Here is a 228,689-nt window from a genome sequence, read left to right as displayed (position 1 = left end):
GAAGTCCGACACCTTGATCACCCGGGCCCAGGGCTCCCGCTCCAGGCTGACCGCCAGGTGCTCCCGGTACTGCGCGTTGCGGTCCCGCTCGGGGTCGTACACCGGATTGGTCACCGCGGCGACCAGGGTGGCCACCCGTGGCCCGAACCGGGCGGCGAGCGCGGCCAGCGCGGCCCCGGTCGGGTCGGCCCCCGGGTCACCGTCGGCCAGCTCCGCCGGATGGTCCTCGACAGCGTCGTGCAGCAGGCCGGCGACGATCACGTCCACGTCCCGCACCTGGTAGTGGTGCATCAACCGGATCGCCACCCGCAGCAGGTGGTTGAGGTACGGCTCGCGGACGCGTCGATCGTCGCGGTGCAGGTCGGCCGCGAGGTCGAGCGCGGCGGTCAACCGCGCCCGGGCGTCGTCGTCGAACTGCTGGACCTCCAACCGGAAACGTTCCAGCAGGCCCGGTTCGCCATGGATCTCGGTGATCGCGTGCATCGGCATGCTGCCCAGGTGCGGCGGGAATTCCATGGGTCACTTATAGCCGATCTTCACCGCATCGATGAGCCCCTCAGTCGCCGACCCGACCGCGAGTTACCCGCGCGCCGAGCCGCTCAGATCGGCAACCGGTCGGCACCGGCGAGCGGGCCCACCAGGATGGGGACCAACGGTGCCGGCAGGACGGGGTCGCGGCGCAGGGTGGGCGTCCAGCCCGCGTCCGCGGCCAGGTCGGGGTCATGGGTCGCGTTGTACGCCGCCAGCAGGTCGACCGGTCGCGCCACGCCACTGCCCCGGCGCACCCAGGAACCCCGCTCGGTCAACGCGGTGCCGCCCCAGTCGTAGAGCAGGTCGGCCGGGTCGACCGGCGCGTCCAGTGCGAAGAAGTTGTTCTGCGCGTAGATCGCCGACTGGACACCCACGCCGAGCGCGTACTGGAAGTCGTCGCCACCGAGCCGGTAGTGGTTGTTGTAGACGTCGACCTGACCGAAACGCACCCGGGGCAGCCGTTGCAGGACACCGTCGAAGAGGTTGTGGTGCAGTGTGACCCGCAGCCGGCCCACGTCCGGGCCGACGGTGTTGGACGATCCGATCAGCAGCAGCTTGTCCCGGCCGGAGAAGCGGTTCCACGAGGCGGTGACCAGGCTGGCGGTGTGGGTGACGTCCAGCGACCCGTCATGCACCTGGTACGGCCGACCGAAGTACACCGGCTGAACGCTGTCCGGGTTGTCGCCGTCGGTGAAGGTGTTGTGGTCGACCCAGACGTTCTCGCTGCGGCGTACCGAGATCTGGTCGTACTGGCTGTTCCAGTTGCCGGCCTCGCCGTCGGTCGGTGACCAGGCCGGGAAGCAGTCCCGGGCGTCGACGAGGGTGAGGTTACGGACGATCACGTTCGACGCCCGGTCGATCATGAGGGTGAGCCCGGTCAGCCGTGCGCCGCGCAGCCCGACGATCGTGGTGTTCGGGCCGACGTTGATCTGGGTCTGCCGGGTCTGGTTGGCCACCGAACGCACCCGCGCCTCCTCCAGCGGCCCACTCGGCGTCACCCGACCCCACACCGCCGGGTCGTACGCGGCCAGGTAGGCGTCCAACCGGTACCCCGGGTCGGCCAGGTCGGCGCAGTCCAGCGCGGTGCCGTCCGGCCCTTCGAAGCCGTCGATGGTGCCGTCGACGTAGATCAGCTTCGGGGTGGCGTCGGTGGCGTTGCTGGCGTTGTCGCCACCCAACGCGGCGACCAGTTCGGCCCGGTTGTGGACCACCCGGCTCCGCTCGGGGGTGGCCGCCGAGCCGCCGGTGGTGCCCGGTCCGTCGGCCGCCCAGCCGTCCCGCGCGGGCAGCGTCTGCCGGCCGAGGTGCCGGGCCGTCCAGGAGAGCCGGTCGGCGGACGGGACGTCCGGGCTCGCCGCGGCGGCGGCCGGGGCGGCGCCGAGGAGGACGGCGATCACGGTGGCGCAGCCGAGGATTCCGCGCATCGGCTCTCTCCGTTCGTTTGGTGGAGGTCTATCCCGCCAGCTCGGCGCGGTACGCGGCGGACGCCCACGGCACCGCCAACTCGCTCGGCAACGCCCCCCGCTCAGCCGACTGGCGCAACACGTCGACGACGCCCCGCAGGTGGCGGACCCGCTGCCCGCCCTCGCCGAGGGTGGTCACGAGATCGCCGTCGAGCAGCCGGGGCTCCGGCGCCGGCCGCAGCGCGTCCAGCAGCGCGGTGAACGGCGCGGTACGGGCCAGCGGCGCGATCAGCGGCACGCCCACCGGATCGACCCGGTGGGCGAGCAGGTTCTCCAGCAGCCCCAGCCGCCCCGGCACGCGGCGGGTCACCACGTCCCCGGGTAGGCGCAACCGGTCGGTCGGGTACTCCAGCACCGCCTGCCCGGTCGTTCCGGTCACCACCACCTCGCCCGCCACGAACTCCTCAGCGGCCAGGGTCACCGCCACCAGCACCGGCGGTCCGGCACGGAACCGGATCCGCAGCACGGCGGTGTCCTCCACCTCGATCGGCCGGACCCGGTAGCGTTCCACCTCGATCGCGACCGGCCAGGGCGTCGCCCCGGCGAGAGCCTCCGCGATCGCCAGGCACTGCATCACCGCGTGCGCGAGCGGGTTGGCGAGCGCGCCGTCCAGCACCGGCCGGCCGTCCAGAGTCCGACGACCGGCCCAGGGGGAGCGGGCGTAGTAGGCGTCCGGCCGTTGCCAGGCGGCGATGGTGGAGATGCCGGTGACGGTGCCCAGCCGGCCGGCGGCCAGCGCGTCGGTCAACGCGGTGAGCGCCGCCGAGCCGAGCGCCTGGAAGCCGACCTGGGCCACCCGGCCGGCGGCGGTGAGCGCCCAGGTCAACTCCTCGTGCTCGGCCAGCGACAGCACCGGAGGCTTCTCCAGCAGCAGGTCCGCACCGGTGGCCAGGGCGTCGCGGGCGATCGTCAGGTGGGTGTGCGGCGGCGTGCAGATCACCACCACGTCCGGCCGGGTGGCGGCGAGCATCGCCCGGTGGTCGGTGAACACCGCCACCCCGGGCGGCACCGGGGCGGCCGGGTCGTCCTCCACCGGTCGTACGTCGACCAGGGCGACCAACCGCAGCCGACCGGCGGCGTGCAGGGGCGCGATCACCCGCCGGTGCCACCGACCGTGCCCGTTCGCCCCGATCACCGCCACCCGGGGCGGCGTCGCCCCGCTCACCGCCGACCGGCCGGTGTCGACCCGGTCACCGGGCACCGGCCAGGGTGGCCTCGACGCCGTGCCGTTGCAACGCGGTCAGCCAGGCGATCACGTCCGCGCGCACGTCGTCGTCCTCGGCCACCTCCGCCGGGATGACCTCGCGTAACGCGAAGACCGCATCGACCGCGCCGGCCGGGCTCTGCACCCCGTCGTCGAGTGCGGCCCGGATCGGCCCGGCGAGGGGGTCCTGCAACGGCAACGGCCGACCGTCGTCGGCGTACCCCTGCGCGAAGCGCAACCAGGACGCCACGACCAGCGCGCCCCAGCGCGCGGACCGTCCGGTCGCGCGCAGGTCCGCGATGGTGTGCAGGACGCGCTGCGGCAGCTTCTGTGAGCCGTCGATCGCCACCTGCAGGGTGCGGTGGTGGATCGCCGGGTTGCCGAACCGGGCCAGGGCCTGCTCGCCGTAGTCGACCACCCGGACCCCGTCCGGCGGGATGAAGCTGGCCGCCACGTCCTCGGCGATCAGCCGGCGCAGCACGTCGCGCAGGTGGGGGATCTCCAGCGCGTCGGCGATTGTCTCCCGACCGGCCAACGCCCCGAGGTACGCGATGGCCGAGTGCACGCCGTTGAGGGTGCGCAGCTTCAGCCGTTCCCACGGGCCGGCGTCGTCGGTGAGCACCGCCCCGGCGGACTCCCAACCGGGTCGCCCACCGGGGAAGTCGTCCTCGATCACCCACTGCGCGTAGGGTTCGGCGGCCACCGCGGCCAGGTCGGTCACGCCGAGCGCCCGGCGGGCCGCCTCGATCGTCCCCGGGGTGCTGGCCGGCACGATCCGGTCCACCATGGTGCCCGGGCAGGTGACGTTGCCGGCCACCCACTCGACCAGCCCGGCGGGCACGCCGGCCGCCCGGCCGACCGCCTGGTCGAGCATGCCGCGCAGCCGTCGGCCGTTGGCCGGCAGGTTGTCGCAGCTCACCACTGCCACCGGTCCGGCGTCCGCGGCGGCCCGGGCGGCCAGCCCGCGCAGCAGCAGACCCGGAACCGTGCTCGGCGGGCCGCCGCCGACCAGGTCCGCGGCGAGCGCCGGGTCCGGGGACAGTTGGCCGGTCACCGGGTCGAGCTGGTACGCCTTCTCGGTGACGGTCAGGGTCACCACGCGCACCGCCGGGTCGGCGAGCAGCGCCACCACCGCGTCCGGGTCGCTGGGTGCGTGCCGCACGCCGCTCAGCGCGCCCACCACCTGGGTGGTGCTGCCGGCGGCGGAGAGGGTGCTGACGCTGAACAGGTTGTCCTGCGCGGCGAGCGCCTCGACCAGCGCGGTGCTGCGCGGGGCGACGGCCACGATGCCCCAGTCGCCGCCGGCTGCGCCGACCGCCGCCTCGGTGAAGACGGCCTGGTGCGCCCGGTGGAACGCGCCGAGCCCCAGGTGCACGATGCCGGTCGGTACGGTGCCCGGCCGGATCAGGGGTCGGGCTTCGGCGGGCAGTCGGCGCAGCACACCCAGGCCGAGCCGGGAGGCGCCGACGGTCACCGCCATGCCGGACCGTCCGGGAAGCGGAACTCGGCGATCGACGCCGGCTTCATCGTCGCGCTGTAGCCGGGGCGCTCGGGCAGCAGGTAGCGGCCGCCGCGGGTCCGTACCGGGTCGACGAAGTGTTCGTGCAGGTGGTCGACGTACTCGATCATCCGACCGTCCAGCCCGGTGCCCACCCGCAGGTAGTCGAAGATCGCCAGGTGCTGGACGTACTCGCAGAGACCCACCCCGCCGGCGTGTGGGCAGACCGGAACGCCGAACTTCGCCGCCAGCAGCAGTTCGGCCAGGACCTCGTTGACGCCACCGACCCGGCAGGCATCGACCTGCATCACGCCGATCGCCTCGGCCTGGAGCAACTGTTTGAAGATCACCCGGTTGGCGGCCACCTCGCCGGTGGCGACCCGGCACTGCCCGCCGGTCAGCTCGCGCACCGCGCGGGCGATCCGGGCGTGCCCGAGGATGTCGTCGGCGTGGGTGGGCTCCTCGATCCAGTACGGGTCGACCTCCGCGAGGGCCGCCATCGCGGTGATCGCCTCGTCGACGTCCCAGACCTGGTTGGCGTCCATCATCAACAGTGCGTCCGGGCCGATCTCCTCGCGGATGATCCGGGCCCGCCGCAGGTCGTCGGCGAGCGGGCCGCCGACCTTCATCTTCATCGCCCGCCAGCCGTCGGCGTACGCCTGCCGGGTCAGCGCCCGGACCTTGTCGTCGGGGTAGCCGAGCCACCCGACCGAGGTGGTGTACGAGGGGAAGCCGTCCCGTTCGAGGGTCGCCAACCGGTCGGCCAGCCCGTCGCGCCCCTTGTCGAGGATGGCGGCTGCCTCGTCGGGGGTGAGCGCATCGCTGATGTGCTTGAAGTCGATGCTGGCCACGAGCTCGTCGGTGGGCAGCTCGGCGAGGAAGCGCCACATCGGCTTGCCGGCCACTGTGGCCCGCAGGTCCCACACCGCGTTGACCAGCGCGCCGGTCGCCATGTGGATGACGCCCTTCTCCGGGCCCAGCCAGCGCAGCTGCACGTCGGCGCTGAGCGAGCGCCAGAACGCCACCGGCTCGGCGGTGATCTCCTCGATGGTGCGTCCCCGCACGTGGTGGGTCAGCGCCCGTACCGCCGCGCAGGTGATCTCGTTGCCCCGGCCGTTGGTGAAGGTGAACCCGGCACCGATCGGGCCGGCGTCGGTGCCCAGCTCGACGTACGTCGCCGAGTAGTCACCCCGGTTGATCGCGTCGGATCCGTCGCCCCGGGCGGCGGTCGGGAAGCGCACGTCGTGCACCTCGACGGAGGTGATGGTGATGCTCACTGAGCCTGCCTTTCGTTCGCGACTGCGGGGCTCCGCTGCGCTGCACTCCTCGCGCTCACCGGTGGTCGCCTCCAAAGTTGAAGACCCGCCTGGGCAGCCGGTACGCCAGGTCGACGATGGTCTCGGCGGCCTCGTCCATCGGCAGCCGGTGCTCGGCGACGAGGCGGGCCAGGAAGCCGGCGTCGATCCGACGGGCCACGTCGTGGCGGACCGGGATGGAGCAGAACGCGCGGGTGTCGTCGACGAATCCGGCGGTGTTGTAGAACCCGGCGGTCTCGGTGACCGTCTCCCGGAACCGGCGCAGCACCTCGGGGGAGTCCAGGAACCACCAGGGCGCGCCGAGCAGCAGCGCGGCGTACCCGCCCGCGAGGGGCGCCAGCTCGCGGGTGAAGGTGTCCTCGTCGAGGGTGTAGAGAACCACCCGCAGCCGGGGGTCGTTGCCGTAGCGCTCCAGTAGCGGGGCGAGCGCGTGCACGTACTCGGTGGCCTGCGGGATGTCGCCGCCGACGTCACGCCCGTGCCGGGCGTGCAACCACCGGTTGTGGTTGCGCACCGCGCCGGGGTGCAGCTGCATGACCAGGCCGTCGTCGAGCGACATCCGGGCGAACTCCACGAGCATGTGCGCCCGGAACGCCTCCGCGTCGGCGGCGTCGGCCTCGCCGCGCCGACCCCGGTCGTAGAGCCGCTCAGCCTCGGCCGTGGTGAGGTCCAGGGTGCGCGCGGTGGGGTGGCCGTGGTCGGAGGAGGTCGCCCCGGCGGCGATGAACGCGGCGCGCCGGGCCCGCAGCGCGGCCAGGTAGCCGGTGTACGTGCCGGTGTCCTCGCCGGCCCGGTCGCCGAGCCGGTCCAGGTTCGTCGACCAGCCCTCGTACTCCATGTCCACCACGTCGTCCGGGCGGAACGTGGTGACCACCCGGCCGCCCGGCCCGCCCCACCCGTCGGCGGCGAGCTTGGCGTGCGCGGCGAGGTCGTCCAGCGGCGACTCGGTGGTCGCCAGGACCTCGATGCCGAACCGCTCGAACAGCGCCCGGGGCCGGAAGTCTGGCTCGGTGAGCCGGGCCGCTATCTCGTCGTAGACGGCGTCGGCGGTGGCCGGGCCGAACGGGGTGTGCACCCCGAACACGGTGCGGAAGGTCTGCTCCAGCCAGAGCCGCGACGGGGTGCCCCGGAACAGGTGCCAGTGCGCGGCGAAGCGCCGCCAGATGACCCGGCCGTCGGCCTCCACCGGACTGCCGTCGCGGGTGGGCACCCCCAGGTCCGCCGGGGGTACGCCCTGACTGAGCAGCATCCGGGTCAGGTAGTGGTCGGGCACGATGAGCAGCCGCGCCGGGTCCGGGAAGGGGTGGTCCTCGGCCAGCAGGGCCGGGTCGACGTGCCCGTGCGGCGAGATGATGGGTTGTTCCGCCGCCAGGGCGTACAACTCCCGGGCCAGCGCCCGTTGGCCCGGTTCGGGCGGCAGGAGCAGGTCGGTGTGGTCGAACGTGGGCACGGGGTGCGGCTCCTCGTCTGCGGTGTCAACGGGGGGTGAGCAGGTCGGCGACGCGAACGGGTTGACCGGTCTCGAAGGACCGGTTCGCAGCCAGCCCGGTGAGCAGGGCCAACGCGCCGTCGTCGGCGGTCGCGGCGCGGCCCAGCGGGTCGGGTCGACCGCCGAGGAGCACCCCGGTCATCCGGGCGTCCGCGCCACCGTGCCCGTGCCGACTGCGGCCCTGCACCGGGATCTGCCGGGGCGGGGCCCAGAACGGGCGCAGCGTCAGCGTCGCACCCCCGCCCTCGGGCGGCGCCTCGGCACCGTGCAGGGCCGCGCCCTTGACCGCCCCGGCGGTGCCCCGGTCGACGAAGTCGTTCTCGGCCACGTCCAGCTCCAGCCGGCCCCGGCTGCCGTTGACCATCACCCGGTAGCCCTCCCAGGGCGCGTACGCGGTGAGGTGGTAGGTCATGGTGGCGCCGGTCGAGTAGCGGGCCAGCACCGCCATGTCGTCCTCGATGCTCACCCCGGGCGCGAAGACGTTGCGGTCGCGCTGGTAGCCGTCCTCGGCCTCGGCGTCGAGGTACAGCTCGCGCAGCCGGGGGTGCGCGTCCAGGCGCAGCGCGAACGGGTCGTCGGCGGCGGCGGGGGAGCCGTGCGCCCGGTCGTAGTCGCGGGCGTAGCCGTGCCGGCGGCCCTTCTCGCCGTAGAAGAAGAGCCGACCGGCCGCGTACACCTCGACGGGGGTGGCGGCCAGCCACCAGTTGACCAGGTCGAAGTGGTGGCTGGCCTTGTGCACCATCAGCCCACCGGAGGTGGCCTTGTCGCGGTGCCAGCGGCGGAAGTAGTCGGCGCCGTGGCGGACGTCCAGCAGCCACTCGAAGTGCACCGAGCCGATCTCGCCGACCGCGCCCTCGGCGAGCAGCCGGCGAACCTGTTCGTGCAGCGGGTTGTAGCGGTAGTTGAAGGCGACGGTCACCCGACCACCGGTCTCGGTCACCGTGTCCAGGATGCGCCGGCAGCGTGCCGCGTCCACTGTCATCGGCTTCTCGGTGACGACGTCCCGGCCGGCGCGCAGCGCGGCCACCACGTACTCGTCGTGGGTGACGTCCACGCTGGTGACCAGGACGACGTCGACGCGTTCTTTGTCCAACATGGCCGCGAAGTCGCCGGCCGGGTACGTGGGCACCGGGCGGTGGCCCAGCTCGGTCAGCCAGCGGTTGTGCGCATCCATCCGGGCCTGGTTGGTGTCGGCGAAGGCGACCAGCTCGGTGCTGTCGGCGTGGTCGAGCACCAGCGCCCGGACGAACATCTCCGCCCGCGCGCCGGTGCCCACGACGGCGTACCGGACCCGTCCGGCGGCTCTCGGTGACATGCGGCGCCCTCCCGTGGTGCTGCAAAGGTTTGCAATGAAGTAATCACGATCGATCTAATCCCGTCAACGACGGGAATGGGATCGGCGTCTTATGTCAGGTTTTGCACGGTGGTGGCTCACCAAGGGGAACGTGGACGCCACAAAGCCGTAATCATTGACCGTTGACACTGGCGCAACCGTTTGCATTAATGGGCCACACCCGTGACCGCCACCACATCGGACGAAGGGGCCGCCGTGCCAGTCACCATCCGGGACGTCGCCCGGGCGTCGGGTGTGCACATCTCCACCGTGTCCCGCACCTTCTCCGCGCCACACCTGGTCAACCCGGAGACCCGGGTCCGGGTGCTGGCGTGCGCGGAGGATCTGGGCTACCGACCGAACCGGGCCGCCCGGGCACTGATCACCGGGCGGACGCACAACATCGGGCTGATCATCGCGGACATCGCGAACCCGTTCTTCCCACCGCTGATCAAGGCGGCGGAGAGTCAGGCCCGGCACCGCGACTACCACGTCTTCGTGGCCGACACGAACGAGGACCCGACCGCCGAGGAAGAACTGGTCCACGCGCTGGCCAAGCAGGTCGACGGGGTGCTGCTGTGCAGCCCTCGGATGAGCAACAGCCTGATCGAACAGCTCAGCCGCGAGGTGCCACTGGTCGTGGTGAACCGCCAGGTGACCGGCCTGCCCTGCGTGCTGATGGACGTCGGTCAGGGTGCCCGCTCGGCGATCGAACACCTGGTCGGCCTGGGGCACCGCAGCATCGCGCTGCTCGGTGGCCCGCGCAGCTCGTGGACCAACCGGGAGATGCGCCGTGCCGCCAGCGCGGCCGCCCGGGCCGGTGGCGCCGAGCTGACCGTCCTCGGCCCCAACGCGCCCACCGAGGTCGGCGGCTCGGCCATCGCCGAGCAGGTGCGACGCAGCGGCGTGTCGGCGGTGCTCGCCTACAACGACCTGATGGCGATCGGCCTGATCGAAGGGCTGGACGCGCTCGGGGTCCGGGTGCCGCAGCAGGTGAGCGTCGTCGGGGTCGACGACATCACCCTGAGCCGGCTCACCCGACCCAAGCTGACGACGGTGGCCACACCCACCGGGGCCGCCGGCCGGACGGCCGTCGACATGCTGCTGCAACAGGACATCGAATCACCGCGCGGTGCGCGGGGGTCCGGTGCCGGCACGGCGCTCGGCGTCCGTCGTACCACCGCACAGGTAATGCTCCAGACCGACCTGGTCATCCGCGACTCGACCGGCCCGGGCCCGTACGCCCGGCCGGCACGTCCCCTGGCCGCACCGCGTGGCCCGGACCCGCATTGCCCTGCGGGCCCGGGCACCCCGACCGCGGCCACCGGTGACGCCGTCGCCTCCTAATGCCGAGGAGTGAGCGCACATGCACCCCGCAACGCCCCCCACCACTGGCGCGCCCGTCGGGCGCGCCCACCGTACCCCGCTGCCCCGGCGGCGACTCCTGCGTGGCCTGCTCGCCGTGACGGTCGCCGCACCGCTGATGTTCGGCGCCGCCGCCTGCGGAGACGACGGCGGCGCTGCCGACCCGAACGCGCCGGTCAAGCTGTCCATCTTCTGGTGGGGCGGCGACGCCCGGGCCAAGCTGACCGAGGACGCGCTGGCCCTCTACACCCAGAAGCACCCCAACGTGACCTTCGAGAAGACCTGGCAGGCCAACCAGGGCTACTTCGACAAGCTGGCCACGCTCACCGCCGGTGGAAACCCGCCGGACCTGTTCCAGATCGACGACAACTACCTCGCCGAGTACGCGGCCCGCAACACCACGCTCGACCTGACCCCGTACCAGGAGTCCGGAAAGCTGGACACCTCCAAGTTCCCCCAGAGTCTCTGGCAGTACGGCGTGGTCGACGGCAAGCTCGCCGGCCTGGCCGCCGGGGAGAACACCCAGGGACTGGTCTACAACAAGACGCTGCTGACCAAGCACAACCTGCCCGAGCCGACCACCGGGATGAGCTGGGAGCAGCACATCGCCTGGGCCGAGCAGGTCACCGCCAAGACGAAGGTGCCGGGCACCCAGGACCCGAGCGCCGACTACAAGGCGTTCTGGGTCTGGTTGCGCCAGCAGGGTAAGGACCTCTACAAGGGCAAGGAGCTGGGCTTCACCGTCGAGGACGTGACCGCGTGGTTCGACCTGTGGAAGGGCGCCCGGGACCGCAAGGCCACCCCGACCGCCGACGTCATCCACGAGGGCAACTCCAGTGACGTCACCAAGCAGTTGGTGGTCACCGGCAAGTCGGCGACCTCCTGGGTCTGGGCCAACCAGATGCCGGACCTGAAGAAGAACACCAAGGACGAGCTGGGCGTGATCGCCTACCCCGGTGACCCCAGCGCCCAGTGGGCCCGGGCGTCGATGTACTGGTCGGTGTTCAAGGGCAGCAAGAACAAGGACGTCGCGGTCGACGTGATCAACTTCCTGAACAACGACGTGGCGGCGGTCAAGCTGCTCGGCACCGACCGTGGCCTCCCGTCCAACCTGGACCTGCGCCGGGTCGTCAGCGACGACACCACCGACCCGGCCATGAAGCAGTCCATCGCCGTCGAGGCGGAGCTGACCCAGAAGTTCGGCGAATCCCCGCAGGTGCCGATCAAGGGCCACAGCAAGGTGAAGTCCGAACTGATCAAGGCTGCCGAGAACGCGCAGTACGGCCGGGCCACCCCCGCCGAAGCCGCCGCCCAGTTCATCGAGGCGTGCAAGTCCGCCATCGCCTGACCGCCCCCAGGGTCTGTGTCGAAGTCCATGGCCGGCCTGCGGCGGGCCCAGACAACGACCGGCCGTGTTGGAGATCGGTCCGGATACAACACCGGTATCCGGACCGATCTCCGCCTTGCCGGACCGCCGCCTGGACTCCGCCTCGGCTCGACCGGGGACTTCGACACAGACCCAACGCGAGGAGAGGAGCTGTTCGTGGCGTTGACCACGGCGCCCGACCCGACCCGACGCGGCCCCGGATCCGCCCGGGCCCACCCGCAGAGGCGTGGGCCCGGGCGCCTCCGGCACAGCGAAGGTCTGGCGGGGTACGTCTTCCTGTCGCCGTGGCTCATCGGTCTGATGGGTGTCACGGCGATCCCCATGCTGTTGTCGCTCTACCTGAGCTTCACCAACTACGACATCCTCACCCCCTTCTCCGAGGTACGGTGGGTGGGGCTGGCCAACTACGAGCGGATGTTCACCGCCGACCCGTCGTACTGGCACGCGGTGCGGGTGACCCTGACCTTCGCGCTGATCGCCGTACCGCTGAAGCTGGCCGCGGCGCTCGGCGTGGCGCTGCTGCTCAACCGCGCCTGGCGCGGCGTCGGGCTGTTCCGGGGGTTGTTCTACCTGCCGTCCCTGCTCGGCGGCAGCGTGGCGCTGGCCATCGTCTGGGTCAACATGTTCAACCGCGACGGCGCGTTCAACTCGTTGTTGAGCGTCTTCGGCATCACCGGCAAGCCGTGGGTCAACGACCCCGACTGGGCCCTCGAGACGCTGATGGTGCTGGCCATCTGGCAGTTCGGCGCACCGATGGTGATCTTCCTGGCCGGGCTCAAGCAGGTGCCCACCGAGCTGTACGAGGCCGCCTCGGTCGACGGGGCCGGCCGGCTCCGCCAGTTCCGCGACGTCACCCTGCCGATGCTCTCCCCGGTCATCTTCTTCAACCTGGTGCTGGAGACCATCAACGGCTTCCAGGGCTTCACCGCCGCGTTCGTGCTCAGCAACGGCACCGGCGGCCCGGTCGACTCCACCCTGATGTACACGCTGAACCTGTACATCACCGGCTTCACCGACCTCAACATGGGCTACGCCTCGGCGATGGCCTGGGTCTTCCTGATCGCCATCGCGGTCATCACCGCGGTCTTCTTCAGCACCGGACGGTTCTGGGTGCACTACTCCGACGGGGAGGACCGGTGATGGTGGCGGTGACCCCGACGACCGCGGCACCGCCGAACGCACGCCGACGAACCGGCGGACGGCCCGTGCTGCGACTGCTGATCCTGCTGGCGATCGTCGCCGTGGTGCTCTACCCGCTGATCTGGATGGTGGGCACCTCGCTGAAGTCCCAGGAGGAGATCGTCAACAACGTCGGGCTGCTGCCCGAGCGGTTCAGCCCGGGCAACTACACCGCCGGGTGGTCAAACTTCGACGTCAGCTTCGGCCGGTTCTTCCTCAACAGCACCATGGTCAGCCTGCTCACCGTCGTCGGCAACGGGCTCTCCTGCCTGCTGGCGGCGTACGCCTTCGCCCGGCTGCGGTTCCGGCTGCGCGGCATGTGGTTCGCTGTCATGATCGGCACGCTGCTGCTGCCCCAGCACGTGCTGATCGTGCCGCAGTACATCCTGTTCCGCACCCTCGGGCTGGTCGGCGCCGACTGGCCGTACCTGCCGCTGCTCATCCCGCAGTTCCTGGCCACCGAGGCGTTCTTCGTCTTCCTCATGGTGCAGTTCATGCGCGGCGTGCCTCGGGAACTGGACGAGGCGGCCCGCATCGACGGGGCCGGGCCGTTCGGCATCTTCCGGCACATCATCCTGCCGCTGAGCCGCCCCGCGCTGGTCACCACGGCGATCTTCTCGTTCATCTGGACCTGGAACGACTTCTTCCGCCAGCTGGTCTTCCTGTCGCAACTGGAGGACTACACGGTCCCGGTCGCGTTGACCCTGTTCATCGACTCGACAAGCCAGAGCGCCGTCGGTCCGATGTTCGCCATGTCGGTGCTGTCGCTGCTGCCGGTCTTCCTGTTCTTCGTCGCGTTCCAACGGATGCTCGTCGAGGGGATCAACACCAGTGGCATCAAGGGCTGAACCGACATCGCGGGCCGAACCCGCCGAACCCGACGACACCGGCGGGCGGCGGGACTGGCGCGACGTCGCCCGCGACGCCGCCGACCTGGCGCTGCTCGGCATCCTGCTCACCCTCGCGGCGGCGCCAGTGCTCACCGCCGCCTCGGCGGCCGGCACTGCCAGCGCGGCGGTGCACGACTGGACGCGGACCGGCAGTTGGCCGTCGGCGCGTACGACGGTGCGCCGGTTCGGCCGCGCGATACTGCCCGGTGTGCCGGTCAGCCTGCTCGGGCTCGGCGGCGCCGTGCTGCTCGCCGCCGACCTGGCGGCACTGGCCACCGGCCGGGTGCCGGGCGGCGCGGCGGCGCTGCTGGTGACCGCGCTGATCGCGGCCGGCCTGGCCGGGTACGCCGGGCTGGTCGTCGTCGAGGTGGGCGGCAACGGGGGCGGGCGGTGGCGGGCCTCGGCCCGCTGCGCCGCCCGCGCCTGCCTCGCCGCGCCCACCCGCTGGGCGGCGCTCACCGGTGTCGTCGCGCTGGCCGGGCTGCTCGCCGTCCTGGTCACCCCGGTCGCGGTGCCGATCCTCGCCGGCTACACGGTGGCCGCCCTGCACGCCGTCGCCGTCCGCCGACCGGTCCCGACCGTGGTGGTCGGCCCACGGGACCTGCCGTGACCGGCGCGGCGGAGCCGGTGCGGCTGATCGTCGGGGCCACCGAGGTGGCCGAGTACGTGCTCGACCCGGCGTTGGACGCCCGGCACGGGCCGCGACCGTATCTGCACCCGGTACGCACCCTCGGCGGAACGGTGGTCACCGACGCGCTCCCCGACGACCACGTGTGGCACCTCGGCGCGTCCCTCGCGGTGCAGGACGTGAACGGCAGCAACCTCTGGGGCGGGCGCACCTACGTCCGCGACGTCGGCTACACCTGGCGTGACGACCACGGCGTCATCGCCCACACCGGCGAGGTCGAGCGGTCCCCGAGCCGGTACGCGCACGACCTCCAGTGGCGCGACCACGCCGGCGCGGTGCTGCTGACCGAGCGGAGGTGGCTCGCCGCCTCGGTGGTCGCGCCGCACGCCTGGCGGCTCGATGTGGAGTCCGTCCTCGTCGCCCCGGACGACCGGGCGGTGCGCCTGGGCAGCCCGGCCACCAACGGTCGCCCCGGCGGGGCCGGCTACGGTGGGTTCTTCTGGCGGGCCGTCGCCGACGGTGAGCCGGCGGTGTTCACCGCCGATGCGGCCGGGGAGCAGGCGGTCAACGGCGGTGCGGCGCCGTGGCTCGCGCTGACCGGGTCCGGGCCGGGTGGCGGGGCGTACACACTGGTCTTCGCGGGCCTCGGCGGGGGCGACAGGTGGTTCGTGCGGACCGCGATGTACCCGGGGGTCTGTGTGGCGTTCGCGTTCGACCGCCCGGCGGTCGTGCCGGCCGGTGGGAGCCGGCACGGCCGGTACCAGGTGTGGGTGGCCGACGGGACCCTCGACCGCGACGGTGTGGCGGCCCTGCTCCGCTCAACGGGGTGAGGGGTGTCAGCGGGTGGGGAGGGCGGCGGTTACCCGGAGGGCCTTGACGATCGCCGGGATGGAGCCGATGAGCAGCACCAGCCCCCAGACGATCGCGATGATCGCGAAGACCAACGCCGCCACGTCGTCGACGATGCTGACCAGGATCACCGGCACCAGGTTGTGCAGGAACTCCAACACGACAGTGCACAGCAGGGTGGTGAGGATCAGCAGGACCAGGCCCTTGTTCTGCAGAAAGCGCGGCTGGGCCAGCACCAGCATCCCGGCCCACACCAGCTTCAGCAGCAGCACCAGCCCGAGCAGCACCGCCGCCTCGCCGACCGGGAAGAACCCCCACAGCGCCAGGTACGCCAGGGTGCCGAAGGGGACGGCCAGGAAGAGCGACACCATGATGGACAGCTCCACGAACGCGATCACCAGCGCGACCAGCCCGACGATGATCAGGATGATCGAGAAGATCAGGCTGGCGACGCCCTGCACCCGACCCTGGACCCGTTCGGGCAGCAGCAGGCCCAGGCAGAACAGCCCGGTGCTCCAGACCGCCACCGCGTCGATCAGCGCGAGGTAGCCGGTGCCCCGACCGGACGGCTCGCTCACCCCGGACACGTCGTCGATCTCCACGTCCAGCGCCCCGGCGCTGTCCGCGAGGGCCGCTCCGGCGTCGGCGCCGCCGAGCAGCAGCCCTGCCCCCACCTCCACCCCGATCGCCAGGACGATGGCGAGCATGGCCATCAGCAGGAACGGCTTGCGCAGGTCACCCACGGCGGCACCTTCCTCCCAGTCAGGTGGTGGCCACGACGACAGTGCAGCCGCCCAGGCCGGGGCAGACCAGGCCCACCTCGGTGGCCTGGTCGACGGCGATCTTCGCCACCGCGCCGGTGCCGTCCGCCGCCGGTTCCACCTCGTCGCGGATGGTGAGGTCGGCGTCCCCGGGCGCCGGGGCGACGACAGTGAATGGCGCCGCGCTGCGCAACACCAGCGTGCGCAGCCCGCCCGGGTCGGCGACCCGTAGCACGCAGGTGCCGGAGAAGACCAGCCGACCGGGCTCTTCGACGCAGTCGGCGCCGACCGTCGCCGGGTCCACCGCGGCACGCTCGCCGCCCAGCGCGGCCAACCGGTCGACCAACCCGTGTCGGGCCGCCGGATCACCCCGGTCGCCGCGGCCCGCCCCGACCGCGACCACGAACAGCGCCACCAGCAGGACGGCGAGCAACCCCAGCAGCGCCTTCTGCCGACCGCTCATCGCGCCACGGCCCGCGCCACGACCTCGGTGAACCGGATCTCGTCGACGCCCGCGAAGTAGCGGTTCGTGCCCTGCGTCTTGCCGACCACCAGCAACGCCACCTGGTGGGGGCCCTTGGTGAGCTGGACCGTGCCGACGTCCAGGAACTCGGTCTTGCGCACCGTCGGCGTGAAGCCGAGGAACGTGCCGCCCACCTGTTGGCCGTCGATCGTGAAAACGGTGTTGGCGTAGTCGAGGGAGGTGGTGCGGACCACCGCGAACCGCCAGGTGCCGTCGGCCGGGATCTGCACCGTCACGGTGACCCGGTCGCCGATGGCCAACCCCTGGAAGAACAACTGCGTGTCCCCGGACCAGGTCACCCCGCAGCAGTTGGGTTGCGCCTCCACCTTCGCCCCGCTCTTCGCCGGGGAGTCCACCACCGCGCCCGGCACCAGGCTCTCCGCTTCGACGGTGACCACCCGCGGCTCGCCGGGGGGCGGGTCGCCGCCGCGGGTCAGCAACACCACCCCCACGGCGACCACCACCAGCACCAACGCCGCCGCGGCGGCGATCCACAACCATGGGGTACGCCGTGGCGGCGCGACCGCCCGCACCTCGTACGTGACCCGGCCGCTGGAGCGGGAACTCTCCTCCGGCGCGGTGTTCGCCGAGTACGCGAACCCGGTCATGTCGTAGCGCCGGGGCGGGGTGCCGGCCGGCACGGCGAGCGTGACCAGGAACGACACCGAGCCCTGACCGGGTACCACCCGCTGCGGCTCGGCGACGGTGAACCACGCCCGCTGGGAGCCGTCACCGGGGGCCACGTCGAACACCACCGTGTCCGGCGCGGTGCCGGGGTTGAAGACGGTGAAGGTCAGCTCACCGCAGTTGCGCGGGTCGAGGGTGAACTGTTCGGCGGCGGCGACGACCGCCCACTCGGTGGTCATGACGACTCCTCTTCCAGGACGATCTCGACGGTGGCCGAGGCGGGTTTCTCCGCCTCGACGATGCGGGTGATCACGGCGAGCTGGCCGGCGGCGGCCACCGGCACCCGCACCACGACGTGGAAGGGCCGCTCGGCGGGTTCCTCGATGACGAAGCCCGACGCCCCGGTGGCCAGTTCCAGGGCCCGGCGCAGCCCGTACGGGGTGCCGCGCCACCGGGCCAGCAGGGCGGCGTTGGCCACCAGGTCACGCAGCCGCCCCACCGGCAGCGGCAGCGGGGCGTCCGGGCGGGGCGAGGCGACCACGTGGTCCATCGCCACCCAGCGGGTCAACCGCACGACCAGCCCGTCCGGCGCCCGGTACGGGTCGAACAGCGCGTCCACCTCGGCGAGGATCGCCTCGTCCGGGGCGTGCAACCCCTCCATCACGTCCAGCAGTGCCCACAGCACGCTGCCCGGCACGCAGGCCCGCTGGTAGGCGGCGGGCAGCAACCGTTCAATCGCCGAGCGTCGCATCCTGGCGCACCACCTCGATGTCGTGCTCGCCGGAGCAGAGCAGCCAGGTATCCGGGACGGTCACCACGTCGGCGGTGGCCTGGTTGGCGCTGGACGTCCAGGTGACGGCGTCGGCGCTGCGGTGCACGCCGCGTTCGCCGCCGGCCAGGATCAGCCGCTCCACCGCGCCGGTGCCGCCGGCCGCCGCACCCGGCGCGCCCACGCCGCCGGACGTCGGGCCGCTGATCGCGATGGCGTCGACCGGCACGAACCGGGTCCGGTCCCGCAACGGCAACCCGCAGTTGACGGACACCGCCTGCCACTGCGGTTGGGCGGCCAGGGTGTCCAACCGCAGCACCCCGCCGCTCTGGGTGGCCGCCACCGCCTGCTGGCCGGCGAACGCGAGGTCCCGGCAGGTGCCGCCGATCCACCCGGCCTGCATCGACTGCCACTTCACGTCGGACTCGAACAGCCGGGTGCGGTGGCAACCCTGGCCGGGTTTCTTCGGGTCCGGTTCGCCGGCGCCACTCCACAGCAGGGTGGCCGGGCCGTCGTACTGCACGGCGAGCACCCGGTTGTCCACGTTGGCCAGACCGACGTGGGTGAAGCTGCCGGGTCGGCCGCCGCTTGTCGACAGGTACACCCCGAAACCGGCCTGGGCGGCCACCGCCACGCCCGGCGCGCCCCGCTCGGAGACGAACGTGCGGACCGCGTAGAAACCCCGGTCGGCGTCGGACGGGTCGACCAGGATCTGCAACGGCACCGCGCCGGGCAGCAGCGACACCTCGTACAGGCCGGTGTCGGTGGCCACCAGCAGCGCGCCCGCGCCGTCGCGGTCCAGCCACGCGACGTCGGAGATCCGCGCGTCCAGGTCGGTGAGCAGCGACCACGTCTCGCCCAGGTCGGCGCTCAGGTGCACCCGGGAGCCGCCCGAGGCCCGCAGCGTCACCACCGCCACCGAACCGGGCCGGGCGATGATGCCCGGGCGCACCGGCGCGGGTGCGGGCGCCACCCGCAGCACCGTCTCGTCGTCGAAACGACCGGCCGGTTCCCACCCTGCGCCGCCGTTGCTGGAGCGGAACAGCACCGCCCCGCGTCCGGCGTACCAGGTGCGCGGCTGGTACTGGTCGACGGCGAGGGCGCGCACGTCGGCGTCGGGCGCCTCGTCGACCACGAACCGCACCGACTCGACGTAGCGCACCCCCGGCTCGGCGTGCTCCAGCAGCCGGTACACGTTGGACGCCCGCAGCGGCTCACCGAACGGCCAGCCGGTCGGGTTGAGCGCGGTCGGCAGCGGGCTCAACGTCTGGTGCAACCGGTCGTGGATGCGGCGACGGACCGCGTCCACGTCCTCCTCGCGGCGGACCACCACCCGGGCGCGTACCGACACCGCCTTGAACCGCGCCCAGGTGGCCCGGGAGCGGATGCCGACCATCCGGCGTTCCTCCAGGTCCGCCTCGACCCGGTGGCGCGCCTCGGGCACCTCGTGCTCCCGCAGCACCGCCACCGGCAGCCGACCGCCCGGACGGGCCGCCTCCGGCACGTACGGCACCAGCACCACCTCGACCTCGCCCGGCCGGGCGAAGCTGTACACCGCCGCGCGGGTGAACGCCCGTGCCCGCGCCACCGCCCCGGAGCTGGTCGCGAGGACCTCGAAGTCACGGGCGGTGACCGCCCGCTGCTGGGCGAAGAACTCGTACGGGCCGCGCAGCAGCACCGATTCCAGCGCCTCCGTCTCCCGGCCGCCGGCCGCCGGGGTGGGGTTGTCGACGCGTACCCCGGGCAGTGGGTCGCGCAGGGTGCTCAGCGTGCCCGCCGCCACGTTGCCGCTGGGCCCGCCACCGGCGCGGTACCAGAGCCGGACCTGCCGCCCGGCCGGTGGCACGGCCGCGACGGTGACCGACGCCGGTGCGGTTTCGGCCACCGGGGTCGCCCCAGCGGCGGGTCGCAAATCGAGGGCCGGAGCGAAGGTGACAGTGCCCGAACAGCGGTCGACCAGGTACGCCTTGGCGTGCGGGCCGAGCCCGGCGAAGCTCTCCACCGGCTGCCAGATCTCGAACGTGCGACCGTCGTGCTCGCGGGCCGCCGCGCCCAGCTCGACGGTGCCGGCCGGCACCTCCACCCCGAGCAGCAGGTCCAGCGCCTCGGCGGTGTGCGTCAGCGGCGCGTGCGCCGCGCGCAGCACCTGCCCCGGCTGGCCGGTGCCCACGCCGAGCAGTTCCGCCTCGACCGGTTCGCAGTGGTGCATCCGGACCGTCACCGACGTCTCGTCGGCCGGCAGCAGCGTCGGTTCGGTGGTGACGAACACGACCGGCCGGGGGTCCGCGCCGCGGGCCGCCGCGACCCGCAGACCGGCCGGGATCCGCACCGCCGCGCGGTCGGTGCCGGTGCGGGTGAACCGGACGTCCGCCCAGGCGGCGGTCGGCGCGTGCCGGGTGACCCCGAGCAGGTTCAGAAACGAGACGTACGCCTTCTCCGGCAACTGGTTCAACCGGTAGATCATCACCTCGGTGAGGTGCGCGAACGTCTCCACCAGCGCCATCCCGGGGTCGTGCGCCGACAGGTCGGTCCACGCCGGGCAGGACTGCCGGATCCGTTCCCGGGCCTCGGTGACCAGGTCGAGGAAGCCGCGATCGTCCAGGTGCGGCACGGGCAGTGTCATGACGCTCCTCCCTGGGTGGGCTCGTCGGCCGGAAGCAGGTCGACGGAGAAGACCAGTTGCCCCGGTGTCAGGCTGGCCCGCACCCGGTAGTCCAACCGGATCACCAACCGCCACGCGTCGTCCGGGTCCGGCCCGGCGTCAGTGTCGATCACCTCGACCCGGGGCTCCCACCGGGCGATGGCCTGCCGGACGTAGTGGATGGCCAGACCGGCGGTGGTGTCGTCGTTGGGCGCAAAGACCAGCCGGTGCAACCGGGAGCCGTACCCGGGTCGCATCAGCCGCTCACCCGGTGTGGTCGACAGGAGCAGGAACAACGCCTGCCGTACGCTCTCGTCGCCGTCGGTCATCGCCAGGCCGCCGGCCGCGGTCAGCGCCAACCCACCGGTACGGCCGGCGTCGAAGCCGGCGCCGACGAACCGGAACGCCCTCACCGGTCCGCCCCCAGGAACCCCTGAGCCGGGTCGCGCACGGTGTGCTTGACCAGCCCCGGCGGTGTGCCGTTGGTGAAACCCTCCAGGTGCGACAGCACCACCCGGTGCCCGTCCACGCGCACCCAGTCGCTGTAGCCGACCCGGACCGTCAACGTCTGCGTGCACGGCTTGATGGTCGGGCCGTAGTTCGGGCAGGCGACGATCTTTCGTCCCTCCGGGTCGTCGTCGACGAGCACGGGCACGCCGGTGACCGTCACCCACTGCCGCGAGGGACGGTTCTCGACCCGGCCGTCGTGATCGCAGGTGATCACGGAGTCCCGGTGGATCCAACGCATCATCCGCCTCCTTGCTGATGGGCGCGGGCAAGCGTTCGGGCCTGCTCCGCCGCGGTGGTCGGGTCCTCGGTCGGCTCGGCGTGCAGGAAGTCCACGCTGCGGGCGCGCACCACCATGGCCCTACCGGGTGCGGAGATCACCAGGTCAGACGCCGCGTGCAGGGTGGCCAGGTCGGGGGTCAGCTCCAGGAAGCTGCCGCCCTCGGTGGCCAGCCGCAGGCTGCGCCGCACATCGTCGACGACTATCGACTGCCCGCCGGCGGTGCGCATCGTCCAGCGGCGGGCCTTTCCGTCGTCGATGCCCGCGTCGTACGGGGTGACGGCGCCGAACAGCGAGCCGAGCACGATGCCCGAGGCCGGCTCCCCGCCGGGCAGCACCACCAGCACGGTGTCGTCCGGGTCGGGGAGCGCCACCAGACCCTTGCCCGGCCCGGCACCGGGGCAGAGCACGGCGAGCCAGCCGGCGTCCAGGTCCCCGTACGCCGGCAGGGTCAACCGGACCCGGCCCAACCCGTCCGGGTCGGCGACGTCGGTGACCGTGCCAAGGGTGACCACCGCGCCGCCGGTCGGGCCCGCCGGGGTGGCCGGCGGCACCGTGGAGAACCGGGTCAGGTGCCCGTTGCCGTCCACCGTGTGCACCACCTCGGTCAGCACGTACGCCCCGGCGACCGGGTCGGGCACCCCGCCGAGGTCGACGCGGCGGCCCGGGCGCAGCGCCGGATCGCCCTCGGCCACCCCCTCGGCGGTGACCAGCGTCGCCGCCCGGGTGTCCAGTCGGGCCTGGGCCAGCGCCGCCAACTCGTCGTCGCTGCGGCCGGGCTGGTCCACGGCGGTGCGGACCCCGTCGGCACCCACGTCGGCCGGGTCCGGGCGGTCGTCGGCGGGCCTGCCGCAGCGCGCCTCGTCGACCTGCTGGCTGATCACCTCGGCCCGCTGCGGATGCCAGCCCAGCGCGGCGCTGGCACCGCTGGCCTGGTCGGTGTTGGTGGACAGCCGCAGGGTGTGCACCCCCGCGCCGAGCGTCAACGCGACCGGTTCCCCGTAACCGGCGAGGGTGACCAGCCGGACCCCGTCACCGTCGGCGGCCAGGTGCAGGCCAGCCCGGCCGGCCACCTCGCGCAGCAACTGCAGGTCGCTGTGCCGGTGCTGGAGCAGCCGCTCCAACCGGGGGCCGTCATCCTCGGCGGTCACCGTCAGCCCCACCGCGCCGCACAGCTCCCGGGCCAGCTCGGCGGCGGTCACCGAGGTGAACACCCGCAACCCCTGCCGTTTGCGCAACCGGTGCAGCGGGTCGTACGCCCGCAACCGCAGCACCGCCGCCCCGTCGGCCGCGTACTCCACCTCCACGCCGGTGACCTCGCCGGTGAACAGGGCGTCGGTGTGGTCGGCGAGCCGTACGTCGAGCGCCGTGCCGGGGCGTACCGCCGGGTCGAACGCGCCGGCCCCGGCGGTGCTGGCGAGCACCAGCTCGGCCTGGGTGGGCTGGTCGAGGCGGGCCGCCACCCGCAGTGACCGGATCCGCTGACGAGCCGCGCCGACCAGCTCGGCACCGTCCAGCCGGACGATCAACGCCCGGGGCGCGACGCTGGTCACGGCACACCCCCGGGTCCGCTCGTGGGCGCGGTCGCCGCGTTCCACGGTGCGTCGGCCGCGTTGAGGTACGACGCTGCCGCGCCCACCGCACCGGCCACCGTCCGGGCCACCCCGCTCATCGAAGCGCCGACTGTCGCGCCGGTGCCGGCGACGGGTGGGACGGCGAGGGTGGTGCCAGCCGGCACGGCGAGGGGGTCGGTGATCCGGTTGTGTTCGGCCAGCAGCCGCCAGCGCAGCGGCGAGCCGAGCGCGTCGTTGGCCAGCAGGTCGAACCGTACGCCGGAGCGACCCGGCTCGGCCGCGCCGTCACCGGCGGCGATCACCGCGCTGCCCGGCGCGGCGGTCGGGGTGCTCGCGGCGGCCAGCTCCTCGGCGAAGCCGGCCTCGGCCTGGTCGGCCGTCTCGGCGGCGCGGACCAGCTTCAGCCGCAGCCAGGACCGTCGCGGTGACCCGGTGCCGGTGAACGCGTCGAAGCGTTCCGCCACCGCGACGATCACACCGGGCACGTTCCAGGTCTTGCCCCAGACCAACCGGACCAGCGGCGGCCGCAGCCAACCGTGCTCGGTGGTGGAGTTCTCCGCCAGCATCCACAGCGGACGGGTGAGCACCCGCACGTCGACCGGACGCAGTTGCGCCTCCACGAAGTCGACGTCGAAGAGCAGGTCGAGCACCAGCTCGGTGCGGCCGCCGCCGGTGAAGACCAGCGGGTCGTCGGCCAGGCCGGACCCGGTGAGCTGCCCGCCGCCGGCACCCCGCTGACGGACCCCGGCGAGCCGGGTCACCTGCACGGTCTCCGGGTTGAGCAGGCAGTCCACCCGGACACCTGAGGAGTCGATGAGGAAGGCGACGCGTTCCATCAGTCACCCGCCTGTTCCCGGTCCAGTCGGGTCAGCTGGGCGGTGTCCAGCGCCGGCCCGGCGACCGACCACAGTGCACCGTCGTCGGGCAGCGCCGGCCACGGATCGTCGCCCCTCGCCGAGCCGACCGGCGGCGGCGCCGCAGTGCCCGTCGCCCGTCCGCCGCCGACCGTGTCCCACCCGGGGTCGGGCAGGGCGGCCGGTCGCCCGGACCGGGCCCGTTCGCCGGGCAGGTCCAGCCAGCGGTCACCGTCGCCGACGCGGGTCACGTCCCCGCGCCCGGTGGTGGGCGCGTGCCGGCCATCCGGCGCGGTGCGGCCGGTCCCGGATGCGTCGGCCCCGCCCAGGTCCGGCCAGGCCGGACGCCCGGACCACGTCGCCGGGCCCACGCGCGCCGACCCGGCCGCGCCCGGTGCGTCGGCACGCCGGCCGCGCCGGTCCGTTCCCGGCCGGGGCGGACCGGCCGGGTCGCCGGGGTACCCGTCGCGGCCACCAGTGCGCCGATCGGCGGTGGGCGGTGCGGCGGGCGAGCCGGCGGAACGCCCGGGACCGTGGTCGACCGCGGCCGGCCAGGGAGTGAGCCGGCGTGCGGTGGTGCGGGTGGGTTCCGGCTCCGGTCGGTGAGGGCGGCTGCCCGGTGGACGCTGCGCTCGGAAAACCATGGAGCGGATCGGCTGCGGGATCGACCGGGGCAGTCCGCTCGCGTCGAGGGCCGTGGCGTCGACGGCGGTGCTGGAGCCCTGGTTCGCCGGTCGTACTGGGGGCACCGCCGCGCCCGGTCCCACCGGCCCGGTGGGTTCGGCCGACCGGTCCGGCCCGGTCGGTTCGGCCCACACGTGCGGCCCGGTCGGCTCGGCCCACACGTCGGGCCAGGTCGCGCCGGTCGGCGGCGATGTCGTGTCCGAACGGGACGGCGAGGCCCCGCCACCGGACCGGCCGGCGGCACCGGCCCTCGTACCGGCGGCACCGGCCCTCGTACCGGCGGCACCGGCCCACGTACCGGCGGCACCGGCCCTCGTACCGTCGGGCTGGTCACCGCGCGCTGACCAGCGGACCGGCCGGCCGCTCCGGTGCTCGGCAGGCGACCTGGTCGGCCCGGTGTCCCCGCGCGGGCCGCGACCCCGCCGGCCCGTCCCGGCCGCGCTGACGGGTCCGCCCGTGTCGACCTCGCCGTCGCGCCTACCGGACCCGCCGGCCCGGCCGGACCCGGGGGACCGGCCGAACGTGCCGGGGCCCGCAGCGTCGGTGTCGACCCGGCCCGTCGATCCGCCCGGCTGCCCATCCCCGGCCTCGGCGTCGGCCGGGGACGGGTCGAGGTCCAGGTCGTGCAGCAGGCCGGGCGCGTGGGCGGCGACCAGGTCCAGCCAGTGCCGCGGCGGCTCCCCGAAACGGCGCGGCGTCGCCACGGGCGGCTGCGACAGTGGCGGCAGGTGCCCGTCCGGCTCGATCCGCCCGGCGAGGCGCTGCACCGCCCCGGCCGCCGAACGCAGTCGGCCGGCCAGCCAGCTACGCGGGCGTCGGCGCGGTGGCACCGCCGGTCTCCAGCTCCAGGCCCTCGTACCGCAGGGTCAGCGAGGCGATGGCGATCTCGTGGCTGAGGGTGTTGAGGTGCGCGCCGCGCCATCGGGTCGGCCAGGCGTCGATCAGGTTCCAGCGCAGCACCTCCGCGGTGCCGACCGAGTCGAGCAGCACCACCGACACGTTGCGGCGGTTGAGGGTGCCCTGCGCGGTGGCGTTCACCCAGTCCCACAACTCACGGGAGGCGGTGAGGCCGAAGTGCAACGTCACCGGCTCGTATTCGGCCTGGCCGGGCACCATCCGCATCCGACCCAGGCCGTGCTCCCGGTACGGCTGCCCGGGAATGTTCACCTCCAACCCGGTCATCTCGGTGAAGTGGCCGTTGGTGACACCGTTGATGAGCAGCCGGAAGTTGTACGCCCGGTACGGGTCGACCGGGGCGCCGGGTTGCGGGGTCGCGGTGGTGGGCATGTCAGCCTCCGATCGTCTCGGTCTCGGTGCCGCCGGCCCACTGGCTCAGCTTGAACACCACGAACTCGGCGGGCTTGACGACCGCGATGCCGATGTGGGCGATCACCATGCCCGCGTCGCGGACCTCCGGCGGGTTGGTCTCCTCGTCGCACTTGACGAAGAACGCCTCCTCGGGGCTGCGCCCCAGCAGCGCGCCGTCGCGCCACACCCGGGTCAGGAACGCCCCGATGTCGCGGCGGATCGAGCGCCAGAGGGTGAAGTCGTTGGGCTCGAACACCATCCACCGGGTGCCGTTGGCGATGGCCTGCTCGATCGCGATGCTGAGCCGCCGGACGTTCAGGTAGCGCCACTCGCTGGCCTCGGCGGCGAGCGTACGGGCGCCCCAGACGCGGATGCCCTCACCGGCGAAGTAGCGGATCACGTTGACGCCCTTGGGGTTGAGCACGTCGTGCTCGGGTCGGGTGACCAGGTAGCCCAGGTCGACGGCGCCGCGCACCGGTTCGTTGGCCGGGGCCTTGTGCACCCCGCGCAGGGCGTCGGTGCGGGCCCAGATGCCCGCCAGGTGCCCGCTCGGCGGGGTGAGTTCCAACTCGCCGCTGATCGGGTCGCGGACCCGCAACCAGGGGTAGTAGAACGCGCCGAACTCGGACTGTCGCGGCCGGTACGCGGCCCCCTCGTGGCCGCCGGAGCCGCCCGGCTGGGCCGAGCCGCCGCCGGAGCCGCCCGAGCCGCCGGCCGCACCGTCGGCAGGCTTGGCGGGTTTGCCGGAGGACGGCGTGGCGACCCGGGTCAACGCGGAGATGTCGTCGATGTCCGGCGCGGGGTCGCAGATCGCGACCATGGTGCGGGTGCGTTCGGCCATGCTGAGCAGCGCCTCGTGGGACACCGGGTCGTGGAAGCCGGGCGCGGCGATGATGGAGATCTCGTCGACGGCTTCCAACAGTTGCAGACCGCCGCGCCGCTGCCCGGTGCCGGTGATCGCGCCGCCCTCACCGACGTTGACGACCCAGCAGCGGGCGCCCCCGTTGTCCAGGAACCCGAAGACCGCCCGGGCCAGTGGGGTGCTCTCCACCCGCTCGCCGCCGGCGAAGAGCCGCAGGAACTCCGTCCAGTTGTTGACCGGCACCGCCTTGCCCAGGTGGGCGGAGCGGTCCGGGGCGACGCCGACGAAGGCGGCGATGCTGGTGCTCGCCGGCCCGATCGGTCGGGCGCCGCTGGGGACCTCCTCGACGTAGATGCCGGGGGAGAAGTAACTGGGCATCGGCCCTCCTTAGCGGGTGGGTGTCAGTGGGTCGGTGGCGCGCAGACGATGACGATGTCGTCCTCGCCCGCGTCGACGTCGGCGGTGAGGACGAGCCCACGTCCGGTCAGCCGCAGCCGGACCGGGCCCGGGTGCTCGGGGTCGTGCGGCACACCGACGATCAGGAACCGGCCCTGCGGGTCGGTGCGGGTGACGGACCCGGTGCCGGGCAGCTCGACCCGCATCGCGGCCAGTGGCTGATGCTCCGGGCCGACGACCCGCCCACGGAGGCTGCGCACGTCGAGTTGCCGCAGCCGCAGCGGTTGCCGCACCGGCGGCGCGGCCGGGGCCGGGTGGTCCACCTGCGCCGCCACGTCGATCAGCAACGCCGGTCGGGGCGCCGCACCGAACGCCGTCCACAGTGGCGCGTCACCGGCCTCCAGTACCACCGGGTACCTGCCGTCGCCGGTCGCGGCGGTGAGCACCCGATCCAGCCGGGGCAACCCGGCGGGCCCGGTCACGCAGAGCAGGTGGCGGACCGTGAACCGGTACGGTTCGCGGACCGCGCCGCTGGAGCGGGTCTGCCGGGCCGGGCGCAGTTCGAGGGGCCAGAGGGTGAGCCCGTCGGCGTCGTCGCACGCGCGGGGCGGGCCGACCGGGACGGGTTCCCCCGCCGCGCTGGTCACCCAGGCGACCAGCTCGGCGGTGGCGGTCTCGATCGGTCCGCGCCCGTGGGTGCTCATCGCGGTGGCGTCCCCTGGATCCGGTAGGCGATGGCCTCGTTCCAGACGTGCGGGTAGACGCCGATCTCGAAGTACCGGGTGAAGCGGTTGATCGGCGCGTTGGTGTGGTCGTGGTAGAGCAGCCACACCGGCACGATGGTGAACAGGACGTAGTTGGCCAGCACCAGGGGGATGTAGAGCGGCCCGAGTAGCCGCCCCTGGAAGATGTGCACGTCCTCGTGCCGCTGAATGCCGGAGCTGGAGCCGGCGCAGACCGTGCCGATGGTGGTGGCGTACCGGGGCGAGACCCCCTCCACCACGCTGACCCGTCCACTGCCCAGCGAGGTGGGCCGGTCCAGGGAGTGCCCGAAGACCAGGTGCACGGTCAGGTAGATGGCGCCGACGACGGTGTTGAGCAGACTCCAGGTGTGGTCGACGACGAAGAGGAAGATGCCACGGGCGTCCGGGGCGTACACCCCGGCGGAGGCCACCGACCAGCCGAAGACCGCGCCGACCACCAGGCCCACGACGGCGCCGATCAGCAGCCCGATCGGGCCACCGGCGAGGAAGCCGAGCAGGGCCCCGAAGCCGACCTGGATGACGGCGCTGAGAATTCCGAAGACCATGACGACACCCCTCTCAGACCCAGGAACGGAAGACTCGGGGCTCGCGACCGCTGGCGACCTGCGTCGGCGTCGCCTGCCGGTTGCCGGGCGGGAACTGGTTGACGCCGAGCGCGGCGGAGAAGATGACCAGCGCGTTGAAGAACGCGATGACCCACTTCTCGCCGCCGGCGTCGTCGGCGAACGCCGCCGTCACGTAGGACAGCAGCAGCGCGATGGCGATGGCGATCCACTTGCGGAGCTTGTCGCCGCTCGGGCCGATCAGCCCGCCGATGACGTTGGTGGCCAGCAGGGTGGCGGCGCTCGCGCCGGCGATGGTCCCCAGAGCTGCCCAAGTGAAGAGATCGTTCATGACGATCCCCCTTTTCTGCGATGGTGCGACCGGAATGTGGTGGTGGTGAGGTTCGGTGCGCCCGCTGGGGGAGCACCGGGGCCGGTCGCCATCGGTTCGGGGGCGGCCGGGACCGGGCGTGGCCGGCCGGGGCCGGCCACCAGATGGATCAGCCGGGCCCCGGGGCGCCGGCGGGCGGGCCCGGCGGCGGGGTCGGACCGGGCGCGGCCGGCGTCGCGGGGAGGCGGCGGCGCACCAGGAGTACGCCCACCGCGGTGATCACCAGCAGGAGGAGGACACCGCCGACGACCAGCAACCAGGGGAATCCGCCGCCGTCGTCAGCGCCGGCGGCGGCCGGTGAGGTGGACGGGCGGGGCGGGGCCTCGGCCACGGCCCGCAGTTCGGTCGGCTTCTCCTGGTTGGGGTCGACCTTCCAACTGACCGAACGGCCGTTGACGGTGCCATTGCTGTCGATCACCCGGCCGGGAAATGTCACCGAGATCTCGAACGACATGAGCTTGAGGAACGCCTGTTGGTTCTGCGGATTCTGCTCCGCGACCTTTCCGCCATATTTCTTGGGGTCGAGCGGGAGCGTGAAGCGGTACAGATCGCCGTCCCGGACCAGTTTCACGCTCTCGGTGTCGAAACCGGCAAGCGGCGCCTTGCGGTAACTGATCTGGGATCCGTAAAAAGTGTCGTCCTGGTAAAGGGTTTCCTCACCGGCCGGCAGGGCGGGGATGTTCTGCCGCAACTCCGCGAAGGCGACCGGGAGGTTCTTGTTGCGCCCGCTCAGCACGGACTTCTGGGCCGTCAGCAGGAGCTGGCCGTCGACAGTGTCGTCGGCGTTGACCGTCAACCCCATGTTGAGTTGCATGCAGCCGCTCAGCGCGGCGAGAAGGAGGAGGCACACCGCGACGCGGAGTGCTCTGCCGCGGTTGACTCTCCTGTTCATGGGCTCAGTGTGTGTGATCGCTTTCATCATCAGCAGTCAGCGATCGGTCACAACGAAGTCGCCGATTGTACCGACGCGCTGTCGTCTTTGATTAGCCCGGAGGGCGACCCGAATGACTATTCTGGAGCTTTGGGGCGACGACGGTTCATCGTCGGCTGTGGGGCTGATCGATCGGAAATGTCGCGGGCGTCCCGCCGGTGGATCCTGCGGCCGGCTCAGCCCGCCGGTGGTCGCCAGTCCGCGTACCGGGCCATGCTGCGCAGCGCGACCCGACCCGGGGTGAGCCGCAACGCGGTGTCGCGCATCGCGACGGCGATCGGGTGGCGCAGCTGCTGTCCGAACCGGCCGGCGGTGACGGAGGCCCGGGCGACGGCCTGGCTGCGCGGTCGGCGCTGCTCGTCGTACGCGCCGAGGGCGGCGGCCGGCAGCCCTTCGGCGCCGTTGGCGCAGACCGCGCCGAGCACCACCGCGTCCTCGATGGCCTGTCCGGCCCCCTGGCCGAGGTTGGGTGTCATCGCGTGGGCGGCGTCGCCGAGCAGCGCCACCCGACCCCGCACGTACGACGGCAGCGGCACGGCCAGGTGGTGGATGTCGTTGCGCAGCACGACGCCGGGAGGGGTGCCCGCGAGCAGCGCCGGAATGGGGTCGTGCCAGTCGCCGAAGCGCTCCCGCAGGGCCGCGAGTTCGTCGGGGGCGTGGCCGCCCGGCGGGGCGTTCAGTGCGGCGTACCAGTAGAGCTGACCGTCGCCGATCGGCACCATGCCGAACTCGGCCCCCGGTCCCCAGCTGATGGCGGCCGGGACCGGGTCCGCGAACGCGATGGCCGCCCGCCACGCCGTCGATCCGGCGTACACCGGGCCGGGGTGTTGCGGCCAGAGCTGGGCGCGGACCCGGCTGCGCAGGCCGTCGGCGCCGACCACCAGATCGGCGGTGAGGGTGCGCGGGCCGTCGGGGGTGCGGTAACGCACCGACGCCCGGTCCGGGTCGGACTCGACGTGCTCCACGGTCGCCGAGGTGTGCAGGGACGAGGCGGGCAGGGCCTCGCGCAGGGTGCGGTGCAGCGTGGCCCGGTGCACGCCGAGCGCGGTGGTGCCGAGCTGCCGGACCATCTCCGTGGCGTCCACCCGGGACAGCCACCGGCCGTGCCGGTTGCGGATGCCGCCGGGTGCCTCGCCGTGGCCACCCCGGCGCACTGTCGGGCCGAGGCCGAGGGTGTCCAGCGCGCGCACCGCGTTGGCCATCAGGCTCAGGCCGGCGCCGACCTCGCGCAGCTCGGGGGCGCGCTCCAGCACGGTGACCCGCCATCCGTGCCGGTGCAGGGCGAGCGCCGCGCTCAACCCGCCGATGCCGCCGCCCACCACCACCGCGTGCGAGTCGCTCACGTCGATCCTCCTTCTACACCTGTAGAAGGAGATACTAGCCGCGGAACACGGGAAAGGGGACCGCCATGACGGCGCGGGCGAACCGGATCGCGACGCTGACCGACGCCGCCATCGAACTGATCGCCGACGGCGGCATGCGAGCCCTGACCCACCGGGCGGTCGACGGCCGCGCCGGAGTGCCGCCGGGCACCACCTCCGCGTACCTGCGGACCCGCCAGGCGCTGATCGAGGCCGTGGTGGGACGGCTCGCCGAACGGGACCGGGCCGACCTGGCCGCGTACGACCTGCCGACCGACCCGCCACCCCCGACGCCGGCTCCCCGGCTCGACAGCGGCGACCTCGACGCGCTCGCCGCCGGCGTCGCCGAGGTGCTCGACCGCTGGTTGAGCACCGGGCGCAGCCGAAGCCTCGCCCGCTACGCCTGCCTGCTGGAGGCGGTGCACCGGCCTGAGCTGCGCGGCATCCTGCAGCACGGCACCGGCCTGCGGGCGCAGGCCCGGGACCTGCTGACCCGGGCCGGGGCGACCGACCCGGACCGGCAGGGCGACCAGTTCGTGGCGTTCGTGGACGGGCTGCTCTTCGACCGGCTGGCCGGCTCGGGCGCGCTCACCGCCCCGCCGCCGGGCAGCGCGGCCAGCCGCGCCGACCTGAGCGCCGCCGTCCGGACACTGCTGCGCGCCCTCACCGGAAACTGACCCGTCCGGCCCGTCGGCCGGCATCGGGGCAGCCCGGTGAGCAGGCCCGACGGTGACGGAAGACGATCATCTCGGGATACCGTGGGCCGCTGGAGTGGTGCCGTGGGTTGGCCCTTTGGAGCTGAATCGTCTACGACATCGAGCCGGGCCCGTTTGCGGTATCCGTCTGCGGCCGTGAGTCGGGGCTCGATCCGGTCGGGGCCGCCAGCGTGAACCGGGCGCGGGAGGGCGCCTGATTCGTTGACGGCATCAGCTCCAAAGGGGCTGCGAACGACGTATGCGGGCGGGCCGGCGGTGTCGTGGCGCACTCGGACGGGCCGGCGGTGCGGTGACCTGGTCGGCGGTGTGGTGACCTGATTGGCGGCGAGGCCGACCCGGGATCCGCCTCGGCCTCGCGGTGCGGTGAGCTGGTGACGTGCGGCCGGGCGGGCAGGGGCCTGGCAGGGCGACCGGCGCGGGTGGGAGAGGCAGGGCGATGGTGCGGATCAGCGGGCTGCGGACGGCTGCTGGGCGGCTGCGGCGTGGCTGGCGGCCGGTGCTGGAGGCGACGGTCGCGGCGACAGTGGCCTGGCTGCTGGCCACCCGGCTGCTCGGGCACCCACAGCCCTTCTTCGCGCCGGCCGCCGCGCTGATCGTTCTCGGTCAGGCCCGGGGGCAGCGCATCCGCCGCGCCGTCGAGGTCGTCCTCGGGGTCGCCGCCGGGGTGCTCGTCGCCGACCTGGTGGTGCAGGCGCTCGGCCCGGGCAGCACCTGGACGGTGTTCACCGTCATCCTGCTCACCGTCCTGCTCGCAGTGGCCTTCGGCGCCACCGGCGTGACCCTGGTGCAGGCGGCGGTCTCCGCGCTCTACCTGGTGGTGGTCGCGCCGCCGGACGGGTCGTTGGTGCCGTTCCGCTTCGTCGACGCGCTCGTCGGCGGCGCCGTCGCGCTCGCGGCCAGCCTGCTGGTCGACGCCCGGCACCCGCTCGCGCCGCTGGTCGCCGAGGTGCGGCGGACCTTCGACGAGCTGGCCGGGTTGCTGGGCGGGATCGCCGACGCGCTGGACGACCGCGACGAGCCGGCGGCTGTCGCCGCGCTGCGGCAGGCGCGGGGGATGGACGCCCGGGTGGACGGATTGCGCGACGGAGTGCTGGCCGCCGGTGAGGCGCTGCGGCTCAACGTCCGCCGACGTCAGCACCTCGGTCGGCTGCACTCGGTGGACGAGTCGATCCGGCAGATCGACTACGCGGTCCGCAACGTCCGGGTGCTTGCCCGTGCGGGGGTGACCCTCAGCCGGATGCAGACGCCGGCCCCGGCCGAGCTGGGCGCCGCCCTGCGGTCCCTGGCCGAGGCGGTCCGGCAGGCCGGTGCCGCCCTCGCCGCCGACCTGGACGGGCAGGAGGAGACCGCCGACCGGCACGCCACCCGGGCCGACGAGTCGGCGTTGGCCGCGGTGCACGCCGCCGGGCAGCTCTTCGGCTCCACCCAGACCCTTCCCCTGGCAATGATCATCGGTCAGGTCCGGGCCACGGCCATCGACCTGCTGCGCGGCGTCAACCCGGGCGACGACGCCGCCGTCCTCGCCCGCGTCGACGACGCCCTCGGGCTTCCCCCGGTCTGACACCCGCCCGGTCAGGGCCGGGCCCCGGCCCGTGGGGGATGGCCGGTGAGCCAGGTGACGGCCCTGTCGCGGACCGGCACCGGGATACCGTGGCCGCCGGGGAACTCCTCGTAGGTCACGTCGTAACCGCGGTCGCGCAGGTGGGGGACGAGGCGGCGGCTGCACACGTCGATCGGCAGCACCCGGTCGTCGACGCCGTGCGAGATGAAGACCCGTGGCCGGCCGTGCGTGACCGGCGGCGCGGCGAAACCGGGGGAGAACGCCACCACCGCGTCGAACAGATCCCCGTTCGCCAGGCCCAACGACAGCGCGTACGAGGCGCCGTCGGAGAAGCCGCCGACTGTCACGTCGGCGACCGGGTAGCCGTCGAAGACGCTCGCCAACAGCGCGTCGATGCGCCGCACGTCCGCCCCGAAACCGCCGGCGATCAGGTCCCAACTGGCCGCCGACGAGTCCGGGGCGACCAGCAGCAGGTGCTGCGCGTCCGCGACCGGCAACAGCAGGTCCAGGCCCTGTCGCGCCGAGCCGCCGGCACCGTGCAGGAGCAGCACCAGCCGGTACGCCGAACCGTCGCCCGCCGGCTCCGGGACGTACCCCACCGCCAGTCGGTCCCCGTCGCGGCCGGTCATCGGCACCAGCCCGGTGCGCCCCGGCGCCACCGGAGGGTGGTGGCGGGCGGTCAACCGGCCGTCGCGCGGGCTCGGCGCCGGGTCCCAGTGCGACGGCGCGGAGTCGGACACGGGTCGGCGCTCCTCGCGGTGGACGAAAGGTCCGCCCCGGTTACCCGACCCGTGCGGGATTAACCGTCGACGTTCCCCGCCGGGCGTCGACTCAGGCGCTGGCCCGCGCCACCAGCGCCGACGGGAAGAGGGTCACCGGGGCCGCCGGGCGTCCGTCCAGCACAGCGGTGGCCGCGGCGACGGCGATCCGCCCCACCGGGTGACTCGCCGTGGTCAGCGCCGGGGCGGTCATCCCGGCCAACGGAATGTCGTCGAAGCCGGCCACCGCGACGTCGCCCGGCACCCGCACACCGACGTCCCGCAGGCCCGCGATCACGCCGAGCGCGGTGTCGTCGCTGATCGCGTAGACCGCGTCGATGTCCGGCCAGCGGTGCAGCGCCTCGCCGGCCGCCGTCCGGCCACGCGCCGCCCGGAAGTCCCCGGGCACGATCCGCTCCGGCAGGCCCGCCTCGGCCATCAGCCGGCGGTACGTCTGCACCGGGCGTTGCGCGCAGGGCAGCCATCGGGGGCCGGTCACCATGGCGATACGGCGGCGGCCCGCGGCGTACAGGTGGCGCAGCACCGCTTCGGAGCCGGCGGCGTTGTCGACGTCGAACGACGGCACGGTGGCCGAGCCGACGCCGATCGAGACGACCCGACCGCGTAGCGACGGGGGAACCGCCGCCAGCAGCTCCTCGGTGGTGTTGACCAGGATCACCCCGCACACACTGCGATCCCGGCCGATCCGGTCGAGGCTGCGGGGGTCGCCGAACGGCAGCCAGTGCAGCGCCACCCCGACACCGGCGGGCGTGCACACCCGGGCGGCCGAGCCGACCACCTGGTGCACGTACGGGTCGTCCAGCACCGCGGCGCTGGTTCCCAGAACGGCCACCACCAGGCGGACGCCGCCGCCGCGGACCAGCGCCCGGGCGGCCGGGTTGGGCACGTAGCCGAGCTGGTCGACGGCCGCGGTGACCTGTTCCCGGGCGGCCGGTGACGCGAACCCCGTACCGGCGATCACCCGCGACGCGGTGGACCGGGACACCCCGGCGACCCGGGCCACGTCCTCAAGAGTGGCCGGTCGCTGTGCCGCTGTCGTCATCGTCGCCTCCCGCGGCGGCCCGTCCGGTCGGACCAGCGCCTGCGCCCATCATGCCCCGCCCCTTACCACTGCGGTAAGGGGCGGTCCCGGGTTGTGGTGGTAGCGCTCTCAGGTGTGCGATCGTGCCAGGAGATCACCCCGAGAAAGAGGACCCACCCTCGTGAGCGCCCCCACCAGTCGACCCCTGGCCCCGGACACCGCCTCGCCGAACCTGCGGACGGTGCGGCTCGCCCGCAACGGTGTCGCTGTCACCTTCACCCTCAACGGGCTGGCCGTCGGCAGCTGGTTCTCCCGGGTTCCGGCGGTCCGTGAGGCGTTGGACCTCTCCGCCGGCCGACTCGGGCTGCTGCTGCTGGCGATGAGCGTCGGCGCGTTGCTCGCCATGCCCACCTCCGGCCTGCTCGCCCAGCGCTTCGGCGCGGCCCGCACCGTGACGATGGCCACCGTGCTCGTCGCGGTCGGCCTGAGCGTGGCCGGGCTGGGTGCCACGATGACCGGCTCGTTCGCCCTCGTCGCCCTGGGGTTGGTTGCCCTCGGTTACGGCTCCGGCGCCTGCGACGTGGCGATGAACGTCGAGGGCGCGGCGGTGGAGCGGCGGCTCGGCCGGACGATCATGCCCCGGTTCCACGCGGGGTGGAGCCTCGGTTCGGTTGCCGGTGCGGCGCTCGGTGCCGGGGCGGCCCGCTTCGACGTGTCAGTCGGCGCGCACCTCGTCGCGGTGGCCGTGGTCGTGTTGACCGGCACCGCGCTCGCCGCCCGGACGTACCTGCCGGTGGGCAGCGATCACACCGGCGACCCGGCGGACGCCACCCCGGCGGCCCGCCGCCGGGCGCAACTCGCCGCCTGGCGAGAGCCGCGCACCCTGCTGATCGGGCTGTTCGTACTGGTGGCCGCGTTCACCGAGGGTGCCGCCAACGACTGGTTGGCGGTGGCGTTCATCGACGGACGGGACCTGAGCGAGGCCGCCGGGGCGGCCGTCTTCGCGGTCTTCGTGGTGGGCATGACCATCGGGCGTACCGCCGGCACCATCGCGCTGGACCGCTGGGGTCGGGTACCGGTGATCAGCGGCACCATCGGCCTCGCCGTGCTCGGCGCGGGCCTGGCCGTGCTGGCGGGTTCCGGGCCGGTGGCCGTTGTCGGCGTGGCGCTGTGGGGTCTCGGTGCGTCGCTGGGCTTCCCGGTCGGGATGAGCGCGGCGGCCGACGACGAGGCGCACGCGGCGGTGCGGGTGAGCGTGGTCGCGGTGATCGGCTACACCGCGTTCCTCGGCGGCCCGCCGTTGCTGGGGCTGGTCGGCGACCAGGTCGGCACCCTGCGCGCGCTGCTGGTGGTGCCACTGCTGCTGCTGCCGACCCTGCTGCTGGTGCCGGTGCTGCGCCCGCAGCACCCGGGCGGAACGGCTCCGTCGGTAGATAAAAACTAACCCACCGCGCCGCCTGGCGGTATCGGGTGCGTGGCCGACTGCGCCGCGCACCCGTGCTGGTTATCGTCGCCCGATGCCAACCGACAAGATCACCGCCGCTGCGGCGGGCAGCTGGACCCTGGGCGACCGCACCGTGCACCGGCTGGGCTTCGGCTCCATGCGGATCACCGCGGACCCCGACCCGGACCGGGCCGTCGCCCTGCTGCGCCGGGCCGTGGAGTTGGGCGTCAACCACATCGACACGGCCGCGTTCTACGTCTCACCCGGCGGCACCCTGCGGGTCGGCACCGGCCCGGCCCGCTACGCCACCGAGCTGATCCGCGCGGCGCTCGCCCCGTACCCGGATGACCTGGTGATCGCCACCAAGGTCGGTTTCGGGTACGACCCGGAGGCGGGCTTCACCGAGGCGTTCACCCCGGCGCAGTTGCGGGATCAGGTCGAGGAGAACCTTCGTCGCCTCGGCCGCGACCAGTTGGACGTGGTGAACCTGCGCCTCGGCCGGGGGCCGGGCCCGGTGCCGCTGGCCGACCGGTTCGGCGCGCTCGCCGAACTGCGGGCCGCCGGGCTGATCCGGCACCTCGGGCTCTCCAACGTTCGGCCGGAGCAACTGGACGAGGTGGCGGGCATCGCGCCGGTGGTCTGTGTGCAGAACAACTACGGCGTGGACGCCTACCGGGAGCAGGACCCGTTCGTCCGGCTCTGCGGTGAGCGGGGTATCGCCTACGTGCCGTTCTTCGCGCTCGCCGGCACCGGGCGGGAGACGGGCGCGAGCGTCGCGCAGGGCGAGGCCGTCGAGGCGGTGGCCCGCGCCCATGGCGTCACCCCGCAGCAGGTACGCCTCGCCTGGACCCTGCACCAGGGCCCCCACGTGCTGGCCATCCCCGGCACCGCGAACCCGGAGCACCTCGCGCAGAACGTGGCGGCCGGTGCCCTGCGGCTGACCCCGGAGGACCTGACCCGGCTCGGTTGACCTCCCGCCCCGCTGCCGCTCAGGCCCGCACGACGTGTACGACGATCTCGTGGCCGTCGCCCACGGTGCCGGAGAACCCCTCCGACAAGGCGTCCACCACTGTCAGCTGGAGCGCGAGGGTCTCGTGCGCGATGAGCAACCGATGCGTGGAGATCGCCGCCGCCACCTCCGCGGGCGCGGCGATCGACACCGTGATCCGGTCGGACACCGCGAAGTCGGCGTCGCGGCGGGCCTGCTGGACGATGCGGACGACGTCGCGGGCCACACCCTCGGCTGCCAGTTTGGGGGTGATCTCGGTGTCCAGCGCGATGGTCGCGCCGCGTTGGGCCTCCACCACCCAACCGGTGCGCGGCACCTCCGTGACCAGGATGTCGTCCGGGCCCACCTCGACCGGCGCGCCGTCGACCGACAGCGGGTACGTCCCGTTCGCCCGGACGCCGTCGACCAACTCCCGGGGCGCCACTCCGGCGATGGCCTTCGCGACGTGCTGGGTGCGGTTGCCGAACCGGCGGCCCAGGGTCCGGAAGTTCGCCTTGACCTGCACGTCGATGACCCCGCTCTGCGGATCGAGCGGTTCCAGGACCTTGACGTTCAACTCGTCGCCGATGTCGTCGAGCAACGCCTGCGGGAGGACGGTGCCGGCCGGCAGCCCCACCAGCGCCCGGCTCAACGGCTGCCGGATCCGCAGACCGCTCGCCTTACGCGCGGAGCGGCCCGCCTCCGCCAACGCCCGCGCCGCTGCCACCTGGGCCGACAACTCGGTGCTGATCGCCGTGGGGTCGGGGGTGGGCCAGGTCGCCAGGTGCACCGACTCCGGGGCTGATGCCGACCCCCGCCGGACGACCTGCTGCCACACCTCCTCCGTGACGAACGGAATGAACGGCGCGAGGAGCCGGGTGAGGATGTCGAGACACTCGTACAGGGTGGTGAGCGCGTCGGGGTCGCCCTCCCAGAAACGCTGCCGCGACCGCCGCACGTACCAGTTGGACAGGTCGTCGATGAAGTCGGCGAGCAGCCGCCCGGCGCGCGCCGTGTCGTAGTTCTGCAGTCGTTCGTCCACGGCGGCAGCGAGGGCGTGGACCTCGCCGACGATCCACCGGTCCAACACCGGCCGCTGGGCGACCGGCTGCGCCAGGTGCGGCGCCCACGTCGAGTTCGCCGCGTAGAGGGAGAAGAACGCCGCGGTGTTCCAGTAGGTCATCAACACCTTGCGGACGATCTCGTCGAGCGGGCCGGGCCCGACCCGGCGCGGCGACCACGGTGAGCCGGAGCAGGCCATGAACCAGCGCACCGCGTCCGCACCGTGGGTGTCCATCAACGGGATCGGCAACAGGATGTTGCCCAGGTGTTTGCTCATCTTGCGGCCGTCCTCGGCCAGGATGTGCCCGAGGCAGACGACGTTCTCGTACGGGGACCGGTCGAAGACCAGCGTGCCCACCGCCATCAGCGTGTAGAACCAGCCCCGCGTCTGGTCGATCGCCTCGCAGATGTACTGGGCCGGGTAGCTGCGCTCGAAGAGTTCCTTGCTGCCGGGCACGTGCGGGTAGCCCACCGACGCGAACGGCATCGCTCCGGAGTCGTACCAGGCGTCGATCACCTCGGGGACCCGGGTGGCGGTCCGGCCGCAGTCCGGGCAGGCGACGGTGATCTCGTCGACGTACGGGCGGTGCGGGTCCAGCTCGGACAGGTCGGCACCGGCCAGCTCACCGAGCTCCGCACGGGAACCGACAGCGGTCACGTGGTTGTCGGGGCAGCGCCACAGCGGCAGCGGGGTGCCCCAGTACCGGGAGCGGGACACCGCCCAGTCGATGTTGTTCTTCAGCCAGTCGCCGTACCGGCCGTGTTTGATGTGCTCCGGGAACCAGTTGGTCTTCTCGTTTTCCCGGGTCAGCTCGTCGCGTACCTCGGTGGTCCGGATGTACCAGGAGGGCTGCGCGTAGTACATCAGCGGGGTGTGGCACCGCCAGCAGTGCGGATAGGGGTGCTCGAACGGCTCGTGTCGAAACAGTCGACCCGAGGTCCGGAGCCGGTCGATGAGCAACGCGTCGGCGTCCTTGAAGAACACGCCACCGACCAGGTCGATGTCGTCGTTGAACCGCCCGTTCGGCGCGACCGGGTTGACCAGCGGCAACCCGTACGCGCGGCAGACGGCGAGGTCGTCGGCGCCGAAGGCCGGCGCCTGGTGCACCAGGCCGGTGCCGTCCTCGGTCGTGACGTACTCCGCGAGGACCACCCGGTGCGCGTCCGGGATGTCCACCAGGTCGAACGGCCGCTCGTACCGCAACCCCTCCAGGGCCGACCCCGCTACGGTCGCCAGGATTTCCGCCTCGTCGCCGAGGACCCGTCGGGCCAGCGGTTCGGCGACGACGAAGGTGCCCTGCCCGGTGCGGGCGACCGTGTACGTCACGCCGGGATGGACGGCGACGGCGGTGTTGGACACCAGGGTCCACGGGGTGGTGGTCCAGATCAGCAGGTCGACGCCGCTGTGCCCGGCCACCTCCCCGCGTACCGGGAACCGCACGTACACGGAGGGGTCGACGACTGTCTCGTACCCCTGCGCCACCTCGTGGTCGGAGAGCGTCGTGCCGTCGCGGGTGCAGTATGGGGCGACCCGGAAATCCTCCACCAGGCGCCCACCGTCGTGGATCTGCTTCAGTGACCACCAGACGCTGTCCACGTACTCCGGTGACATCGTCTGGTACGGGTGCTCCAGGTCGATCCAGTAACCCATCCGCTCACTGAGCTGGACGAACTCGTCGACGTGCCGAAGCACCGAGGTGCGGCAGTGGGCGTTGAACTCCGCGATGCCCATCTTCTCGATGTCGGGCTTGCCGCCGAGCCCCAGTTCCTTCTCGACCGCCAGCTCGACCGGCAGGCCGTGACAGTCCCAGCCGGCGCGGCGCGGCACCGAGAAGCCGCGCATCGTCCGGTACCGGGGAAAGAGGTCCTTGAAGACCCGCGCCTCGATGTGGTGGGTGCCCGGCGTGCCGTTGGCGGTCGGCGGTCCCTCGTAGAACACCCACGGGGTGCCGTCGGCCGTCTGCTCCAGGCTCCGACTGAACACCGAGTTGGTCTGCCACCACTCGATGACCGCTCGGTCCAGCACCGCGAAGTCAATCTTGGTGGGTAGTGGCACGAATGGCGACTTCGACGGACCGTCCGGCACCGACGCTCTCCCTACACTCCACATCCGCTCACGCGGGCATCAGCTCACTGCCCACGCGGGGACGAAGCGCCGGGCGTATGGCCAGGACTCCGCGGTACCACCCCGCTTGCGCCCCGATGGTGCGGGCGCCGCTCAATTCTGCGACGTGACGTGCCGCTGCGTCCGGTTCTACTGAGGCGGCCAGGCTGCCCGTTCTTCCGGAGGCTCCCCGGTGATGGCCGGATCGGTGCCGATGCCGCCCAGCATAGCTGTCCGTGCGCGGGGCGCGTGGCCGGAGTGCTAGCCGTGCGACCAGACGCGCAGCGGGCCGGTGGTGGTGAAGCCCGCGCGAAGTGCCGGCGACAGGTCCTCGGTGGTTTCGTAGCCGACCAGCGGCGCGTCGGGCACCGTGGCGCACACCGCGCGCCAGACGTCATGGGCGGTGCCGGTGCGGGTGAACAGGTTGGAGACGCCGTACGGGCCGTCGCCGCTGAGCACCGCCCCGCCGGTGAGCACCCCCCGATCGTCGTGACGGGCGAGCACCAGGACCCGTGGGTCGGCCAGCAGAGCGGGGCGGAACAGGGTGCCACCGCCGTGTGCCGCCGCCCAGGACGCCAGGTCGTCGGGGGTGCTGACCCGGTCGAGGGGCGCGTCGGCCGGTGGCGGGGCAGGTTGCCGCTGGATCCACTGCGCGTCGAAGAGCACCCGGAACCCGTACCCGGACAGGTCGAGATCGGCGAAGCTGTCCTTCACCGACGCGCCGGGCCCCGCGTCCAACCGGGCCAGCAGGGCCTCGGCGTCGACACCCGGTCGTAGGGTGACCGCGTCCGGGTACCACTGTGGCGACCGGCGTGGGACCGACCAGGCGTCGGCGTCGGTACGGCCGGGCAGCCCGTGGCTGCCGCAGACGATGTCGCACCACTCGGCGTTGTTGCGGGCAGCCGCCACCCGTACGTCCTCCCGCACGCCAGGCAGCCTAGGCGGTCGGGCGCTGGCTCACGGGGCGTAGACCAGGTCCATCGTGTCGGTGTGCCCGGACCAGCTCAGATCGAGGCGCCAGCAACCGGCCCGGGGCAGGTCGATGATCGACGGACCGGGGCCGCCGGGGACCTCCCGGATCACCTGCGTGTCGGTGCCGTCCAACCTCGCGGTGATCACCAGGGTTGCCGGTGCGACCGGATCGGGCGAGGTCGTGGCGGCGCGGGCCACCCAGAGGATCTTGTTGTTCGACCCGTCGTCGCGGACCTGCCGCAGCGGATGGGCGAACAGCACCGCCACGATGTCGCCCTTCGCGCCGAAGACGTGCGGAACCCGCGCGTCCCCGCTGAATCCGGCGTCCGCCCAGTCCGGCAGCGACCCGGTCTCGACCCGCGAGCCGCAGCCCGTCACGGCGCTCGCCGTGGCGGTGGTGGCAGCCGGTGCGGCCGATCCGCCGCTGGTCGTGGTCGTGCACCCCGCCACCAGGAACACCGAGGATGCCAGCATCAACCTGCCCCAGGAACCCATCTTGCCCCTTCCGGTACGCGTCGACGACTCGTCGCACCTTTGCGACACCGCCCGCGCCCGCCAGGTTCCTAGCGCAGCGAGCGGGCGATCTCGATCGCCTCGGCCCTGGTGAGGTGGCCCTCCAGCCGGTAACTCACCTCGTTGTCCTGCCAGATCAGGGTGGCGGCGGCCAGCCGGGCGGTCTCCCGGCGGATCCCGCCCGCCCGGTCCACGTAGGACAGCACATGCGGGCCGTCGACCCAGACGGCGAAGTCGCCGTTGACCTGGACCCAGTCCGCGCCCGGCGGGGTGACCTCCTTGTGGAAGGCCAGGTCGAGGTGGCCGTCGAACGCGTCGACGCGCAGCGCGCCCCCGTCGTAGAGCAGCGCCGCCACCCGGTACCTGCCGGTGGCGTCCGGGTCGGCGACCAGCACCCGCTCGGGTGGGCCCAGCTTCGCCGGCAGGCGGATCGGAAATCGCACCGCCCGCTGCGCCTCGTCCAGGGCGACGACCCGCTGCCCGGGTATCGGCGACGCGGTCGCACCGGGCGGCGTGGGGGCGGGTGAGGTGGCGATGCTGACACCGGCGAAGCGCAGCAGCCCGGTGACGACGTCGGCGATGGCGGCCCGGGTCGGCGGCAACACCGCCACCAGCACGGTGACGAGCGCCACCGCGGCTAGTGAACGCCACCGGCGCCGCCGGGGCGCGGGCGTGCCGAGTCGGACGCGGACGCGGACGCTCACGTCGGGCGGATCGGGTGTGTCCAGCCAGGCGGAGAGGTCCCGCAGTTCCCGTTCGAGGTCACCCATGCCGGACCTCCTCCCGGTCGAGCAGGGTGCGAAGCTTCGCCAGCGCCCTGGAGGTGCGCGACTTCACAGTGCCCCGGGGCCAGCCCAGCGCCGCCACCGTCTCCTCTTCGCTGAGGTCGAGGAAGAACCGGCAGACGATCACCTCGCGGTCGCGTACCGGCAGTTGCCGTAGGGCCCGCACCAGCGACGCCCGGCGCTCCCCGGCGAGGACCGCGCCGACCGCGTCGTCCTCGGCGACCTCGGACGTCGGGTCCGCTGCCGCCGCCCGCAGCACGAGCCCGTCGCGCCGGCCACGGGAGCGGTGCAGGTTGCGGGTCTCGTTGGCGACGATCGCCAGCAGCCACGACCGGAAGGACGCCTCGCCCCGGTAACGGGACAGCTTCCGGTACGCCTTCACGAACGCCTCCTGAATGACGTCCTCGGAGTCCGAGCCGGCACCGAGCAGCACCGCCGTCCGGTACGCGGACGCGGTGTGCCGGGCGACCAGGAGGTCGTACGCCTCCAGGTCACCGGCGCGAGCGCGGGTGACGAGCGCCTCGTCGTCCAGGGCAGCCTCCGTTCGCATCACCCACATGACACCGCCCACCCGCCGCGGGTTCCACCCGGATTTCCGGCCCGGGTCAGCTCTCTCCCATCGGGCGTGCAGGGTATTGCCAGGAATCGGTGCTGCACTGGAGGGGCGTCGAGGAGAGGGGCGGGGCATGAGCTGGTTCAGTCGCCGGTCACGGGGTGCCGAGACGACCCCGACGAAGCTGGACCGCGAGGCGACCCGCGACGACCTCGCGGCGCTGGAGGAGTTCGTCGCCAGCCGGCGCGGGGTGGAGTTCTACCTGGAGCCGGAGACGACCGCGACGGACACCACGGTCGTGGCGATCGCCCACGACGGCGAGTGGATCCGTCGCCGTACCGGAACGCCCCGCGCAGCCGGGGCCATCGCCCGCAAGCACGCGGTGCCGTTGTACGAGGCGGCGCGCACCGGCTACCCGGAGCGGATGCGGGCCTGGAGTCGAGCCCACCCGGAACGTCACGCCCGCTGAGGTCAGGCGGCCTCGACGGCTGACCGGGCCTGCTCAGCCGTCATCGGCTCGGCGTGGCTGGAGACGTACCACAGGTAGTCGTCCTGGAGCAGTCGGCGGACCAGGCCCAGGTCGGGGCCATCGTCGGGTCGGCGCAGGTGTGCCGGCGGCGGGTAGAAGCAGTCGCCCAGCAGCATGACGCCCGAGTCCGGCACCAGCACGACCGTCGAATCTGGGGCGTGGCCGCCGCCGACGTGTCGCAGCCCGACGCCCACCGGCAACTCGTCGACATCGGTGAAGGTCCGGGTTGGCGGCAGGATGGTGAAGTCCGCCCAGGAATCCATCGCGCGGGCCCGCGCCCGGAAGCTCGGGCCGAGGCGCGGGTCGGCGCGTACCCGCGCGTCCAGATAGTGGTGACTCCACGGCTGGGCAGCCTCAGCGCGTAGCAGCGGCACTGCCGTCTCGTGTCCGACGATCTCCACGCCGGGCCAGGCGCAAGCGCCCCAGACGTGGTCCCAGTGGTGGTGGGTGTAGACGAGCCAGCGGGGCCGTGGCAGCCCGGCCGCGGCGAGCGCGGCCTGGATCGCGCGGGCGTGCGTGGGGCTCTGCCCGGCGTCGATCATCACACTGCCGCGCTCGTCGGCGACGACGGCGACACCGGCCTGGACCGCCTCGGGGTCGGGGTCGCCCGGACAGACCCAGACACGGCCGGCCAGGTGGTGGAACTGCGGGACGGCCATGGTGATCGATCTCCGTCATTGATCGCGGTTCGCCGCTGTGGCGGTGCCGATCCTAGGTCAGCACACCGTCGGGCACCGTCCTGCCGGACGATCGGCGCAGGCCAGGATGTGTTCGGCGGTCCTTTGCTCTGCTGCCCTGTACGCACCGGCGACCCCCCCCGTGTCTGGTGCACATAGGGCAGCAGAGCAAAGGGCGTCGCGCATTGATCTGGGGCATCGCGAGGCGCGGAGCCGCACTCACACCGATCGGCGAGGCTCGATCGGTGATGTCCGCCTGGTGGGGCTGGGCCGGCGTTGACCGGCGGCGCAGGGGTGTGGCAGCATTCGCGGCCTGACGGCAGTGAAGGAAGTCGGTGCGAATCCGACGCGGTCCCGCCACTGTCACCGGGGAGCGATCCCCCCTCGTGAGTCACGGCCGTGTGTCTGCGGTTGGAAGGCCGGGGGAGAGCGTCGATCCGGAAGCCAGGATACTTCGGCCGTCGGAACGTACCCCAGGGCGTGGACACCCGAGGAGGACCCGATGACGCATGGCGTCTCTGTGACCGACGATCACCGTCGCGAGCTGAGCGGCGGACGCCCCGCCGCGCCCCGAACCGGCCGCACCGACGCGCCGGCCTCCGCACGCTCCCGCGCCGTTCACCGCTGAGTTCCCCACCGCGCCACCCGTCGCCGTCGGCCCCGCGCCGGTGAGCCGCCCGGGTCGCGGTGCCTGCTGAACCCCGCGCCCATCCCACGTCGCCCAGCCCGCTTCGGCGAGCGCGTCGACGTCACTTTCCGGAGCGTGCCGTGCGCATTCTGCTGCTCTCCACCGCCGACACCGACCTGCTGGCCGCCCGCGCCAGCGGCGCCGACTACCGGTTGGCGAACCCCGCGCGGGTCACCGTCGAGGAGGTGCCCGCCCTGCTCGACGGGGTCGCCCTCGTCGTCGTACGCCTGCTCGGCGGTCGGCAGGCGTGGCCGGACGGCCTCGCCGCGGTGCTCGCCACCGGCGTGCCGACGGTCGTGCTCGGCGGCGAGGCGCTGCCCGACGCGGAGCTGATGGCCATCTCCACGGTGCCGGCCGGGGTCGTCACCCAGGCGCTGGCGTACCTGGTCGAGGGCGGCCCGGACAACCTCGGGCAGCTGGCCCGGTTCCTCTCCGACACGGTGCTGCTCACCGGTGAGGGGTTCGCCCCGCCCGCACCCACCCCGGCGTACGGCGTGCACCGCGAGTACCCCACCAGTCCGGATCAGCCCACAGTGGGGATCGTCTTCTACCGGGCGCACGCCCTCGCGGGCAACACCGAGTTCGTCGACGTGCTCGCGGACGCGGTCCACAAGGCCGGCGGCAACCCGCTGCCGATCTTCTGCGGCTCCCTGCGCGGGCTGACCGCGGACGCTGGTCCGCTCGGGCTCTTCGCCCGCTGTGACGCGCTGCTGGTAACGGTGCTCGCGGCCGGCGGTGCGGTCGCCGCGGACGCCTCCGGCGGCGGCGACGAGGACGCCTGGGACGTCGGCGCCCTGGCCGCCCTGGACGTGCCGGTCATCCAGGCACTCTGCCTCACCAGCACCCGGGCGCAGTGGGCCGACAGCGACGCCGGGCTGTCCCCGTTGGACGCCGCCATGCAGGTGGCCATCCCCGAGTTCGACGGCCGGATCGTCACCGTCCCGTTCTCGTTCAAGCAGATCGACGCCGACGGGCTCTCGGTCTACGCCGCCGACCCCGAGCGGGCCGCCCGGGTCGCCGGGATCGCGGTGCGCCACGCCCGGCTGCGGTACGTGCCGGCCGCCGACAAGCGCGTCGCCGTGGTGCTCAGCTCGTACCCGACGAAGCACTCCCGGGTCGGCAACGCGGTCGGCCTGGACACCCCGGCGTCGGCGGTACGGCTGTTCGCCGCGCTCGCGGACGCCGGCTACCACCTGGGCGACGGCCCGGTGCCCGCCGACGGCGACGCGCTGATCCACGCGCTGATCGCCGCCGGTGGCCACGACGTGGAGTGGCTCACCCCCGAGCAGTTGGCCGGCGCGGAGGCCCGGATACCGGGGCAGACGTACCGGCGCTGGTTCGACAAGGTCCCGGCCGAGCTGCGCGAGCGGATCACTGAACACTGGGGTGAGCCGCCTGGCGAGCTGTACACCGACGGCGGCGACATCGTGCTCGCCGGCCTGCGCTTCGGCAACGTCGTCCTGTTGATCCAGCCGCCCCGCGGCTTCGGGGAGAACCCGATCGCCATCTACCACGACCCGGACCTGCCACCGAGTCACCACTACCTGGCCGCGTACCGCTGGTTGACCGCGCCGGTCGCGGACGGCGGCTTCGGCGCGGACGCCGTGGTGCACCTCGGCAAGCACGGCACGTGCGAGTGGCTGCCCGGCAAGGGCCTCGGCCTGGCCGCCGACTGCGCGCCCGACGCGGTCCTCGGTGACCTGCCACTCGTCTACCCGTTCATCGTCAACGATCCCGGCGAGGGCACCCAGGCCAAGCGGCGGTCGCACGCCGTGGTCGTCGACCACCTGGTGCCGCCGATGGCCCGCGCGGAAACCTACGGCGACCTGGCCAAACTGGAGCAACTGCTCGACGAGTACGCGACGGTGCAGGCCCTCGACCCGGCGAAGGTGCCCACCGTGCGGGCCCAGATCTGGGACCTGGTGCGCGCCGCCGAGCTGCACCACGACCTGCACGCCGAGGCGATGCCCGACGCGGACGACTTCGACGACTTCGTGCTGCACCTCGACGGGTACCTGTGCGAGGTCAAGGACGTGCAGATCCGCGACGGGCTGCACATCCTCGCCGACGCGCCCACCGGTGAGCCCCGGGTCAACCTGGTGCTCGCGGTGCTGCGCGCCCCGCAGATCTGGGGCGGCGCGCGGGCCCTGCCCGGCCTGCGACAGGCCCTCGCCGTCGCGTACTCCCTCGACGAGCAGGAGCTGCTCGCGACACCGGGGCAGCGCCTGGCGCTGCCGGCGGCGTTGACCGACGTCGTGGACGGCCCGGCCGGCACCGCCGCCGACGCGATCGACCTCATCGAAGCCCTCGCCCGGCGGCTCGTCGTCGGCATGGAGGCCATGGACTGGGCCGTGGACACCGTCGACGCCGTGGTGGCGGAGGTGACCGGCCGCACGATCCCGGACGTCGCCGCGGTGCTGCACTTCGCCGCCACCGAGCTGGTGCCCCGACTGGACCGCACCACCGACGAGCTGACCAACACCCTCGGGGCGCTGGACGGCAGGTTCGTGCCGCCCGGCCCGTCCGGCTCACCCACCCGGGGTCTGGTCAACGTGCTGCCGACCGGCCGCAACTTCTACTCCGTCGACCCGAAGGCCATCCCCAGCCGCAACGCCTGGGACGTCGGGGTGGCCCTCGCCGACTCGCTGCTGGCCCGACACCTCGCCGACACCGGCGCGTACCCCCGCTCGGTGGGGTTGACCGTGTGGGGCACCAGCGCCATGCGGACCCAGGGCGACGACATCGCCGAGGTGCTCGCGCTGCTCGGCTGCCGACCGGTCTGGGACGACAGGTCCCGGCGGGTCACCGGCGTCGAGGTGGTGCCGACCGCCGAGCTGGGCCGACCGCGGGTCGACGTCACCGTGCGCATCTCCGGCTTCTTCCGCGACGCGTTCCCGCACGTGGTGGCGCTGCTCGACGACGCCGTCCGGCGGGTCGCCGCCCTGGACGAGCCGGCCGAGGAGAACTACCTGCGGGCGCACGTCACCGCCGACCTCGCCGAGCACGGCGACGAGCGGCGGGCCACCGCCCGGATCTTCGGCTCCAAGCCCGGCGCCTACGGCGCGGGGCTGTTGCCCTTGATCGACGCCCGGACCTGGCGCAGCGACGCCGACCTGGCCGAGGTGTACGCGGTGTGGGGCGGCTACGCCTACGGCCGGGGCCTGGACGGGCGGGAGGCGCGCGCCGACATGGAGCGCTCGTTCGCCCGGATCGCGGTGGCGGTGAAGAACCAGGACACCCGCGAGCACGACATCGTCGACTCCGACGACTACTTCCAGTACCACGGCGGGATGGTGGCGGTGGTCCGCCACCTCACCGGCACGTCACCGGCGGCGTACGTGGGTGACTCGGCGATGCCGCACGACGTGCGCACCCGCACGCTGGGCGAGGAGACCCGGCGGGTGTTCCGGGCCCGGGTGGTCAACCCGAAGTGGATCGCCGCGATGCGCCGGCACGGCTACAAGGGCGCTTTCGAGCTGGCGGCCACAGTGGACTACCTGTTCGGCTACGACGCCACCGCCGGTGTCGTCGACGACTGGATGTACGAGCACCTCGCCGCCGCGTACCTCTTCGACGACACCACCCGGGAGTTCCTGGAGCGGTCCAATCCGTGGGCGCTGCGCGGCATCACCGAGCGGCTGTTGGAGGCCGCCGACCGGGGGCTGTGGGCCGCACCGGAGCCGAGCACCCTCGACCGGCTGCGCGACACGTACCTGGCCAGCGAGGGCGACCTGGAGGACCGGGTGTGAGCGCGAGGAGTGAGCCGGTTTTGCGAGCCCCGCAGTCGCGAACGAAAGGAGGCGCAGTGGCGACTTATCCGTTCAGTGCGGTGCTCGGCATGGCCGACATGCGACTGGCGTTGCTGCTCAACGCGGTTTCCCCGGCGATCGGCGGGGTCCTCGTGCGCGGCGAGAAGGGCACCGCCAAGTCCACCGCCGTGCGGGCCCTCGCCGCGCTGCTGCCCCCGGTTCGCCAGGTGGCCGGTTGCCGGTTCGGTTGTGACCCGGCCGGGCCCGACCCGGCCTGCCCGGACGGCCCGCATCCGGGCGACGCACCCGCCGAGACCCGCCCGGCCCGCCTGGTCGAGCTGCCGGTGGGCGCCGCCGAGGACCGGGTGGTTGGCGCGTTGGACCTGGAGAAGGCGATCGGCGAGGGGGTCCGCGCCTTCGAGCCGGGTCTGCTGGCCGCCGCGCACCGGGGGGTGCTCTACGTCGACGAGGTGAACCTGCTGCACGACCACCTGGTCGACCTGCTGCTCGACGCGGCGGCGATGGGTCGCAGCCACGTGGAGCGGGAGGGCGTCTCGGTCAGCCACGCGGCCCGGTTCCTGCTGGTGGGCACGATGAACCCGGAGGAGGGGGAGCTGCGCCCGCAGCTGCTCGACCGGTTTGGGCTGACCGTGGAGGTGAACGCCAGCCGGGACCCGGAGATCCGGGTCGAGGTGGTCCGCCGCCGGCTCGCCGCCGACGCCGACCCGGTCGGCTTCGCCGCCCGCTGGGCCGACGCGGACGCCCAGGTCGCCGCCCAGGTCGCCGCCGCCCGCCGCCGGCTGCCCGGGGTACGACTCCCGGACGCCGCGTTGCGGCAGATCGCCGAGGTGTGCGCGGCGTTCGACGTGGACGGGATGCGCGCCGACATCGTGACCGCCCGCACTGCCCTGGCGCACGCCGCCTGGCACGGCCGGGACCGGGTGACCATGGACGACGTCCGGGTGGCCGCCCGGCTGGCTCTGCCGCACCGCCGTCGCCGCGATCCGTTCGACACGCCGGGCCTGGACGAGAAGCGCCTCGACGAGGCGTTGCAGCGCGCCCAGGACGCCCACCCCGACGACCCGGACGACGACGGCCCCGACGGCGGCGGTCCGGCTGGTGGCGGTGGCCCGCAGGACGGTGGCCCGGCCGGTGGCGGCGGCCCGAACGGACCAGAGCGTGGCGCCCCGGGTGGCGGCGGTCCGCAACACGGCGACACCGGCGACGCCGGTGAATCCGAGTCGGCCGGGCACCCTGCGGCGCGTGACGGAGCCGGCCCGGACGCCCGCGACGACGCACCGGACGGTGCCGACGACTGGCCGCAGCGTCGGACGGGCGACCGGGGCGACGGCTGGCCGCAGAGCCCGGCCGACGACCGGAGCGGCGACGGTCGGCAGACACGCTCGCCTGACGGCCGACAGTCGGCGACCGGTGACGACGATCTGACCCGGGGCGGGGAGTCGCAGCCGGTGGCCGTACCCCGGGGCGGGCTGCGGGCGCGGATGCTGACCGCGCCCGGCGTGGGTGACGGGGTGCCGGGCCGGCGGTCGCGGGCCCGCACCGGGCGGGGCCGCACCACCGGCGCCCGGGTGCCGGCGGGGCGGGTCGGCGCGCTGCACCTGCCGGCCACGATCCGCGCCGCCGCGCCGTACCAGCCGGCCCGGGGTCGGCTCACCGGTCCGCTGCGACTGCGCCGCGACGACCTGCGTGAGGCGGTTCGCGAGGGGCGCGAGGGCAATCTGGTGCTCTTCGTGGTGGACGCGAGCGGATCCATGGGCGCCCGGCAGCGGATGACCACGGTGAAGGACGCGGTACTCGCCCTGCTCACCGACGCGTACCAGCGCAGGGACAAGGTCGCGGTGATCGCGTTCCGGGGTGCCGGTGCCCGGACCCTGCTGCCGGCGACCTCGTCGGTGCTGGCCGCCTCGACCCGGCTGGCCGAGTTGCCCACCGGTGGGCGGACGCCGCTGGCCGAGGGGTTGTTCGCCGCCGCGGACCTGTTGCGGGTGGAGCGCCTGCGCGATCCGAAGCGCCGCCCGTTGGTCCTCATCGTCACCGACGGGCGAGCAACGGCGGGCACCCGTCCGCTCGACCGGGCGGCAGCGGCGGCAGCGGTCCTGACGGCGATCGGTGCCGCGTGCGTGGTCGTCGACTGCGAAACCGGCCCGGTCCGCCTCCACCTGGCCTCCCGCCTGGCCACCCAGCTGAACGCCACGAGAACCCCGCTGGAATCCCTCACCCACCCCCGCGATCTGGCGCTTCCGGTCGCGGCATGAGGGACGTGAGAGCACAAATGGTCGACAGAAACCGCAAGATCGCGGGAGTGCTGACGCGAGGGAGTGATTGCTGATGCCGCAGGGACAGCCGACGTCCGTGCCTGCTGACGGGTTGACGACCCGGCAGCGGCGGCACCGGCCACTGCTGATGGTCCACACCGGACAGATGAAGGGCAAGTCGACGGCAGCGTTCGGGCTGGCGTTGCGGGCCTGGACGGCCGGCCTGCCGGTCGGGGTGTTCCAGTTCGTCAAGAGCGCCAAGTGGCGGGTGGGGGAGGAGAGCGCCTTCCGGGCCCTCGGCGAGGTGCACGAGCGCACCGGCCAGGGCGCGCCGGTGGCCTGGCACAAGATGGGCGAGGGCTGGTCCTGGATCCAGCGCGGCGGCGACGCCGACCACGCCGCCGACGCCCTGGAGGGCTGGCGGCAGATCCAGCGTGACCTGGCCGCCGAGCGCTACGGGCTGTACGTGCTGGACGAGTTCACCTACCCGATGACATGGGGCTGGGTGGACGTCGACGAGGTGGTCGCCACCCTGGCCGACCGGCCCGGCTTCCAACACGTCGTGATCACCGGTCGGGACGCCGACCCGCGCCTGGTGGCCGCCGCCGACCTGGTCGCCGAGCTGACCAAGGTCAAGCACCCGATGGACGCCGGCCAGAAGGGCCAGAAGGGCATCGAATGGTGAGCGGGCACTGGGCGCTGCCCCGGGTGGTGGTCGCCGCCCCGGCCAGTGGCCACGGCAAGACGACGGTGGCCACCGGGCTGCTCGCCGCGCTACGGCGGCGGGGACTCACCGTCAGCCCGCACAAGGTCGGCCCCGACTACATCGACCCCGGCTACCACGCCCTCGCCGCCGGACGCCCAGGGCGCAACCTCGACCCGTTCCTGGTCGGGCCCGATCTGATCGCCGCCCTGCTGCGACACGGCGCGAGCGTCCCCACGCCCGCCGACGTCGCCGTGGTCGAGGGCGTCATGGGCCTGCACGACGGCGCGGTGGGCCGGCGTGACTTCGCCTCCACCGCGCACGTCGCCCGGCTGATCGAGGCACCGGTGCTGCTGGTGCTGGACACCACCGCGCAGGGCCGCTCGGCCGCCGCGCTCACCCTCGGCATGGCCGCGTTCGACCCGGCGGTACGGATCGGCGGGGTGATCCTCAACCGGGTCGGCTCACCCCGGCACGAGACGCTGCTGCGCGACGCCCTGGCCGAGGTGGGCGTACCGGTGCTCGGGGCGGTCACCCGCGCCGCCGAGGTGGCCGCGCCGGCCCGGCACCTCGGGTTGGTGCCGGTCGCCGAGCGGGCACCCGAATCCGTCGCCATCGTCACCGCGCTCGCCGAGCTGGTCGAGGCCACGGTGGACGTCGACGCCGTGCTCGACCTGGCCCGCACCGCGCCGCCGCTGACCAGCCCGGCGTGGGACCCGGTCGCCGCCGTCGGTGGTCCGGCCGGCGTCGAGCGACCACGCGTCGCGCTCGCCGGTGGTCCGGCCTTCACCTTCTCGTACGCGGAGACCGCCGAACTGCTCGCCGCGGCGGGCGCGGACGTCGTCACCGTCGACCCGTTGCGCGACCCGGCGCTGCCCACCGGCACCCGCGCGGTGGTGATCGGCGGCGGCTTCCCCGAGGCGTACGCGGAGGCGCTGGCCGGGAACACCGCGCTGCGCGCCGAGCTGGCCGACTTCGACGGGCCGATCGTGGCCGAGTGCGCCGGGCTGCTCTACCTCGGGCGGTCCCTGGACGGCGTACCGATGTGCGGCCGGCTGGACCTGACCGCCCGGATGACCGACCGGCTCACCCTCGGCTACCGGGAGGCAGTGGCGACCACCGACTCCCCGGTGGCCCGCGCCGGCGAGCAGGTACGCGGCCACGAGTTCCACCGCACCACCACCGACCCGGGGCACGGCGACGCACCGGCGTGGCGGTGGAACGACGCCGAGCACGGTTTCGTCGCCGGCCGGGTGCACGCGTCCTACCTGCACACCCACTGGGCCGGTCACCCGCACGCGGCCCGCCGGCTGGTCGAGGCGGCCCGATGACCGCCACGCTCACCGGGGTCGGTGTCGGCCCCGGCGACCCGGAGCTGCTCACCGTCAAGGCGGTGCGGCTGCTGGGCGAGGCCGACGTGGTCTTCGTACCCGTGATGGCGGACCGGGCCGAACCCGGCGTGACCGCCGCTCCGACGCCGCCGAACGCGCAGGCCGGGCGGGCCGAGGCGACGGTACGCGAGCACGTCGCGGCGGACCGGCTGCGTCGGCTGCCGTTCGCGCTCGACGACCGGGGTGGGGTGACCGCGCGCCGGGCGCAGGCGTGGGACGAGGCGGCCCGGGTGGTGGTCGAGGCGATCGACGCGGGCGCGCGGGCGCTGGCGTTCGCCACCATCGGCGACCCCAACGTCTACTCCACCTTCGGGTACCTGGCCCAGAGCGTCCGCGCGCTGCGCCCGGCGGTGCGGGTGGCGACAGTGCCCGGTGTCACCGCCATGCAGGAGCTTGCGGCGCGCAGTGGCATCCCGCTCTGCGAGGGACGCGAACCGCTCACCCTGCTGCCGGCCACCGCGGGCCTGGCGCTCTTCGCCGACGCCCTCGCCGGGCCGGGCACCGTGGTCGCCTACAAGGGCTGGCGGCGGCACCCGGAGCTGCTCGCCGAACTGCGCCGGCAGGGCCGTCTCGCCGACGCGGTGCTCGGCCGCAGCCTGGGGCTGCCCGGTGACCGCATCGGGCCGGTCGACGCCACCGGGGACGACCTGCCGTACCTGTCGACGCTGCTGGTTCCGGCCCGCCGTGAGCACCGAGGAGGAAAGCTGTGACCAGCGAGGCAAAGGTGTGGTTCGTCGGCGCCGGCCCCGGGGCGGCGGATCTGCTGACCCTGCGGGCCGCCCGGGTGATCGCCGAGGCGGACATCGTGATCTGGGCGGCCAGCCTGGTGCACGCCGACGTGCTGGCGCACGCCCGCCCCGGCGCGGAGATCGTCGACTCGTCGCAGTTGCCCATCGAGGGTGTGCTGCCGCTCTACCAGCGCGCCGCCGAACAGGGGCTGACGGTGGCCCGGATCCACTCCGGAGACCCGGCGCTGTGGGGCGCCGTGCAGGAGCAGCTGGACCTGTGCCGGGCGCTCGGCGTGACCGTCGAGATCGTGCCCGGGGTGTCCTCGTTCACCGCCGTCGCGGCGATCGTCGGGCGGGAACTGACAGTGCCCGAGATCGCCCAGTCGGTGATCCTCACCCGCCTCGAGGGCGGCAAGACCCCGATGCCGCCCGGCGAGCGGGTCCGCGACTTCGCCCGGCACGGCACCACCATGGCGCTGTTCCTCTCCGCCGCCCGCTCCGGGCAGGTGCAGGCCGAGCTGCTGACCGGCGGCTACCCGTCGGACACCCCGGCCGTCGTGGCGTATCAGGCGACCTGGCCCGACGAGCTGGTGCTCCGCTGCACTGTCGGCACCCTGGAGGCGACCGTCAAGCAGCACAAGCTGTGGAAGCACACCCTGTTCCTGGTCGGGCCGGCGCTCGCCGCCGAGGGCACCCGCTCGCACCTCTACCACCCCGGGCACTTCCACACCTTCCGCCGGGCCGAGCCGGCCGCCCGCGCCGAGCTGCGCCGTCAGGCCAGCGCCCGCACCGGGGAGACAGCCACACCATGACGTACGCCGAGCCGCCGCTGCGCGAGCCGGATTTGCCGCGTACCGCCAAGGTCCGGCCCACCGCGCTGCGCACCGGCTGGACCACCGGGGCGTGCGCGACGGCGGCGGCCAAGGCAGCGGTCACCGCGCTGGTCACCGGCGCGATCCAACAGGAGGTGGAGATCGCGCTGCCCGCCGGGCGTCGGGTGCGTTTCCCCGTCGAACGCTGCGAGGTGACCGGCACCCCACCGGCGCGCGCCGAGGCGGTCGTCGTCAAGGACGCCGGGGACGACCCGGACGTCACCCACGGCGCCGAGCTGACCGCCACCGTGAACTGGACCGACGTCCCCGGGCTGCGGCTGGCCGGCGGTGCCGGCGTCGGCACCGTCACCAAACCCGGCCTCGGGCTGACGGTCGGCGGACCGGCGATCAACGACACCCCCCGCCGGATGATCGGCGAGGCGGTCGCCGAGGTGGTCGACCTCGGCGAGGTCGGCGTGCGGGTGGTGATCAGCGTGCCCCGGGGCGAGATCATGGCCCGCAAGACCACCAACCGCCGCCTCGGAATCCTCGGCGGGATCTCGATCCTCGGCACCACCGGGATCGTCCGTCCCTTCTCCACCGCGTCGTGGCGGGCCAGCGTCGTGCAGGCCGTGCACGTGATGGCCGCCCAGGGCGAACGCACAGTGGTGCTCTGCACCGGTGGGCGTACCGAGCGGGCCGCCCGTGCGCTCCTGCCGGACCTGCCCGAGGTGTGCTTCGTCGAGGTCGGCGACTTCACCGGCGCGGCGGTCACCGCCGCCGTCGAGGACGCGATGACCGGTGTGGTCTTCGTCGGTATGGCCGGCAAGCTGGCCAAACTCGCCGCCGGCATCCTGATGACCCACTACACCCGCTCCAGGGTCGACCTGTCCCTGCTCGGCGCGGTGACCGCCGAGGCCGGTGGCGACCCGTCGCTCGTCGCCGCCGTGACCGAGGCGAACACCGGGCGGCACGCGTACGAGCTGTGGGAGGCCGCCGGGCTGCTCGCCCCGGCCGGCGACCTGCTGTGCCAGCGGGTCCGTCAGGTGCTGCGGCGCTTCGCCGGGCCGACGGTCACCGTGGACGTGGCGATGGTCGACTTCGCCGGAGCGAACGTCGTCGCCTCGTCCGGCCGGTGGCCGCGATGACGCCGGCGGAGTCGGTGACGCCGGCGGCGTCGGTGGCCTCGGTGACGCCGGCGGCGTCGGTGGCCTCGGTGACGCCGGCGGCGTCGGTGGACCCGGTGAGCGTCGTGACAGTGGTCGGCCTGGACGCGGCCGGCACCCCGCCGCACCCCGCTCTCGCGCCGGTGCTGGCCGCCGCCGGCCTGGTGGTCGGGGCCGCTCGGCACCTGGCTGGGGTGTCCGTACCGGCCGGCGCGGACACGATCACCCTCGGCCCGCTCGCCCCCGCCCTGCGTCGCCTCGCCGAGGCCGTCGACGCCGGGGTGCCGGCCGTGGTGCTGGCCAGCGGCGATCCCGGCCTGTTCGGCATCGTCCGACGGCTGCGCGCGACCGGCCTGCCGCTGCGGGTGGTGCCGGCGGTGTCCAGTGTGGCCGCCGCGTTCGCCCGTGCCGGGCTGCCCTGGGACGGCGCGGCGGTGGTCAGCGCGCACGGGCGCGAGCCCCGCCCGGCCCTGAACGCGTGCCGGGCGCTGCCCCTGGTAGCGGTACTCACCGCGCCCGGCGCCGGGGCGGCCGAGCTGGGTGCCGGCCTGATCGGCTGGTCCCGCCGCCTGCTGGTCGCCGAGCACCTGGGCACCGCCGCCGAACGGGTCCGCGCGGTGACCCCGGAGCAGGCCGCCGCCGAGACCTGGGCCGACCCGCACGTCCTGCTCAGCCTCGCCAACAGCGGACCTGCCGGGTCCGGGCCGACTGACGCCGGATTCGCCGGGTTCAGGCCCACTGACGCCGGGTCCGCCGACGCCGATCCGGGCACTGTCGGCGGGATGCGGGTCGACAACCAGCCTGCCGCCGCGCCGGCCGGCGGGTGGGCCCTGCCGGAGAGCCGGTACGCCCACCGCGATTCCATGATCACGAAGTCGGAGGTGCGGGCCCTCGCCGTCGCCCGGCTGCGCCCCCGACTGGGCCGGCTGATCTGGGACATCGGCGCGGGCAGTGGCTCGGTCGGCGTCGAGTGCGCCCTGCTCGGCGCGGCAGTGCTCGCCGTCGAGCAGGACCCGACGTCCGCCGCGACGATCCGGGACAACGCCGCCACGCACGCCGTCGACGTCCGGATCGTCGTCGGGCGCGCCCCGGCGGCGCTGGACGGGCTACCCGAACCGGATGCGGTCTTCGTCGGTGGTGGCGGCGTCGACGTCCTCGCCGCCGTGGTGGCCCGCCGACCCGAACGGGTGGTGCTCACCCTGGCCGCCCTGGACCGGGTCGCACCGGCAGTGGGTCTGCTGCGCGCCGCCGGCTACAGCGTCGAGGGCAGCCAACTCTCCGCCGCCCGCCTCACCGACCTGCCCGGCGGGTCGATCCGTCTCGCGGCCACCAACCCGGTGGTCGTCCTCACCGGGGAGCGCCAGTGACCGACCAGAACCCGCCCGCCCGGATCGGCCTGGTGGCGGCCACCGCCGCCGGCCGCCGGCACGCCGACACGCTGGCCGCCGCGTGGCCGCACGCCTGGCTCATCGAGGGCGGAAACGTCGCCGACGCGCTGCGGACCGCCTGGGTCGGGTGCGACGCGGTGGTCGCGTTCCTGGCCACCGGGGCGGTGGTGCGGATCGTCGCGCCGCTGCTCGACGACAAACGCACCGACCCGGCGGTGGTGGTCGTCGACGAGGCGGCCCGGCACGCGGTGGCGCTGCTCGGCGGGCACGCCCGTGGCGGCAACGCCCTCGCCGAGCGGGTCGCCGCCGTGCTGGACGCCCGAGCGGTGATCACCACCGCCACCGACGCTGTCGACCTGCCGGGGTTGGACACCCTCGGCTGGCCGGTCCACGGCGCGGTGGCAGCGGTGTCCCGGGCCATCCTGGACGGTGAGCCGGTTCGGCTGGTCGCCGACGCCGACTGGCCGCTGCCCGCCCTGCCCCCGAACGTGCGCGCCACCGACGGGGACACCCCGGACGACGGGTACCGGCTGCTGGTCACCGACCGGGTGGTGGCGACCGACGGGCGGACCGCCGTGCTGCGGCCGCCGTCGCTGGTCGCCGGGGTGGGCGCGAGTCGGGGCGTACCCGCCGCCGAGGTGGCGGAGCTGCTGCACCGGGCGCTGGCCGAGGCCGGCCTCGACCCGGCGAGCCTGCGCTGCCTGGCCAGCGCCGACATCAAGGCCGACGAGGCGGGCATCCGCAGCACCGCCGACACGCTCGGCGTACCCCTGGTGACCTGGCCGGCGACCCGGCTGGCGGCGGTCGACGTGCCGCACCCCAGCGAGGTGGTCCGTGCCGCTGTCGGCACGCCGAGCGTGGCGGAGGCCGCGGCCCTGCTCGGACCGGACGGCCGGGCCGGCGACGCGACGCTGCTGGTGGGCAAGACCGCGACGGCGATGGCCACCGTGGCGGTGGCCCGGCACGCGCCACGCGGCCGGCTGGCCGTCGTCGGCCTCGGGCCCGGCGCCGCCGACCTGCGCACCCCCCGCGCGGTCACCGAACTGCGTCGCGCGGCCGTGGTGGTCGGCCTCGACCAGTACCTCGACCAGGTTCGCGACCTGCTGCGCCCCGGCACCCGGGTGCTCTCCAGCGGGCTGGGCGCGGAGGAGGCGCGGGCCCGCGCCGCCGTCTCCGAGGCCGCCGCCGGCCGGGCGGTCGCGCTGATCGGCTCCGGCGACGCCGGGGTGTACGCGATGGCCAGCCCCGCCCTGGAGTACGCCGACGAGCGGATCGACGTGGTGGGCGTGCCCGGCGTCACCGCCGCCCTCGCGGCCGGGGCGCTGCTCGGCGCGCCGCTCGGGCACGACCACGCCTACCTGAGCCTGTCCGACCTGCACACCCCGTGGGACGTCATCGAAGCACGGGTGACCGCCGCCGCCGAGGGTGACTTCGTGACGATCTTCTACAACCCGCGCAGCCGGGCCCGCGACTGGCAGCTCGGCAAGGCGCTCGGCATCCTCGCCGGGCACCGGCCACCGGGGACCCCGGTGGGGGTGGTGCGCAACGCCAGCCGCCCCGGCGAACAGGTCCACCTCGCCACGGTGGCCACGTTCGACCCGGCGATCGTCGACATGTACAGCGTGGTGGTCGTCGGCAACAGCGACACGCGGCTGGTCGCCGGCCGGATGGTCACCCCCCGGGGGTACCGGTGGCGCTCGTGACGATCGACGCCTGTCAGGGCTGCGGCGCCTGCCTGCGCACCTGCCCCACGCACGCCATCACACCGGTCGCCGGTGGCCTCACGGTCCGCGCCGACCGGTGCACCGGCTGCCTGGAGTGCCTGGAGATCTGCCCCGTCGACGCGATCCGCGTCGTCGCCGACCCTGACGCGATCCGCGTCTTCGAGCCGCCGGAAGGAGCCCGATGAGCCGGGTGGTGCACCCCATCGAGGTCGAGTCGTACCGCATCCTGCGCGAGCGCGTCGACCTGTCGCACCTGCCGCCGCTGACCCGCGCGGTGACCGAGCGGGTGGTGCACGCCAGCGCCGACCTCTCCTACGTCGACGACCTCGTCTGCGACGAGACCGCCCTGCGCTCCGGGCTGGCGGCGCTGCGCGCGGGCGTACCCGTGGTGACGGACGTGGCGATGGTCGCCGCCGGCATCACCCGCACCGGCCTGGAACTGGTCTGCCCGGTGGCCGAGCCGGCCGCCGCCGACCTGGGCCGTTCGGCCGGCGTCACCCGTTCGGCGGCGGCCGTCCGGATCGCCCTGGACCGGGTCGGGCCCGGCGCGGTATGGGTGGTCGGCTGCGCGCCCACCGCGCTCGTCGAACTGCTCACAGTGGACGCCGCACCGGCGCTGGTCGTCGGCCTGCCGGTCGGCTTCGTGGGTGCCGCCGAATCGAAGGCGGCGCTGCGGGCCAGCGGCCTGCCCGCCGTGTCCAACGTGGGCGAGAAGGGCGGCTCGGCGGTCGCCGCCGCCGCCCTCAACGCCCTGCTCTACGTGGAGGAGAAGTCATGACCGGATTGGTCATCGTCGGGCACGGCACGCGCAGCGCGGCCGGGGTCGAACAGTTCGCCGCTCTCGTCGAGCGGGTCCGTCGTCGCGGTGACCTCGGTGACGTCGAGGGCGGCTTCATCGAGCTGTCCCGCCCACCGCTGACCGACGCGGTCGGCGCGCTGGTCGCGCGCGGGCACCGGGCCCTCGTCGCGCTGCCGCTGGTGCTCACCGGCGCCGGCCACGGCAAGGGCGACATCCCCGCCGCGATGGCCCGCGAACAGCAGCGCCACCCGGGGCTCAGCTACCGCTACGGCCGCCCGCTCGGCCCCCACCCGCTGCTGCACGACGCCCTCGAACAGCGCGTCGACGCGGCACTGACCGGTGCCTCCTCGGCCGGTACCGACCGGGCCGGCACGTGGCGGTCCGGTGCCGATGCCGGCACGGGGCGGTCCGGTGCCGATCGGGCCGGCACGTGGGTGGCGTTGATCGGGCGGGGGTCCACCGACCCGGACGCCAACGCCGAGGTCGCCAAGGTCGCCCGGCTGCTCTGGGAGGGGCGTGGCTACGCGGGCGTGGAACCCGGGTTCATCTCCCTCGCCCAGCCGTCGGTGCCGGCCGTGCTGGAGCGGCTGCGCCGCCTCGGCGCGCGGCGGATCGTCGTCGCGCCGTACTTCCTGTTCGCCGGGGTGCTACCGGAGCGCATCGTCGCCCAGTCGGCGGAGTTCGCCGCCGCCCACCCCGACCTGGACGTGCGGGTCGCCGAGGTGATCGGCGACTGCGACGCCCTCGCCGACCTCGTTGTGGAGCGCTACGCCGAGGCGCTGGGCGGGGACATCCGGATGAACTGCGACACCTGCGCGTACCGGGTGCTGATGCCCGGCTTCGCCGACAAGGTGGGCCGCCCGCAACGCCCGCACGACCACCCCGACGACCCGGTCGGCCACCACCATCACCACGGGCACCACCATCACGGGCACCACGACCACGGGTCGGTGGCGGTGGTCGGCGGCGGGCCCGGACCCGACGACCTGATCACGGTACGCGGACAGGCCCTGCTCGACGCCGCGGACGTGGTGGTGGTCGACCGGTTGGCTCCGCAGGGACTGCTCGCCGGGCTGCGCCCGGACGTGCTGGTGGTCGACGCCGCGAAGGTGCCCCGTGGCCCGTCGATGGCCCAGGAGGCGATCAACGCGGCCCTGGTGTCGCACGCCAGGGCCGGTCGCCGGGTGGTCCGGCTCAAGGGTGGTGACCCGTACGTCTTCGGGCGCGGCCACGAGGAGGTGCAGGCCTGCGTGGCCGCCGGGGTGCCGGTGACGGTGGTTCCCGGGGTGAGCAGCGCGCTCGCCGCACCGGCCCTCGCCGGTGTGCCGGTCACCCACCGGGGCGTGGCGCACGACGTCACCGTCGTGTCCGGACACCTGCCGCCCGGGCACCCCGACTCGCTCGTCGACTGGGCGGCGCTGGCCCGCGCCCGGGGCACCGTCGTGCTGCTGATGGCCGTCGACACCATCGGCAAGATCGCGTCGGTGCTGATCGAGCACGGTCGCGCGCCGCAGACACCGGTGCTGGCCGTGCAGGACGCCGGGCTGCCCGAGCAGCGGTCGGTGCCCGCCCGGCTGGACGAGATCGGCGCGTCGGCCGCCCGGGAGGGCATCCGTCCGCCCGCCGTCTTCGTCGTCGGCCCGGTGGTCGCGCTGCCGACCACCGGGCCCACGGTCTGACAGTCACTCGCTGCGGGCGGTCTCCGGACCGGTGATGCGTTCCAGCAGCGGCAGGGTGGACGCGATGACGCCCAGGCAGGCCGCCAACCCGACCACGACGATCACGTAGTAGCCCGGCTGCGGCGCGACAAGGGTGTAGTCCATCTGCGCCCGCAGGAACAGGTGGGCGGCGAGCAGACCCATGCCGATGGCGACCGCGGCGACGGCGAGCATCGGTACGGCGCTCTCCAACGCCACCACCCGGCGCAGGACCCGCACCGGTGCGCCGCTGAGCCGCAGCAGGCTGAACGGGCGTCGACGCTCGGTGAGGCCGCCGATGACGCTGACCGCGAGGCTGCACCCGCCGAGCGCGAGGCTGGCCACGATGATGACGTTGGCCAGTTGTTCCCAGCCGCGCAGCGTGTCGGCGAAGTCCGACTCGAAGTCGCCGGGCACGTTCGGTCCCACCCAGAAGCTCGGGAAGGCGACCTCCAGCACGGTGCGGACGCGCTCGATGGCGGCGGCGGAGCCGTCGGTGCCGACGACCATCGCCCCGACCGGTAGCCGCTGGAGTTCGTCGAGGGTGAACGACGCGGCCGGCCAGACCGTCGCTGGCGACGCCGACTCCCGCCACCGGCTGAGGCCGAACGGCACCTCGATGACGCTCGCGCCGGCGGCGCACCGGCCGTACGCGCTCGGGAGGTCGGTGCACGCGATGACCCCGACCTCGCCGGAGTTGGTCACCACCGGGTTCTCGCGGATGGCGGTCACGGACCGCACCCCGGTGATCGTCCGCAGCTCGGCGAAGAGCGGGTCGGGCACCGCCGGCACCGTCTCGTCGAAGACGGTGGTCACCGTGCCCGCGTCGGTCGAGCCGACCGGTGCCGGGCCGCGGTTGTCGACGATCGTGGTGATCACGCCGACCGCCACGCTCGTCACGAAGAGTGCCAGCATGATGCCGCTGATCGCCCGGAAACCGGCCTTCGGGTTGTCGGCGAGACGTCGCGCGGCGATGAGCGTGGCGGGGCGGTTGGCGTACCGGGCCATGATTCGGGCGCCGACCATCGTCAGCCACGGGCCGGCGACGACCAGGCCGGCCATGACGAGCAGCAGGGCGGGCAGGAACACCGCGGTCTGTCCGTCCGACGTGGCGGGGCGGAAGCCGATGGCGAAGAACAGCACCGCCACCCCGAGCACCATCGGGATCAGCCGGTACGCGCGCGGCGCCCGGGGGGTGACCCGCCGGGTGACGCCCAGCGGCGAGATTCGTACCCGGCGCAGCGAGACCTGGGCCGCCAGCGCCGCGCCGGCCGGGACGCCGAGCGCCACCAGCAGGACGTCCAACACGCCCAGGGACATGTCGCTGGGGAAGAACGGCATGCCGGTGAAGGGGATGCCCGCGAGCGGCTCGCGGAAGGCGTAGAACAGGCCGAAGCCGACGGCGGTGCCGGCGACGGCGGCGGCGGCCGCCTCCACCGCGGCGACCGTCGAGATCTGCCGGGGTGTCGCGCCGACCAGGCGCATCGCGGCGAAGCGTTGCTCCCGGCGGGCGGCGCTGAGCCGGGTGGCGGTGCCGATGAAGATCAGCACGGGGAACAGCAGCCCGCCGGCGACCACGCCCAGGATGAGGTTCACAGTGGTCTCGGGGAGGGCGGGGGTGTCGCCGACGCTGGTGACCTGCTGCGCGTTGGGCAGTTTCGCGACCTGCTCGGGGGTGCCGCCGGCGATGACGAGCAGGGTGTCCGGCGAGGTCAGCGCGGCCGGACCAACGGTGCCGAGGTCACGGCCCGGGTAACGGTCGCCCAGTTGGTCGGCCGGGTGGGCGGCCAGCAGTTCCCGAAACGCGGGTGAGGCGTAGTACTCCCCGGGACCCGGGGTGGCCGGGATGCCGACCGGGGTGGGCGCGGTCGAGCCGGTCGCGGCGACGTCGATCCGAACGATCTGCCTGCTGTGGAAGTAGTCCTGCCGGGTCGACCACCACAGCGGGTCGGCGTCGCCGGCCGAGGCGCTGGGATACATCGACGCGTACCGGGTGAGCTGGGCGTTGACCGCGTTGACCCCGGCGAGGGTGGTCAGCAGCAGCCCGCTGCCGACCGCGACGGCGGCGGCGATGACGACCAGGCGGGTGAGTGCCTCACGCCCGCCGGCCACGGCGAGGCGGAGCCCGAAGCGGATCATGAGGCGATCCGGTCCGGCGCGTTCACGCGCCCGTCGCGGACCATGACCTCACGGTCGGCGTACGCCGCGATCCTGGGCTCGTGGGTCACCAGGATGACAGTGGTGCCCTGCTCGCGGGCGGCACCGACCAGCAGGTCCATCACCTGCTCACCGGTGAGCGAGTCGAGCGCGCCGGTCGGCTCGTCGGCGAAGAGCACCTGCGGCTCGGCGACCAGGCCGCGGGCCAGGGCGACCCGCTGCGCCTGCCCGCCGGAGAGCTCACCCGAGCGGCGCTGCTCCAGGCCGTCCAGGCCGAGGCGCGCGAACCAGGCTCGTGCCCTGGGGAGTGCCTGCTTGCGGTGTACGCCGCTGAGCAGCAGCGGCAGGGCGACGTTCTCCACAGCGGTCAGTTCGGGAACGAGCTGGCCGAACTGGAACACGAAACCGAAGCGGTCCCGGCGCAGGCTGCTGCGCTCGGTCTCGGCCATGGCGTGCACGCTGGCCCCGTCGAAGAGGATCTCGCCGGAGTCGGGCACCAGGATGCCGGCCAGGCAGTGCAACAGGGTGGACTTGCCCGAGCCGCTGGGGCCCATCACGGCGAGGATCTCGCCCGCCTCCACGGCGACGCTGGCACCGCGCAGGGCGGGGGTCTGACCGAAGGAGAACTCGACGTGACGCGCTTCGATCACGACGCTCACGGCCGCACCTCTTTCCGCAGGGCGTCCAGTCGGGCGCCGGTCATCTCGATCCAACGGAGGTCCGCCTCCAGGTGGTAGAGGCCGTGGTCGGCGAGGAGCGCGTCGACCAGGCCGCCGGCGCGCTTGATCTCGGTCAGCTCCCGCATCCGACGCAGGTGCGCGCTGCGCTGGGTGTCGAGGTACTCGGCGGCCGGACGGTCCAGCATCAGCGCGAGCACGACCTTGGCGAAGAGCACGGTCTGCAGGTGCGGTTCCGGGTCGACCGGCTGGGTCAGCCACTGTTCGACCTCGGTCGCGCCGACGTCGGTGATGATGTAGCGCTTGCGGTCGGGGCCAGAGCCGGGCGCGACGTCGCTGATCACCACCTTGCCGTCGCGGGCCAGTCGGCTGAGGGTGGAGTAGACCTGGCCGAACGGCAGCGGCCTGCCTCGGCCGAAGAAGGCGTCGTAGTCGCGCTTCAGGTCGTAACCGTGGCTGGGCTCCCGTTCGAGGAGGCCGAGAAGAGTCAGTGGCACGCTCATGCCAGCAGACTACACCGAGCGTATACCTCGCGTATATACTCTCGGTGTGTTGTGAGTCGACGCCTGGTCGAGGCGTTGATGGCGAGGCGATCGGATGGGCGGGGTCAGCCGGCCAGGGCGCGGGCCAGGGCGTAGCCGGCGGTGGCCGCGGTCAGCCCGGCGGCGACGCTGCCCAGCACGTTGGCCAGCGCGAGGAGACGGTGACCGCCCTGGGTCAGTCGCAGCGTCTCGTAGCTGAAGGTGGAGTAGGTGGTCAGCGCGCCGCAGAAGCCGGTGGCGACCAGGGCGCTGACCGCCGGGCCGACCGGCCACCCGACGAGGACGCCGAGCAGCAGCGACCCGGCCACGTTGACGGTCAGCGTGCCCCAGGGAAACACCGAGCCGTGCCGGGACTGCACCGCCCGGTCGGTGAGGTAGCGCAGCGGCGCGCCGACGGCCGCGCCGAGGACGATGAGCAGGACGGTCATCGGTTCGCCCGGCGCAGCAGCCCGGCGGTGACGGCGTCGCCCACCCCGACCGCGGCGAGCGCCCCGAGCACCGTGGCGGCGAGATACGCCAGCGCGGTGCCCGGTGCGCCCGCGACGAACGCCTGCTGGACGTCGACCGCGTAGGTGGAGAAGGTGGTGAATCCGCCGAGCACCCCGACCCCGAGGAACGGGCGCGCCAGCGCGTGCCCACCGCCGAGGTGCGCGAGCACCGCCATCAGCACGCCGATCAGCAGGCAACCGGACGTGTTGATGGTGAAGGTGGCCCAACCGAAGCCGGTCGGCGCGTGGGGAACGGCGTGTTGCAGGCCGGCCCGGGCCAGCGCGCCGAGCGCACCGCCGGCCGCGATCGCGGCGAGGATCGTCGCGGGGCGGGCGGTCAGCTCGCGGCGGTCGGCGGGAACGCTTAGGTCGACATCGGGGTCGGTACGCGGCTCGAACGGTTCTGACACGGGTCCTCCCTACCAGCACGGGCATCACTGGCAGGGACCGTTGGCGAGCGGTGTCGCGGTTCTCCCGTCATGCGAGGCGGGACGGCGGGCCCCACCGCCGGGAGTCGTACGCTCCGATTCCACCCTAACGCCACGGCGATCCGGGGAGGGCGGAGGGTCAGCGCACCGCCGCGACGGCGGCGTCCGGGCCGCCTCGCCAGACCGTGCCGACCTCGCTGAAGCCCGCCGCGGTGAGGGCGGCCAGGTGCCAGGAGACCGGCGGGTTCCACTCGGGGCTGTGCCCGGTCGGGTAGATCGTGTGTCGCCGGGCGACCAGCGGGCCGAGCGCGGGGTCGGCGCCGGCCCGGTTCCACCAGTCCGACCAGGACAGCATCGAGCCGGCGGCGTACCGGGCGTTGCGCCGGTCCCGGGCCCGGTCCATCAGTCGCTTGGTCAGCTCCGGCAGGGTGTCGTCCGGCATGTGGTCGGCGTTGACGAAGACGCCGCCGGGCCGCAGCACCTCGCGCAGCTCGGCGTAGAGCTGGCCGAGCCGGTCGGCCGGCAGCCAGTGCAGGGCGGTGGCGGTGAGCACGGCGTCGTACTCGCGGTGGGGGAGCGCGGAGCGCCACTCGGGGGTGCCGAGGTCGGCCGTGACGATGGTGGCCCGGTCGGCCAGCGAGGCGCTGGCGATGGCGAGCAGCGCCGGGTCGAGGTCGACGAGGGTCATCTGTGCGGTGGGGAAGCGGGCGAGGGTCCGCAGCGAGATGGTGCCGGTGCCGCCGGCCAGGTCGAGCACGCGCGGTGCCCGGCCGTCGATGACCGCGTCGATGGTGTCGAGCATGGCCGTGAACCGGTGTTCCCGATCCGGGAGGTAGGCCTCCTGCTGGCGGTCCCAGCTTTCCTGCCAGGCCCAGGGATCCTCGATGTAAGGAGTCATGAAGATCAGGCTAGTTACGTCGCGAGTGCGTTGTCCAGACCTTGTTGCACATCTTTTGCAATTGCTAGAAGATGGCGGGGCGATGATCAGAGCGACGCCGGGCCGGTGCTTCCGCCCGGCCCGGCGTCCTCGTCCCGCGCCGTCAGACCGCGACGTCCACCAGGCCCTTGTCGGCCCGGGTCGGCTGGTTGTGCCGGGCCATCCGCAGTGCCCCGAGCAGCACGCCCAGGCCGGCCAGAGTGAGCGCGGCACCGGCCCAGATCGGCGAGGTGTAGCCGAGTCCGGCGGCGATGGTCACACCGCCGATCCAGGCACCCAGCGCGTTGCCGAGGTTGAACGCGGCGATGTTCGCCCCGGAGGCCAGGGTCGGCGCCTCGTGGGCGTACCGCATGATCCGCATTTGCAGCGGCGGCACGGTGGCGAAGCCGAACCCACCCATCAGCACCAGCGCGACGATGGTCAGCGCCGGGTTCGTGGCGGTCAGCGCGAAGCCGACGAGCACCACGGTGAGCAGCGCCAGGACGGTGACCAGGGTGCGCGACAGGGACCGGTCCGCAGCCCGCCCGCCGAGCAGGTTGCCCGCGAAGAGCCCGGCTCCGAAGAGCACCAGCAGCCACGGCACGGTGCTGGTGGCGAAGCCGCTGACCTCGGTGAGCGTGTAGGCGATGTAGGTGAACGCGCCGAACATCCCACCGAAGCCCAGGACGGTGATCACCAGGGAGAGCCAGACCTGGACGTGGGTGAAGGCGCGCAACTCGCCGCGCAGCCCGCCGGCGGGCCGGTCGGCGTCGGCGGTGTCGCCCGCCGGAATGAGCGCTGCCAGCCCGATCAGGGCGACCACGCCGATGGCGGTGATCGCCCAGAACGTCGACCGCCAGCCGAAGTGCTGCCCGAGGAAGGTGCCGAAGGGCACGCCGAGCACGTTGGCGATGGTCAGTCCGGCGAACATCATGGCGATGGCGCCCGCCCGGCGCGCCGGTGCGACCAGGCCGGCGGCGACCACCGCGCCGATGCCGAAGAACGCGCCGTGGCAGAGCGCGGCGACGATCCGGCCGGCCATCATCACGGCGTAGTCGCCGGCGACCGCGGAGAGCAGGTTGCCGACGATGAAGAGCACCATCAGGCCGAGCAGTACCGGTTTGCGCGGCAGTCGGGTGACCGCCGCGGTGAGGGCTACCCCGCCGACGGCCACGCTGAGCGCGTAGCCGGAGATCAGCCAGCCGGCCACCGGTTCGGTGACCGCGAAGTCGGCGGCCACCTCGGGCAACAGCCCCATGATGACGAACTCGGTGAGCCCGATGCCGAAGGCGCCGATGGCCAGCGCGATCAGACCGGGCGGCAGGGACTTGTGGCGTACGGACATGGACTTCCCGTCGAGAGGGGGCAGATATAAGGCGTATGCAACTACACGCGCCAGCAACGAGATACTTGCACGCGCTTTATATCGGCGCAAGCGTGGTAGCCTGGGGTCCGTTCAGATCACACCGAGGAGGCAGCCATGGGCATCGCGGACGACGCGGTCGAGATCCGCGCCCAGGGTTGGCGCACCCTCGCCGCCCTGCACGGGCTGATCGAGACGTCCCTGGAACGCGCCCTACAGGCCGGCCACGACCTCTCCGTCGTCGAATACACGGTGCTCGACGCGCTGTCCCGCCAGGACGGCTGGCACATGCGGATGAGCCAGCTCGCCCGCGCCGCCGCGCTCTCCGGCAGCGCCACCACCCGGCTGGTCACCCGCCTCGAACAGCGGGGCCTGCTCACCCGGATCCTCTGCGCCGACGACCGGCGCGGCATCTACACCGAACTGACCCCGGCCGGCTCCGAGCTGCTCGCCCAGACCCGACCGACCCACGACCGGGTGCTCACCGACGCGCTCGCCCAGGCGGAGGCCGCCCCCGAGCTGGCGCCGCTGGTCGACGCCCTGCACCGGCTGCCCGCCGCCCGCTGACCGCACCGCCGGCCCGCACCACGGCGGGCGTACGGTACCCGCAGCCCCACCGGGACCGCCGCGCCAAGGAGGCAGCCGATGCAGGACCGCACCCCTCGTCCGGAGGAGCTGGAGCCGATCGAGCGCGCCGGCATCGACGAGCTGCGCGCCCTGCAACGTGACCGACTGCGCTGGTCGTTGCGGCACGCGTACGACAACGTGCCGCACTACCGGCGGGCGTTCGACGCGGCCGGGGTGCACCCCGACGACGGCCGGGATCTCGACGACCTGGCCCGCTTCCCGTTCACCGGCAAGGCCGAGCTGCGGGAGAACTACCCGTTCGGCATGTTCGCCGTACCCCGGGAGCGGGTGGCCCGCCTGCACGCCTCCTCCGGCACCACCGGCCGCCCGACGGTTGTCGGCTACACCCGCGACGACCTGCGCACCTGGGCGCGCCTGATGGCCCGCTCGATCCGCGCCTCCGGCGGCCGTCCGGGCGACCGGGTGCACGTCGCGTACGGCTACGGGCTCTTCACCGGCGGTCTGGGCGCGCACTACGGGGCCGAGGAGCTGGGCTGCACCGTCATCCCGGTCTCCGGTGGCATGACCGAGCGTCAGGTCATGCTGATCCGCGACTTCGAACCCGAGGTCATCATGGTCACGCCCAGCTACCTGCTGGCCATCGTGGACGAGATGCGCCGCCAGGGCATCGACCCGCGGGCCACCTCGCTGCGGGTGGGCATCTTCGGGGCCGAGCCGTGGACCGAGGACATGCGCCGGGAGATCGAGCAGCAGTTGGACATCCACGCCGTCGACATCTACGGGCTCTCCGAGGTGATGGGCCCCGGCGTGGCGACCGAGTGCGTCGAGACCAAGGACGGGCTGCACCTCTGGGAGGACCACTTCTACCCGGAGATCATCGACCCGGTCACCGGGGCCGTGCTGCCCGACGGCGAGCGCGGTGAGCTGGTGTTGACCTCCCTGAGCAAGGAGGCGATGCCGGTCGTGCGCTACCGCACCCGCGACCTGACCCGGCTGCTGCCCGGCACCGCCCGGCCGATGCGCCGGATCGAGAAGATCACCGGCCGGACCGACGACATGATGATCCTGCGTGGGGTGAACATCTTCCCCACCCAGATCGAGGAGCTGATCCTGCGGATCCCGCAGTTGTCGCCGCACTTCCAGTGCGTCCTCGACCGGCACGGCCCGCTGGACACCCTCACGGTGCGGGTGGAACGGCGCACCGGCGTCGCCGTGGACGCCGCCGAGCGGGCCGGCGGCACGCTGGTGCAGCTGGTGAAGAACACCATCGGCGTGAGCGTGGCGGTCGACGTCCTCGCCCCGGACACCGTGGAACGGTCGATGGGCAAGATGCGCCGCATCGTCGACCAGCGGCCGACCTCGACGTCGAACCCGACATAGAATCACGCCCATGCGTGTGCTGGTGGTCTCCGCCCCGCTCGTCGGGCACGTCTTCCCACTGGTGCCGCTCGCGGTCGCGCTGCGCGACGCCGGCCACGACGTGCTGGTGGCCACCGGCGGCGGGGGCGTGGCCGCCGCCGAGGCCGGCCTGTCGGTGCACGACATCGCGCCGGGGTTCGACTTCGGGCCGATCGCGCTGCGGGTCTTCCCCCGCCACCCGCTGATCGCTCGCGCAGAGCTGGCCGGCACCGCCGGCACCCGGGGCGCCGGCCTGCTGTTCGGCGCGCTCAACGACCAGCTCACCGACCCGGTGGTCGCGCTGGCCACCGACTGGCGGCCCGATCTGGTGTTGTACGAGCCGTTCGCGGTCGCCGGCGCGGTCGCCGCCGCGCGCCTCGACGTGCCGGCCGTACGCCAGGAGAACGCCCTCTTCGACGGTCGGGACCTGGTCCGCGCCACCGTCGCGCGACTCGGCGGCGCGCTGCGCCGCCACGGCCTCACCGAGCTGCCCGCGCCGGCCGCCGCCCTGGCCGTGGCCCCGCCCAGCGTTGCCACGCAGGACGGCTGGCCGATGCGCTACTCGTCCTACGTGGGCGGTGGCGAGCTGCCGGACTGGCTGCGCGAGCCGGGCGACCGCCAGCGGATCCTGGTCACCCGCAGCACCCTGACCGGCCCCGGCGACCGGGGGCCGATGCCCGCCGTGGTGGCCGCCGCCGCCGAGGTGGACGCGGAGATCGTGCTGGTCCGTCCCGACGAGCGCTCGGCCCGCTCGGTGCCCGGCAACGTCCGGGTGGTCGACTGGATCCCTCTCGACGAGGCGTTGCCGGCGAGCACGGCGTTGGTGCACCACGGCGGGGCGGGCAGCGCCCTCGGCGCCCTCGCCGCCGGCCTACCTCAACTGGCCACCATGGGTCCGGGGGACCGGCGGCACAACGCCGAGCTGGTGGCCCGCCGGGGCGCCGGTCTGGCGCTGCGCCCGCGCGACATCACCGCGCGGGCGCTGACCCAGCTGCTCACCGACGAGCGCCTGCGGACCGCCGCCGCGCAGGTCAGCCGCGAGATCGCCGGGATGCCGCCACCGACCGACCTGGTCGCTCGGCTGACGGCACTGGTCTGACGCCCGCTCCGCGTGGCCCACCCCGGATCGTCGGTCGGCTGCGGCAGGATGACCGGATGCGACACGTCGTGCTGTTCCACTCCGTGTACGGGCTTCGGCCCGCCGTGCGCGCCGCCGCCGACCGGATGCGTGCCGTCGGGCACCAGGTCAGCGCCCCCGACCTGTACGGCGTCCCGGCCGCCGACACCGTCGAGGAGGGCTTCGCGCTGCTCGACAAGATCGGCCAGGAGGTGGTGCTGGACCGGGCCCGGGCCGCGCTGCGTGACCTGCCACCGGAGACCGTGCTCGCCGGCTTCTCGATGGGCGCCGGGGTGGCCGGGGCGCTGCTGGCCGAACGCCCCGACGCCGCCGGTCTGCTCCTGCTGCACGGCACCGGTGGCGCCCCGGACGCGGTCCGACCCGGGTTGCCGGTCCAGCTGCACCTCGCCGACCCCGACCCGTACGACGCGCCGGACGAGGTCGACGAGTGGCAGCAGGCCATGACCGCCGCCGGCGCCGACCTGACGGTGTTCCGCTATCCCGGGGTGGGCCACCTGTTCACCGATCCGGAGGTGGCCGAGTACTCCCCGGACGCCAGCGCGGCGGCCTGGCCGCGGGTGCTGGGATTCCTGGCCGCTCCCTGAGCACCAGGCCCCGGGGCGCGACCTCGTCGCCCTGACCGGTTCGGCTGAGCCGCCGACCCCGCTCAGCTGGCGGTGGCGCCGATGCGTGGGGGCGTGGCGGTGCCGTGCACCCGCCGGGCGTGGCTGGCGAACAGCCGGGGCGCGATGATCGGCATGAGCAACCGGGCCGGCAGCGGGGCGTGCGCCAGCACCGCCTTGACCACCGCCGGGTCGCCCTCGTACATGGCCAGGCCGAAGGCCAACGGCAGCTGCTTCTTCGAGGACTTGCTCATCCCGTGCTCGCCGAGCTGCATCCACTCCCGGGCGGTGACGTGCCGTTCCGCCAGGGGCAGGATCTCCTTCTCCTCCAGGGCCATGTGCTCGATCAGGGCCTCGCGGAGCTGCTCCAGGGCGTCGGCGAGCTGCTCGCCGTCGCGTCCGGTGCGACGCCACTGGGGGAGGAGGGTGACCACCGCCGCGTGGGCGTCCTCGATGGCGTGGTGCTGCGCCTCCATGGTGGGGACGATCGCCGTCGCCTGCGCGCCGCCGCGCTCCAGCAGCAACGGCCACAGCAGCAGGTCCTCGCCCTCGTGGTGCAGGTGCAGGATGTGGCAGAGCATCTCGGCGTGGGCGCCGACGACCTCCGCGCGCCTGGTGTCGCCCGGTGTGACGTCCCGGACGAGCTGCGGCAGCAGGCTGAATTCGCGACGGAGCGCGGAGTGCGCCATGTACATGTCGCGCACGTCGGCCATGGCTTCGCGGTGGTTCTGGTTCACGGTGACCTTTCCGAGGGATCAACTGGCACAGATCTGTTGATCATGCTCGGTGTCACTTGGAACCGACTTGGAATCCACCAACCGTGCCGGTCAACCGGCCAACGCCGCCGTCGCCTCGGCCAGCCAGTGCGGCGACTCCCACCGGCGGGCCACCCGCGCGGCGAGCGCGAAGTGCCGGGTCGCCTCCTCGGTGCGGCCCAGCAGCCGGCACAGCTCCCCGAGCGTCAACGCGACCGGCCGCACCACGGCCGCGGTGGTGGAGAAACCGGCCAGTTGGTTGCTGACCGGGAGCAGCGCGTCGATCACCGGCTGGGCCAGGTCCCGCCGACCCAGCGCCACGATGACCATCCCGCGTACGGTGAGCAACGCCGACTCGAAGTAGTCCGGGCGGTACGTGTGCCGCCCGATCGGCATGGCCCGCGCCTCGGCCAGGCGTCCGCTGCCGATCAACGCCAGCGCCAGCAGGTCGTCCACGATCGGGCCCAACGACTCCCGGATCCGCCGGGTCGCCGCCAGGTGTTCACCGAACCGTCCCTGGCTGATCAGCAGGGTACCGGTGGAGAAGTAGTGGAAGGACTCGGCGTGCAGCGAACCCTGCCGCCGCATCTGCGCGGCGACCTCGTCGTAGTGCCGCTGCGCGGCGACGAAGTCGCCGGCGACGTGCGCGAGGGTGCCCAACGAGCACAGGTTGATGGTCTGCGCCTCGTTCAGCTGGTACGTCTCGGCCAGCCACCCCTGCCGGGCGACGCTGAGGCGCAGCTCGTCCGGCTCGTTGAGCGCGGCGGCGCAGTGGCCCAGCACCTGCTCGGCGACCGAGCGGTAGGTCACCAGCCCATGCTCGTCGGCGAGGTCGCGCAGCTCGACGGCCAACTCCCGGCGGTCCGGCGCTTCCCGCTCGTAGCTCATGGTGCGCATCCGCGCGGCCAGCCCGAGGGCCCGCAGCTCGGGGTCGTCGAGGCGCCGTCCGAGGGCCAACGCCTCCCGCCCGGCCGCCACGCCGCGCGGGTCGGATTCGCCGTCCAACTCCGTGGCGAGCGCCTCCAGCAGTCGGCAACGGGCAACCGGGTCCAGGTCGTCGGCGCGCAGCAGCCGGGTGAGCACCTCGACGACGCGGTGGTCCACCACGCCGTACTCGTGGGTCAGCCACGGGGTGGGGACGGTCCACGCGGTGAACGCCGCGACCAGCAGGTCGTCGCGGCCGGACTGCGCGGCGACGTCGAACGCCCGGGCGCGGGTCTGCCGGGCGGCGGCCACCGCACCGGCGCGCGCGTAGGCGCGCAACAGCCGGCCGAGCAGGTCGACCCGCAGCGCGTCGCGGTCCCCGGCGACCGTGGCGGCGGCCTCGACAGCATTGCTGAGCAGCTCGATCGCGGCGTCGTACGCGTACCGTCGCTCGGCCAGTTCGGCGGCCCGGATGGCGTAGTCGACGGCGAGCGGCGCGGTGTCGGCCGACGCGGCGCGGGCGTACTGGTGGGCGAGGGCCGGATAGTCGTCGGGCCGCAGCCGGCGGGTGGCGGCGGCGATCCGGGCGTGCAGGCGGGTGCGGCGCAGCTGCGGCAGGTCGGTGTAGATGGTGTCGCAGACGAGGCCGTGCACGAACCGCACCCGCCCGGGCGCCGGTTCGGTGAGCAGCCCGGCGGCCAGCCCGACCTCCAGCGCCCGCAGCACCGTGGCCTCGTCGGTGCCGGCGGCGTCGACGAGCGTCGGCACGTCGGCCTCCCGCCCGACGGCGGCGGTGAGGCGCAGCACCGAGACCGCCGTCGCCGGCAGCCGGGAGAGCCGTCGGCGCAGCACGTCGCGTACGCCCTCGGGCACGTCGGAGGTGGCGACGAGCGTGCCCTCGGCGGCGAGCAGCCGCGCCGACTCCCGGACGTAGAACGGGTTGCCGCCGGTCCGCTCCGCCAACGCGGCGACCGTCTCCGGGTCGACGGTGGTCCGGGCCAGCGCGCCGAGCAGCCGTTCGACCTCGGACGTCGTCAAGCCGCCCAACGGGATCCGGTGGGGTGACCGGCGGGCCAGCACGGCCATCGTCTCGGCGAGGCGGTCGGCGTTGTCCGCGGGCCGCAGCGCCGCGACGAACAGGACGGCGCCGGTGGTCATCTCGGTGACGCTCTGCAACAGCAGCAGGGTCTCCGCGTCGGCGGCGTGCAGGTCGTCGAGGATCACGGCGACCGGTCTGCGGGTCGCGGCGGCGTCCAACCAGGTGCCCACCGCGCGGTGCAGCCGGAACCGGCCGGCGGTGACGTCGCCACCGGGCTCACCGTCGCCGCCGCCGACCAGCGGGGCGAGCGCGGGTGCGAGGTCACCCGGGGGTGCCTGCTCGGCGAGTTGCCGCAGCGCCTCGACCCAGGCCCAGGCCGGCGGGGCGCCGTCGACCTCGGGGCAACGGCCGACGGTGACCAGCCAGCCGTGGTCGGTGAGCTCCCGCCGGAACCGGGCGAGCAGGCTGGTCTTGCCGGCCCCGGCCTCACCGCTGAGCAGGGCGACCCGCGGGCCGCGCGCCACCGTGTCGGCGGCGGCCTGCCGCAGCGCTTCCCACTCGACCTCCCGGCCGACGAAGACCTCCTGCGACACCTGGCGCCCGGCGCGTACCGCTGCCGGCGTCACCGGCGGCAGCAGGTCGAGGCGCTGGCCGAGGATCGCGGACTCCACCTCGACCAACGCCGGGCCCGGGTCCAGACCGAGCTGGTCGGCCAGGGTCGCCCGCGCCCGCCGCAGCGCGGCGAGCGCGTCGCCCTGCCGGCCGGTACGCCACAACGCCAGCGCCAGCAGCCGCCAGCTCTCCTCCCGCAGCGGCGCCTGCCGGGTCAACAACTCCGCCTCCGGCACCGCCTCGGCCGCGTCGCCGCAGCGCACCGTCACGTCGAGCAGCAACTCCCGGGCGCCGAGGCGCAGCTCCTCCAGCCGCAACACCTCCGGCTGCGCCCACGGCTCCCCGGCGAATTCGGCGTACGCCCGACCGCGCCACAGGTCGAGGCCGTCGCTGAGCAGGTGACGTGCCCGGCTCGGGTCGGTGTCGCCGACCGCGCGCGCCTCGGCGAGCAGCGTCTCGAACCGGCCGGCGTCGACGGCGTCGGCGGGCAGCCGCAGCGCGTAACCCGGTGCCGCGGTGACCAGGACCCGGGCCGGCGCCCGGCGTTCGCGGGCCGGTTCCACCAGGCGGCGCAGGTGCGAGATGTACGCCTGCAGGGAGGCGATCGCCCGTGGTGGCGCGTCACCCCGCCACAGGTCCTCGATCAGCCGCCCCACGGAGACGACCTCGCCACGGGCCGCGAGCAGCAGCGCGAGCACGGCGCGTTGCCGGGGGCCGCCGAGGTCGACCGGCCCGCCTGTGTCGACCTCGACCTCAAGCGGCCCGAGCACCCGTAGCAGCATGACGGGACCAATCCTAGTCACGCCGGGTGACCGGCTCACCCGCTCCCGTCGGATGGTGGGCGGCCTCAGGCGCAGGCGGCCAGAGCGTCCGACCACCGCGGCGACGGCGTACCGGGCGTGACGCGTAACGGGGGTGTCTCCCCGACACCGACGAGCGCACCCCGTCGGGCGGGGCCCGGCACGGCGGGCCTCGCGCTGATCGCCGCCCGGGATCGGGCGACCTCCGGAGGCCAGTGCCCGGCCGCGTTCCGTCGGGACGCGGCCGTCGAGGCGGCCGGGGTCGGCGGCACGTCACCGGCCGACCCGACGACCCGCAGCCGGCCGGAACCCGGCGAACGGTGGGTCCGCCGATTCGGCGCGGTCGGCATGGTGGCCATCGTCGGGGTGCGGACGGGTCGGTGCCGCACCGGGCCGGTGGCACCCGGTCGCGACACCGGGGCCGGCGTGGCCACGGCGGTGTCGAGGCCGGCCCGGGAGCGGACCGCGTCGAGACGCACGACCTCCGCGGTCACGGCGTCGACGACTCCGGTGCCGACCGCCTCGGCTCGGTCGGCGGGTACGCCGGTGTGCGCGTGGCCGGTGTCGAGGCGCGGCGTGTCGGCGGTTCGGCTGGCGAAGACGGCCCGCAGGGCGCGGGGCAACCGCTCGGCGGCGACCTGGCGCAGCGCGGGCGCGGCGAACGCGTACCCGTCGACGCGGTGGGGACGCAGCAGCCCGGCGGCGACCAGACCGCGCAGCGCGGGTGCGGACCGGCCGGGCGTCCAGCCGAGTGCCCGGTCCACTGCCGCGCCGCGGATGAGACCACCGAGGGTGCCGGCGGCCATCAGCACCGCCCGCCGCTCGCCGTCGAGGTGGTCCACTTCCGCGCCGACCGCCCGGCGTACCGCCTCGGGCAGCGCAAGGGCCGCCGGATCGGCACCGTCCACCAGCGACCTGACGTACGCCGTCGCGTGCCCGGGGCGGCCTCCCACCAGCGGCAGCAGCCGGTCGACCAGGGCCACCGGCTGCCCGGCCCGGGTGAGTAGGTGGCGCAGCAGCCGCCCGGACTGCACAGTGGCCAGCGGGCCGATCGTCACCCGTCGGGCCGGACCGGGCCGGGTGTCGGCCCACTGCGGCTGGTGCACGGTGAGCACTGCCAGCGGCAGCGCGCGCTCGGTCGCCGCGCGGAACAACGCGTGCAGGAACCGGCTGACCGCCGGCGCGGCCCGGTCCAGGTCGTCGACGGCCACGATCAGCGGCCGGTGGGCGGCCAGGCGCAGCAGGACCTCCCGGCAGATCGCCGCGCCGGCGAGGGCGGCGGCCGAGTCGTCCGGGGTGGCCAGCATGCGCTGCAGCGCCGGGACGGCGGTGGCCACCCTGGTCGGCGGGAACAGCGGCGTCAGGGCGGTGACCAGCCGGTCGTGGACCGCCGCCGGGCCGTCGCTGTGCCGGATCCCGGCGAGGTCGCGGAGCAGGTGCGCGACCGGTGCCAACACCTGATCGGGGTACGGCTGGCAGGCCGCCACGCACCAGCGGACCGGCGTTCCGTCCACCGTGGTCAGCCCGCGGGTCAGCTCGTGCAGCAGCCGGCTGCGGCCACTGCCGGTGGGGCCGACCAGGGAGATCCAGCGTGGCGCCCGGTCCCGGATGGCCCCGACCAACTGGTCGCGGATGGTGGCCAGTTCGCGACGTCGACCGATCAGCGGGCCGTCGTGCCGGTCGGCGCCGGGGCGGACCGGGCCGACGGCGTGCCACAGCGGCACCGGCGGCACCCGACCGGCCGCCGGCACCGGCGTCAGCTGACGCTGGGTGATCAGGCCGGCGGTGGCGCGGGCGGTGGCCGCGCAGAGCGCGACGCCGCCGGGTGCGGCGTACTCCTGCAGGCGGGCGGCGGCGGTGATCACCGCGCCGCTGGCCACGCCGTGCCCGCCGGTGACGACGTCGCCGAGGTCCACCACGACCTCGCCGGTGGCCACCCCGACGCGGACGCGCAGCCTGATGTCGCCGACCATGGGCCGGCGGTCCAGCGCGGCCTGGATCTCCAGGCCGGCGCGCACCGCCCGGTAGGCGTCGAAGCCGTCGGAGTGCCGCGCGCCGAAGAGGGCCATCACGGCGTCGCCGATGTACTTCTCCACCACCCCCTGCCAGCGGTGCAGTACACCGGCGACGGTGTCGAAGTAGGCCTTCTGCAACGCCCGGACGTCCTCCGGGTCGAGGCGGTCCACCAGGGCCGTGGAACCGACGATGTCCGCGAAGAGGACGGTGACGACCCGCCTCTCCTGCGGTACCGGCCAGAGCGGGGTGACGGTCCGTTGCGTGTCGACGATGATGCTGGTGGTCATGGGTGTCGCACCGGCCTTTCTCCCCGCGGTTGCCTGATCACCTCCGGAGATTGGCACTCCTGGGCCGACGGGGGATCTGCAGAACGACGTATGTCGGCCACCTGCAACCTTTAGTCGCAAAGTCGACGCGAGGAGTACCACAAGCGGCAGGCAGCCGTAGAACGGTGTGGGGCCCTGTGATTAGGCTGCGTGGCATGGCCAGCGATGTGGACACCGCACCGCTCGTGGGCCGGGCCGAGCTGGTGCAGACGGTTCGGTCCGCGTTGCTCGGTGACGGCGCGCACGGGCAGACCGCGGCGGTCTTCCTGACCGGCGAGAGCGGTGTGGGAAAGACCCGGCTGTTGGGTGAGATCGGCGACCGCCTGCGGGAGCGGGGTGCCGTGGTGCTCACCGGCAGCTGCCTGGACATCGGCGACGCCTCACCGCTGCACCCGCTGTTGCAGGCGCTGCGCCGGTTCGACACCGAAGTGTCCGCCTCGCCCGCCCGCACCTCCTCGGCGGTGCGAGGGCTGCTGCAGATGTTCGCCGACGAGACCGCCGGCCCGGACGGCGCGGGCGCGTTGCTGGAGCGGGTCTCCCGCGGTCTGCACCTGATCGCCGAGGGTCGGCCGCTGGTGCTGATCCTGGACGACCTGCAGTGGGTCGACCGCAGCACCCGCCAGCTCCTGCTCTACCTGCTCGCCGGCCTGGGTGATCTCCAGCTGTCGGTGCTGGCCGCGGTGCGGGCCGAGTCGTTGCAGGGCGCGCACCCGCTGCGTCGGGTGCTCACCGAGTTGCGTCGGCTGCGCACGGTGCGGGTGCTCGACCTGGCGCCGCTGGGTCGGGCCGACACCGAGACGCTCGCCGCCGCGGTGGTCGGCCGGACGCTGAGTGCCGACGCGGCCGAGCAGGTGTGGCAGCGCAGCGGCGGCAACCCGTTCGTCATCGAGGAACTGGCCCGCGACCTGCGCGACGGCCGCGATGGCCTGTCCGAGACACTGCGGGAGATCTTCCTCGACCGCGTCGACGCGCTGCCCCAGCACGCGCACGCCGTGGTGCACGCGGTGGCCGCCGGTGTCGAGCCGGTGCAGCACTGGCTGTTGGCCGAGGTGCTGCGGATGCCGGAGGACGAGCTGATCGCCGCGGCTCGCGCGGCTGTCGCGCACCGGCTGCTGGTCGGCGCCGACGACGGCTACCGGCTGCGGCACCGCCTCGTCGCCGAGGTGTTGGCCCACGAGCTGCTGCCAGCCGAACGTTCCGGGCTGCACCGCCGCTACGCCGAGGCGCTGACCACGGCGCCGGGCGAGCTGCACCAGGCCCGGCTGGCGCACCACTGGCGGCTGGCCGGCGAACCGGCACGCGCCCTGCCGGCGGCGGTGGCCGCCGCGCAGGAGGCCGAACGGCTCCATGGTTACGCCGAGGCGCACCGGCACTGGTCCGCGGCGTTGCAGTTGGCCGCCGAGCCGGGCCCGTCGACGGTGGACCGGGTCGAGTTGCTGGAGAACGCCGCAGAGGCGGCCCACCACTGTGGGGAGCACGCCCGCGCGTTGGCGCTGCTGGAGGAGCTGGTCGCGCTGCGCGGTGGCGAGCCGAGCTGCGCGCTGCACATCCGCCGTGCCCGTTACCTGGCCGCCGCCGGTCGCTCCGCGTTGGCCGAGGAGGAGTACCAGCGGGCGCTGAAGGCCGCAGACTGCTCCCCCCGGGACCGGGCCACCGCCGCCGCCCGGCTGGCCGAGCTGCTGCTGCACCTGGGTCGGTACGCCGACGCCGGCGAGCGGGCCCGCGAGGCGCTGGCGTTGGCCGAGAACGTGCCGGGCTCGACCACCGAGGTGGTGCTGGCCAGTTCGGCGCTGGGCTTCAGCGACGCCTTCCTGGAAGACCCGGACGCCGGCCTGGCGGTCATGCGTGACGCCCTCGACACCGCCGAGCGTGCCGGTCAGCCGGAGGATGTGGCCTGCGCGTACCTGCACCTGGCGGAGCTGTTGACCGGGCCGCTGAACATCCTCGAAGAGGGTGTGGTGGTGGCCCGGCGGGGTGCCGAACGGGTGGCCGAGCTGGGGCTGGGCCGCACCTGGGGCACCCGGCTGCTGGCCATCGCCATCAACGGGCTGTTCCGGGTGGGCCAGTGGGCCGAGGCGGAGAAGGTGGTGGCCGTAGCGCTGCGACACCGACCGTCCGGTGCGGACGCTGTGGAGCTGCTGCTGGCCCGGTGCCGGCTCTCGGTGGGCTACGGCGACATCGAGGCCGCCGGTCGGGACCTCGACGCGGTGGCGACCCTGCTCGCCGGCGGCGGGGCGCGGCACGTCATTCCGCTGCTCACCCTGCGCTCCGGGCTGGCCATGTGGGAGGGCCGGCACGACGTGGCGCGGCAGGCCGTGCAGCGCGGCCTCACCGAGAGCCGCTCCGACGACGTGATGATCCTCTCCGCGTTGGTCTGGCACGGCCTGCGCGCCGAGGCGGAGGCACATGCCAGCCGCACCGTGGAGGTGGACCCGACGGCGGTGCGCCGGCTGCGTGACGTGGCCGACCGGATGGCCCGCAAGAGCGCCGGCGCCGCCCGGCCGGTGCGCTCGGTGGTGGAGGGCTTCCTGGCGTTGTGCGCCGCCGAGGTGAGCCGCCTCGACGGCAGCGACCCGGAGCTGTGGGCGGTGTCGGCCGCCGAGTGGGATCGACGCAATCACCCCTATCCGGCGGCGTACTCACGGCTGCGGCAGGCCGAGGCGCTGCTGGCCCGCCGCAGTCGACTGGCCACCGCCGGCAAGCTCCTGCGGGAGGCGTACCGGGTGGCGCAGGGGTTGGGTGCGGTGCCGTTGACCTCGGAGATCCGCGAGTTGGCCGGGCGGGCCCGGGTGTCGCTGGACGAGCGCGACACCGGCACCGGTACGCGCAGCGCACCGGCGGAGGCGTCCGACGACGAGTTGACGGCGCTCACCGCACGGGAGCGGGAGGTGCTCGCCCTGGTCGCGGAGGGGTTGACCAACAAGGAGATCGGGCAGCGGCTGTTCATCAGCGAGCGGACCATCGGCGTGCACGTGTCGCACATCTTCGACAAGCTCCAGGTCCGGACCCGGGTGCAGGCCAGCGCGATCCAGCTGCGCAACCAACGGGGCTGACTGACCACTACGACGTATCCCGGCGCGCGTGTGCGCGCCGGGATACGTCGTTCTACTGATCCGGCGGGCCGGTGTCGGCTGAGAGGCTGAGCCGCGTCGACGACGGCACGGGGGATGCCGCCGACCACCATGGAGGAGAAATGATCGAACCGGTCTGGGGGCCCGTGCACCGGGACATCGTCGACCTGCTCGCCGACCACCCCGCGGACGTGCCGGCCGTGGTCGATCATCTGACCAAGCTGCAGGACATGCTGGTCCGGTTGCCGCCGTTGGAGGCCAGTTGCCCCCTCGCCGACTTCAACAAGCTCTACCTGACGATCACCAGCAGCGTGTTGGACGGGCTGTACGACGACCGCTTCATCGACCCGGTCTTCCTGTCCCGGCTCGACGTCGAGTTCGCCGCCCGCTACTTCGACGCGATGCGGCTGTGGACCGACTCCAGCCCCGGCACCCCGAAGGCGTGGTCGTGCCTGTTCGAGCGGATGCGAGGGCCGGACGCCCGCCCGCTGCCCTCGGCGGCGGCCGGAGTGAACGCGCACATCAACTTCGACCTGCCGTTCGCCCTGGTGACCACGTTCGACCACCTGGAGTCGGAGCCGGTCGACGGCAGCGACCAGCACCACGACTACCTCGAGATCAACAACATCTTCGCGGACAAGATCCCCGGCCTGCGCCGTGGCTACCTGGAGCGGTGGCAGCTGCTCATCGACATGCTCAACGGTGACATCGACGACTGGTACCAGGGGGAACTGGTCGAGTACACGCGCGATGTCGCCTGGCGCAACGCGCAGAAGATCTGGCGGTGCCGGCACGACCCGCAGGCCCGCGAGTGTGAGCGCACGCGGTTGGACGACAACGCCGCGGCGCTCGGCCGGTTGCTGCTCTCGCCCCTCGGGGCGTTCCTGCAGTAGCCGGGACGGGGGGCTCCCGCGCTCCGCCCCGTGGGGGGCGGCGGAGCGCGGGAGCGCGTCCCACCAGTTCCACCCCGCGTGGCCATCCGAGGTCGGGTCGGTCACGGGAGGGGACAGCCGGTCGGCTCGGGGGGTGTCGACCGTCTGCCACCGTCGGCCGGCCCGGGGGGTGTCGGCCGGCGGTGGGGGAACGCCGGGTGGGGGCGCGTCGACGCCGTGCGGATCCGGGGGTGTCGACGGGCCCGGATCGGGTACGCCCGCGCCATGACCGTCCTGGCCCGGCGTCGGCCCGCCGCCCGCCCTCGGCCCGCGCGGCCCGGCCCGCTGCGGCCGGGTGGCCCGGTGTCGCGACCCACCGCGCGGCCCGGCGCCCGATGACCGGCGTCGCGACGCGATTTCCGTTCCGCTTCGATGCGGCGTTCCGGCCGATGTTGGCCCTGCTGGGGGTCCGTCCGGCGACGGCCTGGGTCGCCGTCAGCGAACGGGACCTGATGATCCGGTACGGGCCGTGGCGGCTGCGAACCGCCCGGGACAACGTCGTCGCCGTCGAGCTGAGCGGGCCGTACCGCTGGTGGCGGGCGATCGGTCCGCACCTGTCGCTGGCCGATGGCGGTGCGACCTTCGGCAGCAGTACGGCCGGCGGGGTCTGTGTGCGCTTCGGCGTACCGGTGCCGGCGTTGCTGCCCGGCGGGCGGCTGCGGCACCCGGCGGTCACGGTGACCGTCACCGACCCACCCGCGCTGGCCCGGCTGCTCGCCGTCGCGGACCTGCCCTGAGCAGGCCGAACAGGTGGCCGGTTCCGCCGACCGGGCGCCGGGGCAGCGCCTACCGTCGGATCAGGACCTGTGAGGGTGGGACTGGCGATGGGTGACGAGCACCGGGCTAAACCACGACGCTGGAACGGACGCCGCCATGCGCCGACCGGGCCGGACCCGGCACTGCGGGCGGCCCGTGATCCGGCCCGCCCGCACCGGGGCGGCCGGCAGGGTGTGGTGGTGCCCGAACGCGTGGCCACCCCGGCCCGCTCGCTGTCGCCGACCAGCCCGTTGCGCCGGTGGCTCTTCCAGCACCAGGTGCAGCCGCCCGGCCCCGAGGCGACCGAGGGGCAGAGCCGTCGGCACGCCTGGTGGCAGGTGATGTGCCTGACCGGCGTGGACTACTTCTCCACGTTGTCGTACCTGCCGGGCATCGCGGCGGTGGCGGCCGGTGCGCTCTCCCCGTTGGCGACCCTGTTGATCGTCGTGCTCACCCTGTTCGGCATGCTGCCGATGTACCGGCGGGTGGCCCAGGAGAGCCCGCACGGTCAGGGTTCGGTGGCGATGCTGGAGCGGTTGTTGCCGTTCTGGCGGGGCAAGATCTTCGTCCTGGTGCTGCTCGGCTTCGTGGCCACCTCCTGGATCATCACGATCACCCTCTCCTCGGCCGACGCCACCGTGCACCTGTTGGAGAACCCGTACCTGCCGGACACCATGCACGGGGCCCTCGTGCCGGTCGTGGTCACCGTGGTGCTGCTGCTGATCCTCGGCGGGGTGTTCCTGCTCGGATTCCGCGAGGCGGTGGTGGTGGCCATCCCGCTGGTCGCGGTCTTCCTGGTGCTCAACGCGGTCATCGTCGTGGTCGCGGTGGCCCGGATCGCCGCCGACCCGGGCATCGTGTCGGACTGGACGGCCGCGATCACCGCGACCGGCGGGGGACCGGGGGGCGTGCTGCTCACCGCGGTGCTGGCGTTCCCGCTGCTGGTGCTGGGGCTCTCCGGTTTCGAGACCGGGGTCAGCATGATGCCCCTGGTCGCGGCGGATGGTCCGGACCAGCAGGCCCGGCTCGCCGCGCGGATCCGCAACACGCGCCGACTGCTCACCACCGCCGCGTTGATCATGTCGGTGTACCTGATCTCGACGACCTTCGTGACCACGGCGCTCATCCCCGAGGAGGAGTTCGCACCGGGCGGCGCCGCGAACGGGCGGGCGCTGGCCTTCCTGGCGCACACCTACCTGGGTGAGGTGTTCGGCAGTGTCTACGACGTGAGCAGTGTGCTCATCCTCTGGTTCGCCGGCGCCTCGGCGATGGCCGGCTTGATCAACATTGTGCCGCGCTACCTGCCGTCGTACGGGATGGCTCCGGAGTGGGCGCGGGCGGTGCGTCCCGTGGTGATCGTCTACACCGTCGTCAGCGTCGCCCTCACGATCGCCTTCCGCGCCGACGTCAACGCCCAGGCCGGCGCGTACGCCACCGGGATCCTGGCGATGATGGTCTCCGGGTCGGTGGCGGTGACGATCTCCGCGGCCCGTCGGCACCGGCGCGCCTCGGCCATCGGCTTCACCGTGCTGACCCTGGTCCTGCTGTACGCGCTGCTGGAGAACGTCATCGAACAGCCGGACGGGATCACGATCTCCGCGCTGTTCATCCTCGGCATCATCGCGGTCTCGTTGGTCTCCCGGGTCACCCGCACCACCGAGCTGCGGGCCGAGCGGATCGAGTTCGACGAGCCGGCCCGTCGGTTCATCACCGAGTCGCTGGCGCACGACGGGCAGCTGCACCTGATCGCGAACAAGCGGCAGAAGGGTTCGGTGAAGGAGTACACGATCAAGGAGCGGGCGCAGCGCGGGATGAATCCGGTGCCCGGCGCCGCCGACGTGCTGTTCCTGGAGATCGATGTGGTGGATCCGTCGGACTTCAGTCAGGTGCTGCGCGTCCACGGGATCGAGGTGGGCGGCTTCCGGGTGTTGCGGGCCAACAGTCCGGCCGCGCCCAACGCGATCGCCGCGATCCTGCTGGCCCTGCGGGACGCCACCGGGGTCCGGCCGCACGCGCACTTCGAGTGGTCGGAGGGGAGCCCCATCGCGCACCTGGCGCGCTACCTCATCCTGGGTCGGGGGGACACCCCGCCGGTGGTGCGGGAGATCATCCGCCGGACCGAACGGGACCCGCTGCGCCGGCCCGGCATCCACGTCGGCGGGTGACGTCGATGCCGGTCTGCCGGTATTGAAGATGAAAGAGGGCACTATTCACGTTCACACCTTCCTGTCCGTATTGCGGACCTATCGTGACGTTTGGTGGTCGGCGAGCATGTCGAGCCCTCCGCGCCCGGATCGGCGCGGTCACGTCAGGTAGGCAGGAAGGTAGGCACCGTTGATGTCCACGTACCGAGAGGATGACCGCGCGAGACGACCCAGACGGCGGTCCCGATGGTTCTTAGCCGGCGGTTTACTGGCGGGGAGCCTGGTCGTGGGCGTGGCCGGAGCGGCTACCGCCGCCGACCGCGCCCTCACCCTCCCAGGTCTGGCCCGACTGACCCCGGCGGCTGACGACGACCGCCGCGACGGCGACCGGCGAGCGGCGCAGCAGGACCAGGACGGCCCGGAACGGGACCGTCCTAGCACCCCGGGCACCGGCAAGCGGGGCGTCGTGTCGGTGCCCTGCGACGCCGCGAAGCTGGTCGCGGCGCTGGTGACGGCCAACGCCGAGGGCGGCGGCGAACTCCGGCTCGCGCCCAAGTGCCGCTACACCCTCACCGAGGCGTTCCACGAGACCGACCAGTACGACGGCGGGATCCGGGACGCCCGGGAGGCGGCCGACGCGGCGGAGACCCCCGGTGACGCCGAGGCGCCGCCGCACAACCCGGCCGACGACACCGCCGGACTGCCGGTGATCTACCAGGCCATCACGATCGACGGCGCCGGCGCCACCATCGCCCGCGACGCCCAGGCCGCCCCGTTCCGCTTCTTCACCGTCCGCGACGGCGGCGAGCTGACCCTGCGGGACATGGAACTGCACAACGGCCGTTCGGCCATCGAGGGCGGCAGTGTGCACGTGGTGCACGGCGCCACCGCCGTGGTGGAACGGGTCACCGTCTCGCAGAGCACCTCGCTGTCGCCCGAGGGCGGTGGTGGCGGCATCTTCAACGACGGCAACATGGTGGTCACCGACTCCACGTTCGTCGGCAACAGCGCCTCGGGCGCCGCGGGCAAGGGCGGGGGCCTGCTCAACGGTGGTGTCCTGACGCTGAAGCGCTCCGAGTTCCACCGCAACAGCGCCAACGGCTACGGCGGTGGGCTCGGCAACTACCGGGGTGCCGCCGACGTGGAGAGCGTCTCCTTCACCCAGAACAGCGCCACCCAGGGGGGCGGGCTGGCGAGCTTCTCGGCCCGCACGAAGGTCTCCGACACCGAGCTGCTGAACAACACCGCGCAGGTCGGCGGCGGCGCCGCCAACTCCGACGCGGTGCTGGTGATGCGCACGATGACCATCCGTGGCAACACGTCCACCGTCAACGGCGGTGGCATCTCGACGGTGAAGGGCCTGACGCCCCTCGACGACAGCGTGGTCGAGGGCAACACCACCCACGGCCTGGGGGCCGGCATCTACGCCGAGAAGGCGAACCTGCTGGTGCGCGGCAGCGACGTGATCCGCAACGAGGCGGTCGGCGCGGCGTCCCAGGGTGGCGGCATCTACGCCAGCGCGGGCTCGGTGGCGATCTACACCAGCAAGGTCACCCACAACGCGTCGACGCTGAAGCCCGGTGGCGTCTTCGGCATGCACGCCCAGGTCAAGATCGACGATGAGAGCGTGGTCGTCGAGAACGAGCCGACCAACTGCGAGGGCAGCCAGGTGCCGATCGCGCACTGCTTCCGCTGAGCGTCGCCTCGCGTACCTCATCCCGAGAACGCGGACGAGCCGCCCCGACTTTCGGTCGGGGCGGCTCGTCCGTGCCCGCCCTGGTCGATCGCCGCCCGTCGGCGTCACCCCCCGCCGCCCGTCGGCGTCACCCCCCGCCGCCCGTCGGCGGTCACCCCATCGCGCGTAGCCGGCCGGCGAGATCGCCGGCGAAGAAGTCGAGGAAGCCGTCCGGGTCGGGGCCGGCGTTCTGCAGCACGATGTGGTCGAAGCCGGCGTCGACGTACGACCGGACCTTGGCGACGTGCGGTTCCGGGTCCGGACCGACGGCGAAGAGCTGCCGGATGTGCTTCTCCTCGACGTACGCGCTCGCCGCGTCGAAGTTGACCGGGTTCGGCAGCTCGCTCATCACCTTCCAGCCGGTCACCATCCACCGGCTCGTCTGCAACACCGCCTGCACCGCCTGCCGCTCGTCGGCGGCCCAGGCCAGGGGCACTTCGGCGTAGCGAGGGCCGGCACCCTGCGCGCGTCGGTAGTGCTCGACGATCGACGCGTCCGCTTCGGTGGCGAACAGGCCGTCGCCCAACTCGGCGGCGAGCCGCGCCGACGCCTCACCGCTGGCCGCCACCGCGATCACGGGCAGGGTGTCCGGCAGGTCGAAGACCCGCGCGTCCTCCAGGTGCAGGTGCCGTCCCTCGTACGACTGGTAGCCGCCCTGCCAGAGCAGCCGGATGATCTCCAGCGCCTCGCGGAGGCGCTCGTGTCGGCCCCGCACGCTGGGGAAGCCCTGCCCGACCACGTGCTCGTTGAGCCGCTCGCCGGCGCCCACGCCGAGGGTGAACCGGCCGTCGGAGATCAGTGCCATGGTCGCCGCGGCCTGGGCGATGATCGCCGGGTGGTAGCGGACGGTCGGGCAGGTGACACCGGTGGCCAGACGCAGGGTGCTGGTCTTGGCCGCGATGGCGCCGAGCACGCTCCAGGTGAAGGACGAGTGCCCCTGCGCGTCCAGCCAGGGGTGGAAGTGGTCGCTCATCTCGACGAAGTCGAAGCCGGCCCGCTCGGCCAGGACGGCCTGTCGGATGATCTCCTGCGGGCCGTACCCCTCCGACGCCAACTTGTAGCCGATCTGCATGCGCGCTCCCGATGTCCGTCCGGCTGGCAGGGCTCCGTTCCCGGACGGGGCACCGGCAAACGCCGACGACACCTGCGAACCAGCCTCCTAGGATGCCCTACGGGGTGTGACGGGCCCGCGCCACGACACACCGCACCCGGCCGCCCGCGTGGACGGCCCCGCCCCGAAACCCGTCAGCCCGTGCCCCCAGGACCGGGGGCACGGGCTGACGGGCGTCTGTCCTACTTGGAAGGCTCGGGCAGCTTGCAGTCGACCTTCGGGTTGGCGCCGATGTAGTTCAGCGGCCCGGCCACGATCGTGACCAGGATGGTGCCGGCCTCGGCGCAGTTGGTGTCGTCGCCGCTGTAGTAGCCGCGCTGGCCAGCGGCGATGGCGCCGATCACCAACCAGATCACGACGATGACTCCGAGAATCGAGGTGCCGCGCATCGCTGCCTCCTGAGGTATGTGGTGGATCTGAGGTGCAGCGGTTGTACCCAATCGGGTCGCGCCGCTAACTGTTGCGTGCTAAGGCCCCTGCGGCGGATCCTCCGTCCGGCCGATGCCGTCCGCCGATGCGTACCGCCCGGGCATCCGCCGCCCGCACCGGAAGCGCCTGTCGGCTATCGGATCGACGACCGACCTCGCCGTGATCGGGCCGAGTGGACGTAGAACTGCCTCACGGCCCCGCCGAGGAGGACTCATGGACGCCCCGACACCGCCCCTGTACATCGACCGCCCCGAGGACGTCGCGGTCGCGGCACGCGCGCTCGCTGGCGGCGCGATCGTCGCGGCGGCGTTCGCCAACTTCTACGTCATCGTCACCCGTCCGGACGCGGCCACGGTGCGCCGGGTCAACCTGGCCAAGGGACGACCGGCCCACCAGGTCGGCAGCATCACCACAGCCATCGGCCGGATCCCGGGGATGTTCGACTGGACGCGGATTTCGCCCCGGCTGCCGGTCGGTCGGGTGCGCGCGCTGATGGACGCCCTCTACGGGGCCGGACCGTTCGGCTTCCGCGGGCCGGCCGCCGACCGGCTCCCCGACCACCTCACCCAGGTCGACCAGGGGATGCGGACCACCCAGGTGATCGCACCGGGGCTGACCTGCCCGTCCAACGCCCTCTTCGAGCGGGCGCTCGCCGAGACCGGAACCGATCACCTCTACATCACCTCGGCGAACCGGTCGCGGCATCTGACCGGCGCGACGGAGGAACCGGCGCACTGGAAGGCGGGCGCCCTGGCTGCCGACTTCGCCCACCTCGACGATCTGGTGGTGCTCGTGCACCGGGACGAGGCCGCCGCCCGTGCCGCGTACCCGGGTTACCTCACCACCTCGGTCACCCTGCTCTCGTTCCACGCACCGGAGGGTGACCTCGAAGAACCGCCGGTGCTCACGGTGGACCGGCACGGGTCGCTGCACCTGGACGACGTCCGCCGCGCCGCCGCGCCGCTGGGCCTGCAGGTGCGCCTGGCGGACACCGCCCGGCAACGGCTGCGGGTCCGGGGGTACGCCGGGGCGCTGGTGTGAGCCGTTGCCGGTGATGCCCGCGGCCCGGCCGGCTTCAGTGCGGCGGTGACGGGGCCTCCGGTGGCTTGCCGTGGCTGCGCCGGAAGTCGGCGTACGCCACGCCGACCAGCACCAGCAGCCCGCCGAGCGAGGCGAACACCGGCGGCAGGTACAGCAGGGCGGGCGCGATGGTCAGCAGCGCCAGCACCCCACCGGGTCGGGACCAGGACACCCGACTGAACACCTCGTACTCGAAGGAGGCCCGGCCGACCAGGAAGAGCGCCGGGCCGCCGAGGATCACCGCCAGCCAGGCCGGCGGGGTCCGCCCGGTCGGCTCGTGCAGCACCAGGTGGAAGCCGGATGCCGTGGTGACCACGCCGGAAATCATCAACAGATGGGTGTACGGCGCGCTGAACAGGAACCTGCTGGGGGAGCGGGCCGTCTGGATGGCGGTCGGCAGCAGTTCGCCGGACTTGTGCACGTAGATCCGCCAGAGCAGCAGCGTGGTCAGGAACGCCACGGCGAACGCGCCGATGTTCTCGGCCTCGTTGTGCTCCATGCTGAACATGGTGCCGATGGTCAGGATGGCGTCGCCGAGCGCGATGATGAAGAACTGCTGGTAGCGCTCGGAGAGATGTTCCGCGGTGACGTTGCGTTGCTGCTCCGGGACCACTCCCAGCCCCGGCACCGGGTACGCGAGCCGGAAGCCGAGGTAGTCGATGGCGAGCGCGGTGGCCCAGCACGCGATCCGGGCGTCCCCGCTGACGAACGCGCCGATGAGCCACGGGATCGCCGACACCGCGAACCACAGGAAGATGCGGGTCGCCCGCCGTTGGGTCTGTGGTTCGCGGCGTACCGCTGGCATCAGGAACAGGCCACGCCCCAGGTGGATCGCCACGTACGTGCCGGCGAAGACGATCCCTCGATCGTTGAACGCCTCCGGGATCGCCGTGGTCATCAGCAGCGCGCCGAACATCACGGCGCTGATCAGCAGCTTGATCTCGGTGCGTTCGGGGTTGTACATGTCGGTGACGAGCGTGGTGATCGCCCAGGTCCACCAGACGGCGGCCAGCATGATCAGTGCCTCGGCGGCGCGGTGCCAGTCGAGTTGGTCGACCATTCCCCGCGAGATGAGCGCGAGCGCGACCACGTACACCAGGTCGAAGAAGAGTTCGAGGAGCGTGACCCGGCGAGGGCCCTCCGGGTCGCGCACCGGTGGACCGCTGGCCCGTGGTGACCCGGGTTCCGGCGCGGGGAGGTGCACGGGATTCTCCTGCGGAACCGCTCGACTCGATGGACCTGTGGGCCCGCCTCAACGGACGGTAACGGGCGGGCGAGGGCACTGTCGCGCGTTCGCCCGCCCGTCCCCCGAGCGGGTCGGTCGACTCGGGCTCCCGGATGTCGGGGTGGTCAGCCCGGTTCGGGGGATGTCGCGGCAGTGGCCTGCCCGCGGGGGGCGGCGAGGGCGTCGACCAGGCGGCGGGCCGAGCCGGCCAGGTTCCATCGTTGGGCGAGTTCGAGCAGTCGGTCCGGGTCGGCCGGCGCGCTCGGCAGTGCGGTGGGCAGTTGCGGCAGTGGCACGTCCAGGGCGACCCGGACCACTGTCGGCGCGACGCCCAGGTAGTCGCGTGCCGCGACCAGCTTGGCGCGCAGGCCGGGCGCGAAGGACGAGTCGGAGTCGTCGAGCGCGGCCAGGATGCCGGCGATGCTGCCGTAGCGCTCGATCAGTCGGGCGGCGGTCTTCTCGCCGACGCCGGCCACTCCGGGCAGCCCGTCGCTCGGGTCGCCGCGCAGCGCGGCGAAGTCGGCGTACCGGTCGGCCGGTACGCCGTAGCGGGCCCGCACCGCGGCGTCGTCGCAGTCGTCGAGTTTGGCCACGCCGCGCCCGACGTAGAGCAGCCGGACCTCCCGGGCGTCGTCGACGAGTTGGAACAGGTCCCGGTCTCCGGAGACCACCTCGACCGGGCCGGGTTGGGTCACCGAGAGGGTGCCGAGCACGTCGTCGGCCTCGTAGCCGGTGGCGCCGACCGCGGTGATGCCCACCGCGGCGAGGACCTCCAGGATCGTCGGGACCTGCGGGGAGAGGGTGTCCGGAACGATCTCGCCGCCCTGCGGGGCGACCCGGTGCGCCTTGTACGACGGCAGCAGGTCGACGCGCCACGCCGGGCGCCAGTCGTGGTCCAGGGCGCAGACCATCCGGTCGGCGCCGCGCACCCGGATCAGGGTGGCGAGCATGTCGAGGAAGCCGCGTACCGCGTTGACCGGGGTGCCGTCCTCGGCCCTGGCGGCGGACTCCGGAATGCCGAAGTAGGCCCGGAAGTAGAGGCTGGCTGCGTCGATCAGCAGGATCGGGGGTCGGTGTGCCACGCCGGACAGCCTGGCACAACCCCCTGACGATCGGGGGTACGCCCGGCCGTCGGTGGGGTCAGCGTCGCTCGTCGGGCTGGTAGACGGTCTCGCGGCGGGCCAGGTGCTGCACGATGTAGCTGGTCACCAGCAGCAGGATCGCGACCACCACCTCGACCCAGGCGGCGACGCCGTCGGCGACGGTGAGGCCGATGACCAGCAGGACCAGGCCGACGAGGGCGAGGACGCCGGCCCAGAGTTGGCGGCGGCGGCGTGTCGCGGCCTGGCTCGCCTGGTTCGCTGCCATGTCGGTCCTCCCGATCGGGGAGTCCCTGCGGCTCCCCGCTTCCAGGCTAGGGCTCCCGGTGGCGTTCGATGAGGGAAACCGACGCGTGGGGGCGTGCCGGGCTCCCGGCCGTCGCCGCCCAGTCCGTTCCAATCCGGAACGAACTATAGTCGGGGCGGGACCAACGGAGGTGGGCGGTGCGGCGAGAGGATCTCGCCGATGCGGACTGCGGCATCGCGCAGGCGCTCGGCGTGCTGGGGGACTGGTGGACCTTCCTCATCGTTCGCGACGTCGCTGGCGGGACGACCCGCTTCGACGCGCTCCAACGGGAGTTGGGCGTCAGCCGGCGGGCGCTGACCGAACGCCTCGCCGCACTGGTCGAGCACGGTGTGCTGGAACGCAGACCGTATTCGCACCACCCGCCCCGCCACGACTACCTGCTCACCGCCCGGGGCGAGGGCCTGCTGCCGGTGCTGATCGCCATGCAGGACTGGGGGACGAGGTATCTCATGGGTGACGGTGACCTGACCGCGACCGCCGACGCCGGCTCGGCCGAGGCACGCCGGGCACATGATCTGGTCGGGCGGCGGCTGCCCGAGATCGTCCTGCCCGCCGCCGACGGGCAGTCGGTCGCGGTGGCCGCGACGGACGCGTGGAGCGTGCTCTACCTGTTCCCGGGGGCCTACGCGCCGGGGACGCACGGCTACCCGCTCGGCTGGGCGGAGATTCCCGGCGCCCGGGGGTGCACGCTGGAGTCGACCACCTACGCCAGGCGTCACCCGGACTTCCAGGCCGCCGGTGTCCGGGTGTACGGCGTCAGCACCCAGCGGCCCGACCAGCTCGCCGCCTTCGCCGCGTACGCCGAGCTGCCGTTTCCACTGCTGTCCGATGAGGATGGCCGGCTGGGGGCGGGGTTGCTGCTGCCCGTGTTCCGCGCGGGCGGGGTGAACCGGTTCAAGCGGCTGACGTTGCTGGTAGACCCGACGGCGGTGGTGCGAGCGGTGCAGTTCCCGGTCACCGACCCGGCCGGCTCGGTGCAGGAGATGCTGACAGTGGTCCGTGAGCTCGCCGGGGCCCCCGACTGACGCCGTGGCGTCGATCGGGAGCCCCGGGGGAGCAGCCTGGCGGGCGTGGCGTCAGGCCGGGAGCGTCCAGCGTTGGTTGGCGCCGGCGAAGCAGTCCCAGATCTGTAGCCGGGTGCCGTCGGCGGAGCTGTTGTCGGTGGCGTCGAGGCACTTGTTCGACTGCGGGTTGCGCAGCGTCCCGTTGGACTGCGCCTGCCAGACCTGCGCGCCGCTGCCGTTGCAGTCCCAGAGTTGGACCTTCGCGCCGTTGGCGGTGGAGCCGCTGGTGATGTCGGCGCACTTGCCGAGGGCGCGCAGCGTGCTGTCGCCGGCCACGGTCCAGGTCTGCGCGTTGGTGCCGTTGCAGCCCCAGAGCTGGATGGCGGTGCCGTTGGCGGTGCTCGCGGAGGCCACGTCGACGCACTTGCCGCCGATGCCGGTGATCCGGCCGGTGCGACCGGTCGGTGGCGGGGTGGTGCCGCCCATGATGGTGTCGTACATGGCGCTGAGCAGTGAGGTCGAGCCGCTGGTGTCCTGCGACAGTTCCCAGTTCATGACGCCGCCGGCGTTGGCGAGGGCCCACTGGGTCTTGCGCTTGACCGTGGGGATGCCGTTCCAGCACTGCTGGCTGCCGCCGATGGTGGCGCAGTCCCGGTTGGCGTTCGCCGGGTCCAGTCCGACCAGGTACGAGTAGTTGTAGTAGACGGGGCGGCTGTAGAACGGGATGCCGAGGACGGCCTTGCTGGCTGGCAGGCCGCGGGCCTTCCACAGGTTGATGCTGTTGATCGACCAGTCGTAGTTGGCGTGCGGGCTGCCGCCGTCGTACGCCATGATGTTGAGCCAGTCGACCAGGGGGAAGACGGCGGTCTGGACGCCGTCGACGGAGTAGCCCTCGGAGACCACGGCGGCGGTGAGCAGCTTGCCGCGGCTGCGCATCGCGCTGCTGAGCTGCGTCATGAGCGCGGTGTAGTTGTTCGCCGAGGCGCCCGGGTCCGGGTACTCCCAGTCCATGTCGACGCCGTCGAGGTTGTACTGGTTGACGAAGTTCACCAGGTTGTTGACGAAGGTGGTCCGGCTGGTGGCGTTGGCGGCGAGCGCCTCGAAGGCCGAGTCGTTGCCGTCGTTCCAGCCGCCGACGGCGATGGAGACCTTCACGTTGTTGGCGTGGGCCCGCGAGACGAGTGAGGAGAGCCGGCCGCCGTCCACCCCCTGCAGGCTGCCGTTGCTGTTGGGCAGGATGAAGGCGTAGTTGATGTGGGTCAGTTTGGTGTACTGGATGGTGTTGATGTCGCCGGCCCAGGAGGGCAGGTAGCCGACGCTCTTGAAGTTGTTCGGCAGCACCACGGCCTGCGCGGCGGTGGGGATGACGGTGAGGGTGGCGCCGGCCGTGGCCAGCGCGAGGAGGCCGGCGGCGAGGGCGCGGCGTAGTGGTGAGGACATCGGGGGCCTTCCCGTGGGCGGGGGACGACACCCGCCCGCGCGGGGTGTCGCGGGCGGGAGGTGCGGGACGCAGGTACGGGTGGGCCTCGAGGCAGCCAAATCTTAAAGAGTGTTAACTGTCCGAGTCAATCAACATCGATGGATTTCCGGTCGAGCGGTGCCGATAGGGAGTTTGCCCAAACGACCGTTAAGCTGACGGGGTGGGAATCGACGAGCTGTACCCGCCCGATCGGCTGATCGCCGCGCAGCGCGCCACGGCCGCCGCCGGTCTGGACGCCCTGCTGCTCACCCCCGGTTCCGACCTGAGGTACCTGACCGGGTACGACGCCCACGCGGGGGAGCGGCTGACCTGCCTGGTGCTGCCCGCCGAGGGCGAGCCGACCCTGATCGTGCCGAGGCTGGAACGCCCCGCGGCGGAGGCGGCCCCGAACACCGGGGTGCGCATCGTCGACCACGTCGACGGCAGCGACCCGTACCCCCTGGTCGTGGCCGCCCTCGACGGCCCGGTCGCGGCGGTCGGGCTCGCCGACCGGATGTGGGCCGAGCAGGTCCTCGCCCTGCGCGAGGCGCTGCCCGGCGCCGCGCAACGCCTCGCCGGGGAGGTGCTGCGCGAGCTGCGGATCCGCAAGTCCCCGGCGGAGGTCGCGGCGCTCGCCGAGGCCGGCGCGGCGATCGACGAGGTGCACCTGCGGATGGGCGAGTGGCTGCGCCCCGGCCGCACCGAGGCCGAGGTCGGCACCGACATCGCCGCGGCGATCCGCGCCGCCGGGCACGTCAGCGTCGACTTCGTCATCGTGGCGGCCGGCCCGAACGGCGCCAGCCCGCACCACGGCACCTCCGACCGGCCGATCGGCGTCGGCGAGCCGGTGGTGGTCGACATCGGCGGCACGATGCCGTCGGGCTACCGCTCGGACTGCACCCGCACCTACCTGGCGGGTGGGCCGGCGCCGGCCGACTTCCTGGACTACTACGCGGTGCTGCGCGACGCCCAGCGCGCCGCCGTCGAGGCGGTGCGGCCCGGAATCACCGGCGCGGCGGCCGACGCGGCGGCCCGGGAGCCGATCGCCGCCGCCGGCTACGGCCCCGCCTTCCTGCACCGCACCGGCCACGGCATCGGGCTCGACGGGCACGAGGAGCCGTACCTGGTGGCCGGCAACGACCGGGCGTTGGAGGCCGGCATGGCGTTCTCCATCGAACCGGGCATCTATCTGGCGGGCCGGCACGGCGCCCGCATCGAGGACATCGTCGTCTGCACAACGGACGGCGTGCAACGGCTCAACACCACCCCCACGGAGCTCATCGCGCTATGACTGTCGACCGGATCCTGCCCACCGACGAGGCCCACGACCTGCTGGGTCTCGCCACCGAGCTCGCCGACGGCGAGCTCGCGCCGAAGGCCGCGGCCTTCGAGGAACGCGCCGAGTTCCCCCGCGAGGTGCTGCGGACACTGGGCCGCGCCGGCCTGCTCGGCCTGCCGTACCCCGAGGAGTACGGCGGCGCGGCGCAGCCGTACGAGGTGTACCTGCAGGTGTTGGAGATCCTGGCCAGCCGCTGGCTCGCCGTCGCCGAGGCGGTCAGCGTGCACACCCTGTCCTGCTACCCGGTGGCCGCGTTCGGCAGCGACGAGCAGCGCAAGTTGCTGCCGGACATGATCGGCGGCGAGTTGCTGGGCGCGTACTGCCTTTCCGAGCCGCAGGGTGGCTCGGACGCGGCGTCGCTGAGCACCCGGGCCGAGCGTGACGGGGACGCGTACCTGGTCTCCGGCACCAAGGCGTGGATCACCCACGCCCGCGCGGCCGACTTCTACAACGTCTTCTGCCGCACGGGCGGGCCCGGCCCGAAGGGGATCTCCTGCCTGGTCGTCGACGCGGGCACGGCCGGCATCACCCCGCAGGCGGCGGAGCGGACGATGGGGTTGCGCGCCTCTCCGGTGGCGCAGATCGCCTTCGACGAGGCGCGGGTGCCGGCGGACCGGCTGATCGGCGGCGAGGGAATGGGCTTCACCATCGCGATGTCCGCGCTGGACTCCGGTCGGCTGGGCATCGCGGCGTGCGCGGTCGGGCTGGCCCAGGCCGCCCTGGACTACGCGGTCTCCTACGCCCGGGAGCGGCAGCAGTTCGGGCGCTCCATCATCGACTTCCAGGGGCTGGGGTTCCTCCTCGCCGACGCGGCCACCCAGATCTCCGCCGCCCGCGCGCTGACCCTGGCGGCGGCCCGGCTGCGCGACGCCGGTCGCCCGTACGCGATCGAGGCGGCCAAGGCGAAGCTCTTCGCCACCGACATGGCGATGCGGGTGACCACCGACGCGGTGCAGGTGCTCGGCGGCGCGGGGTACGTGGCCGACCACCCGGTGGAGCGGTACATGCGCGAGGCGAAGGTGTTGCAGATCGTGGAGGGCACCAACCAGATCCAGCGGATGGTGATCTCCCGGGCCCTCGCGAAGGGCTGACGGCGGCGCCCGGTGGCGCGGGTCGCGGTGGGCCCGTCACGGCCTGTCGCGGCCCGCCACCGGAGGTACCGCGTCGCCGTGCGGCGATTTTCCCGGTAGGTTGCACGCCGTGGAGGAGATCGACCGCGCTATCGTCGCCGCGCTGACCGCCGACGGCCGTCTGTCGTACACCGACCTGGCCGAGAAGGTGGGGCTGTCGGTGTCCGCGGTGCACCAGCGGGTCCGCCGGCTGGAGCAGCGCGGCGTGATCAAGGGGTACGCCGCCCGGGTGTCGTTCGAGGCGCTGGATCTGCCGCTGACCGCGTTCGTGGCGATCCGGCCGTTCGACCCGTCGCAGCCGGACGACGCGCCGGAGCGGCTGGCCCACCTGCCGGAGATCGACTCGTGCTACTCGGTGGCGGGGGAGGACTTCTACCTGCTGTTGGTGCGGGTGGCCAGCCCCACCGACCTGGAGCGGGTGCTGCAGGAGATTCGCACCTCGGCGAACGTCACCACCCGCACGACCGTGGTGTTGTCCACGCCGTACGAGAACCGGCCGCCGAAGATCAACGCTGCGGCACCGGGGCGGTCGCGGTCCCGGGTGCCGGAGGAGCCGGCTGGTTCCACCGCAGGATGACCTGCCGGCCGTGTTCGTGGCCGAGCGCGCTGACCGTGGCGGTGTCCAGGCGTAGCCGCCCACCGGTGGACGGGGGCATGCCGATCCAGCGGGCGCCGAGCACCCGCAGGCTGTGCGCGTGCCCGACCAGCGCGACGGTGCCCCGGTCGAGCAGCGGGGTGACGCGGGCCAGCACCCGGTCGAGGCGTTCGCCCACCTGCGCGGGGGACTCCCCGCCGGGGCAGCCGTCGGTCCAGATGTTCCAGTGCGGATCGTCGTCGTGGATGTCGACGGTGGTGCGGCCCTCGTACTCGCCGTAGTTCCATTCGCTGAGGTCCTCGTCGACGGTGTCGACGGTGAGCCCGGCCAGTTGTGCGGTGCGCAGCGCCCGGGAGCGGGGGCTGGCCAGCACGGTGACGAAGCGCCGACCGGCCAGGAACGCCGCGAGGGTGCGGGCCTGTCGCTCGCCGTCGGGGGTCAGCTCCAGGTCGGTGTACGAGGTGTGCCGGTGGCTGGCGCTCCAGGTGGTCTCGCCGTGCCGGATCAGCAGGAGCTCTCCCATGCGGCCAGTTAACCATCGCGGGCTTGCCCCGACAGCCGACCCCACCACAACCTATCTTCCTAGGACGCCTTAGCGGATGTGCCGACCGGCACCACCGGTTTCAGCACCGGGAGACCGGGCACACGAGCCAGGACAACCGCCAGACCGAGGAGGCGCGATGAGCTTCACCGAGAAGGCAAAGAACAAGGTTGAGCAGATGGCCGGCGCCGCGAGGGAGCGCGTCGGCGACATGACCGACAACGAGCGGATGCGTGGCGAGGGCGCCAGCCAGCAGAGCGACGCGCGCGCCAAGCAGGCCGGTCAGAACGTCAAGGACGCGGGTCGCAACGTGAAGGACTCGTTCACGAAGTGACCTGAGTGGTTCGCGGGTCCCCGGGCGCATCGCCGCCCGGGGACCCGTCGTGCTGCGGTCGCAGGCCGCGCGCCCACGAGCGCACCCGACCGCCCACAGGGGGCAGTGAGGTGCTTTCGCGTTTGCGATGATCTGCGACGTGATCCGAGCTGGGCTTCGCCCGTCAATTGGCGTACTGGTGGCGGCGGCCGTCCTCGGCGGTGCCGGGTGTGAGGCATCCCGGGTGCCGCCCGCGGACCAGCCGGTCTTCGTCGGCTCGTCCGCCTCGTCGAGCCCGTCCACACCGTCCGCCGCGCCGTCGGTCGGCGCCTCGTCGGAGGCAACATCCGCGGGTGCCGACCCGGCGGTCACGCCGTCCGGTGTCCCGTCGCCGCCGGCAGGCCCCTCGGTGCCGGGCGCGACGCCGATCGGGACCAGGGCGCCGGTGGTGGACCACGGGCCGCGGACCGGCAACAAGATCGCGCTCACCTTCGACGCGGACATGACCGACGCGATGTTGGCCAACCTGCGCGCCGGTCGGGTGAAGTCGTACGCCAACCTGCGCATCCTCGACCTGCTGGAGCGGGAGCAGGTGCCGGCGACGTTCTTCCTCACCGGTAAGTGGGTGCGGCGCTATCCGGACGTGACCCGGCGGATCGCCGGGAACCCGCGCTTCGAGGTGGCCAACCACACCTACGGGCACGCGGCGTTCACCGGGAACTGCTACGACCTTCCCTCGCTGCCGGTCGACGAGTTGGCCGGGGACGTGGCGAAGACCTTCGAGGTGATCGAGCCGTACGGGGGCCGGCAGACCCGGTACTTCCGCTTTCCGGGACTGTGCCACGACGCGGCGGCGTTGGACGCGCTGGCGCCGTTGGGTGTGACGGTGGTCGACGGGGACGTGGTCAGCGGTGATCCGTTCGCGACCGCGTGGAAGCCGTTGGTGCGCGCGGTGCTGGACCACGTCCGACCCGGGTCCGTGGTGATCATGCATGTGACCGAGGCGAACGCGGCGATGACCGACGAGGCGTTGCCGCACATCCTGGTCGGGTTGCGGAAGCGGGGGCTGGTGGCGGCGCCGCTGTCCGAGGTGCTGGCCGGCGGCTGAGCGCCGGTCGTGCCGCTCTGACCGGCGTGGCCTGTCACGGTAGGGGTCGCGCCGGACATGGAGTGGGTGTGAGCTCCGGGACAGAGCAGGACGAGGACCGATTCCGGCGGGTGTACGCCGAGGATTTCGAGTCGCTGTTGGCGTACGCGTTGCGGCGGGTCGCGCATCCGGAGGACGCGGCCGATGTGGTCGCGGAGACCTTCCTGGTGGCGTGGCGTCGCCGGCAGGACATTCCGGTTGCCGGTGCGGCCCGGCTGTGGCTGTACGGGGTGGCGCGGCGGGTGCTGGCCAATCATCACCGCGGAGGCGTGCGCCGGCAGCGCCTCGGTGAGCGGTTACGCCAGCAGATTGCCGCGTCGGTCGCTGATCCGGGCAGTGAGGTGCCGGAGCGTCTCGCCGTGCGGGCGGCCCTGTCCGGGCTGGCCGAGATGGACCGGGAGGTGCTGATGCTCACCGTGTGGGAGGGGTTGCAGCCGCATGAGGTGGCCGCGGTGCTGGGGGTGTCCGCCACGGTGGTCCGGACCCGGTTGTCGCGGGCGCGGTCGAGGTTGCGGGCGTTGGTCGGTGACGACCCGGGGCCGCCCGGACATGTACTCGACGTACTGACCGCATCCACCCGCAAGGAGGACTGATGAGCACGGAGGAGCGTGTCGACCGGCTGGTTCGGGATGCCGACCCGGGTGGCCTCGGTGTCGTCGGGGATCTCGCGGGGGTGAAGCAGACCCTGCTGGAGGAGATCATGTCCGAGTCGTCGGTCCGGCGTCGTGTCGGGATGCCGCGGCGGCGGTTGTGGGTGCGGCGTTTCGCGGGGGTGGTGACGGCGGCGGCCGTGCTCGTGAGCATCGTGCCGGCGTCGGTGGTGTTGCGCGGGCAGGCCGAGGGTGGTGGGGTCTCTCCGCTCGTCAGCGCGGATGCGGGGGTGGTCTTCTCGCCGTTGGTGATGGAGGCGGCGCAGCGGAGTCCGCGGTTGCTGATCGACCGGGCCGGGTGGACGGTGGCGGCCCTGTACGGGTTCGGTGAGGAGCAGGGCATGGTGCGCTTTCGCCGGGGTGGGCGGGAACTGGAGATGAACTGGTATCCGGCGTACGGGTACGCGGACCGGTTTGCCGATCAGCGTGAGACGGGGCCGGGAAGGTCGGTGCGGGTGGACGGTTGGCCGGCTGATGTGTTCCAGAGCTTCAGCGGTGATTTCACTGTGCTGTTGCGTCCCCGCGACGGCGTGGTCGTGGAGATGAAGACCTCGGGGAACTGGTCGCGTAAGGATCTGGACCGGGTTCTGGCGGACGTCGTTCGGGTGGACGCGCGGACGTGGTTGGCGGTGCTTCCGGCGGAGATGGTCGTGCCGGTGCGGGAGCGGGCGGCGCGGGTGCTCGCCGATGTGCCGTTGCCGCCGGGGTTCGATGTGGACGCGCTGGAGGAGATCGGGGTGGGTGACTCGTACCAGTTCGGGGTGGGGGTGACGTCCCGGGTGGGTTGTGGGTGGATTGCGGAGTGGCAGCGGGCGCGGGCGGGTGGGGACGAGGCCGGGGTGCGCCGGGCCGGCGAGGCGCTGCGGGGTAGTCACGGGTGGCGGGTTTTGCGGGAGATGGACGGGGCCGGTGACTGGCCGGAGGTGTTCTGGGAGTACGCCGACGAGGTGGCGGCGGGGACGTTGCGGTCCGGGTACGTCGAGGGTCTGGGTTGCCGGTGACGGGAACGGCGGCACCCCCGGGGAGATTTCCCGGGGGTGCCGCCGTTGGTGGGTCAGTCGTTGCGGTGGTCGTTCCACCACTGCTGGCCGCCCTCGGGGAGGGTGTCGATCGGGTCGTAGTAGGCGTAGCGCTTGTTGAGCGCCTCCAGGTCGGCCGATTCGATGGAGGTGCGGTAGTTCTTCGTCCAGTAGGAGATGCCGCGCTCGCGGTCGTAGTCGGTGAGCATGTGCACCCAGCGTTTGCCGACGAACGGGACGTCGCAGACGATCCGGGGGGTGGCGTAGCCGGGGAGGTAGCCCATGATGTCGTGCTGGAGTTGCTGGGCGTGCCAGACCGGGACCCGCCAGTGTTCGGCGTTGGGGATCATGTCGCACATGTAGAAGTAGTACGGCAGGATGCCGGCTTCGCCTTGCAGGGCGAAGCAGAGGTCGAGCAGTTCCGGGGTGGTGGCGTTGACGCCGCGCATGAGGACGCCCTGGTTGCGGACGTCGCGGACGCCGACGTCGAGGGCGGTCTGGGCGGCCTTGGCGACCAGTGGGGTGAGTGACTGGGCGTGGTTGACGTGGGTGTGGATGGCCAGGTTGACGCCGCGGCGGGCGGCGGTGCGGGCGACGCGCTCCAGGCCTTCGACGACGTCGGGTTGCAGCCAGTGTTGGGGGAGGCCCATGAGGGCTTTGGTGGCGAGCCGGATGTCGCGGACCGTCTCCAGTTCCAGCAGGCGCATGAGGTACGACTCGAGGTTGCGCCAGGGGACGTTGGCCACGTCGCCGCCGGAGACGACCACGTCGCGGACGCCGGGGTGGGCTTTGAGGTAGGCGATGTGGGCGTCGTAGCGGTCGACGGGCTTGAGGGTGAGTTTGAGTTTGTCGACGGCGGGGGTGGAGTTGCCGACGAGGTCCATCCGGGTGCAGTGCCCGCAGTACTGGGGGCAGGTGGAGAGCAGTTCGGCGAGGACCTTGGTGGGGTAGCGGTGGGTGAGGCCTTCGGCGACCCACATGTCGTGTTCGTGGAGGCTGTCGCGGCTGGCGTAGGGGTGTGAGGGCCAGTCGGTGCGTCGGTCGGAGGCGACCGGGATCATGTAGCGGCGGATGGGGTCGGCGAGCAGCGCCTCGGTGGTGGGGGTCGCGAACGGCACCATCGTGTTGATCATTTGTGGTGGCACCAGCATGGACATGGTGGCCAGGGCCTTCTGGTCGGCCTCGAGGTCGGCGTAGAAGGTCTCGTCGATCAGGTCGCCGAGGACGGTGCGGAGCTGCTTGATGTTCTTGACGCAGTTGACGCGCTGCCACTGGGCGGATTCCCACTGGTCGCGGGTGACGTGTCGCCAGCCGGGGAAGCGGGTCCAGTCCGGTTCGACCAGGGGGCGGCGGTGGTATTCGTAGGGCTGCCCGGCGGTCGGTTCGGCGACCGGGGCGTGACGGGGGTGCGGGATGGTGTGGGTCACGGCCCCTCCTCGGTGGTGCGGCTGATCAGCGAAGCCCGAAGGCTACTGGAAAATATTCGGTACAGAAACTAGTCTGCCGTAAGTTTTCCCGTTACGCGAGCCTTGACCGGGGCTTCGGGCGGCTGGACAGGGGGAGGTCGGCGTGACGTCACCGGTGGGACTGCACCGCGTCGTGCAACCGGCGGGGGTGCTGCCGCAGGCGGCCTGGCGGCTGGACACGTCGGCGGTGATCGCGCCGAACGAGGTGCGGATCCGGGTGCAGCGGCTCAACCTGGACGCGGCGAGTTTCCGGCAGTTGTCGGAGAAGCACGGCGGTGACGGTGACGCGGTCCGCGCCGAGGTGCTGGAGATCATTTCGACCCGGGGGAAGATGCAGAACCCGGTGACCGGGTCGGGTGGGATGTTGATCGGCACGGTCGAGGAGGCCGGTCGGCGCTCCCCGCTGGGGCTCAAGCCGGGCCAGCGGGTCGCGACCCTGGTGTCGCTGACGTTGACGCCGCTGGTGATCACTGACGGGTTGGCCCGGTGGGACGGGCGCAGCGAGCAGGTGCCGTGCGACGGGTGGGCGATCCTGTTCGCGCGGTCCATCGCCGCGGTGCTGCCCGACGACGAGGATCCGCAGTTGTCCCTGGCCGTGCTGGACGTGTGCGGGGCGCCCGCGCTGACCGCCCGGGTGGTGTCGCGCTACGTCGAGGACCGGCGGCGGGCCGGTGACCCGTCGCCGGTGCGGGTCGCGGTGATCGGTGGGGCAGGTAAGAGCGGGTCGCTGTCGCTGGCTGCGGCGCGGCGCGCGGGCGCCGCCCGTACCGTCGGGGTGGTGCCGGTGGCGGCGGAGCGCGACGCGCTGACGGCCGCCGGTCTGGCGTCGGTGGTGGCGTTGGCCGACGCCCGGGACCCGGTGGGGTTGTCCACGGCGGTGACCACCGCGTTGGGCGCCCCGGCGGACGTGACGGTGGTCTGCGTGGACGTGCCGGGGTGTGAGCACGGGGCGGTGTTGGCCACCGCGGACGGCGGCACGGTGATTTTCTTCTCGATGGCGACGAGCTTCTCCGCTGCGGCGTTGGGTGCGGAGGGGTTGGCGGCGGACGTGACGATGCTGGTCGGCAACGGGTATGTGCCGGGGCACGCGGAGTTGGCGTTGGGGTTGTTGCGGGCCGAGCCGGGGGTGCGTCAGCTGTTCGCGGCGCGGGTCGCGGCAGACTGAGGCCATGACGAACCCCTCGACGTTGTATCGCGGCGGCGTGCTGCACTGCCCCGCCGACCCGAGCGCGACCGCGCTGCTGGTGTCCGGTGGGCGGATCGCCTGGTTGGGTACCGATGGTGACGCGCCGTCGGCCGACCGGGTGGTGGACCTGGGTGGGGCGCTGGTGACGCCGGCGTTCGTGGACGCGCACGTGCACGCCACCGACACCGGGTTGGCGTTGTCCGGGCTGGAGTTGTCCGGGGTGCGCTCGGCGGGGCAGCTGCTCGACGCGGTGGCCGGGTTCGCGGCGGGTCTGCCGGCGGACGCGGTGGTGCTGGGGCACGGCTGGGACGAGTCGGGTTGGTCGGATCCGACGTTGCCGGACGCGGCGGCGTTGGACCGGGCGGCCGGTGGGCGGCGGGTGTACCTGTCGCAGGCGTCGATCCATTCGGCGTTGGTGTCCTCGGCGATGCTGGCGGCGTGTCCGCAGGCGGCGACCGAGGCCGGGTACGACGCGTCGGGGTGGTTGCGGCGTGACGCGCACCATGTGGTGCGGGCGGCCGCGCAGGGGTCGGTGAGTCGGGCGCAGCGGGTCGCGGCGCAGCGGGTGGCGTTGGCGCACGCGGCGTCGTTGGGCATCGCTGCGGTGCACGAGTGCGGTGGTCCGGAGATCTCCGACGAGGAGGACTTCACCGGTCTGCTGGGCATCTCCGGGGCGGGGTTGCCGGAGGTGTACGGGTACTGGGGTGAGCTGGGGGGCGCGGCGCGGGCCCGGGAGTTGGGTGCGGTGGGTGCCGGTGGGGACCTGTTCGCCGACGGGGCGTTGGGGTCGCGGACGGCGCACGTGTCGCAGCCGTACGGCGACGGTGACGGCTGCGGGCACGGGTACCTGACGGCCGAGCAGGTCCGCGATCACCTGCTGGACTGTGCGGCGCACGGCATGCAGGGCGGGTTCCACGCCATCGGTGACGCGGCGATCGGCACGGTCCTGGACGGGTTCGCGGCGGCGGCGCGGACGGTGGGGGTGGAGCGGTTGCGGGCGGCCCGGCACCGTATCGAGCACGCGGAGATCATGAACAAGCGGTTGATCGCGCGGTTCGTGGAGTACGGGGTGGTGGCGAGCATGCAGCCGGCGTTCGACCGGTTGTGGGGTGGCGCGGGTCGGATGTACGAGGCGCGGTTGGGGTTGGACCGGTCGTTGGAGTCGAACCCGATGGGTGCGATGCACTCGGTGGGGGTGGCGTTGGCGTTCGGGTCGGATTCGCCGGTGACGCCGCTGGACCCGTGGGGGTCGGTGCGGGCGGCGGCGGCGCACCACAACCCGGCGCAGCGGATGGGTGTGCGCTCGGCGTTCGCGGCGCACACCCGGGGTGGGTGGCGGGCGGTGCACCTGGACGTCGAGGGGGTTCTCGCGTTGGGTGCGCCGGCGACGTTCGCGGTGTGGTCGACACCGGCGGGGGTGCAGCGGGGTCTGCCGGTGTTGCTGGCCGAGGACCCGGAGCAGTGGGGTCCGGACGACCCGACGCCGCTGCCGGTGTGTCGGCGTCTGGTGCTGCGCGGTGAGGTCATCTACGAGGAAGGGTCGTCGTGAACGAGCGGATGAGCGGTGTGGCGGGGGCGGCGGCGTGACCGGCAAGCTTGATCTTGATCCGGTGTTGGTGGCGCGGGCGCGGGAGTTGGCGCGTCGGGCCGGGCAGCCGGTGGTGGACCTGGCCCGCAGCCACACCACGGTGTCGGTGGAGCGGGCGGTGCTGCGGTTGGCCGGGGTGAGTGGCGCCGACCCGGACGGCATCCCCTGGGTGAACCGGCTCGTCGACGCGGTCGCCGCGGACGTGGGGTTGGGTCACGGGGTGGCGTTGCCGGTGTTCGACGCGCTGGCCCGTGAGGGCGGCACCGATGTGACGTTGCTGGCGCAGAAGGCCGCCGCCGGGTCGGTGCGGTTCACCCAGCCGACCGGGCGGGCGGCGACGGCGGCCCGGTCGGCGGCGCGCAGGGCGGTCGGCGCGGGTATCCGGCGCATCGACCGGCGGCGCGCCGAACGGGACCGGCTCATCAAGCGGCACGGGGACCCGAAGCAGCGGCCGTGGATCTACCTGATCGTGGCGACCGGGGACATCTACGAGGACATTCCGCAGGCGCAGGCGGCGGCGCGGGCCGGCGCGGACGTGATCGCGGTGATCCGTTCGACAGGGCAGTCGTTGCTGGACTACGTGCCCGAGGGCGCGACCCGGGAGGGTTTCGCCGGCACGTACGCCACGCAGGAGAACTTCCGGCTGATGCGCGCGGCGTTGGACTCCTCGTCGAAGGAGTTGGGCCGCTACGTGCGGTTGACCAACTACGCGTCGGGGTTGTGCATGCCGGAGATGGCGACCCTGGCCGGGTTGGAACGCCTCGACATGATGTTGAACGATTCGATGTACGGGATTCTGTTCCGCGACATCAACCCGGTGCGGACGTTCGTCGACCAGCGGTTCTCCCGGCAGGTGCACGCCCGCGCCGGGATCATCATCAACACCGGTGAGGACAACTACCTGACCACCGCCGACGCTGTCGACGAGGCGCACACGGTGACGGTGTCGCAGTTGCTCAACGAGTTCTTCGCGCACGAGGCGGGGTTGGCGGACTGGCAGTTGGGCCTGGGCCACGCGTTCGAGATCAACCCGGAGGTGCCGGAGTCGTTCCGGCTGGAGTTGGCGCATGCCCTGCTGGCTCGGGAGTTGTTCCCGCACGCGCCGCTGAAGTGGATGCCGCCGACGAAACACATGACCGGTGACGTGTTCCGGGGCAACCTGCTCGACGGGTTCTTCAACCTGGCCGGTACGCTGACCGGTCAGGGGATCCTGCTGGTGGGGATGATGACCGAGGCGGTGGTGACGCCGTGGTTGTCGGATCGGGACATCGCCCTGCAGAACGTGCGGTACGTCCTCGGCGCGGCCGGCGGGTTGCACGAGGACTTCGTGCCGGCGCCGGGCGGGTTCATCCGCCGCCGCGCCAACCAGGTCCTCGGTGAGGCGCTGGACCTGTTGGAACGCATCGGGGAGCAGACGTTGCTGACGGCGATCGCCGAGGGCACGTTCGGGATCATGAAGCGGCCCGCGGACCGGGGTAAGGGCCTCGACGGGGTCGCCGCGCACGAGGCCGACTACTGCAACCCGGCCACCGACATCCTGGAGGCGGCGGCGTGAGTAAGCAGATCGTGCGCCCGTACGGGGACACCACCGGTGACGGGATGGTGCAGGTGTCGTTCACCCTGCCGGTGGCCCACGACAAGCGGGCCGAGGGCGCGGCGGTGCAGTTGGCCAACAAGATGGGCATCGACCCGGCGATGGTGGTGCACGCCAAACCGATGGGCGACGGGTTCACGTTCTTCGTCGTCTACGGGCGGGTGAACCACCTCGTCGACCTGGACGCCGTGCAGGTGGTGGAGCGGGATTTCGCGTTGCTGTCGGCGAAGGACGTCAACACGGTGATCAAGCAGCGGTTGCGGCGCAAGCTGTCGGTGGTCGGGGCGTGCATCGGCACCGACGCGCACACGGTGGGCATCGACGCGATCCTCAACGTCAAGGGCATCGCGGGGGAGAAGGGCCTGGAGTACTACCGGGAGTTGAAGGTCACCAACATGGGCGCGCAGGTCAGCGTGCCGGAGTTGGTGGAGACCGCCCGGGCGGAGAAGGCCGACGCGGTGCTGGTGTCGCAGGTGGTCACCCAACGCGACGCGCATCTGCACAACACCCGGGAGATGTCGGCGGCGTTCCGGGAGGCGATGCCGGCGGGGCGGCGGCCGCTGCTGATCGTCGGTGGTCCCCGCTTCGACGAGACGATGACCGACGAGTTGGGCGTGGACCGGATCTTCGGTCGGGGCACCACCCCCGGCGAGGTGGCCAGCTACCTGGTGCACGCCCTGATCACGCAACGGAAGGCGATGGCATGACCGACGCACGGCTCGGGTTGACGGTGACGCACCGGCGGTATGTGCCGTACTCGCACGCCCACTACGGCGGGAACCTGGTCGACGGGGCGTACGCGCTCGGGTTGTTCGGTGACGTCGCCACCGAGGTGTGCATCCGCACCGACGGTGACGAGGGGCTGTTCGCCGGGTACGCCGACGTGCGCTTCCACGCGCCCATCCACGCCGGGGACGTGGTGCAGGTGACCGCGCAGGTGTCGCGGGTGGGCACCCGCAGCCGCACCCTGGAGTTGAGCTGCGCGGTGGTGTGCCGGGGTCGCCCGGACCGTTCCGCGTCCGCCGCGGAGGTCCTCGACCCGCCGATCGTGGCGGTCACCGCGACCGGCACCGTGGTCGTCCCCGTGAGTCGCGAGGAGTGAGCCGGGGTTACGAGCCCCGCAGTCGCGGACCGGGAGAGCCGACGACCCTGGCGGTCTGCGCCGACGTCGGTTCCACGTACACGAAGGCGGCGGTGGTGGACCTGGCCGCCGGTGTCCTCGCCGGTGCGGCGTCGGCGCCGACCACTGTCGACACCGACGTGCTGCACGGCCTGGACGCCGCGGTCGCGGCGGCCACCGCCGGGCTGCGGGTGGGTGACGTGCCGTGGTACGTGTGCTCGTCGGCCGGGGGTGGGTTGCGGCTGGCCGTGATCGGCTATGAGCCGTTGGTCACCGCGCAGGCCGGGCGGCGGGTGGGGTTGTCCGCGGGCGCGCACGTGGTGCACGTCGCGGCGGGTCGGCTCGGTGCGGCCGACCTGACGGCGTTGCGGGCGGCCCGACCCGATGTGGTACTGCTCGTCGGTGGCACCGACGGCGGTGACGCCGACACGATCACCCACAACGCGACCCGGCTGGCCCGGGCCCGGTGGCGCCGGCCAGTGGTGTACGCGGGCAACTCCGACGTGCGCGAACAGCTGACCGGGTTGCTGGGCGACGCCGGGGTGCCGGTCACCGCCGCCGACAACGTGCTGCCGCGCATCGGGGTGCTCGCCCCGGCGTCGGCGCGGGCGGCGATCCGCGCGGTGTTCCTGCGTCACGTCATCGGTGGTAAACGACTGTCCAGGGGCACCCGGTTCGCGCGGCTGGTGCGGGCGGCCACCCCCGACGCGGTGCTCACCGGTGTGGAGGTGCTCGCCGACACCCTCGGCGGTGATCTCGTCGTGGTCGACGTGGGTGGTGCCACCACCGACGTGTACTCGGTCCTCACGCCCGACGAGCGGGCCACCGGGCCGGGCCGGGAGGTCGCCGGCAGTCTGTGGCGGGCCCGCACCGTGGAGGGCGATCTGGGGATGAGGTGGAGCGCACCCGGGGTGGTGCGCGCCGCCGTCGAGGAGCGGCTGCTCGCCGGGGACGAGTCCGACGACCTGGCGGCCGCCGCGGCGCGTCGGGCGGGCGACCCGGCGTTGCTGGCCGTCGACGACATCGAGCGGGCCGTGGACCGGCGCATCGCCACCCTCGCCGCGACGGTGGCGATGCGCCGGCACGCCCGGGGCGCGGCCACCGGTGAGCGGGCCGGGCGGGATCTGCGCGACGTGCGGCTGCTGGTGGGCTCCGGTGGGGTGTTGCGGCACGCCCCGGCGGACATGTCCGGGCAGGTGCTGTCGGCGGTCCTGGCCGATCACGCCGGCGGGTGGGCGCTGCCGCGCGCCGCCGCGGCGGTCGTCGACGCGGACTACGTGCTGGCCGCCGGAGGGCTGCTCGCCGAGGAACACCCGGCGGCCGCAGCGGCGCTGCTGCGTCACCATCTGCGTACGTAGTGAGACTCGCCGACCGACACGCCGTGTCGCAACACACGACAGGCCGGGTGCGGGTTGACAACCGACGGGGGTCGGCACGTACCGTCTTTGAGTCCTACCACGGGAAGCGGCTGTTGTTCGCTTCGTCCCTTCGTCCGCTGGCCGAGCGACATGTTTCAGCGTCATCGTCGCGGCGGCCAGGTCCAGCGGGCGGGGGTCGGCGGGGCGGCGCGAACCGGCCGCGGTTACCGGTGTACGGGCAGGGTGAGGTGCACGGCCAGTAGACAACGGCCCGGCGGGGGCAGCCAGTCCACGTCCGGTCGGTCCGAAGGTCGTCGTGCCCCATCCTCGCCACACCGGCCGGGAAGGGCCTGGGAGCATCGGGGCGCGGCGTCAGCCGCGCCCCGATTTCATATCCCCGCCCCACCTCCGGCGATCTTGCGGTTTCGATCGTCGACGTGGGTGGAATGCCCCTTGTGTCGGCACCGAACGCGCACGATCGGCGAGCGGGGGGCCCGGCCAGCGGGACCATCAGGCGGGTAGCCTTCGCCGGGTGATCGAGGTGAAGCTGCGGTGACGATGCTGGACCAGGATGAAACCCGCACCCCCCGGGTGACCGGCGCGCCGGTCGTCGCGGGCCGGCCGCTGCCGCTGCGGGTCGCTGTGCCCCTGGCGATCGCCGCCGGGCTGGCCCTGCTGGTGGCGTTCCCCCCGTACGGGGTGTGGCCGCTCGCGCCCGTCGGGGTGGCGTTGCTGGCCGCCGCCGCGCACCGGCGGCGGTTGCGCGCCGGCGCCGGCCTGGGCTTCCTGACCGGTGTGGCGTTGTTCGCCCCGCTGCTGGCCTGGACGAACCTGCACACCGGCTACCTGCCGTGGGTGCTGCTGTCGCTGCTGCAGGCCGGCTACCTGGCGCTGCTGGGCGCCGCTACGGCCTGGGTGTCGCCGCTGGCCGACCGGGGCCGCTGGGCGTGGCCGGCGCTGACCGGGCTGCTCTGGGTGGGCCAGGAGGCGCTGCGCGACCGCACCCCGTTCGGCGGGTTCCCCTGGGGGCGACTCGCGTTCAGCCAGGACGAGTCGCCGCTGCTGCGCCTGGCCGCGCTCGGCGGCGCGCCAGTGGTCACCTTCGCCGTCGCCCTCGTCGGCGGCCTGCTGGTCACCGCCGGCTGGCGCACCGCCAGCACCCTGCGCCGCAGCGCCCCCAACGGCACCGTCCCGAGCAGCGACCCGGCCGACACCGACGGCCCCGCCGACACCAACCCCACCACCACCGCGGCGTCCGGCCACGTTTCGGCGCGACGGTGGACGCCGGTTGTCGTACCGGCGGTCGTGGCCGTCGCGCTGACCGCCGGTGCCCTGCTCGTGCCGGTCGCCTCCACCGGGTCCGGCGCCACCGTCACCGTGGCGATCGTGCAGGGCAACGTGCCGCGGCTGGGCCTGGACTTCAACGCCCAACGGCAGGCGGTGCTCAACAACCACGTCGACGCCACCATCGAGTTGGCCGGGCGGGTCGCCGCCGGGCAGCAGCCGCGCCCCGACGTGGTGGTGTGGCCAGAGAACTCCAGCGACATCGACCCGCTGCGCAACCCCACCGCCGGTGCCCGGATCTCCCAGGCCGCCGACACCATCGGCGCGCCGATCCTGGTCGGCGCGGTGCTGCTGGGTCCCGACGCCGGGCAGGTCCGCAACGCCGGCATCCTGTGGCGCCCCGGCACCGGCGCCGACCTGGAGCAGCTGTACACCAAACGCCACCCGGTGCCGTTCGCCGAGTACGTGCCGCTGCGCGACGTGGCCCGGATGGTCAGCAAGCAGGTCGACCTGATCCGCAACGACTTCGTACCCGGAAGCACCCCGGGCGTGGTACGCGCCGGCCCCGCCGTCCTCGGTGACGTGATCTGCTTCGAGGTCGCCTACGACGAGGTGGTCCGTGACACCGTCACCGGCGGCGCGCAACTGCTGGTGGTGCAGACCAACAACGCCACGTTCAACGTGGCGGAGGCCCGTCAGCAACTGGCCATGGTGCGGTTGCGGGCGGTGGAGCACGGCCGACCGGCGTTGATGGCCTCCACGGTCGGCGTGTCCGGGTTCGTCGCACCCGACGGGCGGGTAAGCGATGCCACCGGGTTCAACACCCGGGAGGTCGTGGTGCGACAGGTGCGCCTCGACGACGGACGCACCCTCGCCACCCGCCTCGGTTGGTGGCCGGAGGTGACGCTCGCCGCGCTGGCCGCGGCGACCCTGGTCGGCGCGGCGGTGCTGCGCCGACGGCGGGTCATGCCCGGATAGCAACAGCCGGTACGCCGGCGGGAGCGGAGGAACCGTGATCCAGGCGACCGATACGATCCGACGCCCGGACGAGGTGCCCGGGGTGGGCCGGGTACTGGTGGTGATCCCCACCTACAACGAGGCCGACAACATCGCCGCGATCGTGGGCCGGGTCCGGCGCGCCGCCCCGGCGGTGCAGGTCCTCATCGCCGACGACAACAGCCCCGACGGCACCGGCGCGATCGCCGACGCCCTCGCCGACGGCGACGCGCACGTGCAGGTGCTGCACCGCCAGGGCAAGCAGGGCCTGGGCGCGGCGTACCTGGCCGGGTTCGGGTGGGCGCGTGAGCGCGGCTACCAGGCGGTCGTGGAGATGGACGCCGACGGCTCGCACGCCCCGGAGGACCTGCCGGCGTTGCTGGACGCCGCCCGCGACGCGGACGTGGTGATCGGGTCCCGGTGGACCAGCGGCGCCCGGGTGCTCAACTGGCCGCTGCGGCGGCTGCTGCTGTCGCGCGGCGGCAACCTGTACGCGCGCCTGGCGCTGGGCATGCCCGTCTCGGACGCCACCGGCGGTTACCGGGTGTACCGGACCAGCGCGTTGGACGCGATCGACCTGGAGTCGGTGACCTCGCAGGGCTACTCGTTCCAGGTGGAGCTGTCCCGGCTGGCGCACCGGGCCGGGGTGCGGATCGTGGAGGTGCCGATCACGTTCGCCGAGCGGGAACACGGCGACAGCAAGATGAGCCCGAAGATCGTGGCGGAGGCGCTGTGGCGGATCACCGCCTGGGGTGTGCGGGACCGCCGCCAGTCGGTACGCCGCGGCCTGTACGGCACCGCCGCCGGTCAGGCCCGGTGGCCGTGAGCGCGGTCGTGTCATGCTGGATGAGCGGACCACGTCCGTGGTGTCCGCAGGAATGGCGATGAGGTGAGATGCGCCGAGGACTGAGGTTCGTACCGTTGGCCCTGTTGCTGACGGTGGTGCTGGAGCTGGCCGTGTTCATCGGCGTGGGACGGGCGCTGGGGTTCGGCGCGGCGGTGTTGCTGGTGTTCGCCGCGTCCCTGCTGGGTCTGGTGCTGCTGCGCCGCGAGGGGATGCGCGCCTGGCGGGGGTTCCGTTCCGCCGCGGCGGCCGGGCAGCCCCCCGGCGGGCAGGTGACCGACGGCCTGGTGGGGTTGGCGGGCGCGTTGTTGCTGGCGGTGCCCGGCCTGGTCAGCGGGCTGGTCGGGGTGTTGCTGCTGGTGCCGCCGGTGCGTCGTCTGGCCCGCGCCGGGGTGCGCCGTGCCACCGAGCGGCGGGTGTCGTCGATGGTCGCCGGTGACCTGTTCGGGCCGCGCACGGTGCGGGTGCGCCAGGGTGCGCCGCAACCGACAGCGCAACCGGAACAGCCGGTGGTGGTCGACGGCGGTCGGGCCATCGAGGGTGAGATCGTCGAGCCCGGTCGGCACTGACACCGGGCCTCAGACACGGCGACGCCCCCGGGGAAACCCCGGGGGCGTCGCCGTTGTGTGTCGTGCGGCTCAGGCGCGGCCGCGGCGGGTCCGGACCTCCTGCAGACGCTCCTCCAGGATGTCCTCCAGCTCGGCGATCGAGCGCCGCTCCAGAAGCATGTCCCAGTGGGTACGCGGCGGCTTGGCCTTCTTCTGCTCCGGCTCGCTGCCGTCGACGAGTCGGGCGACGCTGCCGTCGAACTTGCATTCCCAGGTCGTCGGGACCTCGGCGTCGACGGCGAACGGCACCTCGAACTGGTGGCCCTTGGCGCAGAGGTACTCGCGGGTCTGACGCGGCGCGAGCTCCGTGTTGCGGTCGGATTCATAGCTCACCGCGCCAAGGCGGCTTCCGCGCAGCATACGCTCGCCCATGATCGACTTCCCCTCGTTCGTGGTGCTGGTCTTCTGGGTGTAACGGTGCGTCCCCGCCGCGCCATTCCCGCCCGAGGGCGTGAGGCGTCCACGGGTGGGCCGGGACCAAGGGTAGCCGGCCGAGACGGTCACCCGGTGAGGTGATCCCCAGGCGAGTCGCGACGACGGTGCGTGTCCGCGGCCACCGGGGAGGTTAACCGCGCAAGCGTACCGAAGGTTGCGCCACGATGCTCACGTCGTGGCGCCGGGAGTGCCGGCACCGAGACGGGCCAACGCCAACGCCAGGTCGCTGACCTGGTCGCCGAGCTGCGCCACCCGCCGCTGGGCCAGGTCCCGGTCGGCCTCGGCGGCGTCGAGCCGTACCGTCAGGGCGGTGCGGTGCCCCTCGGCGGTCGCCGCGGCCTGCCGGGCCACGCTCAGCTCGGCGGTGAGCGTGTCGCGGTGGGCGGCCACGGCGGTCAGCTCCGCGCGCAGCCGCGCGGCCAGCTCCGCGGCCTCCTGCCGGGCCTCGTCGGCCTGCCGGGCGGCGACCTCGGCGCGGTCGCGGGCCCGGTCGGCCTGCTCACGCGCCCGGGCCGCGTCGGCGGCCTCCGCACGGGTACGCGCCGCGTCGGCGCGGGACTGCTCGATCTGACGCCGGACGTCCTGCACCTCGGCCTGCCACCGCCCGGCCCGCTCGGTCGCGTCGGCGGCGGCCCGGGTGGCCCGCTCAGCCTCGGCGCGCGCCGCGTCGCGTTCCACGACGAGATCGGCCACCCGCTGCCGCTCGGCGTCGCGTTGCGTGCGCAGGTCCCGCACCTCCGTGCGGGCCTGGTCGCGGTCGCGTTCGGCCTGCACGCGCAGCGCCTCGGCGGCGCTGGCCGCGTGGCGCGCCTGGTCCCGGGCGTCCTCGGCGTGTTGTGCCCGCTCGTCGGCGGCGGTGGCCTGCCGGTGCGCCAGCTCGGCGCGCTGACGGGCGGCGTCGGCGTCGGCGCGGGCGTCGCGGGCCTGCTCGCGGGCGCGCGTCGCGTCGGCCGCCGCGGCCTCGGCGTCGTCGCGGGCCTCGTCGCGTTCGGCCTGCGCCGCCGCGATCTCGGTGGCGGCCTCCGCGCGGGCCTGGGCGAGCTGCCGCTGCACACCCCCCGGGGACAGCTCGGCGTGCAGCGACTCGGTCAACGTCTCGACGATCTGGTCGAGCCGGTCCACCGCCTCCCAGGTGCGGGCCACCTGCCCCGGCAGGCCGGGGGCGTTGCGGTGCCGCATCCGGCTGTTGCGGGAGGCGCGCTGGCAGGCGCCGTCGTTGTCGCGGCAGTAGCGAAACGGTCGGCCCGCGCCGACACGCTGCGGCACCGGCGCTCCACAGTGGGCGCAGGGACGGGTCTCGGTGGTGGCGGGCTGGGCGTCCATCGAGGGCGAAGTCTAGTGCCGGCCGGTCAGGTCGTCGTCCGGGCCGTCGCGTCCAGGGTGTAGCGGCGTTGCAGCAGCAGCGCCGCGAGCATCGCCACCGCCGGCAGCAGCCCGAAGCCGTAGCGGACCGCCGCGAGCGCGGCGTCCGGCTGCACCGGCGACTCACCGGCCGTCGAGGCCACGAAACCACCCACGGTCAGGCACAACGCGTACGCGTACGGGCCCAGCGCCGCGCCGGTGGCCTCGGTGGCCGTCCACACCCCGGTGTAGGTGCCGGCCCCGGTGCCGCCGTCGTCGGTGCTGGCGGCGCGGATCACGTCGGGCAGCATCGAGAACGGCAACAGTTGCATGCCGGCGAACGCCACCCCGAGCACCGCCACCGCGGCGATCAGCACCGGCAGGCCGGCCGGGCGGCCCACCGCCAGCACCAGCGAGCCGACGGCGAACGCGCCCTGCGCGCCGAGCAGCGCCCGCTGCTTGCCGACGCGTCGCGCCACCACCAGCCAGAGCGGGGTGACCAGCAGCGCCGGCGCCACGAACGCGGCCACCAGCACCGTGGTCAGGCCGGGCGCGCGCAGCTCGTACTCGGCGTAGTAGGGCACCCCGGCGAGCACCAGGTGGGTGGTGGTGGACATCGCCAGGTACGCGGCGACCAGCCACCGGAACTGCGTATCGCGCAACGCGACGCGTAGCGCCCGCCACCCGCTGTGTCCGGCGGTGGCGGTGCTCGGCGCGGACCCGCGCAGCCGGGCGATGCCGGCGACACCGACCAGCATGGCCACCAGCATCCCCACTGCGAGGATCACGCCCATGCGCTGGTAGCCGCCCCGGGTCGCGGCGTCGCCGCCGGTGAGCAGGGGGGCCAGCAGCCCGGAGGCCAGGATGCCCAGGGTCAGCACGACCATCCGGAAGGCCATCAGCCGGGTGCGTTCGTGGTACCCGATCCGCAGGTCGGCGGGGGTGGCCAGGTAGGGCACCTGGTAGGCGGCGAAGAGCAGGTTGCCGGCGATGAAGAACACCGCCACCCACGCGGCGGCCGGCGCACCGGTCAGGCCGCCGGGCACGGCGAAGAGCGCGGCGAACGCGGCCGGCAGGGCGCAGCCGAGCAGCAGCAGGCGACGCCGGTCGCCGCGGCGGGTCTGTTCCACGTCGGCGCGGTGCCCCACCCACGGGTGCAGCAGCACGTCGGCGATCTTCGGCAGCAGCAGCGCGAGCCCGGCCAGCCACGGCCCGACGGCCAGCACGTCGGTGAGGAAGTACAGCAGCAGCAGGCCGGGCACCGTCACCCAGACACCCATGCCGAGGGAGCCGGCGGCGAAGCCCGCCAGTGGACCGCGGGGCAGTGTCGCGTCGGTGGCGGCCGCCGGCCGCCGGTCCAGCCCGGTCATCGCCGCATCCTCTCCGCAATCCAACGGTTGCTGGATTCTAGGGGCAGAATGGCGTCATGACCATGCCCCGCCGCCGCCCGGGTCGGCCCCGCCGCGACGAGACCCGGCCGACCCGCGAGGTGGTGCTCACCGCGGCGACCGCGCTCTTCGCCGAGCGGGGTTTCGACGCCGTCGGGTTGCGGGAGGTCGCCGCCGCCGCCGGGGTCGACGTCGCCACCGTCGCGCACCACACGGGTACGAAGGCGGCCCTCTACGACGCGTGCTTCGCCCGGGTGTTCGCCGCCGAGCGGGAGGTGCTGACCGCGGCCGCCGAGCAGGCCCGCGCCGCTGTCGACGCCGGTCCGGAGGCGGCGCGGCGGGCCCTGCACGAGCTGGTCGACGTCTTCGTCGACTTCCTGGAGGACCGCCCCGAGACGACCGCGCTGTGGCTGCGGCGCTGGTTGGAGCCACAGCGGCACGCCGAGCTCGACGAGCGTTACGCCGAGCCGTTGTACCGGCTGGTCGCGGAGCTGCTCACCGCCGCCGCGGCGGCGGGCGCGCTGGCCGAGCCGACTCCCCACATCACCGTACGGAGCCTGGTGTGGGCCACCCACGGGCACGTGGTGGCGTTGGCCGCCGGCGCGCCCGGCGCCCGGGAACGGCGTGAGTTCCGGGCGTTCGTGCACCGGATGCTCGACGGGCTGTACGGGTCACCGGCCCCTTGACGGGCCGCCGTCGCCCGACGATTATCCATCAGACGTTGGATTTAGTGGGGGCGAAGCGATGGGCGCAGCACAGCGGGTGGCGGTGATCGGCGCCGGCGCCGCCGGGCTCGCCGCGGTCAAGGCACTACGTGACGCCGACGTGCCGACGGTCGGCTTCGAGGCCGCCGAACAGGTCGGCGGCCTCTGGGTGTACGGGGCACCCGACTCACCCGCGTACCGCACGCTGCACCTCAACACCAGCCGCGGTCGTACCCAGTTCGCCGACCACCCGATGCCCACCGACTGGCCGGACTACCCCGACCACCGGCGCGTCGCCGGATACCTCGCCGACTACGCCGCGCGCTTCGGGCTGGCCGACACCATCCGGCTGCGGCACACCGTCGAGCGGGTCACCCGCAACCCCACCGGCACCTGGACGGTGGCCGCCACCGGCCCGACCGGCCCGGTCGAGGTCACCGTCGACGCCGTGGTCGTCGCCAACGGGCACAACCGGGTGCCCCGGCTGCCGGATCCCGGCTACCCCGGCGCCTGCACCGCCGAGCAGATGCACAGCCACGACTACCGGGGCCCGGAACAACTGGCCGGCAGACGGGTGCTGGTCGTCGGCGGCGGGAACTCCGCGATGGACATCGCCGTGGACGCGTCGTACGCGGCGGCCCGCACCCTGCTGTCGCTGCGCCGGGGCGTCTGGGTGGTGCCGAAGTACCTGCTGGGTCGCCCCTCGGACACCCTCAACGGGGCGTTGGCCCGCCGACTGCCGTGGCGGCTGCGTCAACGCGTCAGCCAGACGATGCTGAGCGCCACCGTCGGCAAGCCGGCGCGCTACGGGCTGCCCGCGCCGACGCACGGCTTCCTCCAGGACCACCCGACGCTCTCCGACGGGTTGCTGTCGCGGCTGACCCACGGTGACGTCGAGGCCCGGCCCGGTATCGCGGCCCTCGACGGCGACCGGGTGGAGTTCACCGACGGCCGCAGCGACACCGTCGACCTGATCATCTGGTGCACCGGCTACCGGGTGGAGGTGCCGTTCCTCGACCCGGCGCTGCTCGCCGGCGGCGCCGACACCCTGCCGTTGTACCGGCACGTGTTCCACCCCGACGCCCCCGGTCTGAGCTTCGTCGGGTTGATGCAGTCCACCGGTTCCGCGTTCCCGCTGGTCGAGGCGCAGGCCAAGCTGATCGCGGCGCACCTCGCCGGCCGGTACGCGCTGCCGGACCCGGACCGGCAGCGCGCCGTGTGCCGGGCCGAGCTACGGGCCGCTACCGCCCGGTGGGGTCAGCGCCGCCCGGCGATGCGGGTGGACTTCGACGTCTACCTGGCCGAGCTGGCCCGGGAGTTGACCGCCGGGGCGCGCCGCGCCCGCTCCGGCGCGTCGTCCGCGGTGCGGGCAGCCCGGTGAGCGGTCGGTCGCTGGCCGGTCGGCGGGTGCTGGTCACCGGGGCGAGCGGAACGTTCGGCCGCCACCTCGGCGCGGCGCTGAGCGCGGCCGACGCCCGGGTGGTGGGGCTCGACCTGCACGCCCGCCCCGACGACGACGTGCCGGTGCTCGGCTGCGACCTGACCGACCCGGACGCCGTGCCGGCGGCGGTGCGGGCCGCCGTCGACCGGCTCGGCGGGCTCGACCTGCTGATCAACAATGCCGGGGTCGGTGGTCCCGCGCCGGCCGAGTTGCCTCCCGACGAGGTGGTCCGCCGGCAACTGGAGGTCAACCTGCTGGCCGCCTGGCGCACCACCGCCGCCGCGCTGCCCGCACTGCTCACCGCCCGCGGACGGGTGATCTTCGTGGCCAGCCGGATGGCGGTGCTGCCGCTGCCGCTCGCCGCCGCGTACGGGGTGAGCAAACGGGCCCTGGTCGCCTACGCCGACGCGCTGCGCCACGAGGTGGGCACCCACGTCGGGGTGAGCGTCGTCTACCCGAGCATGGTCGCCTCACCGATTCACGACAGCACCGCCGAGGCCGGGTTGTCCCTGCGGGGGGTGTCCCGCCCCGAGCCGGTCGAAGGGGTGGTCGCGGCGATCCTGCGGACCGCCATCGCCCGGCGGGCGCCCCGGGACGTGGCGACCACCGCCCGTGGCCGGCTGGAGATGGCCGTCGGCCGGCACGCGCCCGCGCTGGCCGACCGGCTGGTGCGTCGTACCCTCGCCGCCCGGCTCGCCGCCGGTGACCTGGACGCCGCGCCGCTGGCCGCCGGGATGGTCGACCGGCACCGGGGGGCCGCCCGGAGTACGCCGGAAACCGGCGACAGGTAGCCGAGGCTGGCAGCGGTTCGGGCGTGACCGTGACGGCGCGATCAGAAATGATCCGCCAGGTCGTCAGATCTGGTGGCCGCTCGCACCGCTGGAAGGATCGCTGACATGACCGACGCCGCCCGGTTGGACGCCGACGAGACCACGTTCATCGCGGCGGTCCGCGCGGGAGATGCCGCGCGGTTCGCGCTCCTGACCGAGCGCCACCGGCGTGAGCTGCAGGTGCACTGCTACCGGATGCTCGCGAACTACGAGGACGCCCAGGACATGACGCAGGAGACGTTCCTGCGCGCGTGGCACAAGCGGGAGTCCTTCAGGGGCCACGCGGCCCTGCGGACCTGGCTGTACCGGATCGCGACGAACGCCTGCCTCGACTTCCTGAAGAAGCGCACCAACCGCACACCCGTACCGTCCGCGCTGCCGGACTCCGACTCCGAGTTGATGTACCTGCAGCCGTACCCCGACCGGATGCTCCCGGAGGACCCGCAGGAATCGGTGGTGGCGCGGGAGACGGTCGAGCTGGCGTTCATCGTCGCCGTCCAGCACCTACCGCCGCGCCAGCGGGCGGTGTTCATCCTGCGCGACGTGCTCGGTTGGCCGGCGTCGACGGCCGCCGACGCCCTGGAGCTGACCGTCGCATCGGTGACCAGCGCGCTGCAGCGGGCCCGCGTGACGATGCGCGAGCAGCTGCCCGACCGCCGCCTCGACTGGCGCAGCCCCGCCACCCACGAGCTGTCGAGCGACGAGCGCGGCGCGGTGAAGTCGTACATCCGCGCCCACGAGCGCAACGACCTCGACGGGCTGATGTCCCTGCTGCGCGACGACCTGCGCTTCGCGATGCTGCCCGACCCGGGCACCGTGACCACGACGGCCAGGGACGCGGTGGACGGCTGGATCTCCGGTGGGCTCTTCCAGAGCGGCCACGACGACTGGCGCGGTATGACCACGACGGTCAACCGCATGCCAGCCGCCGCGCTCTACCTGCGCGCCCCGGGCGACTCGCAGTACCGGCTGTTCGCCATCGCCGTGCTGCACATCGTCGACGGGAAGATCGCCGAACTCACCGGGTTCGACGCCACCGACAAACCATGGCTGGACCTGCCACCGACACGGTGATCACAGATCCAGACACGGGCCGGGCAGGTGACCTTTCTATCGCCTCGTCTCGTACCGGGCCAGCGTCACGCCGCCCGGGAACGTCCGCGTCTCCACCAGGTTCAGGTTCACCCAGCTGTCCAGTGCGGTGAAGAGCGGCTTGCCGCTGCCCAGCAGCACCGGGTGGGTCACAACCTCGAACTCGTCGACCAAGCCGGCCCGCATCGCCGCGCCGGCGAGCGTCACGCCACCAACCCTCATCGGCCCGCCGTCCTCGGCCCTGAGCCGGGTGATCTCGGCGACCGCGTCGCCGGTAACCAGACGGGTGTTCCAGTCGACCTTGTCGATCGTCGAGGAGAACACCACCTTCGGCGTGTCCCGCCAGTTCCGCGCGAACTCGACCTGCGCCGGGGTGGCACCCGGCTGCTGGTCGCCGGTCGGCCAGTAGGAACTCATCGTCTCCCACAGCTTGCGCCCGTACAGGAACAGCGCGACCGCCCGTTCCCGGTCGAGCCACCACTGGAACAGCTCGTCGTTCGGGGCGCTCCAACTGATGTCGTCGCCCGGCGCGGCGACGTAACCGTCCAGTGTCGCGTTCATGCCGAAGATCAGTTTCCGCATCGTGTCCGCCTCTCGTCAGTCGATCTCACACATACCGACGAGCGCGACGCGGAAACCTCATCGGTGCGCCGGGTCAGGGCGTGGCGACAGCCGCCCGCGAGCGGTCGGCGGCGATGCGGACGGCCAGCGCGGCCAGGGCGGTGCCGGTCACCCAGCGCTGCACCCGTAGCCACGTCGGCCGGCGGGCGAAGAACCCCGCGAGGGCGCCGGCGCTGAGCACGATCATCGCGTTCACGCTCAACGCCACGGCGATCTGGGTCAGACCGAGCAGCAGGCTCTGCGTGGCGAGGTGCCCCCGGGCCGGGTCGATGAACTGGGGCAGCAGCGACACGTACAGGATGGCGATCTTCGGGTTCAGCAGGTTGGTGACCAGGCCCATGGTGAACAGCCGCCGGGGCGGGTCCGGTGGCAACGGCGTGGGGGCGAACGGTGACCCGCCGCCCGGACGCAGCGTCCGCCAGGCCAGCCAGAGCAGGTAACCGGCGCCGGCCAGCTTCACCACCGCGTACAACGTCGGCACCAGGACGAAGACGGTGGCCAGACCGGCGACCGCCGCCGCCAGGTAGACCCCGAAGCCGGCGGCCACCCCGAGCAGCGAGACCAGCCCGGCCCGGCGGCCCTGCGCCACCGAGCGGGACACCAGGTAGACCATGTTCGGGCCGGGCGTGAGCACCAGCCCCAACGCCACCAGCGCGATACCCAGCAGTGCGCCCGCACCGACCACGACGATTCCCCCGTTCGGTAGACCCCACACAGACCGTAATCGGGACGAACGTCCCGACCCAGGGCCACCTGGCGAGCCGTGGCCTGCGATCCGGAGTGATCCACTCGCGTTTGCCGGCACCCGGCGGCCACGGCGGGAATGCCCACCGTCACGGGCGCGCTGATCAGTGGCGCAGGCGTGCCGCCAACCGGAAGCGGCGCGTTACGGTGGCCGGGGGAGGTGCCGCAGGGTGGTTGAGGCGTGGGAAGCGTCGGTCGAGGCGAAGATCCAGGATGCCGTTCAACGCGGCGAGTTCGACGACCTGCCCGGCATGGGCAAGCCGATCCCCGGTCGTGGGGCGCCGTACGACGAGGCGTGGTGGATCAAGAGCTTCCTGGAGCGCGAGGCGCTCCCCAGTGACCTGCTGCTGCCCACGTCGCTGCAACTGCGCCGACGGGTCGAGCAGGTCCCCGACGAGGTCCGTGACCTGCCCACCGAGCAGTCCGTGCGGGACTTCGTCGGGCAGTTGAACGTACAGATCGTGGCGTGGCTGCGTTCCCCCGACGACGGGCCCCGGGTCGCGGTGCGCCCGGTCAACACCGAGGACGTCATCAGCCGTTGGCGGGCCGAGCGGGCCCGCCCCGAGGCCACCGTCACCGTCACGGAAGCGGTGACCGCCGTGGGACCGTCGCGCTGGGGCTGGTGGCAGCGGTGGCGCCGCCGTCGGGGCTGACCCCACGGCCACGGGCACGGCAGAATGTGCCGATGCTCATCGGATCACCGGCACCCGGCACACCCTCGACGCCGGGTGTCACCCTGCGTCAGTGGTGTGCCGACGACCTCGATGACCTGGTGGACGCGTACCGGGACCCGGTCCTGCGGCACTGGACCAGTCATCCGGTGACCAACGCCGCCGAGGCCCGACGGTGGCTGGAGGGCACACTGCGGGACCGGGCCGCCGGCCGCCGGTACACCTTCGCCGTCGTCGAAGAGCAGGCCGACGGCGCGCGGCTGGTCGGCAACGTGGTGCTCAAGGGGATCACGCCGCAGCGCCCGGCGCCGGAGGTGGGCTACTGGACGGCGTCCTGGGCGCGCGGTCGTGGGGTCGCCCCCCGCGCGGTAACCGCACTGAGCCGCTGGGCGTTCGACCGGTTCCCCGAGGTCACGCGTCTCGACCTGCTGCACCAGGTGGACAACGTGGCGTCCTGCCGGGTGGCGCAGAAGTGCGGCTTCGTGTTCCACGAGGTGATGCCGGCCCGGCCGCCGTTCCCGCTCGACGGCCACCGGCACACCCTGCACGCCTAGGTGTCAGTCCACCCTGGCCCGCCACACCCAGGAGGTGCGCCGGGCCCGGCCGGGCAACTCACCACGGCCGGTCATCCACAGCAGCACCTCGGGTGCCGCACCGGCCGGGGCGTCCGGGAAGAGCCGCCGCAGCACCAGCGCGCTCAGTCGCTGCGGTGGCTGCCACGGCACACCGAGGCCGAGGGTGATGTCGTGGGTGTGCAGCACGGTCTCGGCCACGCCCATGGCGGCGAAACCGGCCGGGTCGCACGGGCCCCAATGCCAGGCCCGCGTGTCCGGGCCGGCGGCGTCGACGGCGGTGGCGAGCAGCCCGGCGCAGGCTCGCACCACGGTGAGCACGTGCGTCGGGCTCGCGCCGGGGGAGACCCGCAGGTCGTACGGCAGATAGCCGTCATCCGGGCGGCCGGCGACCTGGCCCGCGTACGCGATGAGGTCGTGCGCGACGTGCGCCGCGGTGGTCCAGCAGCTCCAGCTCAGCGGGCCGGCGGGCACCGACCAGTCGCGGTCGCGGTGTGGCGCCAGCACCCGGGTCATCTCCTCGGCCGCCTCCAGCAGGTCGGCACCGGTCACCACTGACACTCACCAACCCCCTGGGAAGCACCGCGTACGAGAATCCCGTCACCGGTACCACGGATCGAAGCGTGCAAGAATCCATCCTCGCATGCGGGGGGAGGCGAGCAGAGTGTTGCCCAATCGGGTGGTCGACACGACGGTGTTACCACCGGCGGACCGGTTCGAGTTCTGGTACGCCCTGGTCGCCCAGGAGACGGGGCCAGCGCACATCAGCAGCGCTCAACTGGACAACTTCGTCGCGTACGCCCAGGCCATCGATCTCGGCAGCATCCGGATGACCGCCCTGCGGTACCCGTCGCTGGACTCGGCCCGGCCCGCGAAGCTGGCCCGCAGAGTCGAGGAGAACGTCTACCAGCTCGCACTGCCATTGACCGGCCGCAGCAGCCTGATCCAGGATCGCACCGAGAACACCCTCCAACCCGACAACCACTTCACGCTCCTGGACACCGCGCGGCCGCACGTCGCCCGGCACAGCGCTGACGGCCCCGGCCTCGCCCACACGATCACCGTGCAGATACCGCACCCGTCGCTACCAGTGGCGCCGGACCGGATCCGCCGGCTGCTGGCCACGCCGCTGCCGTCGCACGTCGGCGTCGGCGGGCTGTTGGTCCACCACCTGCGCAGCATCGCCGCGCACCCGGAGCAGTACCAGCCGGCCCAGGCCGAGGTGCTGGGCAGCGTGGCGCTGGACCTGCTCGCCGCCGCGTTCGCCCAGTACCTCGACATCGAGGACACCCTGTCGCCGGAGGCCCGGCACACCGCGTTGCGGGCTCGCGTCGTCGACTTCATCGACCGCCACCTGGACAGCGACGAGCTCAGCCCTCGCAGCGTCGCCGCCGTCCACCACATCTCGCTGCGATCGCTGCACCGCCTGTTCGAAGGGGACTCGACGACAGTCGCCGAACTCATCCGCGCCAAACGCCTGGAGCAGTGCCGGCGTGATCTCGCCAACCCGCTGGTACGGCAGCCGATCCAGGCCATCGCCGCCCGATGGGGATTCCGGGACAAGGCCCACTTCAGTCGCCTCTTCCGGGCTCGCTACGGACGTTCACCGCAGGCCTACCGGACGACCGTCCCGCACCAGGACCGGTGACCGCTCAGTGTCGCCGGTGGTCGGTCGGATCGTCCTCGACGAAGTCACGGACGGCGACGCGGATGCTCTCGCCGTACGGGTCGTCCGGTAGCCGTACCAGGTGTTCCCGGGCTCGGGCGAGGTGCTCCCGAGCCGCACCGACGTTACCCAGCCGTCGGTGACAGTCGGCCAGGTTGAGGTGCAGCGACGGCAGGAACGCCTGAACCTGCAGTGAGGACAGGTATCGCTGGGCGCGTTCGTCGGTCAGCTCGGACACCGCGGCCAGGGCACGTTCGTCCCAGCTCAGCTCCGCCTCGGTGCTGTCCTGCAGGTCGGCGAGGTGATGCGCCAGGGTGCAGCGGTGCAGGGCGTCCCCGGTCGGGCCGATGTCGTCCCACAGCGCGGTGAGCAGCGCACGGGCCTGGGCGGGTGCGCCGCCCTGGCCGAGTTGCACGGCCTCGATGATGCGGGTCATGGTCGGGTCGGCGGTCGGTTGCTCGGTCATGTCGCCGATGGTCGAGCCTCAACCCGGTCGAGGGTCAACCTCCGCCGACCCGGCTCGTCAACGTTGGGCGACGATGGCTTCGAGCGCTGCGCGAGCGGATGTCGGACGGCGCCCGATGAGGGTCTCCAGCGTCGGATCGGTGACGGCGAACTCACCGCGACGCGACGCGCGGTACATGCCGAGGGTGAAGTCGGCGGCCGCCGGGGGCATGCCACCTGCGATGGCGGCCGACCGCCACTGGTCGTCGCTGACGACCACCCGGGTGACGGTGCGGCCCGTGATGTCGCTCAGGATGGCGGCCACCGCCTCGAGGTCGAGCGCCTGCGCTGCGGTCAGCGCCGGCGTGATGCCGTCGAGCAGGCCCTCCTCGGCCAGGGCGATGGCCGCGGCTTCGGCCAGGTCGGCGTGCGCGGTCCAGGACACCGGGCCGTCCGCCGGCGCCACGAGTTGACCGGTCTGCACCGCCGCACCGATGCAGAGGCTGAGCGTGCTCGCGTAGAACCCGTTGCGCAGGGCGGTGAAGGGAACGCTTAGCCCGGCCAGGTGCTCCTCGGTCGCGGCGTGGGTCGGCTGGGGGGCGAACAGCGAGTCCCGGGAGGCGGCCTGGTGGCTGGTGTAGAGGATGCGCTTGGCTCCCGCGGCGCGGGCGGCGTCGATGGCGGCGCGGTTCGCGGCGACCGCGCCGGCCCCACGGATGGCGGCGGACACGACGAGCACCTTGTCGGCACCCTCGAAGGCGTGCTCCAGCGTGGCCGGGTCGGTGAAGTCGCCGGCGCGTACCCGCACACCCCGCTCGGCGAGGCCCACCGCCCGGTCGACGTCGCGCACGCTCACGCCCACCGCGTCGGGTGGTAGCCGGTCGAGCAGTCGGTCGACGATCTGGGACCCGAGCTGACCAGTGGCACCGGTGACGACGAACATGCTGCACACTCCTTGTTATCGGCGTTATCATCTAGACGATAGCAGTGATAATTCGTAGTTAACAAGTCGCTGTTAGCATCGATTCATGGTGACGACGCAGGACATGGCATCCCGCGACGACGTCCGCACGGGCATCGTCGCGGCAGCAACCGAACTGCTGCGCGAGAAGGGCGCGAACGCGGTGACGACGCGCGCCGTCGCCCAGGCCGCAGGTGTGCAGGCGCCGACCATCTACCGCCTGTTCGGTGACAAGGACGGCCTCATCGACGCCGTCGCCGAACACGTCATGGCCAGCTACGTCAGCGGCAAATCGGTCGCCGCGCACGTCGCGACGGGCGATCCGGTCGCGGAGCTGCGCACCGGATGGCGCACCCACGTGGAGTTCGGCCTGACACACCCCGAGCTGTACGCCCTGATGGCCGCGCGGGGGAGCGGGGCACCCTCGCCGGCGACCGTCGCGGGCCTCGACGTGCTCCGTCGTCGCGTCCGGCGACTCGCCGCAGCCGGTCTGCTGCGGGTCGACGAACAACGCGCCCTCATGATGATTCACTCAGCGGGTCACGGAACCATCCTCGCGCTCCTCGGAACGCCCTCCGAGCAGCGCGACCCCGGCCTGAGCGAGGCCATGCTCGATGCCGTGCTCACCAGCATCCTGTCGGTAACCCCGGCGACACCCGACACGACCACGAAGACGGTCGCGGTGACCTTCGCGACGGTGCTGCCCGACCTGCCGGGGCTCACCGACGCCGAACGCGCGCTGATGGCCGAGTGGCTCCACCGATCGCTGACCCACCCGGCCGCCTGATCACCTCGGCGGCGGGAAAGAGCTCGACGCGACCGCGCCGGGGGAGATAGCGTGCCCCTGACCGCGACACCACCCGAGGAGGTGAGACCCATGAACGTTGTAGCGATGTGGGTGCTCCCCCTTGCCGTCACGGTCGGGCGACTGACATAGGTGTCGCCGGGAGCGCCCTGCCCACACGGCACTCCCGAGAGGCAACACCTGTGCACCCTGCGCATTTCACCGCCGAACCCTTGTCGACCGGCCCCATCGAGCCCGACTCCGTCGTCAGCGGCCGCCCGTCATCGCCGACCTGTAGCACCGATAGCGACCCCCGCACGTACGACGTGATCATCGCGGGGTGCGGGCCGACCGGTGCGATGCTCGCCGCCGAGCTGCGGTTGCACGACGTCCGGGTACTCGTGGTGGAGAAGGAGACCGAGCCGCCGTCGGCCGTCCGCATCGTCGGCCTGCACATCCGCAGCCTGGAGCTGATGGCGATGCGCGGGCTGCTGGAACGCGTCCTCCCACACGGGCGGCAGCGTCCGGCCAGCGCCTTCTTCGCCGCCATCCCCAAGCCCGCCCCCACGGGCCTGGACCCCCGGTACGCCTACCTGCTGGGCATTCCGCAGCCGGTCATCGAACGTCTGCTCGAAGAGCACGCCGTCGAACTGGGCGCGCAGGTACGGCGCGGTCGGGCGGTCGCCGCCGTCGAGCAGGACGACGACTGGGTGACCGTCGAGCTGGCCGACGGGGAACGGCTGCGCTCGCGCTTCCTCGTCGGCTGCGACGGCGCACGCAGCACCGTTCGCAAACTGCTCGGCGTCGGTTTTCCCGGCGAGCCGGCACGGACCGAGAGCCTGATGGGCGAGATGGCAGTAGGCGTCCCGCCGGAGGAGATCGCCGTCAAGGTGGCCGAGATCCGCGAGAGCCATCAACGGTTCTGGCTGCGGCCAGCAGGAGTCGGCGTCTACAGCGTCCTGGTCCCCGCCGCCGCCGTCACTGACCGCGCCGAACCGCCCACCCTCGACGATTTCAAGCGCCAGTTGCGCGCCGTAGCCGGGACCGACTTCGGCGTGCACTCCCCGCGCTGGCTGTCCCGCTTCGGCGACGCCATGCGGTTGGCCGACCGTTATCGGGTCGGACGGGTGCTGCTGGCCGGCGACGCGGCGCACATCCATCCCCCCATTGGCGGACAGGGCCTCAACCTCGGCGTTCAGGACGCCGTCAACCTCGGCTGGAAACTGGCCGCACAGGTCCGCGGCTGGGCGCCGGAGACCCTGCTCGACACCTACCAGGCCGAACGACGTCCGGTCGCCGAGGACGTGCTGGACAACACCCGGGCCCAGACGCAGTTGCTGTCCACCGAACCGGGCGCACAGGCCGTGCGCCGGCTGCTCATCGAGCTGATGGACTTCGACGAGGTGAACCTGCACCTGCTCAAAAAGATCACCGCCATCGGCATCCGCTACGACTTCGGCGAAGGCCCTGACCTGCTCGGTCGCCGGCTGCCCGACATCGACGTAAAGCACGGGCACCTCTACGGTCTGCTGCACCGCGGCCGTGGCCTGCTGCTGGACCGCACCGAACGCCTGACCGTCGGCGGCTGGTCCGACCGGGTCGACCACCTCGCCGATTCCACCGCGGCGCTGGACGCTCCCGGAGTCCTGCTCCGCCCCGACGGCCACGTCGCCTGGATCGGCGACGACCAGCGGGATCTCGACCACCACCTCACCCGCTGGTTCGGCCGGCCCGTCCACTGATCTGGTAGAACGACCCAGGTGCCGAGCGCGGCGACGTCCCGGTATGCCGGGACGTCGCCACGACACCCCACCGGAATCGGCGTCACACTGGCCGGTGGTTCACCAGGTTGCCTGGCACAGGTCATCGGCTTCCTCCTCGCACCCGTCAACAGCGGGACGAGGTGCCTCGACGTCGCCGTGGAAGAGTCCGGTGTGGACGTGTCAGCGGTGCACCGGTTCGTGGTGCCACGCCGGTGCTGGCAGACTGACCGCATGACAGGGCTGAGGGCCGACCTCGTCGTCGATGGTCGTGAGCCGCAGACCCCGGCACTCGCCCCGAACGGGCGCCTGCTCTGCTACGTGCTCGCTCCCCTCAGCCGGGCAGGTGACCACCTCGATACCGAAATCCGGCTCGTCGACACCGATGATGTCGCGTCGCGCCGGGCGACCGCCGACACCGCAACCGAGTCCCGGCCACGCTGGTCGGCGGACTCGCAGACGCTGTTCTTCCTGTCCGACCGCGCCGAGCGGGGGACCCCGCAACTGCACCGCCTCACCCTCGCCAACGGCACGGTGACAACGTGCACCAGCTGGCGCGGCGGCGTCATCGACCACCTGCCGCTCAGCGATCCCGACCTGGTCGCGCTGCTCGCCGAGGACGAACCCACCGAGCGGGACGCGCGGCGGACCCGGGACCGTGACGACGCCATCGTGGTCGGCGAGGGCGGACCGCGTACCCGGTTGCGCCTGCTCGACCTGCGTACCGGCCGGGTGGCCACCCCGCAGGTGTTCGGTGACCGGCACGTCGTGGAGGTGCAGCAACGTCCCGACGGCGGCCCACTCGCCGTGCTGACCTGGGCCAGCCCCGACAACGACCACGGCCCACGCACCAACCAACTGCACCTGTTCGACCCCACCACCGGAACGGCGGAGAACCTCGGACCGGTCGCGGTCGACGCACGATCGCTGGCCTGGTGGCCGGATGAGGACGGTTGGCACCTCGGTTACCTCGCGCTCACCCCGCCGCTTCTGCACGCCGGCACCGCCGTGTTCGACCTGGCAGTGGAGAGCCGCGTCCTCCGCAACCGCACCGCCGGCCTCTCGATGTGCCCCACCGAACTCTGCCAGACCGACACCGCCCCGCTGGTGGTGTTCGCCGACGGCCTGAACACCACAGTGGCCCGGCTCGACCACAGAGACCTCACCACCCTGTCGCATCACCCCGGACGTCTCGACAACCTCACCACCACCCCCACCGGCGACACGATCGCGGTACGCACCGGCGCCCGCTATGAACCGCCGAATGTGCACATCGGAGCGCCAACGGGGCCGCTGCGACGGGTCACCCACACCCGTCCGGAACTCGACGGCATCACATTCGGCACCCAACAGCCGCTGGCCTACCGTGCCGCCGACGGCCTCGACCTGGACGGCCTGCTCGTCCTCCCGGTCGGAAGAACCGCGTCCGAAGGCCCGTTCCCGCTGGTCACGATCGTGCACGGCGGCCCGTACGACCGCTACGCCGATCGTTGTCAGCTGTTCTGGTTCCCCAGCGCGCAGTGGATGGCAGCCGCCGGCTACGCGGTGTTCCTGCCCAACCCGCGCGGCGGTCAGGGCCATGGGCACGAGTTCGCCGCCAGCGTCGCCGGCCGGGTCGGTCAGCAGGAGTGGAGCGACATCCTGACCGGCATCGACCTGCTCATCGCCGAGGGCATCGCCGACCCCGACCGGCTGGGCATCGCCGGCTGGAGCCACGGCGGCTTCATGTCCGCCTGGGCCGTCGGCCAGACCGACCGTTTCCGCGCCGCGCTGGTCGGCGCCGGCATCGTCGACTGGGGCATGCTCGCCGCGACCGGCGACAACGGCCAGTTCGAGGCGGCGCTGGGTGGCAGCACCGGATGGTCGGGCATCGGACCACACCCGCACGACGCGGTCAGCCCGATCTCCTTCGCCAGTCACATCCGCACCCCGGTGCTCATCGTGCACGGCGCCGAGGACACCAACGTTCCCTTCGGGCACGCCGTGTATCTGCACCGGGCGCTGCGCCACTTCGACGTCGAGCACGAGTTCGTGATGTACCCGAGAGAGGGTCACTCGATCCGGGAACGCAACCACCAACTCGACCTTTTGCGCCGCACCCACGCCTGGTTTGATCGCTGGCTCCAACCGCCAGGCGGGCGCACCCCTGTCGACGGGTCGCCTTCGTGACCCCGGGTTGCTCCGGATAGGGCTCCTTGGAAGAACCCCTTACGGAACAGCATGATCGAGAGTGTCGAGGCGCACTGCCGTGTGGAGTAGCGGCTGAAGGGCGTCCAAGAGCGGACCGGGGTGGACTGGGAGGCCATTGGCGTCTTCCCCGGCCTCGAACTCGCCGATCTCCACGCCGACGAGGTCGGACTCGCCTATGGCGAGCGCGGCAGATCTGAGGTCGCTGAGTGTGAGGCCGCCGGGAACGAGGTAGTCGGTGGGCACGATGCCGGGTTCAAGGACGTCACAGTCGAGGTGCACATAGACCGGACGGCCGGCGATCGCGGCCCGCAACCTTTTCGCCAGGTCCGGTCCTGGCCCGACCAGCGTGATCACGCCATCATCGATCAGGGACTGCTCGGCCGGGTCGATGTCACGTGCCCCGCAAAGGATCGCGTTCTCTGGCTTCAGCCCCTGTCCCAGACCGGAGTCCCACATACCGAGCGGGCCGCTGAAGGCGAGGCCGCCGAGGTAGCCGGTCGTGCTGCTCTGGGGAGTGTTGAGGTCTGCGTGTGCGTCGAACCAGACGACCACCGCGTCCGGGCGATACCTGGCGACGACCGGGAGGGTCGCCAGAGCGACCGCGCAGCGGCTCAGCGCCGTGACCGGAAAGGCGCTGTCGCGCAACAACTCGTCGAAATGCTCTGCCATGGCGCGCAGTGCCGGCCGAGCCGCAGCCAGCTCTTCTTCCCAGTCGGTACACAGCGCGGGTTCGGGTGACCCGATGACAACCGGTGTTGAACCCAGCCGAGCGGCGAGTTCGGCCGCGATCATTCCCGACGCCTGCATGGCCCGGTCGTTGTGGTCGCCGGCGCGGGCCGCGAATTGCGTGATCACCGGCGAGGGGCGGTTGGACGCTGACACGGTTTCTCGCTTTCGCAGGAGCTGACAGTGACGACCTGACCGTAAACGCTGGAGCGGAATGGTGGTGGGTACCGTGCCTAGGGGTGCTCTTCTGCAGAACACTGCAACCTATTGACAAGCACGCGCTAGAGGCTGAGCGCCGGATCCGGCGCCAGTGGTCCTCGCGGGCCATCTGTGAGCCCGATGTTGTTGGCGTCTTCGTCGTTCGCCGAAGGAGATGCGGCGTGGCACTGGCGGTCGCCAGCGCTGTCCGGGTCGAGGATGTCCTCATACACCCCGACCTTGAACCTGATCAGGTCCAGGCACTCGGCGAGTTTGCCGATCTGGGTGGTGACGTGGGCTTGGTGCTCGCGCATGAGCGTGAGTCGTTCCTCCTCGTTGCCGGCTCCCTGCCGGACGAGGTCGGCGTATCGGCGTAGCGCGGGCAGGGGCATGCCGGAGGCGCGCAGGATGATGCAGACGGTGAGCCAGTCCACGTCATCCTGGCTGTAGACACGGCGCCCGCCAGGTCCACGTTGCACAGGGTTGACGAAGAGGCCCTCGTGCTCGTAGAAGCGCAGCGCATGGACGCTCAAGCCGGTGCGTTCGGCGACCTGCCCGATGCTCAGATTTGTGGTGACCTCAGCCATGCCGGTCAGGGTAGCGGCTTGACCTAGAGCCAACTCTAGATCCTAGGGTTCCCGTGCGGTCGACGCTTCTGTCGCTCCGTGATCACGGCTGAATCAGTAAGGGAGCATCACCATGCGCTATCGCACCCTCGGTGGAACGGGCATTCACGTCAGCGCCTACTGCCTCGGGACCATGATGTTCCAGGATGGTTGCAACTCCGACCACGACGATTGCGTTCGTATAATCCATGCCGCCCTGGACCAGGGGATCAACTTTGTCGATACCGCTGACATGTACGGGCAGGGAGAGTCCGAGGAGATCGTCGGCAAGGCGCTGCGGGGCCGCCGTGATGACGTCGTATTGGCCACCAAGGTTCACTTCCAGATGGGCGAGGGCCGCAACCGCAGTGGCAACTCGCGGCGTTGGATCCTCAAGGCGGTCGAGGACAGCCTCAGGCGCCTGAACACCGACTGGATCGACCTCTACCAGGTCCACCGCCCCGACGACTCGACCGACGTCGAGGAGACGCTCTCGGTCCTCAGCGACCTCGTGCGCCAGGGGAAGATTCGCGCTTTCGGCTGCTCGACGTTCCCGTCCGAGGAGATCGTCGAGGCCCATCACGTCTCCGAGCGTCGTGGCCTCGGACGCTTCCGCACCGAGCAGCCGCCGTATTCGATCCTGGCCCGCGGGATCGAGGCCTCGGTCCTGCCCGTCTGCCAGCGCTACGGAATGGGCGTGCTCGTCTGGAGCCCACTGGCCTTCGGGTTCCTCACCGGCAAGTACCGCAAGAACCAGCCCATCGACCTGTCAACCGGCCGTCCCACGATCCGGCCGGAACGATTCGATCCCACGCTTGCGGAAAACGCCGCCAAGCTCGACGTCGTGGAGCAGCTCGTCGAACTCGCGGAAAACGTCGGCTGCACCCTCCCACAGCTCGCCATTGCGTTCACCGTGGCCCACCCGGCCGTCACCTCGGCGATCATCGGACCGCGGACCATGCCGCAGCTGGAGGATCTCCTCAAGGGCGCCGCGCTGACCCTGGACGATGCTGCCCTCGACCGAATCGACGAGATCGTGCCGCCCGGGACCAACCTGTACAACCCCAACGCTCCCATGCCCCCGCGTTCGCTGACCGACACCGCACTGCGTCGCCGCCCACTGACCGACCGCGCCGCGGCCTGAGCGAGCTGGCAGGTGGGCCAGAACCCGAATCGAGGGAGACGGGCAGTTCCCCGTCTCCCTCGTCCAGCGATCGCGCCATAGTCGGCAGTGGTCCGGCGTGCGGATAGCGGGCGTTGACACCGCTTGCCACCGACAGCCCTGTGAAGGCCGGGACAGCCAGCCAAGCGCGGGACCCACCCGCACGCGACGTCGTCCATCCCCCTCACGGCAATTAAAGGTTTACCGGTAACAGCAATCCGATAATTCACCGTCACGAAAGGGGCATATCGTGCGTACATCATAATGACAGTTCTTGTGCGTAATGGATCAGGATGGTGTCGGTGGGGCGACGCCTAGCCCGCGAACTGCGGGATCCTGTCACCTGTGATCGCACAACGGCTCAGGGTCGCCGCGTACGCGGTGTGTTTGCGAGATGATGATCTGTTGCTCGCCCGCTGGGTCTCACCGGACCGGGCGCGGCGGCACTGGACGCTACCTGGTGGAGGGGTTGAGCACGCCGAGGATCCGTTCGACGCCGTCGTACGGGAGGTGGCCGAGGAGACGGGGTACGAGGCGCAGGTCGAGCTGCTGCTCGGTGTGAACTCGCGGACCCGGACCGTCGAGAGCTACGACGGCGGGGTTGTCGACCTGCACACGCTGGCTGTCTTCTACCGGGCTCGGATCGCGGGCGGTGAGCTGCGATCCGAGACGGGCGGCACGACCGACCTGGCGCAGTGGGTGCCGCTGGCACAGGTCGCCACCCTGGAGCGTTCCGTGGTCATCGACATCGGGCTTGACCTGCATCGCAACACACCGCCAACGGGGCATGGGGAGCCCATTCGCAGGACGGGGCTGATGCGGCACTGATCAGCTGCCGAAGCCGGCAATGGTGTACGCGGCGAAGCCGAGCACCGCGAGTGCCGTTGCCGCAGCGATCGCCCGCAGGCGGACCCGATTGGTCCGAGCGACCACCAGGATCAGTGCGGCGCCGAACACCGCTTCGATCACCGCGGTCTGCAGGCTGTCGGTGCGGTAGTGCGAGTCGTGGCCGGGTTGTGCGCTGCGGTGGAACAGCGTGGCCGCCTCGGCGAGCAGGACCGCGCCGGGCAGGGCCACGGCGATCGCTCGAACCCACGGTTGCCCGTAGCGGCTCAGCCCACCCGCCACCCCGAAGAGCGCGCCGGCGAGGACCCCGAACGACAGCCACACGAACGTCGTCGAGGACCACAGGTTCTGCGCGCTGTCGTCCAACAAGACGACCGCCGCGACGTAGTACGCCTCCACGGCGACGACCAGCAGCACGATCCCGGCGAACGCGGACCGCCGCCAGTCGGCGCGGAGCCACCATCCGATGGCGAACGCGCCGACCGCCCAGACGGCGCTGGAATTGGCCAGGTTCGCCCAGGGGTACGGCAGACCGAGCTGCAGCACCAGGTCCACCACGCCGAGGAGAACCCCACCGACCACCACCGTGAGGACACGGTGCCGGGGCTGCACTTCACGATCAACTGTCGTCACGGGGCAAAACTGTCACACCGAGCCGCCCGGGACATCTGCCTAAGGATGGGTTTCCGGCCGGCCACACCCGCCGTACGGCCGGCTTCGTTCACTCGACCGCCGGCCGCGCGCTACGTGCGGCCGTACGAGGCGCGCGCGTGCGCCACCTCGGCGGCCTCGCGTTCACGCCACCGACGCTGCGCCTCCCGGTTGCAGGCCCGACAGACCCGCCGGTAGCGACCCGTCGCGTCATCGAGCTCCCGGTCGTGGCCGTTGCGGCACTGCGCTGACTGTGACCGGGTTCGGCAGGTTTCCGAGCGGCTGACCTGACGTAGGTGGGTTGGTTCGATGCAGTCGGCGGCCCCACAGGTCTGGTCGACGTCGAGGGCGGGGTCGTAGTCACCGACGAGCACCACGTACGCGGCGATGTGCGCCCACGCGCGGCCGGCGACCTTCTGATGCACCCCGCGTCGCGGCCCGTAGCCGTGGACGATGAGGCAGCCGCTCCCGGCGCGGTGCGAGCGCTGGAGCAGGTACGCGCGCAGCGACTCCTCGGTGTGGTAGCGGGACAAACCCTTCACGGCCGAGAGCACGGGGCCACCGTACCCAGTTGTCCCGGCGTCGTCTCAACCCCAGGGAGGTAGCCAGACCTCGGCGTCGGGGGTCGGCATCCGGCGGGAGTCGAGGTGCTCACGCAGTGCGCGCAGCGCCGGGTGCGGGTTGTCGTCGCGCCAGATGAGTGAGATGGGGTAGATGGGCGCCGGGTCGCGTACCGGTATCCGGCGCAGGTCGTAGCTGTCGGGCCACAGGTACCGGGTGCGCTCGCCTGCGAGGGTCGCCAACTGCGCGGAGTCGGCGATCTCGGCCAGCAGCGCCTCGTTGCCGAAGACCGGCCCGACCAGGTCGATGGTGAGGCCGAACGCGACGGCGAGTTCGTCGTAGTAGTCGGCCCATTCTGTGCCGGGGGCCAGGCCGGGCATCCAGATGCGGTGCTCGGCCAGTTGCGCGGGCGTGACGGTGCGGGCGTTGGCGAGCGGATGGCGTGGGCCGACGAGCAGTTCGTGGTGCTCGTCGATCACCCGTCTGGTCCTGATCGCGGCGGGCAGGTGGCGCGCGGCGACGGGGACGGCGTGGAAGGTGACGTCGACAGTTCCCGCCTCGACGGCGGCCATCGCGGCGTGCACGTCGGCGTCGAGGGTGACCACATCCAGCTCGATCCGCGGATGCGCGCGGTGGAAGTCCTGGAGCAGCACGGCCGGTGCGATGCGTCGGCTGTGCACGTCGACGCGCAGTGCCCGCCGGCCGGGGCGTACGGAGGCGTCGGCGCGCGCCTCGGCCCGCAGCAGTTCACGGGCGTGCGGCAGGAAGGTCTGACCGTCGACGGTGAGGGCGATGCCGCGAGGCGTGCGGGTGAACAGCCGTACGCCGAGGTCCTTCTCCAGTGCCGCGATGCGCTTGGAGACGGCCTGCTGGGTGATCGACAGCGTGGCGGCGGCGTCCTGGAACTGGCCGGCGTCCACGGCGGCGACGAAGGTGCGGACGGCGTCGAGGTTCACCTGACGAACCCTAGTGACACAACGTCTGGTTGTGGCACGCCGCTCGTCCGGTTGTTTGATCCACGGTCCGTGGCCTTGCTGTGATCGTGGCGGTCAACGATGAGTTGTCGGGAGCGGGAGGTGCGGCTTGTCCGCGAGGCGATCCCTGGGTCGGCGGTTCGGCTGGTTGTGGGCGTCGTACGCGGTCAGCGCCTACGGGTCGGGGCTGGGGTTCGGGGCGTTGCCGTTGATCGCCGTGCTGGTGGTGCGGGCCAGCCCGGCTCAGGTGTCCGTGTTGGCCGCGCTGGGGCCGGCGGTGGGCGCGCTCATCGCGTTGCCGCTGGGGCCGTGGGTGGAGTTCCACCGCAAGCGGCCGGTGATGATCGGGATGGACCTGGCCCGGTTCGCGGTCCTGCTGACCATCCCCGTCGCGTACGCGTTGGGCCGGCTCAGCTTCGGGCAGTTGCTGGTCGTCTCGGCCGTGCTCGCCACCGCCAAGATCGGCTTCAACGCGGCCAGCGGCGCCTTCCTCAAGGCCCTCGTCCGGCCGGACGACCTGCTGGTGGCGAACGCGCGGTTCGAGTCGACGACCTGGAGCGCGATCGCGCTCGGACCGCCGCTGGGCGGCGCAGCGGTGGGCCTGTTCGGGCCGGTCGTCACTGTCGTGGCCGACGCGCTCAGCTACCTGCTCTCCGCGCTGGGCATCGCGGCCATTCGCGGCCACGAGGATCATCCTCGGCGCACCGGAGCGGCCCGGGTCCGGACCGGTGAGCTGCTGGACGGCTGGCGGCACCTGTTCACCCACCCCGGCCTGCGGGCGCTCTACCTCAACCAGGTGCTCGTCAGTGGACTGATCATGGCCACGGAGCCGTTGCTGGCCGTGCTCCTGCTCGGCGAGTTGGGTTTTCCGCCCTGGCAGTACGGTCTCGCGTTCGCTGTGCCCTGTGTGGGCGGACTCATCGGGTCACGCCTGGCTCGTCGCGTGGTGGCGCGCTACGGCCAACACCGGATCATCCGCACCGTGGGCACGCTGCGCGCGATCTGGCTGATCGGCCTCGCCGTCGTGCAGCCGGGCCTGGTCGGTCTCGGCACGGTGATCGCCGTCGAGTTCGCGATCATCATCTGCATGAGTCTGTACAACCCGGTACTCGCCACCTACCGCCTTCAACAGACTCCGAAGGAACGCGTCGTCCGTACCCTCTCTGCCTGGTCGATCGGCAGCGGTGCGGCCATCGCCGTTCTCAGCGCGCTCGGCGGGTTGCTCGCGCAGACCACCAGCCCGCGCACGGCGATCACGGTCGCCGGGCTGGTGATCCTCGCGAGCCCGCTGCTGCTGCCCGGACGCCCGGACACCGATCGACCGGCACCCGAGCGCTCCGAGCGGATCTCTACGATCGCGTGATGTTCCAGCCGACCTATCCGATCCGCACCGCGCGGCTCGTCCTGCGCCCGGTCACGATCGACGACCTCGACGACGTGTACGCGTTCCAGCGCCGACCCGACGTCGTGCGGTGGATGCTCGGCGCCGAGCCGCGTACCCGTGAGCAGTCCCGGGCGTCGGTGCTGGCCATGGCGGGCGAGGACGCGTGGCGCGCGGAGGGTGACTGCCTGACCTCAGCCGTGGTCACCGACGCCGGCGTGATCGGGATCGTGGAGTTGGTGTGGCGCAGCCAACTGGACCGTACCGCCGAGATCGGGTTCGTCTTCCACCCCGACCACGGCGGTCGCGGGTTGGCGACGGAGGCCGCCACCGCGGTGCTGGCCTGGGGGTTTGCCGAGTTCGGGCTGCACCGTGTCTACGGTCGGTGTCACGGTCGCAACACCGCGTCGGCCCGGATGATGACGCGACTGGGCATGCGCCAGGAGGCCCGCCATGTCGAGAGTTACCTGTTCAAGGGGGAGTGGGCCGACCAACTCGTCTTCGCGATGCTGGCGCACGAGTGGCGGGCCGGGACCCGCACGCCACAGGGTGGGATGCGCCAGTAGCCGGCCTTGCGTCGGCTGGTGGGCTGAAGCCCTGGTCAGAGACGCAACTCGAGCACCAGTTCGTGTCGGATGGGGATGCCGTCGTCCTCCAGCGGGATACTGGGCTTGAGCTGCCGGGCCCGGGTCACAGCATCCCGATCGACGCGTACCAGGTCGAAGCCGCGCCGCTGATAGAAGCGCAACGCCGCCAGATTTTCATTGGTCGTGACCAACCAGAGCACTGTGACGCGTTGACGGATCGCCTCGGCCCGCAGCCAGTCGAGGAGGGCGCTGCCCGCACCGGTCCCTGGCTCGGTGGCGGCGAGCGAGAGGATCTCCCAGGTCTGGGTGCCGTCGTGGCGGTAGGTGATCACCCCGACGCGACGGCCGTCCCGCTCGGCTACGGCGGCAGCATCACCGGTGGCGTCCAGGAGTTCGTCGTGCACCGCCATCATGGTGCTGCCGAACGTGTCGGCCAAGGCCTCGTTGACGAACGGCGCGTCCTCGGCGACGGCATTCCGGACGGTCACGCGGGAAGCCGATGAGTGCGTGCTCATGCAGTCGGCTCTCCAGGGTTCGGGGATACGGCTGACAGCACGGTATCGCCGTACCCGCGCGTCGCGGCGGCGATCGATCGCCGCCGCGAGACGCGGGCTGTGCCTGCTCAGGCCCGGCGCGCGAGCCACTCCCGGTAGACAGTGGGTGCGATGACGGCGTCGCCCTTGGCGATCAGGACGTCGCCGGGCGCGGCGGCGAACATGCCGGCGGTGTCGTCGGTGGTGACGGTGCGCTGGTCGTCGCGGGCGGCGAGGGTGATCCGCCCCAGCTCGTCGAGGGCGAAGACGTCGGGCCCGGCGACGTTGCGGATGCCCTGCAACGGCGCGCCCATGCTGACCTCGGCGACGGCCTGCGCCACGTCGGCGGCGGCCATCGGCTGCACCGGCGTGCTGGGCAGGCGGACGGTGGTGTCGTCGGCCGTCCAGGACAGGATCGCGTCGACGAACTCGAAGAACTGCGTGGCGCGAACGATGGAGTACGGAATCGGACCGGCCGTCAGGATGTCCTCCTGGAGGACCTTGGCACGGTAGTAGTCCAGGTCGGGCACCTGGTCGACGCCGACGATGGAGAGGATCACCGCGTGGCCGACGCCCGCGCGGGCGGCGGCGGCCAGCAGGTTGTCCATGGTCGTGCGGAAGAAGGCGGGTGAGGCGTCGTCGAAGGTCGGTGAGTTCGTCAGGTTGACGACGACCTCGGCGCCGGCGAGCCCGTCGGCCAGGCCCTGCCCGGTGAGCAGGTCCACCCCGGTGGACGGCGACAGCGGCACCGCCTCGTGCCCGGCGGCCTGCAGGATCTTGACGACCTGTGACCCGATGAGACCGGTCCCGCCCAGTACGGCGATCTTCATGCTCATGCACCTTCCAGTGACGTGTGTGGTCCGGTGTCCGGCTGCGGAAATGCCTCGCCGATACTCGGACTTCTTCTGTCCGGGAACTATACTCGGACACACAAGGTCCGAGTAGCGGGGTGACTAGGGTGACGTCATGAAGATGTCCGGCGGGGTTGAATGGGCGCTGCACTGCTGCGTGGTGCTCACGACCAGCCACACGCCTGTTCCGGCGGCCAAGCTGGCGGAACTGCACGACGTCTCCAGCAGCTACCTCGCCAAGCAGCTCCAGGCGCTGGCCCGAGCCGGCCTGATCCACTCCGTGCAGGGCAAATCGGGTGGCTATGTGCTGACCCGCGCACCGGAGAGCGTCACACTGCTCGACGTGGTCCGGGCCGTCGACGGTCCCGGCCCGAGCTTCGTCTGCACCGAGATCCGCCAGCGCGGCCCCTTCGCGACCCCCGCCGACGCCTGCACCACGCCGTGCCCCGTCGCCCGCGCGATGTGGGCGGCCGAGGACGCGTGGCGGCAGGCGCTCGCCGCGGTCACCATCGCCGACCTCGCCCGCGACGTCGACGCCACCTCCGGCCCCGAGGCTCTGGTCGGCATCCAGGCCTGGCTGACCAGCGGCACCGGTTGACCCTTGCTGACCGCGCTCAACCGGTGTGGCGTACCTCGGTGTCCCAGATCTGCGCCCACGGACGCCGCAGCCCCCGGCACACGTGGATCGGGCCGCCGTTCTCGTCGTTGTCCACCTCGACCCGCTGATCCACCCGACCGGCGAGGGTGCACTGCTCGAACCAGGTGCTCAGCTGGTCGGGGCGCTCCCAGCCGACGGCGATGACCACGTCCGCGTCGGCGGGCGGCCGACCGAAGTCGACCATGCTGTTGTGCCCGGAGTACGCGCGGGGGAGGTCACGGTCCGGGCCGTACCGGGCCACCGCACCGGCCTCGCCGTAGTTGGCGGTGAGCACGACCGCCCGCGAACGCTCCCCGGTCGGCAATCCGCTGTGGACGGCAGCCAGGGAGTCGGCGAACGCGGGCCAGCCGATCGTCTCACCCGCGTCGTAGTTGACGTCGACCACGAAACCGGGCAACCGGTCGGCCGGCAGCACCGGCAACAGCAGCACGACGTTGGGCAGCAGGAACGGCACCACACCCAGCGCGAGCAACCCTCGACGCCACCAGAGCGACCCGCGCGACGCCCAGGTCACGGTGACCACCGCACCGGCGGCGGTCAGGACCAGCAACAGCGGCGCGTCGTAGTAACCCTTGCCGCCGGCGGCCAGCACGATGCCCACCACCACCAACCAGGACCAGCCCACCGCCCGGTAGGCCCGCCACGCCGGCCGGCGCAGCAACGCGACCAGGCCGGCGATCCAGATCGGTACGGCGTACGGGCTGATGATGACGAACTGGAGGGTGAACGCGTCGAGCCGACCACTGTAGGAGCTGTCACCGCCGGAGATGGACGCTGCCACGCCGAGCTGCGGAAAGCCGTGCGACGCCTGCCAGATCAGGTTCGGCGCGGCCAACAGCACGGTGACCCCGGCGGCGGCGAGCACCCACCTGTCGCGCAGCAGCCGACGCGGCCCGGCGATGAGCACCCCGACGATCAGGCCCACTGCCAACAGCGCCGGCAGCAGCTTGCTGAGCATGCCCACCCCGAGCGCCAACCCGACGCCCAGCGCCCAACGGCTGTCACCGGTACGCAGCAACCGCACCGCACACCACGCCGCGAGCAACCAGACCAGCAGGTCGACGGTGGTGGTGCTGAGCAGGTGACCACTGGCGAGCACGATGCCGGACAGCGCGGCGAGCACCGCCGCGACGAGTTGCGCACCCCGACCGCCGCCCAACTCCCGGGCGATCGCGGCGACCAGCAGCACCGCGCCACCGGCCAGCAGCGCGGACGGGGTCCGCAGCACCACCAGGTTGCCCGGCGCGACCGCGTCGAGCAGCCGGGCCAGCGCCGGGACCAGCGGACCCTGATCGACGTAGCCCCAGTCGAGGTGTCGACCGGCGAGCAGGAAGTACAACTCGTCCCGGTGATAGCCGTAGCGGCCGGCGAGCAGCAGCAGCGTCACGCTGGTGGCGGCGGCCACCAGCCACGGGCCGCGGGTGCGCGCGCCGGGCTCCGGCTGCCGCCCCGCCGGTGGTGACGGGGCCGACCGGTGAGGCCGGTCGATGTCAGTCGCGGGCTCACTCACCCGCTCATGATGACCGGCGAGGTGCCTGCGTGGGTGCCCGTGCCGGGGCCCGGCGGCCTCCATGTGCAGGTGGCCCAGCCGGGTGCGAAGATCGGCTTTGTCACTCGGACCGAAAGGACGATATGCGCTATCGCACTCTGGGCAGCACCGGCACCGTGGTGTCGACCCTGTGTCTGGGCACGATGACCTTCGGCGCGGAGACCGACGAGGCCGGCAGCTTCGCCCAACTGGACCGGTTCGTCGAGGCCGGCGGCACCTTCATCGACACCGCCGACGTCTACTCCACCGGTGTCTCGGAGGACATCATCGGGCGCTGGCTGCGCAGCCGACCCGACGTGCGCGACCGGCTGGTGATCGCCACCAAGGGGCGGTTCCCGATGGGCCCGGGGACGAACGACGCCGGCCTGTCCCGGGTGCACCTCACCCGCGCCCTGGACGCCAGCCTGCGGCGCCTCGGCGTCGAGGCCGTCGATCTGTACCAGGCGCACGCCTGGGACCCGCTGACCCCGCTGCCGGAGACGCTGCGGTTCTTCGACGACGCGGTGCGCGCTGGCAAGATCCGCTACGCGGGGGTCAGCAACTTCACCGGCTGGCAGCTGCAGAAGGCCGCCCTGCTCACCCAGCATCTCAACCTCACCCCGATCGTGACCCTGCAACCGCAGTACAACCTGCTGGCCCGGGAGATCGAGTTCGAGTTGGTGCCGGTCTGCGAGAACGAGGGCATCGGCATTCTGCCGTGGTCACCGCTGGGCGGCGGTTGGCTGACCGGCAAGTACCAGCGCGACAGCACGCCCACCGGCGCGACGCGGCTCGGCGAGAACCCGCAGCGCGGCGTCGAGGCGTACGCGGGTCGCAACGCCGAGGAGCGCACCTGGCGGGTGCTCGACGTGGTCCGTCAGATCGCCGAAGACCGGGGCGTGTCCATGTCGGCGGTGTCGCTGGCCTGGCTGGCGGCCCGACCGGCGGTCACCTCGGTGATCCTCGGGGCGCGCACCACCGAGCAGCTCGACGACAACCTGACCGCCGCCGACCTGGTCCTCGACGCCGAACAGATGCGGCTGCTGGACGAGGCGAGCGCCCCGCCGGTGGGCGACTACCCGTACGGCGCCGCGGGTGTGCGCCAGCGCGCCCGCGACCTGCCGGCCGGGTCGTGACGTCGTTTCCCGAGCCCACCGCCCCGGCCGGCAGCCGCGCCGAGGTCTTCCTGCGCTACCTGGACTACTTCCGCGAGTCCATGGTGGCCAGGGTGTCCGCGCTGGCCGAGCCGGAGCTGCGACGCAGCCGGCTGCCGTCCGGGTGGACCCCGCTGGAGTTGCTCGCACACCTGCGCCACGTGGAGCGGCGCTGGATCGAGTGGGGCTTCCAGGGTCGGGACGTCGCCGAGCCGTGGGGCGACCGCCGCGACGACCGGTGGTACGTCGCCCCCGACGAGACCCGCGCGGATCTGGTGGCGGCGCTGCGGGCGCAGGGCGCGCACACCACTGCCGTGGTGACGGCACACGACCTGGCCGAGATCGGTGCGCCGGGCCCACGCTGGGACGGCGCGGACCCGGCGTCGCTGGAGCGGGTGCTGTTCCACCTGGTCCAGGAGTACGCCCGCCACCTCGGCCACCTCGACGTGGTCACCGAACTCGCCGGCGGCCCGACCGGAAAATGAGTCCGTCGACGGGCAGCGGCATCAGATCTTGGACAGTTTCCGTTACGTCCTCACGGAAACTGTCCAAGGTCTGCGCGGAGCAGCGGTTGGTCCGAGAGATGCGACCCGAACTGGCGGACAAACGTAGACCGGGGCGTGGCATCGGACCTGGGTCGTCGTGCGGGCGGAGGCAGTTGACGGTTGGACGGCCGCCAGCGGATGATCCAGCAAGGCGTCGCTCGGGTCAGCGAGCCGGGACGCTGGCACTCATAGGCAACATGATCGCGGTCATGCGGTGGCTCTAGGGGAGCGGATGTGCTGAAGTTCCTTCTCACGTCGGGAGGCATCAGCAACCCGAGCATCTCCGACGCGCTCGTCGGCCTGCTGGGCAAGCCGATCGCCGAGTCCACGGCCCTGTTCATTCCCACCGGCGTCCACCCCTTCCCCGGCGGGGCTGAGCGGGCGTGGACGGCGATTCACGGTCGGGCCGACATCCCGCTGGGCCAGCTCGGTTGGCAATCCCTGGGGTTGCTGGAGCTCACCGCGCTGCCGACCATTCGAGAAGAGAACTGGGTCCCGGCGGTCCGGGAGACCGATGCCCTCCTCGTCTGGGGTGGCGATGTGCTGTACCTGACCTACTGGCTGCGCCGGTCGGGCCTGGCCGACCTGCTGCCGTCGCTGATCGACACGGTCTATGTGGGGGTCAGTGCCGGGAGCATCGCGGTCACCCCGTACAACTGCGACGCCGAGTTCGACCTCGCGTTCGTCCCGGACGGCAGCGACATGACGCAGGGCGCCGACCGGGCGCTGGGGCTGGTGGATTTCACGCTGTACCCCCACCTCAATCATCCGGAGATGGAGGACACCACGCTGGCCAACATCCAGAAGTGGGCGTCCGGCATCCCGGTCCCGACCTACGCCATCGACGACAACACCGCCATCACCGTGGTCGATGGCAAGGTCGACGTCATCTCCGAAGGCGACTGGAAACTGATCAACCCCTGACCGGGTCGTCCCTTCAGCCGGGCCAGCCCCTCGACGTGGTCGCCGCGCTCGTCGGTGGCGCGACCGGAGCGTGCGGCCGCCGGCTCGATAATGGGCGAATGCCGCTGCTCGTCGTATCCGCCCTGCCCGCCGGTAGCCTCGCCGCCCAGGAGCAACCCCACCTTCCGGTACGCCCCGGGCTGGCGTTGCGGCCGTGGCGTGACGACGACGCCCCGGCCGTGCGGGCTGCCTTCGACTGTCCGGTGATCCAGCGATGGCACGTGCGTCGCCTCGACAGCGACGACGAGGCACTGTCGTGGACAGCACAGTGGGCCGGCCGTTGGCGCGACGAGAACGCCGCCAGTTGGGCACTCGTCGACGCCGACGACCGGCCCGTCGGTCAGGTGGGGTTGCGCGACGTGCTGCTGACCGAGGCGTCGGCGCAGGTGTCGTACTGGCTGGTGCCCGCCGCGCGCGGTCGAGGGCTCGCCACCGAGGCGCTGCTCGCCATGACCCGATGGGCCTTCAGCCGGGGCGGGTTCCACCGGCTGGCGTTGGAGCACTCGACCGGCAACGTGGCGTCCTGCCGGGTGGCCGGGCGGGCCGGGTTCACCGAGGAGGGCGTGGCGCGCGGGTCAGTGCGTCACGCCGACGGCTTCCACGACATGCACCGGCACGCCCGGCTGGCGGCGGACTCCCTGTCACCCAGGTAGCTGCGGCTGCCGACCATCGCGCTCATCGACGCCGAGCGGTCCGCGCGAGGGCCACACGCCCGTCCACTGTTCTGCGCCTGGGCCGGACCGCGCACCAATCGGATCAACGGACGGCGGTGGGTTCGGCCGGTTGCGGTTGCGGGGTCGCCGGCCAGGTGAGGCGGCGTACGCCGGGGACGAGCGCGGTGCCGGCGCAGGCGGCGAGGACCAGCAGGCCGGCGACGGCGAGCGGGAAGGGTGCGCCGAACGCGTCGGCGGCCAACGGTGCCAGCGCGTAGCCCAGCGGCATGGCGCCCAGCGACACCAGCCAGTCGTACGAGGTGACCCGGGCCAGCACGTCCGACGGGAAGTGGTGCTGCACGACGGTTTCCCACACCGGGTTGAGGTAACCGAGGGCGGTCAGCGCAACCGCGTAGGCGGCGATCACCATGGGGGCGGGCGCGGCGACGGCGAGCAGGAACAGCGGCGCGGCGTAGCAGGCCAGGCCGAGGTTGGCCAGCAGCACCGGCCGGTGCAGCCGTATCCGCCCGGCCAGCAGCGACCCGGTGAGCATGCCGATCGCGCCGGCCTGCAACAGCAGCACCCAGGTCGCCTCGCCGCCGAGTCGGTCGATGGCGACGGCCGGCCCGAGGGTCATCAGCACGGCGGCGGCGCCGTTCCACACGCCGTGCCCGAGCAGGCTGGTCCAGAACCAGTCGCGGGCGCGTACCTCGCCGAAGCCGTGCCGCAGGTCGGCGAGGACGGAACGGCGGGGCACCGGCACGTGGCGGACCCGCACCAGCGCGAGCAGCGCGGCGCTGAGCGCGAACGACGCACCGTCGAGGATGAATGCCCAGCCGGGTCCGGCGGCCCAGATCAGCGCGCCGGCCAGCGCCGGCCCGGCAAGGCGGCTGGTGTTGGCGGTGATCCCCATCAGGGCGTTGGCCCGCTGCCGATCGGCCGGTTCGACGGTGCCGGCGACCAGCGGAGACGCGGTCGGAATGGCGAAGGCCGAGGCGACGCCGCCCAGCGCCGACGCCACCACGACGGTGCTCAGCGACGGGTCGCCGCCGAGCAGCTCGACGCCGACCGCGATCTGGGCAGCGCAGCGGACCAGGTCGGCCAGCAGGGCGACCCGGCGGGCGTCGAACCGGTCGGCCACGACACCACCGAACGGCAGCAGGAGCAGCCGGGGGACGACGGCGGCGGCGAGGACGACGGCCAGGGCGCTGGTGGAGCCGGTGGCGCGCAGCACGGCCAGCGCCAGCGCGGCGGGCACCACCGCGTCGCCGATGGCGGAGATGCTGCGACCCAGGAACAGCAGCCGGAAGGAGTGGTTGCGCAGTGGGTGAGCCATGACGCGAGCATAATTCGATATCGAATATTTCGACAATAAATATTTTGCCGCTGAGGTAAGCTGGCGCGGTGACCACCACCCCGGACGCCGTCGACCAGCACATTGAGCGCTGGCGGCCCGTGGTGCCCGACCTCGACGCGGACGTCGAGGGGGCGGTGACCAGGATGATCCGACTGACCCGGCACCTGCGGGCGGTCAAGGAGCGGGTCCTGGTCGACCTCGACCTGCCGGCCCACGAGTACGACACCCTGCACGCCCTGGCCGGTCGTGGCGGCCGGGCCGCCCCCTCGGATCTCGCCGCGGACCTCGCGATGGCGCCCGCCTCGATCACCGCGCGAGTGGACACCCTGCTGCGGCGGGGCTTCGTGCGCCGAATGCCGTCCACGGTGGACCGACGGCGGGTCGACGTGGAGCTCACCGAGGCAGGCCGGGCGGCGTGGCAGGGGGCGATGGAGGTCCAGGGCGCGGAGGAGCACCGCCTGCTCGGCGCGCTCACCGCGACCGAGCGCCGACACCTCTCCGACCTGCTGCGTCGGGTGCTCCTGGTCGCCGAGCAGCCGCCGAGCGCGCCGGAGACCGACTGAGCGGGCCGGAAAATCGCCTGGCGGCCCGCGTACCGCTGATGCGAGGGTGATCGGCATGACTGCGCATGCCCTGGTTGGCGCCCTGGCCGACGACGCACGGCGACGGATCTTCGCGGCAATCGTGCTGGGTGCGACCAGCGCCACCGCTGTCGCACAGCGGGTCGACCTGCCGGCGCGGGTGGTGCTCACCGGGGTCCGCCGGCTCACCGACGCGGGCCTGGTCACCGGTGCCGATGGTGCGCTCGCGGTCGACGAGGCGACGCTACGCGCGGCAGTACGCGACAGCCGGCCACCCGACGACGCCGAACCCGCCGCCGACCCGGTGCTGCGGACCTTTCTCCGCGCTGGCGTCCTGGTGAGCCTGCCGGCGCAGCCGAGCCGGCGGCGGGTCCTGCTCACCCACATCGCCGAGCGGTCGTTCGAGCCGGGCACCCGCTATCCGGAGCGGGCCGTCGACGATGCCCTCAAGCCGTGGTGTGCCGCGGGCGGGTCGGATCACGTGACACTGCGCCGGTATCTGATCGACGAACGATTGCTCACCCGCGAGCACGGCATCTACCAGCGGCTCTGATCGTCCGTTGCGCGAACCGTCTGATCGCGGAGGATCTTGCTAGCCTCGGCGCATGACATCCTGCACGCCCGCCGACGGCCCGCCGGACCTGCTGTTCCTGCTCTCCTGGGCGAGTCACGCGTTGCAGACCGAACACGCCTCGGGGTTGGCGGAGCTGGGCATCTCGCCGCGGGCGCACTACGTCCTGGCGCAGGCCCGCACCGGTGACCTGACCCAGCGGGAGATCGGCGAGCGGTGCGGGGTGGACAAGACCACGATGGTCGTGACGCTCGACCAGCTGGAACGGGCCGGGCTGGCCGAGCGCCGTCCGGCGCCGACGGACCGGCGTGCCCGGCTGGTCGCGGTGACTCCAGCGGGGGAGCAGGTCCTGCGGCAGGCGCAACAGGTGGTCCGGCGCATCCAGGACGACCTGCTCGCAACCCTGCCCGAGCAGGACCGCGAGGTGTTCCTGCGGGCTCTCCTGGCGTTGGTCGGCGGACCGCTGGCCAACACCTCCCCGTACGCGCCGGGGGCTCGCTCCGGCTGTTAGTCCCGAGAGAGATAGTTCTGAACAAGACTATCTGTTACGGTCTTACTCGTTCGCTTCCCCTGAACGAGGAGTCCGTCATGAGCACTGCCACCGTTACGACCCCCGCCCCCTCGCCACTGCGCCGCCGCGCCCTCGGCGTCGTCGCCGCCGTCGTGGCCTGCCTGGCCATCTGGGCGATCGGCGCGCTGGCCGGAGTCGACTACACCGTGGAGAGCCCCGGCCAGCCCTCCCGGGTCATCGGGGCTGGTGCGATCGTCGTGATCGCCCTGGGCGCCGCCCTGCTCGGCTGGGCGGCGCTGGCACTGCTGGAGCGGTTCGCGACCCGGGTCGCCCGGCCGGTTTGGATCTCACTGGCCACAGTCGTGACGGCGCTGTCCTTCGTCCCCGTGTTCAGCGTCGAGGCCACCGGCGGTGCCAAACTGACCCTCGGCGCGACACACCTCGCCGTGGCGGTCGTGCTGATCGCGCTGCTGCCGCGCCCCCGCCGGTAACGCCCACTGGCATTGCCCGCGCCCACCTCGTGTCGCGAGCCCGGGTGCCCGCGCGCAGGACCGGATAAACCGTTGACCGGGCGATGATGATCGACAGGTGACCACTACCGCCCGGCCACCGTGGACGGCCATCGCCGCCCGACCCGATCAACCTGAGGCCGCGCTGCTGCTGCGGGAGTACATGACCGAGATGGTGGTTCGCTACCACCGTCGCCCGGCCCTGCCCGGCGAGGTCGACGCGGCCCTGGCCGAGCTGCCCAGCAACGACCTGACCGCGCCGAGCGGGCTGCTCCTGCTCGCCCGCCACGGCGACGAGCTGGCCGGCTGCGCCGGGCTGCGCTGGCAACGGGGCTGGGCCGAGCTGACCCGGGTGTTCGTCCGGCCCGAACATCGCGGCGCCGGTGGGGGCGCCGCGCTGCTGGCCGCCGTCGAGGAACGGGCCCGCGCGGCCGGGGCGGACCGGATTCGACTCGACACCCGCCACGATCTGGTCGAGGCCCGCGCCCTGTACGCCCGGCACGGCTACGCGGAGATCCCGGCGTACTCGCGGGGGCCCTACGCCGATCACTGGTTTGAAAAGCGGTTGTCCTGAGCAGTTGACGTCCGCATCCGGACGCGCTAAATAAGAAGAGGAAGTTGAGTCAACCCGACTCAACTCATCACCTTCGGCCAGGAGAACCGAGGAGGCATGACCATGTTGATGCGTACCGACCCGTTCCGCGAGATCGACCGGCTCGCCGAGCAGTTCTTCGGTACGGCGGCCCGCCCCGCGATGATGCACCTTGACGCCTACCGCGACGGCGACCACTTCTACGCGGCGTTCGACCTGCCCGGCGTCGACCCGGACAGCATCGACTGCACCGTCGAACGCAACGTGCTCACCGTCCGCGCCGAGCGTCGCCGACCCGCCGGTGACGGCGTCGAACTGGTCGCCGCCGAACGCCCGATGGGCACCTTCACCCGGCAACTGTTCCTCGGCGACACACTGGACACCGACAAGCTGGAGGCCGGCTACGAGAACGGGGTGCTGACACTGCGCATCCCGGTCGCCGAGCGCGCCAAGCCCCGCCGGGTGACCATCCAGGCCAACGGCAACGCCCGCCGGGAGATCAACGCCTGATCCGCCACGGTGACGGGTGGGACCGGCGCGCCTGCGCGCTGATCCCACCCGAGGCTGAGAGTCTTTTTCACATGGTGTTCTCCGACGCTCCGGTGCTCGCCCGTCCGTCCGCACCACCGGCGCTGCCGAACGGACCGGTCGAGGTCACCGAGGCGTGGCTGCGCAACCGGCGACTGTCCGAACACACCCGCGACGCCTACCGACGTGACGTCACCGGCTGGCTGCGCTGGTGCGCCGAGCGCGACCTCGACCCGCTGCGGGCCACCTTCCTGCACGTCAACGAATACGCCCGCGCACTGGAAAACAGCCTCGGCGCCCGCAGTGGCCGCCCATTGACCCCGGCGACCGTCGCACGCCGACTCTCGGCGCTGTCCAGTTGGTACGACTTCCTCGCCAAACTCGGTGCGGTACCGGCCAACCCGGTCGCCGGCGCCGACCGTCCTCGCGTCGACCGGGACCACTCCGCCACCGTCGGGCTCACCCCCGAGGAGGTGGACGCCCTCCTCAACGCCGCCGACGCCGACACCGGCGCGACCGCCGTCCGCAACCGGGCAGCGCTCGCGCTCCTCGCCGATCTGGGCCTGCGGGTCGGGGAGCTGATCTCACTGGACCTGACCGACCTCGGCACCGAACGCGGCCACCGCAGCGTGCGCTTCGTCGGCAAGGGCGGCAAACAACGCCGCCGCGCCCTCACCCCCGGCACCGGGCACGCCCTGGACGCCTACCTGGCCCAGCGGGCCGCCGCCACCGGCGTGCCGGTGGCGCAGCTGACCGGCCCACTGCTGGTCACCGCCAGCGGTGCCCGGCTGGACCGGCACTCGGTGTTCCGGATGGTCCGTCGGCTCGCCCGCGCCGCCGGCATCCCGGCCTGGGCGAAGCTGTCCCCGCACTCCCTACGACACGCGTTCGCCACCACCGCCCGCTCCGAGGGCGTGCCGTTGGAGGACGTGCAGGACGCCATGGGACACGCCGACCCACGCACCACCCGCCGCTACGACCGGGACCGGCACAACCTCGACCGTGACCCGGCCTACGCGGTGTGGGCCGCCCGGTCGCGCCGCCGCGCCTGAACAGCCCGGTCGGCGCTGCCGTGGCTGAGCAGCTCAGGCAGCGCCGACGTGGCTGAGCTGCTCGGGCCGCGTCAGCTCTGCGGGCGGGGGCAGATGCAGAACGGCTGCCCGATCGGGTCGAGCAGCACCACCCACCGCTCACCACCGGGCTGGAAGGCCGGCTTCGACGCCCCCGCGGCGACGAACTTCTCCTCTGCCGCCGCCAGGTCGTCGACGTAAAGATCCAGGTGGTAGCGCTTGTCACCAGTCTCGTCGGGCCACGAGGGCGGTCGGTAACCCTCGACCAGGCCGAAGCCGATGGAGACGCCACCGGAGCTGATCATCGCGTACTCGGCTTGGCTGTGGGTGACCTCCCACCCCAACGCCTCGTGGTAGAACGCGGCATGGCCGGCGGGGTCGGAACTGTCGAGATTGACCATCGCGAGGTCGGCAGAAGCTGTCACGCCGGCAGTATGCCGCCGGGGTCCGACAACCACGGCACACCGACACTCGCCGCGCCCGCTGCGCTGACCGGGCAATCAGGGAGCGTCGAGCGGCCAGAACGTCACCCGGGCAGTGCCGTCACGGCAGATCAGCCCGGTGCCCACCCGTCGGCAGTCGGTCAGACCCGCCGGAAGCACCACCGACACCCGATGACCGGCGCGTCCCACAGTCGCCACCAGCGCACGCCTGCCGTCCGCCGCCAACCCCAGCACCACCAGCGGCTCCGCCGGCACCCGGGGACCCGCCACCGTGCGCCAGCGCACGCCGTCCGGCCACGACCACACCCGCGCCCCGGTGCCCGCGTCGATCGCCCAGCGGCCCTGCTCGTCCTGCCCGCAGATCAGGCCCTGGCAGGCCCGCAGGGTCAACTCACCCGGCGGCGCCGGCGCCTGCCAGCGCGGTGCCAGCCCCGGTAGGTCGTACCCGGTCAGCGCCACCGCCCCTGCGACCGGATGGCGCAGCACCAGGTGCGCATCGACGATCTGGGGGTTGTCCGGGCCGTAGTCGGCCGGCGGCAGCTGTCCCCGCCCGCGCTCGACGCCGTCGCGGGCGTCGAGAAGCCGGACCAACCCGTTGTCCTGCACCAGCAGCACCTGCCCGGGCAGCGCCCGCAGCACCGCCGTGGAGGGCAGCGGAACCGACCACCGGGTCGCACCGGTGGCCGGGTCGACGCCGTGCACGGTGCCCTCGACCCGCCGTCCCGGATCGGAGGCGCTGCGTACCTCGCTCACCGCGACCGCCGCGTCCCCGGCCGCGTACACCCGTTCGGGTCGCCGCCACATCGGCTGTCCGGTACGCATCGACCGCGCGGTGGTCACCCGCGCCCCGCGTGTCTGATCGCGTTCCACCAGCAGCAGCAGGTCACCGACGACCTCGGCGGACCACCCGGCGGCGGGTGGCACGGTGACCCGCCACCGCGGCGGGCCGCCCGGCGCGGCCGGGTCGTAGGCGCTCAGCATCGGCGGGCTCTGGTCGCGGTCGACGACCAGCAGCAGCGGTCCCGCGCCCAGCACCGTCGCCCCGGCGGGCACCACCGGCCCGACCTGCGGCGACAGGCGCCCGGCCGGGGAGGCACCGCCGAGCAGGCCACAGATCGCCACCAGCGCCGCCACCCGCCACCGGCGCGACACCTGCGGCGGCGGCCGGCGCTCGTCCAGCGGCGCGCCCCGGTCGTCGCCCAGTTCGATCAGCACCGACATGCGGGCCCACCCGTCCGCTCGCACCGGCCGATCAGCAGAGCAGGTCCAGATGGTGGTGGGCGTCCTCGGCGATCTCCTCGTGGCGCAGCCAGCGACGCGCCCACAACCGGGCTGCCAGCTCCGCCTGCTCGTCCCCCCACGCGGCGTGCTCGACGAGCAACGCGGTGGTCAGCGCGTACGCCAGGCGCAACGCCAGACCACGGGCGCCCGCGAGCACCGCCGACGCACCCGGGTCGACGGTCACCGCGCTGATCGTTTCCGTCAGCTGCGCGGCGGCGGTGGCCAGCGTGTCGGCCAGCACCGGCGACAACGGCCGCGCCAGGTCGACGGCGGCGGCGAGCCGGCTCAGCAACGGCACCCCGGCGTCCTCCCGGGTCAGCGCGCGCAGCACGTCCAGGGCCAGCACGTTGGTGGTGCCCTCCCAGATCGGCAGCACCTGGGCGTCGCGCAGCAGCCGCGGCACCCCGGTGTCCTCCACGTAGCCGGCCCCGCCGAAGCTCTCCACGTACTCGCTGGCGGAGCTGACGGCGAGCCGGCCGGTGGCCAGCTTCGCCAACGGCGCCACGATGCGCAACTCCGCCGCAGCCTCCGGGTCGGCGCCGACCTCCACCCGCCCCAGCAGGGCGAAGGCGTGCCCGGCCAGGGCGAACGCGCCCGCGGCGTCCACCGCGAGGGTGCCCAGCGTGGCCCGGTGCAGCGGCGAGGACACCAGCGGGCCTCCGGCGACGTGCCGCACCTCGGCGTACGCGCGGGCGTAGTCGAGACCACGTCGCATCCCGCCGGCCGCCGCCGCCGCGTTGTGCACCCGGGTCACCACGACCAGGGTCATCGCCCGGACCAGACCGGGCACCGCCGGGTCACCCAGCGGGAGGGCGTACGCGTCGCGCAGACCGATCTCGGCGGTGGGCAGCGCCCGGGTGCCGAGCTTGTCCTTGAGTCGGTGCACCATGACCCCCGGTGCGGGTGCGCCCGGCGCCGCGCCGTCGGCCAACGGGGAGTCGACCGCGTACCGGGGAACGAGGAACGGGGCGAGCACCCGGCTGCCCCGCCCGGCGCCCTCCGGTCGGGCCAGCGCCACCGCCATCGCCGCGTCGGCCGCCGAGCAGAACCACTTCTCCCCGGTCAGCCGCCACGAGCCGTCCGCCGCCGGTCGACCGAGCGTGCTGGAGCGGCCCAGGTCGGAGCCACCCTGCGACTCGGTCATCCACTGCCCGCTGGTGATCGCCGTGGCCGGGTCCGTGGAGATCAGCCGGGGCAGCCACGCGGCACGGACCGTGGCGTCGACGTCGGGCATGCTGAGCAGCGCCGCCGCCCCGTCGGCCATCGCCACCGGGCACGAGAACGTCGCCGACTCCGGCCCGTACAGGTGCAGCAGGGCGTGTTGCACGACCCGCGCGGCCGCTCCCCAGGTGCCCCGGGCGTCCGGCAGGTAGGGCAGCGCGACCACGGCATGGCGGGCGGCGGCGGCGCGCTGCTCCTGCCAGCCGGCGGAGGTGTCGATGCGGTCGACCCGGGCGCCCCACGGGTCGTAGCGGACCAGCGTGGGAGGGTGCGCCTCCGCGTCGGCGTGCGCCGCGCGCAGCGGCCCGGTGACATCGGCGGCCAGGTCCGCGAGGCGGCCCTTCGCGGCGGCATGCCCGCCCGGGCCGAGGTGACGCTCCAGCCAGGAGCGCAGCAGGCCATCGCCGGCGTACGGGTCGACGGGGGGTGGTACCGGCTGCACGAAGCGGCTCATCGATCGGCTCCTGGCACTGCTCGGGGGTGTGCGCCGACGGTAGACGATGCGGGGCGTGGCGAACAGGGTGCGCCCCGGACCCGATTTTCGGCTTGTCGTACCCCGGTGCGACCGTGTTCTCTACGGTCGGTAGTCGTGGGTGCCGGCCAACAGTGGAGTCGACCGGCCCGGCGCAGCCGCCCGATGCGCACCGGGTTGGCGTTCGCCGGGTTCGGCGTGGCGCTGTGCTGTGTGGGGGTGGCCGGGCTGGGCGCCTGGAACCTGCAGACCGTCCGGCAGGCCGCCGGCCCGATCCGGGAGACCGCCGACGGTTTCCTCAACGAGGTGACCCTGGGAGACAGCGACCGGGCGTACGAGCGGCTCTGCGCGGACGCCCGCAGCCGGTGGAGCGCGATCGGTTTCACCAGTTGGGTGCGGACTCCACCGATGGTCACCGACTATGAGATCACCGACGTGTCCGTCGCCACCCGCAGCGGGCGACCGCAGGGCACGGTGACGGTGAAGGTGATTCGCGACGGTGGGCTCAGCGAGGAACGTCGCCTGCCGGTGGTCCGCGAGGACGGAGGCTGGCGGGTGTGCGGTGACCCGTTCTGAGCCCGTGGTCGCCGCTCCGGTACGCCCCCAACTGCTGCGACCACGTGAGGGGGTGCAGCCGACCACCTCCACGGAGCTCTTCTTCGACCTCGTCTTCATCTTCACCATCACCCAGTTGTCGCACTACCTGCTCGCGCACCTGGACTGGCGGGGCGCCGCCCGTACCGGCCTGTTGCTGGCGCTGGTGTGGTTCGTCTGGGTCTACACCACCTGGCTGACCAACTGGTTGCAACCGGACCAGGGGCCGGTGCGGACGATGCTGATCGGGGTGGGGCTGGGCAGCCTGCTGCTGTCGGCGGCGATCCCGGACGCGTTCGGCTCGACCGGTCTGCTCTTCGCGCTGGTCTACGTGATCGTGCAGGTGGGCCGCACGCTGTTCGCGTTGTGGGCGGTGCAGGGCAGCCCGTGGCTGACGGCCGGGTTTCAGCAGTCGCTGCCCTGGATCACCGGGACGTCGGTGCTCGTGGTCCTCGGTGGCATGGTCGGCGGGGCCGCCCGGGACGCGGTGTGGGCGGCGGTGGTCGTGATCGAGGTGGTCGGCCTCTCGCTCGGCTATCCGCTGCCGCGGCGAGGGCGCAGCCGGCCCGAGCGGTGGATGGTGGAGGGTGGGCACCTGGCCGAACGGTGCGCGGCGTTCGTCCTCATCGCGCTGGGGGAGTCGATCCTGGTCACCGGCAGCACCCTCACGTCACACGTGAACCTGGTGACGTCCGGGGCGTTCCTGTTGGCGTTCGGCGGTTCGGTGGCGCTGTGGTGGGTGTACTTCGCCCGCTCCGCGCCGGCCGCCACGGAGGTCATCGCCCACGCCGGGGAGCGCACCGGCGCGCTGAGCAGGGTCGCGTTCAATTTCCTGCACCCGGTGATCGTCGCCGGCGTCGTCGTGGCGTCGGCGGCCGACGAGCGGTTGCTGATGGAGCCCGGCGCACCGGCCGCTACGGTCGACGTGCTGCTCACCCTCGGCGGACCCGCCCTGTTCCTGGCCGGGCACGCCGCCTACAAGGCGCTGCTGTGGCGGGCTCTGCCGATCAGCCGGGTCACGGCGGTGGTGGTGCTGTTGGCGTTGATGCCGGTGGGGGTGGCGCTGGGTGCGCCAGTCGCGGGGTGCGCCGCTGCGGCATTGGTGGTGACGGTGGCGGTGATCCTGACCGACCGGCGCCGTTCACTGGCGGCCGGGCGGTGACCGTGTTCTGAGCCGGGCCGGTGGCTCAGTCGCGGGGGCCGAGGTCGCCGCTGCGGTAGTGGCGGCGGCAGAGCACCTGGTAGCGCACCTCGGCGGTGTCGACGGTGTCGCCGATGACGACCTGGGCGCCCTCGCGGACGACCTGCCCGTCGACGACCCGGGCATTGAGCAGCCCTTCGCGGCCGCACCAGCAGAGCACCTCGACCTGGATGCGGGCCACCTCGTCGGCCAGCTCGAACAGGCGTTGCGCGGCGGGGAACAGGCACGACCGGAAGTCGGTGGCCAGGCCGAACGCGAAGACGTCGACGTCGTAGCTGTCCACCAGTTCGGCCATCTGCTCGACGTGCTCGACGGTGTAGAAGCACGCCTCGTCGCAGATCAGGTAGTCGACGCGTACCCCGTCGGCCCACCGGCCGCGCACCAGGGCCCGCAGGTCCAGGTCGTCGGTGACCTCGATGGCCTCGTGGGCCAGGCCGATACGGGTGGTGACCTGCGGTCCCAGCGACCGGTCGATGCGGGTGGTGACCAGCCCGCGCCGGCCCTGCCGGGCGTGGTTGTAGTTCATCTGCAACGCCATCGTGGACTTGCCGCAGTCCATCGGCCCCCAGAAGAACTTCAACGCCGCCGCATGAACCGGACGCCCATCGAGCCCGCGCGCGGCCGCGCACCCGGCCGGGGCGTGTGGCTGCCCGGGGAACGGGTGGGCCAGGCAGGTCGGGACGGTGGCGGCGTCGTCAGTCACGGTCGGGCAGCCTAGCCGATCGACCGCCCCTGATCTGCCTGGTCCGGGACGCGTGCTCAGAGCACCCGGGGTGGTGTGTTGCCCGCGGCCACGATGGCACGGCGGATCGGCACGGCGGCCAGGAGCAGGAAACCGACCACGAAGAAGATCAGCAGTGAGACCAGGCCCACCCGGTACGAGGCCGTGAGTTGGAACACCAGCCCGAAGGCGAGCGGGCCGAGCCAACTGGTGCCCTTGTCGCTGATCTCGTAGAAGCCGTAGTACTCGCCTTCCTTACCGACCGGGATGAGCTGGCTGAACAGCGACCGGCTCAGCGCCTGGCTGCCGCCGAGGACCAGGCCGATGGCCGCGCCGAGGATCATGAACGGCACCGGCGCCTCCGCCGGCAGCCGGAACGCGCCGATGATCACACCGATCCAGAGGATCAGGCTGAGCAGGACTGTCTTCCAGGCGCCGATGCGCCGGGCCAGCACGCCGAGGCTCAACGCGCCGCCGAAGGCGAGGAACTGCACCAGCAGGATGGTGATGATCAGGGTGCTCTGCTCCAGGCGCAGCTCCTCGGTGCCGTACTGACTGGCCAGGGTGATGACGGTCTGGATGCCGTCGTTGTAGACCAGGAACGCCAGCAGGAAGAAGAGCGTCAACGGGTACGCCTTGATCTCCCGCAGGGTGCGGCCCAGCTGCCGGAACCCGTCGGTGAGCACGTTGCCCTGCCGGGCCAGCGCCGCCGCCGCGCCGGGGCGTTCCCGCAGCCAGCGCAGCGGCACCAGGGTGAACACCGCCCACCACACCCCGGCGGAGACGATCGACCAGCGGGCCAGGTCCAGGGTGCGCTGCGGGTTGTCGTCCTCGCTGAACAGGGTGACCGCCACCAGGTTGAACGCCAGCAGCAGACCGCCGCCCAGGTAACCCAGCGCCCAACCGCGGCTGGAGATGCCGTCGCGTTCGTCCGGGCCGCCGAGCTGCGGCAGGAACGAGTTGTAGACCACGAGGGCCGCGCCGAAGGAGATGTTCGCGACCAGGAAGAGCGCCCCGCCGAGCAGGTAACGGTCGCCGGTCACGAAGATCATCGCGACGGTGGCGCCGGCGCCGGTGAACGCGGCGCCGCCGAGCAGCCGCTTCTTGTGCGCCGACCGGTCGGCGATCGCCCCGATCACCGGCAGCACGAACACGGTGAGGAAAACCGACAGCGAGATGAGGTACGGGTAGTAGGAACCGGCCGCCACCCGGATGCCCAGCGGGTACACGTACCCGTCGCAGGTGTCCGCGCCCAACTCGCAACCGGCGGCCAACTCGGCGACGGTGGTGATGAACGGCCCCAGGAACACCGTGATGACGGTGGTCTGGAAGGCGGAGTTGGCCCAGTCGTAGATGTACCAGCCGCGCCGCTCCCGGCGAGTGCTCGCCGGGGGCGGGGTGTCGTCCACCGTGGGGGTCACGGTCTCGGCCATCGGTGGTCCTTCGACGCTCAGGCGGCCCAGTGGCCGCGGCTGCGGTAGACGTCGCGCAGCACGCCGACGTGATCGGTCATGATGCCATCCACGCCACGATCCAGTAACTCGTGCATCTGGGCTGGTTCGTCGATCGTCCAGACGTGCACCTGCAGGCCGATGCGGTGGCAGTAGTCGAGGAACCGGCGGTCCACCACCGGCACCCGCCCGTAGCTCGGCGGCACCTGCGCGGCGACCACCGACGGCGGCAGCCGCAACGGCCGCCCGTGCAGGGAGGCCAGCCGCAGCCGGGCGACGCCGCGCATGCCCAGGCTGGTGGCGACCCGTCCCTGGGTGAGCGCCCGCAGCCGGGTCAACCGGGCGTCGCTGAACGAGGCGAGCAGCACCCGGTCGCCGGCGCCGGCCCGGGACACCGTCGCCACCGTCGGCTCGACGCCGCCGTCGGCCTTCACGTCGATGTTGAAGCGGACCTGCGGCCAGGCGGCCAACACCTCGTCGAGCCGGGGTACGACGGCGGCGCCGCCGACGCGTACCGAGGCGAGGTCCGCCCAGCTCATCTCGGCGATGCGCCCCGGCTCACCGGTGACCCGCCGCAGCGTCGGGTCATGAAAGATCACCGCTACGCCGTCGGCGGTGGCGTGCACGTCGGTTTCCACGTACCGGTAACCCAGCCCGATGGCCCGGGCGAACGCCTCGGTGGTGTTCTCGTCGCCCTCGGCGGCGCCGCCACGGTGGGCGAACGCCAGCGGCGCGGGCGCGTCGAGGTAGCCGGGTCGGGTCAACACGCGACGCAGTATGCCCGCCGTCGGTGGCGCGTGGGTGGCCTGCCGGCGAAGATCACGCCCGTTGTCCCGGTGCGCTGACGGGGTCGTCGCGCACCTGCCGTTGGTCGAGCGAGGTCCGCGGTTCCGGGCCGGGTTGGGGGCCTTGACCGCAGTGCCGGCAGGCACCGCGCCGACGCAGGTGGTAGGCGATCGTGGCGACGCCGAGCGCCACCCCCCACACCGTCCAGAAGAGGCTCGGGACGTACATGGCCCAGGTGCCCCGGGCTTCGCTTGTCCAGAGGAACATCAGGCCGGCTGGGATGATCGTCACCGCGACGATCGACGCCGGGACGATGGCGAGGGTGGGCGGGACCCGCCTGCCGGCTTTGAACCAGATCCAGCGTGGGTAGGTCTCTCCCCACCGCGCTACCAGACCGTGGGTGAGTACACCGCCCAGCGCGGAGGCGAGAGCGCAGCCCAGCCCGACCTCGAGCATTCCCGGCGTGTCCTGCATCATCCGTAGGAAGTCCGGGGTGACGCCGAGCGGGTGACCGAGGTACCAGGCGATCCTGGTGATTTCGTAGGGCAGCGGGGCGAGGCAGGCGACCGCGACGGCCCACCTTCCCCAGCGCAGCAGCGTCTGTCGTGACGGCCCGCCACCATCCTCGTGGCGGCGACCGCAGGACGCGCAGGCACCCCGGGCCCGCCGCCGGTAGGCCAGGGTGGCGGTGGCCCAGAGCAGACCGCCGACGAACACGACGATCAGGTTCGTCCGGTGCCAGTACAGGATGTCGCCGATACCGCCCTGGTCGCCTGGTACTCCGGTGAAGGCGAAGACCAGCAGCAGCGGCGCGAACGCCACCAGGATGATCAGGGTGTAGTCGGGGACGATCACTGTCAGCCCGATCGCCGCCGCCCAGCCGAAGACCATCAGCGCCGCCGCCGATCGGCGTCCGGGTCGGGCGCGTCGGGTCATCAGCCATGCGACGACCGCACCGACCAGCCCGAGCACGGCGATGATCGGGGCGACGACCTCGACGCGGCTGCCCTCCAGGATCGACGCCGACGCGCGCGCCGGGTCGACCGGCGCGAACGGGAACCCGTCGCCGCCGGCGGTCCAGTACAGGCCCAGCAGGCCGTACAACAGCGAGAAACCCCCGGCCGCCCAGCCGGCCCAGGTCGGCCAGTGCCTCCAGCATGCCGAGGTCACCGAGGACCACACCGCGCCCACGGCGGCTCTCGCCGCGGCCGTACGGGAACCAGATCCAGACATGGCGCTCCTTCGGGCAGGTGGTCGGCTGACGTGACATCAGCATTGCGACCCGTCGAGGCGACCTCATCCCGCCACCGAGCCACCGTCATCCCCCTCGCCGGGGACACCAGAGACGAGGCGGTAAGGCGCCCGGAGCTGCTCCGCCCGGTCCTGGGCCGCACGGCCCGTCGCCGGCCTGGCCGGGCGCCTCGTCCACGCCCGCTCGACCGGTCTGACCATCCGTTACCGGCCCTGGCGCTGCTCCCGATGCGCAGGTCGGACAATTGCGCCCGGAACTGCCTCACCGGCAGCGCCCCCGGTCACCTACCCTTCTCCCTTTGCTCTGCACCCGCATAGGCGACGGCCACCGTGTGTAGCTGGTGCGCCCACAGGTGCACAGCAAAGGGCGCGACGTGGTGTTGGTGATGAGCGGCTGGAGGTGGGGGCGGGTGCGAGGCTGCACCTGTCGGAGGTACGGGCGCTACGGCTCGCGTCGGCGTGTCCGAGCGTGGTGCCGGTTGTGGCGCTGAGGTCGTGTCGGTTGCGGTGCCGGCGTCAGGCCGAGCGGCGGCGGTGGGCGCGGCTGGGGTCGACGGGGCGGCCGGGGTCCACGTGGCGGGGCAGGTCCGGCTCGTCGGGGCGCAGCGGGGCGAGGGTGTCGGTGAGCGCGTCGATGATCCGGTCGGTGGCCCGGCGGGCCGCGCCGGGGCTGCCTGCCGTTGCCTCGCCCAGGTCGACGGGGGTGCCGAAGTGCACCCTGATCACCGGTCGACGGCGCAGGGAGCGGGCGATGCCCCGCAGCATCCCCCGGGGCGCCTGGTAGGGCAGCACCTCGTGCGAGCCCCACTGGGCAACCGGGATGACGGGGGCGCCGCAGGCCAGGGCGAGTCGGGCGGCGCCGGTCTTGCCGCGTTCGGGCCACAGGCCGGGGTCCAGGCCGATGCGCCCCTCGGGGTAGATGAGGATCACCGAGCCGCGGGCCACGGCCGCGGCGGCATCGTCGAGGGCCCGGTGCACGGCGCTGGTGCCCCGGTCGACGCGAATGTGGCCGGCGTGGCGCATGGCGGCACCGAGCACCGGAACGCGGAACAGCCCGGCGGTCGCCATGATCCGGGGGGCGATGCCACGGGTCTGGCAGGCGGCGGCCATCACCAACGGGTCGAACGGGCTGATGTGGTTGGCGGCCAGCACCAGCGGGCCGCGCCGCAGGTGCGCCGGGACATCGCCGGTGACCTCGAGGCGGGCGAGCAGACTGACAAGGCCCCGGGCCAGCAGGAGGGCGGCGCGCCAGATCAGCGGCGGCTGCCAGGTGGAGGTGTTCATCAGCGCGCCATCGTCGCACGAGGCGGCGGGGCCGCGAGGGTCGGCGGGTTGTCCGGGTGATCAGGGTCATTGGTCCCGGGCCGTTTCGGGCCGCCTGGCCCTGCCCTTTTCTCTACGACGGGCAGTAGTATTTACTACGTCTCGTAGTACGGATGGCTGGGGGTTTTCAGGTGGACGCGTTGGACGTTGCCCGCTGGCAGTTCGGTGTCACCACCGTCTACCACTTTCTCTTCGTGCCACTGACCATCGGCCTGTCCGTGCTGGTGGCCATCCTGCAGACGATGTGGCACCGCACCGGCAACGAGCGCTACCTCAAGCTCACCAAGTTCTACGGCAAGCTGTTCCTGATCAACTTTGCCATGGGCGTGGTCACCGGCATCGTGCAGGAGTTCCAGTTCGGCATGAACTGGAGCGACTACTCCCGCTTCGTCGGCGACATCTTCGGCGCACCGCTGGCCATCGAGGCGCTCGTCGCGTTCTTCCTCGAATCCACCTTCATCGGCCTGTGGATCTTCGGCTGGGACCGTCTGCCCAAGCGGGCCCACCTGGCCAGCATCTGGGCCGCCGCGATCGGCACCAACCTGTCCGCGTACTTCATCCTCGCGGCGAACTCGTTCATGCAGAACCCGGTCGGCTACCGGATCAACCCCGACAGCGGGCGCGCTGAGCTGACCGACTTCGTGGCCGTGCTGACCAACAAGGTCGCCCTGATCACCTTCCCGCACACCCTGGCCGGCTCGTTCCTGGTCGCCGGGTCGCTGGTCGTCGCAGTCGGCCTTTACCACGTGATCCGCAACCGCGACTCGGCCGACACCGGCGCGTACCGCTTCGCCACCAAGTTCGGCTCCTGGGTGGTCCTGGTCGCCTCCGCCGCCGTGCTGTTCACCGGCGACATCCAGGGCAAGATCATGACCCAGGTGCAGCCGATGAAGATGGCCGCCGCCGAGGGCCTCTACACCACCGAGAGCCCCGCCTCGTTCTCCGTGCTCACCATCGGCAGCCTCGACGGCAGCCGCGAGGTGTTCGCCCTCAAGATCCCATACCTGCTGTCGTACCTGGGCACCGGCGACCCCAACGGCACCGTGCACGGCATCAACGACCTGCAGGCCCAGTACGCCACCCAGTACGGCGCGGGCAGCTACACCCCGATCATCCCGGTCACCTACTGGAGCTTCCGCTTCATGATCGCCTTCGGGATGGCGGCCGGCGCGATCGCCCTGCTGGTGCTCTGGAGCCAGCGCAAGGGCCGCACCCCGAGCAGCAAGTGGCTGCTGCGCGCCGGCCTGGCCATGCCGGTGCTGCCGTTGCTGGCCAACTCCTTCGGCTGGATCTTCACGGAGATGGGCCGGCAGCCGTGGATCGTCTTCGGCGAGATGCTCACCCGCAACGGCGTCTCCCGCAGCGTCTCGCTGACCGAGGTGCTCACCTCGTTCACCGCGTTCACGCTGATCTACGCCACCCTCGCCGTCATCGAGGTCAAGCTGCTGCTGCGCTACGCCAAGGCCGGCGTACCGGACGTCAGCGAACAACCTCCCATCGACGACACCCACGACGACGCCGAGCGCCCGCTCGCCTTCGCCTACTGATCACCGGAGCCCGCAGTGGACCTCACCACCATCTGGTTTCTCCTCATCGCCGTACTCTTCACCGGGTACTTCATCCTGGAGGGCTTCGACTTCGGCGTCGGCATGCTGCTGCCCGTGCTCGGCCGCGACGACCGGCAACGCCGCGTCCTGATCAACACCATCGGCCCGGTCTGGGACGGCAACGAGGTCTGGCTGATCACCGCCGGTGGTGCCATGTTCGCCGCGTTCCCCGAGTGGTACGCCACCCTCTTCTCCGGCTTCTACCTGCCGTTGCTGCTGATCCTGCTGGCCCTGATCGCCCGGGGCGTCGCCTTCGAGTACCGGCACAAGCGCCCCGAGGCGTCCTGGAAGCGCCGCTGGGACACCGCGATCGTCGTCGGGTCGCTGGTGCCGGCGATCCTGTGGGGCGTCGCCTTCGCCAACATCCTGCGCGGTGTGCCGCTGGACGCCGACCACGAGTACGTCGGCGGCCTGCTGGACCTGCTCAACCCGTACGCCCTGCTGGGCGGCGCGACCACCCTCGCGTTGTTCCTCACCCACGGCGCGGTGTTCCTCGCCCTGAAGACCACCGGCGACATCCGCGAGCGCGCGGGCGCGCTCGCGGTGCGCCTGGGCGTCGGCGCCGCCGTGCTCGCGGTCGGCTTCCTCGCCTGGACGTTGACCATCCGCTCCAGCGCGGCCGCCGTCGTGTTCGCCGTCGGCGCGGCCCTCGCCCTGCTCGGTGGCCTGGCCGCCGCCAAGGTACGCCGTGAGGGTTGGGCGTTCACCGGTACCGCCGTGGCGATCGGCCTGGCCGTGGCGACCCTGTTCGCGGCGTTGTTCCCGAACGTGCTGCCCTCCACCCTGGACGCGGCCGGCACGTTGACGGCCACGAACGCCGCGTCCACCCCGTACACCCTGAAGATCATGACCTGGGTGGCGGTGATCTTCACCCCGGTGGTGCTGGCCTACCAGGGCTGGACGTACTGGGTGTTCCGCAAGCGCATCGGCGTGGCCAACATCCCACAGCACTGACCGCACCGCGCCGACGTGGCGGTATCCGCAACCCCGGGATACCGCCACGTCGGCGTAATCGAGTCGATCACTCCCGGCGTCCGCCGCTACGGTGTGCCGATGCACGTGCGTGAACTCGACCTCGCCGACCTCGACGCCGCCTGGGACCTGGGCCGGTTGGCGTTCGGCAACACCTCGGAACGGGCGGCGAGCACGAGGATCGTGGTACCGGGGATGACGCGCTGGGGGGCGTTCGACGACGCCGGTCGGCTCGTCGGTAAGGCCGTCGACCTGCATCACGACCAGTGGTGGTCGGGCCGGGCGGTGCCGGCCGCCGACGTGGCCGGGGTGGCCGTCGCACCCGAGGCCCGGGGCCGTGGCGTGGCCCGGGCGATGCTCATCGCGTTGCTGCGCGGGGCGCACGTGCGGGGCGCGGCGGTCAGCGCGCTGTATCCGACCGTGGCCGCCCCGTACCGGGCCTGCGGGTGGGAGGCCGCCGGGGTGCTGCGCACGATCAACCTGGCCACGTCGGCGCTGCCTCGGCACCGGCCCGCCGCGCACCTGAGCGTGCGGGCCGCGACGCCCGCCGACCTACCGGCCGTCACCGGCCTCTACGAGCGGGTCGCCCGGCACCGCAACGGCATGCTGACCCGCCGGGGTGAGCTGTTCGACTTCTTCGCCGCCGACGGGGGCCTGCCCGGCGACGGGCTGACCCTCGTCGAGGCCGACGGTGAACTGGTCGGCTACGCCACCTGGCAGCGGGGCCGAGGCTACGGGGCCGACTCGGTGCTCACCGTCGACGAGGCGCTGGCTACCACCGCCGAGGCGGCCCGGGAACTCGCCGGGGTGCTCGCCAGTTGGGCCAGCGTCGCGCCGACAGTGCGCCTGTGCCCGCTCGACGGGGACGCGGTGAGCACCTACCTGCCGCTGGAGTCGGCCCGCGAGCACGAGCGGGACCTGTGGATGCACCGACCGGTGGACGTGGCCCGCGCGGTGAGCGCGCGGGGGTGGCCCGTCCACGCCCGGGGCGTTGTCGACTTCCACCTCAGCGACCCGTTGGCCGAGTGGAACACCGGCACCTGGCGGTTGGCTGTCGCCGACGGTGCCGCCGAGTTGACCCGGATCGGCGGCGAGGCCGACCTGCGGCTTCACGTGCGCGGTTTCGCGTTGCTGTACGCCGGAGCGGCGCGGGCCCGGTCGGTCGCACAGGCGGGCCTGCTGCACACCACCGGTGTCGCGCCGGACGCCCTGGACCTGCTGGGCGCGGGCGGTCCGGCGCAACTGCTCGACTACTTCTGACCGGCGGCCGTTGGTTCCGCCTCCGACGTGGGAAGTCGACGTCGGCCGCTCCGCGACACTGGTGCGGTGTCGGCTTCTGAGGATGAGCGTCTGGCGGGCGGCGAGCCAGCGGCGCGCTCAGTCGCCATCGGTCTGGCCCGCGCCGTTGACGTGGAAGACGGTCAAGGGGCGCAAGGGCGGGTTCGTCGCGGCATTCGTCGCGGTGCTGTTCGGCTCGGCGGTGATCACGGCCTGCGGGATCCTGCTGGAGAGCAGCGAGCGCTCGGGTGTGCCGACCGAGCGCTACCGGGCTGCCGACCTGGTGGTGGGCGCCTCGCAGGCACTGCCGGTGGCCGACGACGTAGATCCCCGGTTCGGCGAGCGGGCCACCCTGCCGGCCTCCCGGGTCGGCGACGTCGCGCGAGTGCCGGGCGTCCGATCGGCGATCGCCGAGGTCAACGTCCCGGTCAGCCTCGTGACGGCGGACGCCGAGGTGCTCGCCGGGCCGGACGGCACCCCCGCGCTCGGGCATGGTTGGCAGTCGGCCGCGCTCGGCCCGTTCACCACGATCACCGGCCGGGCCCCGGCCGGGCCGGACGATGTGGTGCTGGACTCCGCGCTGGCCGAGCGGGCCGGCGTCACCGTCGGCGCGCCGGTGCGACTCGCGGTCGGCTCGAACACGTCGATGTATCGGGTGACAGCCATCGCGAGTCTGCCTGGAGGCCGACTCGCCCGGCAGTCCGCGCTGTTCTTCACCGATGATCGGGCACGGGAGCTGACCGGCCAACCGGAGCGGGTTGACGCGATTGGCGTGCTGGCCGCACCCGGAGTCGGCGCCGACGAGTTGGCGAGCGCCATCAAGTCGGCAGTTCCCGATGCGGTCGTCTACACCGGCAGCGACCGCAGCGAGGCCGAGTTCCTCGACATCGGTACCACGCGTTCGTTCATCAGTGAGCTGTCCCTGGCGTTCGGCGGCAGCATGATTGTGGTGATCGTGATGGTGGTGGCGAGCACACTCGCCCTGTCCGTTCGGCAACGGCTTCGGGAACTGGCGCTGCTGAGGGCGATCGGCGCGACTCCGAAACAGGTGCTCGGCATGATCGCCGCAGAGACCATGGTGGTGGGTACGCTCGGAGCAGTGCTGGGCGTGATTCCTGGCATCGGCCTCAGCTTCCTCCTCCGCGAAACCTTCATCCTGGTCGGTGCAGCACCAGACGACTTTGAACTGTCGATCAGTCCGTTGCCGGTACTCCCGGCGATGGTGTTGTGCCTGTTCGGCGCCCGTTTGGGGGGCTGGATAGCCGCGCGGCGTGCGGTCAGGCTCAGGCCGGTGGACGCGCTCGGCGAGGCCGCGGTGGAGCCGCCCAAACTCGGTTGGCTCCGGTTGACAGTCGGCTTGCTGTTGGTCCCCGCCGGTCTCGCCATGGCGGTTGTGCTGCCATGGGTGCTGCCTGGTGAAGGCGCCGCTGAAAGTGCGGCCTTGTCTGCGTTCCTCCTCCTCTTCGCCGTCGCGCTGCTGGGGCCGCGGTTGCTCGGCGGTGCCGTCACCGTGCTGGGCCCCTTGTTGAGCCGCGGGTCTGGCGTCAGCGGGTTCCTTGCGACAGCGAACGCGCACGCCAACTCGCGGCGGCTTGCCGCGGCGACCACCCCTTTGATCATGGGCATCCTCCTGGCTGCCGGGCAGCTCTTCAGCGGGACGACAGCGGGCTCGGCCGCGCAGGATCAGGCCGCAGACGGACTGCGCGCGGACTACGTCATCACATCCACGTCCGCCGGCGTGTCGCCCGAGATCGCGGCCATGCTCCGGGACGTGCCTGGCGTCTCGGCGGTGACCCCGGTCGTGCGTACACGGACGCTGGCGACGTTCGGCTCCAGCGGCAGCCCTCAATTCAGAACCTACTCGGCGCAGGGGGTCACCGGTGACCAGCTCGCCGAGACCATGGATCTCGCCGTTCTCGAGGGCGATGTCGCGGATGTGCGAGGCAACACGGTGGCGTTGAGCCGGATTGCGGCGGGCACCCTCGGCGTCGCTCTCGGCGACAGCATCGATCTTCGCCTCGGTGATGGCACACCGATCAAACCCACGGTGGTGGCGCTCTACGAGAGAGGACTCGGCCTCGGTGACGTCACGCTGCCGCACGACCTCGTCCTCGAGCACACCACCGACCGCCTGGACCTCGCGGTGCTGGTCACGGCGGCCGTAGGAACCGACGCGGCGGCACTCGGCGACGCATTGCGCTCCGCCGTCCGACACCTCCCAACCGTCCAGGTCAGCAACCGCGGGTCGTTCATCGCCGCGCAGAGCGCCGCGGCCGCCGGCGAGTCGGCGGTCGGCCTCATCCTCAACGCGGTCCTGCTCGGCTACCTCGCGATCGCCGTGGTGAACACCCTGGTGATGGCCACCGCCTCGCGCTTCCGCGAATTCGCCCTACTCCAACTGGTCGGCGCCACCCGCCGCCAGGTCTTCGCGATGATGCGCAGCGAGACGCGGATCATCGTCGTCGCAGCCGTGCTCATCGGCACCCTGGGCGCGATCCCGTCATTGGTCGGCACCAGCATCGGTCTGACCAGGACGCTGATTCCGTCGATCCCACCTCTCGTCTACCTGGGAATCGTCGCGGTCACCGCGCTGCTCGGCTCGGCCGCCATCATGATCTCCACTCGAATCGCCATGCGGTCGCAGCCAATCACCGCGATTGGCGTTCGCGAATGACGCCGACGGCACAACGAGTCCAGGTACGGTCGCCTGGTTGCGGCGTCCGGCCAGACCGGGTCGCCGCCAGTTCGGCGTTCGCGCGGTCAGGCGGGGATCGCCGCCAGTTCGGCGTTCGCGCGTTCGGTGACGAGGGTGAGCACCCGCGCTGCCGTCCCGGCCTCGTCGGCGGGGATGTCCGCGTACAGCCGGGCGCTCAGGTCGGCGACGGCGGCGGCGACGCTGCGCTGGGTGGCGCGACCGGTGTCGGTGAGCGCCACCTGCGGCCCGTCGCCGCCGTTCGCGGCGGACGGGCCCTCGACCTGCGCGAGGCCGGCGTCGACGAGTCGGTCGACCACCTGATGCACGGCCGATTCGTCGACCTTGAGCGTGGTGGTGATCCGCTGGGTGAGCTGGGCCCGGTCGACCGGGCCGTTGGCGAGGACGTTGAGGGCGAGCAGCTGGTGGAACTCGACGCCGAGGGGAGCGACGGCCTGTTCGAGCAGGGCCCGGGTGGCGTAGTGGGCTTGGCCGATGACCTGGCCGTTGAGGGTGGGGACGGTGGACATGACGCCTCCTTCAATACGTTGGCTGCGCCAACGTTGGTGCAGCCAACGTAACATCCGATCGTGGGTCGCGCCAACGATTCCTGGTAGGCTGCGCCCATGGATCACGCGGCCCCGCAGTCACCCGCCGGGCTCCACACCACCCCGAGCTGGTTGCTCAACCAAACCGCCAGCCACGCCGCCCGGCTGCTCAGCGAGGGCTTCGCCGCGCACGACCTGCGCGGCTACCACTACCGACTGCTCGCCACCCTGACCGAGGACGGGCCCGCGAGCCAGGCCGACCTCGGCCGACGCTGCGGCATCGACCGCAGCGACGTGGTGGCCACCATCAACGACCTGGCCGGCCGAGGGCTCGTGGTGCGCACCCCCGACCCGGCCGATCGCCGCCGCAACGTCATCAGCGTCACCGACGCCGGCGCCGACGAGGGGCGCCGGATGGGCACCACCGTCGAGCGTGTGCAGGCCGACCTGCTCGCCCCACTGTCCACCGACGAACGCGAACAGCTGACCCGACTGCTCACCCGGCTGCTGCGGCACCACAGCCGGCACTGACCCGCCTCAGCGGGCCTCGCGCAGCTCCGCCAGCCGGGCCTCGATCTCGGCCAGCTCGGCGCGCAGCTTCTCGGCCTGCTGCTCCGCCTCGGCCCGCTCGGTGCCGAGGATCTGCTCCACCGCCTCCTGCACCCCCGGCACGTCGACCAGGGCCACCATCTTCAACGCCTCGGCCGGCTTCACCACGTACGGCTTCGCGAGGGCCTTGCTGCCCTGCTGCGCCGCGACGGTCCACTCACCGTCGGCGTACGCCAGGGTCACGGTGAGACCCGCGGGGCCCTTCGGCTTGACGGCCTTGACCGCCCGCCGCGCCGGCGGCTTCTCCGTCTGCTCCACCTTCGGCTCCTCCTGTCGCTGCGCGGGCACCCGCGGCGTGTCCAACACGAACTCCGGCGCGGCCACCGCGGGCGGCGCCTCGGCCTCGGGCTCCGGCTTCGGCTCCACCACCCGACGGCCGGCCCCCTTGGGCGCCACGGCCAGGTCGGCGGGGGAGAACGGCAACTCGTCGCGGCCGAAGCGCACCACCACGAACTCGTCGGACACCTCCGGGTCGGTCAGCTCGATCACCTGGCCGACCTGACCGGCGATCTGCCCCGCCGCCGCGGTGAACACCACCCGCGGCTTGCGCCCGGCGGCCACCGCCTCCCGGATGCTCTGCACCTCGCTAGTGGACAAACCCTGGCCGGCATCCATCACAACCCTCTTCCGTACACCTGTTTGATTTGTGTCTTGATATCAGCCGGCTGCGACACCCGTCGCACGGGGCTCACGCCCGCTCAGCCGCCCAGCGCCCGCAGCGCCCGGTCCGCGTGGTCGTTCATGCTCACCTCACTGTGGATCACCTCGATGACCCGTCGGTCGGTGCCGATCACGAACGTCATCCGCTTCGTGCTCAACGCCCCCAACGGCAGCCGCCGCTTCACCCCGAACTGCTGCGCCACCGTCGCGTCCTCGTCCGAGAGCAGCGGATAGTCGAACCCGTGCAGCTTCGAGAACTCGGCCTGCTTCGCCACCGGGTCCCGGCTGATGCCCACCCGCGACGCGCCCACCGCCGTGAACTCCGCCGCGAGGTCGCGGAAGTGGCAGCTCTCCGCCGTGCACCCGCGGGTCATCGCGCCCGGGTAGAAGAACAGCACCACCGGACCGGTCGCCAGGAACTCCGACAGTCGCCGCGGCGTGCCCGTCTCATCCGGCAGCTCGAAATCCTGCACCACGTCGCCGACACCCACACCCGCCACCGCGCACCTCCGTCGTCGGATCGACCGCTGCCCGATCGACCGCGCGGTGAGCGTAAGCGATCACCGCCAGAGCGCCGCCACCTCGTCGGCCCGGGCCCGCCCGGCCCGCGCCGCCGACGTCGGCGCGAGGACCAGCGCCCGCTGCCTGTGACTCTCCTCTCGACGACCGATCCGCGCCGTCACGGTAGCGTCGGCCCATCCCACCCCGAGAGTCCTGGAGGCACCGTGGCACCCGTCACCGTCATCACCGGCGGTGGCCGGGGCATCGGCGCGGCCACCGCCCGCCGTCTCGCCCACGCCGGTCACCACATCGCCCTGTGCTACCGCCGCGACCACAGCGCCGCTGACGCTGTCCTGGCCGACCTGCGGGCCGCCGGCGCGCAGGCCATCGCGGTACCGGCCGACACCACCGACCCCGAGCAGGTACGCGCCCTGTTCGACGCGGCCGCCGAGCTCGGCCCGCTCACCGGCCTGGTCAACAACGCCGGCGTCACCAGCCTCATCGGGCCCTTCACCGAGCTGCGCGTCGAGGACCTGCGCCGGGTCGTCGACGTCAACCTCGTCGGCTACGTCCTCTGCGCCCAGCAGGCCGCCCGGCGGCTCACCGACGGTGGGGCGATCGTCAACGTCTCCTCAGCGGCGGCAACCCTCGGCAGCCCGGGGGAGTACGTGCACTACGCCGCCGTGAAGGCCGCCACCGATACCCTCACCGTCGGCCTGGCCAAGGAGCTCGCGCCCAGGGGCATCCGGGTCAACGCCGTCGCCCCCGGCATCGTGCGCACCGACATCCACGCCGACTCCGGGGTGCCCGACCGCGCCGACTCGGCCGTCGGCCGTATCCCACTGGGGCGCGCCGGTGAACCCGACGAGATCGCCGCCGCCATTGCCTGGCTACTCGGCCCGGACGCGTCCTACGCCACCGGGACCGTGCTGCGCGTCTCCGGCGGTCTGTGAGCCGGGGCGCACGGCGCGCCCCGGCTCACCGCTCAATGGGTGAACAGCTTCGCCGCGGTGATGACGGTCTGCGCGACCCCGTAGCCCAGTAGCGCCGCCACCACCAACCAGGAGATCCACAACCGGGCCTGCTGCCCGGGCCGGCTGTCCTCACTCATCGCGCACCACTCCTCTGCGCCGTCGTGTCCTCGTCCACGTCCTGTTGCACGGTCTGATCCGCCGGTGGTTCGTGATAGCGCTGCGGCACCGGCCGTACCAGCAGGTTCGCCACGAAGCCCACCGCCAGCACCCCGACCATCGTGAACAGCGCCGGCCGGTACGCCGCAGCCGTCAGCGAGCCCGGCTCGCCCTGCGCGTCGAGGAACCCGTTGACGATCAGCGGACCCGCGATCCCCGCCGCCGACCAGGCGGTCAACAGCCGCCCGTGGATCGCGCCGACCTGGAAGGTGCCGAACAGGTCACGCAGGTACGCCGGCACCGTCGCGAACCCACCGCCGTAGAACGACAGGATCACGCAGGCCAACAGCACGAACAGCGCCGTCGAGGTCTGCCCGACGAGCGCCAGCAGCGCGTACAGCACCATGCCGACACCCAGGTACACCAGGTAGATGGGTTTGCGGCCGATGACGTCCGAGGTGGACGACCACACGAACCGGCCGGCCATGTTGAACAGCGACAGCAGGCCCACGAACCCGCCGGCCGCCGCGACGGTCACCGCGGAGGTGCCGTTGTCGCGGAAGAAGTCCTGGATCATCGGGCTGGCCTGTTCCAGGATGCCGATGCCCGCTGTCACGTTGCAGAACAACACCACCCACAGCAGCCAGAACGAGCGGGTCTTCACCGCGTTCGCCGCCGAGACGTTCGCCGTGGTGACCAGCGGCTTCGCCGCCACGCTCGCCGGGTCGAAGCCGGCCGGACGCCAGTCCTGCGCCGGCACCCGCACGTTCGCCACCCCAAACATCATGATCACGAAGTAGCCCAGGCCGAGCGTCACGAACAGCCACACCAGGGCGCTGCCCGAGGCCGTCGACCCGGCGTTGGCCGGGTCGTAGCCGGCGTCGTAGAACGACAACAGTTGCCGGGACAGGGGAGAGGCGACCATGGCCCCACCACCGAACCCCATGATCGCCAGCCCGGTGGCCAGGCCCGGCCGGTCCGGGAACCACTTGATCAGGGTGGAGACGGGGGAGATGTAGCCGATGCCCAGGCCGATGCCGCCGAGCAACCCGTAGCCCAGATACAGCAACCACAGCTGCTTCGTGGCGATGCCCAGCGAACCCACCAGGAAGCCCGCCGCCCAGAAACAGGCCGAGACGAACATGGCCTTGCGCGGCCCGTTCGCCTCCACCCAGGTCCCGGCGACGGCCGCGGACAACCCGAGCATCACGATCGCGATGCTGAAGATCACCCCGATCGCCGTCTGGCTGGTGTCGAAGTGGGCGATCAGGGAGTTCTTGTAGACGCTGGTGGCGTAGACCTGACCGATGCAGAGATGGATGGCCAACGCCGCCGGGGGGATGAGCCAGCGGCTGTAACCGGGCGGCGCGACGGTGTGCCGACGATCGAGTGCGGAAAGCATGCGCTGCTTCCTCTCCGATGAGGACGAGAAACGTCGCCCCCAACGTGCCCACCGCACTCGTGAGCGGCAAACCTCACCGTCGCCGGACGGTCGCTCCGCTGAGCTGAGCGGTCAGTCAGCCCCCGGTCGCCGCGGCGTCGACAGCTAGCGCAGGTCCGGGAGATGCCAGCCGCCGGCCAGCGCGTCGGCGTCCGCCGGACCCCAGCTGCCCTTCTCGTACGACTGCACGGGCGTCGGCAGATCCAGGATCGGCTCGACGATGCGCCACTCCTGCTCGATCGTCTCGGCCCGCGCGAAGCGCAGGTGCTGCCCGTCCATGGCGTCGTCGAGCAGCCGCTCGTACGCCTCCTGGCGGCGACCGAAAGCCGCGCCGAAGTCGACGGACAGGTCCACCGGTCGGCTCGCCACCTCGGCGCCCGGGCTCTTCGCCTGGATCGACATGGTGATGCCGTCACCGCGCCCCAGACGGAAGCGCAGCAGGTTCGCCGCGGTCGCCGTGCCCTGCTCGGCCGGAATCAGCGAGCGCTGCGGCTGCTTGAACTCGACCACGACCTCCGTCGCCGTCCCCGGCAGGGACTTGCCGGTGCGCAGGTAGAACGGCACACCCGCCCAGCGGGGGGAGTCGACGGTCAGCCGGGTCGCCACGAACGTCTCGGTGTTGGAATCCGCCGCGACTCCCGGCTCGTCGCGGTAGCCGGCGTACTGCCCCCGGACGGTGGACTGCGGCGACAGCGGCGCGATCTGCCGCAGTACCGCGGCCTCCGCCTCCCGGAACGCCACGGTGTCCTCGCTGGCCGGCGCCTCCATCGCGATGAGCGCGACGACCTGCAGGATGTGGTTCTGCAGCACGTCCCGGGTCGCGCCCACCGTGTCGTAGAAGCCGGCCCGGCCCTGCGTGCCGAAGCCCTCGGCGAGGGTGACCTGGATGTTGTCGATGTGCTCGTTGTTCCACAACGGCTCGAACAGTCGGTTGGCGAACCGGAAGGCGTAAAGCCCTTCGACGGCTTCCTTGCCGAGGTAGTGGTCGATGCGGAACACCCGCTCCGGCGCGAAGGCCGCGCCCAGCGTGCGGTCCAGCTCGCGGGAGGACTCCAGGTCACGCCCGAACGGCTTCTCCACGATCACCCGACCCCGGTCGGCCAGACCCACGGCCGCCAGGCCCTCGACGACGGAGCCGAACACCGCCGGCGGGATCGCCAGGTAGAAGACCGGCCGCTCGGCGTCGCGCAGCCGCTCAGCCAGCCGCTGGTACGTCGCCGGGTCCGCGTAGTTGCCGGAGATCATCGAGAGGTTGTCCGCGAGCCGGTCGAAGGTCTCGTCGTCGATCTCGTCGTTGGCCTCGGTGACCGACTTGCGCGCCATGGTGACCAGTTGTTGATCATCCCAGGGGGAGCGGGCCACGCCGATCACCGGGACGTCGAGGCGGTCGCGCCGGGTCAACTCGTACAGCGCCGGGAACAGCTTCTTCGAGACGAGATCTCCCGTGACGCCGAACAGCACTACCGCGTCTGTGCGCATGTGCATGGCACTTCCATTCGATCATGTGCTTCTGATCTTCCGAACGGACAACGGCACGACCCGCCGCGGGAATTCCCCGCGAGCGGCACACGTGAGGTCGGCGACAACGCTGTCTCGACACGCCCTTATGTTAAGGAAGGTTTACAGTGCAGGCAGGGCGCCGGTAGCCTGCGAGTCTAATCGACCAAGGTCGATCATGACGAGGCCTGGAGGTACCGTGCGTCGCCGACACACCACACGGCTGCTGGCCATAGCCGCCCTCGCGCTACCACTCACCCTGCCCGCCACACCCGCCCCCGCCGCCCCACCCACCACACCAACCCGCCACCTCAGCGACGTCATCCCCGCACCCGTCGAAACCCGACCCGACGCGCACAACGCCTTCCGGATCACCCCACTGACCGTCATCCGCACCACCCCCGGCTCCACCGCCGCCCGGCAGATCGGCCACCAACTCGCCACCACCCTGCGCCCCGCCACCGGCCACCCCCTGCCCGTCCTGCCCGTACGCTCCACCCCGCTACCCGAGATCGCCCTGCTCATCGAGGGCAGCGACGACCGCATCGGCCAGCAGGGCTACCAACTCGACGTCACCCGCCGCGGCGTCACCATCCGCGCCAACACCCCGGCCGGCCTGTTCGCCGGCACCCAGACACTGCGCCAGTTGCTCCCCGCCCAGATCGAGGCACCCGACCGGCAGCGCGTCACCTGGACCGTCCCCGGCGGACGAATCATCGACTACCCACGCTTCGCCTACCGGGGTGCGATGCTCGACCTCGCCCGGCACTTCCACACCGTGGACGACATCACCGCCTACGTGGACCTGCTCAGCCAGTACAAAATCAACTACCTGCACCTGCACCTGACCGACGACCAGGGCTGGCGAATCCAGATCGACTCCTGGCCCCGCCTCACCACCGTCGGCGGCGGACCCGGCACCGGAGTCGACGGCGCCGGCCCCGGATACCTCACCAAGGCCGACTACCAGGCCGTCGTCGCCTACGCCGCCGCGCGACACATCACGATCATCCCCGAGATCGACATGCCCGGACACACCAACGCCGCCCAGTCGACATACCCCGAACTCAACTGCGACGGCGTCGCACCACCCCCGCGCACCGACATGGCCGTCGGCTACAGCTCCCTGTGCATCAACGACGAACTCACCTACCGGTTCGTCGAAGACGTCATCCGCGAAGTCGCCGCCATCACCCCGGGACCGTTCCTGCACATCGGCGGCGACGAAGCCCACGCGACCACCGACGAGGACTACCGCACCTTCATGAACCGGGTCCTGCCCCTGGTCGCCAAGTACGGCAAACGCGCCTCCGGATGGAACGAGATCACCCAGGCCGACACCTCCGCCGACCACGTCGCCCAGTTCTGGGGCACCGGCACCACCAACGCCAGCCTCGTCGCGGCCACCGCCCGCGGCACCAAAGTCATCATGTCGCCGGCGAACAAGGCCTACCTGGACATGAAGTACGACGCCAACACCCGCCTCGGCCTCCGCTGGGCCGGCCTCATCGAGGTGTCCGACGCGTACGGCTGGGACCCCGCCACCCGGGTCACCGGCATCGGCGAGAACGCCATCCTCGGCGTCGAGGCACCCCTGTGGTCCGAGACCCTGCGCACCCTCGACGACATCGAATACATGGCCTTCCCCCGCCTGCCCGCCATCGCCGAACTCGGCTGGTCCACCGCCGCCAGCCACGACTGGGAATCGTTCCGCACCCGGCTGGGGGAACAGGCACCCCGCTGGCGACTGCAACAGGTCGACTTCTACCCGTCCCCACAGGTGCCCTGGCTCTGAGCCGCACCCCCGCCACACCGCTCGTGGGCACCGGCCGTTTCGGCCGGTGCCCACGACCCCGTCAATCCCACCGCCCATGAGACGGTGGAGCACACAGCCGTCTCCAGCGAGGACCCACCATGAACCTGGCGTTCGACCAGTCAGCGGACACCGGAGCGGCGGTGGTGTGCCTACCCATGTTCAGCACCAGCCGCGCCGCCACGGCCACCGCCTTCCACCCCGCCCTCACCGGAGCCGGCCTACGCGAGATCTACCTGGACCTGCCCGGCCACGGAGACACCCCCGCACACTGCCCACCCACCTCCCAAGCGGTCCTGGACACCATCTGCGCCTGGCTCGACCAGCACATCGACGCACCAACCCTGCTCGCCGGCGGCTCCTACGGCGCGTACCTGGCCGCCGGCATCGCCCGCCAACGACCCGACCTCGTCCGCGGCCTGCTCCTCGTCTGCCCCGGCGTCACCATCGCCCGCCACAGCCGGGACCTGCCCACCGACCCACCCCTCGACGCTCCCACCGGATGGCTCGACACCGCCCCCACCGCCCTGCACGCACACCTCGACACCGCCCTGGGCCACCGCACCCCGGCCGTCGTCGCGACCGTGCTCGCCGCACTGAACTCCGGCGGCCCCGGCGACGCGACCTTCCAACAGGAACTCCAGACCGGACCCGGCTACGCGCTACCCGACGAGGACGCCGACGTCGTCTTCGACGGCCCGGTCAGCGTGATCACCGGCCGACAGGACCGCATCACCGGCTACGCCGACCAGTTCCGCGCCATGCGCCACTACCCGCGCGGCACCTACACGGCGATCGACGCGGCCGGGCACTACCTGCCGTACGAACAACCCGCCCTGCTGCGATCACTCACCCAGGACTGGCTACGCCGCACCCGAGACTGAGACGCGTCAGTGGGGGAGCGGACCCCGCCCACGAGGTCACGGGGTTCGCTCAGCCTCCAAACACTCACCCGACGCGTTTGACGCGTACCCCGTCCGGGCGCGCGGTGTCGGCGAGCTTGACGCGTCGCGCGAGGTGCACGGTCATGCGTTTTCCGTGCAGTGGCGTCAGGTCAAGTCCCGGCGCCGAGTCCCCGATCCAGAGGTTTTTGAGCCCTGGCAGACCGGCGAGCGGAGTGAGGTCGAACACGTGTTCGCTGTTGCCGATGCTCAGCCAGCCAAGGTGAGGCAGCCCGGCCAGGGGACTCAAATCGGTGACGAGTGTCCCGTCAATCACCAGCTCGGTCAGAGTGTCGATTGCGGCTATTGGGGTCAGGTCAGATAGCCATGCACAATCGCTCAGCGACAGATACGTAACTTTCAGCTGCCGGAGTTTCACCGCCAGCTCACGAACTCCACCAACAGGCCCCACATCGCTGTAGAGCGCCAACAGTGTCAGCTTCTGTAGAGGATCGAACATCGCCGGATCCCACACCGAGGCTGGACTGAAATTCAGGTATCTCAGCGCGTGGAGCTCAGCGAGCTGACTTGCGCTGACCTCCACGCCGCTCAGGGTGAGCCATTCCAGCTGCCTCAAACAGGTGAGGGCGGTGAGGTCCTGGTGGGGTGCGAGGCCCCACAAGGACAGGTAGGCGAGTTTGGGCAACCCTCGCAGCGAGGAGAGATTCAATAGTTGCTGATCGGCGTGCAACCATATGACCTTCAGGTCGAGGTTTCTGGCCAGATACCCAAAGTCGCCAACGACCCCTCTCGCGGTCAGGTGAACTTCGGTCAGGTGCGGCACACCCGACAGCTGGGCCAGGTCCACCTTCTGATCGGTACGGATGACCGTCTTGGCGAGGTGACGCAGCTGGGGCAGCGCGGGGAGCAATGCTGCACTGCGGATCGTCACCTCGCCACCCTCAAGCGGTGCGTCAGCGAGGACCCGGTCGGCGTAGTCAGCGGGGTCGAAGTACTCCCACGCCGTGATGAGCTGCTGCTGCACGCGAGGTCGCGGGTCGGTGCCGTAGCGGGCGAGGGTCGCAAGCGCATCGGGACCATTGACCAACGCCACAGCCCTCACCGTGGCGGCGGCCTGGGCCTCACTCAACGTGCTGAGATCCGCCGGCAGCTCGGCGAGCAGCGGTTCCCCGACGGCCGCCAGGGACCGGGCCTCGGCAACGGACCGGGGCAGCAGCTCACGCAGGTGGGAACGGATCCGGCCGAGGACTTCCGGCTCGACCGCTGGCGCGGTCTCCAGGCACGCCGCGGCGAGCAACCGCAACCTTCGGGCCTGCTTCGGTCGCTCGCCGGCGAGCGTGAGCAGGCCGGCGAGGAGCTGCCTGCGGACCGGCGCGTTGGCGTGACCGGCGGCCAGAATGATCGTTTCGCGCCAGGTGTCGAGGTGGGCGTGCTCAAGCAGGGCACCGGTGTGCCCCTGGTCGGCGGCCTCCCGGGCAGCCAGGTATTCCTGAAAGGTGCGATGGACGAAGTCGATGCGGTCGGGCACCGGCTCACGCAGGACCCCACTGCGTTGGATCATGTGCTCGAGCACGGCGGCGACGGGGGCGGTGATGTGCCGGATCCCGGCCAACCGATGCGTGAAGCGCTGCGTCGCCTCGGCGCGGGTGAGCTCGGTGCGGCTGTTCTGGGTCATCCACCAGGCGACCTCCTGCAACAGCTGCGCCTGGTCACGGCTGGTCAGTTCCGGCAGCGCGGTGGGCACGCCGCGTTGCGAGTCGCGGCGGTGCAGCAGCATGTCGATGGCAGCCTGGTAGATGTCCATCCGGTTGCGGGGCAGGTTGCTGTCCCGGTCCAGGTTCAGCGCGCACAGCATCGCGCAGAGCAGCGGGCTACCGGCGAGGTTCTGCAGGTGGGCGCTGCCGTCGAGTTGGGCGAGCAGCCGTTGTTCGTAGCCGGGCAGCAGATGAGGTTCGCAGGGCAGGTTGGCGGCGCGGCGGACGGCCTCATGCCAGTGCCGGATCAGCGCCTTGACGTCGGCCGGCCCCATCCGCTCCAGAAACACCGAGGTGAACCCTTCGGTGTCCAGCCAGCGGGCCGACGCCGCAGCCGGCCGGGAGGTGACCACGACCCGCAGGTCGGGGTATGCGGACAGCAGGCCGTGCAGCCAGTCGCGGACCGCCCGCCGTTGACCTTCCGGTACCTCGTCCACGCCGTCGACCAACAGGATCGCCCCGGTGACGAGTTGGCGGTGCACCCAACCGGGAGGCATCAGCCCGGCGATCGTGGCGGCGATCAGGTCGAGGAACCGTTCCGGGGGAGGCAACGGCTGGGCGACGTGGTCACGCAGCCGGATCAGAAACGGGGTACGCCCGTTCCAGGTGTCGAGTTCTCCGGTGAACCCGTGCCGGGCCGCGGTGACCGCGATCCACTGCATGAGAGTGGTCTTGCCGGAGCCGGCGTCACCACGTAGCAGGACCCGCGCCGCGTCGCCGAGGGCCTGCTCGGCCCGTACCGAAGCGCTGTCACCACCACCGCCGTCGGAGCGCAGCAGGCCGGGACCCCAGCGGAACCCACCGCGGCGCAGGCCACGGGTGGTGCCGCCGGTGACGGCCAGGCTGATGTACGCGATGCTCAGCGGGGTACGCAGCCGGTAGCGGTGCACGTCGACGCCGAACAGTTCCAGATGATCCAGCACGGCGAGCAGGTGGGCCAGGTACCGGGTCCGGAACTGGGCGTCATGACTGGTCCCGGTGGGGGCGTCCAGACTGGTCACCGGCAGCCGGGCCAGCACCTGGGTCAGGCTGTCGGCCACCGCGGACAGCCGTTCCAGGGTCTGCACGGTGGCGCGACCCTGGAACGGGGGGAGTTGCACCACCAACTGGGTCAGGCAGGTGCAGCACTCGTCGAGGACCCGCCCGTACAGGTGTGCCGCCGTCTCGCTCAGGCCCGCCCGCGCGGGAACGTCGGGCAGTTGCCGGCGCAGCCGGGTAGCCATCAGCGCGGGGTCGACGTCGTCGGCGAACACCGCCGCGTCGGACAGGTCCGCGTCGCGCAACGTGTCGGCCACCGCGTTCAGCGCGGCGGCGATCTCGTTGTCGGGCAGCGCCGGCTCCCGGCGGCGAACCAATGGTTGCAGGCGTTCGTAGACGGTGTCGACGATGTCGTCCAACCGCCGGCCCGCCCGGCGCAGGCCGAGGTCATCGGTGATCCCGGAGCCGATCAGCTCGATGAGCGGGGTCTCACGTTCCCGGTGTGCCCGGCGGCGTCCCAGCCACCGTTTCACCGCCGGTGTCACCACCGAGTTGGCCAGGCGCAGCAACGCCGTCTCGACCATCCCCACGCCGCGTCTCCTCCTGGTCTGCTGTGAGGTCTGACTGGTGCGCGTGCCGACAGCTCACGGAACGCCGGCTCCAGGTGTCGAGACAGCGACCACTGATGAAGCTACGTCGTGCGGAGATTCATGGCTGTCCCCTGTCCAGCCGTTCCTACGGCGATTCGATAATGCACATTATGTAAAGTAGACCAATCCGACGGTCCCCTCGACAGGGGTCAGTCGCGCGTCAGCCCCGGCGGACACGCGTCCTCGTCGGGGCCGACGAGGCGGGCGTTGACCAGCGGATCACTCAGCAGTCCGGCGAGCATGTCGGCGCTGGCGCCGATGTCGGTCCAGGTGTCGTCCCACAGGGCGGAGACGAGCCAGGAGCGGTCCGCCGGGAAGAACAGGTCGGGCAACGCACCGGCGCCGCGCAGGTGTCCGGTACGCCAGGTGAGAGCCTGCTCGGGCCCCGCTTCGACCAGCAGGTAGGACCACCCCCAGTAGAGGGTCACCGTCGCCGCGCCCGGGAAGACGATGTCGTGCGCCCCGGTGTCGAGGTAGCCCAGCCACCACTGTTGTTCCGGGCTACGCGCTGCCAACCGGTCGACGACGGCACGTTCGTGGACGTCGACAGCGATGCCGTCCGGCGGGTGGAAGGTGGCGTACGCCTCGAAGACCGGCGGGATGGCGGCGGTGACCGACGGGCCGTGTGTGGTGTGGCCGGCGATCCAGGCGACGTCGTCGGCTGTCCCGATCCGCCAGCTCCGCCCGTCCCGGTCCACCCGGTGAGGGTGCACCCGGGCCGACGGCTCGCTCGTGCCCTGACGTCCGGGAACGGCGGCGGGCGACGGGTACGGCGTCCACCCGGGCCGGCCGGCGCTCGACCACCGGTGCCCCGCCGGGCACCCCCAGGCGGTGGGCTCGGCGGAATCCTCGTACCAGACAGGGCTGCCTCGTCGCCCGCACCGTGGGCAGGTGGCGGCCGGTCTCATGCCCGGCACGATACGGCCTCGTGTCCCCTCTCCCCCCGCTTCCCGGGAACGCGAAAATGCTGCATAATATCCCTTATGCATGACAAAAAGGACGAATCGCTCGGGGTGCTGATCGAGGAGTTCCTGACCGCTCGCGCCACCCGCAAGCCCTCCCCCCACACCCTGGCTGCCTACCGTCGGGACCTGTACGCGGTGGCCGCCCTGATCGCCGACGGTGACGCCACTCCCCTCCCCCTCGACGAACTGTCGATCACCGACCTCTCCCCCCGCGTCATGCGGGCGGCCTTCGCCCGGTTCGCCGCCCCCCGGGCGCCCGCGTCAGTGCATCGGGCCTGGTCCACCTGGAACAGTTTCTTCACCTTCCTGGTCGCCGACGGGGTGGTGGCGGGCAACCCGATGCCGGCGGTCGGGCGACCCCGGGCGCTCCTCCCCCAGCCGAAGCCGCTGCGCGGCGCGGACACCCCCGAGGTGCTGCTCGCGGCGGTCGCCCGCGACGACGGGCGGCAGCGTGACCCGTGGCCGGAGCGGGACGTGGCGGTGCTGGCGGTGGCGCTGTGCGCGGGGCTGCGCCTGTCGGAGTTGCTGGCGTTGCGGGTCGGCTCGCTGGCGGGTCGGCCTGGTGAGCGGCGCATCGAGGTGCTCGGCAAGGGTGGGCGGCCCCGGGTGGTGCCAATCGAGGCGGACCTGGACCGGGTGCTGCGGGACTACCTGGACAGTCGGGTGCGGCGCTTCGGTTCCCGGTCGGTGCGGCCGGACTCGGCGTTGCTGGTGGATCGGCGTGGTGAGCCGCTGCGCCGGGGTGGGCTGCAGTATCTGGTGGAGTCGTGTTTTCGGCGGGCGGGCGTCGGCGACCGGGTGCCGCGGGGCGCGCGGTTGCACGCGTTGCGGCACACCTTCGCGACACGGTTGGCCGAGGACGGGGCGAGCGCGGCGGAGATCATGCGGTTGTTGGGGCACGCGTCGTTGGCGTCGTCGCAGACGTACATCGAGGTGACGGCCGTTCAGCAGCGCGATGCGGTACGGGCCAACCGCACCAACCGGGCGTTGGCCGCGCTGGTGCCGGTGCAGGAGGAGTGGTGAGCGCGGTCAGTGGGCCCGCTCGTCGGTGTCGCCGGCGGTCTTGGGCAGTGCGCCGAGTACCGCGTTGATGATGTGGATGCGCGCGTTGGTGGCCCGGTAGTCGGCGCACACCGCATCGGCCCGGTCGGCGAGGCGGGCGGTGGGGCCGGTGCGGGTGACGGTGAGGGTGGTGCCGTCGAGGGTGGTGGTGGTGCCGGCGGTCACCAGGTCGTCGATGGTGTGGGTTCCGGTGATCAGGTGTGCCTTGAGCAGGGTGCGTAGCTGGTCGATGTGGCGGGTCATCAGGTCGTCCCAGTTGTCCTCGGAGAACGTGGCGGCGAAGGCGTCGTCGGAGGGCGCGAGGATGGTGACGTCGGTGCCGGTGGGCAGGTCGGTGAGGGCGCCGCTGGTGCGCAGGGCCGCTTCGAACGTGGTGAGGGTGGGGATCCATCGCAGTGCCTGGTCGACGGGTTGGCCGGCGAGGAAGCTCGGGTTGCCGGGGTCGGTGCCGGTGGGCAGGGCGGCGCAGAGCGGCCCGGTGACCTGGGGGGCGCTGGTGTTGTCGCGTGGTGGTTTCGGGTCCGGTGTGGCGGTGCAGGCGACCGGGGTCAGCAGCAGGGCCAGGGCAATCAGGTGCAGAGCGCGGGACGGGTTCGACACGGCGGGCTCCACGGTTCGGGGTTGGGGGGTGGGGGGTGCCGGCGGTGTGGGGCGTGGCGGCCCCGCACCGCCGGCACGCCGGCTCGGCTAGCTGGTGGTCACAGTGCCGCGCACTGGTTGGTGCGCGGGCCGTGCACGGTGTTGGCGACGCCGAGGTTGGTCGGGGCGGTGCTGTTCGCGGTGCAGTTGAGCGGGCCGCGGATGGTGTTGCCGACCAGCAGTGCTGCGGTGGTGCCGGTGAGGCTGACCGGGCCGGCGATGGTGACGTCGATGATGGACATAGCGTCGGTGGTGGTGATCTGCAGCGGGCCGTTGACGCTGCTGTCGGCGAGGACGACGCCGGCGGCGCGGTTGGCGCTGACGGGTCCGCTGATTGTCGTCGCGGTCGCGACGAGTGCCGCGCCCGGCTGGACGGTGACGGGGCCGTTGATGGTGGCGTTGGCGGCGCAGGTGAAGCCGGTGACGGTCAGCGGTCCGTTGCGTCGGCCGGTGAGGGTGGGGTAGACGCGTTCGCCGTCGGTCAGCTTCTCGACGCCCTGAGTGTCGAGCAGCAGCGGGATGAGGCCGCGTTCGGGCTGGTTGAGGGGGACGTAGTAGCCGTCGGTGGTCTTGATGACCTTCCAGCCGTGTGCGGCGATGCGCTGGGCGACGGTGGTGCCGACGCCGCCTGGTCCGTCGGTGCGTGCGCCGTTGTACTGCTCGTCGGTGAGCTTGTAGGCGCAGGGGGCGTTGTCGAGGATGAGGTCGGCGCTGGGGGCGTCGAGCGGCGGCGGGCTGTCGCCAGGGTGCGGGGCGGGGTGGGCGGGGATCGGTCGGGAGCCGCGGAAGACCAGGCGGCCGGTGTTGGCGGCCTGGATTTCGATGGACTCGGCGCGGGAGGTGAGGATGTCGTTGCGGTCGGCGCGGTGGTAGTCCAGGAACTGGTGGAAGGTCCACAGGGCCGAGTAGGTCTTGCGGCGCCGGTTGTTGGCGGTGTTGCCCTCGTCGGGTCGGGTCTGTCCGCCGGAGCTGCGCAGTTCCAGCAGGGAGTTGGCGACGTTCTTGAGGCCGAGGGTGTTGCGCAGGATGGTTTCCTCGCTGAGGCCGACGTTGCCGCCGCCTTCGCAGCCGTAGGGGCAGGCCCACCAGCCGGCTTCGGCGCCCTTGGCGTACATGTGGCCTTCGATCATGTCCTGGGACTGGTCGAAGATGGGTTGGGCGACGTTCTGGTGTCGGGGTGGCAGCATCGGCAGGTCGCCGGCGCGGGAGTTGCCGTACTCGTGGCCGTCGTAGCCGGCGACGGGTCGGTAGTCGCGGACCATCTTGATGTACGCGGCGGTCTCCGGCTGGCGGATCAGGGAGTAGTCGCGGTTGAGGTCCTGGCCGGTGGAGTTGCCGCGGGTGTTGGCGGCGCGGCCGTCTCCGTTGATGGTGGGGACGATCAGGACGGTGGTGTGGCTGAGCAGGTCGGTGATCCGGGGGTCGGTGCTGAAGGCGAGTTGCCGGGCCATGATGAGGCAGGCTTCGCGGTCGCCGGGTTCGTTGCCGTGCACGTTGCAGTTGATGGCCACGGGTGCGGTGGCGGCGACGGCCTCTGGGGTGGTCGCGGGGGTGGGGTAACCGATGACCAGCATGTTGATCGGTCGGTTCTGGACGGTGCGGCCGAGTTCGACGACGCGGACGCGGTCGCTGAGGGCGTCGATGGCGGCGGTGTAGGCGTACTCGTCGGTGTCGCTGGTGTACTGGGCGGCGTGGGCGGTTTCCCACTGGGTGCGCAGTTGCTCGCCGGGGGTGTCGGGGTTGCCCCAGGGTGCGGTGGTGGTGGCGACGACCGGGTCGGAGTAGGGCTGTTCGGTGGTGCCGGTGCGGGCGCGTACCCGCCACTGGAAGGTGTCGCCGGGGTTGAATCCGGCGTCGGCGAAGGTGGGTGCCTGTTGGTTGATCTGGCGGTTGGGGCGCCAGATGCCGACGATGGTGGGTGCGCCGGTGGGGATGCCGGTGGCGTCGACGGCGGTGCGTTCGATCTGGTAGTCGGTTGCCCCGTCGACGGGTTGCCAGGCGAGGGTGGCGTACCCGTCGGCCTGGCGGATGGTGAGGTTGGTGACCTGGTTGGGTGCTGCCGCGCTCTGGGCGTTGGCGGGGGTGGGTGCGGTGGTGAGGGTGAGGGTGAGGAGTGTGGCTACGGCGATCGCTAGGGGTCGCTGGTGTCGCATGTGGCCTCCGACTAGTTGATCGTGGCGCGATTCGATCAGCATGGTCGTCGGAGATCGTCTATGCAATGATCTTGAGGGAATCTTGCGGCTGGGCGGGCCGCTCCCCCGGTGGCCGCCGCTGGCGGGTGTCGGTGGTGGTCAGGGTTCGATGAGGCCCGCGCGGATGGCGTATCGGGTGAGGTCGAGCCGGTCGCGTAGGCCCAGTTTCTGCAGCAGGTTGCTGCGGTGCCGCTCGACGGTCTTGATGCTGATGAACAGCAGTTCGGCGATCTCCTTCGAGGAGTGCCCTTCGGCGACGAGTTTGAGGATCTCCTCCTCGCGGCCGGTGATGGCGCGTTCGGGTACGGGTTCGCCGTTGCGGACGCGGTCGAGGTAGTTGCGGATCAGGGCGGTGACGGCGCCGGGGTAGAGGAACGGTTCGTCGCGCATGGCGGCCCGGCACGCCTCGACGAGGTCGCGGTCGGCGACGGATTTGAGGACGTATCCGTTGGCGCCGGCGCGGAGGCCTTCGAAGAAGAACTGTTCGTTGTCGTACATGGTCAGGATCAGTACCCGCAGGCCCGGTTGCTGTCTGACGAGTTCACGGGTGGCTTGCAGGCCGGTGAGCCGGGGCATGGCGATGTCGAGGATGGCCAGGTCCGGTTGGTGCAGCCGGGCTTGTTCGAGGGCTTCGGCGCCGTCGCTGGCCTCGGCGACGACGGTCAGGTCGGGTTCGCCGTCAAGGATGAGGCGCACGCCGCGGCGTACCAGTGCGTGGTCGTCGGCGAGCAGGATGCGGATGGGCGCGCTCATGCCAGGCCTGCCGGGTCGGGCACGTCGAGGGTGACCTCGGTGCCGCCGCCGGGGCTTGCCCCGATGGTGAGGTGGGCGCCGACGAGCAGCGCGCGTTCGCGCATGCCGCGGATGCCGGCGCCTTCCGGTTGGCCGTCGGTGCCGCGTCCGTCGTCGCGGATGCGTAGCCGCACGCCGTTGCCGTGTGGGACGAGGGTGATGTCGACGCGGGTGGCGTCGGCGTGCCGGGCGACGTTGGTGAGGCCTTCCTGGGCCACGCGGTAGAGCACCAATTCGACTTCCTCGGTGAGTACGGGTAGATCGGGTGCGAAGTCCCGGCGGATCTGCAGGCCGCTGTGGTGGGAGATCTCCGCGAACAGGGAGCGCAGGGCGGCGATCAGCCCGAGTTCCTCCAGGACGCCGGGTCGCAGGCGGCGGGCGATGCGGCGGATCTCGTCGAGGCTGTCGCGGGTGGTTTCCTGCACCTGGTGCAGTTCGGGTCGTAGCTCGGGTGGGGCGTTGTCGGCGACGCGGCTGATCTGCAGCAGGACGGCGGTCAGCGTCTGGCCGATCTCGTCGTGCAGTTCCTGGGCGATGCGCCGCCGCTCGTCCTCCTGGGCGGACAGCGCGCGGGCGTTGCTGGCGGCGCGGTCGGCTTCGAGTCGGTCGAGCATGGCGTTGAACGTGCTGATCAGGGCGGCGATGCCGGCGTGTCCGGTGACCGCGGGGCGGGGGCCGGGGCGCAGGAGGTCGATGGTGGTCATCGCCCGGGTGAGGCGTTGCAGGGGTGCCAGGCCGACGCGCAGTAGCAGCGCGTTCGCGACGAGCATGACGACCAGCCCGCCGCTGAGGATGAGTGCCTCGGTGAGGACGAACGGTGTCGACACCGTCACGGGGCCCAGCAGGACCAGGACGGTCGCCGCGGTGAGGACCGCGGCGTTGATCAGGAAGATCCGCCAGAACAGCGACACCGTGTCGAACCTCCCCCTGTCGTCTCCGCCCTTCCATCGTCGCGGGCGCGGCTGCCCCGGGTGGGTTGACGCTCCGGTACCTCAGGATCTCGTGGGCGTCGCGTGGGTGTCCATGGGGGCTGGCTCCCATGGTGTCCCCTGCTGACCGCCCTGGAATGAGTGTTGGCCCCGATGTCAGCAGTGCCCCCGGTTGGCAACGGTAGAGGGACAGACGGCGGGCGGGCCTTCGGGGTCCGTGGGGAGGGGGGCGGTGGATGACCACGACGGGCTGGTTGGCGGTGGCGGTGTTCACGGTCGTGTACGCGTTGATCGCCACGGACCGGGTGGCCGCGTCGGTGGGTGGTGCGCCGTGACGCTGTCGTCGTTGTATCTGCTGCTGGCGGCCGGGACGCTGGTGGCGTTGGTCAGCGTGGGCGCGGCGAAGATCGCCGCGAAGGCGGGGATGCCGGTGCTGCTGGCGTACCTGGGTGTCGGGCTGCTGCTCGGTGAGGGCGGGCTCGGGCTGCCGTTCGACGACGCCGCGCTGGCGCAGGCGCTCGGGTTGGCCGCCCTCGCGGTGATCCTCGTCGAGGGCGGCCTGACCACCCGGGTCAGCGATGTGCGGCGGGTGTTACGTCCGGCCAGCGCTCTCGCCACGCTCGGTGTGTTCATCAGCGTCGCCGTCACCGCCGCGGCGGCGCACTATCTGCTCGGCCTGGGATGGCATCTGTCGCTGCTGCTCGGCGCGATCGTCTCGTCCACCGACGCGGCAGCCGTCTTCTCGGTGCTGCGCGCGGTGCCGCTGCCGCGCCGGTTGAGCAACCTGCTGGAGGCGGAGTCGGGGCTCAACGACGCGCCCACGTTCATCCTGGTGCTGGCGTTCAGCGCGACGAGTCTGACCGCGCTGTCCCCGGGCGGGATGCTCGCCCAGATGAGCTACCAACTGGTGGTCGGCGCGCTCGCCGGGGTCGGGGTGGGCATGGCGGCGGTGTGGCTGCTGCGCCGGCTCACCCTGCCCACCTCGGGGCTGTATCCGATCGCCACGGTCGCGTGCGGGGTGTTCGCGTTCGCCGGCTCCGGTCTGCTCCAGGCCAGCGGGTTCATCGCCGCCTACCTGGCGGGTCTGGTGCTCGGCAACGCCGGCCTGCCGCACCGGCGCGCCACCGAGTCGCTGGCCGAGGGGCTCGGCTGGATCGCGCAGATCGGCCTTTTCGTCATGCTGGGTCTGCTGGTGTCGCCGGCCGACCTGCCGGCGGCGATCGTGCCGGCTCTGGTGGTCGGCGCGGCCCTGCTGCTCATCGCCCGACCCGTCTCGGTGCTGCTGACCCTGTTGCCGTTCCGCATCCCGCTGCGCGAGCAGGTGTTCCTGTCCTGGGCGGGCCTGCGCGGCGCCGTGCCGATCGTGCTGGCCACGGTGCCGGTGGTGGCCGGCGCCCCCGGTGCCATGGTCGTGTTCAACATCGTCTTCGTGCTCGTCGTGGTGTTCACCGCGATTCAGGCGCCGTCGCTGCCGTGGCTCGCGCAACGCCTCGGGCTGGCACCCCACCGCGTCGGCCCGGACCTGCAGGTCGAGATCGCCCCGCTGGACAACATCGACGCCGACCTGATCAACGTCACCGTCACCGCGGGTTCGAAGCTGCACGGCACGTACCTGGACGAGCTGCGGCTGCCGTCGCCAGCGGTGGCCCCGCTGGTGGTGCGCCACGGCGTCGCGTTCGTCCCTGCGACGGACACCCGGTTGCGGACCGGCGACGACCTGCTCGTCCTCACCACCCCGACGGTGCGTGAGGCCACCGAACGCCGGCTGCGGGCGGTCAGCCGCGCCGGGCGGCTGGCCCACTGGCACGGCGAGTACGGCGACCCCGAACGGCGTGCGGAACCATCAAGGAGGAGTCCGTCATGGAAATCGAACGTATCGCCCTCCCCGGCGTCGGCGTCTCGTACTCGTTCGTCACCGGCGATGGCACCCGACTCGGCGTGATCTGCCACCCCAACGGCGCCCGCGACATCGTCCTGTACGACGGCGACGACCCGACCGACGTCCGGGCCGCGGCGGCGCTGTCGCCGTTGGCGGCCCACCACGTGGCCAACCTGCTCGCGGCGACCCCGGTCATCGACCTGGTGCCCGACCGTGGTTCGGACGTGGACGCCGTGACGGTGGCCCGGGTGCCGGTTCCCGCCGGCAGCGAGCAAGACGGGCGTCCGCTGGGCAGTCTGCGTACCGACGCCGTCGTCGTGGCGGTTCTGCGCGACGGCCACCCGGTCCTCAGGCCCGACGCCCGGTGGGTCCTGCGCTACGGCGACACCCTGGTCGCCGTCGGCGCCCGCGACGCGATCGACCAGCTCGGACGGGCCGTCGCCGGCTATGTCAGCGGCGGTGTGACCACCCGGCAGGGGTGACGACGGGTGGTTCACCCCGGGGACGTGGGGCCCGTCCAGGGTCAGGCCGGGCAGCAGCCGTGGCGACAGCGGGGCCCGTCCCGGGAGGTCAGCCCAGGTCGACCAGGAGCGGCCGGTGGTCGGAGATGGTGGACAGCGGGGTGGTGACCGCGCGTACCGGCGGCAACTGGTCGAGGGCGTGCCGGTCGGCGAGGATGTGGTCGAGTTGGACCCGGGGCTGCCCGGAGGGGTAGGTGGGACGTCGGCCCAGCGGGTGCCACCCGGAGATGAGCCGGGCCGCCCCGGCGGGCAGGTTGAGGTCGCCGAGCAGGACGCGGGGGGCCGGTAGCGCGCGCAGGGCGCGCACGGTCTGGCGCAGTTGGCGGGCGTTCCAGCCGGGCACGAACGACAGGTGGGTGGCGGCGACGGTGAGCGGCCCGTGGGGGGTGTCCAGGACGGCGGCGAGGATCACGCGGGGTTCGTCGTGCAGCAGGATGAGGCCACCACGGGGGCCGGGCACGTAGACCGGTGAGCGCACGGGCGCCGGCTTGAGCCGGGTGACCTGCCAGCTGCGGACGGGGTGCCGGCTGATCAGGCCGATGCCGTAGCAGGGTTCGCCGTGCCCGTCGTCGTCGTGGCGCAGCGGGCGGAACTGTTCGCCGGGGGTGCCGACGACGGCGGCGGCGAAGCGGTGGTGGGGTGCGTCGAGGGCGCGGGCGGCGATGGCGGTGAGGTCGAGGTTGCCGCTGCGGCGCTGGTCGCGGTCGACCTCCTGCAGGGCGAGCACGTCGGCGTCGAGGGCGGCGACGGCGGCGGCGAGCCGGTCGGAGTCGACGAGCCCGTCGGTGAGGGACCGTCCGTGCAGCACGTTGAAGGTGGCCAGGCGCACTCCTGCACCTTACGTGCCCGTGGCATGGTTGCCCGGTGGTGAAGGTGTTGCTGTGTTCGGCGCTGGTGTTCGTGGCGGTCGGGGCGTTGGGGGTGTTTCTGCGTCGTACGCGTGGTCGTTGACGTGAGTCTGACCACGTCAGGCCCGGTTTGGTCGTCCCCTGTGGGAAGAATTGCCGCCCGTGGACGCCGTATCGCTGAGTACCCTGCTGGCCGCCGCGGCGATGGCCGGGTGGGTCGATGCCGTGGTCGGCGGCGGCGGGTTGTTGTTGCTGCCGGCGTTGCTGGTGGCCGCCCCGGGGTTGCCGGTGGCCACCGCGCTGGGCACGAACAAGTTGGCCGCGATCTTCGGTACGGCCACGGCGGCCACGACGTACGCCCGGCGGACCACGCTCGACTGGCGGGTGGTGGGGCCGGCGGCGGGGTTGGCGGTGCTCAGCTCCGGCGTGGGCGCGGCGCTCGCCGGGGCGGTGCCGGCGTCGGCGTACCGGCCGGTGGTGTTGGTCGTGCTGGTGGCGGTGGCGGCGTTCGTGTTGCTGCGACCCCGGTTGGGGGTGCTACCGGTGCCGCACCGGCGCACCCCGGCGAGGGTGGCGGCGGCGATCGCGGTGGCCGGCGTGGGCATCGCCCTGTACGACGGGTTGATCGGCCCGGGCACCGGCACGTTCCTGGTGTTGGCGTTCACCACCCTGCTGGGCTCGGATTTCGTGCACGGCTCGGCGATGGCGAAGGTCGTCAACGCGGGCACGAACCTGGGCGCGCTCGTGGTGTTCGCGGTGACCGGGCACGTGTGGTGGCTGCTGGGCGCGGGCATGGCGGTGTGCAACATCGCCGGCGCGGTGCTCGGGGCGCGCATGGCGTTGCGCCGCGGTTCCGGATTCGTGCGGGTGGTGCTGGTGGTGGTGGTCGCCGCGTTGATCGCGAAGCTGGGCCACGACCAGTGGGTGGCCTAGCGGCTGGGCCACGACCACCGGCCTAGCCGCGGCGGCTGGGTGAGTCGAACCGCCCGGCGCGGATCTCGCGCAGCGCCCGCCGGCGGGTGTCGCCGCGCAGGGTGTCGACGTAGAGCCGCCCGCCCAGGTGGTCGGTTTCGTGTTGCAGGGCGCGGGCGAGGAACCCGCTGCCGGCGATGGTCAGCGGCTCGCCGTGCTGGTCGACACCGTGGGCGGTGGCGTGCATGGCCCGCACGGTCGGGAAGTACAGGCCGGGGATGGACAGGCAGCCCTCCTCGTCGTCCTGGAGCTCGTCGGACAGCTCCAACGTCGGGTTGATGAGGTGGCCGCGGTGCCCGTCGGCGTCGTAGACGAACACCTGGGCGCTGACGCCGATCTGGGGTGCCGCGACGCCGGCGCGGCCGGGGGCGCCGAGCAGGGTGTCCATCAGGTCGGTGACGAGGGCACGCAGCTCCGCGTCGAAGGTGGTGACCGGTTCGCATCCGGTGCGCAGGACAGGGTCGCCGATGATCCGGATGGGCCGCATGGTCATGAGGGTCAGCGTATCGCCGTCCGGCGGTGCCGTCAGCGCCCGGCCAGGGTGGCGCGGATCGGGGTGGTCTTCGCGGCAGCCTCGGCGACCTCGGCGTGCGGGTCGCTGTCCCAGGTGATGCCGCCGCCGGCCCAGGTGTGCAGCCGTTGGCCGTCGGCGGCGGCGGTGCGGATGGTCAGACCCAGGTCGACCCGACCGGGCGCGACCCAGCCGAGCGCGCCCATGCTGGCGCCGCGGCCGACGGGTTCGAGGGCGCTGATCTGGGTCAGGGCGGCGAGTTTCGGCGCGCCGGTGACCGAGCCGCCGGGGCAGGTGGCGCGCAGCAGGTCGGCCAGTCCGAGGCCGTCGGCGACGGTGGCGCGGACGGTGGATTCGGCCTGCCACAGGTCGCACCAGCGGCGGACGGCGAACAGGTCGTCGACGGTGACGCTGCCGGTGCGGGCGATGCGCGCCAGGTCGTTGCGTTCCAGGTCGACGATCATGATGTGTTCGGCGCGTTCCTTGGCGCTGGCGAGCAGTTCGGCGCGCCCGGCGGCGGTGGCCGGGCGGGTGCCCTTGATCGGTCGGGTGATCACCTGCCCGTCGGAGACCTCGACGAGGGTTTCCGGGGAGGCGCAGCCGATGGCCCAGCCGTCGCCGGTGAGCACACCGCCGTAGCGGGCGCCGGGGAGCGCGCCGAGGCGGCTCAGGGCGGGCAGCGGGTCGCCGGTGTAGGGGGCGGCGGCGTGCCCGACGATGTTGCTCTGGTAGACGTCGCCGCGGCCGATGGCGGCGCGGACCGCGTCGACGGCGGCGGCGTGCTCGCGGGGGGTCCAACTCTCGGTCCACTCGCCGAGCCACCACCGCCTCGGCGGGCCGGGCGGCGTGACCCGGGCGCGGCCGTGCTGGTAGACGACGACAACGAGGTCGGGCAGGGTCGGCGCGGGTTCGGGCGCCCCGGTGGGCGCCCCGGTCAGCAGTGCCCCGGCGGCGGCGGACAGGTACAGCGCCGCGCCGCAGACCCCGTCGCCGTGCCGGCCGGTGACGGGTCGGGTCAGGTCGTGCAGGGGCAGGCCGTGCGCGGCGAGGAACTCCTCGGCCAGGGCCGCCGGGTCGCCGCCGTCAGCGCGGGACCAGTGCAGGCGGGCGCGTTCGGTGAGCGCGCCCCGGCATCCGGTCGGCGCGGCGGGCACATCGACGAACGTCGCCGGACGGAGGTCGGTGTCGCACACCTGTGGGAGCGTTTCCACGCCGTACGGTCCAACCTTCCTCATCCGTTCAGTGGATTTCCCGCACACCAGGCGGACACCTGGTCGATGCTGGACACTTTCGCTTGGTACTGTGCGTCACTGGTCATGTGAACCATGACACAGTGCCCCCACAGTCCGGAGAACCCGATGTGCCAGCACCAACCGACCTGCCCTTCCGCTGAAGCCACCGACCGGGAAGCCGCGCGGGTCCTCGCCTGCTTCCGTGAGCAGGGCTGGAGCCTGCTCTGCAACGGTGTCATCGTCTTCGACGACACCGGCGAACTGCTTCCCGACGGCAGCAGCATCGCACCGCACCGCGGCCCCGCCCGCCACGCCCTCGTGGCCTGACCGACCACTCAGCGTCACCGAATAGCCGCCGTCGACCAGGCTAGTCCCCCGGTAAGGGACGTCCCCGCCCAGGTCGCGGCGACTGCCGGGGCAGGCCGTACCCGCCCGCCCCGGCGCGCCGTCGTCGATCCTCGACGCCCAGCGGCGCTGTCAGCCCTTGAGCGCCTGCGGGCGCTGTCAGTCTTCGAACGCCTCGGGTGACGGGCACGAGCAGACCAGGTTCCGGTCGCCGTACGCGCCGTCGATGCGCCGCACCGGCGGCCAGTACTTCCCGGCCCGGTCCACCCCGGCCGGGTACGCGCCCACCGACCGCGGGTACGGGTGCGGCCACTCGTCACCGCTGACCATCGCTGCGGTGTGCGGCGCGTTGGCCAGGGGGTTGTCCCCTAGCGGCCACGCCCCGGAACCCACCTGCTCGATCTCCGCGCGGATCGCGATCATCGCGTCGCAGAACCGGTCCAGCTCGGCCAGATCCTCGCTCTCGGTCGGCTCCACCATCAGCGTCCCCGCCACCGGGAACGACATCGTCGGCGCGTGGAAGCCGTAGTCGATCAACCGCTTCGCCACGTCGTCAACGCTCACCCCGGTCGCCTTCGTCAACGGCCGCAGGTCGAGGATGCACTCGTGCGCCACCAGGCCCTTGTTGCCGGCGTACAGCACCGGGAAGTGCCCGCGCAGCCGCGCCGCCACGTAGTTCGCGGCCAGCACCGCCACGCCGGTGGCCCGGGTCAGCCCCGCCGCGCCCATCATCCGCAGGTACGCCCACGGGATCGGCAGGATGCCCGCCGACCCGTACTTCGCCGCCGAGATCGCCGGGGTGGCGTCGGCGTGCGCACCCAGGGGGTCACCAGGCAGGAACGGCGCCAGGTGCGCGCGGACCGCCACCGGGCCCACCCCGGGGCCACCACCGCCGTGCGGGATGCAGAACGTCTTGTGCAGGTTCAGGTGCGACACGTCCGCGCCGAACTTGCCGGGCTTGGCGAAACCGACCAGGGCGTTGAGGTTCGCCCCGTCGACGTACACCTGACCGCCGGCGTCGTGGACCTTCGCGCACAGCGACGCGATGCCGGTCTCGTACACGCCGTGCGTCGACGGGTACGTCACCATGATCGCGGCGAGCGCGTCGCGGTGCTTGTCGATCTTCGCGTCCAGGTCGACCAGGTCGACGTTGCCGTTGTCGTCGCAGGCCACCACGACGACCCGCATGCCGGCCATCACCGCCGACGCGGCGTTCGTGCCGTGCGCCGACGACGGGATCAGGCACACGTCGCGGTGCGTCTCCCCCCGCGACGCGTGGTACGAGCGGATCGCCAGCAGCCCGGCCAGCTCACCCTGCGAACCGGCGTTGGGTTGCACGCTGACCGCGTCGTAGCCGGTCACCTCGGCCAGCCACGACTCCAACTGACCGATCATCTCCCGGTACCCGGCGGTCTGCGCGTCCGGCGCGAACGGGTGGATGTGCGCGAACTCCGCCCAGCTGATCGGCTCCATCTCGGTGGTGGCGTTCAGCTTCATCGTGCACGAGCCGAGCGGGATCATGCCCCGGTCCAGGGCGTAGTCGAAGTCCGACAGCCGCCGCAGGTAGCGCAGCATCGCCGTCTCGGAGTGGTGGCTGCGGAACACCGGGTGGGTGAGGAAGTCGGTGGTGCGGGTCAGGTCGGCCGGCAGTGCGGCATCCGCATCGCCGTCGAACGCGGGAACGCCGAAGGCCGCCCACACCGCCTGAAGGTGCGCGTCGGTGGTCGTCTCGTCGCAGGACATCCCCACCTGGTCGGCGTCGACCAGCCGCAGGTTCACCCCCCGCTCGGCGGCCGCCGTGACGACCTCGGCGGCCCGGCCCGGCACCCGGGCGGTGACGGTGTCGAAGAACGCGACGTCCGCGACGTCCACGCCGCCGGCGCGCAGCCCGGCCGCGAGCCGCGCCGCCATCCGATGGGTACGCGTCGCGATGTCCCGCAGCCCGTCCGGGCCGTGGTAGACGGCGTACATGCCGGCCATCACCGCGAGCAGCACCTGCGCGGTGCAGATGTTGCTGGTCGCCTTCTCCCGCCGGATGTGCTGCTCGCGGGTCTGCAACGCCAACCGGTACGCCGGGTTGCCGTCCGCGTCACGTGACACCCCGACAAGGCGCCCGGGCAGCATCCGCTCCAGGCCCGAGCGCACCGCCAGGTAACCGGCGTGCGGTCCACCGAAGCCCATGGGTACGCCGAAGCGCTGGGTGGTGCCGGCGGCGATGTCCGCGCCGATCTGCCCCGGCGCCCGCAGCAGCGTCAACGCCAGCAGGTCCGCCGCGACGGTGACCAGGGCGTCGACGGCGTGCGCCGCCTCGACCAGACCCGCGTGGTCGCGGACCGCACCGGACGCCCCCGGGTACTGCAGGTGCAGGCCGAAGAACTCCGCCGGCAACTCGTCGCGCTCGACGTCGAGGACCCGCACCTCGATGCCGAGCGGCTCGGCGCGACTGGTGATCACCGCGATGGTCTGCGGCAACGCGTCGGCGTCGACCACGTACACCGGGCTCTTGGTCTTGGACGCGCGACGCGCGAGGGTCATCGCCTCCGCCGCCGCGGTGCCCTCGTCGAGCATGGAGGCGTTCGCGGTGGCCAGCCCGGTCAGGTCGGTGACCATGGTCTGGAAGTTCAGCAGCGCCTCCAGGCGGCCCTGGCTGATCTCCGGCTGGTACGGGGTGTACGCCGTGTACCAGGCCGGGTCCTCCAGCACGTTGCGGCGGATGACCGCCGGGGTGTGCGTGCCGTGATACCCCAACCCGATCATGGAGACGGCGACGGTGTTCCGCGCCGCGAGGGCCCGCAGCTCGGCGATCGTCTCGGCCTCGGTGGCCGGATCGGGCAGGTCGAGGGTGCCGTGCCAGCGGATCACCTCGGGGATCGCGGCGTCCATCAGCTCGTCGATCGAGTCGTGCCCGACGACCTCCAACATCCGACGCTCGTCGTCGGGGCCGGGACCGATGTGACGGGTGGCGAACTGCTCTACGGTCATCAGGGGCACTCCCGGGGCGAGGTCGACGTGTCGGCCTCCCCCTCTGTCGCGCCCACAGGGGCACTCCACAGTGCCTGCCCACGAGGTCCTTTTGCCTGAGAGGTTCCGGGGAGGATTTGCCCCTTCGGCGCCGCCCTGCGTGCTGTCGGGCGGTCTCTCCCCCGTGGGTGTTACCGGCGTGGTCAACGCTACCAGCGTTGGTGTTTCGCGCAGATGTCCTACCCCCGGGCCTCCACAGCCCTGCCGTCACACCTTGAGTGCGTCTCCAGCGGCGACCCGCGCGGCCAACTCCGGCAACACCGCGCCCAACGGGGCGTCGACGCACACCGTGGCATGGGCGTCACCCCGGGTGGGCCCCTGGTTGACGATCGCGACCGGGATGCCCCGTTTCGCCGCCCGGATCACGAAACGGCGTCCCGACATCACCGTCAACGACGACCCGAGAACCAGCAACGAACGGGCCTGCTCCACTGCCGCGAAACACCGCGCCACCCGCTGCGGCGGCACCGTCTCGCCGAAGAACACCACGTCCGGCTTCACCATCCCGGTGCCGCAGATCCCGCAGTCCACCGGCCGGAACGCCGCCACCTGCTCATCGGGGAGATCAACATCACCGTCCGGGTTGACCCCGGCGACGCGGGCCACGAAATCCGGGTTGGCCTCCCGCAGCCGCCGGTCCAGTTCCTCCCGCGAGGTCAGGTTGCCGCAGTCCAGGCAGGTCACCTCGTCGAGACGACCGTGCAACTCGATCACCGACGGGCTGCCAGCCGCACCGTGCAGACCGTCGACGTTCTGAGTGATCACGGTGTCGACCAGACCGGCGCGTTGCAGCTGCGCCACCGCCCGATGCCCGGCGTTGGGCGCCGCGCCCGCGATCAACCGCCACCCCAGGTGGCTACGCGCCCAGTAGCGCCGCCGGGCGAGCGGATCCCCGGTGAACGCCTGGAAGGTCATCGGGGTGTGCCGCCGCGCCACCCCGCTGGGCCCCCGGTAGTCCGGAATTCCCGACTCGGTGGACAGGCCGGCGCCGCTGAGCACCACCACCCCACCCCCGGCCACCAGCGAGGTCAACGCGTCGAGGCTCTCCGTCACCTCTCCATGCTGCCTCAACCCGTGCGCCACCGCCGAACCCCGCGCCGGGTGGGCAACCCCACCCGGCGCGGGTCACCGGGACGCCTACACCGCCACGATGTCGGCCACCACGCAGGCGATGTTGTCCGGCGCCCCCTCGGCCCGCGCCAGAGCCGTCAGCGCCCCCACCGTGGCATCCGGATCGCCGGCCCCGACCAACGCCGAACGCAGCTCGGCCCGGTCGACCACCGCGGACAACCCGTCGGAGCACAACAGGTACCGGTCACCGGGCTGCACGGTGCGCACCGCCAGATCCGCCTCGACCTGCCGACCGCCGCCGAGGGCACGCAGCAGCACCGCCCGCTGCGGATGCGACGCGGCCTGCTCCCGGTCGAGCCGGCCCTGATCCACCTCGGCCTGCACCCAGGTGTGGTCCTGCGTGAGCAGCGACAGCTCACCGTCACGCAACAGGTACGCCCGGGTGTCACCGACGTGCACCAACGCCAGCCGGGAACCGCGCAGCAGCAGCCCGGTCAGCGTGGTGACCGGCTGACCGGCGTCGGACGCCAACCCGCGCACGGCGCGGTCGGCGTCGGCGACCGCCCCGGCCAACGCCGTCAACAACTCGGCGGACGGCAGGTCGGCGAACTCCAACGGCTTCAGGGCGTCGACGGCGGCGGCGCTGGCAGCCGCGCCGCCCGGCCCCCGCATACCGTCGGCCACGGCCAGCAACCGTCCGCCGGCGTACGCGACGTCCTCGTTGCTGTCGCGCACCAGCCCGGTGTCACAACCGGCCGCGCAGCGCACGGCAACCGCGCCATTCGGGTCAGACATCGTGGTACCCCCTTCAGAAAGGTGATCCACGAGGAGGGTGGCGAGCCGGGCGCGAGCCGCGGTGTCGGCGCTCACCCGCCGCCAGTACGCGGTGATCGCCTCAGCGGCCGCCGCGGGCTCCAGGGCACACACCACCCGGATCGTCGCCAGCGGCATCCCGAGCCGACGCAACTGGGCGACCAGCCGCGCCACCGGCAGCTGAGCCGGGTCGTAGAACCGGTACCCGGACTCCGGATCCACCGCCGCCGGAACCAGCAACCCCACCTGGTCGTACAGGCGCAACGCCTTCGGCGTCAGCCTCGCCGCCCGAGCGAACGCCCCGATGGTCATCAGCCCCACGTGAACATCCTCCTCGCGCCGGTCACGGCGACCGGCACCGACCAGGCTCAGGCTTACCCGAAGGTCAAGGTCAAGCCGGTGCGGCCGGTAGGTTGGGCGCATGCGCGTCGTCATCGCCGGAGGCCACGGCAAGATCGCCCTGCTGCTGCAACGTCACCTCGTCGGGCGCGGCGACACCGCCGTCGGCCTCATCCGCAACCCCGAGCAGGCCGCGACGCTACGCGCCGCCGGCGCCACCCCCGTCGTCAGCGACCTGGAACACACCGACGTCGCACAGCTCGCCGCGCACCTCGACGACGCCGACGCGGTGATCTTCGCCGCCGGTGCCGGGCCCGGCAGCGGCGCCGCCCGTAAGGACACCGTCGACCGGGCCGCCGCCGCGCTGCTCGCCGACGCCGCCACCCACGCCGGCGTCCACCGCTACCTGCTCGTCTCCTCCATGGGCGTGGACAAGCCACCCACCCCCGGCACCGACGACGTGTGGGCGGCGTACCTGCGCGCCAAACGCGCCGCCGAAGACGACCTGCGCGGCCGCGACCTGGCCTGGACGGTGCTGCGACCCGGCCGGCTCACCGACGACCCACCCACCGGGCGGGTCACCCTCACCCCACACGCCGGCGGCGGCGCGATCAGCCGCACCGACGTCGCGCACGTCCTCACCGCGCTGCTCGACGAACCACGCACCGCCGGCGCGACACTGGAACTCGTCGACGGGCCCACCCCGATCGCCGACGCCGTCCGCGCCGCCGCCACCTGACCGACTACGCCGGCCGCCGGCTCCGCCGGGCCGCCCGTCGCTGAGGGACGCCGCGACCCCCGTGGTGATCCGCCGGCCCGCGCCGCGTCCAACGGCGGCGAGGCAGCCTCGCACCCCGAACAACCGCTCAGCTGACCGCCAGCAGCCGGTCGGCGTCAGCCGCCCGGGCGGTGCGCGGCGACCAGCACCGGCCCGCCCGGGACGGTCGGGAAACGGCGGACATCGGCCAACCCCGTCGCCGCCAGCACCTGCGCCATCCGATCCGCGTCGAAGGCGTTACCGCCGTTGCGCACCGCGTTCCACCGGTCGACGGCCGCCCGCAACGGATTCCCGGCCGGCGGGTTGGTGCCCGCCACCAGCCAACCGCCAGGCCGCAACGCCTGCACCAGCCGGGGCAACGCCACCGTCAACGTCTGCTCGGGCAGGAACGGCGCCGGCAGCCACACCAGGTCGTACCCGCCCGGCTCCATCACCTCCGTCACGTCCTGACGGCGCAGACTGATCCGATCCGCGACCTCGCCCGCCTCGGCCAACTCCCCCCGGGCCAGGTCCAACGCCCGCTGCAGCACGTCGATCCCCACCACCGACGCCCGGGGCAACGCGCGAGCCAGCGCGACCGCCAACCCCGCCACCCCGGTGCCCACGTCCAGCACCCGGCCGCCCGCAGAGCCCAAACGCTCCGCCAACCCCGGCAACTCGGGCACCACCCGGGTCGCCAACGCCCGGCCGGTCGCCGCCGACGCCCGCCCCTGATGCAGCAACACCTCGTCGTCCAACTCCGCCCAACCCGCCCCGCGCGGCCCGGAAGGCTCCTGCGCCGCCGCGGCGACGGCCTGCCGCAGCGAACTCAACCGGGCCTGCACCGCGCTGCTCCCGGTCGGCCCATCGGCGGGCACCAACGACGGGTGCGCAACCGGCACCCCACCATCCCAGGACAGCAGACCAGCGGCCTCCAGCACCGCGCTGCGGTGCGGCGACGCCGCGACGACCTCGGCGAGCGGGGCCGACAGGGCGTCACTCATGGTGCCGACCGCAGCCGCCAGCGCCCACGCCGAAGCCTCCAACGCGGCCAGCGGGTCCACCGACCCGCCGGTCGGAGACGGTGATACGGACACGAAGGAGCCTCTCTCACGGACGCGGCCACCGATCAGCCCCGCCTGACCCCCCCGACTATGCCACCGCCGCCAACGCGCCGAGCACGGTCCACGATCAACGCTGCTGGTGCCGCGGCAACGCCGACTGCCCCACCACACCACCCACGAACGGCGCCCCCGGCGTCTCCGCCGCGATCCGATCCATCGTGCGCGCCAACTGCTCACTGCCGTCATCAAGATGCCGCGCCGCCGCCTGCATGTGCGACACCATCATCTCGCCGAAAATCCGCAACGCCTCCCGGGTCGCCACCGTGTCGTCGAAGCTCGGCCCGGCCGCGCTGCGGTACTCCGCCACCGCCCGCTCCGCCTCCTGCTTCGCCTCCGCCTCCGCCGCCTGCAGGTAGCTCTCGTACTGCACCCGGGCGTACTCGGCGACCCGACGCGCATAGTCATGCGCCTGCGCGATGATCTGCTCCGCCTCCCGCTGCGCCGCCGACAGCAGATTCACCTCCCGCGCCGCCGGAACCTTCGCCGCCGCCCCCGTACTCGGAATCACCCCGTGCCGGTGCAACTCCACCCGGTCGTTCAGCCGCTCGTTCTCCGCCCGCAACGTCGCGATCTGCGTCGCCAACAGATCCAACTCGTCAGCGACCTGCACCCGGAACCGGTCCACGTCGGCGTTGTCATAACCCCGCCGGGCGAACGACGCGGCACCGAACTCCCACCGCCGAACCCGATCGGCGGTCATCCGCACCTGCACACCGCCGGAAACCTGCACCCCGTCATACCGGCTGATCGGCGTCGCGCTCACCTGTGCAGACCTCCGTTCGCGACTGCGGGGCTCGCAAGCTCACTCCTCGCGCTCACCGCACCCGCCCTTCCGTTCGCGACTGCGGGGCTCGCAAGCTCACTCCTCGCGCTCACCGCACCCGCCCTTCCGTTCGCGACTGCGGGGCTCGCAAGCTCACTCCTCGCGCTCACCTGTGCCCACCTCCCGAAGTGTCACCCGCAGCCGTCCGCCACGCCGGGCCGTACCACTGCGCACCCAGGCCCTCGTGGTGCACCTGACCCGCGTGGTAACCCGCCTGCGCCAACGTTTGCGCCGCGTGCGACACCATCTCGTCCGACCCACACACGAACACGTGCCGGGAACGCCAGTCACCGTCGGCCAGCGCCCGATCCACCGCCTGCACGAACTCCCCCGGCCGGTGCACGTCGGTACCCACCACGTACGTCACCGTCAACCACGGATACGACGACGCCAACTTGTCGATCGCGTCGCTGTCGTAGAACTCGCTACGCGACCGCGCCCCCACATACAGATCAACTCGCCGGCGGGAACCCTCCGCGGCCACCTGCTCCACCAACGCCTTCACCGGCGCCCAGCCCGTACCCGCCACCAGCAGCAACAGATCACTGGAGCCCGCCGACCACAACCCCAGCCGGTCCCCCACCGGCGCCGCCAGATGGATCCGATCCCCCACCGCCGACCCGTACACCAGCCGCGACGACACCGCGCCCCCCGGCGCGGCCCGCACATGCAACTCCAGGGTGCCGTCCGCCCGCGGCGCGTTCGCCGGCGAGTAGTACCGCCACGACCGCACCGACGGGTGCGACACCCCGATCGACTGACCCGGGGTGAACGGCAACAGGTACTGCGGGCGCACCGTCAACACCGCCACGTCGAACGCCCGCCGCTCATGCGCCACGATCTCCGCCACCCACCACGGCGGATTGACCGCCTCAGCAGCCTGCGCGGCCTCCATCATCACCTGGGCGACCAACCCGTACGCGGCCGTCCAGTCCGCTGCCAACTCCTCGGTCCACTGCTCGGCGAGGAAATGCTGCAACGTCGCCACCAGCGCCTCACCGACCGCCGGATAGTGCTCCGCGCGCACCGCGAACTTGCGGTGATCCGCGCCGAGATCCTGCAGGAAACCCACCAGCCGATCCACCTGGTCCACGTTGGACACGATGTGGCCCAACGCGGTCACCAGGCGATCCCGCTGACCGGCCATGTTCGTGGGGAACATCTGCCGCATCTCGGGATGAGCGAGGAACAACGTCGAATAGAAATAGAGCGGTACCTGGTCACCGTGACCGGCGACCACCGACCAGCTCTGCTTGAGGCGAGCCGCGTCCACGCTCAGACGCCCGACCTGTTTCCGGCAGCCACCACCTGGCCCTGCACCTGCCCCAGCACTGTCTGCACGTCAGCCAGGATGTCCGCCGGCACGCCCAACTCGGTCAGCGTCGCCGTCAGGTGCTCGCCCACCTTCGCGTAGTGCCCCACCGTGATGTTCAACGGCTGATGCGCCTCAGCCAACCCACGACCCGTGTACTCGTTCGGGCCACCCAGCACCACGGTCAACATCAACGCCAGGTGCCGCCGCTGACCCGCCATCTCCACGTCAGTGAAGTAACCCGCCAACTCCGGGTCCGCGAGCACCTTGTCGTAGAACAGCTCAACCGCCGCCTTGACCGAACTGGCACCGCCAATGCGGTCGTAGTGCGAAGCGGGCGCCGTCTCTTCCGTAACCGTCACGGTCGTTCCTTCCGGGGATGAAGGGTGCAGAACCGTGAGGGACCATAGCGTGTCAAACGCCTCCGGTCAGCGCCCCCCTATCGGATTCCCGACAATACGCCCGACACGGTGCGTCATCACTACCGATCGGTATCTCCACAATCGGCAACCAACCCAACACCGAACGTATCCACAATGGACCGGCCCGGTCGATCACCCCCGGCCACCGTCACCGACGGTCGCGAGAAAACCCAACCGGAAAAAATCCGAAGCCGAACGGGTCAGCCGGCCCGCCGCCGCGCCCGCCGCGCCGCCAGCTCGTCACCCACCGGATCCGCTCCGGGCACCGCCGCCGGCTCCACCGGGCCGCTCGTCGCCGGCTCCGCCGGCAGATGCGACAACGACCCCTGGATCTCCTTGAAAGCCCCACCGATCGCGATGCCAAAGACCCCCTGGCCACCCTGCAACAGGTCGACCACCTCCTCCGGAGACCGGCACTCGTACACCGTCGTCCCATCAGAGATCAGCGTGATCCCCGCCAGATCCTCCACACCACGCGACCGCAACGCCTCGATCGCCTTACGGATGTTCTGCAGGGACACCCCCGCATCCAACAACCGCTTCACGACCTTCAACACCACCAGGTCCCGGAACGAGTACAACCGCTGCGTCCCCGAACCCGACGCATCCCGAACGCTCGGCACCACGAGCGTCGTCCGCGCCCAGTAGTCCAACTGCCGGTAACTGATGCCCACCGCGTGACAGGCCGTCACACCCCGGTAGCCAACCGAACCGTCACCCTCAGCCGCCACACCTGGCGACGAGGCACCCGGCTCGTCGAACTCTGCACCCGGATCGGAATCCCGCGGCTCGTGCATCCGGACAACCTCCCCGTCAGTGTGGCGACGCATCGTTTCCGGGACGCGCACCCCTCGACATGGAAACCCTATCGCCACCGTCAGGGGTTACCACGGAGGAACCGACGCGACACGCCGCGCAGCCACCGAGAAAGATCACCAACCGAGCCCGGGCACACCTCAGCCCGCGAAATCCTCCGGACGCACCTGCTCCAGGAACTCGCGGAACTTCTCCACCTCGTCCTCCTGCTCATCGGGGATAACGATCCCCGCCTCGCTGAGGACCTGCTCCGCACAACGAATCGGCGCACCGACACGCAACGCCAACGCGATCGAATCGCTCGGCCGCGCCGACACCCGCACCCCATCGCCGATCAACAGATCCGCGTAGAAGACGTTCTCCTTCAGCTCGGTGATCTCCACCGCCTGCAAGGGCGCCTTCAACGCCGCCAACACATCCCGCAGAAGATCATGGGTCAACGGCCGGGCCGGCTTGACCCCCTGCTGCTCATAAGCGATAGCCGTCGCCTCGACCGCGCCGATCCAGATCGGCAGATAGCGGTCCCCCTCGACCTCCCTGAGCAGGACGATCGGTTGGTTGCTGGGCAGCTCCACCCGAACTCCGACCACGCTCAGCTCGCGCACCGCCGCCTCCGTGTCGTCGTCAACCTACGCACCGCGCCCTTCCCTGCACGGTACACGGACCGCAACACGGCCGTCCCATGCGCTACAGCACCACGCCCGCGCCGAAAAGGGGTTACCCCGGCAAGCCTACGGCACGCTTCCCCGAAGAGATCTTTCCGCTCAGCCGCCACCCGCCGGGCACCCTCACCGACCCAACGTCGACCGCAGACCCACCCGCACCAACGCCGCGTGCAACTGCTCCGACAACGCCACCAACTCCCGCGCCGTCTCCGCAGCCCGCGCCCGCGCCGCCGGATCACTCTGCCGCGCCAACGGCGCCACCAACTGCGCGAACAAACCGACCTCCCGGTCCGCCGCCGTCCGATAACCCCGCAGATGCCGCGGCTCCAACCCGTACGACGCCAACCCCGCCACCGCCGAAGCGATGATCAGAGCATCCGCGTCATACCAACCCGGCGGATCCGACACCACCACACCGAGCCGCTCCAACTCCGCCAACGTCGACTCGTCGATCCCACTACGCGCCACCAGATCCGACCGGCCGAGCCGCACCTGCGACGACTCGGCCGGCTCCGGCACCTCACGACCCGGCACCGCACCATCGGGACCAACCGCCACCAACGCCGGACGCGACCGCTCCGGCTGCTCACCGGACGAATCCCACTGGGCCAACTGCTCCCGGATCACCCGCAACGGCAGGTACCTGTCCCGCTGCGCGGTCAACACGAACCGCAACCGCGCCACATCGTCCCAGCTGTACTTCCGGTAACCCGCCGCCGTCCGCTGCGGCTCGACCAAACCCTCGGCCTCAAGAAACCGCAGCTTCGAAATCGTGGTATCCGGAAAATCCACCCGCAACTGCCCAAGCACCTCACCGATGCTCATCAGCGGCTGAGACCGAGCCGCCCCGGGTGACGTGGAGGCCGCAGGCTCGTTCACCCCCGGCCGGCCTCCTCCTCCGGGCGCGGACCGGCGATGAACACCACCCGGAACTTACCGATCTGGACCTCGTCACCGTTGCTCAACGTGGCCGCCTCAACCCGCTCACGATTGACGTACGTGCCATTCAGGCTGCCCACGTCGCGCACCGTGAACGTCCCACCGTCACGGTGGAACTCCGCGTGCCGACGCGACACCGTCACGTCATCCAGGAAGATGTCACTGTCCGGGTGCCGGCCACTGGTCGTCACATCGTGGTCCAACAGGAACCGGGCACCCGCATTCGGGCCTCGACGAACCACCAGCAGCGCCATACCCGGCGGCAACGAACCGGACATCCGGCTCGGCACCACATCGGTGTCCGGCCCTTCCAGCACTTCGTCGAGCGAACCGAGATTGAGCGTCGAAGTGACGTCGAGTGGGGGGAACTCGTCGTCTGGCCGCGTCATGGGACCACCTCACGGATCTGTTCGGTCGGCGTCGGGTAATGGCGGGTCTGGCCGCCGGGCACATGCACGCCCGGCGGCTGGCTCCCCGTGCCCGGGAAGGCAATTCCACAACGCTCAACTATTGGGTTCTCGGTCGACTGGGCGAGCCTAGCCAGCGCCGAAATGCAGGGCAACCGGACGCGCGCAGACATCGCACGCACCGGATCACGCACACTCAGCCTTCGGTGATCTTCTGATACGCGGCCGCCGTCAGCAACCCATCCGTCGCCGTCGGATCATTCGGCGTGATCTCCACCAACCAACCCTCACCGTACGGATCAGTGTTGATCAGCTCAGGCGTGTCAGCCAACGCGTCGTTGCGCGCCGCCACCGTACCGGCCACCGGCGCGTAGATCTCCGACACACTCTTGGTCGACTCGATCTCACCCAACGAGTCACCGGCCGCGACCACCGCACCCGCCTCGGGCAACTGCACGTACACGATGTCACCGAGCGCGTCCTGCGCGAAGTGGGTGATGCCGACCCGGACCGAAGCCGTGCCGTCACCCGCCACCCACTCATGCTCGGCGGTGTATCGCAGATCCTCGGGAATCACCAGACGCGTCCTTCATCCATCGGTGCCCCGGACCACCCGGGTCCGGAGCGGCCGCGCCGGTCAGGAGACCGGACGGGCGTGTTCCAACTTGATCGGCACGTGCAGCGCCGAAACCTCGGCAACCTCACGCTCCCCAAACGTCACGTTACCGCCGTCACCCCGAACCGACGCCACCACCCCACCAGGAATGTTCAACGCCGTACGCATCGTCGCCGGATCACCGATCACCGTGATCGTGTACGGCCCCGTCAACCGACGCCCCTCCACCATCAACGACCCGTTGTCCCCATCGAGGAAGTACGTCGACGCGATGATCCGGACCGTCGCCCGATCCCCACCGGAGATCTGCATCGCCTCGGCACCCGCACCACGCAGCTCCTGCACCGCGTCCAACACCCGGTTCGCCGAGATCGGCTTCGCCCCGGAGTCGAACTGCACCGTCAACCCCGGACCCACCGCCGGCAACGTCCCCGCCAGGATGCCCAACTCGTCCGCCCGCCGCGTCGCCTCGTCCAACGCCGCCTGACGACCCTGCTCACCCGAGCGCAACTGACGCTGACTGTCCTCCAGGGCACGGATGTCCTGCTGCAGACGGTTCTCCCGCGCATCCAGATCCGACAGGATCCGAACCAGGTCCTCCTGCCGCGTGGCACCCAACGTCGGGTCCGTCGAGGTCGTCTTCAACTGCACCACCAACGTGAACCCCAACAACGCCAACAACGCGGCGATCATCACACCGGCCGTGCTCCACCGGGACCGACCAGCCGCCACCGGCTCCACCGACGCGTCGGAACCCGCGACCGGCTCCCCCGACCGCGACACCGCGTTCAGGTCCACCGTCGCACCGTCGTCGACCGGCTCCACACCCGGCTCCGCCACCGGCTCATCGTCCGACGGCCGCACGGGCCCCTGCGGCGCCAACGGGCTCAGCTCGTCCGGATCCGGCGCATCAGGCCGCGGATCAGGCTCACCGGCCGGCCCACCCGGGCGCGCCGGGCCCGCCGGCTGCGGCCACCCGGTCCCCGTGTCGGTCTGCTCGTCACTCATCGCAACCCAACCTACGCCCGGAACAGGTGCCGACGGATCGCCGCCACGTTGCCGAAGATACGCACACCCAGCACAACCACCACACCGGTGGACAACTGCCCGCCCACACCCAGCTGGTCACCCAGATACACGATCAGACCAGCGACCAGCACGTTCGAAATGAACGACACCACGAACTGCTTGTCGTCGAAGATGCGGTCCAACCGGGCCCGCACCCCACCGAACACCGCGTCCAACGCGGCCACCACCGCGATCGGCAGGTACGGCTGCAACGCCGCCGGCACCGTGGGATCAAGCCACACGCCCAGCACCACACCGGCGAGCAACGCCAGCACCGCGATCATCGGCCACCTCCGGAGGGGCTAACAGTCGTCGCCGGACCGGACGACCCGGGACTGCCGGACCGGACACCCGACGCGGAAGGGCTCGGACTGACCGACGGCTTGGCGTAGCGTAGCTGCGGCTCCGGAGCCGCCGGCAGGGTGAGGTCATCCGACTCCCGAACACCGAACGACAACCCGGTCCCCTGCGCCACCTTCCGCATCAGCGCCGCGTTCCGACTGTCCTCGAACTTGCGCCGCATCGACTCCGGCCCGATCGCCGACACCTCGTACGGCCCGGTCACCGGCCGGAAATCCACCAGCATCGCCTCACCCGCCGACCGGATCGTCGACGTCGACGTCAACCGCTGCCCGTTGATGGCGATCGCCTCCGCGCCGGCACTCCACAACGCGTTCGCCACCCCCTGCAGGTCGCTGTAGAGCACCCGCGGGGGCCCGGCACCGGCACCGGTCACCGCGTCCGCCTTGTCCGGCGCGTCCGCCAACCGCACCACCACACCATCACCACGCACCCGACCCAGCCCGGTGCTCGCCTCCAGGTTGCGCAACCGGGCGGCGGCCGACCCGCTCAACGCCGCGTCCCGCTGCCGACCGACCTCCTCGCGCAGCTGGTCGGCCCGGGTGGACAACCGGTCGGTCTGGCTCTCCCGCTCCCTGATCTGCGCCACCAGCCCCGACCGGGCCTGGCTGCGGCCCGGCTCGTCGGCCATCGTCTGCCGGTACGCGACAGCGAACAGGAAACCGAGCATCACCACCACGACCAGGCTCACCGACCGCGCCGGCCAGGCCCGCCATCCGCGCGCCGCGGTGGACTCCGTCGAGCCCCGACGGGCGGCGGCCGCGTCCGCGTACCCCGGATCCAACGGGTTACGGAACAGTTCGGTGAGGAAATCCGGCGCGTACACCCGGTCCTGGCCGGGTTTGCCCAGCCGCGGCGCGCTCACGCCGCCGCTCCCGGGCCGCGCACCGCGCGCACCAGCCGGGCCGCCTGCACGACGTACATCCCGCCGGCCACCCAGTAGAGCACCAGACCCCACCAGGCCAGCGCCCAACCGATGGCGCTCGCCGCCGTCGCCACGTCGGTCGCCGCAGTGGCCAACAGCAGCACCGGGAACGCCGCGAGCAGCAGGAACGTGGCGGTCTTGCCGACGTAGTGCACCGGCGGCGGCCCGTACCCGTAGCGACGCAGCACCGCCAGCGAGCCGAGCAGGAGCACCTCACGGGCCAGCAGCGCCGCGGTGAACTGCCACGGCACCACCTCCCGCGCGGTGAACGCGACCAGGGTGGCGAGGATGTAGAGCCGGTCGGCGAGCGGGTCGAGCAGCTCACCCAGGCGGCTCACCTGACGCAGTCGGCGGGCGATCCAACCGTCGACCCAGTCGGTGGTGCCGCCGATGGCCAGGACGACGACCGCCGCCACGTCGGCCCGCGCCACCAGGAAGAGGTAGAGGAAGAGCGGCACGCCCAGCAGCCGCCCGAAGCTGATCAGGTTGGGCAGGGTGAGCACCTGGTTGCCGGGAGCCTCGTCACCGGTGTCCCGCGGGTGCTCTGCCCGAGCCGGCCGACGCGACACCGATCCTCCTCCACGGCACGCGGGCCCCCGCCGACGCCGGGCGCGGCTGAGGGTCGTACGTGCTGTCGGGCCGACCACCGCCGGCTCTCCCCGAGGGCCCCGAGTGGGGCCCGTTCCCCTGATGCGGCCCGCGGTCATCGAGATCGCAGGCCCGGTAGATGCGCTGCCACTATATCGGGCTTCCTCTCACCGGCCGGGTGCCGCCGCCGGGCTGTCGGTGCGGCTGTGCCGCACTATGGCGTGGGTCACCACGCCTAAGGCGTCCTAGGATACTAGTGAAGAACGGGGCGACCCTCAGGCTGTCTGCACCGCGGAGTCGCTCTGCTGCTCGGGCACCGAATTCGCCGCCCGCGCGAACCCGACCAGCGCCAACAACAGCTCGTGCTGCATCCGCGCCGGCATCCGGTCCAGCACCGCCTGCACCGCGCGCTGACGCCGCTCGGCCAACTCCCGCAACAGGGTCAGCGCGGCGGCGGTCGGCACCAACCGCACCTCCCGCCGGTCGCGGGGATCGGCCACCCGGCGCAACAGGCCGGTCGCTTCCAGCCGGTCGCACAGGCGGCTCGCCGACGACGGCACCACGTCCAGCAACTCCGCCAACCCGTTGACGTTGGTCTCCGGTCGACCGCAGATCAGCGTGAGCACCCGCAGCTGGGTGGGCGGCACCTGATGCCGCGCCGCAGCCGAGTCCAGCACAGCGATCAGTGTCCCGGCAGCCGCGTCGATCGCCGCGGCGAGATCCGCAGGTCGCTCCACCTGATGTCCCCTGCCGTCGTCGCGCTGGTGCCCGCCCGACAACGCGGCCGCGACTCTCACCCCGTGCCCTGTTCGCGTGGACCATGCCAGTCCAGACAGACCACGACGGCGTCGTCGCGCAGGTCGGAATCCGCGTGATAGGCGTGCAGTTCGCGCATCACCGTACCAACCGCCTCGGCCGGCGGCTGCAGCCGAGTGGCGCGCAGGGAACGCGCCATCATCCGCTGCCCGTACGGCTCCTGCCCCGGCGGTTCGGCGGCCCACACCCCGTCGCTGACCACGAAGAGACGGTCGCCCGGAGCGAGTTGCACCTCCTGAAGCTCGTAGCGCGTCTCGGCGAACATGCCCAGCGGCAGCTGCTGGTCCAGCTTCATCGGCTCGACCGTGGACCCGCGCATCCGCAGCAGATGGGGCGAACCCGCGTCGACCGCCCGCACCCGGCCGCTGCGAGTGTCCACCTCGAGCAGCAGGGTGGCCACGTACCGCGCACCCCGGTGCTGGTAGAAGACCGTGTCCGAGGCCAGCTCGGCCTGTTCCACCAGCCCGCCACCGGAGCGCCGCGCGTTGCGCATCGCGTTGACCGTGACGGCGGTCAACAGCGACGCGGCCAGTCCGGTGCCCTCACCGTTGAGCACCGTCACGGTGAGACGGTCGCCGTCCAGCGACCAGTCGAAGTGGTCACCGCCCACCGTGTACGCCGGTTCGAGCTGACCGGCCAGATCGAACGCGTGGTGCGCCACACCGCGACCGGGCAGCAGATCCCACTGCATCTCCGCGGCCATCGTCAGTCGCTCCCGCCGTCGGGCCCGCCGGTAACGGTCGGTCTCCCGGTCCGCCGCGCGCATCGCCACCGCCAGGGCGTCGGCGATGTCCGTGGCCTGACCGGTGACCGCCGGATTCGGCACGGCCGGCAGTTCGATCAGCAGCACGCCCAGCCGCTCCCCCCACACCGTCAACGGCAGGTAGAGCCGGCACGGGCCCTCACCGTCGCGTACCGGCTGCTGGCTGCTGAAACAGCGCTGCGCCACGGTGTGGCATTCCAGGAATCCACCCGCCGGGAGGTCCGGGTCCAGCACCGGCCAGAGGCCGCTGATCCGGTAGTCGGCGACGAAGACGTCGGTGCGCAGCGCGCCCATCGTCGACCGGATCGCCCGGTCCGCCGCCTCGGCCAACTGGTCGGGCGGGGCCTCGCGCAACGCGCGCGACACCACGTCCGGCGCGTCTACCATCGTCGTCCTCCCCAGAAGCTTGCTATAGGGCAAGCATCATACGGACGCCCTCGGACGACGGATCGGCGCGGTCAGTCAACCGCCCGGGTCGCGAGCACACCGTGGAACGCGTCGGGCACCCGCGCCGGCGGGCCCTCCGCCCGCCACTGGGCGACCGGGACGATCCCGTCCGCCGTCGGTGCCCACCGACCGAGCAGGGGCGCGAACGCCGCCGGCGGGCGCATCCGGAACTGCGGGCCCATCATGGCCAGCGCCTCCGGGTGGCCCGCCAGTTCCTCGGTGTCGAAGTCCACCGCCAGCAGGCTGCCCGGCGCCGCGGCAGCGTACAACTCGTCGAGGGTGCGGGTCAGCGTGGCGTCGTCGAGGAACGCCGCCAGGCCGAGGAAGACCACACCGACCGGCCGCCGACCCCACCCCGGCACGAAGCGGTGCAGCTGCGCCGGATCGATGGTGCCGATGTCCGTCGCGTCGCCGAAGCCGTAGCCGGCCCGGTCGCTGCCGGCGAGGATGCTCTGTCCCAACCGGATGGTGACCGGGTCGACGTCGGTGTAGAGCACTGTCGCGTCGGTGGCGACCTCGTGCACGTTACCCATCGTCGGCACCCCGGCGCCGAACACCAGGAAACCGTCCACGCCCTGGCCGGCCATCGCCCGCACCGCCCGGCCCAGGAACGCCCGCAGCTCCCGGAACACCGGCGCGCACGGCCCGTACGCCTGCTCGAACGCGTGAGCGGCAGCCACGTCCACCGGGAAGTGATGCTGCCCGCCGAGCCAGAAGTCGATCATGCGAGCGGTGCTCGGCTGGTCTGGTTCACCCATCGGCGACGCTCCCTCCCCGGCCGGTCCTCGTCAGCGTACCGACCGGGACGCGCTCGGCGGTATCGCGGCGCGAAGGCGTCCGGGCCCGCGATACTGGCCGCGGGCGGAGGTGGGCGGTGAACTCGGCGAACAACGCGGCGGTGGTGGTCGGCGTCGACGGCTCGGAGCCGGCGCTGCGCGCCGTCCGCCTCGCCGCCACCGAGGCGGCACGGCGGCACCGACCACTGCGGGTCGTGCACGGCTTCATCTGGCCGCTGCTGCGCGTACCGGTCTCCCCCGCCCCGGACGCGCCGCCCGGCGGTGGACTGCGCCACCGGGCCGAGGAACTCGTCGAGGCCGCGGTGAGCGAGGCCGAGGCCACCGTGCCCGGGTTGTCGATCTCCGGCGAGATCATCGACGGGGAGGCCGCCGCGGTGCTGGTGGGCGAGTCCCCCACCGCCGCGCTCATCGTGCTCGGCGACCGCGGGCTCGGTGGGTTCTCCGCGCTGGTGGTCGGCTCGGTCGCGGTGCAGGTCGCCGCGTACGCCGACTGCCCGGTGCTGGTCGCCCGCGGCACGCAACGCCCCGACCAGCCGGTGCTGGTGGCGGTCGACGGTTCGGACGCCGCCCGGCGGGCGGCGGACGTCGCCGCCGAGACGGCCGTGTCGCTCGGCGTGCCGCTGGTCGCGGTGCACGCCTACCGGCACCCCGGCAGCAGCGGACCGGGCGACATGCAACCCCTGGTGTACGACGAGGCGAAGCTGCACCGCGAGCAGGAGCGGATGCTCGCCGGGTGGCTGACCGGCCTCACCGAGGACCATCGGGGTCTGCGGTTGACGTGCCAGGCGACACGTGGTCGACCCGGCACCGTGCTCGCCGAGGCGTCCCGCTCCGCCCAACTGGCGGTGGTCGGCGGACGCGGGCGCGGCGAGGTGACCGGGTTGCTGCTGGGGTCGGTGAGCCAGTCGATGCTGCACCACGCGCAGTGCCCGGTCATGGTGGTCCGCGGTCCCCACTAGCCCGCCGGGGTTCGTCCGCCGCCAGGCGGGTAGACGGCCGCGGTACGCCCAGCGGACGGTGGGCAGCACCAGGTGCCCAGACCGACGAAGGAGGCACAGATGCCAGGACCACGGCCGGGCAGTAACGCGTACGACAAGCAGCGGGCGCGGTTGCGCAACGCGATCGACGACTCCGGACGCCGAGTGCCCGACGGCAAGGCCAACCAGGTCGCCAACCGGATCCTCCAGGAGGATCGCGGCCAACGCGGCGTGGTGCGCGGTGACCGGGCGTACGGCCCGAAGAGCGAGCGCGAACCGGGCGACCCGAAGTGAGCAGGGTCGACGTGGCCGACGGCGCCATCGCGGGCGCCGTCGGCAGCACCGCGCTGAACGTGGTCAGCTATCTCGACATGGCACTGCGGGGACGGCCCGAGAGCGACGTCCCGCAGGAGACCGTCGACCGGCTGGCCGGGATCGCGCACGTGGACCTGGGCAACGGGGCCCGGGCGGCCAACCGCCGCTCGGGCCTCGGGCCGCTCATCGGTTACGCGCTGGGAATCGCCGCAGGCGTCGGGTTCTCGCTCTACGCCGGTGGTCGGCGTCAGCCGTTGCCGGTGGCCACCGGGCTGCTCGGCGCCGGCGTCATGACCATGACCGACGGGTCGATCACGGTGCTCGGGATCAGCGACCCGCGCACCTGGCGGCGCTCCGACTGGATCTCCGACATCATTCCGCACCTCGCGTACGGGCTGGCGGCCGCCGCCACCTGGAACAGGTTGCGGCGGCCGCCAGGTCGCGGTCGCTGACCGGGTCAGCGGGTGTCGCTGTCGTCCTCGGCCACCGGCTCACCGGCCGGGCCGTACGGCGACACCTGCCCCTTGGGCACCGGTCGACCCTGGTCGCCACGCGACGTACCACGGTTGGCCGGATGCCCGCCCGGGGCTGGGCCCTTGTTGTCTTGGCTGGTCGCGCCCAGTGCGTTGCGGCGCAGCTCCTGCTGCTGCGGGTTCGTCACGGGGTGTCTCCCTCCGGTACGGCAGGCGGCATCGACCGCCTCCACCGCCGGCATACCCGCCCGCCGCGGTGGCATTCCGACAGCGGTCACCGGTGCGACGGCTAGCGCGCCCCCAAGTGGGTACCCGACGGGTGTGGGCAATGATCGAACGGTGGTGCGGGTCCTGCTCGACCGGCGTGGCCGCACGTACGCCGAGGAGGCCGGCATCCGGCTCGCCGACCGGCCCGGCCCGCTCTACCAGCTGTTGGTGCTGACCACGCTGCTGAGCACGCGGATCCGGGCGTGTGTGGCGGTGGACGCCGCCCGGGAGCTGTTCGCCGCCGGTTACCGCACCCCGCAGGACATGGAGGCGGCCAGTTGGCAGGAGCGCGTCGACGCGTTGGGGCGGGGCCACTACCGCCGCTACGACGAGCGGACCGCCACCATGCTCGGCACCGGCGCCCGGCTGTGCCTGGACCGCTGGCACGGTGACCTGCGACGGCTGCACCGGGAAGCCCAGGGTGACCCCGCCGGGCTGCGTCGGCGACTCACCGAGTTCCCCGGCATCGGCCCCACCGGGGCGGACATCTATCTGCGCGAGGCGCAGTCGGTCTGGTCGGACGTGCGCCCGTACGCCGACCGTCGGGCCCTGGCCGGGGCGAAGCGGCTGGGTCTGCCGGGGTCCCCGGACCGGCTCGCCGGTCTCGTCGCCGAACCGGACTTCGGCCGGCTCGCCTCAGCGTTGGTGCGGGTGGCGCTGGGTGAGGAGTCCGCCGGTGAGGTCACCCGCGTCGCCGCCCGGTGAGGCGCTCACTTGACCGTCTTGTCCCCCGGGCGGGTCAGGTGCCACACCAGCAACGCGGCGAGCAACGCCAGGACCACCACCCCGCCGGAGATGCCCCGGCCCTCCTCGGGACTGCGCCCGGCGCTGCCGAAGTAGATCACCGCGAGACCGGCCAGCACCGTGACGAACGTCCGCAAACCTCGGTCCTTCACGTCTGGCACCGTAAGCGGACCGCTGTCGCCGCTTGGTCGATTTGGCCGTTCTGTCATTCTTCTGAGTGATGGTCAGCGTTCGGTGACGAACCCGCAGAGCCGCACCCGGCGCACCGCCCGGTCGGCGACTTCCACCACCTGCAGGGTCAGCCCGGGCAGCCGCACCGTCTCACCCGGGGAGTCCGGCAGATGCCGCAGCCGGGCCAGCACCAGACCCGCGACCGTCGTGTAGTCCCGGGACAACGGGAAGCTCAGCCGCACCCCCAGATCGGGCAGGTCGTGCAGCGGAAAGTCACCGGGCACCAGCAGGGACCCGTCCGGTTCCCGGACCACCCCCCGCACGTCACGGTCGGTCTCGTCGTACAACTCGCCGACCACCTCGGCCAGCAGATCCTCCATGGTGACCATGCCGTCGATGCCCCCGTGCTCGTCGACGACCAGGGCCAGTTGCTGATGCTCCTGCCGCAGCTGACGCATAGCGTCGGCGACCGGCAGGGTCACCGGCAGCAGCAGCGGCGCCCGGACCCGCTCACCCACCGGCGCGGTGCCGGCCCGCACCAGGTCACGGATGTGCACCACCCCGAGCACCTCGTCCAGGCCGCCGGGACCGGTGACGGGCGCGCGGGACCGCCCGGCGGCGGCCAGCCGCCGGACCCCCTCGTCGGCGGCCAGGCTCGCCGGTAGCGTGGTGACCTCCCGCCGGGCCACCAGGATCTCCCGCAGCGTCCGGCCGGCGATGTCGAACGCGCCGGTCAGGATCTCCCGCTGCTGGGCCGACAGGCCGCGCTGGCTGGCCAGCATCTCCCGCAGTTCCTCCTCGGTCATCTCCTCCCGGTTGGCCCTCGGGTCCCCACCGGCCAGCCGCACGACCGCGTCGGTGGCCCGGCTGAGCAACCACACCGCCGGCCGGGACACCCGGGCGAGCAGGTCCAGCGGACCGGCACTGAGCAACGCCCAGCGCTCGGCCCGCTGCATGGCCAGCCGCTTCGGCGCCAACTCGCCCAGCACCAGCGTGACGAACGTCAGCAGCACGGTCACCAGTAGCACCGCGGCGGGACGCGCCGCCCCACCGAGAAAACCCAACGGGCCGACCAGCGGGCCGGCCAACGACACTGCGGCCGCCGCCGACGCGAGGAACCCGGCCAGGGTGATGCCGAGCTGAATCGTGGCCAGGTAGCGGTTCGGGTCGCGGGACAACCGCACCAACCGGTCTCCGGCCCGGCTGCGCCGGCCCAGCCGCCGCAACTGCCCCTCGCGCAGGGTCACCAACGCCATCTCACTGCCGGAGAGCGCGGCGTTGACGAGCACCAGCACGGCCACCAACGCCAACTGCCCGAGCTGACCGCCCATCGCGTACCCCCGTCCGCCGCCTGAGGTCACTCAACCGCAGCGGGCCGCGGCGCGGGCCCGGTTTGCGACCGCGCCCGGCTCAGTCGACCTCCAGGTCGTCCAGCGAGATGGCGTGGGTCATCAGCCACCGGGCCAGCGCCGACATCCCGAACAGCCACAGCGGCACGGACTCGGTGGGGCCGTTGGTGGCGTAGATGGCGAAGCGCAGGTCCGGAGCGCGGTACGCCTCGATCCGCCACCGGTGCTGCCGGTCCCGCCAGACCGCCGAAGGGTCCATGGCGTCACCGTAGGTGACCGCCGCCGACCTCGGGGTCGGTTGGCCAGCACCGCCGGCTCAGCCCGGCACCACCGTCGTCCCGAACACGATGCGGGCGACGGACACCAACAGGCTGATCCCGACTCCGGCGAGGATCAACCAGCCGAAGCCGCGCCACCCCGAGCCCCGGCCGGGCACCGGTGCCGGCGGTGGTCTCCACAACTCCCGGTAGGTCCACGCCAGTACACCCACCCCGAACGGCAGGAGCCCCACCCAGAACCAGAACCACCTGGTGCCCGCCAGCGGCGGCGCGCCGACGATCAACCGGCCCAGCCACAGCAGAGTCAACACACCGGCGAGCAGACCAGCGGTGTTCGCTATCCGGGACGCCGAGTCGCCGCCGACGTGCCACGGATCGGCGACGGCGGCGAGCCGCGCATCCGGCCAGGTCTGCGCCGACCGGTCCGGCCCCACGGAGTACGACTGTGGGTCGGGCGGTTGGACCAGGGCGTACCGGGTCTGACCGCTGGGCAGCGTCCACGTGATCATCCAACCCTGCTCGGCGGGTCGCAGAGCAGGCCGGCTGCCCCAGTAGGCGTCGTCGTCGGTCCAGCCGTTCGCCCGCTGATAGGTCACCACCCGCCCAGCCGCGAGATCGCGGTCGAGCTGGGCTTCGGTCGACTCGCGGGGCTCTACCCACCACGCCAGGCCGGCCCACAGCACCCACAGCACCGGCAGCCCCCAGCGCAGCGCCACCCAGACGACGCGCCACCGACCATCGCACGGCCGCGACCGGGACGGGGACACCTCGACCATCAGCCCACCGTCGCATCTCGGCGCAACCGTGTCAGCACCGGATCGGTCGCGGCGGTCAGCGGTCGGGGTGATCCTGGTCCGTCGGCACGATGGCTCGCCGGACGCAGTCGCGAAGCAGAGCACGACGTCGGGAATGCACGTCGTCGGGTTCCTGACTGCTGGCCGCGTAGACGTTGCTCACCGGCGACCAGGCCATCGACATCGCGATGACCAGAGCCATGATGTCGAACGGGTCACCACCGCGGATCCGGCCGGCGGCCTGGGCCTCGGCGATTGCGGTGAGCTTGCGATCGTCGTAGTGCTGGTGGGTCTCGACGAGGTGTCCGGCGGGCCGGCGTTCCAGCCGCGTCCAGGTCGCGAGCCGGATGAGGTCGGGGCGGCGCAGGTATTCGTCGTAGAGGCGGACGGCCCAGTCCGCGAGATCGTCGGCGTCGATGGGCACGACGTTGGTGATGCGTTCCAGCGAGCTGAGGAAGATCGCGTCGAAGAGTCGCTCCTTGTCCCCGAAGTAGGCGTAGAGCTGCGCCTTGTTGGTGCGGGCCGCCGTCACGATGCGGTCGACGCGGGCCCCGGCGATGCCGTGCTGGGCGAACTCCAGGGTGGCGGCGTCCAGGATGCGCTGGTAGGTCGCGGCACCTCGCGAGGTCAGGGGCTGCTCCGGCATGGCCCCACGGTAGCAAAACAGAACGGTTGGTTTGCTACGGCTCGCCGCGCGACCTAGGCTTCAACAGACCGAACAGTCTGTTTACAGGAGTCGACCATGCGAAGAACCACTGGATGGCGAGCGACCGGCCCGACGGAGCTGCGGCGTACCCCGATCGAACGCCGTGACCTACGCCCGGACGACATCGCGGTGCGGGTCGACTACTGCGGGGTCTGCCACAGCGACCTGCACGCCCTGCGCGACCACGACCAGCACGCCGACGCCGCACTGGTGCCGGGGCACGAATTCACCGGCGTGGTGACCGGCACCGGCGCCGAGGTGACCAGCTTCTCGATCGGCCAGAGCGTCGCGGTGGGCAACATCGTCGACTCCTGCGGCGCCTGTGCCATGTGCGCGGCCGGACAGGAGAACTTCTGCCACTCGTTCCCGACCCTGACCTACGGCGGCACGGACCGGCAGGACGGGTCGACGACCCTGGGTGGCTTCTCCCGCGAATACGTCGTGCGGGACATGTTCGCCTACCCGCTCCCCGCCGGCCTCGACCCGGCCGCAGCCGCCCCGCTGCTGTGCGCCGGCATCACCGTGTGGGAACCCCTGCGCTCCCACAACGTCGGCCCCGGCACCCGCGTCGCCGTGGCCGGGCTCGGCGGCCTGGGCCACCTCGCGGTCAAGATGGCCGTGGCACTCGGCGCCACCACGACCGTGATCAGCCGTACCCTGGACAAGCGGGACGACGCCCGCCGGCTCGGCGCACACGACCTCGTCGACTCCACCGATCCCCAGCAGATGGCTGCTGCCCGCGACACCTTCGAACTCGTCATCGACACCATCTCCGCACCGCACGACCTCGCCCCGTATCTGAAGCTCGTGGCAATGGACGGCACCCTCAGCCTGCTCGGATACCTGGGTCCGGTGACCGTCGAAACCACCGACCTGCTTGTCGGCCGCAAGAAGCTCAGCTCCGCCGGGAGCGGAGGCCGCCGCTCGACAGCTGAGATGCTCCAGTTCTCTGCCGACAACGGCGTCACCGCCGACATCGAGGTCCTCCCGTCGGCGCAGGTGGGCACGGCACTCGACCGCCTCCGGCGAAACGACGTCCGCTACCGCTTCGTGCTGGACATGTCCGACCTGGACTGAACGTGGTTGGCGAGGTCGCCGCGCGGCGCTCAGGTGACGACGATGCGGGCGTCGTCGGGCAGCCGACGGGTCGCGCCCCGCCGGTCCAGCAACTCCAACAGGGGCACCGCCACCCGGCGGGTGGTGTCCAACGCCTGCCGCGCCGCGGAGAGGGTGAACGGCTGCGGCAGCCCGGCCAACACCCGCACCGCGTCGTCGAGCACGTCGGGCAGCAACACCACGTTGTCGGCCAACCGCAGCAGGGCACCGGCCCGCACCGCGGCACCGATCTCCCGGGGACCCAGACCGAGGTCGACGAGGCGATCCGCTTCGGGGGCGCGGAACGGCCGGTCGCCGTACTCGGCGCGGACCCGCTGCACGGCCCGGGCCACCGGTTCGGGCAGCGCAGCCGTGCTCGCCGCCCCGACCCGGCCGGAGTGGATCCGCAGCGGCGGCCGGACCAGCGCCTCGACCAGCACCCGGTCGGGCAGGGCGAGACGCTGCCGCAACGCGTCCACCGGCATCCCGGGCTCCAACGGGTGCTCGCGCGCGTGGCGGGCGACCTCCTCGGTCAGCCGCCCGGCGAGCATCCGCCAGTACGCGGGGTCGGCCAACCAGTCACCGGCCACCGGCTGGGCGAGCGCCGTCCGGTCCCGACCCGGCGCGGTGGGCACCGGCACGCCCATCCGGATCAACGCGCCGGCCCGGACCAGCCGGCGGCGGCGCAGCTCCCCCGCCAGGTCGGGTCGACCGTCCAGCTCGGCGAGGACCTGGGCGCGGGCAGCCGCCGCGCCGCGTCGGGCCAGCGGTGGGGGTGCCACGTCCAACACCCGCACCCCGCCGCTGACGTGGTGGCGGCCCGGGTCCCGCAGCAGCGCCCGGTCGCCCACCAGCAACGGCAGCGGTCGGGCCAGCCGCAGCCGGACGGTGTCCGGGCCGAGCGGGCGCACCCGTACCGGCACCGCCGCCGACCCGACGTGCAGGGTGAGGGTGGCCGGCAGGTCGGCGGCCGGGTCGCCGGCGAGCCGGACGTCGACCAGGTCGGTGTGGTGAAACCGGCCCGGGGTGAGCAGCGCGTCACCCCGGCCGAGCCGGTCGCGGGGCGTACCGCGCAGGTTGACCGCGACCCGGGCGACCGCCGCCGCCTCCGGTCGGGCCTCGCCCAGCGAGTGCAGGCCACGGACCCGGACCGGTTCGTCGGCGCCGGCCAGCTCCAGTTCGTCGCCCACCCGCAGCCGACCGGCGCCGAGGGTGCCGGTGACGACGGTGCCGCTGCCCCGCACGGTGAAGCTGCGGTCCACCCAGAGCCGGACCGGATCCTCCAGCACCGGCGCGGGCAGGTCGGCGGCGAGCCGGTCCAGGGCGGCCCGCAACTCCGGTAGGCCCGCCCCGGTCAGGCCGCTGACCGCCACCGCCGGCACCGCGCCGAGGCTGGTCGCGGCGATCTCGGCGCGGGCACGGGCCGTCGCCGGTCCCGGGTCGGCCAGGTCCGCGCGGGTCACCGCCAGCAGGCCGTACGCGACGCCGAGCGCGTCGAGGGCGGCCAGGTGCTCGGCGGACTGCGGCATCCACCCCTCGTCGGCGGCCACCACGATCAGCGCCGCCGGGACCGGGCCGACCCCGGCGAGCATGTTCGGCACGAACCGTTCGTGCCCGGGTACGTCGACGAACGCGACGGTGCCGCCGGACGGCAGTGTCGTCCAGGCGAAACCCAGGTCGATGGTCATCCCCCGGCGGCGTTCCTCCGCCCACCGGTCGGGTTCCATCCCGGTCAACGCCCGCACCAGCGTCGATTTGCCGTGGTCGACGTGCCCGGCGGTCGCGACGACGAACACGTTCAGTCGTCCCCGGGGACGCGCAGCACCGCCTGGCGGACGGTCTCGTCGGCGTCGGCGGGCACACAGCGCAGGTCGAGCAGCAGCCGGCCGCGTACCACCCGGCCGAGGACCGGCGGGTCCCCGGTGCGCAGCGGCGCCGCGTACCGCTCGGGCAGGCTCAACGCCCACGAGTCCAGCTCCACCCCGGGGGCGCCGCCCCCGCCGACCACCGCGACGGCCGGCACCACCTCCGCCTTGCGGCCGTCCGCGCCGAGCCGGTCCCGCAGCCGCTCCACCCGTTCCCGCAGGACACCCGGGTCGACGTGCAGCGCCGCCCGGGTCGGGGTACGCGGTTGGTGCAGGGTGGCGGCCAGCGCGGCCAGGGTGAGCTTGTCCACCCGCAGCGCCCGGGCCAGCGGATGGCGACGCAGCCGGCCGACCAGCTCGGCGTCACCCAGCAGCAGCCCCGCCTGCGGCCCACCGAGCAGCTTGTCGCCGCTGGCGGTGACCAGTGCGGCGCCCGCGCGCAGGGTGCTGGCCGCGTCCGGCTCGTCGGGCAGCAGCGGGTCCGCGCCGAGCAGCCCGGAGCCGATGTCGGCGACCACCGGCACCCCGAGTGTGGCCAGTTGCCGCACCCCGACGGCGGAGGTGAAGCCGGTGACCCGGAAGTTCGACGGGTGCACCTTGAGCACGAAACCGGTCTGCGGGCCGAGGACGGCGGCGTAGTCCGCGACTGTGGTGCGGTTGGTGGTGCCCACCTCGCGCAGCCGCGCACCGGTGCTCTCCAGCAGGTCAGGCAGGCGGAAACCGTCGCCGATCTCGACCAGCTCACCCCGGCTGACCACGATCTCCCGGCCGGCGGCCAACGCGGTGGCGGCCAGCACCAGCGCGGCGGCGCCGTTGTTGACCACGTGCACGGCGCCGGCATCGGGCACGGCGGCGGCCAGCGCGTCGAGCGCGCCCCTGCCACGGCGGGCCCGTCGGCCGGTGGCCAGGTCCAACTCGACGTCGGTGTGCCCGGCGGCGGCCACCACCGCGGCGACGGCGGCGGACGACAACGGCGCCCGGCCCAGGTTGGTGTGCAGCACGACGCCGGTGGCGTTGAGCACCACCCGGGGGCCGGGCGTGGGCAACGCGACGACCGCGGCGTCGCGTACCTCGTCGGGGTGCAGCTCGCCGCGACGGGCGCGGTCCTGCGCGCGGGAGACGATCGCCTTGACCCGCTCCCGGCCGAGGGTCACGGTGGCGGCGGCCAGCACCGGGTCGGCCAGCAGCGTGTCCGTACGGGGCACCCGACGTCGCGGGTCCACCGGGCCGTCGCCCATCACGTCATCTCCTGCAAGCGGTGTGGCGGAGACGGACGGGAATCGAACCCGCCTGGCCCGGGTCCCGGACCACTCCGGTTTTGAAGACCGGGAGGGGCACCAGCCGCCTGAACGCCTCCACCGGACATTCGATCACACCGCGGGCGGGGCCGCCCGATCAGATGGAAGATCCATGCCGCTTCGCCGCGCTTCGACCCGTTCGCGTTGCGGCACCACCGTGTACCGGGGGTCACGGGCCGAGGCGACGCCGCCGTAGAAGATCCCGAACCGGGTCAGCACCGACGCGGCCAGCAGCGCGGTCCCGGAGAGCGCACCGACCACCCGGCTGCGCCGGCCCAGCAGCGCGCCGGCCACCCCACCGGCGGTCAGCAGCCGCCCGGCGCGGAGCAACCGACCCGGCCGGCCCAACCGGTAGGGCTCGCTGAGCAGGCCGAGACGGGTTTCCACCCGGTGCGCGCCGTACAGCTCCAGGGCCGCGCCGGCCACCGCCATCCGGCGGGCCGGCCCGGCCTGGGCCGGCGGCGCGGCGAGCAGACCCACGCCGGCGCCGCTGGCCAGCGCGCTGCCCGCGAAGATCACCGGCAGCTCGGGGTACGCCTCGTGCCACGACGGCACCGCCGTGTCGGCCAGCAACACCCCGGTGTACGTGGCCAGCGCGGGCGCGGTGCCGGCGGCGAGCAGCCCGGCGGCGTGCCCGATCGGCGGCAACACCCGGCCGGCCAGCCCGAGCAGACCGTGCCGGGGCAGCACGCCGGCCGCCTCGGCGATCGCGGCGACGCCCGCCGCCGGCCCGTACGCGGTGAGGATCCAGGTGCCCATCGACATCGGCGAGGTCGGCTTGGCCACCCGCAGCATGTGGTGGAACCGCGCCGGCCGGCCCAGGTCCTTGACCAGGAAGACGGCGCTGGCGCTGACGGCGGCCAGCGCGGTGACCCGGCCGGCGCGCCGCAGCGCGGGCCGCCCGGTGAGCTGCCCGCCCGCGGCGAGCAACGACGAGCCGGCGGCCAGCCCGCCGGTGAACAGGTACGCGGCGATGTCCCACTTCCAGACCGGCGGCTTCAGAACCGGCCGACCGTAGTAGGAGGTGAACTCGGCCTCCGGCACCCGCAGTTCCTCGCCGCCACCGCCGCGCCGCCCGCGCCGCCGGCCGGCGGTGCGGTTGCCGGCGGCGGTGCGGTTGCCGGCGGCGGTGTTCCTGTCGTTCGGGTGGTCGGCACCTGTCGCAAGCTCAGCATTCCGCGCTGCGTCGGGTCGCTCGTCGCTCACCGGTGGTCGGTCGCCGCCCGCCGCGGCGAGCCGCTCCCGGAAGCGGCGGAACCGGTCGCCGACCGGGCCCGGTGGCGTCATGAGGAACCTCCGACGAACGCGGCGACGGTGGCCGCCGCCATGGCGAGCGCGGCGAGGCCCGCGCGCTTCCACATCTTCGGCAGGTCGCGGGTGGTCACCACCGGGTCCGGTGGCAACCCGTACACCTCGGGCTCGTCGAGGAGCAGGAAGAACGCCCCGTCCCCACCCACACCGTCGTTTGGGTCGTGCCCGTACAGCCGCGCCTCCGGCACCCCACGGTCGTGCAGCGTCTCGACCCGCGCGGCGGCGCGTTCGCGCAACTCGTCGAGGGGCCCGTACTGGATCGACTCGGTCGGGCACGCCTGGGCACACGCCGGCGTCATCCCCGCCCCCAACCGGTCGTAGCAGAGGGTGCACTTCCAGGCCCGACCATCGTCCTTACGCTGGTCGATCACCCCGTACGGACACGCCGAGATGCAATAGCCGCAGCCGTTGCAGATGTCCTCCTGCACCACCACCGTCCCGAACTCCGTCCGGAACAACGAACCCGTCGGGCAGACGTCCAGGCACGCCGCATGGGTGCAGTGCTTACAGACGTCCGACATCATCAACCAGCGGAAGTCCGTGCGCCCCTCCGCACCCGTGCCCCGCCCCGGCGGCTGCGCCCCCGGCATCCCGAGGAACTGCCGACCGCCGCCACCATTGCTCCCGGCGATCGGATCGGCCGGGCCGGCGCCCATCGTCGCGCCCAGCACGTCCACCGGCCCGCCCGCGGCCATCCCGGCGGCCGCCGACGGCGCACCGGTCGGCACGCCTGGGTCAGTGCCGGTGCGCCCACCGGTGCCGGCCGCCACGGCCGCCGACGCCGCGCTGACCGAATCCTCGGTCGGCGTTCCCGCGAACGGCGGCGCGCGATGCCCGGCCGGCCGGGGCTGTTCGATGAACGCGACGTGGCGCCACGAGTTCGCGGTCAGAGCGCCGGTGTTGTCATACGACATGCCCAGCAGGTCGAGCCCGCTCTCGGGGACACCGTTCCACTCCTTGCACGCCACCTCGCACGCCTTACAACCGATACAGACGCTGGTGTCGGTGAAGAACCCCATCCGCGGCGGCGCGTTCTCGTAGCCCGCATCCGGTGCCGGGTCCAACGGACCGTACAGGCTGTTCGGGTCAGGAAGCACCGTGTTCCTTCCCCTCATCGTCAGTGGTCACGGCCGGGGCATGCTGACCCGGGCTGATCCCGGCACGCCGCTGGTAGTCGGCCACCAGGTCGAGCAACGCCGGCCCGGTGGGACGTCGGCCCGGCCGCACGTCGCAGGTGCCCACCTTGCTCTCCTGGATCAGCACGTTCGGATCCAGGCTGATGCCGAACAGGTCGTTGGCCGAGTCGCCGGTCACCAGACCCTCAAACCCGAAGTGGTACGGCAACCACACCTGGTGGATGACCCGACCGTCCACCCGCAGCGGAGTCAGCCGGTCGGTCACCAGCACCTTCGCCTCGATCACCGCGCGACCGCTGACCAGGTGCGCCCAGCCCAGATGCGCCAGCCCGACCTCGCCGGCCAGTTCCGGGGACACCTCGACGAACATCTCCGGTTGCAGCTCGGCCAACGGCGACACGGTCCGGCTCATCGCGCCGGCGGTGTGGTGCTCGGTGAGCCGGCTGACCGTGAACACGTACGGGAACACCTGACTGTGCTCCTGCGGCGGGCTCGGGTTCACCGAGTTCACCGGATGCGCGTACATCTTGCGGGTCGGGTTCGCCTGCTGACCGTAGAGCGGGTTACGCACCGGCGACTCCACCGGCTCGTAGTGCGTCGGCATCGGGCCGTCCAGGACACCACTGGGCGCGTACAGCCAACCTTTGCCGTCGCCCTGCATGACGAACGGGTCGTCGCCGGCGATGCCCTCCGGCCCGGACGCGCCGGCCGGCGGCCGGTAGGACGGCGGCTTGGTCTTCTCGAAGTCCGGCACGTCGTAACCGGTCCACTCGCCCTTGTCCGCGTCCCACCACACGTAACGCTTGCGCTCACTCCACGGGTTGCCGTCCGGGTCGGCCGACGCCCGGTTGTAGAGGATCCGCCGGTTCGCCGGCCACGCCCAACCCCACTCGGAGGCCACCCAGTCCTGCTCGTGCCGCGACTTGCGGCGGGCGGCCTGGTTCACGCCGTCCGCGTACACCCCGGTGTAGATCCAGCAGCCGACGGCTGTGGAACCGTCGGCGCGGGCCTGCGCGAAGCTGGACAACGGCGCGCCGGTGGCCACGTCGTACCCGTTGATCTCGCGCAGCACCGCCTCGGCGCTCGGCTCCGCGTGCGGACCGTGCGTGGGGTAGTCCCAGGTGAGGTCGAGCAACGCACGGTCGCGCGGCAGCGGCGACCCGGCCAGCTTCTCCCGCAGTTTGCGGCCCAGGTGATAGAAGAACCACAGCTCGGAGCGGGCGTCACCCGGCGGCTCGACGGCCTTCTCCCGCCACTGCAACAACCGCTGCGTCTGCGTGAACGTGCCCTCCTTCTCCACGTGCGACGCCGCGGGCAGGAAGAACACCTCCGTACGGCACTCCTCCGGCACCAGTTCTCCGGTGGCGACCTCGGGGCCGTTCTGCCAGAACGTCGCGCTCTCGATCATGAACAGGTCGCGGACGACCAACCAGTCGAGATTGGCCATGCCGAGGCGCTGCGCCCGACCGTGCGCCGACCCCACCGCCGGGTTCTGCCCCAGCAGGAAGTACCCCTTGATCTTCCCGTCGATCATGTTCAGCACCTGCTGGTAGGTACCGTGATCACCGGTCAGCCGCGGCAGATAGCCGTAACAGAAGTCGTTCTCCGGAGTCGCCGCGTCCCCCCAGTACGCCTTCAACAGGCTGGCGGCGAACGACCGCGCGTTACCCCAGAACCCCTTCTGCCCCGGGTGGCGGATGCTGTCCACCCACTCGTCGAAGCTCGGGTGCTCGGCGTGGTGCGGCATCGGCAGATAGCCAGGCAACAGGTTGAACAACGTCGGGATGTCCGTCGAGCCCTGGATGCTCGCGTGGCCACGAAGGGCCATCACCCCGCCACCCGGGCGACCCATGTTGCCCAACAGCAGCTGGATGATCGCGCCGGTACGGATGTACTGCACACCCACGCTGTGCTGCGTCCACCCCACCGAGTAGATCAGCATGCCGGTGCGCTCCCGGCCCGAGTTGCGCGTCCACGCCTGCGCCAACTCCAGGAACTGCTCCTTCGGGATCCCACAGACCCGCTCCACCATCTCCGGCGTGTAGCGGGAGAAGTGTCGCTTGAGGATCTGGTAGACGCAGCGCGGGTGTTGCAACGTCTCGTCGCGGCGCGTCTGTCCACCCACCTGCGCGCCGTGCGACTCGTGCGTCAACCCCGCGGCGCTGTCCCGTTCCTGGGCGGTGTGCCCACTGCCCGACGAGTCCTCGTGCCCCTCGTACTGCCAGCTGTCCTGTACGTACGTGCCGGTCTCCGGGTCGAAGCCGGAGAAGAAGCCGTCGCCGTCCTCGGTGTCGCTGAACTCGTCACTGACGATCGTCGCCGCGTTGGTGTACGCCAGCACGTACTCCCGGAAGTCCAACTCGTTGTCCAGGATGTACCGCACCACCCCACCGAGCAACGCGATGTCCGTGCCCGCCCGGATCGGCAGGTACGCATCCGCGACCGCGCTGGTACGGGTGAACCGTGGATCGACGTGGAAGACCTTCGCCCCCCGACGCTTGGCCTCCATCACCCACTGGAAACCCACCGGGTGCGCCTCAGCCATGTTCGAACCCTGGATGACGATCACGTCAGCGTTGGCGATGTCCTGCTGAAAATCCGTCGCACCGCCACGACCGAAGCTGGCCCCCAGACCGGGGACGGTGGCGGAGTGTCAAATACGGGCCTGGTTCTCGATCTGAAGCGCCCCCATCGCGGTGAACAACTTCTTGATCAGGTAGTTCTCCTCGTTGTCGAGCGTCGCCCCGCCCAGGCTGGAGATGCCCAGCGTCCGGTTGAGCGGCCGGC

217 protein-coding genes, 1 tRNA gene and 2 riboswitches (1 of these 220 running past the window's edge) are annotated in these 228,689 nt (G+C 72.5%); of the genes, 97 read left to right on the top strand and 121 right to left on the bottom strand.

Annotated elements, in window-relative coordinates:
- From QSK15_RS23910 to QSK15_RS23880, 7 genes are all read right to left on the bottom strand, one after another.
- On the bottom strand, positions 1-516 hold the 5' portion of the coding sequence (locus QSK15_RS23910) for an HD domain-containing protein (RefSeq protein WP_285796386.1). 210 nt of this gene lie to the left of the window's left edge; 516 of the gene's 726 nt are visible here — the first part of the coding sequence; its start codon is at positions 514-516; the stop codon falls past the left edge of the window.
- A gap of 83 nt (positions 517-599) precedes the next feature.
- On the bottom strand, positions 600-1,955 hold the full coding sequence (locus QSK15_RS23905) for a pectate lyase family protein (RefSeq protein WP_285796385.1): 1,356 nt from the start codon (positions 1,953-1,955) through the stop codon (positions 600-602).
- A gap of 28 nt (positions 1,956-1,983) precedes the next feature.
- Entirely contained in the window at positions 1,984-3,195 is a 1,212-nt protein-coding gene (locus tag QSK15_RS23900; protein ID WP_285796384.1) for a Gfo/Idh/MocA family protein, read from the bottom strand.
- A complete protein-coding gene (locus tag QSK15_RS23895; RefSeq protein WP_285796383.1) occupies positions 3,185-4,678 on the bottom strand; it encodes a mannitol dehydrogenase family protein in 1,494 nt (497 codons plus the stop codon). The genes QSK15_RS23900 and QSK15_RS23895 overlap by 11 nt, the downstream gene beginning before the upstream one ends.
- Positions 4,669-5,973: an enolase C-terminal domain-like protein gene (locus QSK15_RS23890; RefSeq protein ID WP_285796382.1), complete on the bottom strand. Its 1,305-nt coding sequence runs from the start codon at positions 5,971-5,973 to the stop codon at positions 4,669-4,671. The genes QSK15_RS23895 and QSK15_RS23890 overlap by 10 nt, the downstream gene beginning before the upstream one ends.
- A 55-nt stretch (positions 5,974-6,028) precedes the next feature.
- Positions 6,029-7,462 (bottom strand): glucuronate isomerase, encoded by a 1,434-nt coding sequence (gene uxaC / locus QSK15_RS23885; protein WP_285796381.1) that lies wholly within the window; start codon positions 7,460-7,462, stop codon positions 6,029-6,031.
- A gap of 25 nt (positions 7,463-7,487) precedes the next feature.
- The gene (locus QSK15_RS23880) at positions 7,488-8,816 is read right to left on the bottom strand and encodes a Gfo/Idh/MocA family protein (RefSeq protein WP_285796380.1); all 1,329 of its coding nucleotides are present in this window, start codon (positions 8,814-8,816) and stop codon (positions 7,488-7,490) included.
- Positions 8,817-9,050: 234 nt separating this feature from the next.
- Here QSK15_RS23880 and QSK15_RS23875 point away from each other — a divergent pair, with 234 nt between their 5' ends.
- The 6 genes from QSK15_RS23875 (at position 9,051) to QSK15_RS23850 (ending at position 15,113) form a co-directional block, all read left to right on the top strand.
- Complete coding sequence (locus tag QSK15_RS23875) at positions 9,051-10,181, top strand: LacI family DNA-binding transcriptional regulator (RefSeq protein ID WP_285796379.1); 1,131 nt, start codon at positions 9,051-9,053, stop codon at positions 10,179-10,181.
- A gap of 19 nt (positions 10,182-10,200) precedes the next feature.
- Positions 10,201-11,547, top strand: a complete 1,347-nt coding sequence (locus tag QSK15_RS23870; RefSeq protein ID WP_285796378.1) for an ABC transporter substrate-binding protein — start codon at positions 10,201-10,203, stop codon at positions 11,545-11,547.
- A gap of 195 nt (positions 11,548-11,742) precedes the next feature.
- Positions 11,743-12,726: a carbohydrate ABC transporter permease gene (locus QSK15_RS23865; protein WP_285796377.1), complete on the top strand. Its 984-nt coding sequence runs from the start codon at positions 11,743-11,745 to the stop codon at positions 12,724-12,726.
- Positions 12,726-13,613 carry a carbohydrate ABC transporter permease gene (locus QSK15_RS23860; protein WP_285796376.1) on the top strand — a complete coding sequence of 296 codons (888 nt, stop codon included), beginning with the start codon at positions 12,726-12,728 and terminating at the stop codon, positions 13,611-13,613. Before QSK15_RS23865 ends, QSK15_RS23860 begins: the two co-directional genes overlap by 1 nt.
- Complete coding sequence (locus QSK15_RS23855) at positions 13,597-14,265, top strand: hypothetical protein (protein ID WP_285796375.1); 669 nt, start codon at positions 13,597-13,599, stop codon at positions 14,263-14,265. The genes QSK15_RS23860 and QSK15_RS23855 overlap by 17 nt, the downstream gene beginning before the upstream one ends.
- A complete protein-coding gene (locus QSK15_RS23850) occupies positions 14,262-15,113 on the top strand; it encodes a DUF6807 domain-containing protein (protein WP_285796374.1) in 852 nt (283 codons plus the stop codon). The genes QSK15_RS23855 and QSK15_RS23850 overlap by 4 nt, the downstream gene beginning before the upstream one ends.
- Positions 15,114-15,119: 6 nt before the next feature.
- Here QSK15_RS23850 and QSK15_RS23845 read toward each other — a convergent pair whose 3' ends face one another.
- From QSK15_RS23845 to QSK15_RS23765, 17 genes are all read right to left on the bottom strand, one after another.
- Complete coding sequence (locus tag QSK15_RS23845) at positions 15,120-15,875, bottom strand: hypothetical protein (protein WP_285796373.1); 756 nt, start codon at positions 15,873-15,875, stop codon at positions 15,120-15,122.
- A 19-nt stretch (positions 15,876-15,894) separates the two neighbouring features.
- A complete protein-coding gene (locus QSK15_RS23840) occupies positions 15,895-16,356 on the bottom strand; it encodes a hypothetical protein (RefSeq protein WP_285796372.1) in 462 nt (153 codons plus the stop codon).
- Complete coding sequence (locus QSK15_RS23835) at positions 16,353-17,282, bottom strand: carbohydrate-binding protein (RefSeq protein ID WP_285796371.1); 930 nt, start codon at positions 17,280-17,282, stop codon at positions 16,353-16,355. The genes QSK15_RS23840 and QSK15_RS23835 overlap by 4 nt, the downstream gene beginning before the upstream one ends.
- Complete coding sequence (locus QSK15_RS23830) at positions 17,279-17,794, bottom strand: phage tail protein (RefSeq protein WP_285796370.1); 516 nt, start codon at positions 17,792-17,794, stop codon at positions 17,279-17,281. The genes QSK15_RS23835 and QSK15_RS23830 overlap by 4 nt, the downstream gene beginning before the upstream one ends.
- On the bottom strand, positions 17,775-20,435 hold the full coding sequence (locus QSK15_RS23825; protein ID WP_285796369.1) for a putative baseplate assembly protein: 2,661 nt from the start codon (positions 20,433-20,435) through the stop codon (positions 17,775-17,777). The genes QSK15_RS23830 and QSK15_RS23825 overlap by 20 nt, the downstream gene beginning before the upstream one ends.
- Complete coding sequence (locus QSK15_RS23820; protein WP_030327502.1) at positions 20,432-20,866, bottom strand: GPW/gp25 family protein; 435 nt, start codon at positions 20,864-20,866, stop codon at positions 20,432-20,434. The genes QSK15_RS23825 and QSK15_RS23820 overlap by 4 nt, the downstream gene beginning before the upstream one ends.
- On the bottom strand, positions 20,863-21,204 hold the full coding sequence (locus QSK15_RS23815) for a hypothetical protein (protein WP_285796368.1): 342 nt from the start codon (positions 21,202-21,204) through the stop codon (positions 20,863-20,865). Before QSK15_RS23815 ends, QSK15_RS23820 begins: the two co-directional genes overlap by 4 nt.
- The gene (locus QSK15_RS23810) at positions 21,201-22,793 is read right to left on the bottom strand and encodes a contractile injection system protein, VgrG/Pvc8 family (protein WP_285796367.1); all 1,593 of its coding nucleotides are present in this window, start codon (positions 22,791-22,793) and stop codon (positions 21,201-21,203) included. Before QSK15_RS23810 ends, QSK15_RS23815 begins: the two co-directional genes overlap by 4 nt.
- On the bottom strand, positions 22,790-23,650 hold the full coding sequence (locus QSK15_RS23805) for a CIS tube protein (protein WP_285796366.1): 861 nt from the start codon (positions 23,648-23,650) through the stop codon (positions 22,790-22,792). The genes QSK15_RS23810 and QSK15_RS23805 overlap by 4 nt, the downstream gene beginning before the upstream one ends.
- On the bottom strand, positions 23,650-25,182 hold the full coding sequence (locus QSK15_RS23800) for a hypothetical protein (RefSeq protein WP_285796365.1): 1,533 nt from the start codon (positions 25,180-25,182) through the stop codon (positions 23,650-23,652). The genes QSK15_RS23805 and QSK15_RS23800 overlap by 1 nt, the downstream gene beginning before the upstream one ends.
- Entirely contained in the window at positions 25,157-25,639 is a 483-nt protein-coding gene (locus QSK15_RS23795; RefSeq protein ID WP_030327509.1) for a phage tail protein, read from the bottom strand. Before QSK15_RS23795 ends, QSK15_RS23800 begins: the two co-directional genes overlap by 26 nt.
- A 1-nt stretch (position 25,640) precedes the next feature.
- Complete coding sequence (locus QSK15_RS23790) at positions 25,641-26,900, bottom strand: phage tail sheath family protein (protein ID WP_285796364.1); 1,260 nt, start codon at positions 26,898-26,900, stop codon at positions 25,641-25,643.
- A 23-nt stretch (positions 26,901-26,923) separates the two neighbouring features.
- Positions 26,924-27,622 (bottom strand): carboxypeptidase-like regulatory domain-containing protein, encoded by a 699-nt coding sequence (locus QSK15_RS23785; protein WP_285796363.1) that lies wholly within the window; start codon positions 27,620-27,622, stop codon positions 26,924-26,926.
- Positions 27,619-28,227 carry a glycine zipper family protein gene (locus QSK15_RS23780; protein ID WP_285796362.1) on the bottom strand — a complete coding sequence of 203 codons (609 nt, stop codon included), beginning with the start codon at positions 28,225-28,227 and terminating at the stop codon, positions 27,619-27,621. Before QSK15_RS23780 ends, QSK15_RS23785 begins: the two co-directional genes overlap by 4 nt.
- 13 nt (positions 28,228-28,240) lie before the next feature.
- Positions 28,241-28,576, bottom strand: coding sequence for a hypothetical protein (locus QSK15_RS23775; RefSeq protein ID WP_030327513.1), 336 nt, complete (start codon positions 28,574-28,576; stop codon positions 28,241-28,243).
- A 148-nt stretch (positions 28,577-28,724) separates the two neighbouring features.
- Positions 28,725-29,507, bottom strand: a complete 783-nt coding sequence (locus QSK15_RS23770) for an LppM family (lipo)protein (RefSeq protein WP_285796361.1) — start codon at positions 29,505-29,507, stop codon at positions 28,725-28,727.
- A gap of 215 nt (positions 29,508-29,722) precedes the next feature.
- A complete protein-coding gene (locus tag QSK15_RS23765; RefSeq protein WP_285796360.1) occupies positions 29,723-30,889 on the bottom strand; it encodes an FAD-dependent oxidoreductase in 1,167 nt (388 codons plus the stop codon).
- Between the two features lie 65 nt (positions 30,890-30,954).
- Between QSK15_RS23765 and QSK15_RS23760 the strand changes: the two genes are divergently transcribed.
- Complete coding sequence (locus QSK15_RS23760) at positions 30,955-31,584, top strand: TetR/AcrR family transcriptional regulator (protein ID WP_285796359.1); 630 nt, start codon at positions 30,955-30,957, stop codon at positions 31,582-31,584.
- Positions 31,585-32,059: 475 nt separating this feature from the next.
- Positions 32,060-33,184, top strand: a complete 1,125-nt coding sequence (locus QSK15_RS23755) for an FUSC family protein (RefSeq protein WP_285796358.1) — start codon at positions 32,060-32,062, stop codon at positions 33,182-33,184.
- A gap of 11 nt (positions 33,185-33,195) precedes the next feature.
- Here the strand turns inward: QSK15_RS23755 and QSK15_RS23750 are convergent, their stop codons facing one another.
- Together QSK15_RS23750 and QSK15_RS23745 are read right to left on the bottom strand one after the other, a co-directional pair.
- The gene (locus QSK15_RS23750) at positions 33,196-33,924 is read right to left on the bottom strand and encodes an alpha/beta hydrolase (RefSeq protein WP_285796357.1); all 729 of its coding nucleotides are present in this window, start codon (positions 33,922-33,924) and stop codon (positions 33,196-33,198) included.
- A 91-nt stretch (positions 33,925-34,015) separates the two neighbouring features.
- A complete protein-coding gene (locus QSK15_RS23745; RefSeq protein ID WP_285796356.1) occupies positions 34,016-35,005 on the bottom strand; it encodes a LacI family DNA-binding transcriptional regulator in 990 nt (329 codons plus the stop codon).
- A gap of 160 nt (positions 35,006-35,165) precedes the next feature.
- Between QSK15_RS23745 and QSK15_RS23740 the strand changes: the two genes are divergently transcribed.
- Positions 35,166-36,428, top strand: a complete 1,263-nt coding sequence (locus QSK15_RS23740) for an MFS transporter (RefSeq protein ID WP_285796355.1) — start codon at positions 35,166-35,168, stop codon at positions 36,426-36,428.
- A 73-nt stretch (positions 36,429-36,501) separates the two neighbouring features.
- Complete coding sequence (locus tag QSK15_RS23735; RefSeq protein WP_285796354.1) at positions 36,502-37,398, top strand: aldo/keto reductase; 897 nt, start codon at positions 36,502-36,504, stop codon at positions 37,396-37,398.
- 19 nt (positions 37,399-37,417) lie between these two features.
- Here QSK15_RS23735 and ileS read toward each other — a convergent pair whose 3' ends face one another.
- From ileS to QSK15_RS23710, 5 genes are all read right to left on the bottom strand, one after another.
- Positions 37,418-40,564, bottom strand: coding sequence for an isoleucine--tRNA ligase (gene ileS / locus QSK15_RS23730; RefSeq protein ID WP_285796353.1), 3,147 nt, complete (start codon positions 40,562-40,564; stop codon positions 37,418-37,420).
- Between the two features lie 279 nt (positions 40,565-40,843).
- A complete protein-coding gene (locus tag QSK15_RS23725; protein ID WP_285796352.1) occupies positions 40,844-41,509 on the bottom strand; it encodes a hypothetical protein in 666 nt (221 codons plus the stop codon).
- A gap of 30 nt (positions 41,510-41,539) precedes the next feature.
- A complete protein-coding gene (locus QSK15_RS23720; RefSeq protein ID WP_285796351.1) occupies positions 41,540-42,028 on the bottom strand; it encodes a hypothetical protein in 489 nt (162 codons plus the stop codon).
- Between the two features lie 89 nt (positions 42,029-42,117).
- The gene (locus QSK15_RS23715; protein WP_285796350.1) at positions 42,118-42,837 is read right to left on the bottom strand and encodes a hypothetical protein; all 720 of its coding nucleotides are present in this window, start codon (positions 42,835-42,837) and stop codon (positions 42,118-42,120) included.
- Entirely contained in the window at positions 42,830-43,402 is a 573-nt protein-coding gene (locus QSK15_RS23710) for an RNA polymerase sigma factor (protein WP_285796349.1), read from the bottom strand. The genes QSK15_RS23715 and QSK15_RS23710 overlap by 8 nt, the downstream gene beginning before the upstream one ends.
- A gap of 136 nt (positions 43,403-43,538) precedes the next feature.
- Here QSK15_RS23710 and QSK15_RS23705 point away from each other — a divergent pair, with 136 nt between their 5' ends.
- Positions 43,539-43,874: a hypothetical protein gene (locus tag QSK15_RS23705; RefSeq protein ID WP_285796348.1), complete on the top strand. Its 336-nt coding sequence runs from the start codon at positions 43,539-43,541 to the stop codon at positions 43,872-43,874.
- 2 nt (positions 43,875-43,876) lie between these two features.
- Here the strand turns inward: QSK15_RS23705 and QSK15_RS23700 are convergent, their stop codons facing one another.
- Complete coding sequence (locus QSK15_RS23700) at positions 43,877-44,593, bottom strand: MBL fold metallo-hydrolase (protein WP_285796347.1); 717 nt, start codon at positions 44,591-44,593, stop codon at positions 43,877-43,879.
- 318 nt (positions 44,594-44,911) lie between these two features.
- A riboswitch (cobalamin riboswitch) is annotated at positions 44,912-45,088 on the top strand.
- Positions 45,089-45,379: 291 nt separating this feature from the next.
- Between QSK15_RS23700 and cobN the strand changes: the two genes are divergently transcribed.
- The 12 genes from cobN (at position 45,380) to cobA (ending at position 61,714) form a co-directional block, all read left to right on the top strand.
- Positions 45,380-49,048, top strand: coding sequence for a cobaltochelatase subunit CobN (cobN, locus tag QSK15_RS23695; RefSeq protein WP_285796346.1), 3,669 nt, complete (start codon positions 45,380-45,382; stop codon positions 49,046-49,048).
- The gene (locus tag QSK15_RS23690) at positions 49,045-51,324 is read left to right on the top strand and encodes a magnesium chelatase subunit D family protein (RefSeq protein ID WP_502889644.1); all 2,280 of its coding nucleotides are present in this window, start codon (positions 49,045-49,047) and stop codon (positions 51,322-51,324) included. Before cobN ends, QSK15_RS23690 begins: the two co-directional genes overlap by 4 nt.
- 73 nt (positions 51,325-51,397) lie before the next feature.
- Complete coding sequence (gene cobO / locus QSK15_RS23685) at positions 51,398-52,009, top strand: cob(I)yrinic acid a,c-diamide adenosyltransferase (RefSeq protein WP_285796345.1); 612 nt, start codon at positions 51,398-51,400, stop codon at positions 52,007-52,009.
- The gene (locus QSK15_RS23680) at positions 52,003-53,358 is read left to right on the top strand and encodes a cobyrinic acid a,c-diamide synthase CobB (RefSeq protein ID WP_285796344.1); all 1,356 of its coding nucleotides are present in this window, start codon (positions 52,003-52,005) and stop codon (positions 53,356-53,358) included. Before cobO ends, QSK15_RS23680 begins: the two co-directional genes overlap by 7 nt.
- Positions 53,355-54,128 (top strand): precorrin-2 C(20)-methyltransferase, encoded by a 774-nt coding sequence (gene cobI, locus QSK15_RS23675; protein WP_285796343.1) that lies wholly within the window; start codon positions 53,355-53,357, stop codon positions 54,126-54,128. The genes QSK15_RS23680 and cobI overlap by 4 nt, the downstream gene beginning before the upstream one ends.
- Positions 54,125-54,958, top strand: coding sequence for a precorrin-4 C(11)-methyltransferase (gene cobM / locus QSK15_RS23670; RefSeq protein ID WP_285796342.1), 834 nt, complete (start codon positions 54,125-54,127; stop codon positions 54,956-54,958). Before cobI ends, cobM begins: the two co-directional genes overlap by 4 nt.
- Positions 54,955-56,106, top strand: coding sequence for a cobalt-precorrin-5B (C(1))-methyltransferase (locus tag QSK15_RS23665; RefSeq protein WP_285796341.1), 1,152 nt, complete (start codon positions 54,955-54,957; stop codon positions 56,104-56,106). The genes cobM and QSK15_RS23665 overlap by 4 nt, the downstream gene beginning before the upstream one ends.
- Positions 56,103-57,491 carry a precorrin-6y C5,15-methyltransferase (decarboxylating) subunit CbiE gene (gene cbiE / locus QSK15_RS23660; RefSeq protein WP_285796340.1) on the top strand — a complete coding sequence of 463 codons (1,389 nt, stop codon included), beginning with the start codon at positions 56,103-56,105 and terminating at the stop codon, positions 57,489-57,491. The genes QSK15_RS23665 and cbiE overlap by 4 nt, the downstream gene beginning before the upstream one ends.
- Positions 57,488-59,215, top strand: a complete 1,728-nt coding sequence (gene cobJ / locus QSK15_RS23655) for a precorrin-3B C(17)-methyltransferase (protein WP_285796339.1) — start codon at positions 57,488-57,490, stop codon at positions 59,213-59,215. Before cbiE ends, cobJ begins: the two co-directional genes overlap by 4 nt.
- Positions 59,203-59,421, top strand: coding sequence for a DUF362 domain-containing protein (locus QSK15_RS23650; protein ID WP_285796338.1), 219 nt, complete (start codon positions 59,203-59,205; stop codon positions 59,419-59,421). The genes cobJ and QSK15_RS23650 overlap by 13 nt, the downstream gene beginning before the upstream one ends.
- The gene (locus QSK15_RS23645; protein WP_285796337.1) at positions 59,418-60,014 is read left to right on the top strand and encodes a precorrin-8X methylmutase; all 597 of its coding nucleotides are present in this window, start codon (positions 59,418-59,420) and stop codon (positions 60,012-60,014) included. Before QSK15_RS23650 ends, QSK15_RS23645 begins: the two co-directional genes overlap by 4 nt.
- Entirely contained in the window at positions 60,011-61,714 is a 1,704-nt protein-coding gene (cobA, locus tag QSK15_RS23640; protein ID WP_285796336.1) for a uroporphyrinogen-III C-methyltransferase, read from the top strand. The genes QSK15_RS23645 and cobA overlap by 4 nt, the downstream gene beginning before the upstream one ends.
- 3 nt (positions 61,715-61,717) lie before the next feature.
- Here cobA and QSK15_RS23635 read toward each other — a convergent pair whose 3' ends face one another.
- The 7 genes from QSK15_RS23635 to QSK15_RS23605 form a co-directional block, all read right to left on the bottom strand.
- The gene (locus QSK15_RS23635; RefSeq protein ID WP_285796335.1) at positions 61,718-63,871 is read right to left on the bottom strand and encodes an FtsX-like permease family protein; all 2,154 of its coding nucleotides are present in this window, start codon (positions 63,869-63,871) and stop codon (positions 61,718-61,720) included.
- On the bottom strand, positions 63,868-64,548 hold the full coding sequence (locus QSK15_RS23630) for an ABC transporter ATP-binding protein (protein WP_285796334.1): 681 nt from the start codon (positions 64,546-64,548) through the stop codon (positions 63,868-63,870). The genes QSK15_RS23635 and QSK15_RS23630 overlap by 4 nt, the downstream gene beginning before the upstream one ends.
- Positions 64,545-65,069 carry a PadR family transcriptional regulator gene (locus QSK15_RS23625; RefSeq protein WP_285796333.1) on the bottom strand — a complete coding sequence of 175 codons (525 nt, stop codon included), beginning with the start codon at positions 65,067-65,069 and terminating at the stop codon, positions 64,545-64,547. The genes QSK15_RS23630 and QSK15_RS23625 overlap by 4 nt, the downstream gene beginning before the upstream one ends.
- A 104-nt stretch (positions 65,070-65,173) precedes the next feature.
- Positions 65,174-65,536 (bottom strand): fluoride efflux transporter CrcB, encoded by a 363-nt coding sequence (crcB, locus tag QSK15_RS23620; RefSeq protein ID WP_285796332.1) that lies wholly within the window; start codon positions 65,534-65,536, stop codon positions 65,174-65,176.
- Positions 65,533-66,006, bottom strand: a complete 474-nt coding sequence (locus tag QSK15_RS23615) for a fluoride efflux transporter FluC (protein WP_285796331.1) — start codon at positions 66,004-66,006, stop codon at positions 65,533-65,535. The genes crcB and QSK15_RS23615 overlap by 4 nt, the downstream gene beginning before the upstream one ends.
- 157 nt (positions 66,007-66,163) lie before the next feature.
- Entirely contained in the window at positions 66,164-66,922 is a 759-nt protein-coding gene (locus QSK15_RS23610; RefSeq protein ID WP_285796330.1) for a class I SAM-dependent methyltransferase, read from the bottom strand.
- A gap of 142 nt (positions 66,923-67,064) precedes the next feature.
- On the bottom strand, positions 67,065-68,285 hold the full coding sequence (locus QSK15_RS23605; RefSeq protein ID WP_285796329.1) for an MFS transporter: 1,221 nt from the start codon (positions 68,283-68,285) through the stop codon (positions 67,065-67,067).
- Positions 68,286-68,420: 135 nt separating this feature from the next.
- On the opposite strand from QSK15_RS23605, the gene QSK15_RS23600 reads away from it, so the two are divergent.
- The 4 genes from QSK15_RS23600 (at position 68,421) to QSK15_RS23585 (ending at position 72,011) form a co-directional block, all read left to right on the top strand.
- Positions 68,421-68,870: a MarR family winged helix-turn-helix transcriptional regulator gene (locus tag QSK15_RS23600; protein WP_285796328.1), complete on the top strand. Its 450-nt coding sequence runs from the start codon at positions 68,421-68,423 to the stop codon at positions 68,868-68,870.
- A gap of 78 nt (positions 68,871-68,948) precedes the next feature.
- The gene (paaK, locus tag QSK15_RS23595) at positions 68,949-70,271 is read left to right on the top strand and encodes a phenylacetate--CoA ligase PaaK (protein ID WP_285796327.1); all 1,323 of its coding nucleotides are present in this window, start codon (positions 68,949-68,951) and stop codon (positions 70,269-70,271) included.
- Positions 70,272-70,281: 10 nt separating this feature from the next.
- Positions 70,282-71,388, top strand: coding sequence for a nucleotide disphospho-sugar-binding domain-containing protein (locus QSK15_RS23590; RefSeq protein ID WP_285796326.1), 1,107 nt, complete (start codon positions 70,282-70,284; stop codon positions 71,386-71,388).
- 56 nt (positions 71,389-71,444) lie between these two features.
- A complete protein-coding gene (locus tag QSK15_RS23585) occupies positions 71,445-72,011 on the top strand; it encodes a dienelactone hydrolase family protein (protein WP_285796325.1) in 567 nt (188 codons plus the stop codon).
- A 62-nt stretch (positions 72,012-72,073) separates the two neighbouring features.
- Here the strand turns inward: QSK15_RS23585 and QSK15_RS23580 are convergent, their stop codons facing one another.
- The 3 genes from QSK15_RS23580 to QSK15_RS23570 all read right to left on the bottom strand — a co-directional run bounded on the left by QSK15_RS23580 (position 72,074) and on the right by QSK15_RS23570 (position 78,462).
- Entirely contained in the window at positions 72,074-72,766 is a 693-nt protein-coding gene (locus QSK15_RS23580; protein ID WP_285796324.1) for a hemerythrin domain-containing protein, read from the bottom strand.
- A gap of 90 nt (positions 72,767-72,856) precedes the next feature.
- Positions 72,857-76,141, bottom strand: a complete 3,285-nt coding sequence (locus QSK15_RS23575) for an ATP-binding protein (RefSeq protein ID WP_285796323.1) — start codon at positions 76,139-76,141, stop codon at positions 72,857-72,859.
- A gap of 65 nt (positions 76,142-76,206) precedes the next feature.
- Positions 76,207-78,462, bottom strand: a complete 2,256-nt coding sequence (locus QSK15_RS23570) for an AAA family ATPase (RefSeq protein WP_285796322.1) — start codon at positions 78,460-78,462, stop codon at positions 76,207-76,209.
- Positions 78,463-78,656: 194 nt separating this feature from the next.
- Here QSK15_RS23570 and QSK15_RS23565 point away from each other — a divergent pair, with 194 nt between their 5' ends.
- From QSK15_RS23565 to QSK15_RS23545, 5 genes are all read left to right on the top strand, one after another.
- Positions 78,657-81,554, top strand: coding sequence for a helix-turn-helix transcriptional regulator (locus tag QSK15_RS23565; protein WP_285796321.1), 2,898 nt, complete (start codon positions 78,657-78,659; stop codon positions 81,552-81,554).
- Positions 81,555-81,694: 140 nt separating this feature from the next.
- On the top strand, positions 81,695-82,465 hold the full coding sequence (locus QSK15_RS23560) for a DUF5995 family protein (RefSeq protein ID WP_030327568.1): 771 nt from the start codon (positions 81,695-81,697) through the stop codon (positions 82,463-82,465).
- 374 nt (positions 82,466-82,839) lie between these two features.
- Positions 82,840-83,241, top strand: a complete 402-nt coding sequence (locus QSK15_RS23555; RefSeq protein ID WP_285796320.1) for a hypothetical protein — start codon at positions 82,840-82,842, stop codon at positions 83,239-83,241.
- An 87-nt stretch (positions 83,242-83,328) separates the two neighbouring features.
- Entirely contained in the window at positions 83,329-85,425 is a 2,097-nt protein-coding gene (locus tag QSK15_RS23550; protein WP_285796319.1) for an APC family permease, read from the top strand.
- A gap of 172 nt (positions 85,426-85,597) precedes the next feature.
- Positions 85,598-87,100: a right-handed parallel beta-helix repeat-containing protein gene (locus QSK15_RS23545; protein WP_285796318.1), complete on the top strand. Its 1,503-nt coding sequence runs from the start codon at positions 85,598-85,600 to the stop codon at positions 87,098-87,100.
- Between the two features lie 151 nt (positions 87,101-87,251).
- On the opposite strand, the gene QSK15_RS23540 is transcribed toward QSK15_RS23545, so the two are convergent.
- Together QSK15_RS23540 and QSK15_RS23535 are read right to left on the bottom strand one after the other, a co-directional pair.
- Positions 87,252-88,211: a TIGR03557 family F420-dependent LLM class oxidoreductase gene (locus QSK15_RS23540; RefSeq protein ID WP_285796317.1), complete on the bottom strand. Its 960-nt coding sequence runs from the start codon at positions 88,209-88,211 to the stop codon at positions 87,252-87,254.
- A gap of 221 nt (positions 88,212-88,432) precedes the next feature.
- Positions 88,433-88,639 carry a hypothetical protein gene (locus QSK15_RS23535; protein ID WP_030327576.1) on the bottom strand — a complete coding sequence of 69 codons (207 nt, stop codon included), beginning with the start codon at positions 88,637-88,639 and terminating at the stop codon, positions 88,433-88,435.
- Positions 88,640-88,892: 253 nt separating this feature from the next.
- Here QSK15_RS23535 and QSK15_RS23530 point away from each other — a divergent pair, with 253 nt between their 5' ends.
- A complete protein-coding gene (locus QSK15_RS23530) occupies positions 88,893-89,720 on the top strand; it encodes a hypothetical protein (RefSeq protein WP_285796316.1) in 828 nt (275 codons plus the stop codon).
- A gap of 34 nt (positions 89,721-89,754) precedes the next feature.
- Here QSK15_RS23530 and QSK15_RS23525 read toward each other — a convergent pair whose 3' ends face one another.
- The 3 genes from QSK15_RS23525 to QSK15_RS23515 all read right to left on the bottom strand — a co-directional run bounded on the left by QSK15_RS23525 (position 89,755) and on the right by QSK15_RS23515 (position 92,352).
- Positions 89,755-90,912, bottom strand: a complete 1,158-nt coding sequence (locus QSK15_RS23525) for a low temperature requirement protein A (RefSeq protein ID WP_285796315.1) — start codon at positions 90,910-90,912, stop codon at positions 89,755-89,757.
- Positions 90,913-91,109: 197 nt separating this feature from the next.
- On the bottom strand, positions 91,110-92,066 hold the full coding sequence (locus QSK15_RS23520; protein ID WP_285796314.1) for a 5'-3' exonuclease: 957 nt from the start codon (positions 92,064-92,066) through the stop codon (positions 91,110-91,112).
- Between the two features lie 58 nt (positions 92,067-92,124).
- Entirely contained in the window at positions 92,125-92,352 is a 228-nt protein-coding gene (locus tag QSK15_RS23515) for a hypothetical protein (protein WP_285796313.1), read from the bottom strand.
- A gap of 176 nt (positions 92,353-92,528) precedes the next feature.
- Between QSK15_RS23515 and QSK15_RS23510 the strand changes: the two genes are divergently transcribed.
- Entirely contained in the window at positions 92,529-93,416 is an 888-nt protein-coding gene (locus QSK15_RS23510; protein WP_285796312.1) for a winged helix-turn-helix transcriptional regulator, read from the top strand.
- Positions 93,417-93,467: 51 nt separating this feature from the next.
- Here the strand turns inward: QSK15_RS23510 and QSK15_RS23505 are convergent, their stop codons facing one another.
- A complete protein-coding gene (locus QSK15_RS23505) occupies positions 93,468-94,835 on the bottom strand; it encodes a glycosyl hydrolase family 18 protein (protein ID WP_285796311.1) in 1,368 nt (455 codons plus the stop codon).
- Positions 94,836-95,035: 200 nt separating this feature from the next.
- Here QSK15_RS23505 and QSK15_RS23500 point away from each other — a divergent pair, with 200 nt between their 5' ends.
- The 3 genes from QSK15_RS23500 to QSK15_RS23490 all read left to right on the top strand — a co-directional run bounded on the left by QSK15_RS23500 (position 95,036) and on the right by QSK15_RS23490 (position 97,900).
- Positions 95,036-96,145, top strand: coding sequence for a M24 family metallopeptidase (locus QSK15_RS23500; protein WP_285796310.1), 1,110 nt, complete (start codon positions 95,036-95,038; stop codon positions 96,143-96,145).
- Positions 96,142-97,284, top strand: a complete 1,143-nt coding sequence (locus QSK15_RS23495) for an acyl-CoA dehydrogenase family protein (protein ID WP_285796309.1) — start codon at positions 96,142-96,144, stop codon at positions 97,282-97,284. Before QSK15_RS23500 ends, QSK15_RS23495 begins: the two co-directional genes overlap by 4 nt.
- Positions 97,285-97,393: 109 nt before the next feature.
- On the top strand, positions 97,394-97,900 hold the full coding sequence (locus tag QSK15_RS23490) for an Lrp/AsnC family transcriptional regulator (RefSeq protein ID WP_285796308.1): 507 nt from the start codon (positions 97,394-97,396) through the stop codon (positions 97,898-97,900).
- Here the strand turns inward: QSK15_RS23490 and QSK15_RS23485 are convergent.
- A complete protein-coding gene (locus tag QSK15_RS23485) occupies positions 97,830-98,441 on the bottom strand; it encodes a histidine phosphatase family protein (protein ID WP_285796307.1) in 612 nt (203 codons plus the stop codon). The genes QSK15_RS23490 and QSK15_RS23485 overlap by 71 nt on opposite strands.
- A gap of 157 nt (positions 98,442-98,598) precedes the next feature.
- Between QSK15_RS23485 and QSK15_RS23480 the strand changes: the two genes are divergently transcribed.
- The 4 genes from QSK15_RS23480 to QSK15_RS23465 all read left to right on the top strand — a co-directional run bounded on the left by QSK15_RS23480 (position 98,599) and on the right by QSK15_RS23465 (position 101,570).
- Positions 98,599-98,793: a CsbD family protein gene (locus QSK15_RS23480; RefSeq protein WP_088989634.1), complete on the top strand. Its 195-nt coding sequence runs from the start codon at positions 98,599-98,601 to the stop codon at positions 98,791-98,793.
- 139 nt (positions 98,794-98,932) lie between these two features.
- Positions 98,933-99,880, top strand: a complete 948-nt coding sequence (locus QSK15_RS23475) for a polysaccharide deacetylase family protein (protein WP_285796306.1) — start codon at positions 98,933-98,935, stop codon at positions 99,878-99,880.
- A 68-nt stretch (positions 99,881-99,948) separates the two neighbouring features.
- Positions 99,949-100,512 carry an RNA polymerase sigma factor gene (locus QSK15_RS23470; RefSeq protein WP_285796305.1) on the top strand — a complete coding sequence of 188 codons (564 nt, stop codon included), beginning with the start codon at positions 99,949-99,951 and terminating at the stop codon, positions 100,510-100,512.
- A complete protein-coding gene (locus QSK15_RS23465) occupies positions 100,512-101,570 on the top strand; it encodes a hypothetical protein (RefSeq protein ID WP_285796304.1) in 1,059 nt (352 codons plus the stop codon). Before QSK15_RS23470 ends, QSK15_RS23465 begins: the two co-directional genes overlap by 1 nt.
- A 53-nt stretch (positions 101,571-101,623) precedes the next feature.
- Here the strand turns inward: QSK15_RS23465 and QSK15_RS23460 are convergent, their stop codons facing one another.
- Positions 101,624-103,015, bottom strand: a complete 1,392-nt coding sequence (locus tag QSK15_RS23460) for a KamA family radical SAM protein (RefSeq protein WP_285796303.1) — start codon at positions 103,013-103,015, stop codon at positions 101,624-101,626.
- 142 nt (positions 103,016-103,157) lie between these two features.
- Here QSK15_RS23460 and kdd point away from each other — a divergent pair, with 142 nt between their 5' ends.
- The 9 genes from kdd to QSK15_RS23415 all read left to right on the top strand — a co-directional run bounded on the left by kdd (position 103,158) and on the right by QSK15_RS23415 (position 113,593).
- Positions 103,158-104,219: an L-erythro-3,5-diaminohexanoate dehydrogenase gene (kdd, locus tag QSK15_RS23455; protein WP_449894634.1), complete on the top strand. Its 1,062-nt coding sequence runs from the start codon at positions 103,158-103,160 to the stop codon at positions 104,217-104,219.
- Between the two features lie 4 nt (positions 104,220-104,223).
- Complete coding sequence (locus tag QSK15_RS23450) at positions 104,224-105,789, top strand: amidohydrolase (RefSeq protein WP_285796302.1); 1,566 nt, start codon at positions 104,224-104,226, stop codon at positions 105,787-105,789.
- Between the two features lie 34 nt (positions 105,790-105,823).
- On the top strand, positions 105,824-107,383 hold the full coding sequence (gene kamD / locus QSK15_RS23445) for a lysine 5,6-aminomutase subunit alpha (protein ID WP_285796301.1): 1,560 nt from the start codon (positions 105,824-105,826) through the stop codon (positions 107,381-107,383).
- Complete coding sequence (kamE, locus tag QSK15_RS23440; RefSeq protein WP_030327600.1) at positions 107,380-108,129, top strand: lysine 5,6-aminomutase subunit beta; 750 nt, start codon at positions 107,380-107,382, stop codon at positions 108,127-108,129. Before kamD ends, kamE begins: the two co-directional genes overlap by 4 nt.
- Positions 108,126-108,524: a 3-aminobutyryl-CoA ammonia lyase gene (kal, locus tag QSK15_RS23435; RefSeq protein ID WP_285796300.1), complete on the top strand. Its 399-nt coding sequence runs from the start codon at positions 108,126-108,128 to the stop codon at positions 108,522-108,524. The genes kamE and kal overlap by 4 nt, the downstream gene beginning before the upstream one ends.
- A 47-nt stretch (positions 108,525-108,571) precedes the next feature.
- Positions 108,572-109,900, top strand: coding sequence for a glutamate mutase L (locus QSK15_RS23430; protein ID WP_285796710.1), 1,329 nt, complete (start codon positions 108,572-108,574; stop codon positions 109,898-109,900).
- Between the two features lie 558 nt (positions 109,901-110,458).
- Positions 110,459-112,162 (top strand): apolipoprotein N-acyltransferase, encoded by a 1,704-nt coding sequence (gene lnt, locus QSK15_RS23425; protein ID WP_285796709.1) that lies wholly within the window; start codon positions 110,459-110,461, stop codon positions 112,160-112,162.
- A gap of 34 nt (positions 112,163-112,196) precedes the next feature.
- Entirely contained in the window at positions 112,197-113,006 is an 810-nt protein-coding gene (locus QSK15_RS23420) for a polyprenol monophosphomannose synthase (RefSeq protein WP_285796299.1), read from the top strand.
- 68 nt (positions 113,007-113,074) lie between these two features.
- Positions 113,075-113,593, top strand: coding sequence for an FxsA family protein (locus QSK15_RS23415; protein WP_285796298.1), 519 nt, complete (start codon positions 113,075-113,077; stop codon positions 113,591-113,593).
- Positions 113,594-113,662: 69 nt separating this feature from the next.
- Here QSK15_RS23415 and QSK15_RS23410 read toward each other — a convergent pair whose 3' ends face one another.
- From QSK15_RS23410 to QSK15_RS23400, 3 genes are all read right to left on the bottom strand, one after another.
- Positions 113,663-114,004 (bottom strand): RNA polymerase-binding protein RbpA, encoded by a 342-nt coding sequence (locus QSK15_RS23410; RefSeq protein ID WP_030327608.1) that lies wholly within the window; start codon positions 114,002-114,004, stop codon positions 113,663-113,665.
- A 231-nt stretch (positions 114,005-114,235) separates the two neighbouring features.
- A complete protein-coding gene (locus QSK15_RS23405) occupies positions 114,236-115,390 on the bottom strand; it encodes a coiled-coil domain-containing protein (RefSeq protein ID WP_285796297.1) in 1,155 nt (384 codons plus the stop codon).
- 26 nt (positions 115,391-115,416) lie between these two features.
- Complete coding sequence (locus QSK15_RS23400) at positions 115,417-116,778, bottom strand: MFS transporter (protein ID WP_285796296.1); 1,362 nt, start codon at positions 116,776-116,778, stop codon at positions 115,417-115,419.
- Positions 116,779-116,834: 56 nt separating this feature from the next.
- On the opposite strand from QSK15_RS23400, the gene QSK15_RS23395 reads away from it, so the two are divergent.
- The 4 genes from QSK15_RS23395 to QSK15_RS23380 all read left to right on the top strand — a co-directional run bounded on the left by QSK15_RS23395 (position 116,835) and on the right by QSK15_RS23380 (position 120,845).
- Positions 116,835-117,482: a TetR/AcrR family transcriptional regulator gene (locus QSK15_RS23395; RefSeq protein WP_285796295.1), complete on the top strand. Its 648-nt coding sequence runs from the start codon at positions 116,835-116,837 to the stop codon at positions 117,480-117,482.
- A gap of 58 nt (positions 117,483-117,540) precedes the next feature.
- Entirely contained in the window at positions 117,541-118,881 is a 1,341-nt protein-coding gene (locus QSK15_RS23390; RefSeq protein WP_285796294.1) for a flavin-containing monooxygenase, read from the top strand.
- Complete coding sequence (locus tag QSK15_RS23385; protein WP_285796293.1) at positions 118,878-119,732, top strand: SDR family NAD(P)-dependent oxidoreductase; 855 nt, start codon at positions 118,878-118,880, stop codon at positions 119,730-119,732. The genes QSK15_RS23390 and QSK15_RS23385 overlap by 4 nt, the downstream gene beginning before the upstream one ends.
- Positions 119,733-119,837: 105 nt before the next feature.
- The gene (locus QSK15_RS23380; protein ID WP_285796292.1) at positions 119,838-120,845 is read left to right on the top strand and encodes an RNA polymerase subunit sigma-70; all 1,008 of its coding nucleotides are present in this window, start codon (positions 119,838-119,840) and stop codon (positions 120,843-120,845) included.
- A gap of 36 nt (positions 120,846-120,881) precedes the next feature.
- Here QSK15_RS23380 and QSK15_RS23375 read toward each other — a convergent pair whose 3' ends face one another.
- Together QSK15_RS23375 and QSK15_RS23370 are read right to left on the bottom strand one after the other, a co-directional pair.
- Complete coding sequence (locus QSK15_RS23375) at positions 120,882-121,445, bottom strand: dihydrofolate reductase family protein (protein WP_285796291.1); 564 nt, start codon at positions 121,443-121,445, stop codon at positions 120,882-120,884.
- 73 nt (positions 121,446-121,518) lie between these two features.
- Entirely contained in the window at positions 121,519-122,169 is a 651-nt protein-coding gene (locus tag QSK15_RS23370) for a LysE family translocator (RefSeq protein ID WP_285796290.1), read from the bottom strand.
- A gap of 229 nt (positions 122,170-122,398) precedes the next feature.
- Here QSK15_RS23370 and QSK15_RS23365 point away from each other — a divergent pair, with 229 nt between their 5' ends.
- Positions 122,399-122,881: a DnaJ family domain-containing protein gene (locus QSK15_RS23365; protein ID WP_285796289.1), complete on the top strand. Its 483-nt coding sequence runs from the start codon at positions 122,399-122,401 to the stop codon at positions 122,879-122,881.
- 32 nt (positions 122,882-122,913) lie between these two features.
- Positions 122,914-123,453: a GNAT family N-acetyltransferase gene (locus tag QSK15_RS23360; RefSeq protein WP_285796288.1), complete on the top strand. Its 540-nt coding sequence runs from the start codon at positions 122,914-122,916 to the stop codon at positions 123,451-123,453.
- A 3-nt stretch (positions 123,454-123,456) separates the two neighbouring features.
- Here the strand turns inward: QSK15_RS23360 and QSK15_RS23355 are convergent, their stop codons facing one another.
- Positions 123,457-124,023 carry a maleylpyruvate isomerase N-terminal domain-containing protein gene (locus QSK15_RS23355; protein WP_285796708.1) on the bottom strand — a complete coding sequence of 189 codons (567 nt, stop codon included), beginning with the start codon at positions 124,021-124,023 and terminating at the stop codon, positions 123,457-123,459.
- Between the two features lie 112 nt (positions 124,024-124,135).
- Between QSK15_RS23355 and QSK15_RS23350 the strand changes: the two genes are divergently transcribed.
- Positions 124,136-125,119 carry a helix-turn-helix domain-containing protein gene (locus QSK15_RS23350; protein ID WP_285796287.1) on the top strand — a complete coding sequence of 328 codons (984 nt, stop codon included), beginning with the start codon at positions 124,136-124,138 and terminating at the stop codon, positions 125,117-125,119.
- 4 nt (positions 125,120-125,123) lie between these two features.
- Here QSK15_RS23350 and QSK15_RS23345 read toward each other — a convergent pair whose 3' ends face one another.
- Both QSK15_RS23345 and QSK15_RS23340 read right to left on the bottom strand, forming a co-directional pair.
- The gene (locus tag QSK15_RS23345) at positions 125,124-125,603 is read right to left on the bottom strand and encodes a hypothetical protein (protein ID WP_285796286.1); all 480 of its coding nucleotides are present in this window, start codon (positions 125,601-125,603) and stop codon (positions 125,124-125,126) included.
- 57 nt (positions 125,604-125,660) lie between these two features.
- Positions 125,661-126,524, bottom strand: coding sequence for an NmrA family NAD(P)-binding protein (locus QSK15_RS23340; RefSeq protein ID WP_285796285.1), 864 nt, complete (start codon positions 126,522-126,524; stop codon positions 125,661-125,663).
- 85 nt (positions 126,525-126,609) lie between these two features.
- On the opposite strand from QSK15_RS23340, the gene QSK15_RS23335 reads away from it, so the two are divergent.
- The 3 genes from QSK15_RS23335 (at position 126,610) to QSK15_RS23325 (ending at position 131,255) form a co-directional block, all read left to right on the top strand.
- Positions 126,610-127,329: a TetR/AcrR family transcriptional regulator gene (locus QSK15_RS23335; RefSeq protein WP_285796284.1), complete on the top strand. Its 720-nt coding sequence runs from the start codon at positions 126,610-126,612 to the stop codon at positions 127,327-127,329.
- Positions 127,330-127,652: 323 nt separating this feature from the next.
- Positions 127,653-129,068, top strand: a complete 1,416-nt coding sequence (locus tag QSK15_RS23330; RefSeq protein WP_285796283.1) for an FAD-dependent monooxygenase — start codon at positions 127,653-127,655, stop codon at positions 129,066-129,068.
- Between the two features lie 252 nt (positions 129,069-129,320).
- Positions 129,321-131,255 (top strand): S9 family peptidase, encoded by a 1,935-nt coding sequence (locus QSK15_RS23325; RefSeq protein WP_285796282.1) that lies wholly within the window; start codon positions 129,321-129,323, stop codon positions 131,253-131,255.
- A 39-nt stretch (positions 131,256-131,294) separates the two neighbouring features.
- Here QSK15_RS23325 and QSK15_RS23320 read toward each other — a convergent pair whose 3' ends face one another.
- Together QSK15_RS23320 and QSK15_RS23315 are read right to left on the bottom strand one after the other, a co-directional pair.
- Positions 131,295-132,158 (bottom strand): arginase family protein, encoded by an 864-nt coding sequence (locus tag QSK15_RS23320; RefSeq protein ID WP_285796281.1) that lies wholly within the window; start codon positions 132,156-132,158, stop codon positions 131,295-131,297.
- 125 nt (positions 132,159-132,283) lie between these two features.
- The gene (locus QSK15_RS23315; protein ID WP_285796280.1) at positions 132,284-132,787 is read right to left on the bottom strand and encodes a MerR family transcriptional regulator; all 504 of its coding nucleotides are present in this window, start codon (positions 132,785-132,787) and stop codon (positions 132,284-132,286) included.
- Positions 132,788-132,899: 112 nt separating this feature from the next.
- Here QSK15_RS23315 and QSK15_RS23310 point away from each other — a divergent pair, with 112 nt between their 5' ends.
- Complete coding sequence (locus QSK15_RS23310; protein ID WP_285796279.1) at positions 132,900-133,949, top strand: aldo/keto reductase; 1,050 nt, start codon at positions 132,900-132,902, stop codon at positions 133,947-133,949.
- Between the two features lie 363 nt (positions 133,950-134,312).
- A complete protein-coding gene (locus QSK15_RS23305; RefSeq protein ID WP_285796278.1) occupies positions 134,313-134,795 on the top strand; it encodes an NUDIX hydrolase in 483 nt (160 codons plus the stop codon).
- Here the strand turns inward: QSK15_RS23305 and QSK15_RS23300 are convergent, their stop codons facing one another.
- From QSK15_RS23300 to QSK15_RS23290, 3 genes are all read right to left on the bottom strand, one after another.
- A complete protein-coding gene (locus QSK15_RS23300) occupies positions 134,796-135,446 on the bottom strand; it encodes a DUF6518 family protein (protein WP_285796277.1) in 651 nt (216 codons plus the stop codon).
- Between the two features lie 110 nt (positions 135,447-135,556).
- Entirely contained in the window at positions 135,557-136,018 is a 462-nt protein-coding gene (locus QSK15_RS23295; protein ID WP_285796276.1) for an HNH endonuclease, read from the bottom strand.
- Between the two features lie 33 nt (positions 136,019-136,051).
- Positions 136,052-136,981, bottom strand: a complete 930-nt coding sequence (locus QSK15_RS23290) for a LysR family transcriptional regulator (RefSeq protein ID WP_285796275.1) — start codon at positions 136,979-136,981, stop codon at positions 136,052-136,054.
- A gap of 127 nt (positions 136,982-137,108) precedes the next feature.
- Between QSK15_RS23290 and QSK15_RS23285 the strand changes: the two genes are divergently transcribed.
- Positions 137,109-138,362 (top strand): MFS transporter, encoded by a 1,254-nt coding sequence (locus QSK15_RS23285; protein WP_285796274.1) that lies wholly within the window; start codon positions 137,109-137,111, stop codon positions 138,360-138,362.
- Positions 138,362-138,946, top strand: a complete 585-nt coding sequence (locus QSK15_RS23280; RefSeq protein ID WP_285796273.1) for a GNAT family N-acetyltransferase — start codon at positions 138,362-138,364, stop codon at positions 138,944-138,946. The genes QSK15_RS23285 and QSK15_RS23280 overlap by 1 nt, the downstream gene beginning before the upstream one ends.
- A 35-nt stretch (positions 138,947-138,981) precedes the next feature.
- Here QSK15_RS23280 and QSK15_RS23275 read toward each other — a convergent pair whose 3' ends face one another.
- The gene (locus tag QSK15_RS23275) at positions 138,982-139,455 is read right to left on the bottom strand and encodes a GNAT family N-acetyltransferase (protein ID WP_285796272.1); all 474 of its coding nucleotides are present in this window, start codon (positions 139,453-139,455) and stop codon (positions 138,982-138,984) included.
- Between the two features lie 134 nt (positions 139,456-139,589).
- Complete coding sequence (locus tag QSK15_RS23270) at positions 139,590-140,330, bottom strand: SDR family oxidoreductase (protein ID WP_285796271.1); 741 nt, start codon at positions 140,328-140,330, stop codon at positions 139,590-139,592.
- A gap of 136 nt (positions 140,331-140,466) precedes the next feature.
- Between QSK15_RS23270 and QSK15_RS23265 the strand changes: the two genes are divergently transcribed.
- Complete coding sequence (locus tag QSK15_RS23265; RefSeq protein WP_285796270.1) at positions 140,467-140,949, top strand: RrF2 family transcriptional regulator; 483 nt, start codon at positions 140,467-140,469, stop codon at positions 140,947-140,949.
- 16 nt (positions 140,950-140,965) lie between these two features.
- On the opposite strand, the gene QSK15_RS23260 is transcribed toward QSK15_RS23265, so the two are convergent.
- The gene (locus QSK15_RS23260; RefSeq protein WP_285796269.1) at positions 140,966-142,519 is read right to left on the bottom strand and encodes an ArnT family glycosyltransferase; all 1,554 of its coding nucleotides are present in this window, start codon (positions 142,517-142,519) and stop codon (positions 140,966-140,968) included.
- 122 nt (positions 142,520-142,641) lie between these two features.
- Between QSK15_RS23260 and QSK15_RS23255 the strand changes: the two genes are divergently transcribed.
- The 4 genes from QSK15_RS23255 (at position 142,642) to QSK15_RS23240 (ending at position 145,852) form a co-directional block, all read left to right on the top strand.
- Positions 142,642-143,673 (top strand): aldo/keto reductase, encoded by a 1,032-nt coding sequence (locus tag QSK15_RS23255; protein ID WP_285796268.1) that lies wholly within the window; start codon positions 142,642-142,644, stop codon positions 143,671-143,673.
- Positions 143,670-144,176: a DinB family protein gene (locus QSK15_RS23250; RefSeq protein WP_285796267.1), complete on the top strand. Its 507-nt coding sequence runs from the start codon at positions 143,670-143,672 to the stop codon at positions 144,174-144,176. Before QSK15_RS23255 ends, QSK15_RS23250 begins: the two co-directional genes overlap by 4 nt.
- 297 nt (positions 144,177-144,473) lie before the next feature.
- Positions 144,474-145,160 (top strand): Type 1 glutamine amidotransferase-like domain-containing protein, encoded by a 687-nt coding sequence (locus QSK15_RS23245; RefSeq protein ID WP_285796707.1) that lies wholly within the window; start codon positions 144,474-144,476, stop codon positions 145,158-145,160.
- A gap of 98 nt (positions 145,161-145,258) precedes the next feature.
- Positions 145,259-145,852 (top strand): GNAT family N-acetyltransferase, encoded by a 594-nt coding sequence (locus tag QSK15_RS23240; protein WP_285796266.1) that lies wholly within the window; start codon positions 145,259-145,261, stop codon positions 145,850-145,852.
- A 103-nt stretch (positions 145,853-145,955) separates the two neighbouring features.
- Here QSK15_RS23240 and QSK15_RS23235 read toward each other — a convergent pair whose 3' ends face one another.
- Complete coding sequence (locus tag QSK15_RS23235; protein WP_285796265.1) at positions 145,956-147,188, bottom strand: MFS transporter; 1,233 nt, start codon at positions 147,186-147,188, stop codon at positions 145,956-145,958.
- Between the two features lie 68 nt (positions 147,189-147,256).
- On the opposite strand from QSK15_RS23235, the gene QSK15_RS23230 reads away from it, so the two are divergent.
- The 7 genes from QSK15_RS23230 to QSK15_RS23200 all read left to right on the top strand — a co-directional run bounded on the left by QSK15_RS23230 (position 147,257) and on the right by QSK15_RS23200 (position 151,553).
- Entirely contained in the window at positions 147,257-147,772 is a 516-nt protein-coding gene (locus QSK15_RS23230; RefSeq protein ID WP_285796264.1) for a MarR family winged helix-turn-helix transcriptional regulator, read from the top strand.
- Between the two features lie 55 nt (positions 147,773-147,827).
- Entirely contained in the window at positions 147,828-148,343 is a 516-nt protein-coding gene (locus QSK15_RS23225; protein ID WP_285796263.1) for a DUF2087 domain-containing protein, read from the top strand.
- Positions 148,344-148,395: 52 nt separating this feature from the next.
- The gene (locus QSK15_RS23220; RefSeq protein ID WP_285796262.1) at positions 148,396-148,872 is read left to right on the top strand and encodes a MarR family winged helix-turn-helix transcriptional regulator; all 477 of its coding nucleotides are present in this window, start codon (positions 148,396-148,398) and stop codon (positions 148,870-148,872) included.
- A 77-nt stretch (positions 148,873-148,949) separates the two neighbouring features.
- Positions 148,950-149,363: a DUF6069 family protein gene (locus QSK15_RS23215; RefSeq protein WP_285796261.1), complete on the top strand. Its 414-nt coding sequence runs from the start codon at positions 148,950-148,952 to the stop codon at positions 149,361-149,363.
- A gap of 97 nt (positions 149,364-149,460) precedes the next feature.
- The gene (locus QSK15_RS23210) at positions 149,461-149,955 is read left to right on the top strand and encodes a GNAT family N-acetyltransferase (RefSeq protein ID WP_285796260.1); all 495 of its coding nucleotides are present in this window, start codon (positions 149,461-149,463) and stop codon (positions 149,953-149,955) included.
- Between the two features lie 102 nt (positions 149,956-150,057).
- The gene (locus QSK15_RS23205; RefSeq protein ID WP_030327658.1) at positions 150,058-150,483 is read left to right on the top strand and encodes an Hsp20/alpha crystallin family protein; all 426 of its coding nucleotides are present in this window, start codon (positions 150,058-150,060) and stop codon (positions 150,481-150,483) included.
- Between the two features lie 71 nt (positions 150,484-150,554).
- Entirely contained in the window at positions 150,555-151,553 is a 999-nt protein-coding gene (locus QSK15_RS23200; protein WP_285796259.1) for a tyrosine-type recombinase/integrase, read from the top strand.
- 71 nt (positions 151,554-151,624) lie between these two features.
- Here the strand turns inward: QSK15_RS23200 and QSK15_RS23195 are convergent, their stop codons facing one another.
- The 3 genes from QSK15_RS23195 to QSK15_RS23185 form a co-directional block, all read right to left on the bottom strand.
- Positions 151,625-151,996, bottom strand: a complete 372-nt coding sequence (locus QSK15_RS23195) for a VOC family protein (RefSeq protein ID WP_285796258.1) — start codon at positions 151,994-151,996, stop codon at positions 151,625-151,627.
- A gap of 75 nt (positions 151,997-152,071) precedes the next feature.
- Positions 152,072-153,235, bottom strand: coding sequence for an outer membrane protein assembly factor BamB family protein (locus QSK15_RS23190; protein WP_285796257.1), 1,164 nt, complete (start codon positions 153,233-153,235; stop codon positions 152,072-152,074).
- 31 nt (positions 153,236-153,266) lie between these two features.
- Entirely contained in the window at positions 153,267-154,970 is a 1,704-nt protein-coding gene (locus QSK15_RS23185; RefSeq protein ID WP_285796256.1) for an acyl-CoA dehydrogenase family protein, read from the bottom strand.
- Between the two features lie 135 nt (positions 154,971-155,105).
- Between QSK15_RS23185 and QSK15_RS23180 the strand changes: the two genes are divergently transcribed.
- Entirely contained in the window at positions 155,106-155,564 is a 459-nt protein-coding gene (locus tag QSK15_RS23180; RefSeq protein ID WP_377622105.1) for an Rv0361 family membrane protein, read from the top strand.
- On the top strand, positions 155,551-156,744 hold the full coding sequence (locus QSK15_RS23175; RefSeq protein WP_285796255.1) for a low temperature requirement protein A: 1,194 nt from the start codon (positions 155,551-155,553) through the stop codon (positions 156,742-156,744). The genes QSK15_RS23180 and QSK15_RS23175 overlap by 14 nt, the downstream gene beginning before the upstream one ends.
- Positions 156,745-156,769: 25 nt before the next feature.
- Here QSK15_RS23175 and QSK15_RS23170 read toward each other — a convergent pair whose 3' ends face one another.
- The 5 genes from QSK15_RS23170 to QSK15_RS23150 form a co-directional block, all read right to left on the bottom strand.
- On the bottom strand, positions 156,770-157,486 hold the full coding sequence (locus QSK15_RS23170; protein WP_036410478.1) for a thymidine kinase: 717 nt from the start codon (positions 157,484-157,486) through the stop codon (positions 156,770-156,772).
- 56 nt (positions 157,487-157,542) lie between these two features.
- Positions 157,543-158,937, bottom strand: a complete 1,395-nt coding sequence (locus tag QSK15_RS23165; protein WP_285796254.1) for an MFS transporter — start codon at positions 158,935-158,937, stop codon at positions 157,543-157,545.
- A 17-nt stretch (positions 158,938-158,954) separates the two neighbouring features.
- Positions 158,955-159,722 (bottom strand): glycerophosphodiester phosphodiesterase family protein, encoded by a 768-nt coding sequence (locus QSK15_RS23160; protein ID WP_285796253.1) that lies wholly within the window; start codon positions 159,720-159,722, stop codon positions 158,955-158,957.
- Positions 159,723-159,774: 52 nt separating this feature from the next.
- Positions 159,775-160,974 (bottom strand): NYN domain-containing protein, encoded by a 1,200-nt coding sequence (locus QSK15_RS23155; RefSeq protein WP_285796252.1) that lies wholly within the window; start codon positions 160,972-160,974, stop codon positions 159,775-159,777.
- A 534-nt stretch (positions 160,975-161,508) separates the two neighbouring features.
- Positions 161,509-162,276 (bottom strand): lysophospholipid acyltransferase family protein, encoded by a 768-nt coding sequence (locus tag QSK15_RS23150; protein ID WP_285796251.1) that lies wholly within the window; start codon positions 162,274-162,276, stop codon positions 161,509-161,511.
- A 170-nt stretch (positions 162,277-162,446) separates the two neighbouring features.
- Here QSK15_RS23150 and QSK15_RS23145 point away from each other — a divergent pair, with 170 nt between their 5' ends.
- The 4 genes from QSK15_RS23145 (at position 162,447) to QSK15_RS23130 (ending at position 168,846) form a co-directional block, all read left to right on the top strand.
- Positions 162,447-163,862 carry a cytochrome ubiquinol oxidase subunit I gene (locus QSK15_RS23145; protein WP_285796705.1) on the top strand — a complete coding sequence of 472 codons (1,416 nt, stop codon included), beginning with the start codon at positions 162,447-162,449 and terminating at the stop codon, positions 163,860-163,862.
- A 15-nt stretch (positions 163,863-163,877) separates the two neighbouring features.
- Positions 163,878-164,876: a cytochrome d ubiquinol oxidase subunit II gene (cydB, locus tag QSK15_RS23140; protein WP_285796250.1), complete on the top strand. Its 999-nt coding sequence runs from the start codon at positions 163,878-163,880 to the stop codon at positions 164,874-164,876.
- Positions 164,877-164,975: 99 nt separating this feature from the next.
- Entirely contained in the window at positions 164,976-166,154 is a 1,179-nt protein-coding gene (locus QSK15_RS23135; RefSeq protein WP_285796249.1) for a GNAT family N-acetyltransferase, read from the top strand.
- 82 nt (positions 166,155-166,236) lie between these two features.
- Positions 166,237-168,846 (top strand): ABC transporter permease, encoded by a 2,610-nt coding sequence (locus QSK15_RS23130; RefSeq protein ID WP_285796248.1) that lies wholly within the window; start codon positions 166,237-166,239, stop codon positions 168,844-168,846.
- An 86-nt stretch (positions 168,847-168,932) separates the two neighbouring features.
- Here the strand turns inward: QSK15_RS23130 and QSK15_RS23125 are convergent, their stop codons facing one another.
- Positions 168,933-169,394 (bottom strand): MarR family winged helix-turn-helix transcriptional regulator, encoded by a 462-nt coding sequence (locus QSK15_RS23125; RefSeq protein ID WP_285796247.1) that lies wholly within the window; start codon positions 169,392-169,394, stop codon positions 168,933-168,935.
- A gap of 96 nt (positions 169,395-169,490) precedes the next feature.
- Here QSK15_RS23125 and QSK15_RS23120 point away from each other — a divergent pair, with 96 nt between their 5' ends.
- On the top strand, positions 169,491-169,943 hold the full coding sequence (locus QSK15_RS23120; RefSeq protein WP_285796246.1) for a MarR family winged helix-turn-helix transcriptional regulator: 453 nt from the start codon (positions 169,491-169,493) through the stop codon (positions 169,941-169,943).
- A 6-nt stretch (positions 169,944-169,949) separates the two neighbouring features.
- Here the strand turns inward: QSK15_RS23120 and QSK15_RS23115 are convergent, their stop codons facing one another.
- Both QSK15_RS23115 and QSK15_RS23110 read right to left on the bottom strand, forming a co-directional pair.
- A complete protein-coding gene (locus QSK15_RS23115; RefSeq protein WP_285796245.1) occupies positions 169,950-170,636 on the bottom strand; it encodes a hypothetical protein in 687 nt (228 codons plus the stop codon).
- An 83-nt stretch (positions 170,637-170,719) separates the two neighbouring features.
- Positions 170,720-171,181: a peroxiredoxin gene (locus QSK15_RS23110; RefSeq protein ID WP_285796244.1), complete on the bottom strand. Its 462-nt coding sequence runs from the start codon at positions 171,179-171,181 to the stop codon at positions 170,720-170,722.
- 225 nt (positions 171,182-171,406) lie between these two features.
- Here QSK15_RS23110 and QSK15_RS23105 point away from each other — a divergent pair, with 225 nt between their 5' ends.
- A complete protein-coding gene (locus QSK15_RS23105; RefSeq protein WP_285796243.1) occupies positions 171,407-172,135 on the top strand; it encodes an SDR family NAD(P)-dependent oxidoreductase in 729 nt (242 codons plus the stop codon).
- Positions 172,136-172,167: 32 nt separating this feature from the next.
- Here QSK15_RS23105 and QSK15_RS23100 read toward each other — a convergent pair whose 3' ends face one another.
- The 3 genes from QSK15_RS23100 to zwf form a co-directional block, all read right to left on the bottom strand.
- On the bottom strand, positions 172,168-172,293 hold the full coding sequence (locus QSK15_RS23100; RefSeq protein WP_256443348.1) for an MFS transporter small subunit: 126 nt from the start codon (positions 172,291-172,293) through the stop codon (positions 172,168-172,170).
- Complete coding sequence (locus QSK15_RS23095) at positions 172,290-173,714, bottom strand: OFA family MFS transporter (protein WP_285796242.1); 1,425 nt, start codon at positions 173,712-173,714, stop codon at positions 172,290-172,292. Before QSK15_RS23095 ends, QSK15_RS23100 begins: the two co-directional genes overlap by 4 nt.
- 144 nt (positions 173,715-173,858) lie before the next feature.
- Positions 173,859-175,238, bottom strand: coding sequence for a glucose-6-phosphate dehydrogenase (gene zwf / locus QSK15_RS23090; protein WP_285796241.1), 1,380 nt, complete (start codon positions 175,236-175,238; stop codon positions 173,859-173,861).
- 211 nt (positions 175,239-175,449) lie between these two features.
- Here zwf and QSK15_RS23085 point away from each other — a divergent pair, with 211 nt between their 5' ends.
- A complete protein-coding gene (locus tag QSK15_RS23085; protein WP_285796240.1) occupies positions 175,450-177,045 on the top strand; it encodes a beta-N-acetylhexosaminidase in 1,596 nt (531 codons plus the stop codon).
- A 119-nt stretch (positions 177,046-177,164) separates the two neighbouring features.
- The gene (locus QSK15_RS23080; RefSeq protein WP_285796239.1) at positions 177,165-177,947 is read left to right on the top strand and encodes an alpha/beta fold hydrolase; all 783 of its coding nucleotides are present in this window, start codon (positions 177,165-177,167) and stop codon (positions 177,945-177,947) included.
- A gap of 64 nt (positions 177,948-178,011) precedes the next feature.
- Here the strand turns inward: QSK15_RS23080 and QSK15_RS23075 are convergent, their stop codons facing one another.
- Positions 178,012-181,281, bottom strand: a complete 3,270-nt coding sequence (locus QSK15_RS23075) for an NACHT domain-containing protein (RefSeq protein WP_285796704.1) — start codon at positions 181,279-181,281, stop codon at positions 178,012-178,014.
- A gap of 215 nt (positions 181,282-181,496) precedes the next feature.
- A complete protein-coding gene (locus tag QSK15_RS23070; protein WP_285796238.1) occupies positions 181,497-182,045 on the bottom strand; it encodes a hypothetical protein in 549 nt (182 codons plus the stop codon).
- A 285-nt stretch (positions 182,046-182,330) separates the two neighbouring features.
- Here QSK15_RS23070 and QSK15_RS23065 point away from each other — a divergent pair, with 285 nt between their 5' ends.
- Positions 182,331-183,335: a tyrosine-type recombinase/integrase gene (locus QSK15_RS23065; protein WP_285796237.1), complete on the top strand. Its 1,005-nt coding sequence runs from the start codon at positions 182,331-182,333 to the stop codon at positions 183,333-183,335.
- 6 nt (positions 183,336-183,341) lie between these two features.
- Here the strand turns inward: QSK15_RS23065 and QSK15_RS23060 are convergent, their stop codons facing one another.
- The 4 genes from QSK15_RS23060 to QSK15_RS23045 form a co-directional block, all read right to left on the bottom strand.
- The gene (locus QSK15_RS23060) at positions 183,342-183,974 is read right to left on the bottom strand and encodes a fasciclin domain-containing protein (protein WP_285796236.1); all 633 of its coding nucleotides are present in this window, start codon (positions 183,972-183,974) and stop codon (positions 183,342-183,344) included.
- Between the two features lie 98 nt (positions 183,975-184,072).
- The gene (locus QSK15_RS23055) at positions 184,073-186,166 is read right to left on the bottom strand and encodes a M14 family zinc carboxypeptidase (protein ID WP_285796235.1); all 2,094 of its coding nucleotides are present in this window, start codon (positions 186,164-186,166) and stop codon (positions 184,073-184,075) included.
- A 138-nt stretch (positions 186,167-186,304) separates the two neighbouring features.
- Positions 186,305-186,958: a response regulator gene (locus QSK15_RS23050; RefSeq protein WP_030327686.1), complete on the bottom strand. Its 654-nt coding sequence runs from the start codon at positions 186,956-186,958 to the stop codon at positions 186,305-186,307.
- Positions 186,955-187,908, bottom strand: a complete 954-nt coding sequence (locus tag QSK15_RS23045) for a HAMP domain-containing sensor histidine kinase (protein ID WP_285796234.1) — start codon at positions 187,906-187,908, stop codon at positions 186,955-186,957. Before QSK15_RS23045 ends, QSK15_RS23050 begins: the two co-directional genes overlap by 4 nt.
- 349 nt (positions 187,909-188,257) lie before the next feature.
- Between QSK15_RS23045 and QSK15_RS23040 the strand changes: the two genes are divergently transcribed.
- Complete coding sequence (locus QSK15_RS23040) at positions 188,258-189,868, top strand: potassium/proton antiporter (protein ID WP_285796233.1); 1,611 nt, start codon at positions 188,258-188,260, stop codon at positions 189,866-189,868.
- Positions 189,787-190,287 (top strand): cation:proton antiporter regulatory subunit, encoded by a 501-nt coding sequence (locus QSK15_RS23035; protein WP_285796232.1) that lies wholly within the window; start codon positions 189,787-189,789, stop codon positions 190,285-190,287. The genes QSK15_RS23040 and QSK15_RS23035 overlap by 82 nt, the downstream gene beginning before the upstream one ends.
- 88 nt (positions 190,288-190,375) lie before the next feature.
- On the opposite strand, the gene QSK15_RS23030 is transcribed toward QSK15_RS23035, so the two are convergent.
- Positions 190,376-191,155, bottom strand: a complete 780-nt coding sequence (locus tag QSK15_RS23030; protein ID WP_285796231.1) for an endonuclease/exonuclease/phosphatase family protein — start codon at positions 191,153-191,155, stop codon at positions 190,376-190,378.
- Between the two features lie 181 nt (positions 191,156-191,336).
- Here QSK15_RS23030 and QSK15_RS23025 point away from each other — a divergent pair, with 181 nt between their 5' ends.
- Positions 191,337-192,107, top strand: a complete 771-nt coding sequence (locus tag QSK15_RS23025) for a sulfite exporter TauE/SafE family protein (protein ID WP_285796230.1) — start codon at positions 191,337-191,339, stop codon at positions 192,105-192,107.
- A 22-nt stretch (positions 192,108-192,129) separates the two neighbouring features.
- On the opposite strand, the gene def is transcribed toward QSK15_RS23025, so the two are convergent.
- Together def and QSK15_RS23015 are read right to left on the bottom strand one after the other, a co-directional pair.
- On the bottom strand, positions 192,130-192,639 hold the full coding sequence (gene def / locus QSK15_RS23020) for a peptide deformylase (RefSeq protein WP_030327693.1): 510 nt from the start codon (positions 192,637-192,639) through the stop codon (positions 192,130-192,132).
- A 32-nt stretch (positions 192,640-192,671) separates the two neighbouring features.
- Complete coding sequence (locus QSK15_RS23015; protein WP_502889643.1) at positions 192,672-193,892, bottom strand: chorismate-binding protein; 1,221 nt, start codon at positions 193,890-193,892, stop codon at positions 192,672-192,674.
- A 123-nt stretch (positions 193,893-194,015) separates the two neighbouring features.
- Between QSK15_RS23015 and QSK15_RS23010 the strand changes: the two genes are divergently transcribed.
- Positions 194,016-194,216: a DUF5999 family protein gene (locus QSK15_RS23010; protein WP_030327695.1), complete on the top strand. Its 201-nt coding sequence runs from the start codon at positions 194,016-194,018 to the stop codon at positions 194,214-194,216.
- A gap of 177 nt (positions 194,217-194,393) precedes the next feature.
- Here QSK15_RS23010 and gcvP read toward each other — a convergent pair whose 3' ends face one another.
- The 3 genes from gcvP to QSK15_RS22995 all read right to left on the bottom strand — a co-directional run bounded on the left by gcvP (position 194,394) and on the right by QSK15_RS22995 (position 199,460).
- On the bottom strand, positions 194,394-197,216 hold the full coding sequence (gene gcvP, locus QSK15_RS23005) for an aminomethyl-transferring glycine dehydrogenase (RefSeq protein WP_285796229.1): 2,823 nt from the start codon (positions 197,214-197,216) through the stop codon (positions 194,394-194,396).
- 73 nt (positions 197,217-197,289) lie between these two features.
- A riboswitch (glycine riboswitch) is annotated at positions 197,290-197,388 on the bottom strand.
- 74 nt (positions 197,389-197,462) lie between these two features.
- Positions 197,463-198,308 (bottom strand): NAD-dependent protein deacetylase, encoded by an 846-nt coding sequence (locus tag QSK15_RS23000; protein ID WP_285796228.1) that lies wholly within the window; start codon positions 198,306-198,308, stop codon positions 197,463-197,465.
- An 84-nt stretch (positions 198,309-198,392) separates the two neighbouring features.
- On the bottom strand, positions 198,393-199,460 hold the full coding sequence (locus tag QSK15_RS22995; protein ID WP_285796227.1) for a MerR family transcriptional regulator: 1,068 nt from the start codon (positions 199,458-199,460) through the stop codon (positions 198,393-198,395).
- 100 nt (positions 199,461-199,560) lie between these two features.
- On the opposite strand from QSK15_RS22995, the gene QSK15_RS22990 reads away from it, so the two are divergent.
- Positions 199,561-200,217 (top strand): NAD(P)H-binding protein, encoded by a 657-nt coding sequence (locus tag QSK15_RS22990; RefSeq protein WP_285796226.1) that lies wholly within the window; start codon positions 199,561-199,563, stop codon positions 200,215-200,217.
- Positions 200,218-200,372: 155 nt separating this feature from the next.
- Here the strand turns inward: QSK15_RS22990 and QSK15_RS22985 are convergent, their stop codons facing one another.
- The 16 genes from QSK15_RS22985 to QSK15_RS22910 form a co-directional block, all read right to left on the bottom strand.
- Positions 200,373-201,332 carry a methyltransferase domain-containing protein gene (locus QSK15_RS22985; protein WP_285796225.1) on the bottom strand — a complete coding sequence of 320 codons (960 nt, stop codon included), beginning with the start codon at positions 201,330-201,332 and terminating at the stop codon, positions 200,373-200,375.
- Between the two features lie 94 nt (positions 201,333-201,426).
- Positions 201,427-202,122 (bottom strand): DivIVA domain-containing protein, encoded by a 696-nt coding sequence (locus QSK15_RS22980; protein ID WP_030327702.1) that lies wholly within the window; start codon positions 202,120-202,122, stop codon positions 201,427-201,429.
- Between the two features lie 166 nt (positions 202,123-202,288).
- Complete coding sequence (locus tag QSK15_RS22975; protein WP_285796224.1) at positions 202,289-203,455, bottom strand: globin domain-containing protein; 1,167 nt, start codon at positions 203,453-203,455, stop codon at positions 202,289-202,291.
- A 2-nt stretch (positions 203,456-203,457) separates the two neighbouring features.
- Positions 203,458-203,856 carry a group I truncated hemoglobin gene (locus QSK15_RS22970; RefSeq protein WP_285796223.1) on the bottom strand — a complete coding sequence of 133 codons (399 nt, stop codon included), beginning with the start codon at positions 203,854-203,856 and terminating at the stop codon, positions 203,458-203,460.
- Positions 203,857-204,116: 260 nt separating this feature from the next.
- Complete coding sequence (locus QSK15_RS22965) at positions 204,117-204,713, bottom strand: MerR family transcriptional regulator (RefSeq protein WP_285796222.1); 597 nt, start codon at positions 204,711-204,713, stop codon at positions 204,117-204,119.
- A 159-nt stretch (positions 204,714-204,872) separates the two neighbouring features.
- Positions 204,873-205,337 carry a bifunctional nuclease family protein gene (locus QSK15_RS22960; RefSeq protein ID WP_030327706.1) on the bottom strand — a complete coding sequence of 155 codons (465 nt, stop codon included), beginning with the start codon at positions 205,335-205,337 and terminating at the stop codon, positions 204,873-204,875.
- Positions 205,338-205,520: 183 nt separating this feature from the next.
- Entirely contained in the window at positions 205,521-206,222 is a 702-nt protein-coding gene (gene ftsR / locus QSK15_RS22955; protein WP_285796221.1) for a transcriptional regulator FtsR, read from the bottom strand.
- 50 nt (positions 206,223-206,272) lie between these two features.
- Positions 206,273-206,725, bottom strand: a complete 453-nt coding sequence (gene odhI / locus QSK15_RS22950; protein ID WP_007071101.1) for an oxoglutarate dehydrogenase inhibitor Odhl — start codon at positions 206,723-206,725, stop codon at positions 206,273-206,275.
- Positions 206,726-206,939: 214 nt separating this feature from the next.
- Positions 206,940-207,320 carry a glycine cleavage system protein GcvH gene (gcvH, locus tag QSK15_RS22945; RefSeq protein WP_091397961.1) on the bottom strand — a complete coding sequence of 127 codons (381 nt, stop codon included), beginning with the start codon at positions 207,318-207,320 and terminating at the stop codon, positions 206,940-206,942.
- Positions 207,321-207,380: 60 nt separating this feature from the next.
- Complete coding sequence (locus QSK15_RS22940) at positions 207,381-208,367, bottom strand: DUF881 domain-containing protein (protein WP_285796220.1); 987 nt, start codon at positions 208,365-208,367, stop codon at positions 207,381-207,383.
- An 11-nt stretch (positions 208,368-208,378) separates the two neighbouring features.
- Entirely contained in the window at positions 208,379-208,711 is a 333-nt protein-coding gene (locus QSK15_RS22935; RefSeq protein ID WP_030327710.1) for a small basic family protein, read from the bottom strand.
- Positions 208,708-209,652: a DUF881 domain-containing protein gene (locus QSK15_RS22930; protein ID WP_285796219.1), complete on the bottom strand. Its 945-nt coding sequence runs from the start codon at positions 209,650-209,652 to the stop codon at positions 208,708-208,710. The genes QSK15_RS22935 and QSK15_RS22930 overlap by 4 nt, the downstream gene beginning before the upstream one ends.
- Positions 209,649-210,281: a cardiolipin synthase ClsA gene (gene clsA / locus QSK15_RS22925; protein WP_285796218.1), complete on the bottom strand. Its 633-nt coding sequence runs from the start codon at positions 210,279-210,281 to the stop codon at positions 209,649-209,651. Before clsA ends, QSK15_RS22930 begins: the two co-directional genes overlap by 4 nt.
- Before the next feature lie 294 nt (positions 210,282-210,575).
- Complete coding sequence (locus QSK15_RS22920) at positions 210,576-211,037, bottom strand: MarR family winged helix-turn-helix transcriptional regulator (RefSeq protein ID WP_285796217.1); 462 nt, start codon at positions 211,035-211,037, stop codon at positions 210,576-210,578.
- A gap of 56 nt (positions 211,038-211,093) precedes the next feature.
- Positions 211,094-212,266, bottom strand: a complete 1,173-nt coding sequence (locus QSK15_RS22915) for a PP2C family protein-serine/threonine phosphatase (RefSeq protein ID WP_285796216.1) — start codon at positions 212,264-212,266, stop codon at positions 211,094-211,096.
- A 71-nt stretch (positions 212,267-212,337) separates the two neighbouring features.
- Positions 212,338-213,084, bottom strand: a complete 747-nt coding sequence (locus QSK15_RS22910) for an SAM-dependent methyltransferase (protein WP_285796215.1) — start codon at positions 213,082-213,084, stop codon at positions 212,338-212,340.
- Between the two features lie 116 nt (positions 213,085-213,200).
- On the opposite strand from QSK15_RS22910, the gene QSK15_RS22905 reads away from it, so the two are divergent.
- The 3 genes from QSK15_RS22905 (at position 213,201) to QSK15_RS22895 (ending at position 214,867) form a co-directional block, all read left to right on the top strand.
- Positions 213,201-214,082, top strand: coding sequence for a universal stress protein (locus tag QSK15_RS22905; RefSeq protein ID WP_285796214.1), 882 nt, complete (start codon positions 213,201-213,203; stop codon positions 214,080-214,082).
- Positions 214,083-214,181: 99 nt separating this feature from the next.
- Positions 214,182-214,394, top strand: a complete 213-nt coding sequence (locus QSK15_RS22900; protein WP_030327717.1) for a hypothetical protein — start codon at positions 214,182-214,184, stop codon at positions 214,392-214,394.
- Positions 214,391-214,867 (top strand): hypothetical protein, encoded by a 477-nt coding sequence (locus QSK15_RS22895; RefSeq protein WP_285796213.1) that lies wholly within the window; start codon positions 214,391-214,393, stop codon positions 214,865-214,867. The genes QSK15_RS22900 and QSK15_RS22895 overlap by 4 nt, the downstream gene beginning before the upstream one ends.
- 5 nt (positions 214,868-214,872) lie before the next feature.
- On the opposite strand, the gene QSK15_RS22890 is transcribed toward QSK15_RS22895, so the two are convergent.
- Positions 214,873-215,076, bottom strand: a complete 204-nt coding sequence (locus tag QSK15_RS22890) for a hypothetical protein (protein WP_124774060.1) — start codon at positions 215,074-215,076, stop codon at positions 214,873-214,875.
- A gap of 133 nt (positions 215,077-215,209) precedes the next feature.
- Between QSK15_RS22890 and QSK15_RS22885 the strand changes: the two genes are divergently transcribed.
- Entirely contained in the window at positions 215,210-215,860 is a 651-nt protein-coding gene (locus QSK15_RS22885) for a hypothetical protein (RefSeq protein ID WP_285796212.1), read from the top strand.
- A gap of 5 nt (positions 215,861-215,865) precedes the next feature.
- On the opposite strand, the gene QSK15_RS22880 is transcribed toward QSK15_RS22885, so the two are convergent.
- The 5 genes from QSK15_RS22880 to QSK15_RS22860 form a co-directional block, all read right to left on the bottom strand.
- Positions 215,866-216,051, bottom strand: a complete 186-nt coding sequence (locus QSK15_RS22880) for a hypothetical protein (protein ID WP_036410487.1) — start codon at positions 216,049-216,051, stop codon at positions 215,866-215,868.
- A 72-nt stretch (positions 216,052-216,123) separates the two neighbouring features.
- On the bottom strand, positions 216,124-217,401 hold the full coding sequence (locus QSK15_RS22875) for a hemolysin family protein (RefSeq protein WP_285796211.1): 1,278 nt from the start codon (positions 217,399-217,401) through the stop codon (positions 216,124-216,126).
- 79 nt (positions 217,402-217,480) lie between these two features.
- Positions 217,481-217,678, bottom strand: a complete 198-nt coding sequence (locus QSK15_RS22870; protein WP_030327722.1) for a hypothetical protein — start codon at positions 217,676-217,678, stop codon at positions 217,481-217,483.
- A gap of 57 nt (positions 217,679-217,735) precedes the next feature.
- Positions 217,736-218,473: a hypothetical protein gene (locus tag QSK15_RS22865; RefSeq protein WP_285796210.1), complete on the bottom strand. Its 738-nt coding sequence runs from the start codon at positions 218,471-218,473 to the stop codon at positions 217,736-217,738.
- Positions 218,474-218,528: 55 nt separating this feature from the next.
- The gene (locus tag QSK15_RS22860) at positions 218,529-219,137 is read right to left on the bottom strand and encodes a TetR/AcrR family transcriptional regulator (protein WP_285796209.1); all 609 of its coding nucleotides are present in this window, start codon (positions 219,135-219,137) and stop codon (positions 218,529-218,531) included.
- 96 nt (positions 219,138-219,233) lie between these two features.
- Between QSK15_RS22860 and QSK15_RS22855 the strand changes: the two genes are divergently transcribed.
- A complete protein-coding gene (locus QSK15_RS22855; RefSeq protein ID WP_285796208.1) occupies positions 219,234-220,274 on the top strand; it encodes an NAD(P)-dependent alcohol dehydrogenase in 1,041 nt (346 codons plus the stop codon).
- 29 nt (positions 220,275-220,303) lie between these two features.
- Here QSK15_RS22855 and selB read toward each other — a convergent pair whose 3' ends face one another.
- The 6 genes from selB to fdh all read right to left on the bottom strand — a co-directional run.
- Positions 220,304-222,088: a selenocysteine-specific translation elongation factor gene (gene selB, locus QSK15_RS22850; protein WP_285796207.1), complete on the bottom strand. Its 1,785-nt coding sequence runs from the start codon at positions 222,086-222,088 to the stop codon at positions 220,304-220,306.
- 2 nt (positions 222,089-222,090) lie between these two features.
- Positions 222,091-223,395, bottom strand: a complete 1,305-nt coding sequence (gene selA, locus QSK15_RS22845; RefSeq protein WP_285796206.1) for an L-seryl-tRNA(Sec) selenium transferase — start codon at positions 223,393-223,395, stop codon at positions 222,091-222,093.
- Between the two features lie 23 nt (positions 223,396-223,418).
- Positions 223,419-223,514 (bottom strand) — tRNA-Sec (locus QSK15_RS22840).
- A 13-nt stretch (positions 223,515-223,527) separates the two neighbouring features.
- Complete coding sequence (gene nrfD, locus QSK15_RS22835; protein ID WP_285796205.1) at positions 223,528-224,742, bottom strand: NrfD/PsrC family molybdoenzyme membrane anchor subunit; 1,215 nt, start codon at positions 224,740-224,742, stop codon at positions 223,528-223,530.
- Positions 224,739-225,881 carry a 4Fe-4S dicluster domain-containing protein gene (locus QSK15_RS22830; protein ID WP_285796204.1) on the bottom strand — a complete coding sequence of 381 codons (1,143 nt, stop codon included), beginning with the start codon at positions 225,879-225,881 and terminating at the stop codon, positions 224,739-224,741. The genes nrfD and QSK15_RS22830 overlap by 4 nt, the downstream gene beginning before the upstream one ends.
- Positions 225,853-228,689 (bottom strand): formate dehydrogenase (gene fdh / locus QSK15_RS22825; protein ID WP_285796203.1); only part of this gene is annotated, 2,837 nt, incomplete at its 5' end. The genes QSK15_RS22830 and fdh, both read right to left, overlap by 29 nt.

The sequence above is a fragment of the Micromonospora sp. NBRC 107095 genome (assembly GCF_030269705.1).
GTDB lineage: Bacteria > Actinomycetota > Actinomycetes > Mycobacteriales > Micromonosporaceae > Micromonospora > Micromonospora parva.
The sequence above is the reverse complement of the archived record's forward strand: the minus strand, read 5'-3'. Positions and strand labels throughout refer to the sequence as shown.

Excerpts from the sequence above, each read along its gene's own strand:
- QSK15_RS23905 (WP_285796385.1), bottom strand. The coding sequence starts at position 1,955 with ATGCGCGGAATCCTCGGCTGCGCCACCGTGATCGCCGTCCTCCTCGGC.
- QSK15_RS23895 (WP_285796383.1), bottom strand. The coding sequence starts at position 4,678 with ATGGCGGTGACCGTCGGCGCCTCCCGGCTCGGCCTGGGTGTGCTGCGC.
- QSK15_RS23880 (WP_285796380.1), bottom strand. The coding sequence starts at position 8,816 with ATGTCACCGAGAGCCGCCGGACGGGTCCGGTACGCCGTCGTGGGCACC.
- QSK15_RS23870 (WP_285796378.1), top strand. The coding sequence starts at position 10,201 with ATGCACCCCGCAACGCCCCCCACCACTGGCGCGCCCGTCGGGCGCGCC.
- QSK15_RS23860 (WP_285796376.1), top strand. The coding sequence starts at position 12,726 with ATGGTGGCGGTGACCCCGACGACCGCGGCACCGCCGAACGCACGCCGA.
- QSK15_RS23840 (WP_285796372.1), bottom strand. The coding sequence starts at position 16,356 with ATGAGCGGTCGGCAGAAGGCGCTGCTGGGGTTGCTCGCCGTCCTGCTG.
- QSK15_RS23835 (WP_285796371.1), bottom strand. The coding sequence starts at position 17,282 with ATGACCACCGAGTGGGCGGTCGTCGCCGCCGCCGAACAGTTCACCCTC.
- QSK15_RS23830 (WP_285796370.1), bottom strand. The coding sequence starts at position 17,794 with ATGCGACGCTCGGCGATTGAACGGTTGCTGCCCGCCGCCTACCAGCGG.
- QSK15_RS23825 (WP_285796369.1), bottom strand. The coding sequence starts at position 20,435 with ATGACACTGCCCGTGCCGCACCTGGACGATCGCGGCTTCCTCGACCTG.
- QSK15_RS23815 (WP_285796368.1), bottom strand. The coding sequence starts at position 21,204 with ATGATGCGTTGGATCCACCGGGACTCCGTGATCACCTGCGATCACGAC.
- QSK15_RS23805 (WP_285796366.1), bottom strand. The coding sequence starts at position 23,650 with ATGGAACGCGTCGCCTTCCTCATCGACTCCTCAGGTGTCCGGGTGGAC.
- QSK15_RS23795 (WP_030327509.1), bottom strand. The coding sequence starts at position 25,639 with ATGCCCACCACCGCGACCCCGCAACCCGGCGCCCCGGTCGACCCGTAC.
- QSK15_RS23790 (WP_285796364.1), bottom strand. The coding sequence starts at position 26,900 with ATGCCCAGTTACTTCTCCCCCGGCATCTACGTCGAGGAGGTCCCCAGC.
- QSK15_RS23785 (WP_285796363.1), bottom strand. The coding sequence starts at position 27,622 with ATGAGCACCCACGGGCGCGGACCGATCGAGACCGCCACCGCCGAGCTG.
- QSK15_RS23780 (WP_285796362.1), bottom strand. The coding sequence starts at position 28,227 with ATGGTCTTCGGAATTCTCAGCGCCGTCATCCAGGTCGGCTTCGGGGCC.
- QSK15_RS23775 (WP_030327513.1), bottom strand. The coding sequence starts at position 28,576 with ATGAACGATCTCTTCACTTGGGCAGCTCTGGGGACCATCGCCGGCGCG.
- QSK15_RS23770 (WP_285796361.1), bottom strand. The coding sequence starts at position 29,507 with ATGAACAGGAGAGTCAACCGCGGCAGAGCACTCCGCGTCGCGGTGTGC.
- QSK15_RS23760 (WP_285796359.1), top strand. The coding sequence starts at position 30,955 with ATGACGGCGCGGGCGAACCGGATCGCGACGCTGACCGACGCCGCCATC.
- QSK15_RS23755 (WP_285796358.1), top strand. The coding sequence starts at position 32,060 with ATGGTGCGGATCAGCGGGCTGCGGACGGCTGCTGGGCGGCTGCGGCGT.
- QSK15_RS23745 (WP_285796356.1), bottom strand. The coding sequence starts at position 35,005 with ATGACGACAGCGGCACAGCGACCGGCCACTCTTGAGGACGTGGCCCGG.
- QSK15_RS23735 (WP_285796354.1), top strand. The coding sequence starts at position 36,502 with ATGCCAACCGACAAGATCACCGCCGCTGCGGCGGGCAGCTGGACCCTG.
- QSK15_RS23720 (WP_285796351.1), bottom strand. The coding sequence starts at position 42,028 with ATGCTGGCATCCTCGGTGTTCCTGGTGGCGGGGTGCACGACCACGACC.
- QSK15_RS23715 (WP_285796350.1), bottom strand. The coding sequence starts at position 42,837 with ATGGGTGACCTCGAACGGGAACTGCGGGACCTCTCCGCCTGGCTGGAC.
- QSK15_RS23710 (WP_285796349.1), bottom strand. The coding sequence starts at position 43,402 with ATGCGAACGGAGGCTGCCCTGGACGACGAGGCGCTCGTCACCCGCGCT.
- QSK15_RS23705 (WP_285796348.1), top strand. The coding sequence starts at position 43,539 with ATGAGCTGGTTCAGTCGCCGGTCACGGGGTGCCGAGACGACCCCGACG.
- QSK15_RS23700 (WP_285796347.1), bottom strand. The coding sequence starts at position 44,593 with ATGGCCGTCCCGCAGTTCCACCACCTGGCCGGCCGTGTCTGGGTCTGT.
- cobO (WP_285796345.1), top strand. The coding sequence starts at position 51,398 with ATGCCGCAGGGACAGCCGACGTCCGTGCCTGCTGACGGGTTGACGACC.
- QSK15_RS23680 (WP_285796344.1), top strand. The coding sequence starts at position 52,003 with ATGGTGAGCGGGCACTGGGCGCTGCCCCGGGTGGTGGTCGCCGCCCCG.
- cobI (WP_285796343.1), top strand. The coding sequence starts at position 53,355 with ATGACCGCCACGCTCACCGGGGTCGGTGTCGGCCCCGGCGACCCGGAG.
- QSK15_RS23665 (WP_285796341.1), top strand. The coding sequence starts at position 54,955 with ATGACGTACGCCGAGCCGCCGCTGCGCGAGCCGGATTTGCCGCGTACC.
- cbiE (WP_285796340.1), top strand. The coding sequence starts at position 56,103 with ATGACGCCGGCGGAGTCGGTGACGCCGGCGGCGTCGGTGGCCTCGGTG.
- QSK15_RS23645 (WP_285796337.1), top strand. The coding sequence starts at position 59,418 with ATGAGCCGGGTGGTGCACCCCATCGAGGTCGAGTCGTACCGCATCCTG.
- cobA (WP_285796336.1), top strand. The coding sequence starts at position 60,011 with ATGACCGGATTGGTCATCGTCGGGCACGGCACGCGCAGCGCGGCCGGG.
- QSK15_RS23635 (WP_285796335.1), bottom strand. The coding sequence starts at position 63,871 with ATGATCCGCTTCGGGCTCCGCCTCGCCGTGGCCGGCGGGCGTGAGGCA.
- QSK15_RS23625 (WP_285796333.1), bottom strand. The coding sequence starts at position 65,069 with ATGAGCGTGCCACTGACTCTTCTCGGCCTCCTCGAACGGGAGCCCAGC.
- crcB (WP_285796332.1), bottom strand. The coding sequence starts at position 65,536 with ATGACCGTCCTGCTCATCGTCCTCGGCGCGGCCGTCGGCGCGCCGCTG.
- QSK15_RS23610 (WP_285796330.1), bottom strand. The coding sequence starts at position 66,922 with ATGACTCCTTACATCGAGGATCCCTGGGCCTGGCAGGAAAGCTGGGAC.
- QSK15_RS23605 (WP_285796329.1), bottom strand. The coding sequence starts at position 68,285 with ATGTCCGTACGCCACAAGTCCCTGCCGCCCGGTCTGATCGCGCTGGCC.
- QSK15_RS23600 (WP_285796328.1), top strand. The coding sequence starts at position 68,421 with ATGGGCATCGCGGACGACGCGGTCGAGATCCGCGCCCAGGGTTGGCGC.
- paaK (WP_285796327.1), top strand. The coding sequence starts at position 68,949 with ATGCAGGACCGCACCCCTCGTCCGGAGGAGCTGGAGCCGATCGAGCGC.
- QSK15_RS23590 (WP_285796326.1), top strand. The coding sequence starts at position 70,282 with ATGCGTGTGCTGGTGGTCTCCGCCCCGCTCGTCGGGCACGTCTTCCCA.
- QSK15_RS23585 (WP_285796325.1), top strand. The coding sequence starts at position 71,445 with ATGCGACACGTCGTGCTGTTCCACTCCGTGTACGGGCTTCGGCCCGCC.
- QSK15_RS23575 (WP_285796323.1), bottom strand. The coding sequence starts at position 76,141 with ATGCTGCTACGGGTGCTCGGGCCGCTTGAGGTCGAGGTCGACACAGGC.
- QSK15_RS23570 (WP_285796322.1), bottom strand. The coding sequence starts at position 78,462 with ATGACCACCAGCATCATCGTCGACACGCAACGGACCGTCACCCCGCTC.
- QSK15_RS23565 (WP_285796321.1), top strand. The coding sequence starts at position 78,657 with ATGGCCAGCGATGTGGACACCGCACCGCTCGTGGGCCGGGCCGAGCTG.
- QSK15_RS23560 (WP_030327568.1), top strand. The coding sequence starts at position 81,695 with ATGATCGAACCGGTCTGGGGGCCCGTGCACCGGGACATCGTCGACCTG.
- QSK15_RS23555 (WP_285796320.1), top strand. The coding sequence starts at position 82,840 with ATGACCGGCGTCGCGACGCGATTTCCGTTCCGCTTCGATGCGGCGTTC.
- QSK15_RS23550 (WP_285796319.1), top strand. The coding sequence starts at position 83,329 with ATGGGTGACGAGCACCGGGCTAAACCACGACGCTGGAACGGACGCCGC.
- QSK15_RS23545 (WP_285796318.1), top strand. The coding sequence starts at position 85,598 with ATGTCCACGTACCGAGAGGATGACCGCGCGAGACGACCCAGACGGCGG.
- QSK15_RS23540 (WP_285796317.1), bottom strand. The coding sequence starts at position 88,211 with ATGCAGATCGGCTACAAGTTGGCGTCGGAGGGGTACGGCCCGCAGGAG.
- QSK15_RS23535 (WP_030327576.1), bottom strand. The coding sequence starts at position 88,639 with ATGCGCGGCACCTCGATTCTCGGAGTCATCGTCGTGATCTGGTTGGTG.
- QSK15_RS23530 (WP_285796316.1), top strand. The coding sequence starts at position 88,893 with ATGGACGCCCCGACACCGCCCCTGTACATCGACCGCCCCGAGGACGTC.
- QSK15_RS23515 (WP_285796313.1), bottom strand. The coding sequence starts at position 92,352 with ATGGCAGCGAACCAGGCGAGCCAGGCCGCGACACGCCGCCGCCGCCAA.
- QSK15_RS23505 (WP_285796311.1), bottom strand. The coding sequence starts at position 94,835 with ATGTCCTCACCACTACGCCGCGCCCTCGCCGCCGGCCTCCTCGCGCTG.
- QSK15_RS23495 (WP_285796309.1), top strand. The coding sequence starts at position 96,142 with ATGACTGTCGACCGGATCCTGCCCACCGACGAGGCCCACGACCTGCTG.
- QSK15_RS23485 (WP_285796307.1), bottom strand. The coding sequence starts at position 98,441 with ATGGGAGAGCTCCTGCTGATCCGGCACGGCGAGACCACCTGGAGCGCC.
- QSK15_RS23480 (WP_088989634.1), top strand. The coding sequence starts at position 98,599 with ATGAGCTTCACCGAGAAGGCAAAGAACAAGGTTGAGCAGATGGCCGGC.
- QSK15_RS23465 (WP_285796304.1), top strand. The coding sequence starts at position 100,512 with ATGAGCACGGAGGAGCGTGTCGACCGGCTGGTTCGGGATGCCGACCCG.
- QSK15_RS23450 (WP_285796302.1), top strand. The coding sequence starts at position 104,224 with ATGACGAACCCCTCGACGTTGTATCGCGGCGGCGTGCTGCACTGCCCC.
- kal (WP_285796300.1), top strand. The coding sequence starts at position 108,126 with ATGACCGACGCACGGCTCGGGTTGACGGTGACGCACCGGCGGTATGTG.
- lnt (WP_285796709.1), top strand. The coding sequence starts at position 110,459 with ATGCTGGACCAGGATGAAACCCGCACCCCCCGGGTGACCGGCGCGCCG.
- QSK15_RS23415 (WP_285796298.1), top strand. The coding sequence starts at position 113,075 with ATGCGCCGAGGACTGAGGTTCGTACCGTTGGCCCTGTTGCTGACGGTG.
- QSK15_RS23410 (WP_030327608.1), bottom strand. The coding sequence starts at position 114,004 with ATGGGCGAGCGTATGCTGCGCGGAAGCCGCCTTGGCGCGGTGAGCTAT.
- QSK15_RS23405 (WP_285796297.1), bottom strand. The coding sequence starts at position 115,390 with ATGGACGCCCAGCCCGCCACCACCGAGACCCGTCCCTGCGCCCACTGT.
- QSK15_RS23400 (WP_285796296.1), bottom strand. The coding sequence starts at position 116,778 with ATGACCGGGCTGGACCGGCGGCCGGCGGCCGCCACCGACGCGACACTG.
- QSK15_RS23395 (WP_285796295.1), top strand. The coding sequence starts at position 116,835 with ATGACCATGCCCCGCCGCCGCCCGGGTCGGCCCCGCCGCGACGAGACC.
- QSK15_RS23390 (WP_285796294.1), top strand. The coding sequence starts at position 117,541 with ATGGGCGCAGCACAGCGGGTGGCGGTGATCGGCGCCGGCGCCGCCGGG.
- QSK15_RS23380 (WP_285796292.1), top strand. The coding sequence starts at position 119,838 with ATGACCGACGCCGCCCGGTTGGACGCCGACGAGACCACGTTCATCGCG.
- QSK15_RS23375 (WP_285796291.1), bottom strand. The coding sequence starts at position 121,445 with ATGCGGAAACTGATCTTCGGCATGAACGCGACACTGGACGGTTACGTC.
- QSK15_RS23360 (WP_285796288.1), top strand. The coding sequence starts at position 122,914 with ATGCTCATCGGATCACCGGCACCCGGCACACCCTCGACGCCGGGTGTC.
- QSK15_RS23345 (WP_285796286.1), bottom strand. The coding sequence starts at position 125,603 with ATGACCGAGCAACCGACCGCCGACCCGACCATGACCCGCATCATCGAG.
- QSK15_RS23340 (WP_285796285.1), bottom strand. The coding sequence starts at position 126,524 with ATGTTCGTCGTCACCGGTGCCACTGGTCAGCTCGGGTCCCAGATCGTC.
- QSK15_RS23335 (WP_285796284.1), top strand. The coding sequence starts at position 126,610 with ATGGTGACGACGCAGGACATGGCATCCCGCGACGACGTCCGCACGGGC.
- QSK15_RS23325 (WP_285796282.1), top strand. The coding sequence starts at position 129,321 with ATGACAGGGCTGAGGGCCGACCTCGTCGTCGATGGTCGTGAGCCGCAG.
- QSK15_RS23315 (WP_285796280.1), bottom strand. The coding sequence starts at position 132,787 with ATGGCTGAGGTCACCACAAATCTGAGCATCGGGCAGGTCGCCGAACGC.
- QSK15_RS23310 (WP_285796279.1), top strand. The coding sequence starts at position 132,900 with ATGCGCTATCGCACCCTCGGTGGAACGGGCATTCACGTCAGCGCCTAC.
- QSK15_RS23280 (WP_285796273.1), top strand. The coding sequence starts at position 138,362 with ATGTTCCAGCCGACCTATCCGATCCGCACCGCGCGGCTCGTCCTGCGC.
- QSK15_RS23270 (WP_285796271.1), bottom strand. The coding sequence starts at position 140,330 with ATGAAGATCGCCGTACTGGGCGGGACCGGTCTCATCGGGTCACAGGTC.
- QSK15_RS23265 (WP_285796270.1), top strand. The coding sequence starts at position 140,467 with ATGAAGATGTCCGGCGGGGTTGAATGGGCGCTGCACTGCTGCGTGGTG.
- QSK15_RS23255 (WP_285796268.1), top strand. The coding sequence starts at position 142,642 with ATGCGCTATCGCACTCTGGGCAGCACCGGCACCGTGGTGTCGACCCTG.
- QSK15_RS23240 (WP_285796266.1), top strand. The coding sequence starts at position 145,259 with ATGCCGCTGCTCGTCGTATCCGCCCTGCCCGCCGGTAGCCTCGCCGCC.
- QSK15_RS23235 (WP_285796265.1), bottom strand. The coding sequence starts at position 147,188 with ATGGCTCACCCACTGCGCAACCACTCCTTCCGGCTGCTGTTCCTGGGT.
- QSK15_RS23225 (WP_285796263.1), top strand. The coding sequence starts at position 147,828 with ATGACTGCGCATGCCCTGGTTGGCGCCCTGGCCGACGACGCACGGCGA.
- QSK15_RS23220 (WP_285796262.1), top strand. The coding sequence starts at position 148,396 with ATGACATCCTGCACGCCCGCCGACGGCCCGCCGGACCTGCTGTTCCTG.
- QSK15_RS23215 (WP_285796261.1), top strand. The coding sequence starts at position 148,950 with ATGAGCACTGCCACCGTTACGACCCCCGCCCCCTCGCCACTGCGCCGC.
- QSK15_RS23205 (WP_030327658.1), top strand. The coding sequence starts at position 150,058 with ATGTTGATGCGTACCGACCCGTTCCGCGAGATCGACCGGCTCGCCGAG.
- QSK15_RS23200 (WP_285796259.1), top strand. The coding sequence starts at position 150,555 with ATGGTGTTCTCCGACGCTCCGGTGCTCGCCCGTCCGTCCGCACCACCG.
- QSK15_RS23190 (WP_285796257.1), bottom strand. The coding sequence starts at position 153,235 with ATGTCGGTGCTGATCGAACTGGGCGACGACCGGGGCGCGCCGCTGGAC.
- QSK15_RS23185 (WP_285796256.1), bottom strand. The coding sequence starts at position 154,970 with ATGAGCCGCTTCGTGCAGCCGGTACCACCCCCCGTCGACCCGTACGCC.
- QSK15_RS23165 (WP_285796254.1), bottom strand. The coding sequence starts at position 158,937 with ATGGCCGAGACCGTGACCCCCACGGTGGACGACACCCCGCCCCCGGCG.
- QSK15_RS23155 (WP_285796252.1), bottom strand. The coding sequence starts at position 160,974 with ATGTCTGGATCTGGTTCCCGTACGGCCGCGGCGAGAGCCGCCGTGGGC.
- QSK15_RS23150 (WP_285796251.1), bottom strand. The coding sequence starts at position 162,276 with ATGAACACCTCCACCTGGCAGCCGCCGCTGATCTGGCGCGCCGCCCTC.
- QSK15_RS23135 (WP_285796249.1), top strand. The coding sequence starts at position 164,976 with ATGCACGTGCGTGAACTCGACCTCGCCGACCTCGACGCCGCCTGGGAC.
- QSK15_RS23130 (WP_285796248.1), top strand. The coding sequence starts at position 166,237 with ATGAGCGTCTGGCGGGCGGCGAGCCAGCGGCGCGCTCAGTCGCCATCG.
- QSK15_RS23125 (WP_285796247.1), bottom strand. The coding sequence starts at position 169,394 with ATGTCCACCGTCCCCACCCTCAACGGCCAGGTCATCGGCCAAGCCCAC.
- QSK15_RS23120 (WP_285796246.1), top strand. The coding sequence starts at position 169,491 with ATGGATCACGCGGCCCCGCAGTCACCCGCCGGGCTCCACACCACCCCG.
- QSK15_RS23115 (WP_285796245.1), bottom strand. The coding sequence starts at position 170,636 with ATGGATGCCGGCCAGGGTTTGTCCACTAGCGAGGTGCAGAGCATCCGG.
- QSK15_RS23100 (WP_256443348.1), bottom strand. The coding sequence starts at position 172,293 with ATGAGTGAGGACAGCCGGCCCGGGCAGCAGGCCCGGTTGTGGATCTCC.
- QSK15_RS23095 (WP_285796242.1), bottom strand. The coding sequence starts at position 173,714 with ATGCTTTCCGCACTCGATCGTCGGCACACCGTCGCGCCGCCCGGTTAC.
- zwf (WP_285796241.1), bottom strand. The coding sequence starts at position 175,238 with ATGCACATGCGCACAGACGCGGTAGTGCTGTTCGGCGTCACGGGAGAT.
- QSK15_RS23080 (WP_285796239.1), top strand. The coding sequence starts at position 177,165 with ATGAACCTGGCGTTCGACCAGTCAGCGGACACCGGAGCGGCGGTGGTG.
- QSK15_RS23075 (WP_285796704.1), bottom strand. The coding sequence starts at position 181,281 with ATGGTCGAGACGGCGTTGCTGCGCCTGGCCAACTCGGTGGTGACACCG.
- QSK15_RS23065 (WP_285796237.1), top strand. The coding sequence starts at position 182,331 with ATGCATGACAAAAAGGACGAATCGCTCGGGGTGCTGATCGAGGAGTTC.
- QSK15_RS23055 (WP_285796235.1), bottom strand. The coding sequence starts at position 186,166 with ATGCGACACCAGCGACCCCTAGCGATCGCCGTAGCCACACTCCTCACC.
- QSK15_RS23050 (WP_030327686.1), bottom strand. The coding sequence starts at position 186,958 with ATGAGCGCGCCCATCCGCATCCTGCTCGCCGACGACCACGCACTGGTA.
- QSK15_RS23035 (WP_285796232.1), top strand. The coding sequence starts at position 189,787 with ATGGAAATCGAACGTATCGCCCTCCCCGGCGTCGGCGTCTCGTACTCG.
- def (WP_030327693.1), bottom strand. The coding sequence starts at position 192,639 with ATGACCATGCGGCCCATCCGGATCATCGGCGACCCTGTCCTGCGCACC.
- QSK15_RS23015 (WP_502889643.1), bottom strand. The coding sequence starts at position 193,892 with ATGAGGAAGGTTGGACCGTACGGCGTGGAAACGCTCCCACAGGTGTGC.
- QSK15_RS23010 (WP_030327695.1), top strand. The coding sequence starts at position 194,016 with ATGTGCCAGCACCAACCGACCTGCCCTTCCGCTGAAGCCACCGACCGG.
- gcvP (WP_285796229.1), bottom strand. The coding sequence starts at position 197,216 with ATGACCGTAGAGCAGTTCGCCACCCGTCACATCGGTCCCGGCCCCGAC.
- QSK15_RS22990 (WP_285796226.1), top strand. The coding sequence starts at position 199,561 with ATGCGCGTCGTCATCGCCGGAGGCCACGGCAAGATCGCCCTGCTGCTG.
- QSK15_RS22965 (WP_285796222.1), bottom strand. The coding sequence starts at position 204,713 with ATGCACGAGCCGCGGGATTCCGATCCGGGTGCAGAGTTCGACGAGCCG.
- ftsR (WP_285796221.1), bottom strand. The coding sequence starts at position 206,222 with ATGAGCATCGGTGAGGTGCTTGGGCAGTTGCGGGTGGATTTTCCGGAT.
- odhI (WP_007071101.1), bottom strand. The coding sequence starts at position 206,725 with ATGACGCGGCCAGACGACGAGTTCCCCCCACTCGACGTCACTTCGACG.
- QSK15_RS22940 (WP_285796220.1), bottom strand. The coding sequence starts at position 208,367 with ATGAGTGACGAGCAGACCGACACGGGGACCGGGTGGCCGCAGCCGGCG.
- QSK15_RS22935 (WP_030327710.1), bottom strand. The coding sequence starts at position 208,711 with ATGATCGCGGTGCTGGCGTTGCTCGCCGGTGTGGTGCTGGGCGTGTGG.
- QSK15_RS22915 (WP_285796216.1), bottom strand. The coding sequence starts at position 212,266 with ATGGTAGACGCGCCGGACGTGGTGTCGCGCGCGTTGCGCGAGGCCCCG.
- QSK15_RS22910 (WP_285796215.1), bottom strand. The coding sequence starts at position 213,084 with ATGGGTGAACCAGACCAGCCGAGCACCGCTCGCATGATCGACTTCTGG.
- QSK15_RS22900 (WP_030327717.1), top strand. The coding sequence starts at position 214,182 with ATGCCAGGACCACGGCCGGGCAGTAACGCGTACGACAAGCAGCGGGCG.
- QSK15_RS22875 (WP_285796211.1), bottom strand. The coding sequence starts at position 217,401 with ATGGGCGGTCAGCTCGGGCAGTTGGCGTTGGTGGCCGTGCTGGTGCTC.
- QSK15_RS22870 (WP_030327722.1), bottom strand. The coding sequence starts at position 217,678 with ATGGACCCTTCGGCGGTCTGGCGGGACCGGCAGCACCGGTGGCGGATC.
- QSK15_RS22865 (WP_285796210.1), bottom strand. The coding sequence starts at position 218,473 with ATGGTCGAGGTGTCCCCGTCCCGGTCGCGGCCGTGCGATGGTCGGTGG.
- QSK15_RS22860 (WP_285796209.1), bottom strand. The coding sequence starts at position 219,137 with ATGCCGGAGCAGCCCCTGACCTCGCGAGGTGCCGCGACCTACCAGCGC.
- QSK15_RS22855 (WP_285796208.1), top strand. The coding sequence starts at position 219,234 with ATGCGAAGAACCACTGGATGGCGAGCGACCGGCCCGACGGAGCTGCGG.
- selA (WP_285796206.1), bottom strand. The coding sequence starts at position 223,395 with ATGGGCGACGGCCCGGTGGACCCGCGACGTCGGGTGCCCCGTACGGAC.
- nrfD (WP_285796205.1), bottom strand. The coding sequence starts at position 224,742 with ATGACGCCACCGGGCCCGGTCGGCGACCGGTTCCGCCGCTTCCGGGAG.
- QSK15_RS22830 (WP_285796204.1), bottom strand. The coding sequence starts at position 225,881 with ATGAGGGGAAGGAACACGGTGCTTCCTGACCCGAACAGCCTGTACGGT.